Annotated in this window: 218 protein-coding genes, 2 other RNA genes, 4 pseudogenes and 1 riboswitch (1 of these 225 running past the window's edge); of the genes and pseudogenes, 125 read left to right on the top strand and 99 right to left on the bottom strand. The window is 65.0% G+C overall.

Going from position 1 to position 223,385, the window contains the following annotated elements:
• Positions 1–796 precede the first annotated feature (796 nt).
• Together ABIA42_RS24075 and ABIA42_RS24070 are read right to left on the bottom strand one after the other, a co-directional pair.
• On the bottom strand, positions 797–1,639 hold the full coding sequence (locus tag ABIA42_RS24075) for an AAA family ATPase (protein ID WP_370123954.1): 843 nt from the start codon (positions 1,637–1,639) through the stop codon (positions 797–799).
• 94 nt (positions 1,640–1,733) lie between these two features.
• On the bottom strand, positions 1,734–1,979 hold the full coding sequence (locus ABIA42_RS24070) for a GlsB/YeaQ/YmgE family stress response membrane protein (protein WP_028179892.1): 246 nt from the start codon (positions 1,977–1,979) through the stop codon (positions 1,734–1,736).
• A gap of 164 nt (positions 1,980–2,143) precedes the next feature.
• On the opposite strand from ABIA42_RS24070, the gene ABIA42_RS24065 reads away from it, so the two are divergent.
• From ABIA42_RS24065 to sseA, 3 genes are all read left to right on the top strand, one after another.
• Positions 2,144–3,319: a VWA domain-containing protein gene (locus ABIA42_RS24065; RefSeq protein ID WP_370120489.1), complete on the top strand. Its 1,176-nt coding sequence runs from the start codon at positions 2,144–2,146 to the stop codon at positions 3,317–3,319.
• 124 nt (positions 3,320–3,443) lie between these two features.
• Positions 3,444–3,857 (top strand): rhodanese-like domain-containing protein, encoded by a 414-nt coding sequence (locus ABIA42_RS24060; RefSeq protein ID WP_028179894.1) that lies wholly within the window; start codon positions 3,444–3,446, stop codon positions 3,855–3,857.
• Positions 3,858–3,991: 134 nt separating this feature from the next.
• Positions 3,992–4,849: a 3-mercaptopyruvate sulfurtransferase gene (gene sseA / locus ABIA42_RS24055; RefSeq protein ID WP_370120492.1), complete on the top strand. Its 858-nt coding sequence runs from the start codon at positions 3,992–3,994 to the stop codon at positions 4,847–4,849.
• A gap of 18 nt (positions 4,850–4,867) precedes the next feature.
• Here the strand turns inward: sseA and ABIA42_RS24050 are convergent, their stop codons facing one another.
• A complete protein-coding gene (locus ABIA42_RS24050; RefSeq protein ID WP_271531177.1) occupies positions 4,868–5,650 on the bottom strand; it encodes a hypothetical protein in 783 nt (260 codons plus the stop codon).
• A 366-nt stretch (positions 5,651–6,016) separates the two neighbouring features.
• Between ABIA42_RS24050 and ABIA42_RS24045 the strand changes: the two genes are divergently transcribed.
• Positions 6,017–7,204 (top strand): L,D-transpeptidase, encoded by a 1,188-nt coding sequence (locus ABIA42_RS24045; RefSeq protein ID WP_271530963.1) that lies wholly within the window; start codon positions 6,017–6,019, stop codon positions 7,202–7,204.
• 57 nt (positions 7,205–7,261) lie between these two features.
• Here ABIA42_RS24045 and ABIA42_RS24040 read toward each other — a convergent pair whose 3' ends face one another.
• Positions 7,262–8,224 carry a D-2-hydroxyacid dehydrogenase family protein gene (locus ABIA42_RS24040; RefSeq protein ID WP_370143659.1) on the bottom strand — a complete coding sequence of 321 codons (963 nt, stop codon included), beginning with the start codon at positions 8,222–8,224 and terminating at the stop codon, positions 7,262–7,264.
• A 129-nt stretch (positions 8,225–8,353) separates the two neighbouring features.
• Positions 8,354–8,569, bottom strand: a complete 216-nt coding sequence (locus tag ABIA42_RS24035) for a hypothetical protein (RefSeq protein WP_271530961.1) — start codon at positions 8,567–8,569, stop codon at positions 8,354–8,356.
• A gap of 233 nt (positions 8,570–8,802) precedes the next feature.
• Here ABIA42_RS24035 and ettA point away from each other — a divergent pair, with 233 nt between their 5' ends.
• Positions 8,803–10,452 (top strand): energy-dependent translational throttle protein EttA, encoded by a 1,650-nt coding sequence (gene ettA / locus ABIA42_RS24030; protein WP_271530960.1) that lies wholly within the window; start codon positions 8,803–8,805, stop codon positions 10,450–10,452.
• Positions 10,453–10,459: 7 nt separating this feature from the next.
• The gene (locus tag ABIA42_RS24025; RefSeq protein WP_370120501.1) at positions 10,460–11,686 is read left to right on the top strand and encodes a lytic murein transglycosylase; all 1,227 of its coding nucleotides are present in this window, start codon (positions 10,460–10,462) and stop codon (positions 11,684–11,686) included.
• Between the two features lie 80 nt (positions 11,687–11,766).
• Here ABIA42_RS24025 and ABIA42_RS24020 read toward each other — a convergent pair whose 3' ends face one another.
• On the bottom strand, positions 11,767–12,051 hold the full coding sequence (locus ABIA42_RS24020; protein WP_028179902.1) for a hypothetical protein: 285 nt from the start codon (positions 12,049–12,051) through the stop codon (positions 11,767–11,769).
• Between the two features lie 213 nt (positions 12,052–12,264).
• Positions 12,265–12,585, bottom strand: a complete 321-nt coding sequence (locus ABIA42_RS24015; protein WP_028179903.1) for a hypothetical protein — start codon at positions 12,583–12,585, stop codon at positions 12,265–12,267.
• 131 nt (positions 12,586–12,716) lie between these two features.
• On the opposite strand from ABIA42_RS24015, the gene ABIA42_RS24010 reads away from it, so the two are divergent.
• The 3 genes from ABIA42_RS24010 to bfr all read left to right on the top strand — a co-directional run bounded on the left by ABIA42_RS24010 (position 12,717) and on the right by bfr (position 14,080).
• Complete coding sequence (locus tag ABIA42_RS24010; protein ID WP_370120504.1) at positions 12,717–13,025, top strand: hypothetical protein; 309 nt, start codon at positions 12,717–12,719, stop codon at positions 13,023–13,025.
• 162 nt (positions 13,026–13,187) lie between these two features.
• Positions 13,188–13,460 (top strand): bacterioferritin-associated ferredoxin, encoded by a 273-nt coding sequence (locus tag ABIA42_RS24005; RefSeq protein ID WP_028182392.1) that lies wholly within the window; start codon positions 13,188–13,190, stop codon positions 13,458–13,460.
• 131 nt (positions 13,461–13,591) lie between these two features.
• Positions 13,592–14,080, top strand: a complete 489-nt coding sequence (gene bfr / locus ABIA42_RS24000) for a bacterioferritin (protein ID WP_024339472.1) — start codon at positions 13,592–13,594, stop codon at positions 14,078–14,080.
• Between the two features lie 132 nt (positions 14,081–14,212).
• Here bfr and ABIA42_RS23995 read toward each other — a convergent pair whose 3' ends face one another.
• Together ABIA42_RS23995 and ABIA42_RS23990 are read right to left on the bottom strand one after the other, a co-directional pair.
• On the bottom strand, positions 14,213–14,815 hold the full coding sequence (locus ABIA42_RS23995) for an MSMEG_1061 family FMN-dependent PPOX-type flavoprotein (RefSeq protein WP_370120507.1): 603 nt from the start codon (positions 14,813–14,815) through the stop codon (positions 14,213–14,215).
• Between the two features lie 78 nt (positions 14,816–14,893).
• Positions 14,894–15,247: a hypothetical protein gene (locus tag ABIA42_RS23990; RefSeq protein ID WP_370120509.1), complete on the bottom strand. Its 354-nt coding sequence runs from the start codon at positions 15,245–15,247 to the stop codon at positions 14,894–14,896.
• Positions 15,248–15,529: 282 nt separating this feature from the next.
• Here ABIA42_RS23990 and ABIA42_RS23985 point away from each other — a divergent pair, with 282 nt between their 5' ends.
• Positions 15,530–15,799 (top strand): DUF2277 domain-containing protein, encoded by a 270-nt coding sequence (locus ABIA42_RS23985; protein WP_370120512.1) that lies wholly within the window; start codon positions 15,530–15,532, stop codon positions 15,797–15,799.
• A gap of 94 nt (positions 15,800–15,893) precedes the next feature.
• Positions 15,894–16,109, top strand: coding sequence for a hypothetical protein (locus ABIA42_RS23980; protein WP_271530954.1), 216 nt, complete (start codon positions 15,894–15,896; stop codon positions 16,107–16,109).
• A 9-nt stretch (positions 16,110–16,118) separates the two neighbouring features.
• On the opposite strand, the gene ABIA42_RS23975 is transcribed toward ABIA42_RS23980, so the two are convergent.
• The gene (locus ABIA42_RS23975) at positions 16,119–16,634 is read right to left on the bottom strand and encodes a collagen-like protein (RefSeq protein WP_271530953.1); all 516 of its coding nucleotides are present in this window, start codon (positions 16,632–16,634) and stop codon (positions 16,119–16,121) included.
• Positions 16,635–16,792: 158 nt separating this feature from the next.
• On the opposite strand from ABIA42_RS23975, the gene ABIA42_RS23970 reads away from it, so the two are divergent.
• Positions 16,793–17,062: a hypothetical protein gene (locus ABIA42_RS23970; protein ID WP_370120516.1), complete on the top strand. Its 270-nt coding sequence runs from the start codon at positions 16,793–16,795 to the stop codon at positions 17,060–17,062.
• Positions 17,063–17,071: 9 nt separating this feature from the next.
• Here ABIA42_RS23970 and ABIA42_RS23965 read toward each other — a convergent pair whose 3' ends face one another.
• Together ABIA42_RS23965 and ABIA42_RS23960 are read right to left on the bottom strand one after the other, a co-directional pair.
• Positions 17,072–17,320: a helix-turn-helix domain-containing protein gene (locus tag ABIA42_RS23965; RefSeq protein WP_271530951.1), complete on the bottom strand. Its 249-nt coding sequence runs from the start codon at positions 17,318–17,320 to the stop codon at positions 17,072–17,074.
• A gap of 265 nt (positions 17,321–17,585) precedes the next feature.
• Positions 17,586–18,353, bottom strand: coding sequence for an SDR family NAD(P)-dependent oxidoreductase (locus tag ABIA42_RS23960; protein WP_370120520.1), 768 nt, complete (start codon positions 18,351–18,353; stop codon positions 17,586–17,588).
• Positions 18,354–18,464: 111 nt separating this feature from the next.
• Between ABIA42_RS23960 and ABIA42_RS23955 the strand changes: the two genes are divergently transcribed.
• Together ABIA42_RS23955 and ABIA42_RS23950 are read left to right on the top strand one after the other, a co-directional pair.
• Positions 18,465–18,950 carry a J domain-containing protein gene (locus ABIA42_RS23955; RefSeq protein ID WP_370120523.1) on the top strand — a complete coding sequence of 162 codons (486 nt, stop codon included), beginning with the start codon at positions 18,465–18,467 and terminating at the stop codon, positions 18,948–18,950.
• A 60-nt stretch (positions 18,951–19,010) separates the two neighbouring features.
• On the top strand, positions 19,011–19,565 hold the full coding sequence (locus ABIA42_RS23950; RefSeq protein WP_370123958.1) for a transposase: 555 nt from the start codon (positions 19,011–19,013) through the stop codon (positions 19,563–19,565).
• A gap of 104 nt (positions 19,566–19,669) precedes the next feature.
• On the opposite strand, the gene ABIA42_RS23945 is transcribed toward ABIA42_RS23950, so the two are convergent.
• The 3 genes from ABIA42_RS23945 to ABIA42_RS23935 all read right to left on the bottom strand — a co-directional run bounded on the left by ABIA42_RS23945 (position 19,670) and on the right by ABIA42_RS23935 (position 20,958).
• Positions 19,670–19,921, bottom strand: a complete 252-nt coding sequence (locus tag ABIA42_RS23945; RefSeq protein ID WP_370120526.1) for a hypothetical protein — start codon at positions 19,919–19,921, stop codon at positions 19,670–19,672.
• Between the two features lie 250 nt (positions 19,922–20,171).
• Positions 20,172–20,432 (bottom strand): hypothetical protein, encoded by a 261-nt coding sequence (locus ABIA42_RS23940; protein ID WP_370120529.1) that lies wholly within the window; start codon positions 20,430–20,432, stop codon positions 20,172–20,174.
• Between the two features lie 142 nt (positions 20,433–20,574).
• Entirely contained in the window at positions 20,575–20,958 is a 384-nt protein-coding gene (locus tag ABIA42_RS23935; RefSeq protein WP_271530946.1) for a RidA family protein, read from the bottom strand.
• 452 nt (positions 20,959–21,410) lie between these two features.
• On the opposite strand from ABIA42_RS23935, the gene ABIA42_RS23930 reads away from it, so the two are divergent.
• Positions 21,411–21,845 carry a hypothetical protein gene (locus ABIA42_RS23930; protein ID WP_370120532.1) on the top strand — a complete coding sequence of 145 codons (435 nt, stop codon included), beginning with the start codon at positions 21,411–21,413 and terminating at the stop codon, positions 21,843–21,845.
• A 118-nt stretch (positions 21,846–21,963) separates the two neighbouring features.
• On the opposite strand, the gene ABIA42_RS23925 is transcribed toward ABIA42_RS23930, so the two are convergent.
• The 3 genes from ABIA42_RS23925 to ABIA42_RS23915 all read right to left on the bottom strand — a co-directional run bounded on the left by ABIA42_RS23925 (position 21,964) and on the right by ABIA42_RS23915 (position 23,895).
• Positions 21,964–22,611, bottom strand: a complete 648-nt coding sequence (locus ABIA42_RS23925) for a glutathione S-transferase family protein (RefSeq protein WP_370120535.1) — start codon at positions 22,609–22,611, stop codon at positions 21,964–21,966.
• Between the two features lie 335 nt (positions 22,612–22,946).
• On the bottom strand, positions 22,947–23,459 hold the full coding sequence (locus tag ABIA42_RS23920) for a mismatch-specific DNA-glycosylase (RefSeq protein WP_271530943.1): 513 nt from the start codon (positions 23,457–23,459) through the stop codon (positions 22,947–22,949).
• Between the two features lie 148 nt (positions 23,460–23,607).
• Positions 23,608–23,895, bottom strand: a complete 288-nt coding sequence (locus ABIA42_RS23915; protein WP_271530942.1) for a hypothetical protein — start codon at positions 23,893–23,895, stop codon at positions 23,608–23,610.
• Between the two features lie 239 nt (positions 23,896–24,134).
• On the opposite strand from ABIA42_RS23915, the gene ABIA42_RS23910 reads away from it, so the two are divergent.
• Positions 24,135–24,725, top strand: a complete 591-nt coding sequence (locus ABIA42_RS23910) for a DUF4262 domain-containing protein (RefSeq protein WP_370120539.1) — start codon at positions 24,135–24,137, stop codon at positions 24,723–24,725.
• 94 nt (positions 24,726–24,819) lie between these two features.
• On the opposite strand, the gene thiC is transcribed toward ABIA42_RS23910, so the two are convergent.
• From thiC to ABIA42_RS23880, 6 genes are all read right to left on the bottom strand, one after another.
• Positions 24,820–26,718 (bottom strand): phosphomethylpyrimidine synthase ThiC, encoded by a 1,899-nt coding sequence (gene thiC / locus ABIA42_RS23905; RefSeq protein ID WP_370120542.1) that lies wholly within the window; start codon positions 26,716–26,718, stop codon positions 24,820–24,822.
• A 267-nt stretch (positions 26,719–26,985) separates the two neighbouring features.
• The gene (locus ABIA42_RS23900) at positions 26,986–27,594 is read right to left on the bottom strand and encodes a thiamine phosphate synthase (RefSeq protein ID WP_370120545.1); all 609 of its coding nucleotides are present in this window, start codon (positions 27,592–27,594) and stop codon (positions 26,986–26,988) included.
• Positions 27,581–28,363 (bottom strand): thiazole synthase, encoded by a 783-nt coding sequence (locus ABIA42_RS23895; RefSeq protein WP_370120548.1) that lies wholly within the window; start codon positions 28,361–28,363, stop codon positions 27,581–27,583. The genes ABIA42_RS23900 and ABIA42_RS23895 overlap by 14 nt, the downstream gene beginning before the upstream one ends.
• A 150-nt stretch (positions 28,364–28,513) precedes the next feature.
• On the bottom strand, positions 28,514–28,711 hold the full coding sequence (thiS, locus tag ABIA42_RS23890) for a sulfur carrier protein ThiS (RefSeq protein WP_028178061.1): 198 nt from the start codon (positions 28,709–28,711) through the stop codon (positions 28,514–28,516).
• The gene (locus ABIA42_RS23885) at positions 28,702–29,727 is read right to left on the bottom strand and encodes an FAD-dependent oxidoreductase (RefSeq protein ID WP_370120551.1); all 1,026 of its coding nucleotides are present in this window, start codon (positions 29,725–29,727) and stop codon (positions 28,702–28,704) included. The genes thiS and ABIA42_RS23885 overlap by 10 nt, the downstream gene beginning before the upstream one ends.
• A riboswitch (TPP riboswitch) is annotated at positions 29,715–29,843 on the bottom strand. Its footprint overlaps the gene before it by 13 nt.
• Positions 29,844–30,028: 185 nt before the next feature.
• Positions 30,029–30,571, bottom strand: coding sequence for a transglycosylase SLT domain-containing protein (locus tag ABIA42_RS23880; protein ID WP_370120554.1), 543 nt, complete (start codon positions 30,569–30,571; stop codon positions 30,029–30,031).
• 229 nt (positions 30,572–30,800) lie between these two features.
• On the opposite strand from ABIA42_RS23880, the gene ABIA42_RS23875 reads away from it, so the two are divergent.
• A complete protein-coding gene (locus ABIA42_RS23875; RefSeq protein ID WP_028178064.1) occupies positions 30,801–31,016 on the top strand; it encodes a hypothetical protein in 216 nt (71 codons plus the stop codon).
• A 111-nt stretch (positions 31,017–31,127) separates the two neighbouring features.
• Here the strand turns inward: ABIA42_RS23875 and ABIA42_RS23870 are convergent, their stop codons facing one another.
• Positions 31,128–32,450, bottom strand: coding sequence for an ATP-binding protein (locus ABIA42_RS23870; protein WP_370120558.1), 1,323 nt, complete (start codon positions 32,448–32,450; stop codon positions 31,128–31,130).
• Between the two features lie 11 nt (positions 32,451–32,461).
• Positions 32,462–33,202, bottom strand: coding sequence for a response regulator (locus tag ABIA42_RS23865; RefSeq protein ID WP_271530933.1), 741 nt, complete (start codon positions 33,200–33,202; stop codon positions 32,462–32,464).
• Between the two features lie 180 nt (positions 33,203–33,382).
• Here ABIA42_RS23865 and ABIA42_RS23860 point away from each other — a divergent pair, with 180 nt between their 5' ends.
• Together ABIA42_RS23860 and ABIA42_RS23855 are read left to right on the top strand one after the other, a co-directional pair.
• Entirely contained in the window at positions 33,383–33,943 is a 561-nt protein-coding gene (locus ABIA42_RS23860; protein ID WP_370120561.1) for a hypothetical protein, read from the top strand.
• A 227-nt stretch (positions 33,944–34,170) separates the two neighbouring features.
• Complete coding sequence (locus tag ABIA42_RS23855; RefSeq protein ID WP_271530931.1) at positions 34,171–34,692, top strand: PRC-barrel domain-containing protein; 522 nt, start codon at positions 34,171–34,173, stop codon at positions 34,690–34,692.
• Between the two features lie 107 nt (positions 34,693–34,799).
• Here the strand turns inward: ABIA42_RS23855 and ABIA42_RS23850 are convergent, their stop codons facing one another.
• From ABIA42_RS23850 to ABIA42_RS23825, 6 genes and pseudogenes are all read right to left on the bottom strand, one after another.
• Complete coding sequence (locus ABIA42_RS23850; protein ID WP_370120565.1) at positions 34,800–35,630, bottom strand: ABC transporter permease; 831 nt, start codon at positions 35,628–35,630, stop codon at positions 34,800–34,802.
• Positions 35,627–36,889, bottom strand: a complete 1,263-nt coding sequence (locus ABIA42_RS23845; protein WP_370120568.1) for an ABC transporter permease — start codon at positions 36,887–36,889, stop codon at positions 35,627–35,629. The genes ABIA42_RS23850 and ABIA42_RS23845 overlap by 4 nt, the downstream gene beginning before the upstream one ends.
• 315 nt (positions 36,890–37,204) lie before the next feature.
• Positions 37,205–38,264: pseudogene (locus tag ABIA42_RS23840) on the bottom strand (ABC transporter substrate-binding protein).
• 65 nt (positions 38,265–38,329) lie between these two features.
• On the bottom strand, positions 38,330–39,454 hold the full coding sequence (locus tag ABIA42_RS23835) for an ABC transporter ATP-binding protein (RefSeq protein WP_370120575.1): 1,125 nt from the start codon (positions 39,452–39,454) through the stop codon (positions 38,330–38,332).
• 129 nt (positions 39,455–39,583) lie between these two features.
• Positions 39,584–41,152: a DUF4403 family protein gene (locus tag ABIA42_RS23830; RefSeq protein ID WP_370120578.1), complete on the bottom strand. Its 1,569-nt coding sequence runs from the start codon at positions 41,150–41,152 to the stop codon at positions 39,584–39,586.
• A 129-nt stretch (positions 41,153–41,281) separates the two neighbouring features.
• Complete coding sequence (locus ABIA42_RS23825; RefSeq protein ID WP_370120581.1) at positions 41,282–42,748, bottom strand: cytosine permease; 1,467 nt, start codon at positions 42,746–42,748, stop codon at positions 41,282–41,284.
• A gap of 266 nt (positions 42,749–43,014) precedes the next feature.
• On the opposite strand from ABIA42_RS23825, the gene ABIA42_RS23820 reads away from it, so the two are divergent.
• Positions 43,015–43,686 carry an FMN-dependent NADH-azoreductase gene (locus tag ABIA42_RS23820; RefSeq protein ID WP_370120584.1) on the top strand — a complete coding sequence of 224 codons (672 nt, stop codon included), beginning with the start codon at positions 43,015–43,017 and terminating at the stop codon, positions 43,684–43,686.
• A 21-nt stretch (positions 43,687–43,707) separates the two neighbouring features.
• A complete protein-coding gene (locus tag ABIA42_RS23815) occupies positions 43,708–44,595 on the top strand; it encodes a polysaccharide deacetylase (RefSeq protein ID WP_370120587.1) in 888 nt (295 codons plus the stop codon).
• Here ABIA42_RS23815 and ABIA42_RS23810 read toward each other — a convergent pair.
• On the bottom strand, positions 44,573–45,508 hold the full coding sequence (locus tag ABIA42_RS23810) for a LysR family transcriptional regulator (protein WP_370120590.1): 936 nt from the start codon (positions 45,506–45,508) through the stop codon (positions 44,573–44,575). The two genes, ABIA42_RS23815 and ABIA42_RS23810, sit on opposite strands and share 23 nt — an antisense overlap.
• A gap of 27 nt (positions 45,509–45,535) precedes the next feature.
• On the bottom strand, positions 45,536–46,150 hold the full coding sequence (locus ABIA42_RS23805) for a DUF1989 domain-containing protein (protein ID WP_370120593.1): 615 nt from the start codon (positions 46,148–46,150) through the stop codon (positions 45,536–45,538).
• 115 nt (positions 46,151–46,265) lie between these two features.
• Between ABIA42_RS23805 and ABIA42_RS23800 the strand changes: the two genes are divergently transcribed.
• Entirely contained in the window at positions 46,266–47,141 is an 876-nt protein-coding gene (locus tag ABIA42_RS23800; RefSeq protein ID WP_370120596.1) for a LysR family transcriptional regulator, read from the top strand.
• Positions 47,142–47,238: 97 nt separating this feature from the next.
• On the opposite strand, the gene ABIA42_RS23795 is transcribed toward ABIA42_RS23800, so the two are convergent.
• Together ABIA42_RS23795 and ABIA42_RS23790 are read right to left on the bottom strand one after the other, a co-directional pair.
• Positions 47,239–47,883, bottom strand: coding sequence for a PQQ-binding-like beta-propeller repeat protein (locus tag ABIA42_RS23795; protein ID WP_370120599.1), 645 nt, complete (start codon positions 47,881–47,883; stop codon positions 47,239–47,241).
• 27 nt (positions 47,884–47,910) lie between these two features.
• A complete protein-coding gene (locus tag ABIA42_RS23790) occupies positions 47,911–49,131 on the bottom strand; it encodes an HTH domain-containing protein (RefSeq protein WP_370120603.1) in 1,221 nt (406 codons plus the stop codon).
• A gap of 147 nt (positions 49,132–49,278) precedes the next feature.
• On the opposite strand from ABIA42_RS23790, the gene ABIA42_RS23785 reads away from it, so the two are divergent.
• Together ABIA42_RS23785 and ABIA42_RS23780 are read left to right on the top strand one after the other, a co-directional pair.
• Complete coding sequence (locus tag ABIA42_RS23785; RefSeq protein WP_370120606.1) at positions 49,279–50,073, top strand: DUF899 domain-containing protein; 795 nt, start codon at positions 49,279–49,281, stop codon at positions 50,071–50,073.
• Complete coding sequence (locus ABIA42_RS23780) at positions 50,070–50,348, top strand: hypothetical protein (protein WP_370120608.1); 279 nt, start codon at positions 50,070–50,072, stop codon at positions 50,346–50,348. The genes ABIA42_RS23785 and ABIA42_RS23780 overlap by 4 nt, the downstream gene beginning before the upstream one ends.
• Before the next feature lie 51 nt (positions 50,349–50,399).
• Here the strand turns inward: ABIA42_RS23780 and ABIA42_RS23775 are convergent, their stop codons facing one another.
• A complete protein-coding gene (locus ABIA42_RS23775) occupies positions 50,400–50,897 on the bottom strand; it encodes an N-acetyltransferase family protein (protein ID WP_370120611.1) in 498 nt (165 codons plus the stop codon).
• Positions 50,894–51,379, bottom strand: a complete 486-nt coding sequence (locus ABIA42_RS23770; RefSeq protein ID WP_370120614.1) for an Lrp/AsnC family transcriptional regulator — start codon at positions 51,377–51,379, stop codon at positions 50,894–50,896. The genes ABIA42_RS23775 and ABIA42_RS23770 overlap by 4 nt, the downstream gene beginning before the upstream one ends.
• Before the next feature lie 132 nt (positions 51,380–51,511).
• Between ABIA42_RS23770 and ABIA42_RS23765 the strand changes: the two genes are divergently transcribed.
• Positions 51,512–51,907, top strand: a complete 396-nt coding sequence (locus tag ABIA42_RS23765) for a nuclear transport factor 2 family protein (RefSeq protein WP_028178079.1) — start codon at positions 51,512–51,514, stop codon at positions 51,905–51,907.
• Between the two features lie 19 nt (positions 51,908–51,926).
• Here the strand turns inward: ABIA42_RS23765 and ABIA42_RS23760 are convergent, their stop codons facing one another.
• Both ABIA42_RS23760 and ABIA42_RS23755 read right to left on the bottom strand, forming a co-directional pair.
• Positions 51,927–52,355: a cytochrome c family protein gene (locus ABIA42_RS23760; RefSeq protein WP_370120617.1), complete on the bottom strand. Its 429-nt coding sequence runs from the start codon at positions 52,353–52,355 to the stop codon at positions 51,927–51,929.
• A 97-nt stretch (positions 52,356–52,452) separates the two neighbouring features.
• Positions 52,453–53,169 (bottom strand): L,D-transpeptidase, encoded by a 717-nt coding sequence (locus ABIA42_RS23755; RefSeq protein WP_370120620.1) that lies wholly within the window; start codon positions 53,167–53,169, stop codon positions 52,453–52,455.
• A gap of 273 nt (positions 53,170–53,442) precedes the next feature.
• On the opposite strand from ABIA42_RS23755, the gene ABIA42_RS23750 reads away from it, so the two are divergent.
• The 3 genes from ABIA42_RS23750 (at position 53,443) to ABIA42_RS23740 (ending at position 56,011) form a co-directional block, all read left to right on the top strand.
• On the top strand, positions 53,443–54,495 hold the full coding sequence (locus ABIA42_RS23750) for a glycosyltransferase family 4 protein (protein ID WP_370120623.1): 1,053 nt from the start codon (positions 53,443–53,445) through the stop codon (positions 54,493–54,495).
• Positions 54,496–54,528: 33 nt separating this feature from the next.
• Complete coding sequence (locus ABIA42_RS23745; protein WP_370120626.1) at positions 54,529–55,218, top strand: methyltransferase domain-containing protein; 690 nt, start codon at positions 54,529–54,531, stop codon at positions 55,216–55,218.
• 133 nt (positions 55,219–55,351) lie between these two features.
• Entirely contained in the window at positions 55,352–56,011 is a 660-nt protein-coding gene (locus ABIA42_RS23740; protein ID WP_028178084.1) for a hypothetical protein, read from the top strand.
• A gap of 349 nt (positions 56,012–56,360) precedes the next feature.
• On the opposite strand, the pseudogene ABIA42_RS23735 reads toward ABIA42_RS23740, so the two are convergent.
• Positions 56,361–58,026: pseudogene (locus tag ABIA42_RS23735) on the bottom strand (aminotransferase class III-fold pyridoxal phosphate-dependent enzyme).
• A gap of 35 nt (positions 58,027–58,061) precedes the next feature.
• Between ABIA42_RS23735 and asd the strand changes: the two are divergent.
• Both asd and ABIA42_RS23725 read left to right on the top strand, forming a co-directional pair.
• A complete protein-coding gene (gene asd, locus ABIA42_RS23730) occupies positions 58,062–58,925 on the top strand; it encodes an archaetidylserine decarboxylase (protein WP_370120633.1) in 864 nt (287 codons plus the stop codon).
• Between the two features lie 66 nt (positions 58,926–58,991).
• Positions 58,992–59,555, top strand: coding sequence for an NUDIX hydrolase (locus tag ABIA42_RS23725; protein ID WP_370120636.1), 564 nt, complete (start codon positions 58,992–58,994; stop codon positions 59,553–59,555).
• A gap of 51 nt (positions 59,556–59,606) precedes the next feature.
• On the opposite strand, the gene ABIA42_RS23720 is transcribed toward ABIA42_RS23725, so the two are convergent.
• Positions 59,607–60,983, bottom strand: a complete 1,377-nt coding sequence (locus ABIA42_RS23720; RefSeq protein ID WP_271531176.1) for a FecR domain-containing protein — start codon at positions 60,981–60,983, stop codon at positions 59,607–59,609.
• Between the two features lie 264 nt (positions 60,984–61,247).
• The gene (locus ABIA42_RS23715) at positions 61,248–61,970 is read right to left on the bottom strand and encodes a DUF2147 domain-containing protein (protein ID WP_370120639.1); all 723 of its coding nucleotides are present in this window, start codon (positions 61,968–61,970) and stop codon (positions 61,248–61,250) included.
• 504 nt (positions 61,971–62,474) lie between these two features.
• On the opposite strand from ABIA42_RS23715, the gene ABIA42_RS23710 reads away from it, so the two are divergent.
• Positions 62,475–63,467, top strand: a complete 993-nt coding sequence (locus tag ABIA42_RS23710) for a hypothetical protein (protein WP_370120642.1) — start codon at positions 62,475–62,477, stop codon at positions 63,465–63,467.
• Between the two features lie 82 nt (positions 63,468–63,549).
• Here the strand turns inward: ABIA42_RS23710 and ABIA42_RS23705 are convergent, their stop codons facing one another.
• A complete protein-coding gene (locus ABIA42_RS23705) occupies positions 63,550–63,675 on the bottom strand; it encodes a hypothetical protein (RefSeq protein ID WP_283805393.1) in 126 nt (41 codons plus the stop codon).
• A 145-nt stretch (positions 63,676–63,820) separates the two neighbouring features.
• On the opposite strand from ABIA42_RS23705, the gene ABIA42_RS23700 reads away from it, so the two are divergent.
• The gene (locus ABIA42_RS23700; protein WP_370143655.1) at positions 63,821–65,026 is read left to right on the top strand and encodes an extensin family protein; all 1,206 of its coding nucleotides are present in this window, start codon (positions 63,821–63,823) and stop codon (positions 65,024–65,026) included.
• A gap of 84 nt (positions 65,027–65,110) precedes the next feature.
• Here the strand turns inward: ABIA42_RS23700 and ABIA42_RS23695 are convergent, their stop codons facing one another.
• Both ABIA42_RS23695 and ABIA42_RS23690 read right to left on the bottom strand, forming a co-directional pair.
• On the bottom strand, positions 65,111–65,443 hold the full coding sequence (locus tag ABIA42_RS23695) for a DUF6665 family protein (RefSeq protein WP_370120645.1): 333 nt from the start codon (positions 65,441–65,443) through the stop codon (positions 65,111–65,113).
• 43 nt (positions 65,444–65,486) lie between these two features.
• Positions 65,487–66,119 (bottom strand): TetR/AcrR family transcriptional regulator, encoded by a 633-nt coding sequence (locus ABIA42_RS23690; RefSeq protein WP_370120648.1) that lies wholly within the window; start codon positions 66,117–66,119, stop codon positions 65,487–65,489.
• A 195-nt stretch (positions 66,120–66,314) separates the two neighbouring features.
• Here ABIA42_RS23690 and ABIA42_RS23685 point away from each other — a divergent pair, with 195 nt between their 5' ends.
• The 4 genes from ABIA42_RS23685 (at position 66,315) to ABIA42_RS23670 (ending at position 72,989) form a co-directional block, all read left to right on the top strand.
• On the top strand, positions 66,315–67,622 hold the full coding sequence (locus tag ABIA42_RS23685; RefSeq protein WP_370120651.1) for an HlyD family efflux transporter periplasmic adaptor subunit: 1,308 nt from the start codon (positions 66,315–66,317) through the stop codon (positions 67,620–67,622).
• A 98-nt stretch (positions 67,623–67,720) separates the two neighbouring features.
• On the top strand, positions 67,721–69,307 hold the full coding sequence (locus ABIA42_RS23680; protein WP_370120654.1) for a DHA2 family efflux MFS transporter permease subunit: 1,587 nt from the start codon (positions 67,721–67,723) through the stop codon (positions 69,305–69,307).
• Between the two features lie 421 nt (positions 69,308–69,728).
• Entirely contained in the window at positions 69,729–71,525 is a 1,797-nt protein-coding gene (locus ABIA42_RS23675) for an ABC transporter ATP-binding protein (RefSeq protein WP_271530907.1), read from the top strand.
• 54 nt (positions 71,526–71,579) lie between these two features.
• Positions 71,580–72,989 carry an MATE family efflux transporter gene (locus ABIA42_RS23670; RefSeq protein ID WP_370120657.1) on the top strand — a complete coding sequence of 470 codons (1,410 nt, stop codon included), beginning with the start codon at positions 71,580–71,582 and terminating at the stop codon, positions 72,987–72,989.
• Positions 72,990–73,047: 58 nt separating this feature from the next.
• Here ABIA42_RS23670 and ABIA42_RS23665 read toward each other — a convergent pair whose 3' ends face one another.
• Positions 73,048–73,791, bottom strand: a complete 744-nt coding sequence (locus ABIA42_RS23665; RefSeq protein WP_370120660.1) for a sulfite exporter TauE/SafE family protein — start codon at positions 73,789–73,791, stop codon at positions 73,048–73,050.
• 226 nt (positions 73,792–74,017) lie between these two features.
• On the opposite strand from ABIA42_RS23665, the gene ABIA42_RS23660 reads away from it, so the two are divergent.
• Entirely contained in the window at positions 74,018–74,281 is a 264-nt protein-coding gene (locus tag ABIA42_RS23660) for a hypothetical protein (protein WP_370120663.1), read from the top strand.
• A 1-nt stretch (position 74,282) separates the two neighbouring features.
• On the opposite strand, the gene ABIA42_RS23655 is transcribed toward ABIA42_RS23660, so the two are convergent.
• Positions 74,283–75,653 (bottom strand): PLP-dependent aminotransferase family protein, encoded by a 1,371-nt coding sequence (locus ABIA42_RS23655; RefSeq protein ID WP_370120666.1) that lies wholly within the window; start codon positions 75,651–75,653, stop codon positions 74,283–74,285.
• 79 nt (positions 75,654–75,732) lie between these two features.
• Here ABIA42_RS23655 and ABIA42_RS23650 point away from each other — a divergent pair, with 79 nt between their 5' ends.
• Complete coding sequence (locus tag ABIA42_RS23650) at positions 75,733–76,161, top strand: DUF983 domain-containing protein (RefSeq protein ID WP_370120669.1); 429 nt, start codon at positions 75,733–75,735, stop codon at positions 76,159–76,161.
• A gap of 66 nt (positions 76,162–76,227) precedes the next feature.
• The gene (locus ABIA42_RS23645; protein ID WP_370120672.1) at positions 76,228–76,941 is read left to right on the top strand and encodes an alpha/beta fold hydrolase; all 714 of its coding nucleotides are present in this window, start codon (positions 76,228–76,230) and stop codon (positions 76,939–76,941) included.
• A gap of 229 nt (positions 76,942–77,170) precedes the next feature.
• On the opposite strand, the gene rnpB is transcribed toward ABIA42_RS23645, so the two are convergent.
• Positions 77,171–77,588: RNase P RNA component class A (gene rnpB, locus ABIA42_RS23640), an RNA gene on the bottom strand.
• 151 nt (positions 77,589–77,739) lie between these two features.
• On the opposite strand from rnpB, the gene ABIA42_RS23635 reads away from it, so the two are divergent.
• Together ABIA42_RS23635 and ABIA42_RS23630 are read left to right on the top strand one after the other, a co-directional pair.
• Entirely contained in the window at positions 77,740–78,093 is a 354-nt protein-coding gene (locus ABIA42_RS23635) for a YciI family protein (RefSeq protein WP_028182069.1), read from the top strand.
• A 75-nt stretch (positions 78,094–78,168) separates the two neighbouring features.
• The gene (locus tag ABIA42_RS23630; protein ID WP_271530901.1) at positions 78,169–79,401 is read left to right on the top strand and encodes an RNA polymerase sigma factor; all 1,233 of its coding nucleotides are present in this window, start codon (positions 78,169–78,171) and stop codon (positions 79,399–79,401) included.
• 105 nt (positions 79,402–79,506) lie between these two features.
• Here ABIA42_RS23630 and ABIA42_RS23625 read toward each other — a convergent pair whose 3' ends face one another.
• Complete coding sequence (locus ABIA42_RS23625) at positions 79,507–80,370, bottom strand: N-acetylmuramoyl-L-alanine amidase (protein WP_370120677.1); 864 nt, start codon at positions 80,368–80,370, stop codon at positions 79,507–79,509.
• A 441-nt stretch (positions 80,371–80,811) separates the two neighbouring features.
• Here ABIA42_RS23625 and rsmH point away from each other — a divergent pair, with 441 nt between their 5' ends.
• From rsmH to recN, 19 genes are all read left to right on the top strand, one after another.
• Positions 80,812–81,801, top strand: a complete 990-nt coding sequence (gene rsmH, locus ABIA42_RS23620) for a 16S rRNA (cytosine(1402)-N(4))-methyltransferase RsmH (protein WP_370120680.1) — start codon at positions 80,812–80,814, stop codon at positions 81,799–81,801.
• Positions 81,802–81,804: 3 nt separating this feature from the next.
• Positions 81,805–82,197, top strand: a complete 393-nt coding sequence (locus tag ABIA42_RS23615; RefSeq protein WP_131869722.1) for a hypothetical protein — start codon at positions 81,805–81,807, stop codon at positions 82,195–82,197.
• On the top strand, positions 82,194–83,948 hold the full coding sequence (locus ABIA42_RS23610; protein WP_370120684.1) for a peptidoglycan D,D-transpeptidase FtsI family protein: 1,755 nt from the start codon (positions 82,194–82,196) through the stop codon (positions 83,946–83,948). Before ABIA42_RS23615 ends, ABIA42_RS23610 begins: the two co-directional genes overlap by 4 nt.
• Positions 83,949–84,032: 84 nt before the next feature.
• Positions 84,033–85,505: a UDP-N-acetylmuramoyl-L-alanyl-D-glutamate--2,6-diaminopimelate ligase gene (locus ABIA42_RS23605; protein WP_370120687.1), complete on the top strand. Its 1,473-nt coding sequence runs from the start codon at positions 84,033–84,035 to the stop codon at positions 85,503–85,505.
• Positions 85,502–86,884 carry a UDP-N-acetylmuramoyl-tripeptide--D-alanyl-D-alanine ligase gene (gene murF / locus ABIA42_RS23600; RefSeq protein ID WP_370120690.1) on the top strand — a complete coding sequence of 461 codons (1,383 nt, stop codon included), beginning with the start codon at positions 85,502–85,504 and terminating at the stop codon, positions 86,882–86,884. Before ABIA42_RS23605 ends, murF begins: the two co-directional genes overlap by 4 nt.
• Before the next feature lie 180 nt (positions 86,885–87,064).
• Positions 87,065–88,168 carry a phospho-N-acetylmuramoyl-pentapeptide-transferase gene (gene mraY, locus ABIA42_RS23595; RefSeq protein WP_271530895.1) on the top strand — a complete coding sequence of 368 codons (1,104 nt, stop codon included), beginning with the start codon at positions 87,065–87,067 and terminating at the stop codon, positions 88,166–88,168.
• A 10-nt stretch (positions 88,169–88,178) separates the two neighbouring features.
• Positions 88,179–89,579, top strand: coding sequence for a UDP-N-acetylmuramoyl-L-alanine--D-glutamate ligase (gene murD, locus ABIA42_RS23590; protein WP_370120695.1), 1,401 nt, complete (start codon positions 88,179–88,181; stop codon positions 89,577–89,579).
• 195 nt (positions 89,580–89,774) lie between these two features.
• Complete coding sequence (gene ftsW, locus ABIA42_RS23585) at positions 89,775–90,926, top strand: putative lipid II flippase FtsW (protein WP_271530893.1); 1,152 nt, start codon at positions 89,775–89,777, stop codon at positions 90,924–90,926.
• 181 nt (positions 90,927–91,107) lie between these two features.
• The gene (gene murG / locus ABIA42_RS23580) at positions 91,108–92,208 is read left to right on the top strand and encodes an undecaprenyldiphospho-muramoylpentapeptide beta-N-acetylglucosaminyltransferase (RefSeq protein WP_370120699.1); all 1,101 of its coding nucleotides are present in this window, start codon (positions 91,108–91,110) and stop codon (positions 92,206–92,208) included.
• Positions 92,209–92,313: 105 nt separating this feature from the next.
• The gene (locus ABIA42_RS23575) at positions 92,314–93,144 is read left to right on the top strand and encodes a class I SAM-dependent methyltransferase (protein WP_370120702.1); all 831 of its coding nucleotides are present in this window, start codon (positions 92,314–92,316) and stop codon (positions 93,142–93,144) included.
• Between the two features lie 210 nt (positions 93,145–93,354).
• Positions 93,355–94,758, top strand: coding sequence for a UDP-N-acetylmuramate--L-alanine ligase (gene murC, locus ABIA42_RS23570; protein WP_370120705.1), 1,404 nt, complete (start codon positions 93,355–93,357; stop codon positions 94,756–94,758).
• Positions 94,759–94,945: 187 nt separating this feature from the next.
• Positions 94,946–95,863, top strand: coding sequence for a UDP-N-acetylmuramate dehydrogenase (murB, locus tag ABIA42_RS23565; RefSeq protein ID WP_370120708.1), 918 nt, complete (start codon positions 94,946–94,948; stop codon positions 95,861–95,863).
• A 134-nt stretch (positions 95,864–95,997) separates the two neighbouring features.
• The gene (locus ABIA42_RS23560) at positions 95,998–96,984 is read left to right on the top strand and encodes a D-alanine--D-alanine ligase (RefSeq protein ID WP_370120711.1); all 987 of its coding nucleotides are present in this window, start codon (positions 95,998–96,000) and stop codon (positions 96,982–96,984) included.
• Positions 96,985–97,334: 350 nt separating this feature from the next.
• A complete protein-coding gene (locus tag ABIA42_RS23555) occupies positions 97,335–98,369 on the top strand; it encodes a cell division protein FtsQ/DivIB (protein WP_370120714.1) in 1,035 nt (344 codons plus the stop codon).
• Positions 98,366–99,688, top strand: coding sequence for a cell division protein FtsA (gene ftsA / locus ABIA42_RS23550; protein ID WP_028177058.1), 1,323 nt, complete (start codon positions 98,366–98,368; stop codon positions 99,686–99,688). The genes ABIA42_RS23555 and ftsA overlap by 4 nt, the downstream gene beginning before the upstream one ends.
• An 87-nt stretch (positions 99,689–99,775) precedes the next feature.
• Positions 99,776–101,569 carry a cell division protein FtsZ gene (ftsZ, locus tag ABIA42_RS23545; RefSeq protein WP_271530887.1) on the top strand — a complete coding sequence of 598 codons (1,794 nt, stop codon included), beginning with the start codon at positions 99,776–99,778 and terminating at the stop codon, positions 101,567–101,569.
• 360 nt (positions 101,570–101,929) lie between these two features.
• Positions 101,930–102,892, top strand: coding sequence for a UDP-3-O-acyl-N-acetylglucosamine deacetylase (gene lpxC / locus ABIA42_RS23540; RefSeq protein ID WP_271530886.1), 963 nt, complete (start codon positions 101,930–101,932; stop codon positions 102,890–102,892).
• Positions 102,893–103,139: 247 nt separating this feature from the next.
• A complete protein-coding gene (locus tag ABIA42_RS23535; RefSeq protein ID WP_370120719.1) occupies positions 103,140–104,030 on the top strand; it encodes an outer membrane protein assembly factor BamD in 891 nt (296 codons plus the stop codon).
• A 13-nt stretch (positions 104,031–104,043) separates the two neighbouring features.
• Entirely contained in the window at positions 104,044–105,732 is a 1,689-nt protein-coding gene (gene recN / locus ABIA42_RS23530; protein WP_370120722.1) for a DNA repair protein RecN, read from the top strand.
• 116 nt (positions 105,733–105,848) lie between these two features.
• Here the strand turns inward: recN and ABIA42_RS23525 are convergent, their stop codons facing one another.
• Positions 105,849–106,136: a GIY-YIG nuclease family protein gene (locus ABIA42_RS23525; protein ID WP_370120725.1), complete on the bottom strand. Its 288-nt coding sequence runs from the start codon at positions 106,134–106,136 to the stop codon at positions 105,849–105,851.
• Between the two features lie 113 nt (positions 106,137–106,249).
• On the opposite strand from ABIA42_RS23525, the gene ligA reads away from it, so the two are divergent.
• Positions 106,250–108,397, top strand: a complete 2,148-nt coding sequence (gene ligA / locus ABIA42_RS23520) for an NAD-dependent DNA ligase LigA (protein WP_370120728.1) — start codon at positions 106,250–106,252, stop codon at positions 108,395–108,397.
• Between the two features lie 117 nt (positions 108,398–108,514).
• Here ligA and ABIA42_RS23515 read toward each other — a convergent pair whose 3' ends face one another.
• Together ABIA42_RS23515 and ABIA42_RS23510 are read right to left on the bottom strand one after the other, a co-directional pair.
• Positions 108,515–109,789, bottom strand: a complete 1,275-nt coding sequence (locus ABIA42_RS23515; protein WP_370120731.1) for a multidrug effflux MFS transporter — start codon at positions 109,787–109,789, stop codon at positions 108,515–108,517.
• A 301-nt stretch (positions 109,790–110,090) separates the two neighbouring features.
• Positions 110,091–111,920, bottom strand: a complete 1,830-nt coding sequence (locus tag ABIA42_RS23510) for an aminopeptidase P family protein (protein WP_370120734.1) — start codon at positions 111,918–111,920, stop codon at positions 110,091–110,093.
• Between the two features lie 186 nt (positions 111,921–112,106).
• On the opposite strand from ABIA42_RS23510, the gene ABIA42_RS23505 reads away from it, so the two are divergent.
• A complete protein-coding gene (locus ABIA42_RS23505) occupies positions 112,107–112,286 on the top strand; it encodes a hypothetical protein (RefSeq protein WP_271530880.1) in 180 nt (59 codons plus the stop codon).
• A gap of 115 nt (positions 112,287–112,401) precedes the next feature.
• Here the strand turns inward: ABIA42_RS23505 and ABIA42_RS23500 are convergent, their stop codons facing one another.
• Positions 112,402–113,289, bottom strand: coding sequence for a 50S ribosomal protein L11 methyltransferase (locus tag ABIA42_RS23500; RefSeq protein ID WP_370120737.1), 888 nt, complete (start codon positions 113,287–113,289; stop codon positions 112,402–112,404).
• Positions 113,290–113,452: 163 nt separating this feature from the next.
• Here ABIA42_RS23500 and ABIA42_RS23495 point away from each other — a divergent pair, with 163 nt between their 5' ends.
• Positions 113,453–113,608 (top strand): Flp family type IVb pilin, encoded by a 156-nt coding sequence (locus tag ABIA42_RS23495; protein WP_124160098.1) that lies wholly within the window; start codon positions 113,453–113,455, stop codon positions 113,606–113,608.
• A gap of 289 nt (positions 113,609–113,897) precedes the next feature.
• On the opposite strand, the gene ABIA42_RS23490 is transcribed toward ABIA42_RS23495, so the two are convergent.
• Positions 113,898–115,508 (bottom strand): phytoene desaturase family protein, encoded by a 1,611-nt coding sequence (locus tag ABIA42_RS23490; RefSeq protein WP_370120740.1) that lies wholly within the window; start codon positions 115,506–115,508, stop codon positions 113,898–113,900.
• A gap of 238 nt (positions 115,509–115,746) precedes the next feature.
• Between ABIA42_RS23490 and ABIA42_RS23485 the strand changes: the two genes are divergently transcribed.
• A complete protein-coding gene (locus ABIA42_RS23485; protein WP_370120743.1) occupies positions 115,747–118,026 on the top strand; it encodes a fused MFS/spermidine synthase in 2,280 nt (759 codons plus the stop codon).
• A gap of 86 nt (positions 118,027–118,112) precedes the next feature.
• On the opposite strand, the gene ABIA42_RS23480 is transcribed toward ABIA42_RS23485, so the two are convergent.
• Complete coding sequence (locus ABIA42_RS23480; protein ID WP_370120746.1) at positions 118,113–119,108, bottom strand: glycerophosphodiester phosphodiesterase; 996 nt, start codon at positions 119,106–119,108, stop codon at positions 118,113–118,115.
• Between the two features lie 38 nt (positions 119,109–119,146).
• On the bottom strand, positions 119,147–119,929 hold the full coding sequence (locus ABIA42_RS23475; protein ID WP_035675393.1) for a L,D-transpeptidase: 783 nt from the start codon (positions 119,927–119,929) through the stop codon (positions 119,147–119,149).
• 330 nt (positions 119,930–120,259) lie between these two features.
• Here ABIA42_RS23475 and ABIA42_RS23470 point away from each other — a divergent pair, with 330 nt between their 5' ends.
• The gene (locus ABIA42_RS23470; protein WP_370120749.1) at positions 120,260–120,586 is read left to right on the top strand and encodes a hypothetical protein; all 327 of its coding nucleotides are present in this window, start codon (positions 120,260–120,262) and stop codon (positions 120,584–120,586) included.
• A 119-nt stretch (positions 120,587–120,705) separates the two neighbouring features.
• On the opposite strand, the gene ABIA42_RS23465 is transcribed toward ABIA42_RS23470, so the two are convergent.
• Both ABIA42_RS23465 and ABIA42_RS23460 read right to left on the bottom strand, forming a co-directional pair.
• Positions 120,706–121,467, bottom strand: a complete 762-nt coding sequence (locus ABIA42_RS23465; protein ID WP_028178298.1) for an ABC transporter permease — start codon at positions 121,465–121,467, stop codon at positions 120,706–120,708.
• A complete protein-coding gene (locus ABIA42_RS23460; RefSeq protein WP_271530874.1) occupies positions 121,464–122,387 on the bottom strand; it encodes an ABC transporter ATP-binding protein in 924 nt (307 codons plus the stop codon). The genes ABIA42_RS23465 and ABIA42_RS23460 overlap by 4 nt, the downstream gene beginning before the upstream one ends.
• 281 nt (positions 122,388–122,668) lie before the next feature.
• Between ABIA42_RS23460 and ABIA42_RS23455 the strand changes: the two genes are divergently transcribed.
• Complete coding sequence (locus ABIA42_RS23455) at positions 122,669–123,388, top strand: hypothetical protein (protein ID WP_271530873.1); 720 nt, start codon at positions 122,669–122,671, stop codon at positions 123,386–123,388.
• Positions 123,389–123,555: 167 nt separating this feature from the next.
• Here ABIA42_RS23455 and ABIA42_RS23450 read toward each other — a convergent pair whose 3' ends face one another.
• Entirely contained in the window at positions 123,556–124,218 is a 663-nt protein-coding gene (locus ABIA42_RS23450) for a TetR/AcrR family transcriptional regulator (protein ID WP_271530872.1), read from the bottom strand.
• 433 nt (positions 124,219–124,651) lie between these two features.
• On the opposite strand from ABIA42_RS23450, the gene ABIA42_RS23445 reads away from it, so the two are divergent.
• From ABIA42_RS23445 to ABIA42_RS23435, 3 genes are all read left to right on the top strand, one after another.
• Positions 124,652–124,897: a hypothetical protein gene (locus ABIA42_RS23445; RefSeq protein WP_271530871.1), complete on the top strand. Its 246-nt coding sequence runs from the start codon at positions 124,652–124,654 to the stop codon at positions 124,895–124,897.
• 48 nt (positions 124,898–124,945) lie between these two features.
• Positions 124,946–125,272, top strand: coding sequence for a hypothetical protein (locus ABIA42_RS23440; protein WP_370120754.1), 327 nt, complete (start codon positions 124,946–124,948; stop codon positions 125,270–125,272).
• Positions 125,273–125,410: 138 nt separating this feature from the next.
• The gene (locus ABIA42_RS23435; protein ID WP_271530869.1) at positions 125,411–126,355 is read left to right on the top strand and encodes a LysM peptidoglycan-binding domain-containing protein; all 945 of its coding nucleotides are present in this window, start codon (positions 125,411–125,413) and stop codon (positions 126,353–126,355) included.
• A gap of 108 nt (positions 126,356–126,463) precedes the next feature.
• Here ABIA42_RS23435 and ABIA42_RS23430 read toward each other — a convergent pair whose 3' ends face one another.
• The gene (locus ABIA42_RS23430; protein ID WP_370143654.1) at positions 126,464–127,537 is read right to left on the bottom strand and encodes a tartrate dehydrogenase; all 1,074 of its coding nucleotides are present in this window, start codon (positions 127,535–127,537) and stop codon (positions 126,464–126,466) included.
• A gap of 148 nt (positions 127,538–127,685) precedes the next feature.
• Between ABIA42_RS23430 and ABIA42_RS23425 the strand changes: the two genes are divergently transcribed.
• Positions 127,686–128,510, top strand: a complete 825-nt coding sequence (locus tag ABIA42_RS23425) for an aspartate dehydrogenase (protein ID WP_370120757.1) — start codon at positions 127,686–127,688, stop codon at positions 128,508–128,510.
• Between the two features lie 3 nt (positions 128,511–128,513).
• Here ABIA42_RS23425 and ABIA42_RS23420 read toward each other — a convergent pair whose 3' ends face one another.
• The 9 genes from ABIA42_RS23420 to ABIA42_RS23380 form a co-directional block, all read right to left on the bottom strand.
• Positions 128,514–129,815, bottom strand: coding sequence for a sorbosone dehydrogenase family protein (locus tag ABIA42_RS23420; protein ID WP_370120760.1), 1,302 nt, complete (start codon positions 129,813–129,815; stop codon positions 128,514–128,516).
• Positions 129,816–129,954: 139 nt separating this feature from the next.
• The gene (locus ABIA42_RS23415; RefSeq protein WP_370120763.1) at positions 129,955–130,164 is read right to left on the bottom strand and encodes a hypothetical protein; all 210 of its coding nucleotides are present in this window, start codon (positions 130,162–130,164) and stop codon (positions 129,955–129,957) included.
• 161 nt (positions 130,165–130,325) lie between these two features.
• On the bottom strand, positions 130,326–130,952 hold the full coding sequence (locus ABIA42_RS23410; RefSeq protein ID WP_370120766.1) for an isoprenylcysteine carboxylmethyltransferase family protein: 627 nt from the start codon (positions 130,950–130,952) through the stop codon (positions 130,326–130,328).
• A 27-nt stretch (positions 130,953–130,979) separates the two neighbouring features.
• Positions 130,980–132,011: an NAD-dependent epimerase/dehydratase family protein gene (locus ABIA42_RS23405; RefSeq protein ID WP_370120769.1), complete on the bottom strand. Its 1,032-nt coding sequence runs from the start codon at positions 132,009–132,011 to the stop codon at positions 130,980–130,982.
• 28 nt (positions 132,012–132,039) lie between these two features.
• Positions 132,040–132,558, bottom strand: a complete 519-nt coding sequence (locus ABIA42_RS23400) for a DUF962 domain-containing protein (RefSeq protein WP_370120772.1) — start codon at positions 132,556–132,558, stop codon at positions 132,040–132,042.
• A 170-nt stretch (positions 132,559–132,728) separates the two neighbouring features.
• The gene (locus ABIA42_RS23395) at positions 132,729–133,394 is read right to left on the bottom strand and encodes an OmpA family protein (RefSeq protein ID WP_370120775.1); all 666 of its coding nucleotides are present in this window, start codon (positions 133,392–133,394) and stop codon (positions 132,729–132,731) included.
• On the bottom strand, positions 133,394–133,810 hold the full coding sequence (locus ABIA42_RS23390) for a hypothetical protein (protein WP_028178314.1): 417 nt from the start codon (positions 133,808–133,810) through the stop codon (positions 133,394–133,396). The genes ABIA42_RS23395 and ABIA42_RS23390 overlap by 1 nt, the downstream gene beginning before the upstream one ends.
• Positions 133,811–133,898: 88 nt before the next feature.
• Positions 133,899–134,186, bottom strand: a complete 288-nt coding sequence (locus ABIA42_RS23385) for a type II toxin-antitoxin system HicB family antitoxin (protein ID WP_370120778.1) — start codon at positions 134,184–134,186, stop codon at positions 133,899–133,901.
• Positions 134,187–134,194: 8 nt separating this feature from the next.
• On the bottom strand, positions 134,195–136,747 hold the full coding sequence (locus ABIA42_RS23380; RefSeq protein WP_370120781.1) for an ATP-dependent helicase: 2,553 nt from the start codon (positions 136,745–136,747) through the stop codon (positions 134,195–134,197).
• Positions 136,748–136,983: 236 nt separating this feature from the next.
• On the opposite strand from ABIA42_RS23380, the gene ABIA42_RS23375 reads away from it, so the two are divergent.
• Entirely contained in the window at positions 136,984–137,157 is a 174-nt protein-coding gene (locus ABIA42_RS23375) for a DUF1328 domain-containing protein (protein ID WP_008556598.1), read from the top strand.
• 65 nt (positions 137,158–137,222) lie between these two features.
• Here the strand turns inward: ABIA42_RS23375 and ABIA42_RS23370 are convergent, their stop codons facing one another.
• Positions 137,223–137,729 carry a thioesterase family protein gene (locus ABIA42_RS23370; protein WP_370143651.1) on the bottom strand — a complete coding sequence of 169 codons (507 nt, stop codon included), beginning with the start codon at positions 137,727–137,729 and terminating at the stop codon, positions 137,223–137,225.
• An 83-nt stretch (positions 137,730–137,812) separates the two neighbouring features.
• On the opposite strand from ABIA42_RS23370, the gene ABIA42_RS23365 reads away from it, so the two are divergent.
• A complete protein-coding gene (locus ABIA42_RS23365) occupies positions 137,813–139,237 on the top strand; it encodes an FAD-binding oxidoreductase (RefSeq protein WP_370143650.1) in 1,425 nt (474 codons plus the stop codon).
• A gap of 288 nt (positions 139,238–139,525) precedes the next feature.
• Here the strand turns inward: ABIA42_RS23365 and ABIA42_RS23360 are convergent, their stop codons facing one another.
• Together ABIA42_RS23360 and ABIA42_RS23355 are read right to left on the bottom strand one after the other, a co-directional pair.
• A complete protein-coding gene (locus ABIA42_RS23360; RefSeq protein ID WP_370120790.1) occupies positions 139,526–141,001 on the bottom strand; it encodes a caspase domain-containing protein in 1,476 nt (491 codons plus the stop codon).
• 102 nt (positions 141,002–141,103) lie between these two features.
• Entirely contained in the window at positions 141,104–142,270 is a 1,167-nt protein-coding gene (locus ABIA42_RS23355) for an ABC transporter substrate-binding protein (protein ID WP_271530854.1), read from the bottom strand.
• A gap of 325 nt (positions 142,271–142,595) precedes the next feature.
• Between ABIA42_RS23355 and ABIA42_RS23350 the strand changes: the two genes are divergently transcribed.
• The 4 genes from ABIA42_RS23350 to ABIA42_RS23335 all read left to right on the top strand — a co-directional run bounded on the left by ABIA42_RS23350 (position 142,596) and on the right by ABIA42_RS23335 (position 149,646).
• Complete coding sequence (locus ABIA42_RS23350) at positions 142,596–144,989, top strand: EAL domain-containing protein (RefSeq protein WP_370120793.1); 2,394 nt, start codon at positions 142,596–142,598, stop codon at positions 144,987–144,989.
• A 151-nt stretch (positions 144,990–145,140) separates the two neighbouring features.
• Entirely contained in the window at positions 145,141–146,439 is a 1,299-nt protein-coding gene (locus ABIA42_RS23345) for an MFS transporter (RefSeq protein WP_370120796.1), read from the top strand.
• A gap of 159 nt (positions 146,440–146,598) precedes the next feature.
• Positions 146,599–149,214, top strand: coding sequence for an EAL domain-containing protein (locus ABIA42_RS23340; RefSeq protein ID WP_370120799.1), 2,616 nt, complete (start codon positions 146,599–146,601; stop codon positions 149,212–149,214).
• An 87-nt stretch (positions 149,215–149,301) separates the two neighbouring features.
• On the top strand, positions 149,302–149,646 hold the full coding sequence (locus tag ABIA42_RS23335) for a hypothetical protein (RefSeq protein WP_370120802.1): 345 nt from the start codon (positions 149,302–149,304) through the stop codon (positions 149,644–149,646).
• 288 nt (positions 149,647–149,934) lie between these two features.
• Here the strand turns inward: ABIA42_RS23335 and ABIA42_RS23330 are convergent, their stop codons facing one another.
• The 3 genes from ABIA42_RS23330 to ABIA42_RS23320 all read right to left on the bottom strand — a co-directional run bounded on the left by ABIA42_RS23330 (position 149,935) and on the right by ABIA42_RS23320 (position 150,757).
• Positions 149,935–150,156, bottom strand: coding sequence for a hypothetical protein (locus tag ABIA42_RS23330; RefSeq protein ID WP_271530846.1), 222 nt, complete (start codon positions 150,154–150,156; stop codon positions 149,935–149,937).
• A 51-nt stretch (positions 150,157–150,207) separates the two neighbouring features.
• Positions 150,208–150,450, bottom strand: a complete 243-nt coding sequence (locus ABIA42_RS23325) for a transcriptional regulator (protein WP_271530845.1) — start codon at positions 150,448–150,450, stop codon at positions 150,208–150,210.
• Positions 150,451–150,547: 97 nt separating this feature from the next.
• Positions 150,548–150,757 (bottom strand): cold-shock protein, encoded by a 210-nt coding sequence (locus ABIA42_RS23320; protein ID WP_124160095.1) that lies wholly within the window; start codon positions 150,755–150,757, stop codon positions 150,548–150,550.
• A gap of 433 nt (positions 150,758–151,190) precedes the next feature.
• Between ABIA42_RS23320 and rpsU the strand changes: the two genes are divergently transcribed.
• Positions 151,191–151,466: a 30S ribosomal protein S21 gene (gene rpsU, locus ABIA42_RS23315; protein ID WP_100234872.1), complete on the top strand. Its 276-nt coding sequence runs from the start codon at positions 151,191–151,193 to the stop codon at positions 151,464–151,466.
• Between the two features lie 91 nt (positions 151,467–151,557).
• Here the strand turns inward: rpsU and ABIA42_RS23310 are convergent, their stop codons facing one another.
• The 3 genes from ABIA42_RS23310 to ABIA42_RS23300 all read right to left on the bottom strand — a co-directional run bounded on the left by ABIA42_RS23310 (position 151,558) and on the right by ABIA42_RS23300 (position 152,515).
• Complete coding sequence (locus ABIA42_RS23310) at positions 151,558–151,836, bottom strand: DUF1488 domain-containing protein (RefSeq protein WP_271530844.1); 279 nt, start codon at positions 151,834–151,836, stop codon at positions 151,558–151,560.
• Positions 151,837–151,959: 123 nt separating this feature from the next.
• A complete protein-coding gene (locus ABIA42_RS23305; RefSeq protein ID WP_271530843.1) occupies positions 151,960–152,256 on the bottom strand; it encodes a hypothetical protein in 297 nt (98 codons plus the stop codon).
• A complete protein-coding gene (locus ABIA42_RS23300; RefSeq protein ID WP_028181642.1) occupies positions 152,249–152,515 on the bottom strand; it encodes a hypothetical protein in 267 nt (88 codons plus the stop codon). The genes ABIA42_RS23305 and ABIA42_RS23300 overlap by 8 nt, the downstream gene beginning before the upstream one ends.
• 368 nt (positions 152,516–152,883) lie before the next feature.
• Between ABIA42_RS23300 and ABIA42_RS23295 the strand changes: the two genes are divergently transcribed.
• Together ABIA42_RS23295 and ABIA42_RS23290 are read left to right on the top strand one after the other, a co-directional pair.
• Positions 152,884–153,210, top strand: coding sequence for a hypothetical protein (locus ABIA42_RS23295; protein WP_063709774.1), 327 nt, complete (start codon positions 152,884–152,886; stop codon positions 153,208–153,210).
• A gap of 420 nt (positions 153,211–153,630) precedes the next feature.
• Positions 153,631–154,563: an AraC family transcriptional regulator gene (locus ABIA42_RS23290; RefSeq protein WP_271530842.1), complete on the top strand. Its 933-nt coding sequence runs from the start codon at positions 153,631–153,633 to the stop codon at positions 154,561–154,563.
• A 9-nt stretch (positions 154,564–154,572) separates the two neighbouring features.
• Here the strand turns inward: ABIA42_RS23290 and ABIA42_RS23285 are convergent, their stop codons facing one another.
• Positions 154,573–155,490 (bottom strand): catalase, encoded by a 918-nt coding sequence (locus tag ABIA42_RS23285; protein WP_370123965.1) that lies wholly within the window; start codon positions 155,488–155,490, stop codon positions 154,573–154,575.
• 273 nt (positions 155,491–155,763) lie between these two features.
• Entirely contained in the window at positions 155,764–156,726 is a 963-nt protein-coding gene (locus tag ABIA42_RS23280; protein ID WP_370120807.1) for a cupin domain-containing protein, read from the bottom strand.
• Between the two features lie 212 nt (positions 156,727–156,938).
• Between ABIA42_RS23280 and ABIA42_RS23275 the strand changes: the two genes are divergently transcribed.
• The 4 genes and pseudogenes from ABIA42_RS23275 to ABIA42_RS23260 all read left to right on the top strand — a co-directional run bounded on the left by ABIA42_RS23275 (position 156,939) and on the right by ABIA42_RS23260 (position 159,959).
• On the top strand, positions 156,939–157,709 hold the full coding sequence (locus ABIA42_RS23275; protein ID WP_370120809.1) for an alpha/beta fold hydrolase: 771 nt from the start codon (positions 156,939–156,941) through the stop codon (positions 157,707–157,709).
• Positions 157,710–157,890: 181 nt separating this feature from the next.
• Positions 157,891–158,766 (top strand): alpha/beta fold hydrolase, encoded by an 876-nt coding sequence (locus ABIA42_RS23270; protein ID WP_284283018.1) that lies wholly within the window; start codon positions 157,891–157,893, stop codon positions 158,764–158,766.
• 64 nt (positions 158,767–158,830) lie between these two features.
• Positions 158,831–159,325, top strand: coding sequence for a DUF302 domain-containing protein (locus ABIA42_RS23265; protein WP_370120812.1), 495 nt, complete (start codon positions 158,831–158,833; stop codon positions 159,323–159,325).
• 107 nt (positions 159,326–159,432) lie between these two features.
• Positions 159,433–159,959, top strand: a pseudogene (locus ABIA42_RS23260) (hypothetical protein).
• Between the two features lie 206 nt (positions 159,960–160,165).
• Here the strand turns inward: ABIA42_RS23260 and ABIA42_RS23255 are convergent.
• Both ABIA42_RS23255 and ABIA42_RS23250 read right to left on the bottom strand, forming a co-directional pair.
• Positions 160,166–160,945 (bottom strand): CPBP family intramembrane glutamic endopeptidase, encoded by a 780-nt coding sequence (locus tag ABIA42_RS23255; RefSeq protein WP_370120815.1) that lies wholly within the window; start codon positions 160,943–160,945, stop codon positions 160,166–160,168.
• A gap of 476 nt (positions 160,946–161,421) precedes the next feature.
• Positions 161,422–162,060: a TetR/AcrR family transcriptional regulator gene (locus ABIA42_RS23250; RefSeq protein ID WP_370120818.1), complete on the bottom strand. Its 639-nt coding sequence runs from the start codon at positions 162,058–162,060 to the stop codon at positions 161,422–161,424.
• A 123-nt stretch (positions 162,061–162,183) separates the two neighbouring features.
• Here ABIA42_RS23250 and ABIA42_RS23245 point away from each other — a divergent pair, with 123 nt between their 5' ends.
• From ABIA42_RS23245 to ABIA42_RS23230, 4 genes are all read left to right on the top strand, one after another.
• Complete coding sequence (locus tag ABIA42_RS23245) at positions 162,184–163,413, top strand: cytochrome P450 (protein ID WP_370120821.1); 1,230 nt, start codon at positions 162,184–162,186, stop codon at positions 163,411–163,413.
• 132 nt (positions 163,414–163,545) lie between these two features.
• Positions 163,546–167,172 carry an AsmA-like C-terminal region-containing protein gene (locus ABIA42_RS23240; protein ID WP_370120824.1) on the top strand — a complete coding sequence of 1,209 codons (3,627 nt, stop codon included), beginning with the start codon at positions 163,546–163,548 and terminating at the stop codon, positions 167,170–167,172.
• A gap of 361 nt (positions 167,173–167,533) precedes the next feature.
• Positions 167,534–168,658: a DUF2336 domain-containing protein gene (locus tag ABIA42_RS23235; protein ID WP_370120827.1), complete on the top strand. Its 1,125-nt coding sequence runs from the start codon at positions 167,534–167,536 to the stop codon at positions 168,656–168,658.
• A 145-nt stretch (positions 168,659–168,803) separates the two neighbouring features.
• Complete coding sequence (locus tag ABIA42_RS23230) at positions 168,804–169,046, top strand: hypothetical protein (RefSeq protein WP_271530833.1); 243 nt, start codon at positions 168,804–168,806, stop codon at positions 169,044–169,046.
• A 32-nt stretch (positions 169,047–169,078) separates the two neighbouring features.
• On the opposite strand, the gene ABIA42_RS23225 is transcribed toward ABIA42_RS23230, so the two are convergent.
• The 3 genes from ABIA42_RS23225 to ABIA42_RS23215 form a co-directional block, all read right to left on the bottom strand.
• Complete coding sequence (locus tag ABIA42_RS23225) at positions 169,079–170,797, bottom strand: ATP-binding protein (RefSeq protein WP_370120830.1); 1,719 nt, start codon at positions 170,795–170,797, stop codon at positions 169,079–169,081.
• Positions 170,797–172,308 carry an ATPase domain-containing protein gene (locus ABIA42_RS23220; protein ID WP_370120833.1) on the bottom strand — a complete coding sequence of 504 codons (1,512 nt, stop codon included), beginning with the start codon at positions 172,306–172,308 and terminating at the stop codon, positions 170,797–170,799. The genes ABIA42_RS23225 and ABIA42_RS23220 overlap by 1 nt, the downstream gene beginning before the upstream one ends.
• Positions 172,309–172,502: 194 nt before the next feature.
• The gene (locus ABIA42_RS23215) at positions 172,503–172,883 is read right to left on the bottom strand and encodes a GNAT family N-acetyltransferase (RefSeq protein ID WP_370123967.1); all 381 of its coding nucleotides are present in this window, start codon (positions 172,881–172,883) and stop codon (positions 172,503–172,505) included.
• 555 nt (positions 172,884–173,438) lie between these two features.
• Between ABIA42_RS23215 and ABIA42_RS23210 the strand changes: the two genes are divergently transcribed.
• Positions 173,439–174,197: an outer membrane protein gene (locus ABIA42_RS23210; RefSeq protein ID WP_370120836.1), complete on the top strand. Its 759-nt coding sequence runs from the start codon at positions 173,439–173,441 to the stop codon at positions 174,195–174,197.
• A 90-nt stretch (positions 174,198–174,287) separates the two neighbouring features.
• On the opposite strand, the pseudogene ABIA42_RS23205 reads toward ABIA42_RS23210, so the two are convergent.
• The 9 genes and pseudogenes from ABIA42_RS23205 to ssrA form a co-directional block, all read right to left on the bottom strand.
• Positions 174,288–174,536 (bottom strand): annotated as a pseudogene (locus ABIA42_RS23205) (helix-turn-helix domain-containing protein); the annotation flags it as partial.
• A 253-nt stretch (positions 174,537–174,789) separates the two neighbouring features.
• The gene (locus ABIA42_RS23200) at positions 174,790–175,287 is read right to left on the bottom strand and encodes a GNAT family N-acetyltransferase (protein WP_271531171.1); all 498 of its coding nucleotides are present in this window, start codon (positions 175,285–175,287) and stop codon (positions 174,790–174,792) included.
• A 176-nt stretch (positions 175,288–175,463) separates the two neighbouring features.
• Positions 175,464–177,335, bottom strand: a complete 1,872-nt coding sequence (locus ABIA42_RS23195) for a ferrous iron transporter B (protein WP_370120839.1) — start codon at positions 177,333–177,335, stop codon at positions 175,464–175,466.
• 35 nt (positions 177,336–177,370) lie between these two features.
• Entirely contained in the window at positions 177,371–177,646 is a 276-nt protein-coding gene (locus tag ABIA42_RS23190) for a FeoA family protein (protein WP_061879324.1), read from the bottom strand.
• 115 nt (positions 177,647–177,761) lie between these two features.
• Positions 177,762–178,013, bottom strand: a complete 252-nt coding sequence (locus ABIA42_RS23185; RefSeq protein WP_025038043.1) for a ribbon-helix-helix domain-containing protein — start codon at positions 178,011–178,013, stop codon at positions 177,762–177,764.
• Positions 178,010–178,198, bottom strand: coding sequence for a DUF4169 family protein (locus tag ABIA42_RS23180; RefSeq protein ID WP_028177109.1), 189 nt, complete (start codon positions 178,196–178,198; stop codon positions 178,010–178,012). Before ABIA42_RS23180 ends, ABIA42_RS23185 begins: the two co-directional genes overlap by 4 nt.
• 278 nt (positions 178,199–178,476) lie before the next feature.
• Positions 178,477–179,916 carry a class II fumarate hydratase gene (fumC, locus tag ABIA42_RS23175; protein WP_370120844.1) on the bottom strand — a complete coding sequence of 480 codons (1,440 nt, stop codon included), beginning with the start codon at positions 179,914–179,916 and terminating at the stop codon, positions 178,477–178,479.
• 88 nt (positions 179,917–180,004) lie between these two features.
• Positions 180,005–180,523, bottom strand: a complete 519-nt coding sequence (locus ABIA42_RS23170; protein ID WP_028177111.1) for an SspB family protein — start codon at positions 180,521–180,523, stop codon at positions 180,005–180,007.
• 117 nt (positions 180,524–180,640) lie between these two features.
• Positions 180,641–181,007: a transfer-messenger RNA gene (gene ssrA, locus ABIA42_RS23165) on the bottom strand.
• Between the two features lie 84 nt (positions 181,008–181,091).
• Between ssrA and ABIA42_RS23160 the strand changes: the two genes are divergently transcribed.
• The 12 genes from ABIA42_RS23160 to ABIA42_RS23105 all read left to right on the top strand — a co-directional run bounded on the left by ABIA42_RS23160 (position 181,092) and on the right by ABIA42_RS23105 (position 191,817).
• Positions 181,092–181,688: a chromate transporter gene (locus ABIA42_RS23160; RefSeq protein WP_271530825.1), complete on the top strand. Its 597-nt coding sequence runs from the start codon at positions 181,092–181,094 to the stop codon at positions 181,686–181,688.
• A complete protein-coding gene (locus ABIA42_RS23155) occupies positions 181,685–182,215 on the top strand; it encodes a chromate transporter (protein ID WP_370120848.1) in 531 nt (176 codons plus the stop codon). The genes ABIA42_RS23160 and ABIA42_RS23155 overlap by 4 nt, the downstream gene beginning before the upstream one ends.
• A 95-nt stretch (positions 182,216–182,310) precedes the next feature.
• On the top strand, positions 182,311–183,072 hold the full coding sequence (locus tag ABIA42_RS23150; protein WP_271530823.1) for a tripartite tricarboxylate transporter TctB family protein: 762 nt from the start codon (positions 182,311–182,313) through the stop codon (positions 183,070–183,072).
• Positions 183,073–183,079: 7 nt separating this feature from the next.
• Positions 183,080–184,594 (top strand): tripartite tricarboxylate transporter permease, encoded by a 1,515-nt coding sequence (locus ABIA42_RS23145; protein WP_271530822.1) that lies wholly within the window; start codon positions 183,080–183,082, stop codon positions 184,592–184,594.
• A gap of 136 nt (positions 184,595–184,730) precedes the next feature.
• On the top strand, positions 184,731–185,711 hold the full coding sequence (locus tag ABIA42_RS23140) for a tripartite tricarboxylate transporter substrate binding protein BugD (protein WP_271530821.1): 981 nt from the start codon (positions 184,731–184,733) through the stop codon (positions 185,709–185,711).
• A gap of 186 nt (positions 185,712–185,897) precedes the next feature.
• Complete coding sequence (locus ABIA42_RS23135) at positions 185,898–186,692, top strand: thymidylate synthase (protein WP_271530820.1); 795 nt, start codon at positions 185,898–185,900, stop codon at positions 186,690–186,692.
• A 5-nt stretch (positions 186,693–186,697) separates the two neighbouring features.
• Positions 186,698–187,183, top strand: a complete 486-nt coding sequence (locus ABIA42_RS23130) for an N-acetyltransferase family protein (RefSeq protein WP_370120852.1) — start codon at positions 186,698–186,700, stop codon at positions 187,181–187,183.
• Positions 187,183–187,716: a dihydrofolate reductase gene (locus ABIA42_RS23125; protein WP_370143648.1), complete on the top strand. Its 534-nt coding sequence runs from the start codon at positions 187,183–187,185 to the stop codon at positions 187,714–187,716. The genes ABIA42_RS23130 and ABIA42_RS23125 overlap by 1 nt, the downstream gene beginning before the upstream one ends.
• 128 nt (positions 187,717–187,844) lie before the next feature.
• Positions 187,845–188,984, top strand: a complete 1,140-nt coding sequence (hflK, locus tag ABIA42_RS23120; protein ID WP_271530818.1) for an FtsH protease activity modulator HflK — start codon at positions 187,845–187,847, stop codon at positions 188,982–188,984.
• On the top strand, positions 188,981–189,877 hold the full coding sequence (gene hflC / locus ABIA42_RS23115) for a protease modulator HflC (RefSeq protein ID WP_271530817.1): 897 nt from the start codon (positions 188,981–188,983) through the stop codon (positions 189,875–189,877). The genes hflK and hflC overlap by 4 nt, the downstream gene beginning before the upstream one ends.
• A 72-nt stretch (positions 189,878–189,949) precedes the next feature.
• The gene (locus tag ABIA42_RS23110) at positions 189,950–190,156 is read left to right on the top strand and encodes a DUF2065 domain-containing protein (RefSeq protein WP_028177121.1); all 207 of its coding nucleotides are present in this window, start codon (positions 189,950–189,952) and stop codon (positions 190,154–190,156) included.
• 143 nt (positions 190,157–190,299) lie between these two features.
• Positions 190,300–191,817, top strand: a complete 1,518-nt coding sequence (locus ABIA42_RS23105) for a Do family serine endopeptidase (protein WP_370120860.1) — start codon at positions 190,300–190,302, stop codon at positions 191,815–191,817.
• Between the two features lie 136 nt (positions 191,818–191,953).
• On the opposite strand, the gene serB is transcribed toward ABIA42_RS23105, so the two are convergent.
• Positions 191,954–192,859, bottom strand: coding sequence for a phosphoserine phosphatase SerB (serB, locus tag ABIA42_RS23100; RefSeq protein WP_370120863.1), 906 nt, complete (start codon positions 192,857–192,859; stop codon positions 191,954–191,956).
• Between the two features lie 10 nt (positions 192,860–192,869).
• Between serB and miaA the strand changes: the two genes are divergently transcribed.
• From miaA to ABIA42_RS23055, 9 genes are all read left to right on the top strand, one after another.
• The gene (miaA, locus tag ABIA42_RS23095; RefSeq protein ID WP_370120866.1) at positions 192,870–193,811 is read left to right on the top strand and encodes a tRNA (adenosine(37)-N6)-dimethylallyltransferase MiaA; all 942 of its coding nucleotides are present in this window, start codon (positions 192,870–192,872) and stop codon (positions 193,809–193,811) included.
• Between the two features lie 328 nt (positions 193,812–194,139).
• Positions 194,140–195,915, top strand: a complete 1,776-nt coding sequence (locus ABIA42_RS23090) for an acetolactate synthase 3 large subunit (protein ID WP_370120868.1) — start codon at positions 194,140–194,142, stop codon at positions 195,913–195,915.
• A 145-nt stretch (positions 195,916–196,060) separates the two neighbouring features.
• Positions 196,061–196,603, top strand: a complete 543-nt coding sequence (gene ilvN, locus ABIA42_RS23085; protein ID WP_061879307.1) for an acetolactate synthase small subunit — start codon at positions 196,061–196,063, stop codon at positions 196,601–196,603.
• 3 nt (positions 196,604–196,606) lie between these two features.
• On the top strand, positions 196,607–197,302 hold the full coding sequence (locus ABIA42_RS23080; protein ID WP_271530812.1) for a class I SAM-dependent methyltransferase: 696 nt from the start codon (positions 196,607–196,609) through the stop codon (positions 197,300–197,302).
• A 170-nt stretch (positions 197,303–197,472) separates the two neighbouring features.
• On the top strand, positions 197,473–198,348 hold the full coding sequence (locus ABIA42_RS23075) for an EamA family transporter (protein WP_370120872.1): 876 nt from the start codon (positions 197,473–197,475) through the stop codon (positions 198,346–198,348).
• 7 nt (positions 198,349–198,355) lie between these two features.
• A complete protein-coding gene (locus ABIA42_RS23070) occupies positions 198,356–198,958 on the top strand; it encodes a LysE family translocator (protein ID WP_271530810.1) in 603 nt (200 codons plus the stop codon).
• Positions 198,959–199,091: 133 nt separating this feature from the next.
• Entirely contained in the window at positions 199,092–200,111 is a 1,020-nt protein-coding gene (gene ilvC, locus ABIA42_RS23065) for a ketol-acid reductoisomerase (protein WP_257176015.1), read from the top strand.
• Positions 200,112–200,628: 517 nt separating this feature from the next.
• Positions 200,629–201,018 carry a hypothetical protein gene (locus tag ABIA42_RS23060; RefSeq protein WP_370120876.1) on the top strand — a complete coding sequence of 130 codons (390 nt, stop codon included), beginning with the start codon at positions 200,629–200,631 and terminating at the stop codon, positions 201,016–201,018.
• 173 nt (positions 201,019–201,191) lie between these two features.
• A complete protein-coding gene (locus tag ABIA42_RS23055) occupies positions 201,192–202,904 on the top strand; it encodes a sulfatase-like hydrolase/transferase (protein WP_271531170.1) in 1,713 nt (570 codons plus the stop codon).
• A gap of 6 nt (positions 202,905–202,910) precedes the next feature.
• On the opposite strand, the gene ABIA42_RS23050 is transcribed toward ABIA42_RS23055, so the two are convergent.
• Together ABIA42_RS23050 and ABIA42_RS23045 are read right to left on the bottom strand one after the other, a co-directional pair.
• A complete protein-coding gene (locus ABIA42_RS23050; RefSeq protein WP_370120879.1) occupies positions 202,911–204,470 on the bottom strand; it encodes a glycine betaine ABC transporter substrate-binding protein in 1,560 nt (519 codons plus the stop codon).
• A complete protein-coding gene (locus ABIA42_RS23045) occupies positions 204,467–205,249 on the bottom strand; it encodes an ATP-binding cassette domain-containing protein (RefSeq protein WP_370120882.1) in 783 nt (260 codons plus the stop codon). Before ABIA42_RS23045 ends, ABIA42_RS23050 begins: the two co-directional genes overlap by 4 nt.
• 279 nt (positions 205,250–205,528) lie before the next feature.
• On the opposite strand from ABIA42_RS23045, the gene ABIA42_RS23040 reads away from it, so the two are divergent.
• The 15 genes from ABIA42_RS23040 (at position 205,529) to ABIA42_RS22970 (ending at position 219,292) form a co-directional block, all read left to right on the top strand.
• Positions 205,529–206,347 carry an ABC transporter ATP-binding protein gene (locus ABIA42_RS23040; RefSeq protein ID WP_370120885.1) on the top strand — a complete coding sequence of 273 codons (819 nt, stop codon included), beginning with the start codon at positions 205,529–205,531 and terminating at the stop codon, positions 206,345–206,347.
• A complete protein-coding gene (locus ABIA42_RS23035; protein ID WP_370120888.1) occupies positions 206,347–207,135 on the top strand; it encodes an ABC transporter permease in 789 nt (262 codons plus the stop codon). Before ABIA42_RS23040 ends, ABIA42_RS23035 begins: the two co-directional genes overlap by 1 nt.
• 101 nt (positions 207,136–207,236) lie before the next feature.
• The gene (locus tag ABIA42_RS23030) at positions 207,237–207,773 is read left to right on the top strand and encodes a DUF305 domain-containing protein (protein ID WP_370120891.1); all 537 of its coding nucleotides are present in this window, start codon (positions 207,237–207,239) and stop codon (positions 207,771–207,773) included.
• An 11-nt stretch (positions 207,774–207,784) separates the two neighbouring features.
• Positions 207,785–209,254 carry a YncE family protein gene (locus ABIA42_RS23025; RefSeq protein ID WP_370120894.1) on the top strand — a complete coding sequence of 490 codons (1,470 nt, stop codon included), beginning with the start codon at positions 207,785–207,787 and terminating at the stop codon, positions 209,252–209,254.
• Between the two features lie 39 nt (positions 209,255–209,293).
• Entirely contained in the window at positions 209,294–209,812 is a 519-nt protein-coding gene (locus tag ABIA42_RS23020) for a sigma-70 family RNA polymerase sigma factor (protein WP_370120897.1), read from the top strand.
• Positions 209,809–210,582, top strand: coding sequence for an anti-sigma factor (locus ABIA42_RS23015; RefSeq protein ID WP_370120900.1), 774 nt, complete (start codon positions 209,809–209,811; stop codon positions 210,580–210,582). The genes ABIA42_RS23020 and ABIA42_RS23015 overlap by 4 nt, the downstream gene beginning before the upstream one ends.
• Before the next feature lie 233 nt (positions 210,583–210,815).
• Complete coding sequence (locus tag ABIA42_RS23010) at positions 210,816–211,841, top strand: ABC transporter substrate-binding protein (RefSeq protein WP_370120903.1); 1,026 nt, start codon at positions 210,816–210,818, stop codon at positions 211,839–211,841.
• Positions 211,842–211,871: 30 nt separating this feature from the next.
• Complete coding sequence (locus ABIA42_RS23005; RefSeq protein ID WP_370120906.1) at positions 211,872–212,576, top strand: NUDIX hydrolase; 705 nt, start codon at positions 211,872–211,874, stop codon at positions 212,574–212,576.
• A 94-nt stretch (positions 212,577–212,670) separates the two neighbouring features.
• Positions 212,671–213,981 carry an ABC transporter substrate-binding protein gene (locus ABIA42_RS23000; RefSeq protein WP_028177141.1) on the top strand — a complete coding sequence of 437 codons (1,311 nt, stop codon included), beginning with the start codon at positions 212,671–212,673 and terminating at the stop codon, positions 213,979–213,981.
• 15 nt (positions 213,982–213,996) lie between these two features.
• Positions 213,997–214,764: an ABC transporter ATP-binding protein gene (locus ABIA42_RS22995; protein WP_370120909.1), complete on the top strand. Its 768-nt coding sequence runs from the start codon at positions 213,997–213,999 to the stop codon at positions 214,762–214,764.
• Positions 214,765–214,767: 3 nt separating this feature from the next.
• The gene (locus ABIA42_RS22990; protein WP_271530795.1) at positions 214,768–215,472 is read left to right on the top strand and encodes an ABC transporter ATP-binding protein; all 705 of its coding nucleotides are present in this window, start codon (positions 214,768–214,770) and stop codon (positions 215,470–215,472) included.
• 5 nt (positions 215,473–215,477) lie between these two features.
• Positions 215,478–216,359 carry a branched-chain amino acid ABC transporter permease gene (locus tag ABIA42_RS22985; protein WP_271530794.1) on the top strand — a complete coding sequence of 294 codons (882 nt, stop codon included), beginning with the start codon at positions 215,478–215,480 and terminating at the stop codon, positions 216,357–216,359.
• Positions 216,356–217,369 carry a branched-chain amino acid ABC transporter permease gene (locus tag ABIA42_RS22980; protein ID WP_370120913.1) on the top strand — a complete coding sequence of 338 codons (1,014 nt, stop codon included), beginning with the start codon at positions 216,356–216,358 and terminating at the stop codon, positions 217,367–217,369. The genes ABIA42_RS22985 and ABIA42_RS22980 overlap by 4 nt, the downstream gene beginning before the upstream one ends.
• Positions 217,329–218,258, top strand: a complete 930-nt coding sequence (locus ABIA42_RS22975) for a polyphosphate kinase 2 family protein (RefSeq protein WP_271530792.1) — start codon at positions 217,329–217,331, stop codon at positions 218,256–218,258. The genes ABIA42_RS22980 and ABIA42_RS22975 overlap by 41 nt, the downstream gene beginning before the upstream one ends.
• Positions 218,255–219,292: a patatin-like phospholipase family protein gene (locus tag ABIA42_RS22970; RefSeq protein ID WP_194392461.1), complete on the top strand. Its 1,038-nt coding sequence runs from the start codon at positions 218,255–218,257 to the stop codon at positions 219,290–219,292. Before ABIA42_RS22975 ends, ABIA42_RS22970 begins: the two co-directional genes overlap by 4 nt.
• Before the next feature lie 287 nt (positions 219,293–219,579).
• On the opposite strand, the gene ABIA42_RS22965 is transcribed toward ABIA42_RS22970, so the two are convergent.
• Complete coding sequence (locus ABIA42_RS22965) at positions 219,580–220,464, bottom strand: MBL fold metallo-hydrolase (protein ID WP_370120917.1); 885 nt, start codon at positions 220,462–220,464, stop codon at positions 219,580–219,582.
• Positions 220,465–221,179: 715 nt separating this feature from the next.
• Between ABIA42_RS22965 and ABIA42_RS22960 the strand changes: the two genes are divergently transcribed.
• Positions 221,180–223,385: the 5' portion of a mechanosensitive ion channel domain-containing protein gene (locus tag ABIA42_RS22960; protein WP_370120920.1), read on the top strand. 125 nt of this gene lie beyond the right edge of the window; only the first 2,206 of its 2,331 coding nucleotides appear in the window; the start codon lies at positions 221,180–221,182; the stop codon falls past the right edge of the window.

The following is a 223,385-nucleotide window of genomic DNA, read 5'->3' as shown; positions in this document are numbered from 1 at the left end:
GAAGAGGGGCGGTTCGCGAGTCGTTCGAAACGCGGGCCGGGTTGCGGTGGACGCGGCAGCGTCTGGCGCGAGAGGCGTGGGCAGGGCGGGTAGTCCCTGTGAGTCCGCGGCCGCGTGCAGACGAACGGCGCTGAGCGCGTACGGCAAAACCGTGTGGTCCTGGCCGTCGTTGCTACGGTCAAGCCTCTTGCGAAGATGCGCGCGAGCCGAACCGGGCAGACGGCATCGCCAATTCGCAGGGCGAGGGAGGCCAGAAGGAAAGTTCGGCTCCCGGGAGAGCACGGCATAAGCCGTCCGACCACTGCGCAGGGAAGGCCGAGTGATTGGCACCACCTGTATGCTGCTGTGCGGTTTCTCTGCGCTACATTCGCGCAGCAGACCGCGGGTGCTAGGTCAGCACCCGGCCTTCCCTGCGCCCTCTTTCTTTTGGGGCGATGGAATGGAGCAAAGCTCGGGCGAAATGCGCCGCGAGGCTGCGAAGGTGTGTCTGCAATCAAGATGCGAGTCGGAGAACGACGCCGTTGCCCCTTGCTCCGTCATTGCGAGCGTAGCGAAGCAATCCAGACTGTCTCAACGGAAAGATTCTGGATTGCTTCGCTGCGCTCGCAATGACGATGTGGAAACAGGCGCGTGCCACACTCTCACTGTCATCGCCCGGCTTGACCGGGCGATCCAGTATTCCAGAGGCGGCTGTGATGGAGCCGAGAGGCTGCAGCGTACTGGATTCCCCGCCTTCGCGGGGAATGACACCAATGTTTGGAGCGACAGCGGAGCGCTATCGCAAGTGAGCCCGAGCCTACACTTCCCGCCGGCTCAAGAACGCCAGCCGCTCGAACAGATGCACATCCTGCTCGTTCTTGAGCAGCGCCCCGTGCAGCGGCGGGATCAGCTTGCGCGGGTCGCGTTCGCGCAGTTGCTCGACGCTCATGTCCTCGTTGAGCAGCAGCTTGAGCCAGTCGAGCAGCTCGGACGTGGACGGCTTCTTCTTCAGGCCGGGCACCTCGCGCACCTCGAAGAAGATGCGCAGCGCCTCTTCGACCAGGCGCTTCTTGATGCCGGGGAAGTGGACGTCGACGATGCGGCCCATCGTGTCGGCGTCGGGGAACTTGATGTAGTGGAAGAAGCAGCGGCGCAGGAAGGCGTCCGGCAGCTCCTTCTCGTTGTTGGAGGTGATCATCATGATCGGGCGCTGCTTGGCCTTGATCGTCTCGCCGGTCTCGTAGACATGGAATTCCATACGGTCGAGCTCGAGCAGGAGGTCGTTGGGGAATTCGATGTCGGCCTTGTCGATCTCGTCGATCAGCAGCACCGGGCGCTGCTCGGCCGTGAAAGCCTCCCACAGCTTGCCGCGCCTGATGTAGTTCTTGATGTCGGACACGCGGGCATCGCCGAGCTGGCTGTCGCGCAGGCGCGACACCGCGTCGTATTCGTAGAGGCCCTGCTGCGCCTTGGTGGTGGACTTGATGTGCCAGGTGAGCAGCGGCGCGTTCAGCGCCTTCGCCACTTCCTCCGCCAGCACCGTCTTGCCGGTGCCGGGCTCGCCCTTCACCAGGAGCGGGCGCTCGAGCACGATCGAGGCATTGACGGCGACCTTGAGATCGTCGGTCGCAACATAGTCCTTGGTGCCGGTAAATTTCATCGCGCGTCCTTGTTGGTCGTCGTCGTGAGGCAATGCCTTGGTCACGACAAGCGAACGGCCGCGCATGGCGGCCGTTCCTGGTTCGGTCAGGCTTTCAGACCCGTTTTATCAGCGAAAGGATGACCAGCACAATCACCGCGCCGATCGTGGCGTCCACGATGGCGCCGACCGTGCCGGTGGCGAGCTGGATGTGCAGCTGGGGCAGCACCCAGCCCGCAACCAGTGCGCCGATGATGCCGACGACGATGTTGCCGACCAGCCCAAATCCCGCCCCGTGGACAATCTTGCCCGCGAGCCAGCCTGCAATCGCGCCAATGATGAGCGCTGCGAGAATTCCCATTGCAAACGTCCCCAAAACAACCCCGTGAGAGGGGCAATTCTAGAGCAAAAAGGCGTCGGGTCCACGTTGAATTGGTTCGCCGACGCGCGTGCTTCACCTCTCCCGATGGGAGAGGTGAAGCGGCGCCCCTTGACGTTCGCCACCCGACGGGCAATCTGTCAGCCATGTTCCTGCAATTCTTCACCTCTCTGCGCGACGCGCAGGTCCCCGTGACGCTGCGCGAATACCTCACGCTGATGGAGGCGCTCGACGCTGACCTCGCGGACTACACGGTCGAGAATTTCTATTATCTGTCCCGTGCCTCCCTGGTGAAGGACGAGCGCAACCTCGACAAGTTCGACCGCGTCTTCGGCACGGTGTTCAAGGGGCTGGAAAGCCTGCTCGAGGCCATGGACAAGGCGGAGATCCCCGAGGAGTGGCTGAAGAAGCTCGCCGAGAAGTATCTCACCGAGGAAGAGAAGAAGCAGATCGAGGCCATGGGCTGGGACAAGCTCATGGAGACCCTGAAGAAGCGCCTCGAGGAGCAGAAGGGCCGGCACCAGGGCGGCTCGAAGTGGATCGGCACCGCCGGCACCTCGCCGTTCGGCGCCCATGGCTACAATCCCGAAGGCGTGCGCATCGGCCAGGAGAAGAACCGCAACAACCGCGCCGTGAAGGTGTGGGACAAGCGCGAGTTCAGGGATCTCGACGGCAATGTCGAGCTCGGCATCCGCAACATCAAGGTGGCGCTGCGGCGCCTGCGCAAGTTCGCGCGCACCGGCGCGCCCGACGAGCTCGATCTCGACACCACGATCCGCGAGACCGCCAATCACGGCTATCTCGACGTGCACATGCGCCCCGAACGGCGCAATGCGGTGAAACTGCTGGTGTTCTTCGACATCGGCGGCTCGATGGACGCGCATATCGAGCAGGTCGAGGAGCTGTTCTCGGCGGCGAAGAGCGAGTTCAAGCACATGGAGTATTTCTACTTCCACAACTGCCTCTATGAGGGCGTGTGGAAGCAGAACAAGCGCCGCTTCACCGACCGCACGCCGACCTGGGACGTGCTGCACAAATACCCGCACGACTACAAGGTCGTGTTCGTCGGCGACGCCTCGATGTCGCCTTACGAGATCATGGTGCCCGGCGGCTCGGTCGAGCACGTCAACGAGGAGCCGGGCTCGGTCTGGCTCGACCGCATCATCCGCACCTATCCGCACACGGTGTGGCTGAACCCGGTGCAGCAGAAGCACTGGGACTATTCGGAATCGACCACCATCATCCGCCGCATCTTCGCCAACCGCATGTACCCGATCACCATCGAGGGGCTGGAGGGCGCGATGAAGGAATTGACGCACTAGCTCCCGCCGTCATTCCGGGGCTCGCGAAGCGAGAGCCCGGAATCCATCGGGCCGCAGCGCGTGTAGAGAAATGGATTCCGGGTTCGCGCTACGCGCGCCCCGGAATGACAGGAGGGAGAGATATATGCCCCAGACCATCACCCGCGGCATCAAGGCGCTGATCGACGAGGCCAATGCCGAGATCGAGACACTCACCGCCAAGGACGCCATCGAGATCTCCAAGAACGGCGATGTCGTCATCGTCGACATCCGCGACCCCCGCGAGATCGAGCGCGACGGCCGTATCCCCGGCGCTTTCGCCTGCACGCGGGGCATGCTCGAATTCTGGATCGATCCGCAGAGCCCGTACGCCAAGCCGATCTTCCAGGAGGACAAGAAATTCGTCTTCCACTGCGCCGGCGGCCTGCGCTCCGCGCTCGCGGCCAAGACCGCGCAGGACATGGGCCTCAAGCCCGTCGCCCACATCGCCGGCGGCTACGCCGCCTGGCGCGATGCCGGCGGGCCCACGGAGAAGTGGGAGCCGAAGAAGAAGGGGTGAGCCTCGCTCTCTCCATCCGTCATTCCGGGGCGCGCGTAGCGCGAACCCGGAATCCATTCATCCACCAACTCAGCCGCTCGATGGATTCCGGGCTCGCCCTCCGGGCGCCCCGGAATGACCACCAGGAAAGACCGATGAGCACCGCCACCGACCCTCTCGTCTCCACCGAATGGCTCGCCGCCCACAGGGGCGACGCCAACGTCAAGATCCTCGACGCCAGCTTCAAGCTGCCGGGCGTCTTGCCGCTGCCGAAGGACGACTATCTCGCCGCGCATCTGCCGGGCGCGGTGTTCTTCGACGTCGATGCGGTGTCGGATCATTCCAACCCGCTGCCGCACATGTTTCCGAGCGCCGAGCAGTTCGGCCGCGACATCGGCCATCTCGGCATCTCCAATGCCGATACCGTCGTGCTCTACGATGCCGGCGGCTGGGTCGCCGCGCCGCGCGCCTGGTGGATGTTCCTGTCCTACGGCCACGGCAATGTGCGCATCCTCAATGGCGGCCTGAAGAAGTGGCGTGCCGAGGGCCGCCCCGTCGAGAGCGGCGAGGTCAAGCCGAAGCCTGCGACGTTCAAGGCCAGCTATGATTCAAACCGCGTGCGCAGCATGCAGCAGCTGATCGCCAATGTCGAAAGCCGCAGGGAGCAGGTGATCGATGCGCGCGCCGCCGACCGTTTCGAGGGCCGCGCGCCGGAGCCGCGCCCGGGTATCCGCTCCGGACACATCCCCGGCGCGCGCAACGTGCCCTACAATCTCCTGTTCGATGCCGCGACCGGCGAGATGAAGCCGCTCGATGACCTCCGCGCTGCCTTCACGGGCGCCGGCGTCAGGCTCGACGCACCGATCGTGACGAGCTGCGGCTCGGGCGTATCGGCCGGCGTGCTGACGCTCGCGCTCTATCGGCTCGGCATCACTGACACCGCGCTCTATGACGGCTCGTGGTCGGAATGGGGCCAGGCCGGCGGCCCGCCGATCGCGACGGGGCCGGCGTGAGATCGTCGCGGTGAAGCGTCAGCGCGTGCGCGCGGTGGTCGTTGTCGCGAAAGCCGGCTGCGGCTGTCCAAACGGATCGAGCCGTTGCTGCAACTGCTGAGGCGGCGGACGCCGCGCCACGCGGGGCTGCTTCTTCGCCTTCGCCTTGCGCTTGGTCGCCTTGCTGTCCGATGCGCTGCCGTCCGCCTTGTTGCTCTCGGCCTTGGCCTTCGCCGGCGCGTCCTTCACGGCTGAGGTTGCGGGATCGTTCAGCGCGGCCACCTTCGCCGAGGCGACATCAACCGCCGAGGAGGCGAGCGCGGCACCGGGATCAACCTGCGCCGGCTCGCTGGCGGCAGGCGCAAAGTCCGGCTTGGCCTCGGGGATCGAGGCCGTGGTGTCGGCGGGAGTGAGCGTGTCGGTGGGTGCTGGCGCTTCAGCTTCCGTCATCGTCTCGGGCTTGGCCGGCTCAGGAGCCGGAGGCGCGGCTTCAGTGACCTGCGGCTCCGGATCGGCCTCGGCCGTCAGCGCGGCCACCTGCTCGGGCCCGCTCGCCGGCAGCCCGATCGTCGGCACCCGGTCGCGCAGCGACGGTGCGGGGGCGGGGGCGATCTCCGGCTCCGCTCGCAACACCGCGAGCACCGGCTGAGCCGGTTCGGGCACTTGCGCAAACACCTGCTCCTGCGGGCCATTCCGCCAGGAGGGGTTGCTGACATATTGCTGATGGGTCGCCCGCAGCAACGCGGCGGCTCCTAGGCCGAACACCAGGATGGAGGTTGACAACAGGATCGCGGCAAACAGGAAGCGAAAGCCGGGAAGCATCGAGCGATTGCGAATTTCCGCCCCGGCGGCGAGGTGGCCAGGGCCAAAGAGCCATCTGAACGCGGTGACGGTACTGATTGCCGCGTTCGCCACGCGGGATCGGAGCTCGGAAAGTGGCGAATCAGGCGGATTCGACCATATCGCAACGATCCTGCGCCGTTCCGTTAAAATCGCGGTCGAATAACGCGGCAATTGATGGCGCGATACGATTTCAGCCCCGTGATGCAACGGGGCAACGGTGGTCTTGCGGATCACAAATCGGCAAATCCGGCGCAAATAGGCCTGATATGTCTTGAATGTGCCGCTATCTTCCGTCATCTGGCCGTTAACGGTCCGATCGGGCTTCGGGACTATACAAGAGCGATGATGATCAAACACTTTCTGACGATATGCGCTGCCGCAACAGTCGCTGCGGCGGGAACCTCGCTCGCTCAGGCTCAGAGCTATCCGGTCCAGCAGGCGCCGAGCTATGGCGCCCCGGCCGAATATCGGCCCGGTGACCGCACGCCGAATTTCGATGCACTGGACGAAGACGACGACGCGATGCCGCAGGCCTCGCTGCCGCCGCCCGGTCCGGCCGACGATCCGCGCTACGGTCGCCCGGTCGGCGCGCCCCCGGTCTATTCGGCCGCCCCGCCGCAGGGTCCGGTGATGTCGCCGGATGATCCCCGTTATGGTCGTCCGGCTGGCGCTCCGCCGGTCTATTCGGCGGCGCCCCAGGGCCCCGTGATGTCGCCCGACGATCCCCGCTATGGCCGGCCCGCCGGTCCGCCGCCGGTGATCTATGCCAATCGTCCGGGGCAGCAGGCGCCCGCAAATGACGGCCTGCGTCCACCTGAGGCCGTCGGTGGTCCCGCCGCGACCGGGACGGTCCAGTCCGCCCAGCCGCCCGTCGATGCCGATGGCCGGCCGATGACAATCGCGTCGCTGCCGCCCGAGGAGCAGCCCGATGCTGCGCCGGCGCAGCTACCGCAGAACCTGCGCCGCCAGGAAGTCGCGTTCCAGACCAAGGAGCCGGCCGGCACGCTCGTGGTCGATACGCCCAACACCTACCTCTATTACGTGCTCGGCAACGGCCGTGCGATCCGCTACGGCGTCCGCGTCGGCCGCGACGGCTTCACCTGGACCGGCGTGCAGAAGATCACCCGCAAGGCCGAGTGGCCGGATTGGCATCCGCCGACCGAGATGATCGAGCGCCAGCCCTATCTGCCGCGCTTCATGGCCGGCGGCCCCGGCAATCCGTTAGGCGCCCGCGCGATGTATCTCGGCTCGACCGTCTACCGTATCCACGGCACCAACCAGCCCTCGACGATCGGAAAGTTCGTGTCGTCCGGCTGCATCGGCATGCTCAACGAGGACGTCTCCGACCTGTTCGATCGCGTCAAGGTCGGCACCCGCGTGGTGGTGCTGCCGGGCGGCCCGCCGCCGGGAACGGCGACCGCCTCCGCTGCGCCGACGCCGGGAGCTGCATCCGTCGCGGCTCAGGCCGGCCCGGTCCCCGGCACCCAGCCGACGGTCGTGCCGCCGCTGCCCGCGCCGGTCACCGTGCGCTGAGCGCTTCGTGCCTACCAGATTGCAGAAAGGGCGTGCCGTCGGCGCGCCCTTTTCATTTCAGGCCAGCCTGCGCGGCAGCTCGCCGCCCCTGATGAAGGCGTCGATCGTCTCGACCATCTGGCCGTAATGGATGCGCAATCCGTCCGCAGTGGCGTAGCCGAGGTGTGGCGTCAGCACGAGGTTGTCGAGCTTGCGGAAGGGATGGTCGACCGGCAGCGGCTCGACCGAGAACACATCCAGGCCGGCGCCTGCGATCCTCCTCTGCTGCAGCGCTTCGAGTAGCGCCTGCTCGTCCACGATCGGCCCGCGCGCGGTGTTGACGAGAAAGGCGGTCGGTTTCATCCGCGCGAGATCGGCGCGGCCGACGAGGCCACGCGAACGCTCGCTGAGCACCACATGGATGGTGACGATGTCGGCCTTGGCGAACAACTCCTCCTTGGTGGCGTAGCCGACGCCGGCATCCTTGCACTTCTCCGGCGTGAGGTTCGGGCTCCAGGCGATCACGTTCATACCGAACGCTTTCGCGATCCCAGCCATCTTGCTGCCGAGCTTGCCGAGCCCGACGATGCCGAGCGTCAAGCCCTCGATCTCGACGCCGGCAAAGCTCTGCCAGGGCTCGCCGGCATGCATGCGCGCATTCTCGCGGCCGATGCCGCGAGTCAGTTCCAGGATCAGGCCCATGGTGAGCGGCGCCGTCGGATCGCGGGAATATTGTGTGCCGCCGATGGCCACATTGCGCGCCTTCGCAGCCTCCATATCGATGGCGGCGTTGCGCATGCCCGAGGTCAGCAGCAGCTTCAGCTTCGGTAGGCTCTCGAACAGGCTCTTGGGGAAAGCGGTGCGCTCGCGCATCGCGCAGATGACGTCGAAGTCCGCCAGCGCGCTTGCCGCGGCCTGCTCCGAAGCGAAGGGGTGGCTGAACACGGTAACGTCGACCCGGTCGGACAGTTTCGGCCAGTCGGCGATTTCGAGCGCGAGGTTGAAATAGTCGTCGAGAATTGCACAGCGCAGCCGGCTCATCAGCGTTCATCCATGGCGAGAGTTGACGGCGCAGGCGGGCGCCGTCGTCGGAGCCCGGCCATCGTTGCTCGCAATCACGCCTGCGCGCAAGCAGCCGACGACTTCAAAAGTCCGATAGGGAGGAGGCGCTCAGAAATCGCGGGGCTTCAGGCGGAACGGAGCATCCATGCCGTGCTTGGCGCGCCACGCGGGACCGGGTCCACGCATATAATGCAGCTCGGGCCGGTAGGGATTGAAGGCGGTGGCGAAGAAGCGCTTCCAGAAGCCCTTGATCTCCGAGACGAACCCGAAGACGCGGCCGGCTCCTGCCGGAACAGGATGAGAATGCGTCTCGATCAGAGCCATGATGCGGCCTCGCTGTGCTCCCGTTCATTCTGGCGGGCGGCGCTGTTTCCGCGCGAAACCGAGCTTTCGGCCTGATTTATTAAAAGATAGTTTCAATTGTCCGGATTGGCGTCCGGATGGTGTCCATTCCGTATTCATCCGTGGTGAACGGACGGAAAACATTGCCCTTTTGGGGCGGGATCGTTACATCGGCGGCAAGCAAATTTCCTCAAATCGAAGGTGTCACGGGACCGATGGCGCGCCAGTTCATCTATTTCATGCAGGGCCTGACCAAGAGCTACCCGACCCGGAAGGTGCTCGATAACATCCACCTGAGCTTCTACCCCGACGCCAAGATCGGCGTGCTCGGCGTCAACGGCTCGGGCAAGTCGACGCTGCTCAAGATCATGGCTGGCCTCGACAAGGAGTACACCGGCGAGGCCTGGGTCGCCGAGGGCGCCCGCGTCGGCTATCTCGAACAGGAGCCACAGCTCGATCCCAAGCTGTCCGTGCGCGAGAACGTCATGCAGGGCGTCGCCAAGCAGAAGGCGATCCTCGATCGCTACAACGAGCTCGCGGTCAACTATTCCGACGAGACCGCCGACGAGATGACCAAGCTCCAGGACGAGATCGAGGCCCAGGGCCTGTGGGATCTCGACAGCAAGGTCGACCAGGCCATGGACGCGCTGCGATGTCCGCCCGACGATGCCGACGTGTCCAAGCTCTCGGGCGGCGAACGCCGCCGCGTCGCGCTATGCAAGCTGCTGCTCGACCAGCCCGAACTCTTGCTGCTGGACGAACCGACCAACCATCTCGACGCCGAATCCGTGTCGTGGCTGGAAGGCCACCTGCGCAACTATCCCGGCGCGATCCTGATCGTCACCCACGACCGCTACTTCCTCGACAACGTTACGGGCTGGATCCTCGAGCTCGATCGCGGCCGAGGCATTCCCTACGAGGGCAACTACTCGTCCTGGCTGGTGCAGAAGCAGAAGCGTCTGGAGCAGGAGGGCCGCGAGGACGCGGCACACCAGAAGACGCTCGCCCGCGAGCAGGAATGGGTCGCATCTTCGCCGAAGGCGCGCCAGGCCAAGTCGAAGGCGCGCTATCAGCGCTATGAGGAGCTGCTCAAGAAGGCGAGCGAGAAGCAGACCCAGACGGCTCAGATCATCATCCCGGTCGCCGAGCGCCTCGGCGCCAACGTTGTCGATTTCGACGGCCTCAGCAAAGGCTTTGGCGATCGTCTGCTGATTGACAATCTCACTTTCAAGCTGCCGCCCGGTGGCATCGTCGGCGTGATCGGCCCCAACGGCGCCGGCAAGACCACGTTGTTCAGGATGATCACGGGCCAGGAGAAGCCGGACTCCGGCACGATCACGGTCGGCGAGACCGTGCATCTCGGCTATGTCGACCAGTCGCGCGATGCGCTCGACGGCAAGAAGACCGTTTGGGAGGAGATTTCCGGCGGCAACGAATTGATCCTGCTCGGCAAGAAGGAAGTGAACTCGCGCGGCTATTGCTCGGCGTTCAACTTCAAGGGCGCGGACCAGCAGAAGAAGGTCGGTGCGCTCTCCGGCGGTGAACGCAACCGCGTGCATCTCGCCAAGATGCTCAAGTCCGGCGCCAACGTGCTGCTGCTCGACGAACCGACCAACGACCTCGACGTCGACACGCTGCGCGCGCTCGAAGAGGCGCTGGAGGACTTTGCCGGCTGCGCCGTCATCATCAGCCACGATCGCTGGTTCCTCGACCGTATCGCGACCCACATCCTGGCCTTCGAAGGCGACAGCCATGTCGAATGGTTCGAGGGCAATTTCCAGGATTACGAGAAGGACAAGATGCGCCGCCTCGGTCAGGACAGCATCATTCCGCACCGCGTGAAGTACAAGAAGCTGACGCGGTGATGGCGGCATGATGCGGCGGGCGCTCATCGCTGCGGTGATCGCGGTCACCTGCGGCTGGTCGTCCGCCCGTGCGGCAGATGCCGCCTTCACGCAATTCATCGCCTCGCTCTGGTCGGAAGCGCAGGCCGCGGGCGTCTCGCGCGCGACGTTCGAGCGAGAGACGCGCGGGCTCGAGCCTGATTACAAGCTGCCCGACCTGCTTCTGCCGGGCCGGCCTGCGACCGGCGCGCCGTCGCAGGCCGAGTTCGTGCAGGTGCCGGCCGATTACGTCAGGGAAGCCTCGATCGCGCGGCTTGCGGGAGAGGGGCAGCGGTTGCTGCAAAAATATCGTCCGGCTCTCAGCTCAATCGAGCAAAGCTCCGGCGTTCCCGCCACCGTCATGCTCGCGATCTGGGGACGGGAGACCGATTATGGCCGCTACACGCTGCCCTACGATCTCGTGCGCGTGCTGGCGACACAGGCCTATGTCGGACGCCGCAAGGACCAGTATCGCAACGAGTTCATCCTCTCGCTCAAGATTCTCGGCGAGGGCGTGGTGAAGCGAAAGGACATGCGCTCGTCCTGGGCCGGCGCCACCGGGCTGACGCAGTTCCTGCCGTCGGAATATTACAAGCATGGCGTCGACTTCGACGGCGATGGCCGCATCGATATCTGGCACTCCGTGCCGGATGCGCTGGCCTCCGCCGCGCAGCAGCTCGTCAACAAGGGCTGGCAGAGCGGCCTCCGTTGGTCCTATGAGGTGCAGGCCCCGGCGAAGGTTGATTGCACCACGGGCGTGCCGGAGGTGACGAAGCCGATCGGTCAATGGCTGCGCGAAGGCTTTGTGCCGGTGCGTGGCCAGAAACTCAGCGCCGCCGAGCAGGCGCAGCAGGCCTCGCTGCTCCAGCCCGAAGGCATCTACGGCCCGTCGTTCCTGACCACGAAGAATTACTTCGTGATCAAGGAGTACAATTTCTCCGACCTCTACGTGCTGTTCGTCGGCCATCTCAGCGACCGGATGACCAGCCCGCTGCCATTCGCAACGCCGTGGTCGGCTTCGAAGCAGCTGCGCACGAAAGACGTCGAGACCATGCAGCGCGAGCTGACGCGCATCGGACTCTACAAGGACAAGATCGACGGCAAGGCCGGCATGCAGACGCGCGCCGCGCTCGGTGCCTATCAGAAGTCGGCGGGCCTCAAGGTCGATTGCTGGCCGAGCGAAGAGGTGCTGCGCTCGATCCAGGCGGGGCGATAGCGCCGGACCAAAAGAAAAAACCCGGCCGATGGTCTCGGCCGGGCTTCGATCGCGGCGCTTGCGAGCGCCGTGCGATCAGATCAGTAGCAGACGCGAACCGGGCGAACGACCCAGCCATAACCGTCCCAATAGCGCTGGCGCTGCCAGTAGCAGGGCGGGGGCGGCGGGCCGGGCTCGGCCACGTAAACGGGACCACCATAGGCCGGACGGCTCGACGCGATGGCGCCGCCTACGATGGCGCCACCGATCAGCCCGGCCGCGATACCGGCACCGATGTTGTCACCGGCTTTCGCCGGCGGCGTTGCGGTCACCAGCGAACCGGCGACCGTTGCAACCGTGAGGGCGGCAACCAAAGTCTTCTTCATGCTCTTGGCTCTCCTGGGAGATGGACTTCCCCTGTAAGGGATGGCCCGGGTTTCAAAGGTTCACGCACACTCTGATGGAATTTGGCCTTGCGGTTAGGAAGCGCGCAAATGGTCAATCCACGGTAAACGCACACAGAGCTGTGACGAGAAAAAGCGGTCTTTTTCGGGCTCTGAGATGAACGGCGCATCCGTAGTGAACCGGTTAAGGGCGCCTCAGCCACAAACTCTGACGCGGCGGACGCGCCAGGCATAGCCGTCCCAGAAGCGCTGCTTCTGCCAGACGCAGTTGCCGTAATAGTCGTCGGCGACATAGCCCGGACCAGGGGCGTAGTAGCGGGGCGGATAGTAGCCCGGTTCGTAATAGCCGGGACCTGGTCCGTAATAATACGGAGAGGCCAGTGCGCCACCGACGATGGCGCCGCCGATGATCCCGGCCGCCACGCCCGCTGCGACACCGCGCTGGGCATGGGCGGGTGTCCCGGCCGTCAGGGCCAGAGTGAGGACGGCAGCGACTGCCAGGAGCGACTTCTTCATGCGCTTGACCTTATCACACGTGGGAACTCTTTGGGGCACAAGGTTCCATACTTCGCTTGAATGATCAATGAACGGCCCCTTTGCCGGAGACGACCAACCGGCATGGGCCCCAGTTTCATCAGGAGACGCTGATGGGCAACGCGATGGTCAATGCATTGATTGCTGCTGGGGTCGTCTTCGCGATCGGCTACGGCTGGATCGCTCACCTCCAGAACCGGGGCCGGCGGCGCACGCGTGTCGGGGCCGGCGGTGATGGCGGTGGTAGTGGCGCCGACACCTACATGGGGACAAGCGACGGCTTCTCGTTGGGAAGCTGGTTCTCCAGCGACCGTTCGGGGAGCTCGACCGACGGCGGCAGCTGTTCCAGCAGCGATGGCGGCAGCAGTGGCGGGGACTGCGGAGGTGGCGGCGATGGTGGCGGAGGCGGTGGTGGCGACTAGCTCCGCCCCAATCTTGATCAATCGCAACACCTGATTTTAGAGCCGTTCTAGGCTGATTGCCGGGCCAGTTTGGAATAGCTTCAAATACCGGTTTTTCCTTTTGCATCCGGCCGGCCCGTTAAATATCGATGATGGCGCATCACCGAAGGGCCTGCCGCTTCCATGATCGTTTGTTCCTGTAACGTGCTGAGCGATGAGGACATCCGCGCCGCCGTCGCCGAGTCCGACGACGCCGTGCGCCATGCCAAGCAGGTCTATGGGTGTCTCGGCTGCAGCGCCGAATGCGGCCGCTGTGCCCGGACTATCAAGACCATCATCGACGAAGCGCTTGGCCCCTGCGCCCAGTCTTGCTGCGCCGGCTGTCCCCATGGCCACACCGTCGCCGCCAATGACGAGACGGCCGAACCCGCCCAGTTCGCCCTCGCGGCCTGCTGAAAACTTCCGCATCCTCAGCTGAGCTTTTCCCCGGCTGCGTCCGCGTAGCCGGTTGCCGGCGTACGCAAACTCATTTAGAAGCATTCTAAATTCGGTTAGGGCCGATTTGGACTTCAAAGCTGGAGTGAATCATGCAGGGCGACGCGAAGGTCATCGACTATCTCAACAAGGCACTGCGTCACGAGCTAACTGCGATCAATCAGTACTGGCTGCACTACCGCTTCCTCGACAATTGGGGCCTGCTGGACATGGCCAAGGTCTGGCGCAAGGAGTCCATCGAGGAGATGGAGCATGCCGACAAGCTCACCGCGCGCATCCTGTTCCTCGACGGCTTTCCGAACATGCAGGTGCTGGATCCCCTGCGCATCGGCCAGAACGTCAAGGAGATCATCGAATGCGATCTCGCCGCCGAGATGAGCGCGCGTGCGCTCTACCAGGAAGCGGCGACCTACTGCCACGGCGCCAAGGACTACGTCACGCGTGACCTGTTCGAGAAGCTGATGAGCGACGAGGAGCACCACATCGACTTCCTGGAAACCCAGCTCGACCTGATTGGCCGCATCGGTCTCGAACTCTACACCCAGAAGCACGTCGGCGGGCTCGAGGGCGAGGGGCATTAAGCTCCGCTCGCCTCTCTCCATTCGTCATGGCCGGGCCTGACCCGGCCATCCACGTGTTGCTGCCACGAGAAAGACGTGGATGTCCGGGACAAGCCCGGACATGGCGGCGTGCCTAAGTGGCGAACGCATCATCTACAGCTGCGTCTTGTAGCGCTCTTCCACGATCTCCTGGCTCTCCGGTTCGCCCAAGCCCGTCTGGTCGTGAATGACCTCGACGATGCTCGGCATCACCGAGCGCTGCACCTTCTCGGACGACCAAAGCTTCGAGCGCATCAGCGCCTTCCCGCAGTGGAAATAGACCTCGCTGACCGCGACGTTCAGCACCGCGCGGGGCGGCTTGCCGAACTCCACCATTGCGGCGAGCAGATCCGGATCGGCCGAGAGCGTGCCGCGTCCGCCGACGCGCAGCGTCTCGTCGATCCCTGGCACGAAGAACAGCAGCTGCACGAATCCCGAGCCCTCGACGACGTTGCGAAAACTGTCGATGCGGTTGTTGCCGGAGCGGTCAGGCATCAACAGCTGGTTGGGACCGGCGACGTGGACGAAGCCAATGCCGCCGCCGCGCGGCGAGGCATCGACGCTGCCGTCCGCGCCCGAAGTCGCGAGCACGCAGAACGGCGACATCTCGATGAACTTCTTCGCATGCGCATCGATCGCGGGACGCGCTTTCGCGATCACCCTCGGGCTCGGCCTGGCATAGATGGTGGCAAGGTCTTCGGCGCAAAGATTGGTCAACCGGCGTGCCTCCATATCAATATCAGTTCGTCCTCAAGCTAGCCGATCAGGCGCCTCCAGCCAACGAAATCGAGCGCGCTAGACTGCATCCGCCGGCACGAAGCAACTGATGATGACGGCGCCGCGATGGTGGACGTACCACACCACGGCCTGGCCGACCGGATTGCCGCGGTCGCGGATGATGGCGCGCGCGGGCACCTCCATCCATTGTCCGTCGATCGGCACCCAATAGGCGCCGCCGCGTACGTCGTATTCGGTGCGATAGCCATCGGAGATGTCGCAGCAGGGCACGCCGTTCGGCGCGATCACGCTCTTGAACCAGGCGCGGATGTCGGGCGGGACGTGGTCGTATTGGCCGTTGTCGAACGCGAACGCGGCGCTCGTCAGCGCTGTCGTTGCAGCCAGCCAGACGCACAGTGCGAGCCTGTGCATGCGATCCTCCTCATCGCGTATCGTGCCATTGGCGCGCGATTGTCCCGCGCGTCGATTCGTATCGTTGACGCGATTAAGCCCGAGCCGTCAGCGCAATGCATGCTCAAATAATAAGCGGCGCCGGTGCGCCGCACATGATGCGTTGCGAGATGAGACAGCTTGTGGCGGTGCGCATCCACGGAGTTGATCGGCATGGCGCGATGGAACTTCGCAGAAGCGCGAGGGCGGATGTAGGATTTCGACTCAGGCCTTCGTCTTCAAGAAAACGTCGGGAGAGAGTGCATGTGCCGCAACATCAAGACGCTGTTCAACTTCGAGCCTCCGGCGACGGAGGACGAGATCCACGCCAGCGCGCTGCAGTTCGTGCGAAAACTGTCCGGCTTCAACAAGCCGTCGCAGGCGAACGAGGTGGCGTTCGAGCGCGCGGTAACGGAGGTCGCGGAGGCCGCACGAAAGCTCCTGACGTCGCTGCACACCCATGCGCCGGCGCGCGACCGTGAGGTCGAGGCGGAGAAGGCGAGAGAGCGCTCGCGGCTGCGCTTCGGTTCGTGAGCTCGAACGGCGCACTCCGTGATCTGGCTCACGGTATCTGCTGCGTCAGCTTGCGATGGTGTCGGCCGGGGTTTTGATCGCCCGGAGCACGACCATGAGCCGCCCCCTTCTTCCCTTGAAAGCAGGTGCCATCGTCTTCACGCTGCTATGGACTGCGTGGATGATGTGGTGGAGCGGCTCGTTCTCGAGCGCGAACATGGTCATCCTCGCCCTGTGCGGCGCAGCGGTCGGCTACCTCTGGTATCGCGCGATGCGCTGGCAGTTCGAGCGCATGGGCATGTTGTCGCGAGACGAGGATCGGCCGAAATAGACCCGTCTGCTAGGCCTTGTCGCCGTGCTTCTTCCTTTTCTTTTTCTTCTTGTGGTCGTCGCCGTCATCGCTCTCGTCATCGACGATTGCCTCGTCAGGCTCCTGGACGGCGGCCGCGAGCGCTTCGCGCTCAGCGGCTTCGCGCTCGCGCTGGCGGCGGCGTTCGTCCCAGGCGTCGAAGAGCTGGTCGAGCCACGGCAGCACTTGTTCGATCGACGGCAATTGGCCGGGCGGACCCGGTTCGCCGCGCGGGCCTTGCGGCCCCGTCGGTCCCTGCGGCCCGGCAGGTCCCGGCGCGCCGGCTGCGCCACGCGGGCCGGCTTCGCCCTGCTTGCCTTGCGGACCGGGCTTGCCGGGCGGGCCAGCCTTTCCGACCGGCCCCGGCTTGCCCTGCGGTCCCGGCTTGCCGCGCGCCCCGTCCGGGCCGCGTCGGCCCGGATGGCCCTGCGGCCCCGGACGCCCCGGCTCGCCCTGCCGCCCGCGCGGACCCTGAGGTCCCTGCCGTCGTCCCTGATCGTCTGCCACGCCACTGCTCCCTTGACCGGAAGCAAGCTACTTAGCGGCCTTTGACGACAGCAGCAATTCTACCCGCGCATCGTGTCAGGCTTGATCAACATCAATCGTCGAGGCGAGCCGCCATGTCATCGATCGCGCACGGCCACACCGCTTGCGAGGAGCGACCGATGCGTGCAGCGTGGAAAGTCTTTTGCCTGTTCGCTGTCATTCTCGTCGTCTCGCTCGGCCTCGCTCAGCTGCTGGTGCCCGATATCGTGCCGGTCGCGTTCGCCGAGGAGCCGCAACCGTTATGGGCTGTCATGACGGCGTTCCTGCTCCGCGCGGTCGAGCTGATTGCCGCCTCGGTCGCGATGATCTCGCTTGCGGTCATCGCCGGCGTGTATCTGCGGCACGAGCTGCGCCGCTTGTGGCGCAGCTCGGCGTCGCGGGCGGACTAATGTCACCCGCTAATCCTGATGGGCAGGCACGTCGATGCCGGAGGCGGCGTAGATCCTGATCTTGTTGCGCAGCGTGCGCACCGACAGGCCGAGCACGCGCGCTGCGCGCGTGCGGTTGCCGTCGCAGCGTGCGAGCGTCTGGAGCACGAGCTCACGCTCGACCTCGTCGACCGTGGCGCCGATCAGCATCGGAACGATCTGGTTAGGGGCTAGGAATTGCGCGCCCGATTCGGACGCAGCGACATGAACAGTGGTCATCAACACACTCCCCGATCAACGCCCGCTTCCATCATTGGAAGCGGATCGAGAACAACGACCCCAAGCCGTAATTCCACGGTGGTCCTGTTTGGTTAATGAATGGTTAATCGGGAGCGAGCCCACCAATTGACCCCAGGAATGCCGCGAAGCCGCCGCGATTGGCGCAGGATGCATCGCGATGCGGACCTATCTCGCGCGACAAACTCACGGTCATCCCTCGCGTCGCTGGCGATGACACTTCGTGTGCCGAGAGGCTGTGCGTCCCTCACACCGTGCGGTACCCGCCGTCCACCATCACGATCGTTCCGGTGACATAGGCGGACAGGTCCGATGCGAGGAAGATCGCGGGGCCGACGATATCCTCGGGCTTGCCGGTGCGCGCCAGCGGGGTGTGATCGAGGAAGGCCTGCACCAGCGCCGGATTGGTTGCACGCACATTGGCGTTGATGTTGGTCTCGATGAAGCCGGGACCGATCGCGTTGACGCGCACGCCTTCCTTGCCGAGCTCGGCGGCGAGCGCCTTGGTGAAGCCGAGCACGCCGTGCTTCGAAGTCGTGTAGGCCGCCGAACTCGGCGTGCGCAGATGCACGAAGGACTGGATCGAGCCGATGTTGACGATGCGGCCCTTGCTCGCGCGCAAGGGTGCGAGGAATGCCTGCGTCATGTTGAAGACGCCGTTGAGGTTGAGCGCGATGATGTCGTTCCAGTCCTTCGCCACCGTCTCGGTCTCGGCGGTGAAGGCGTTGCGGCGGGTGATGCCGGCATTGTTGACGAGGATCGAGACCTGTCCGACCTTGCCCTCGACCTGCTTGGCCAGGGCGAAGCAGTCCTCGCGCCGGGTCACGTCGAGCGGAAAGCTCTCGGCCTTGCCGCCCGCCTGCCGGATCTCCCCAGCCGCTTCCGCCACCGTCTCGGCATTGACGTCGAGCAGCACGACCTGTGCGCCCTCGCGCGCGTAGCCGGCGGCGATGGCCCGGCCGATGCCGGAGCCGGCACCCGTGACGACGGCGATGTGGTTTGCGAGCAATGCCATGACATATTCCTCCCGGTTTCTTTTCGAAGTTTCACGAAAAGCTAACTCGAAATTAAGAGGGCGGAAACGGCGGCCTTGGCATACTGATCCTGATTGCTAAACGTTGCGCGCATGATGGAACGGCTGGACTCCTGGAAACTCGCTCTCGAACGGCTGCGGTCGGCGCCCGCGCCCGATTGGGCCGAGGCGGGCCGGCTCGTCGCCGAGATCGTGCGGATGAGCAGCGACGTCACGCTGCGCCAGGCCGCCGAGCAGGCGCTGCCGGTGCTGCGCCAGGCCGCGGACAATGACGATCATGGCGTGACGCTGGCGGCGCAGCGCCGTCTCGGCGTGGTGCTCGAGGTCGTCCACGATCTGACCGCCCCGCGCTTCGGCCGCCGCAACGCCCTGCCGAAACAGATGTCCAGGGAGGACCGCGCGCGCAAGGTGCTCGGCCTGCCGCTCGCGGTGCAGCTCACCTGCGAGGACATCAACCAGGCCTATCGCCGCGCCGCCAAGGGCATGCATCCCGACCGGGGCGGCAGCGCGGAAGCCTTCATCGACCTCGCCGCCGCGCGCGATCTCCTGATCCATCCCGGCGCGCACAAGGACGCGTGAGCATCAATGTGCTAGACTGTAGCCCGGATGAGCGAAGCGATATCCGGGTCAGGTCTCGCCATGGTTCTGTACCGCAGAAATTTTCTTCCCGGCGGCACTTATTTCTTTACGGTGACGCTTTTCGACCGTCGGTCAAGCGTCCTTACTGACAATATCGACTCTCTGCGCAGCGCCTTCCGAACCGCTCGCAAGGAGCGTCCGTTCGAGATCGACACTATCGTGATCCTTCCGGATCATCTGCATGCGGTCATGAGACTTCCGCCGGACGACGATGACTTCGCAGGACGCTGGCGCCGGATCAAGGGGCACTTCAGCACTGCTCTGCTTCATGCAGGTGTCGACATAGCTCGCCACTCCAATGGAGAACTGGCGCTATGGCAGCGGCGATACTGGGAGCACACGATCCGCGACGAAGACGACTTCGCACGTCATGTCGACTACGTTCACTTCAACCCTGTCAAGCACGGTTACGTTCGGCGTGTCGGCGATTGGCCGCATTCGTCCTTCCACCGCTACGTGCGGGCGGGATTGCTGCCGGAGGATTGGGCCGGTGAGGTCGGAGGAAGCGGGGATGCATTCGGTGAACGTGCTGAGGAGGGCCGACTGGGAGGATAGACCGGCTCCCGGATATCGCTTCGCTCATCCGGGCTACGGGAGCCGGGCGAAACAGCCGGGCAAGGAGCGTCCCTCGCCCGGCTCTTCGTCCGCGAATCGAATTGTCACCAGGTGCAGTGGCCGTTCTTCAGCGCCGAGTCCTTCAGCACGAGGGCATCGATGAAGGTCGGCACGCTCGCGCTGGCGCGGTGGTAGCCGGCCGGCCACGGCGTGGTCGGGATGCTCTCGTCCCAGATCTGGCAGAAGCCGCTGTCCTGCCAGCGGATCAGATGATAGCTGGCTTCGGCAGGGCTCGCGGCGGCGAAGGCGGTGACGGCAAGACCGACGGCAGCGCACAGCACGGAAATACGACGCATGATCAGCTCCTCAAAATGAAAGACGTGATGCGCCTCCCGACAATGACGGGAGGGGTGGCGCGGGACGCTTTGGGGATGCGCCCCGGACAAGATGTGAGTAGTTCCGCCGGCCGGTCAGGTTCAAAAAAGCCGCTGCGGGAAATGCGCAATTCAGGCCGGAACAGAACGGCTTCTGCAAAAGAGAAGGGCGGACCATTCGCGCGGTCCGCCCCATCAAGGCTCATCCGTAAACGCGTCCGTCGCGTCGCGCTCAGAGCGTGCAGCGGCGCTCGGCGCGCATCTTGATCTGGAGGTCGGACGCCTCCTGGAAGGTCGGAAGCGGCTTGCTGACGACCTTGTAGGTCGACGCGCCGATTTGGAACGGCTTGTACTTGAGGTCCTCGTTCCAGACCTGGCAGATGCCGGTGTTGTCCCAGCGGATCACGTAATAGCCGACCGCCGCCGAGGCCGGCACGGCGAACACGGACGAAGCGATGCCGGCAACGGCACAGAGCGCGAGAGCGCGACGCATGAAATATCTCCTTGTGGGGGAAGTGGATCGGAAAATTCGTGCGGTAAAAGCAGGTCCTTTGCAAGCCGGGGAGCGGCCGCTCACGGACATGTCAGACGCAACCGCGCATTTGGTTCGGCCGCGTGCCCGGCAGGCCACACGCTCACTTCGAAAGCGACGCCACCGCCTCGATCTCGATCAGCATCTTCGGATCGGGCAGGGCCTGCACCACGCAGGTCGTGCGCGCAGGATAGGGCGGCGGGCCGAAGGCGCCGGCATAGAGCGCGTTCATGGCGGCGACGTCGGCGGCGCGGGTCAGGAGCACGTTGACCTTGACGAGGTCGCGCACGCTGGCGCCGGCCTCGCCCAGCACGCGCTTGATGTTGACCACGACGTTGGCGAACTGGGCCTCGAAACTGTCGGGCAGCGCGCCATTGGCATCGAAGCCGGGAATGCCCGAGACGAACAGGAGATCGCCGACCCGCGTCGCAAAGGACAGTGGCGGCGCCTTGACGTGCGGCGGGGGCGCGAAATGCTGGATCGGCATGGGGTCACCTCGGAAGCGGTCGCGGACGCAGGAGCGTAGCGGCAGGCGCGGCGCGGTCAAAACAAAAAGTGCGAAAACAACCCCATGCACAGTAGACGCCGCACGGAAATCATTGATGTTTTCCAGAATTCGCGAAAGGCGAAACCCCCGCTTGCTCCGTCGGGCAAAACAGGGGCAGAATGGCATCCTGGAAGTTGGTCTGCGCTATCCCCAAACTCCGTCGTCATGCCCCGGCTCGACCGGGGCATCCAGTACGCCGCGGCCCCGCGGTTCAATCATCATCGCTTCTGGGATGCTGGATCGCCCGGTCAAGCCGGGCGATGACAGTTGAATGCGCTGCTACGTCTCGCGTATCAGGCCCGCGCCCCATCATGTTGCCGCCGCGATCGATCGGATACATTCGCCGCGTCTGATTCGAATCCACTCTTGAAAAATAGCCCCCGGAGACACCCATGAAGATCGCATCCACCTTTCGCGCCGCGCTGCTCGTCATCGCCGCCCTGGCCGGCCTTTCGACCGCTGCGCGGGCCGACAGCGGCTTCGTGACGCTGACGATCTACAAGGCGGGCTGGATCATCGGCGGCTCCGGCGGCTCGGGCGTGCTGAACTTCCGCGGCCGCTCCTATGCGCTCTCCACCGGCGGCCTCGACTACGGCCTCGTGTTCGGCGGCTCGAAAACCGTGCTGCGCGGGCGCGTCTCCAACATCAACCGTCCCTCGGACGTCGCCGGAGTCTACGGTGCCGCCGGTGCCGGCCTTGCGGTCGGCCGCGGCGCCCGCGCCATCGTGCTGACCAACCAGAAGGGCGCGGTGCTGGAGCTGACGGGTCACCAGGTCGGGTTGATGGCGAACGCGGATCTCAGCGGGCTCGCGATCACGATGCGGTAGGGGGAGCGCCCCTCGCCGCAGATCGTAGCCCGCATGAGCGGCAGCGACATGCGGGAGCAGTCTCCCCGGATATCGCTTCCGCCTTCGCTCTTCGAGCTACGGCGGACAAGCATCCGGGCTACGAACGCGATGTAGCGGTGAACACCGCCAGCTGCGCATCGAACGCGCGCCTGAACGCCGGCCGCGCCTCGCCGCGGGCGACATAGGCGGCGATTTCAGGATATTCGTCCAGCAGGCGAGATGCGTTCAACCGGCGCAGCACCGTCACCATCATGAGATCGCTGGCGCTGAACGCGCCGTCGAGCCAGTCGGCACCGCCGAGGCGGCGGGACAGTTCGCCGAGCCTGACACGGACGCGGTCCTGCAGCATGGGCAAGCGCTCCGCGTGCCAGCTCCTGTCGCGCTCGACCAGCATCGCCATGTCGAGCTCGACGATCGGCGGCTCCAGCGTGCTCAGCGCCGCGAACATCCAGGCGATCGCGCGGCTCCTGGCGTTCGCATCAAGCGGCAGCAGCCCGCCATGGCGTTCGGCGATGTGGAGCACGATCGCGCCGGACTCGAACAGCGCGAGATCGCCATCCTCATAGGTCGGGATCTGCCCGAACGGATGCAGCGCAAGATGCGTCGGCTGCTTCATCGCCGCGAACGAGACCAAGCGGACGTCGTAGGGCTGGCCGACCTCTTCGAGCGCCCAGCGCACCCGCATGTCGCGGGCCTGGCCCCGGCCGCGGTCGGGGGAGTTTTCGAAGGCGGTGATGGTGGGCATCGGGGGGCTCCGGTTGATCGCGCTTTGCATCCAGAGGACGAACGAGCGGGGCGGATACCGACAGACTACTTCGTAGGGCCTGTAGCCCGCATGAGCGAAGCGACATGCGGGTCAACCGCCGATCCCGGATATCGCTTCGCTCATCCGGGCTACGAGCTGCCCGCCACAACCACGGTGTCGTCCCGGCGAACGCCGGGACCCATACCGCGTGATCTATCTGTTGCGGCTTGTCCCAGTACCGAAACGACGAGTCTTCGCCAAACTTCTCCGTGGGGTTATGGGTCCCGCGTTCGCGGGGACGACAGCGGAATGTGACGCGCTATTGTTCGCTGAACCTACGCGGCGATCCACACCGCAAGCTCGCGCCACGGCTCCAGCGTCCAATGCCCGGACGCCGCACCTGACGGCGAGGGCAGTACGAACGTCTCCGGCCAGCTTCCATCGCGCGGCTGTCGCCCCAGCGCAATCGCAGCTGACGGCCTGCGGTAAAACAAGCTCGCCGCCTTCTTGCTCGTGAACGCAATCGTCCGCGGCCGGTATTTTTCGATCTTGGCCCTGAATCCCGGCACGTCGATCGTCTCCGCCGCGATCTGGTGATCCATCCCGGCGGCCGTCTTGCAGAGATCGGTGAAGCCGATCCCGAGCGCGATCAGCGAAGCAAACTCGCCCGGCTGATAGCGCCGCGGCGTGATCCCGGCCTCATGGATCGCGCGCCAAAAGCGGTTACCGGGATGGGCGTAGTAGTGCCCGAGCTCGGCCGAGCGCGTCGAGGCGGCGGTACCGACGAAGACGAGGCGGAGGTGGGGACGGAGCTGGTCGGGGAGGCGCTGGGGCGGCACGTCAGTCATTCGCAGCCGTAGCCCGCATGAGCGAAGCGATATGCGGGACGACAAAGGTCCCGGATGTCGCTTCGCTCATCCGGGCTACGCGGCCTAAATTGATCGAGAAACAGGCGCAATCGCTCGACGTCCTCAACGGCGTCGGGCGAAAGCAGGATCATCCGATCCTGCGCGCCGCCGGCCGTGGCAACTCCTTCGCCGAACCCCAGCTCGCGACCCAGTCCTTCACCTCGTTGAGCGGCACGGCGGCGCCGCTCTTTCTGAAATCATTCAGTCGCCGGCGATCCTCAGCGATGTCGGGGCCGGCGATATCGACCACGGAATCGAGCAGCGCCACGGCCTCCGCGAGCACGGCGGCGACATGCTGCCCGCGCTCGTCTGCCATCTCGCGCAAACGCGCGTCGGTGTCGGCGTCGAGATCCAGCGTGCGGCGAATGATGTTCATGGATTCAGAATAGGCGCGGAGGGGGAATTTGTCGAGGTGGCCGAATTGGAGAGATCGGTGAAGCCGATCCCGAGTGCGAGCAGCTCAACGAGCTCCGAGCGCGCCGATGCCGACGAAGACGAGGCGGAGGTTGGAGCGGAGCTGGTCGGGGAGGCGGTGGGGGGGCGGGCAAATCATCTATCCGCATAGTTGTAGCCCGCATAAGCGTCAGCGACATGCGGGGCCACTGTCAATCCCGGATGTCGCTTCGCTCATCCGGGCTACGCCTGCTATCTATCCTACGCGCTGCTGATGTAGGCTCGCCCGCACGAGCAAGAAATGCTTGCCAGCTTGGCGGAGTGAAGATGCAAGAGCAGTTCGAGTGGCCCGAGCCCGAGCAGGAAGCCGATAAGGTCGTTTTGCGTAACGTCCGCAACCGCGGCTGCCATATCGTCGGCATCCCCGGAGCCAATCCGCCGTTTGCATTTTCAATCGGCCTGTTTCTGAACTTTGGCCACCCCGAGCTCGTCATCTTCGGCCAGAGCTCCGAAAACGCGCAAGCCATCATCAACCTTATCCGCGACCGCGCGGCATCCGGTCATAAATTCGCCGACGGCGATATCTCCGATGATTTGCTGGAGAACGACTACAAGCTCGGCTTCTGGCAGGTGCCGTTCGCGGCCTATCCCGAGTATCTCGGCACGGCGATCTGGTTCTACTGTAAATCCCGGCTCGCATTCCCCTGTCTCCAGATCATCTGGCAGGACGTCGATCGGCGTTTCCCCTGGGAAGCGGAATGCTCGTCCGCTGTCAAAGAGCAGCAGCCATTGTTGAAGAACAAGGTTCTTTGAAGCGACGTCTCGCAAAAAAGCCGGGCTGTCCGCCCGGCCTTTGGCTTTTAGAAGGATGCCCGGGTCAAGCCCGGGCATGACGAACGGAGGGGCCTCACAACACCCGATTACTCTCCTTCACCCTCTCCGCATCCAGATACAAGCTCTCGCCCATCTCCTTGAACTTCGCGCTCATCTTCGCCATGCCGTCCTCGGCGGTGCCGCTCATCGACATGCCCACGCTGTTCGGATCGTTCAGCGTCGCCGCGTAGTCGCGCACGTCCTGGGTGATCTTCATCGAGCAGAATTTCGGGCCGCACATCGAGCAGAAGTGCGCGACCTTGTGGGCTTCCTTCGGCAGGGTCTCGTCGTGGAAGTTCTTGGCGGTCTCGGGATCGAGGCCGAGGTTGAACTGGTCGGTCCAGCGGAATTCGAACCTCGCGCGGGAGAGGGCGTCGTCGCGCAGTTGCGCGGCGGGGTGGCCCTTGGCGAGGTCGGCGGCGTGGGCGGCGATCTTGTAGGTGATGACGCCGGTCTTGACGTCGTTGCGGTCAGGCAGGCCGAGATGCTCCTTCGGCGTGACGTAGCAGAGCATGGCGCAGCCGAACCAGCCGATCATGGCGGCACCGATGCCTGACGTGATGTGGTCATAGCCCGGCGCGATGTCGGTGGTCAGTGGCCCGAGGGTGTAGAACGGCGCTTCGCCGCACTCCTTCAGCTGCTTGTCCATGTTGATCTTGATCTTGTGCATCGGCACGTGGCCGGGGCCTTCGATCATGACCTGGCAGCCCTTGTCCCACGCGATCTTGGTCAGCTCGCCGAGCGTTTCGAGTTCGGCAAACTGCGCGCGGTCGTTCGCATCCGCGATCGAGCCGGGACGCAGGCCGTCGCCGAGCGAGAACGAGACGTCATACTTGCGCATGAGGTCGCAGATCTCGTCGAAATGCGTATAGAGGAAGCTTTCCTTGTGATGCGCCAGGCACCACTTCGCCATGATCGAGCCGCCGCGCGAGACGATGCCGGTGACGCGGTTGGCGGTGAGGTGGATGTATTGCAGGCGGACGCCGGCGTGGATGGTGAAATAGTCGACGCCCTGCTCGCACTGCTCGATCAGGGTGTCCTTGTAGAGCTCCCAGGTCAGCTGCACCGGATCGCCGTTGCACTTCTCCAGCGCCTGGTAGATCGGCACGGTGCCGATCGGCACCGGCGCATTGCGCAAAATCCACTCACGCGTGGTGTGGATGTTGCGGCCGGTGGAGAGGTCCATCACGGTGTCGGCGCCCCAGCGGATCGCCCACACCATCTTCTCGACCTCTTCCTCGACCGACGAGGTCACCGCCGAGTTGCCGATATTGGCGTTGATCTTGGTCAGGAAGTTGCGGCCGATGATCATCGGCTCGAGTTCACTGTGGTTGATGTTGGAGGGGATGATGGCGCGGCCGCGCGCGATCTCGTCGCGCACGAACTCCGGCGTGATGAAGGCGGGCACGGAGGCGCCAAAGCTCTCGCCGTCGGCGAGGGCGGCTTCGGCGCGCTCCAGCTGTTGCTTGCGGCCAAGATTCTCGCGCGCGGCGACGTAGATCATCTCCTTGGTGATGATGCCGGCGCGGGCGAATTCGAGCTGGGTGATCTTGTGGCCGTCGAGGCCGCGTAAGGGTTTGTGATAGGCCGAGAAGGCGCGCGCGGCCTTGTCGGTGGAGAGGTTGCCATTGTCCTCCGGCTTGATCTGCCGGCCCTCATATTCCTCGACGCCGCCGCGCTCCAGCACCCAAGCCTTACGGTTACGCGGCAGGCCGGCGTTGACGTCGATGGTGACGGACGGGTCAGTGTAGGGGCCGGACGTGTCGTAGACCGGCAGGTTCGGCTCGCCCGCGCCTTCGGACAGAATGATCTCGCGCAGCGGCACGCGCAGGTCGGGCGCGGCGTCAGGCGTCGCGAAGATCTTGCGCGAGGAGGGAAGGGGGCCGGTGGTGACGGCGGGGACGGTCTTGTCGGGGTTGGAGCGGATGTTCATGGGGATCCTCCGGTTTTAATGGGCGTCGTTCCGGACGGACCGCATTGCGGTCCGATCCGGAACCTCGAGGTTATTGAGCGAGATTCCGGGTTCGGCTCTGCGAGCCGCCCCGGAATGACGCCGGTGGAAGGTTCTCTGTCATCCCCGCGAAAGCGGGGATCCAGTACGCCGAGGCGGTGCGGGTGGAGCCGAGAAGCCGCGGCGTACTGGATCGCCCGGTCAAGCCGGGCGATGACAGTGGCGTGTGGGGTGGGAGCGGGACCTGCATCACGCGGCCTCCTTCGACAGGCCGAGCCATTGCCGCACGCGGGCGTCGGGATCGGGGTTTTGCGTCACGTCCGAAACCACCGCGATGGAGTCCGCGCCCGCGGCAAAGATCTCTGCGGCGTGCTCGAACTTGATGCCGCCGATGGCGACCAGCGGGATGTTGCCGATGCGCTTCTTCCATTCCGTGATTTTGGGAATGCCCTGCGGCTCGAAACGCATCGATTTGAGCGTGGTGAAGAAGATCGGGCCGAGCGCGACGTAGTCGGGCTGGGCTTCGAGCGCCGTCTCCAACTCGGCGTCGTCATGGGTGGAGATGCCGAGCTTGAGGCCGGCCTCGCGGATCGCCTTGAGGTCGGCCTCAGTGAGATCCTCCTGGCCGAGATGCAGATATTCCGCGCCGGCGACGACCGCCGCGCGCCAATAGTCGTTCACGACCAGCTTGGCCTGCGTGCCCCTGGTGATCGCCAGCGCGTCGCTGACGATCTGAAGCGCCTGCGAGTCGTCGAGCTCTTTCGCGCGCAGCTGGATGGTGCCGACGCCGAGTTTCGTCAGGCGCTCGACCCATTGAAGGCTGTCGACGACGGGATAGAAACGATCAGGATACGGCATGCCAGAACGGGGTCCCAACGACAGGGGTGGAAGGGGAGGCGAAGTCGCGGGCGTTCATCAGCCCGGCCTCGTAAGCGGTGCGGCCGGCATCACAGCCGAGGCGGAAGGCGTTGGCCATCGCGACGGGATCGGCGGCCTTGGCGATGGCGGTGTTGAGCAGCACGGCGTCATAGCCGAGCTCGAGCGCCTGCGCCGCGTGGCTGGGCGCGCCCAGGCCGGCGTCGACCACCAGCGTGATGTCGGGCAGGCGCTCGCGCAGCAGCTTCAGCGCATCGCGGTTGGTGATGCCCTTCGCGCTGCCGATGGGCGCGGCCCACGGCATCACCACCTTGCAGCCGGCATCGACCAGGCGGTTGGCAACCGAGAGATCCTCGGTGCAATAGGGGAACACTTCAAACCCGTCCTTGGTCAGGATGGTCGCGGCTTCGACGAGGCCGACGACGTCGGGCTGCAGCGTGTCGTTGTCGGCGATCACCTCCAGCTTGATCCAGTTCGTTCCGAACAGCTCGCGTGCGAGCTTGGCGGTCGTCACGGCCTCGCGCACGGTGCGGCAGCCGGCGGTGTTCGGCAGCACGGTGACGTCGAGCTCGCGGATCAGCTTCCAGAACGCGTCGCCGGTCTTGCCGCCGGCGGATTCGCGCCGCAGCGACACCGTGACGATATTGGCGCCGGAAGCGCGGATCGCGTCCTGCATGATCGCGGGCGAAGGATAGAGCGCGCTGCCGATCAGGAGGCGCGAGGCGAAGGTCTTGCCGTAGAAGGTCACCATGTTGAATTCCCCGTCATTCCGGACGGGCCGCGGTACGCGGACCGATCCGGAATCTCGAAGTTGTGGCGCGAGATTCCGGGTTCACGCTTCGCGTGCCCCGGAATGACGGGCCAAAAAGAGCCGTCGTCGCGAAGAGAGTGTGCCATCCCATCACCCTCCCTGCCGCGGCGTGATGATCTCGATCTCGTCGCCGGCCTTCAGTGCGGTCTCGGCCCAGCGGCTTTTCGGCACGACGTCGTAGTTGAGCGCGATGGCGAAATGGGTGCCCTCATAGTCGAGCTCGGTGAGCAGCGCGTCGACGCTTGCGGAAGTCACCTCGCGCTGCTCGCCGTTGACGATCACAAGCACTGCATCACCTCGTTGTCGATCTGGCCACGCTGGACATAGGCCAGCGTCAGCTCGGCGAGAGCAGGCGCGATCAGGAAGCCGTGGCGGTAGAGCCCGTTGACGCTGATCTTGCCGTCGCGAATGCCGATGCGCGGCAGATTGTCGGGATAGGCAGGCCGCAGGCCCGAGCCGAATTCGAGGATGCGGGCCTCGCCGAACGCCGGATGCACGGTATAGGCCGCACCCAAAAGCTCCAGCGCCGAGCGCACGCTGACGCCGGTGTCTTCCGCTTCGATCGAGGTCGCGCCCAGCATGAACAGGCCATTCTCGCGCGGGATCACGTAGAGCGGCCAGCGCGGATGGATCAGCCGCACGGGGCGCGCCAGCTGCACCTCGCTGGTCTCGATCAGGATCATCTCGCCCTTGACGCCGCGAAGCTCGCCCTGCTCGTCGCGGGCGCTGATGCCGCGGCAGTCGATCACGATGCCTTTGGGATTCAGGTTTGTGAGGTCGTCTGCGGTGACATCGCTGCAAAACCTGATGGTGCCGCCGGCGGCGCGGATGCGCTCGTGCAGCTTCGGCAGCACGCGGCGCGGCTCGACATGGCCCTCGGCCGGGAAGAACAGCGCGTCGCGGAACCGGCCCTCCAGCGAAGGCTCCAGCGCGGCGAGCCCTGCGGCGTCGAGCCGCTGATGGCCCTCGGTCATGCGCGCAAAGCGCTCGAAATCGTTGCGCTCGCGCGGATGGGCGACGACGAGCGAGCCGTTGAAAGGCGTGTCGGGCAGCTCGCGCCGCCAGATGTCGAGCGAGCGCAGCCCCAGGCGGCTGATGATGGGCTCTGCGACCTCGGCCTCGCAATAGGGCGCGAGCATGCCCCCGGCCCAATGGCTGGTGGCGTCCGTCATCGCCTCGTCACCGCGCTCGTGCAAGGTCACGGCGTGACCGGCCTGTGCGAACAGCAGGGCCTGCCAGGCTCCCGCAATGCCTGCGCCGATGATGGATACCGGGGAATCCGGTCGCTTGATGGTCTGCAACATCCCTGTCCCTTCGCCGGCATGACCCGGATCAGGTTCAAAGGGTCACCGCGGTCCTGGGCAGGATTGCCCATTTAGCGGTATCTCAGCTCCTCCTCGGAGCACCCCTCGGAACGGGTCTAATGTATGCCAGTGACGGGCAGTGTCAACGCGTGTTGGCCCGGAACCTCACCGTTCGTGCCCCGGACGCAGCGCATCACGAAGTGGCGCGCTGCTGAGCCGGGGCCCATGCTGATGCCGGGATGCTGGGTCCCGGCTCTGCGCAGCAGCGTTGCAAGCTGCAGCGCGTCCGGGACACGAGAGCCTACTTCGAGGCCTGCGCCCGCGCGTTGCGGAAGCCTTGTGCGAGCTTGCGGCGCGGCTCGGTTCCAAACATCGGCTGCGGATTGCCGTTCGGCTCGAGCCAGCTCTCGTTGCTGGCCTGCTGCACGATCGTCTGTTGCTGGTCCTGGCGCTGGCGCTTTGCAGCGTAGTAATAGCCGCCCGCGAAATAACGCACAGCTCGGGCATGATCGCCATTGGCGGCGCGATAGGCGCCGGCGAGGTATTTGACCGCATAAGTGAGATTGGTGTTGGGATCGCGCAGGCCGGCGGCATCGCCGGTGTAGCCGACCCCGCGGGCGGTCGCGAGCTTGATCTGCATCAGCCCGATGGTGCCGCCACGGCCGACGAGGTGCGGCTGGTAACGGCTCTCGCGCATGATCACGCGGTGCACCAGCGCTTCCGGCACGCCGTTGGCGCGGGCATGGGCCGCGACCATCTCGGCATATTCGGCTTCGCCGGCGAATGCAGCTTGCGGCAAAATCAATCCGGCCGCGAGCAGCGCGGCAACGCGTAAAATTTTCATCATTTATCCCCGACTTGCCTGCGCCCGGCTGCCGTTAGGCAACCCGAACGCGGCGATGATGTGACCAAACGACGCCGTTAACGTTTTTGCGGTGCCGTGCCGCCGTTACGACTCAAAGCTGGCGTAATCGGGCTTCCGGGGCGGATGATCCCCGCGCGACAGCACGCCTGTCTATTCGTGCCGGCTCGCGAAAGCGAGCCCGCAAGCGCTGCAAATCGGGAGAGGTGCCATGACAAAAGCCAGCCTGGTCAGTGCACACACCGGTGACATCCCCAGACACAACCCTTGTGCCCAGTGCGGCACGCCGATCGCGCAGCCCGACTGGATCGAGCCGGGCGAGGGACGCGTCTCCTACCTCTGGACCTGCCGCGCCTGCAATTATCGGTTCGAGGCGGTGGCCATCTTCCCGCATGAGGCTGTCGAGCACCCGCCGCTCGCGGCGTGAGGTGTCGTCTCAAGAGGGCATGATCTCCGCGCAAACGCGTTCCGCGTTTGTCGCGAGGGAAAACCGCTGCACACTTTGCGCTAACGCGGCCCTCCGGATCCGGATCATGCCCTAAGCCGCGAGCCGCGGCTCCTGCCAGATCGGCAATCGCATCCGCACGATCAGGCCATGTGGCTCGCGGTCGTGCAGCGACAGCTCGCCGCCATGGGTGATCGCGATCGCGCGCGCGATCGAGAGGCCGAGCCCGAAGCCGGTGGACTCGTCCATGGTGCGCGCGTCGTCGCCGCGCACGAACGGCTCCAGCATCTCCTGCTTGCGCGCATCCGAAATGCCGGGGCCGTCGTCCTCGACGTCGATGACGAGCGTCGTGCCCGAGACGACGAGGCGGACCGTCACCTCGGCGCCGAAGCGCACCGCGTTCTCGACGAGGTTGGTGACGCCGCGATGCAGATCGTCGGGCCGCGCGGCGGCGGTCGCGGACGCCGGCCCGTCGTATCGCACGACATGACCCATGTCGCCGAACTGGTCGGCGATGAGCTGGAGCGTGCTGGCGATGTCGACCAGCGTCAAGGCCTCGATCTTGCGATCGTTGCGCAGCAGCGACAGCACCGATTCCAGCATCGAGCGCATCTGGTCGAGATCGATCAGCATGCGCCTGCGGTTGCCTTCGTCCTCGATGAACTCGGCACGCAGGCGCAGCCGCGTGATCGGCGTGCGCAGATCGTGGCTGATCGCGGCCAGCATCCGCGTGCGATCCGCCATCAGCCGCGCGATCCGCTCCTGCATGCGGTTGAGCGCGCGCGCGACCTGGCGGATCTCTTCCGGGCCGCGCTCGGGCAGCGGCTCGGCGGTGCGGTCGAGACTGAAGTTCTCGGCGGCCTTGGCGAAGGACGACAGCGGCCTCGTCAGCGTACGCGCCGCCCACAGGCCAAGCACGGTGACACAGATGAAGGCGGTCATCAGCGCCGAAAGCCAGGGCGCGCCCCAGAACATCGGCCGCGGGCCGCCATCGACACGAGCTGCGACCGTCGTGCCGTCGGGCAATTCGATGCCGACGCGGCGCGCATTCCCGTCCGGGGCGAGCTGCACTGCCTTGAAGCCCGGGGCGAGGTGGTGGCGCATCCCGCGCAGGTGCGGACTGTCGCTCGTCTCGACAGTCGCGGTGCCGGGGGCCAGCATCTCGATGCCGAGCCTGGGAAAGGCGCGCGCCAGATCGGCAACGAGGCGCGGCCGCTCGCCGGGCTCGGCCGCGCCGAGCAGCAGTGCGGCATCGGTCAGTTGATGGGCGCCGTCCGGCGGCGCCTCCTGGCGGTCGGGCCGGCTGATCAGGAAAGCGGTGGTGACGACGAGATGGAGCGCGACAGTCGACGCCAGCACCAGCGCGGCGATCTGCCCGCCGATGCCGTTGAGGTGGAAGAACCCGGGCGGCTTCATCTGCGGCGCGCTCAGCCGCTGAGAGGCGTCGCGACCGCTTCCGTCCTCGGCGTGAACAGATAGCCGCCGGAGCGCACCGTCTTGATGAGGGTGGGATCGGCCGGATTGGGCTCGATCTTGCGGCGGATGCGGCTGACCAGCACGTCGATGGAGCGCTCGAACGAGCCGGCGTTGCGGCCCTGTGTGAGATCGAGCAGGCTGTCGCGCGACAGCACGCGGCCGGGCCGCTCGCAGAACGTCCTGAGCAGATCGAACTCGGCGCTGGTCACCGCTACGCGCGCGCCGTCGGGGTTGCGCAGTTCGCGCAGGCGCAGATCGATGCGCCAGCCTTCGAAGGCGAGCGTGCTCGCGCCTTCGACCGCACTCGCCGCCTGCGCCGCGGCCTGGCGGCGCAGCACCGCGTTGATGCGGGCGAGCAGCTCGCGCGGGTTGAACGGCTTCGGCAGATAGTCGTCCGCGCCCATCTCGAGGCCGACGATGCGATCGACGTCCTCGCCGCGCGCGGTCAGCATGATGATCGGCGTCTGCGATTCGGCGCGCACCTTGCGGCACAGGCTGAGGCCGTCTTCGCCGGGCAGCATGACGTCGAGAATGATGAGGTCGACGCGATGGTCGGCCATCGCCCGCGACATCTCGCGGCCATCGCTCACGGCGGTGACGTTGCAGGCGTTGCTGCGCAGATATTTCGCAATCAACGCCCGGGTTTCGCGGTCGTCCTCGACGACCAGGATGTTGGGACTGGGGATGGCCATGCGATTTGTTTGACCAAGATTCGGGCCAAATGGCGGATATTTTTGTTTCGATTTGTTTCTGTTCGGCTGCCTGCAACGAACGGCAATCGACGGGTGGTGGAGCGGCAAGACTGCGTTAAGGCCGTTAACCATACCGTGGCGTGGTCCGCGACGAAACCCCGCAGCAACCACGGAGCCATCATGACCTCGATTTCGGCGGCCTCCACCGGCAGCTATCAATCGCCGCTCCAGCGGCTTCAGCAGGAATTGCAATCGCAGGTCTCCGCTGGAACGATCTCGTCGTCGGACCAGTCCGCGCTCTCGACGGCGCTGACCGATATCGACACGGCGCTCCAGCAGAGCCGATCGAGCGACCAGTCGAGCGGCGCGCGTCTCTCCAAGGATGAGATGCAGTCGAAGATCGACGACCTCATCTCGAACGAAGTGTCGAACGGGACGCTGACCTCCGACCAGGCCGAGGAGCTGAAAAGCGTGTTTCAGTCCGCCTTCGCGAGCGGTCCGGGCGGCGCGGGTGGCGCAGGCGGCCCACCGCCCGGTCCGCCGCCGGACGACAGCTCTTCGGATTCCACGACGACGGACTCCACGAGCAGCAGCTCGACGGACCAGACCACGGCCGAGATCCTCCAGCAGTTCCTGCAGGCGCTGCAACAGTCGCAATCGTCGGCATCGTCCTACGGTGCCAATGGCAGCTCATCGAGCAGCTCGAATTTCTCCGCGCTTCTGATCGACTTCAAGAGCTGACCTGAGCGAAGTGAGGGTCGGCGCGGTCCTCGCCGCGGTCATGCGTCGCCCAGGGCGCCTGATTGTCGGCGGGGAACCGTGCATCGCAAAATGTTCCTGAGTGACGCAGGAACAAAAGTCATGATTGCTCCGCTCGCGCTTTGCGCGACGAAATTGCGGCGCGCAAGGAACTGCAAGTGATCAGCGCTGTTTTCCCCGCACGAGTTTTCTGTGAAGGAGAGGACATCATGCTGACGAAATCGATCGCCGCCGGCCTTGCCGGCACCGCACTTCTTGCAACCGTCGCGTTCGCGCAATCGCCGACCGCCACCTCCGACAAGGCGCCGACCGCGGCCGCCACCACGATATCCACGACCGCGACGGGCCAATGGCGTACGTCCAAGATGGACGGCCTGAAGGTCTACAACGAAGCCAACGAGAACATCGGCACGATCAATGATCTCCTGATGGACAAGAGCGGCGCCATCAAGATCGCCGTGATCGGCGTCGGCGGCTTCCTCGGCGTGGGCGAGCATCTGGTCGCCGTGCCCTATGAGAAGCTGAAGTTCGTCAACGAGGCCGTCGCCTATACCGGCACGGGCGCCAAGCCGGGCGCGACCACCACCACAACCACCGGCGCTGCGACCGGCACCGACAGGCCCGCTGCGACCACGACGTCGTCCACGTCGAAATGGTATCCGGACCATGCCGTGTTCAATGCGAGCAAGGACGAGCTCAAGAACATGCCCGAGTTCAAGTACGCGGATTAATGCGGCTCGCGTAACTGCCTGATCGAAGCGCGCCCGGTTCTCACTGGGCGCGCTGTCGTGTCTTTTCGCCGTCGCGAGAGCTGGCGGCGAAATTGCGAAGCCGCCCGTCAGGCGCCGCTGCCCTTGAGCCGTTCGTTGCGTCGGCGCAGGCCTTCCAGGGTGGCGAGGAGGATGACCGAGACCGTCGTCAGAATCACCGCCGCTGCCGTGATGGTCGGGCTGATGTTCTCGCGGATGCCGCTGAACATCTCGCGCGGCAGGGTGCGCTGCTCGGGGCCTGCCATGAACAGCACGATCACCACCTCGTCGAAGCTGGTCGCGAAGGCGAACAGCGCACCCGACGCCAGCCCCGGCAGGATCAGCGGTAGGATCACGCGGCGGAACGCTTGAAGCGGCGAGGCGCCGAGCGAGGCGGCGGCGCGTGCCAGATTGGTGTCGAAGCTTTGCAGCGTCGCACCGACCGTGATCACCACGAAGGGCGTCGCCAACGCGGTGTGGGCCAGGATCAGGCCAAGATAACTGCCGGTCAGCCCGATCGGTGCGAAGAAGAAGTACAGGCCGACCGCGGTGATGACCGCCGGCACGACCACCGGCGACAGCACGAAAGCCAGCACGAGCGGCCTGAAACGGCTCTTCCACTGTGCCAGCCCCAGCGCGGCCGTCGTGCCAAGGACCATGGACAGCGCCGTCGAGGCGACGCCGATGATCATGCTGTTCTTCAGCGAGTTCATCCAGCGCGGCGAACTGATGAAATCGTCGTACCAGCGCAAGGAGAGGCCCGGCAGCGGATAGGTGAGGTACGAGCCCGAGCTGAAGGACAGCGGCATGATCGCCAGGATTGGCGCGATCAGGAAGACGAACACCAGCGTGGAGACAATGATCGTCGCGGTCCACGCGATGCGCTGGCTGGGCGTGCGGAGGGAGGGGCTATCGCTCAATTCTTCATGCCTCCCGTGACCTGCTGTCCCTGCACCAGCCTGCCGTAGACGAGGGCGAGCAGAAGCGTGGCCAGCAGCAGCACCGCACCCAACGCCGAAGCAAGGCCCCAATTGGCCGTCTCGGTCGTGTAGAGCGCGATGAAGTAGCTGATCATCTGGTCGGCGGCGCCGCCGACGAGCGCCGGGGTGATGTAGTAGCCGAGTGCCAGGATGAAGACGAGCAGGCCTCCTGCGCCGATGCCGGGCAGGGTCTGAGGCAGGTAGATGCGCAGGAAGGCGGTGACCGGCGGCGCACCGAGCGAGGCGGCGGCACGCATGTAAGCAGGCGAGATCGCCTTCATGCTGCTGTACAGCGGCAGGATCATGAACGGCAACAGAACGTGGGTCATGGCCACGCAGACGCCGAAGCGGTTGTAGATCAGGCGCAACGGCTCGTCGATGATGCCTAGCCACAGCAGGCTGTCGTTCACGACTCCCTTGCTCTGCAACAGGACGATCCAGGCGCAGGTGCGGACCAGAAGCGACGTCCAGAACGGCAGCAGGACGAAGATCATCAAGAGGTTCGACCGGGCCGGCGGCAGCGTCGCCAGGAGATAAGCGACCGGGAAACCGAGGATCAGGCAGAGTGCGGTGACGCTGAGGCTGATGATGAAGGTGCGGGCGAACAGGCTGCGATAGATGGCCTGATCCGGCGGGGCCGCGACGATCGCGCCGTCCGCGTTTCGCGTCAGGTCGAGCGCCGCCAGCAGGTAGAAGCCGGTCACTGGACCGCTGGCGTCCTTGATCGTCGTCCAGGTGGCGCGTTGGCGCCAGGCGGGGTTGATCCTGCCCAGCGTCTCCTTGGCCGTCCCTCGCTCCGGCTCCGCCTTCAGATTGCGGGCCGTGCTGGTCAGGATCGTGCGGAAGCCGTTCAGCGCGTAGTTCAGCCGCTTGGCTGCGATGGCGATGGTGCCGGAGGCGCGCGCCGCCAGGATGTCGCTTGCCAGCGCAGCGTAGGCGTTTTCGTCCGGCAGGTCCTTGCCGTCCCAGTCGGCGAGAGCGGCGATCGTTTGCGGCAGAACCTGACGGACCTCGCGGTCGTCGACCGCACGCCACAGCATGCCGGCGATCGGGCCTGCGAAGGTGAAGAGCAGGAAGACGAGAAGCGGTGCCACCAGCGCCAACGCCTTGACCTGGCGTGTCCGCTCGGCGCGCTTCAATCGGCGCCTGAGCGGCACCTCGGTCGACGCATCGGCGCCGGTCAAGAGCGCATCCGTCATTGATCGAGCCTCTTTCGCCGGCATTTCCTCGGCCTTTCAGGCAGGCCAATCGCATATCGCCCTTTGCAGCGGACTGAGCACGCGCCTCGTCCTTCGAGACGACCGCGGAGCCTGTCATCGGGCCGCGCTTCGCGCGGACCCGGTGGCGGTCTCCTCAGGATGAGGCTCCTCGACATCGGTGCCTGTAGAGTCGCTGCCACAGACTCAGACCTCATCCTGAGGGCCCGCCGTAGGCGGGCGTCTCGAAGGATGCGCCGCGGGCGAGCTATCCACCACGCTTTTCCCTCTGCGTGCCCTCACGCCAGTTAGGTCGCGCTACTTCGCCGCCCATTTGTTGAAACGCTCGGTCAGGCGGTCGATGTTCTCGAGCCAGAAGCCGACGTTGATCTCGACCGCGTTCTTGATGTTGTCAGGCGCGGTCGGCAGATCCTTCAGGACGGCGGGTGGGAGCCGACCGGCTGCATCCTTGTTCGACGTGCCATAGGCAATGTTCTCCGACAGTTTTGACTGGTTCTCCGCCTTGCCGACGAAGTCCAGGAACTTGTAGGCCGCGTCCTTGTTCGGGCTCCCCTTCAGGATGACCCAGCTGTCGAGGGTGAACAGCGCTCCGTCCCACACCATGCCGAAATTCTTCTTATCGTTCTTGTTCGCGGTGTCGATGCGGCCATTGTAGACCGAGGTCATCGCCACCTCTCCGGAGGCGAGCAATTGCGGCGGCTGGGCGCCGGCCTTCCACCACACGATGTCGCCCTTGATGGTGTCCAGCTTCTTGAACGCGCGATCGACGCCTTCGTCGGTCGCCAGCACCTTGTAGACGTCCTTCGGCGCGACGCCGTCGGCCATGAGGGCGATTTCGAGCGTGGTCTTCGGGCCCTGACGCAGGGCGCGCTTGCCCGGAATCTTCTTGGTATCGAAGAAGTCGGCCCAGCCGCCGGGGGCCTGCTTCAGCTTGTCCTTGTCGTAGCCGAGAACGAAATCGTAGAGGATGGCGCCGACGCCGCAGGGGTTGACCGATGGCGGGATATAGGCGGCCGCACCGCCGATCTTGGAATAATCCAGCTTCTCAAACAGGCCTTCCTCGCAACCGACCGCCAGTTCGTCGCTCTCGACCTGGACGACGTCCCAGGTCGCGGCACCGCCCTGCACCTTGGCGCGCAATACGCCGACGCCGCCGTCCCAGGACTCGTCGTTCATGGGAATTCCGGACGCCTTCTTGAACGGCTCGAAATAGACCTTCTTCTGCGCATCCTGATACGCGCCGCCCCACGACACGACGGTGAGGTCGCGTGCTTGCGCAACCCGTCGCCAGTACAGCGCTGGCGCTCAGTGCCGCGGCCAGGCCCAGAGCCGTCTTGCCAATCTTGCGCTTCAGCATGGTCTTGGTTCCTTCTTCATGTGAGTTGCATTGAGGTTGATCGATGCGGATCCGTTTGCGTTGGATCAGGCGGGATCGAGGGCCAGGCAGTCCTCGGGGCGGAACGTGATGAAGACGCCTTCGCCAGGTCTTAGGCTGCCATGCCTCAGGCTGTCATGTGCTCCGGGCTGAAGCTTGACCATGAACTCGCCGTTGCCGGCGACGTCGAGCACGGCCAGCGCGTGGTCGCCGAGATAGATGGTGTTCTGCACCCTTGCCGGCAGCCGGTTCGGTCCTTCGCCGGAGGTGTCATCCAGGACGATGGCGACGCGCTCCGGCCGCACCGACAGGGAGGTCGATGCGCCCGCGCCTGATACATTGATCGCCCGTGCGGTCACGGTGCCGCCAGCAGTCAGCGCGACGCGGCAATAGCCCTTGGCGACCGCTTCGACGGTGCCGGGGAGCACGTTGTTCTCGCCGATGAAGTGAGCGACGAAACTGTTCACCGGATGCTCGTACAGCGCATCGGGCCTGTCGATCTGCTGCACGATGCCGTCGTTGAATACGGCGATGCGGTCCGACATGATGAGCGCTTCACTCTGATCGTGGGTGACGTAGACGATCGTGATGCCTGTGGTCTCGTGCAGTTGCTTGATCTCCAGCTGCATCTGCTCCCGCAGGCGCTTGTCGAGGGCGCCAAGGGGCTCGTCCATCAGCACGAGTTGTGGATTGAAGACCAGCGCGCGGGCCAGCGCAACGCGCTGCTGCTGGCCGCCGGAGAGCTGACCCGGCCGCCGGTGCGCCAGGCTTTCCATCTTGATCATGCGCAACGCTGCCCTCACGCGCTCCTGCGCTTCCGCCTTGTTCGTCTTGCGAACGGACAGCGGGAAGGCGATGTTCTCCGCGATCGTCAGGTGCGGAAACAGGGCGTAGTTCTGGAACACCATGCCGATGTCGCGCTTGTGCGGCGGCACGTTCTTGATCGGCCGGTCCGCGAGATAGATCTCGCCATGGGTCGGCACCTCGAAGCCGGCCAGCATCATCAGCGTCGTCGTCTTGCCCGAGCCCGACGGGCCGAGCAAAGTGATGAACTCGCCCTTCCTGATGTCGAGATCGAGGTTCTTCACCACGAGATGCTCGCCATCATAGGTCTTCTGAATGCCGGAAAAGCGTACCAGTGCCGGCGCAGTTGTGACCATGCCGGCTTCCATGTCGTCCTCTCGTTATCAGCTACAGTGCTGCCTCGTCCTCGTCCGAGGTTGCGAGGAACAGCTTAGCATCCTCGGGCGAGAATGCCAGCGGCGGACGCGACGAAGGCGCGTGCGGGTCCGGAAGGCGCGCTACATTCCCGACAGCTTCGTCACGAACACGTTCAGAGAGCCGCCGGCTTCCGCGACCACGCGGAGGGTCTTGGAATCGAAGGCAATGTCGGCGAGGGTCAAGCTGTCGATCTTGGCCTCGACCTTGAGGCCGTCCTCGCTCTTCTGGTAGTCCGCGATTGCGGCCGCGATCTTCTCGCGGGCGTTCGCTGCGATCGGCTTCAGATCGAGCGTTGCCCTCTGCAACAGCGCCTGCTGCAGCTGCGGCACCACCGCGCGCGCGGCGGCGCCCAAAAGGCCGAAGGCGGCCTCGGATTCCACCGCGAGCTCGATGTCGGCGAGCCGTAGCGTCTGCCGCGCCTGGTCGAGCATCGGCCGGCCCCAGATGTGCACCGTCGCCTCGGCGCCGAGCCCGAACCAGCTCTTCTTCTCCTTGGCGCGCACCAGAAGCGAGATCAGCAGCCGGTCGCCCGAAGGGGTCACGTTGGCGCTCTTGACGGTGACGTCGACCGGGCCGGAGCCGTCCTCGGGATAGGTGCGGCCGACCATCTGCGCTGCGATCAGCTTGTTGATCTCGGTGAAGGGCACGTCGATCGGCACGCCGATGTTCACGCCGGTGCCGGTCGGCGGCACGATCGAGATCTTGTCGGGGAAGGGACAGTCGGGCTTGGTCTGCGTCGCGGTGACGCGTGTCTCGGCCTCGAGGCCGAGCAGCAGGGTCACGGCCTGTGCGTCGACGCGCGGCTGCGCCGCGATGGCGCGGATCGGCTTCATCTCGAGCCAGAGCGGCGGCAGTGCGGCGGAGGAGCCCGTGCCTTGCAGCGGAATCGAGCGGCAGGCCTTGGCCCATTGCACCTTCGCATTCTCGCGCAGCGAAGGATCGTTGCGGATGCGTTCGGAAACCGCGTTGATCTGCTCGCCGACGTTCTTGTCGATCAGCGGCTTCACCTGCGCCGGCACGTTGACCCTGGCGCCGGCGACGTTGAGGTTGGTGTCGCCGAGATTGACCTGGGCGCCGAGATTGGGCTCCAGATGCCAGGCGGCGGCGAGCTTTGGGCGCGAGGTGACGACCACGTTGCCCTTGATCTCCGCGCTCGCATTCAGGTTCTTGATGTTGACGGCGCCGATCCGTTTCGCCGCGTCGCCGCCGAGCACGCTGCCGAGCGCATCGCCGAGCGCGCCGGTGGCTTTCGACGACAGCGAGCCCGTCACGTTCAGCTTGCCGGTGAGCGGCGTCGAGATCGTCAGCACGTCCTTGTCGCCGCTCGCCGCCATCGGGCCCCGGGCTGCGGACCAGCCGATGTCGGCGTTCTCCAGGATCTGCGAGATCGGGTTCTCGGCCTTGCCGGCGAAATTGCGCGGCGCGGCCTTCTCGGCCTGCTCGCGGATCGCAGATATCGCGATGGCGACCGGCGCGATGACGATGGAGCTCTTCGAAGCGGGCGGCAGCGGCGGCAGTTGCGCGACCGGCGGCGCCGAGTTCGTCGCGTGCGGCGACAGGAAGTCCATCGCCTTCAGGCTGATGAAGAACGACGCCGCGAGCACTGCCAGGCCGATCAGGATGGTCTTCAGATTCAACGTCGGTCGCATCAATCCCCCAAGCAGCCCCGGCGGGGATTCTACAGGGCTGGCGAGGAGGGCGCTAGAGCGCACTGGTGGGGTGGAATTGGGGCGAACAGGTTAACGGTTGTGAACGCGCCGTCGCCCCTCTTCCGATCGTCATACCGAAGTCGATTTGGCTTCGCCCGAGAGAGAGCCAAGCTTCGACCGTGCGCCGAGGTTCTCGATAGCCGGCCCACACCGCGGATAGAGCACTGCGTAGCTCGCGCCGGCCGCCACCATCCCGGTCAGCCAGGACAGGTCGACGCCGCCGGCCCATAGCGCCAACGGGCCCTTCATCACTTCGATCGTCCCCATCTGGAAGAGCCAGGCGGCGACGACTCCGATTGCGAACGAGAGCATGCCGGCCCAGTTGACGTTGCCGTATCGGCTCGTTTCGGGTGGGGCGTAGAGTTCGCCGAGATCGACGCGTCCGCCGCGGATCATGAAGAAGTCGACGAGAGTGACTCCCGCCCAGGGGCTGATCCAGACCACCAGCGCCACCATGAAACTGTCGAACGTGTGCGCGAAGTCGCCCGACTGCAGGAACAGGTAGAGGACCAGCGAGGCGATCACGCCCGAGATCACGGAGATCGTCCAGCGAGGCCAGCGAATATCGAGCGCGAGGCTCGACAGCGCCGCCGAGTAGATCACGACGATGTTGGTTGCAATCGGCCCGTGCAACAGCAGAAGCAGCACGGGCAGCGCCATGACACCGAACGTGGCCACGACAAGCTGGGCAGGATCGGAACCTGCTCCGCCGGACGCAATCGCTGCCCCAAGAAAAGCGAGCCACACCGTGGGAACGAACATGCCGAGAAATGTCGCACCAAATAGGTTGCGTGCACTGAGTTGCGGCGCGGCGAAGCGCGTGTAGTCCGATGCATAGACCAGCCACGAAATGCCCCAACCGATGCCGATGGCGGTCATGAGCTGCGTCATCGCGGCGAAAGTTTTCGCATCCGCGGTTCCCGTGCCGTGCCAGACGATGTCCACGCGCCAGAACGCAAGCACGGTCATCAAGACCATGATCGCCAGGATCACAGGCATGGTGTAGCGCTCGAACTGCCTGATCGCATTGAAGCCCCAGGCGGCGATGCCGACCTGCAGCACCATGACTGCGGCGGCGATCAGATATTTCAGCTCGGTCGAGCCGTCTACGCCCATCCGTTCGAGGGCGGCGACTGCGAGGTCGAGGACGATCCATGTGTTGGTCGCGACCCATCCCATCGGCATGAGGACTTGCGCGAGCGCCGGGAGACCGGCGCCGCGGCGACCGAAGGCCAGTCTGCCGAGCACCATCTGCGGCACGCCGGTACGATGCCCCATCAGGCAGAAGATTCCGAACAGGGTGGCGCCGAGCAGGTTTCCGACCACGACCACGGCAAGCGTTTGAAGCAGGCTGAGGCCGAGTTGGATACCGAGCGCGCCAAGCACCCAGTTGATGGGTGCGATGTTGGCGCCGGTCCAGATCCAGAACTGGTCGACCGCGGTTGATGTGCGGTGCGCAGCAGGTACCGGTTCGATGCCGTGAGCATCGAAGCCGATCTGGTGTTCGGGCAGGGCGGATTGAGGCTCCGTCGACATGTTTCCTCCATTGTCGTGCTTGCTTGGCGAGGAGGGCATCTGAGCAACGAGCGATCCGGCGCGTTAATGAGAAATACTCAAACCTGGATGAGCCCAAGTACAGCGTCATGCAATCGGCAGTGCGCGCCATGGAGCTCGGCCTGCGCGCGTCGACGCCACCCCTCAGACCTTGAGTTTTTCTCAAGCCCGCTACTGATATCGTCAATCGTCTTCTCGCGTGCGTTCGGCAATGCTGGCGCCTGATGCAGCACAATCGGAGGTCCGTGATGACGACAATCCTGCACATCGATGCCAGCGTGCGCGGCGAGCGCTCGATCAGCCGCCGGCTGTCCAAAGCCTTTGTCGAACATTGGCTTGAGCGCGAGCCCGAAGTGCTGGTCCTGGCGCGGGACGTTGGCCGCAATCCGCCGCCCCTGGTGACGGAAGCCTGGGTCGCCGCCGCCTTTACGCCGCCCGAAGCGCGTCGGCCGGATCAGAACGAGGAGCTGCGCCTGTCGGACGAACTGATCGACGAGCTCGATCGTGCCGACGTCATCGTGATCGGTACGCCGATGTATAATTACGGCATGCCTGCAGGTTTGAAATCATGGTTCGACAAGGTGATCCGGATCGGCCGGACATTCAGCTTCGATCTCTCGCGCGGCGATTTTCCACTCGAGCCCGTCATGAGCGGCAAGACTCTGGTGGTGCTGAGCTCACGTGGTGAATTTGGCTTCGGGCCCGGCGGCGTGCGCGAGCGGATGAATCACCTGGAAACGCACATCTTCACCTGCGCCCACTATCTCGGCGTGAAGGAGAGTCATGTCATAGCCGTCGACTATCAAGAGTTCGATGACGAGCGCCACCGGCAGTCGCTCGCCGATGCGCTCGCCGCCATCCCCGTGCTGGTCGACCAGTGTCTCGGCGTCGCTCGGGATGATAGGCTTGCGGCCGAGTGAGGCGAGAGCGGCAGAACGAGCATGATAGCCAATCCTATTCCCTGGCCGAACGGCGCCCGGTGCGCCTGCGCAATCACCCTGGACGTCGACGCGGATAGTCTCATCCATGTCGCGCGGCCCCAGGACAGCTATGAACGACTCTATCCGATCACGATGGGGCGATACGGGCCAACGGTCGCCGTGCCGCGCATTCTCGAGACGTATCGGCGGCTTGGCCTAAAGCAATCGTTCTTCATGCCGGCATGGACGATGGAAAATTATCCCGCCGCCGTCGAGGCGATCCTGAGAGACGGGCACGAGATCGGCCATCATGGTTACATTCACGAAGATCCGGCCGCGATCGGGGCGGATCTGCAGCGCGAACGCTTCGAACGCGCGCTTCGCACCCACGTCGCCATGACGGGGCGCAAGCCGCGCGGCTACCGCGCGCCGCTCTATAATGCGACGCAAGTGACGCTGGACCTCCTGATCGAGCACGGCTTCAGCTATGATTCGTCGCTGATGGCCGACGACATCCCATATTTGATGCAAACGCCCAAAGGGAAGCTCTACGAGATGCCGCCGCATTGGGGCGCGGACGACTGGCCGCCTTTCGCTCATTATGCAGAGATCGGCTACATGATGCCAGTCCAATCGCCGAGCGCGGGCTTGGCGGCCTCGTTCGAGGAATTCGAGGCACAGTACGAGGCAGGGGGATTCTGGATGGGGATCTGGCACCCCTTCCTCACCGGCCGGCTCGCCCGCTGGCGGGTGGTCGAGCGCTGGCTCGAGGATGTCCTCGCCAAACGGAAGGTCTGGTTTGCCACGCTCGAACAGATCGCAGCCCATGTCGATGCTCTGGTGAACGCAGGGACCTACCAGGTTCGTATCGAGAGCCTGCCCTACTTCACGCGGCCTGTGCTTCCCTGAGCGTCAGGGATCGCGCGCGGAAGCTTTCCGCTTCTGCGCGGAGCCAATCGGTGAAGGTGGCCACCGCTTTCTGCCGGCCGACCGAGGGGCCTTCCACCAGCCTGAAGGCAAAGCCCGGCAGGGCAGGTCCTTCGATCTGGCGCATGGTCCCCTGACGGAGCTGATCGTCCACCAGCGCGTCGCTGCAGAGCAGTGGTCCGAGCCCGCGCTCGGCCGCATGCAATGCAAGCGTCTCTTCGCTGAACCACGACATGGCGAAATTGGCGCGCCGGCCGCGAGGCGCGATGGCGAGCCAGCCCGACCAGGCAGGAAACTCCAGCGTCGGGTTCTTCCAGCGAAATGCCAGCAGCGATCGCGTCGCGAGGTCGTCAATGCGGGGGGAGGCGACGTTGCGCGGACAGATTCCGCTGGCGGCCACCGCGATATAGCTATCCTCGAACAAAACGGCAGCCGGCTCCGCACCGTCCGATCGCCCGTAGCGGATGGCGAGATCAACGCCGCGCGTTCCCTGCGTCACGATGTCTTCCGTGGCGTCGATATGCACGATGATGGCTGGAAATCTCGCGCTGAATTGCTCCAGCCTCGGCACGAGCCATCGTTCCGCGAAGGCGCGCGTCGTGGATAGGGTGATCTCCTGCGATCCGGCGCGGGGCTGGACGCCGGCAAAGGCATTCGCGAGCTGATCGAAGCCGTCCCGCAGCAGCGGAAAGATCGCCCGACCTTCGGATGTCAACGCAACGGTTCGCCCGCGGCGGTCGAACAATTTCCGCTGCAGCAGCGCTTCCAATTGTCGGACCTGATGGCTCACCGCCGTGACCGACACGCACAGCTCGGCCGCGGCGGCCGTAAAGCTCTGATGACGTGCGGCGGCTTCGAACGCCCGGATCGCATTGAGGGGTGGCAGTTTGCGCATGGGGTTTCTCCGGGCGGCCTGGTCCGATCAATCGATCAGGAAATGCGCATCGGTCGGCTCCATGCCATTGACCGACGTCACGTCCTGGGGGCAGGCGGAAAAGACGATGACTAGATCCATTTCGGCACGGAAGCTCACATACTGACCTGCCCCGCTGGTCGGCGGATGGAACTGCAGAGTGCCGTCCGCTCCGACCGGGACGTTCATGAAGAGATTGAGCGGCGAGGGGACTTCGGGTGCCTTGCGCCCGATCGCGGCCAGCGCGGCGTGCAGATTGTTCGTGCAGTTGGCGTGGTCGGCGCCTGCGCCGAGGTCGCGGTAGCGGTAGGTGTCGCAGGCAGCGATCAGCGTGTCGTGGATGCCGGGCGTGGTGTCTGCGACCAGCGTCAGGATCGCGCGGCGGCGATTGGTCACCAACGTGTCGCCGATCCGCGGCGAGATTTTCAGCATTGCGGTGCGGCTGTGCTCCATCGACATGACCTCGTTCATGTCGGCCGCGTTGAACGCCCAGGTATCGACGACCTGCTTGCCATGTGTGTTCAGGATGGTCGCCGTCTGGCCGGTCACCATTTCTGCCGCGATGCCCTGTCGCGCCGGAATCCGTCGAGGGCGCTTGCGGCCGATCCCTGCAATCTCGTTCATACCAGTCTCCTCAAGGGGCTCGCTGGCGAGAAGGGAGCATTGAACGAGATGCGATTCCAATAATATTACTTACATCTCTTATATGATTTCCTTATACCACATTTCGGAGCCTGTGATGCGGCTACGCCAGCTGGAATGTTTTCGCGCCCTGATGCTTCACGGCACCATGACCCGGGCGGCCGAATTGCTTGGCATGTCGCAGCCGGGAATCAGCGCCATGATCGGTAATCTCGAACGTGCGACCGGGCTTACGCTGTTCGTGCGCCGCGGCGGGCGGCTCCAGCCTACGCCGGAGGCCAAGCTGTTCTATGTCGAGGCGGCGCGCGCCCTCGACGCGGTGGAGAACGCGGCGCGCATTGCCGGCGAGATCCGGACTGGCAGCCGCGGGCACCTTGCCATCGCCGCCTATCCGAGTCTGTCGATCAGCCTGCTGCCGCGCCTGGTTTCCAAATTCTCGGCGAAGCGGCCGCAGCTCCGGACCAAGATCATCACCCGCAACTCGGCGACTGTTCGCGAGCTGATGTCAGCGCAGCAGTTCGATCTCGCGGTTGCGGAGCTGCCGCTCGATTACCCGACCTCGCATATGGAGGTCTTCTCATACGAATGCATGTGCATGCTGCCGAAGGGACATCCGCTCGCCAGGCGAAAACAGCTGACGCCGCGCGATCTCGACGGGGTGCCATTCGTGACGCTGTTTCGCGGCGATCCGGTGTATCAGCAGCTTGCGTCCGCCTTCTCCAGCTTCGGCGCACGCTGGAATGTGGTTGCGGAGACGGAGTTCTTCTCCACGGCCTGCGAGCTGGTTGCGGCAGGCCGCGGAGTCGGTATCGTCGATCCCGTCGTTAGCCGGCATTTCACCGCCGGCCTCGTCCTGCGTCCGCTGCAGCCGGCGATTTCCTACCAGATTGCCATCCTGTTTCCGACGCACGAGGAGCCGTCGCATATCGCCCGCGATTTCGCCGGGTTGTTGCGCGAGGCGTTGCGCGCCTAAAGCGCGATGAGATCAGGACGAATCGTCATCGCGCTTGAGGCTATTGTTTGAGCATGATCTTTCCGGAAAACCGCTGCGCACTTTTCCGGATCATGCATTAGCGGGGCGAGCGCTTGGGACGGCGGACCGCTCTCACATTACCGCGCTCGCCACCACCGCAGAAGAAGCGGTCGGCGCCGTCGGATTCCAACCCCGACACCACCGTCCCGGCGGGCAGGTCGAGCTGCTCCAGCACCTTGCCTGTATCAGGGTCGATCCGTCGCACATCGCTCTCGTCGCCCTCCCAGGTGCCGTGCCAGAGCTCGCCGTCGACCCAGGTCACCCCGGTCACGAAACGCTTGCTCTCGATGGTGCGGAGGACCTTTCCCGTTTCGGGATCGATCTGATGGATCTTGCGCTCGCGATATTGCCCGACCCAGAGCGAGCCCTCGGCCCAGGCCAGACCGGAATCGCCGCCGCCGCCGGGCGCCGGAATCGTGCCGAGCACCTGTCCCGAGGCCGCGTCGATCTTCTGGATGCGATCCTCGGCGATCTGGAACAGGTGGCGGCCGTCGAACGCCGTCCCCGCATGCGCGGCGACGTCGATCGAGCGTGCGATCTTGCCGCTGGCCGGATCGACGGCGTTCAACTTGTCGCCTGAGGCGAACCAGACATGCTTGCCGTCATAGGTGACGCCATGCACGGCCTCGACGCCCGGAAACGGCCCATACTCGGTGATGACCTCTGCGGCTGAACGTTTCATGTGCTCGATCCCTGTGTGAGGCGCATCCTACGTCTTCAGGAGCGGGGTGGGGAGTAACAAGCCTGTCGGGAAACCCGGAACGGGCGGCGTCATCCAGCGGCGCGCCCGTCCGTGTCCGAAGCACTGCACCTTGTGCGACCGCGCCAGCTCGTCGAGTGCCCGCTGCACGGTGCGCGGACTGATCCCAAGCGCAACTGCGAGCGCCGAGCTCGACCATGGCTCGCCGTCGGCGAGAAAGGCGAGGATGGCCGCGTGCTTCTCCTCGAGGGGCCGCGCGAGCACGAGGACGTCGCGCGTCTTCCGCGGCGCCAGCACGAAGCCTGGCTTCGTCGCGCTGATGTCGGCCAGTGGCTTGAGCTTGGTACGGAGCCGTCCGATCTCGACGCGCAATCGCGCGCGGTGCGACTCGTCGGCGTGTTTTGCGTGAAAGGCGCCCGATATCAACGCCTCTCGCGAGACATCCGCGGGCCATGCCTGCGCCAGCAGGCGAGCGAGCGCGAACAGCACGGGCCGCGTTCCCAGCGGCACGACGACGCCTTGCCTGCGCACGACATGGTGGAAGGTGTCCACGACGAGCGCCGTCGAGGTCGCCAGTCTTTCGACCTCCCCGAGCAACAACGGGTGTTCGCTGCCGCGCGCGATCAGGCGCGCCGCCGGCGTGTCGAGCATGAGGCTCACGCTGTCGACCTCGGCCAGGAGCGCCGGGATCTCGGCCAGCCGCGCTGCGTGAGCCGCGCGGCTGAGCGCCGTGCGCGCCTCTTTCGTTCTGAGCCGCCTGATCGCGATGCCGGCGACCACGAGCTCGCGGACGACCTGGGAGGCGGGCGGGAGCGGCGCAGGACGGACCTCGGCCAGCGTGCGCTCGGCCTCATCGAGGCGCCCCAACAGAAGGAAACGGCGCGCCTCGATATGGCCTGCATGGGCGGCATTGGCGAGATCGCCATGGTTTTCGAGCGTCACGCGCGCCGCCGCGAGGGTCTTTACCGGCCAGCTCAGATCGCGCGAGACCAGCGCGATCTCGGCTTCGGCCACCACGCATCTTGCGCGTGCCACCGCCTCGCGCGGACCGAAGCCGCGCGCGGCGCTTCGCAGCAGCGTCTTGGCCTTGGCGAGATCGCCGAGCTGCGCCATCGCGATGCCGCGCAGCGCGAGCGACGGCGCATCGTTGCGCAACGCAACGCGGTTCAGCGCGCCGAGCGGATCGCCGGCTTCGAGCGCACGCGCTGCGGCGGTGATCAGCGATTCCATGTCAATCCCGCCACACTTGTTACTCCCACCGCGCAGCTGTCCGGTGCCAGAGATCGTTGACGGCCGACAATGTGCGGCGAGGGACGATCGGTTCCGCGACCGTCCAGGTGCGGCGGAGCTTCGCCCAGGCAAGGGAATTGGAGGACCATGATGAGTTCAGCAGACAACGCAGCGACCAACGGAAAGACCGCCATGCAGACACCGCCGGTGGTGTCGCCGCAGGATTGGGAGGCAGCCCGTCAGCAACTGCTCGTGAAGGAAAAGGCGCATACCCGTGCCCGCGATGCCCTGGCCGCCGAGCGGCGTCGCATGCCGTGGATGGCGGTGGACAAAACCTATGCGTTCGAGGGGCCCGGCGGCAAGCTCAGCCTGCACGACCTGTTCCAGGGCCGGCGGCAGCTGATCGTCTACCGCGCGTTCTTCGAGCCCGGCGTGTTCGGCTGGCCCGATCATGCCTGCCGCGGCTGCTCCATGGTGGCGGACCAGGTCGCTCATGTCTCGCATCTCAACGCCCGCGACACCACGCTCGTCTTCGCCTCGCGCGCGCCGCAGGCCGACATCGTCAGGCTGAAGAAGCGGATGGGCTGGACCATGCCGTGGGTCACCATCACCGACGGCTTCGATGCCGATTTCGGCGTCGGCGAATGGCACGGAACGAACGTGTTCTACCGCGACGGGATGCGCATCTTCCGCACCTATTTCGTCAAGAGCCGGGGCGACGAGCAGATGGGCGGCACCTGGAACTATCTCGACATCACGCCGCTCGGCCGCCAGGAGGTGTGGGAGGACTCGCCGGAGGGCTATCCGCAGACGCCGACCTACAAATGGTGGAACTGGCACGACAGCTACACCGAAGGCGCCGCACCCGACAAGAAATGGGTCGAGATCTCGGACGCCGGCGAAAAGGCGTTTCGCGAGGAGGCCGCGGGGGAACGGAAATGACCGGTCCGGTCAGCGCGGTCCCCGGCGCCGGCCACGACGGCGCCGCGACCGCGGGTCACCTCGCCAGATGGCTCGGTCTGGCCGCCACGCCGACCTTCGCGATCATGGCGCTGCTGACCGCCGTGCTCGCCGGCGGTCCGGGGGACGTGCTCTGCTCCGCCGGACACGGTTCCGCGCTGGGCGGGATGGTGCCGATGTATCTGTTGATGAGCGCGTTTCACGCATCGGCGTGGCTGCGGTTGATTGCGGAGCGAAGGCACGCCGCGCGTCAGTAGGTGCGGATGACTCCGGCACAAACAAGCCCCGGTTTAGCCGGGGCCGCATCGTCACGAGCCTTGTCCGCCGAAGTGCAAGGCCATCAGGATCTCATCGTAGTATCGGCCGTCCTGCTTCAGCGCGTTCACCTCCCGACCGTATACGACGAAGCCGGCGGCCGTATAGAGACGCAAGGCGGCCTCGTTCTCGCTGACGACTGCGAGTTGCAGCTGTTCGACGCGGGTCGCAGCGTGTGCCGCGACCGCGTCGGCGAGCCTCCGGCCCGTACCGGATTTGCGCGCCTGCGTCCGCACATACATGCCCCAGAGCACCGCCTTGTGCTCAGTCTTCGCGCCGTCGACGCGGCGAAAGCCGGCAACGCCCACGAGCACCTGGGCGTCGAAGGCGCCGAAGACATCCGATGTCATGAGGCGCTCCTCGAACCAGGCGAGGGGTTTTCCCTGCTCGCGCGCGAATGTGCTGGAGTAGGCCTCGGGATGCGCGGCGAGCGCCTCCAGCCTGATCTCGCGGTAGAGCGTGGCGTCGGCAGGCGTCAGCAGTTTGATCATGGCCAGGACAGATGCGCCATCGGCAGGGGCGCGTCGGCCTTGAGGGTCTGGATCGCGATGCTGCTGCGGACCTCTCGCACAATCGGCAGGTTCAGCAGCTTGTCAACCAGGAAGCGCTGATAGTCCTCGAGCTCGGGCACGACGATTTCGAGCAGGTAATCGGCCTCACCGGCGACGAGGTGGCAGGCAACGACCTCGGGCATGGCGACGACGGTCCTCTCGAAGCTCAACGCCTGGTCGTTGGCGTGGCCGCTGATCTTGACGCCGAGAAAGGCCGAGAAGCCGAGCCCGAGACGGCCACGCCGCAAGGAGGCGCGATAGCCGTCGATATATCCCTCCTGCTCCAGTCGCCGCACGCGCCGCAGGCAGGGCGATGGCGACAAGCCGACCCGGTCCGCCAGCTCGATATTGCTCAGTCGTGCATTGGTCTGGAGTTCGGTGACGATGCGCCGGTCGATCGCATCCAGCTCGCATTTTGGCATGAACCGCATCCCATTTGATCAAGAAGGGCACGATGTTGCGCCCGAGCCGTCGAGATTAGCCCAGTTCGCAAGGACATGCCTCGGCTTTCCATGGGATGGAGTGCTCCGATCCTGCCACGAATGGAGTGAACCATGACCGAAGGCCCGACTCTCGCGCCCCTGCTGGAGGCTGTCGACCGTTACTTCACGCTGATGTACGACAATGACGTTTCGCAGTTCGACCGCGTTTTTGCGCCGACTGCGCAGCTCCATGGAATTCGCGACGCGGAATTGCGGATACTGCCGGTTCGCGACTACAGAACCCTGCTGGTGTCGACCCCTTCGCCAGAATCCAAGGATGCACCGCGGCTTCAGGAAGTATTGCTGATCGACGTGGTGTCGCCGGCGCAAGCGCTCGTGAAGGTCCGGGTCCGGATCGATGTGCTCCAGTACGTCGACTATCTGGCGTACCACCGCATCAATGATACTTGGTTGATCACGGCGAAATCGTTCCACATCGAGCGACGGTATGAGCCGACGGGCACCTAGACTGGCGCTGCGGCGGCTCCTATTGGCTGCCGGTCGATTGCAGATACGCAAACACCTTGCCCGCTTCCTCGGCCGAGACGCCGCCATAGGGCTGCATCTTGTGGCCGGAGACGACTTCGTCCGGCTTGACCATGAAGCGGGTGAGCTTGTCCTGGTCCCAGGCGAAGCCCGCTTCCTTCATCGACGAGGAGTAGTTGTAGTCCGGCAGCGAGCCGGCCTTGCGTCCGACGATCTTGTTGAGGTTGGGACCGAGCCGATTGTCACCCTCCTTCATGGAGTGGCAGGTGCGGCAGGAGTTGTTGAAGGCCTGCTGGCCTGTGTCGTCACTGGCGGGTTGCTGCGCGAGCGAGAAGGGCGCGGACAAGAGCAGCGTCAGTGCCCCGGCGCCGATCGCGTGCGCCCACGCTTTTGACGAACGTTGCAGGCGTGGTTGCATTTGCGCCTCCATCGGGGATCGCGCCGCAGCAAGCGCGTCGGGATGTCGGGGGCAAACGAAGACGGCCCCGGCGGGTTCCGGGGCCGCTTGCGTCACAATGTCCGGTCGCTCAGCGCGTCGCAGTGCCGAGCTCGGCCCTGCGTTCGGTCATCGGCAGCACGATCACCTTGGTGCCGATATTGACGCGGGAATAGAGGTCGGTGACGTCCTCGTTGGTCATGCGGATGCAGCCGGAGGAGACGTGCTTGCCGATGGTCTCGGGCGCGTTGGTGCCGTGGATGCGGTAGATGGTGCTGCCGAGATACATGGCGCGGGCCCCTAACGGGTTGCCGGGGCCGCCGGCCATGTGGCGCGGCAGATAGGGCTGGCGGGCGATCATCTGGGGCGGCGGGGTCCAGTCCGGCCATTCCGCCTTCCGGCTCACCGACTGAATGCCGGACCAGGTGAAGCCGTCGCGGCCGACGCCGATGCCGTAGCGCAGCGCCTGGCCGTTGCCGAGCACGTAATAGAGATAGGTGTTGGGCGTATCGATGATGATCGTGCCCGGCGCCTCGCGCGTTGCATAGGAAACGGTCTGGCGGCGGAAACGGGCCGGCATCTCGACCGCGTCCTGATCTTCCGACGGCGCAGCCTGGTAGGGCGTTGCCTGATAGGGTTGATAGGGCTGGATCGGCTGCGGCGCGGCCATTGACGGCAGCGGCTGGAAGAGAGGGAAAAGCTGCGCGGGCGCGGCGTTGGCTGCGCCTGTGAATGCGATTGCGGAGATTGCGGCTGCACCGAACGCAACGGCGCGCGAAAACGTCTTGAACGTGTCCAGATTGATCATTGGTCGCCCCTGTTTGCTCGGTGTTTCTGCTCACCGCGGCACCGTTTCGGTGCTCCGTTGCCTTAAGTCCTAACGGCGAAACGTTTCGGGACATTTGCGAGGAAAACCGAAAACGGTTTCGTCGCGGAAAGGAATGTTTCATGACGGTTTCGTGGCTCCGCGCGCCCGTTAACGAACAAAACAGCACGCCGACACTTCTGTGACGTCACACGCCTGAAATATCCTTCGTTGATGGTCATTGCCTGAGAATCATCAAACTCTCGGAATTTCCCCATGCGGGTATTAATCGCGACTGACGCCTGGCATCCGCAGGTCAACGGCGTGGTGCGGACGCTGACCTCTCTGGCGAATGCGGCCAGGGCCCTCGACGTCGAGATCGACTTCCTCACCCCGGACGGCTTTCCGTCCTGGCCGCTGCCGACCTATCCGGGCCTGCGCATCGCGCTGCCGAGCGCCAAGGAGATCGCAAGGCGGATCGAGCGGGCGGCGCCGGACGCGCTGCACATCGCGACCGAGGGCCCGATCGGCTGGGCGGCGCGGGCCTATTGCCGCCGCAACCGGCTCGCCTTCACCACCTCCTACACGACGCGCTTTCCGGAATATGTCGCGGTGCGGACCGGCATCCCGGCCGCCGTCGGCTATGCCGTGCTGCGCCACTTCCACGATGCCGCCGCCATGACGATGGTGGCGACGCCCTCGCTGCGGCAGGAGCTGTCCGAGCGCGGCTTCAAGCGGCTCGGCTTCTGGACGCGCGGCGTCGACACCGAACTGTTCCATCCCGATTCTCCGGCGAGGCTCGACCTGCCGCGGCCGATCTTCATGACCATGGGCCGCGTGGCGGTGGAGAAGAATCTCGAAGCGTTCCTTTCGCTCGACCTGCCCGGCACCAAGGTCGTGGTCGGCGACGGCCCGCAGAAGGCGGCGCTCGAAAAGAAGTACCCGGACGCGGTCTTCCTCGGCGAGAAGAAGGGTGCGGATCTGACCGCGCATCTCGCCGCTGCCGACGTCTTCGTGTTTCCGAGCCTGACCGACACTTTCGGCGTGGTGCAGCTCGAGGCGCTCGCCTGCGGCACGCCGGTTGCGGCGTTTCCGGTGACGGGACCGAAGGACGTCATCGCCGATCACCCGATCGGCGCGATCGACCACGATCTGCGCACCGCGTGCCTGCGCGCGCTCACCATGTCGCGCGAGACCTGCCGCAACTTCGCGCTGGAGCGCTCCTGGGAGAACAGCGCGCGCCAGTTCGTCGGCAATCTCACCTCTCTTCAGCCCAGCCGCGTCTTGCGTGCCTCGCCTCGCATGGCGCGGCGACCGGTGCGCAGCTGATCGTCACTTCGAACCACAGCGAGAACCTCATCGATGGCTAAGATCATGAACCTTGACGGCACGCAGCAGCTCGACCTCACCCGTGGCACGGTCGAGCAGGCCTATGACCGCTGGGCGCCCGTCTACGACCTCGTGTTCGGCGGCGTGTTCGCCAAGGGGCGGCAGGCTGCGATCGCGGCCACCAACAAGATCGGCGGCCGCGTGCTCGAGGTCGGCGTCGGCACCGGCATCTCGCTGCCGCTCTATGCCCCCAACCTCCGCATCTTCGGCACCGACATTTCGGAAGCGATGCTGGACAAGGCCCGCCGCCGGGTGAAGGAGCAGAAGCTGAAGAACGTCGAGGGCCTCGCGGTGATGGACGCCGAGAAGCTCGAATTTCCGGACAATTCCTTCGACGTCGTGATGGCGCAATATGTCGTCACCGCCGTGCCGAACCCGGAGAAGGCGCTCGACGAATTCGCCCGCGTGCTGCGACCGGGCGGCGAGCTGATCATCCTGACCCGCGTCAGCGCCGACGCCGGCATGCGCCGCTTCATCGAGCAGAAGCTCCAGCCGGTGGTGCGTCCGCTCGGCTTCCGTACCGCCGAGTTCGCCTGGTCGCGTTATGTGAAGTGGCTCGCCGGTGCGCACGGCATCGAGCTCGCCGAGCGTCGCCTGATTCCGCCCCTCGGCCATTTCTCGCTGGTGCGCTTCCGCAAGGTCGACGTCGCCAAGGCCGCATGAGGAAGGCGGCTTGAGCTTACGCGTCACGTGCGTCATCGCGCCGCTGCACATCGTCACATGACAAAATGATGATGTCACACGGCCTACATCGAATCCCTGTAATCCCGTACCCGAAAGCATTTTGGGGGAGAGCATGATCAAGAATTATCTCGAGCAGCTGCGGATCCAGCGCTGGGACGACCATCGCTACTATCACCACAGCCGCATCAATCAGAGCCTGCACTTCGTCAGCGCGCTGAGCTTCCTCTTCGCCTATGTCTGGCTGTTCATCGACCCCGTGGTCTCGGCGCTGGTCGGCTGGCTGATCTCGATGACCTCGCGTCAGGCCGGCCACTTCTTCTTCGAGCCGCACGATTACGATCACATCAACCAGGCGACGCACGAATACAAGGAAGAGATCAAGGTCGGCTACAACCTTCAGCGCAAGGTGGTGCTGATGGCGATCTGGGCGCTGTCGCCGCTGGTCCTGTTCGTCGATCCGACGTTGTTCGGCCTGTTCACGCCCTGGGCGAGCGCGACCGACTTCATGCGTCAGGTCGCCAAGATCTGGCTGGTGATCGGCGGCGGCGGCCTGCTGTTCCGAACCGTGCATCTGTTCTTCATTCGCGACGTCGAGACCGGTCTTGTCTGGATGACCAAGATCCTGACCGACCCCTTCCACGATCTGATGCTCTATCGCAGCGCTCCGCTCGCCCTCATGCGTGGCGAGCTGATGGACCCCGGCCTGCACCTCAACCCCGAGCATACGCTGGGCCTGATCGGCGAGCCCACGCTCGAAGAGCAGCACGCCTGAGCGCGCTGCGCACACAACACACTCCGATGTCTGATGCTTACGTCATGCCCGGCCTCGTGCCGGGCATCCACGTCTTGGGGGCGCTTCTTCGCCTCTCCCCGCGTGCGGTCGGACAATCGCATATGGTGCAAACAATGCAGCGGCATCGGGAGTGGGCTCCCTCTCCCGCTTGCGGGGGAGGGCTGGGGTGGGGGTGTCTCCGCGTCGGGATTGTCGGGGACTACTGAGGATGTCCCTGTGTGGCGAGAACCCTCACCCGCCGCGCGCGGGACGATGCTTTCGCATCGCCCGGGGCGCGTCGGCCTCTCCCGCAAGCGGGAGAGTTGGAGCAAGCGTGCGCGGTGTGGCCTCAGCGCCCGAAGCGCTTCGCCAGCATCTCTTTCAGGATCTGCCGCTTGATCTGCTTGTTGGTGAGCACGCCGTCGTGCCACCAGAAGCCGTCCGCCTTCATCTTCTGCGCGGCGCGGACGAAGCGTTCGGCGACTTCGGTGAAGTCGGCGTCGGTGTAGTTGAGGCTGAAGATCAGCCGGCCGGTGCCGACCCAGCTCAGCGCCAGGCCCTCGGCGCGCAGGTAATATTGCAGCATCCAGTTGTAGCGGGATGGGGTGGTGTATTTCACCGTCCAGATCGAGGAGAAGTTTGCGAACCGCACCGGCAGCTCGGCGCTCTCCATCATCCGGGTTGAGCTTTTGGACGCGGCCGTTCCAGGTTTCCTCGAGGCCGTCATAGACCGCGCGGAAGTTCGGGCTGGCGAGGCGGCTCAGGAATTCGTCCATCGCCGTCATGACGTAGGGGTGGGAGTTGAAGGTGCCGCGGGCGAAGCAGATGTCGGCGGGCCGATCGTCGCGGAAGCGGCGCATCAATTCCTTTTTGCCGCAGACCACGCCGACCGGCAGCCCGCCGGCGAGGCTCTTGCCGTAGGTGACCATGTCGGCGCGCACGCCGAAATATTCCTGGGCGCCGCCGGCGGCGAGGCGGAAGCCGACGAAGACCTCGTCGAAGATCAAGACGATGCCGCGTTCGGTGCAGACCTCGCGCAGCTTCTTCAGCCATTCCGTGTAAGCGGTCCGATCGAAATTGCCGCCGCGCGAGGAATCGACCAGCGAGGAATCGCCGGGCGCGTTGCCGTTCGGATGCAGACCCTGGAGCGGATTGACCAGCACGCAGGCGATGTCCTTGCGCGTCTTCAGCACGTGCAGCGTCTTCTCCGACATCTCGGCGAGGGTGTAGGTCTCGTGCGCGGGGATGGGATTGCCGACGCCGGGCTGCACGTCGCCCCACCAGCCGTGATAGGCGCCGGCGAAGCGGACCAGATGGGTGCGCTTGGTGTGGTAGCGCGCCAGCCGCACCGCCTGCATCACGGCTTCGGTACCGGACATGTGGAACGAAACCTCGTCGAGGCCCGAGATCCGGCAGAGCCGGGTCACGTTCTCGAGGATGACGGGGTGGTAGGGGCCGAGCACCGGTCCGAGCGCATGCGCCCGCTTCTCGGCGCCCTCGATGCATTCCTTGTAGAAGTCGTTGCCGAAGATGTTGACGCCGTACGAGCCGGTGAGATCGTAAGAGGTGTTGCCGTCGACGTCGGTGACCGTGACGCCGCGCGAGGACTCCACGAAGGTCGAGGTGCCCAGGTGCTCGCGGACGAGACGCGAGAACTGGAACGGCACGCGGTAGCTCTCGGTGAAGTTCAGGTCGGAGATCTTCTCCGCCGCCTCCTTCGTCATCGCGCGGCCCTTCGGGTAGCGCTCGGCGTAGAGGCGGGCGAGGCGGAAGAAGCCATCCTTGCGTTGCGCGGCGATGTTCGCGGGCGCACCGTCGCAGGAGAAATAGTCGTTCTCTCCGTACTCGTAGAACGGCAGCAGCCGCGCTACCCGGCGCGACATCTTGGAGTGCCCGGCGAGCGACCGGTGCTTGGCGCGGGAGAGTTCGATGCGCGCCTTGAGCTTCGGGAAGGCGGCGGCAGCGGACGCTGCGGCGGCCACGGACATCGAGAGAATCGGGAGTGTCGTTTCCATGACAACAAGCGCTAACCCTGCGAGCTGACAGATTCATGACAGTCAAAGCCCTCATCGCCTCTTTCACCCAGCAGGAAGACCTCAACTTCCTGCTGACCAACCGCATCCCCCGCGCGGCCCTGACCCGCTTCATGGGCTGGTTCTCCAAGGTCGAGAATCCGCTCGTCCGCGACTTCTCGATCGCGCTGTGGAAGCTGTTCTCGGACCTCGATCTGTCGGAGGCGCGCAAGACGCATTTCAAGAGCCTGCACGACTGCTTCACCCGGGAGCTGAAGCCGGGCCTGCGGCCGTTCGATCCGGATCCGGCGGTGGTGGCGAGTCCCTCTGATGGAATCGTCGGCGCCCACGGCAAGATCGCCGACACCGAGCTGTTCCAGGTCAAGGGCGCGCCCTATTCGTTGCTCGACCTGCTCGGCGATTCCGCGTTGGTCGACCAGCACCGCAACGGCTCCTTCGTCACGCTGCGGCTGACGTCGAGCATGTATCACCGCTTCCACGCGCCCTATGACGCCCATATCGAACGCGTCACGCTGATCCATGGCGACGTCTGGAACGTCAACCCGATCGCGCTCAAGCGCGTCGAGCGTCTCTTCTGCAAGAACGAGCGCGCGGTGATCCGCACCCGCCTCTCCACCGGCGAAGCGGTGACACTGGTGCCCGTTGCGGCGATCCTGGTCGCGAGCATCCGGTTGCACTTCCTCGACATGGTGCTGAACGCGCAGACGAAGGGGCCGGTCAATTTCCCTTGCGACGTCAACGTTGCCAAGGGCGAGGAGCTCGGCTGGTTCGAGCACGGCTCGACCATCATCATCCTGGCGCCCGGCGATTTCAACTTCTGCGACGGCATCGCCGAGGGCTCGCGCATTCGTGCGGGTCAAGCGCTCTTGAGGAGAAAGTAGCCTTCAATCTGCCGTCCCTGCTGGCTATATCGTCTGTCGGGGACGACGATTCTGGATGTGTGAGCGATGGCGCGGGCGCCGGTCTTGGCCGCGGGTGGTATTGTGCTGCGGCGTGGTTCGGCGCCGCTGATCGCGGTCGTGCGCCAGCGCAAGCGCAACGAATGGGTCCTCCCCAAGGGCAAGCTCGACGACGGCGAGACGCCGAAGGAAGCCGCGCATCGCGAGGTGCTGGAGGAGACCGGCCACGACGTTGCCGTGCACGAATTTCTGGGCACCCTCGTTTATCAGTCCGGCGGGCGCTCCAAGGTCGTGCATTTCTGGCGGATGGAAGCTGACGGCGGACCGGTCCGCAAGCTGATGAACGACATCAAGGCGGTCGACTGGCTGACGATGGATGATGCGATTGCCCGCCTGTCGCGCGAATATGAGCGCGCGTTCCTCAACCAGGTCGGCCCGATCGCGCTTGCGGCGGCGGGGCTTCCATTGTCGCCGCCGCCCGAGCCGGCGCAGGCGGCCGATGACATCGATACCGCCTTGCAGACGCTGACTCCGGCCGAGGCGGCGTCCGTCGACGAGCTGCGCCACGGTTTGCTGCAGAAGGTGAAGGCGTGGCTGCGCGGCGAGGCGTGAGACCTGTTCACGCCGCTCTGCCGCGCTCGCAATGACGGAGGGGCGGCGCTGTCACCGCCGCTCTTTCTTTTCCTTCGGAGAAAGCGCGGGTCTTCGTGGCGGTGTGAGGCGCTGCATGGCGGGGAGGCGCTGCTGGAATCCACCGGGGCGCTGCATGCCTGGCTGTTGAGCCGCGGCCGGCTGGCCCGGCTGCGGCGGCACGATTCCGCCGGGCTGGGGTTGCATCTGTCCACCGCGCTGCGGCCGGGTTTGCCGCGCGGTGTCCGGCTGCGTTGCTTCTTCGCGGCGCGGGGCGCCTGTCGGGCGACCTGCGCCTTGCTGTTGGCCCTGCTGCTGCCCCTGACCTGCGCGCCGGCCACCCGGTTGCACGGCGCCGCCTTGTCCCTGCCGCTGCGGCGGCTTCGCGCCTTGCCGGTCAGGCGTACCCGGCTGCTGCTGACCCGGACGGATGTTCTGACCAGGCTGGCCGTTCGGTCGCTGTTGTCCCGGCGGCGTATTCGGCCGCAATTGTTGCTGCTGCGGCTGGACCGGTCGCGGAATTCGGCTGAGCGCGCCCGGATTGGCGCGGCGGAAGTCGCGCTGCTCGGTGACGATCTGCCGGCCCGTGGTTTGCGCCAGATGCACCTGGCTGACGAAGCCGCGGTCGCGCGCGATCTGCTGCGCGGGAATTGTGATCGGTATCGCGGCAAAGCGCATGACGCCGCCGGCGCCGCCCGCACCGGGCCGGATCGCAAAGCCGCTGGACGCCTGTGTCAGCGCGCCGAGCCGCGTGCCGCTGCTGCGATCGTCGACGTCGATGTGGCCGACCCGGCCGTCGGCGTCGGGATAGAGCTTGATGTTGACGTTGCTGGCCCTGCTCGCCGCCGCGCCTTCCGGCACCTCGACGACGCCGGTGGTGCCGCGGATGCCGAGCGTTGCCGTCGGCGTGGTGATCTTCATGTCGCCGGTCTTCGCTACCGCTGCCGCCACGAAGGCAACCGTGCCCTTGCCGACGTCGAAGATCGCCGAATTCTGCCTGCCGCCGTCCTCGTAGACGTAATTGTCGATCGTGATTTTGGCGCTGGCCGAGAGATTGAACGTGGTAGCGTCGTTGAAGGTGATGCCGAGCGAGGAGTTCGACGAGGTCTGCACCACGTCGTTGAGATAGATGTCGTCGCGCACGCGCAGCGGATAGGAGTTCTTGTCGCGGATCACGGTCGCGATCCCCGTCACCGTCGCGACGTTGCCGATCGGCTCGACGGCGGCGGGCTGCGCGTCTGCAGACGCTGTCGGTAAGGCCGACGGCGTCGGGGAGGGGCCGGGTATCGGCTGTGCTTGCGGCTGCGCCTGGGCGAGCTCGATGGCCTCGAATGCACAAGCCGCGCTGCTGCCAGCCAGCGACAAGGCCAGCAGCACAAGCGCGAACGCGAAGCGGCGCCGAGCCACCATCAAATCCACGAAAAAGTCCCGGTGAGAACGCGAGGCGAGAGCTGCGGATATGAGCCGCGTTTGGCTGAATGGCGGATGAACATGTTTCGCACGGCAAGGGGCGTTTGAAAGCCACGTTGGCCCAGAATGTGGCGTCGCCTTCTTGCTCGTCATTCCGGGGCGCGACGAAGTCGCGAACCCGAAATCTCGAAATTGGAGTGGGTGTCTGCGGCGCGAGATCCCGGGTTCGATGCTTCGCATCGCCCCGGGATGACGGTGGTAATATCAGCTCACGCGCTTCCAGGTCTGGCCGCCGCAGAACATGCCGCCGAAGGCGCAGCCCTGCACGCGCATCGCATTCGGACCCTTCATGGCGATCGTGGAGTCGTAGTTGCGGCCGGAGTCGGGATCGTGGATACGGCCGCTCCACTTGGCACCGTCGGGCCTCATGTTGATCAGGATGCGCGCATTGGTCTTCTCGGCGTAACCGCAGAGATTGGCGCCGCACTGCTCGACGCGGACATTGCCCTTGTTGCCTTCGGTCGCCCACAGACCGATCGGGGTGACCGGAGCGGGGGCAGCGGCGACCGGCGCCGGTGCCGCCGCGGCGTTGAAACCAACCGACGGCGCTTCGGCAACATTGGTCGCCGGCGCGGCCGGCGCTGTGACCGTGGGCGCGGCGGGCGTGGTCGGCTGGACCTCTGTCGGCGGTGCCGGCTGCTGAGCGGTCGGCGCCGGCGCCCCCTGCGCCGTCGTCGTCGCGCCGGACGTCGTGTCGTCATCATCGTCCGCGGAGCCGAAATCATTGAAATCGAGATTGTTCAGCGTGATCGGCTTCTTGGACAGGCCTGGCGCGACGATCGTGACGCAGTTCAGCGAGCTGCAATTCTTCGGCGCCTGGATCTGGATCTTCTGTCCTTCGATCTGGAAGGTGATCACGTTGCCGGCATGCGCCACGGCGGTGGATGCGAGCAACAGCGCGGTGGCGGCGAAATAGAGCTTCTTCATGAGACCTCCAAAGATGCAGCCTTGAGCGGGTATGGTCTATGTCGCTAAGCCAGCGAGCGTGGTTCGACCCTAGGCTGCAAGCCTCGCTCCCTCTGTGACTGAAGTCACGGCCGCCGGCCCGCGCAGCGCGAAGTGTCGGGCGGCCCCCGGTCGTAACAGCGTCTCGCTGCTTGCTCGGTCTTGCGGAGAAAGCCATCCAGACCGGCAAGCGCCGTGACCCAGAGCAATAACAACTCGTTATCGGGAGTAGTGAATCCGTGCCACGCGTTCTTGGGAATGAATATCGTTGCGGCTTTCTCAATTGGGTAACTGACATCCATCATTCGCGTCAGATGTGTCGACGCTGTCCGCTTCTCGCCCATTTGTAACCGCCTCGACTTCTGGACACCCTGTAGCCCTTCGATTAAGTTGATCGCTCCGGCTTCTGAATTGATCGCTCTGCCTTCCTGCGCAGCCAGCCGTCACTGACGCGCTCCTCCGTCCACGACGAACAAGGGGTCACGCATGGTGAAAGACGTTCCCGAGCTGGAGTACCGCTCGCCGCGTGAAGTCGAGCGGGAGCCAAAGAGGCCGCTCGAGACGCAGAGCGTCCCCATGATTCGAGAACTCAAGGATCACCCGAGCGCCAAGGCGTTCCCGGCGAACGACAGGCTCCAGGTCGCCGCTCCGGATACGGTTGTGGCCGACAGGGTGTTGCGGTCGGCGACGACCGGGCACAACGGGTTCAGGAATTTCGTGTTTGCATACGCGAGAGGGTTGCCGGCGCGCGTATGCGCCGTGGTGCCGGACGGCACGACCGAGTTCACCCGCGCGCTCATCTTCTTCCATCCGCTGCCCACACAACGGGCCGGATACGACGACGGACAGTACGCGGCCCAGACCGGCGGCTGGCACAACATCTACCGCTACTGCGAGCAGCAGGGCGCCCAGCTCGCCGCGTCGAACAAGAAGATCGTGCTCATCATGCCGATCTTCAGCCTCGCGTCGACGGAAACGTGCGGCGTGTTTCCCGACAAGTGGAAGGATTTGATCGAGTTGATCCTGAGGCATATCCGCGACCAGCGTTTTCCGGGACGGAAAGGCGAGGATATGGACCTCAAGGAGGTGATCACGGCGAGCTACAGCGCCGGCGTCCACTACATGAGCACGTTCCTGAACCAAGCCAAGGGCCTCAAGTCCGCTCTGAAAGAGGTGTGGGACTATGACGGCCGCTTCTCGACGAGCAGGGACAAGAGTGAGGGACTGCGCTCTTTCGCCCCGAAGGTGTTGACCTACGACCAGCGGCCGGTGAAGCTGAACCAGGTCGTGCAGGAATTCCGCCTCAACAAGGGGATACACATTCCGCTGCCGCGGTGGCAGGACCTCGGCAAGTCGTCGAGCTTCCTCGACGTTGCCGACCCCAACGTCGCAGCGGTCCCGGGTGCATCGCTGTTCGTCCACGGCGCCATGCCGCGATACCTGATGTTTCACTCGCTGATGCAGAGCTCGGTTGGATAGCACTCGGCTCAGGCTGGCATTCACACACGCTTTAGAGCCTCGGCGGCCTGATGGCAGGCTGTGATGCGGTCGGTGAACGCTTCTAGATCATGCCGAGGACGATAGCGCCGACGAAGGCCATGGCGAGGTAGGCGGTGATAACGCCCAGTCTGCCGGCGAACGTCATGAGGTCGCTCCCGATGGTCGCGCACCCTGCCGCGACCATCATGGTTAACAGAGAGTCACCTCGCGAAAAAGGCAGTCTCGCTGTCGCTCATCGTCGGCAGCCGACAGCGCGCGCGGTCGCCATGGTTAAGGAAGGCTGAAATCAACGTGTTGAAGAGTCTTTAAGTAAATTCACCGAACGTGCGTGCATGAAGCGCGGAGTTCGTTTGTATCTCGTCGGCTCCATCGTCCTTGTTTCGCTAGCGGGTTGCGGTCGGGGCTTCTTCCAGGCCGAACGCGAACCGTGGCGGGCCGAGGCGGAAGCCGCATGCCTGAAATCGGGCGCGGTGAAGGAGGGGCCGGATCTCGTCCGCATCGACCCGATCTCCGGCCCGGGCATGTGCGGTGCCGAGTTTCCGCTCAAGGTTGCCGCCATCGGAGAACCCTCGAGCAGCTATGGCTTTGCCGACGAAACGCTGCGCCCGCCGGCCAGTATCGGCGGCCAGCCGCGTTGGCCGGTGACGCAGCCGCGATCGAACTATCCGCAGAGCCAGAACGATCCGTCATCGACCTATCCGCAAGGCTCGAACTATCCCCAGAGCGCGGTGCGCCAGCCCGTCGGCTATGGCACCTCAACCGGGCCGATATCGCTGAACGCGCCCGGCGTGGCGCCGCAGGAGGACGAGATCGACCTGCCGCCCGACGGCACTGACGCCGCGGGTGCGGCGCGCTACATGAATGCACCGAGCTATCCGGCACGGCCAGCGCCTTACTCGCAGGCGCCTGCGCAGCAGCCGCTGCCGCGTCTTGGTCCTGCGCAGGGCAATCCCGTCACAACCGTCGGTCCCGTCGCGATCAGGCCGACGGCGACGCTCGCCTGCCCGATCGTATCCGAGCTCGACCGCTGGCTCGCCGACACCGTGCAGCCTTCTGCGATGCGCTGGTTCGGCGTCCGCGTCGCCGAGATCAGGCAGATCTCCGCCTATTCCTGCCGCGGCATGAACGGCAATTCGCGTGCTCACATCTCCGAGCACGCCTTCGGCAACGCGCTGGACATCTCCGCCTTCGTGCTGGCCGACGGCCGCCGCGTCACCGTGAAGGACGGCTGGCGCGGCATGCCGGAGGAACAGGGTTTCCTGCGCGACGTGCAATCGGGAGCGTGTGCGCATTTCACCACCGTGCTCGCGCCGGGCTCGAACGTCTTTCACTACGATCACATTCACGTCGACCTGATGCGCCGCGCCAGCCGCCGCCTGATTTGTCAGCCCGCCGCCGTGTCCGGCGAGGAGGTCGCCGCGCGTGCGCAGTCGCGCCGCCCTTATGCCAATGCGCGCGATCCCTCCGTCACCGGCTCGCTGGGTGCGCGCAAGAGCATGGCGCGCAAGCACGAAGAAGACGAGTACATCGACGAGTAGCCTTCCTTTGTAGTCCGGATGAGCGCAGCGATATCCGGGGCAGTCCTCCCGCATGTCGCTGCGCTCATGCGGGCTACGATCTCGCTACGAGGCTGGCTTCGACGGGGCCAGCCCCATGCACCGCTGCACCTCGCTCGGAACGTTGTAGGTGCGCATGATGTGGCGGCTGTCGCGCAAGCCGGACGCCTCACGTTGGACGACGAACATCCAAAGCGCGTGGCCGGCTTCCATCACCAGCTTGCGCCTGGCCGGTTGCATTGAGGCCGGAACCTCCGAGGATGCGTGGGCAGCGTCGTATTCGCGCAAACGCGCGAGGCTCTGTTCGAGTGCGCGGCCCATCCGTCCAAGCGCCGAGGCCTGTTCCTGGACGATCTCGTAGTGGAGGATATCGACCGGCGGGCGAAGATCACGAGACATGGCCGCAATATAGTGCCGCCCGGCCCGTATGCGCAACGCGCTGCTACTTCTTGTACGCCGCCAGGAACATCCGCGTTGCGCTGTCGACCACCTCGGTCATGCGCTGTTCCGAGGGCGCGGGCGCGGCCTGGAAGACGAAGGGCAGGAACAGCGAGGCCTTGCACAGCTCCATGAACTGCGAGGCGGCAAGATCGCAATCGTCGATCTCGAGATCGCCCGCGGCGACGCGGGCCTTGAGATAACCGGAAAGGCGGTTGATGGACTTGTCGAGCACGCGCCCATAGTAACGGCGGCCGACATCGGGCATGCGTTCGGCGATCGCCATCACGGTGCGGATCGCCGATCCGCCACCGGGCCGGCAGACCAGGTGAAGGTAGGCGAGGCCAAACTCCTTCAGCGTGGTCTTGGCATCACGGGCGGGATCGAAATTGAACACGACCTGGCCGTGCTGGAGCGCTTCCTGCTCGAGGATGGCTTCGAACAGCGCGCATTTGTCGGCGAAGTAGACGTAGAGCGTGCCCTTCGAGACCTGAGCCGCGCGCGCGATCTCGCCCATGCTGGCGCCATCGAAACCGAGGTCCATGAACACTTTGCGGGCGCCGTCGAGGATCTGGCGGCGCTTGGAGCTGTCCTCTTCATGGACAACCTGCGGATGTTCGTTGGCAACTACAACCATTGGTTTAGAGTCTCGGAAGGTTTTTGGACCGGATCAGGCTCCTGAAACCCGAATAAAGCCTTCGAGGTCGTATGGTCTGTCCGCGAAGATTGTTTATATTGACCGAACGGTTCGGTCAATGGTACTTGGGATCAGCGAGAGGGAACCGGCTGCGCAGCGGCCGCCCTCGATCGCACATATTTGGGGGAGGCCTTTATGGCCGTATCGAGAGACCAGACTGCTCGCGTCCTTCGCCAGGACGCGGTGGAGCAGCAGTCGGGGGATGATGCTGCGTCCGAGACATCCGCACCCCATGCCGAACAGTTGCGCGCTCATGTGGCCGAGGAAGCGAAACGTCCGACCCCGGAGGCGCCAAAGCCCGTGACCGACAAGCCGGCCGCACCCGCGTCAGGCGCACCCGCCGCAGGTGCGCGCAACTCCGGCAAGCGCAAATTCGTCCTGATGGGCGTTGGCCTCGTGCTCGCGCTCGCGGCCGCGAGCTACGCCGGCTATTACACCCTGGTCGGCCGCTTCTATATTTCCACCGACGACGCCTATGTCCGCGCCAACAATACGATGCTCGGCGCGCGCGTTGCCGGCCACATTGCCTCGATCCTCGCCGGTGACAACACGCCGGTGCGTGCCGGCGACATCGTCTTCCGCATCGACGACGGCGACTACAAGATCGCGGTCGAAGCCGCCGCGACCAAGATCGCGACCCAGCAGGCCACCATCGATCGCATCGGTCGCCAGGTCGCCGCGCTCGACAGCCAGGTCGCGCAGGCCAAGGCGCAGCTCGTCTCCGCGGAAGCGGGCCTCAAGCGCGCCGACCTCGATTATGAGCGCCAGCAGGCGCTGAGCAGCAAGGGCTTTGCCTCGCGCGCCACCTTCGAGAGCTCGGAAGCCGGACGCGATCAGGGCGCCGCCGCGGTCAAGGCCGCGCAGGCCGCCTACGACGTTGCCGTCAGCAATGTCGATGTCGCCAGGGCGCAGCAGGCCGAGGCCCAGGCCCAGCTCGCCGAGCTCAAGACCACGCTCGCCAAGGCCGAGCGCGACCTCGCCTTCACCGCGGTGCGCGCGCCGGTCAACGGCACGTTCTCCAACCGCCTGGTCAACACCGGCGACTTCGTTGCGGTCGGCCAGCGCCTCGGCAACATCGTGCCGCTCGACGACGTCTATATCGACGCCAACTTCAAGGAAACGCAGCTCAAGCGCATCCGCCCCGGCCAGCCGGTGACGATCAAGGTCGACGCCTACGGCATGCGCAAGTTCTCCGGCGTCGTCGACAGCATCGCGGCGGGTGCGGGCTCGGTGTTCACGCTGCTGCCGCCGGACAACGCCACCGGCAATTTCACCAAGATCGTGCAGCGCGTGCCGGTCCGCATCCGCGTGCCGAAATCGGTGGCGAAGCAGAACCTGCTCCGCGCCGGCATGTCGGTCTACGCGACCGTCGACACCAACAAGGGGGCCGCCGACGCCGACAGCGAGGTCGATCTCGACGATCCCGCGGTCCATCCGCAGTAGGCGGCGGTACAATGAGGTCCTCCGTCCCCTTGCCCCGCGCACAGGTGCGCTCCCTCTCCCGCAAGCGGGAGAGGTGAAGCGAGCCCCGGACTGACACTATGGCAAACGCCACCACCGCTTCACCTGCCATGACTGCGGATCCCGCTTCGGAGCGCATTGCACCGAAGCGGCTGTTCGCCTTCATCATCATGGTGTTCGGGATGTTCATGTCGATCCTGGACATCCAGATCGTCTCGGCTTCCCTCAGCGAGATCCAGGCCGGACTGTCGGCGAGCTCCAGCGAGGTCTCCTGGGTTCAGACCGCCTATCTGATCGCCGAGGTGATCGCGATCCCGCTGTCCGGTTTTCTGTCGCGCGCCTTCGGCACGCGGCTGCTGTTTGCGATCTCGGCGGCCGGCTTCACCGCCGCGAGCCTGCTCTGCGGCTTCGCCACCACCATCGAGGAGATGATCCTCTGGCGCGCGCTTCAGGGCTTTCTCGGCGCCGGCATGATTCCGACGGTGTTCGCCTCGGCTTACACCGTCTTCCCGCGGACGAAATTCCACATCGTCGGGCCCATCATCGGCCTCGTCGCGACGCTGGCGCCGACCATCGGGCCGACGGTGGGCGGCTACATCACCGACCTGATGTCGTGGAACTGGCTGTTCTTCATCAACGTCGTGCCCGGCATCGGCATCACCCTGGGCGTGCTGGCGCTGGTCGATTTCGACGAGCCGCATTTCGAACTGCTCGACCGCTTCGACTGGTGGGGCCTGCTGTTCATGGCCAGCTTCCTCGGTACGCTGGAATATGTGCTCGAGGAAGGCCCGCAATATGAATGGATGCAGGATACTTCGGTCGCGATCTGCGCCTGGATCTGCGCGATCTCGGCGATCGCCTTCTTCTGGCGCGTGTTCACGGTGGACGAGCCGATCGTCAATCTGCGTACCTTCTCCGATCGCAATTTCGCCGTCGGCTGCACGCTGCAGTTCTGCATCGGCATCGGCCTCTACGGCCTGACCTATATCTATCCGCTCTATCTCGCCCAGGTGCGGGGCTACAGCGCGCTGATGATCGGCGAGACCATGTTCGTGTCCGGCATCACAATGTTCCTGGTCGCGCCGCTGGTCGGCCGGCTGATGGCCACGCTCGACATGCGCTACATGATCGCGTTCGGCCTCATCGTGTTCGCGATCGGCTCCTACCAGATGACCTGGATCACCCGCGAATACGATTTCTACGAGCTGCTGGTGCCGCAGATCCTGCGCGGCGTCGGCATGATGTTCGCGATGGTGCCGACCAACAACGTCGCGCTCGGCACGCTGCCACCTGACCGGGTGAAGAACGCGAGCGGCCTGTTCAACCTGATGCGCAACCTCGGCGGCGCGGTGGGTCTTGCCGTCATCAACACCGTGCTCAACGACCGCACCGACCTGCACATCGCCCGCCTGCAGGAACGCGTGACCTGGGGCAACGCGACCGCGACCGAAACCCTGACCATGTTCATGCAGAAATTCCAGGGGCTCGGTGATTCCACGCTGATGGCGATGAAGCAGCTCTCCCAGCTCGTGCATCGCCAGGCCGTGGTGATGAGTTTCGGCGACACCTTCCTCATGCTGACGCTGTTCTATCTCGGCCTCAGCCTGCTGGTCGCGCTGCTGAACAAGCCGGCCTCGCCGTTCGGCGCTGGCGGCGACGCGCACTAGCCTGCTCCACGTTCGCTGCCGTCGCCGGGCTCGACCGGGCGATCCAGCATTTGGCGGAGATTGGTGCGGCGGCGAGGCGCACCAAATTGCAACACTCATCCGTGATCTCGCGTGAGCCCCGTTGCAAATCGCAAACGGCACATCTATAAAGCGCACCTCATTCATTCGAACCGGGAGGGATTTGCATGATTTCGTCGCATTCGCAGATCGTACGCCCGCGCTCGATGATGTTCTGGCTCGGTATGTACGCGGCCTGTTAGAGGCCTCTTCCGCCAGCTTCGATTGGGCCAAGGTTTCGACCCAGCGTCCCGATCGCTCCGCTTCCCAAGTCAAAATCAGTTTTGAGTGACGCCGTTCCGGCCTTCGCGGCCGGCTTGCGTCCATCGATGGAGCCGGCCCGCGTGTGCGGCCGGATGATGTCATGACCGCTCTGTCAAAGAAGCCCGCCGCGATTCGCGTGGTGCTGCCCTTCGTGTTCCGGCACTGGCTGAAGCAGCCGGGGCGCGGCCTCATCGTGGCCGGCGGGCTGTTGGGTGCGACCATTGCCGACCTGTTCATGCCGGTATTCTCGGGACATCTGGTCGATGCGCTGACCCGCGGTCCGTCCGATCCCGACGCGCGCCACGCGGCGCTGGTCGCGTTCGGCGCCATCGTGGCGCTGGGCGCGGCCTCGATGGTGCTGCGTCTCGTCGGTCTCCAGGCGATCGTGCCGTTCACGCTCAAGATCATGTCCGACGTCGCGCAGGACGCGTTCACGCGCGTACAGCGTTTCTCGACCGACTGGCATGCGAACTCATTTGCCGGATCCACGGTCCGCAAGATCACCCGCGGCATGTGGGCGCTCGACCTGCTCAACGACACCATTCTGATGGCTCTGGCGCCGTCGCTGCTGGTGCTGGTCGGCTCGATGATCCTGATCGGCGCGCACTGGACCTCGCTCGGCCTGGTGATCGCGATCGGGGCGATCTTCTACGTCACGATCACGGTGGTGTTCTCGACCCGCTACATCGCACCGGCGGCGCGCATCTCCAATGCCTGGGACACCAAGGTCGGCGGCACGCTGGCGGACGCGCTGACCTGCAATGCGGTGGTGAAATCGTTCGGCGCGGAGCTGCGCGAGGACACGCGGCTCTCCCGTGTCATCAAGCGCTGGCGCGTGCGCGTGCGGCGGACCTGGTATCGCTATAATTACACGGCGATGTCGCAGCTTTCCTTGCTGCTGTGCCTGCGCGCGTCCGTGATCGGCGGATCGGTGCTGCTGTGGATGTCAGGTCACGCCTCGCCCGGTGACGTCACCTATGTGCTGACGAGCTACTACGTCATTCACGCTTACTTGCGCGACGTCGGCATGCACATCAACAACCTCCAGCGCTCGGTCAACGACATGGACGAACTGGTGGCGATCCATGACGAGCCGATCGGCATTGCGGATGCTCCCGACGCACGGCCGATCGCGATCGAGGGCGGCGAGATCGTATTCGACGACGTCACGTTCCACTATGGCGGCCATCGCGCGCCGCTGTACGACGGCTTGTCTGTCAGGATCCGCGCCGGCGAACGCGTCGGCCTGGTCGGACGCTCCGGCTCGGGCAAGACCACCTTCGTCAAGCTGGTGCAGCGGCTCTACGACGTCACCGGCGGTCGCGTGCTGATCGACGGGCAGGACATCGCGCACGCCACGCAGCAATCGCTGCGCAGCCAGATCGCAATCGTGCAGCAGGAGCCGATCCTGTTCCACCGCACGCTTGCGGAGAACATCGCCTATGGCCGGCCCGGCGCCAGCTTTGAAGCGATCGAGCAGGCGGCGCGGCTTGCCAACGCGCACGATTTCATCCTGCGCCTGCCGAAGGGCTACGGCACGCTGGTCGGCGAGCGCGGCGTGAAACTGTCGGGCGGCGAGCGGCAGCGCGTGGCGCTGGCGCGCGCGTTCCTGGCGGATGCGCCGGTGCTGATCCTGGACGAGGCGACGTCGAGCCTCGATTCGGAATCGGAGGCGCTGATCCAGCAGGCGATGGAGCGCCTGATGAAGGGCCGCACCTCGATCGTGATCGCGCATCGCCTGTCGACGGTGAGGAGCCTCGATCGCATCCTGGTGTTCGACCGCGGCGAGATCGTCGAGCAAGGCACGCATGCGATGCTCGCAGCCAGGCAAGACGGCGTCTATCGCGGCCTGTTCGAGCGCCAGGTGGTGGAGCTCGGACAGATCGCAGCGGAGTGAGGCGCGCGGCGGTGGGGCGAAGGTCCCGACGTCACGCCGCCATAGGTGAATGACATGAAAGATCTGGCGAACGGCTCCATCGTGAGACACATCCTGGCCATGACGCCGCCGATCATGGCCGGCATGATCTCGATCATGGTCTGCCAGCTGGTCGACCTGTACTTCGTGTCGGGCCTGGGCGATGCCGCCGTGGCAGGCGTCGCCGCGGCCGGCAATGCCGGCTTTCTCGTCAACGCGCTGATGCAGGTGCTCGGCGTCGGCACGGTGGCGCTGATCGCGCACGCCGTCGGGCGCAAGGATCGACTCGACGCCAATCTGATCTTCAACCAGGCAGTTGCGTTGTCGGTGCTGTTCGGCGTGTTGACCCTGGTCGCGGGAGCGGCGCTGTCGCGCGCCTACATGCGTTCGGTCGCCGCGGACCAGGCCACGATCGAGGCGGGGACCACTTATCTGTTGTGGTTCATGCCGGCGCTCGCGCTGGAATTCGTCATGCAGGTGACGGCATCCGCCCTGCGCGCGACCGGCATCGTGCGCCCGGCCATGTTGGTGCGGGTCATCGCGGTCATCATCAACATCGCGCTGGCGCCGGTGCTGATCTCGGGCTGGGGCACCGGCTACGCGCTCGGCGTTGCCGGCGCAGGGCTGGCGAGTTCGATCGCGGTCGCCATCGGCGCGCTGATGCTGCTTATCTATTTCCGCAAGGTCGAGCGCTATGTCGCCTTCAATCCGGCGCAGTGGCGTCCACAGCCGCGTCATCTCATGCGCCTTCTCAATGTCGGCCTGCCGGCCGGCGGCGAGTTCGCGATGATGTTCATCTTCATGGCGGTGGTCTACTACGTGCTGCGCGATTTCGGCGCGGCGGCGCAGGCCGGATTCGGCATCGGGCAGCGGGTGCTCGGCCTGATCCAGATGCCGGCGCTTGCGGTGGCGCTGGCGGCCGGGCCAATCGCCGGCCAGAATGTCGGCGCCGGCAATGGCGCGCGCGTGCGGGAAACCTTCGTCAAGTCGGCGCTGATCACCAGCGCCGTGATGGTCGGCTTCATGATGCTGGCGCAGTTGAAGCCGGAGCTGCTGCTCGCCGGATTCTCGAACGACCGGGAGACGATGGAGATCGCCTACCTGTTCCTGCGGATCATCTCGCTCAACATGGTGGCGCAGGGTCTCATCTTCACCTGCTCGAGCATGTTTCAGGGCCTCGGCAACACCAAGCCGGTGCTGCTGAGCTCGGCGACGCGCGTCTTTACCTATTCGCTGCCGGCGATCTGGCTCTCGACGCGGCCGGGCTTCCGGATGGAGCACGTCTGGTACCTGTCGATCGCGGCGACGACGCTCCAGGCCGCGTTGAGCCTGTGGCTGTTGCGTCGCGAATTCGGCAGGCGGCTGGTATTGCCTCCTCCAGAGCAAGCGTTGGAGCTGTCGGGGCACGAACCAGCCGCGCCTCCTGCACGCGCGCCCGCGCTTTAGGTTGTTGTTTAAGCATGATCTTTTCGGAAAACCGCTACGCACTTTTCCGGATCATGCTTTAGTGTGTGCCAACACTGTTCCAGACGAGGCCAAGGCCCGACAGGAACAACAGGCCGAGCACGACATCGCCAAAATGCTTGTCGCTCAGGGCGTGATAGACGCGGGCGCCGGCCCATGCGCCGATCAGCGTGCCCGGAAAGGCAACCAGTGCGAGCCAGACCACTTTCAGTTCGACCAGGCCTGACGCCGTCTGCAGCACCAGCGCGGTGGCGAGCACCGTGAAGTTGAAGAGCTGGAAGATGCCGCGACGCTCGTGCTTGTTCCAGCCGCGGATGTTGGCCCAGAGGATCGGCAGTGGCCCCGAGAGTCCGGCGAGGCCGCCGAGAATGCCGCCGGCAAAGCCGATCGCTCCGTCGGCGATCCTGCCGCCGGACTTGAAGGCGAGGGGCCTCTTGTTGAGGTACAGCGCGCTCGAAAAGATCAGGAGCAGCACACCGACGCTCAGCTTGAACACCTTCGGATCGGCCGTGGCGACCATCATGGTTCCCAGCGGTACTCCGATCAGGCCCCCGATCAGGAACGGCCAGACCAGCGAGAGGTCGAAGCTTTTCCACATCGAGGGCAGCGTCGAGGTCTGTGCGATCACCGAGCAGATCAGCACCAGCGGTACCGCGAGCGAGGGTGGCAGGACGTAGAGCCAGATGCCGAGCGCCATCAGCGCCGTGCCGAACCCGGCCAGTCCCGAGACGAAGCCGCCGGCCAGCGCGCCGAACAGCAGCAGGACGTAGGTGAGCGTTTCCAACAGATTAACCTTGTCGCAAAGGGCGATCCCGAGTTGTCGATCGCCATCGCTCGCATAACATGCTTGCCGCCGTGCAGGTCAATCCATGCTGCACGCAAGCGTGATCTGCCGTGTCGGGCTTTCGCGGAAGACACGCCTACATGATGGCCGTACTTCAATCCCGGGCCGCCCGACGCGACCATGCGCCCGGATCGGTCAGTCCCGAATGCGATGATGGAGAATGACCATGACCCGCACCACGATTGCCATTGCAGCCGCGCTGCTGGCGGTCGCGTTGACGCCGACAATGGCCCAGGCGCAGTTTTCCGAGCCTGCGGCCTATCAGGCGGCTCATCCCGATCGCGATGTGCTGAACGGCGGCCAGCTCACGCCTGCGGCGCGTGCGGCTCTCGGTCAGCGGGGAACGCCGGGCGATGCGTATGCATCGCAGGCCTATCCGTCACCTGTGGCACCCCCCGTGCGCTCCGGCCATCGCCGTCATCGTCGATGATCTAGACGATCTGCCTGGTGTCGGCAGGCTTCTGCAGCGCGCCGATCAGGATGCGCAGCGCCTCCGCCAATTCCGATCTGCTCCGTGCCGCCCCCAGCGAGACTCGTGCCGCATGCGGCGGTGCCCCGTCGACCGTGAAGGCATCGCCTGCGACGACCGCAAGTCCGTTCCGCAGAAGATGTGCCGCGATCTCGGGCCGGCCTTCCGGCAGCCGCAACCACAGATGATGGGCGGCGGGCTTGGCCAGGAATTGAAAACCCTTCAGCGTGCGCTGCGCGAGCTGCTGGCGGCCGACCGCCTCGTTGCGGATGGCGGCGATGATGCGATCGGCAATGCCGCTTTCGATCCAATGCGTCACCAGCGCGACCATCAATGGCGCCGGCATCTGCACGGTCGCCTGCAAGGACGTGCGCATGTCCCGCTGCGCGCTGCTGTCGGGCGTCACGAGGTAGGCAACGCGCAGCGCCGGCGCGATGCATTTTGACAGTGTGGTCGCAAGATAAGTCCGCTCCGGAATGAGGCCCGCGATCGGCGATGCCGAGCGGTCGAGCAGGCCGTAGGCGTCGTCCTCGATCAAGGTCGTGTCGGCATCGCGAATGATCTTTGCGATCGCACTGCGCCGCTCGGCGGACAGCGTCGCGGTGGTCGGATTGTGCAGCGTCGGAATGAGATAGACCGCCTGTGGCCGGTGCGCGCGACACGCCTTTGCCAGCGCATCGGGCAGGATGCCGCCGTCATCCATGGCGACACCGACGAGCTTGACGCCGAGCCGTGCCGCGGCGGCCTTGATGCCGGGGAAGGTGAGGGCTTCGGTCAGAACGATGTCGCCGGGCCGCGCGAGATGGGCGAGCAGGTTGAACAGGATGGTTTGCGCGCCGGGGAAGATCAGGAGCCTGTCGGCCTGCGCATGCGGAACGCGTGCGCGCATCCAGCGCGCCGCGACCTCGCGCTCATGCGTGCTGCCGCCGGGCGGCTGATAGTTGAGATACGCCGTCAGGCCCGATTGCGCGCGGATGGCTTCCATTCCGGCGATGATGCGCTCGTCGAGCTGCGCCTCCAGCGGATGCGGCGGCACATTCATCGAGAGATCGATCGCGACGGGATGCGGCAGGTCGACCGCTCGGCGCGCGCTGGTCTCCGACACGAACGAGCCCTGTCCGACCCGGGCTTCCATGATGCCGCGGCGCCGGGCTTCGGTATAGGCGCGCGTCACCGTGGTCAGGTCGATGCCGAGGGCTTTTGCGAGCGCGCGCTGCGTCGGCAATTGCTGGCCGCGCACCAGCCTCCCCGCAGCAATGTCGGCCTCCATCGCATCGACGATGCGCTGATAGCGCGGGCCGCTCAGCTCCGAGATTGTAGGGGTCCAATCCATGCAATTTAGCCCCATATCCTTTGAATGTATGGATGCAAGATATTATTGTATGGATCGACGAAAAGGAAGAGGTGTGGTCATGGCGACGGTCTCTCTGGCAAAGGCGATGTGGCGCGGTTTCAGCGGCAAGTGTCCGAATTGCGGGGAAGGGCACATGTTCGGCCGTTTCCTGAAAGTGGCCGACGCGTGCGACCATTGCGGCGAGGAGCTGTTTCACCAGCGCGCGGACGACTTTCCCGCCTATCTCGTGATGGTCGTGGTCGGCCATCTCGTGGTGCCGGCGATCCTCGCGGTCGAGACCGCCTATGCGCCGCCGGAATGGTTGCAACTCGCGGTGTGGCTGCCGGTGACGCTATTCGCCTCGCTCGCGCTGCTGCAACCAACCAAGGGCGCCATCGTCGGGCTGCAATGGCAGCTGGGCATGCACGGTTTCGAGGCGAGCAAGTTGCGGCGCGAGGCAGCCGAGCTTGCGCCGGTCCTGGTGAAGGCGGATACGCGCGCGGCCTGAGCGGCGTTTACATCGCGCGGCCGGCCGCTACACTCCGTCGTACCAACAAGAACGATGGAAACGCCGATGGCCGCACGCGCGAAGACCTTCCTGCTTTGTCATGGCGCCTGGTCCGGCGGATGGGCCTGGAAGAAGATGCATCCGCTGATGGCGCAGGCCGGCCATCGCCTGGTGGCGCCGACCTATACCGGGCTCGGCGAGCGCGCGCATCTCGCAAGCCCCACGATCGATCTGGAGACGCACATCCAGGACATCCTCAACGTCATCGCCTTCGAGGATCTCAGCGACATCGTGCTGCTTGGCCATAGCTATGGCGGCATGGTCGCGACCGGCGTCGCCGATCGCGCGCGCGAGCGCGTGACGCAGTTGATCTATCTCGACGCCTTCGTGCCGCGCGACGGCCAATCGCTGTTCGATCTCAATGAGGGCGGCCGCGAGCCGATGCGAAGGGCAGCAAGCTCGGGCGACGGCTATCGCATCCCGCCGAATCCGCCGCCGCCGGACACGCCCCAAGCCGATCTCGACTGGCTCAATGCACGCCGCGTCCCAATGCCGATCAAGTGCTTCGAGACCAGGCTGAGGCTCGAACACGGCGAGCCGGCGATGCCGCGCAGCTACATCTATTGCACGCGCATCCCGCCGGGCGACGTGTTCGGGCAGTTCGCGAAGCGGACGAAGAGCGAGGATGGCTGGCGCTATGTCGAGCTCGATGCGAGTCACGCGCCGAACGTCACCGCGCCCGAGGCGCTGATGGACGTGTTGGGGAAGATCGTCGCCTGACTCTCGCTCGTCATTCCGGGGCGCGACGAAGTCGCGAACCCGGAATCCATTCATCCACCGACACGGCCGCCCGATGGATTCCGGGCTCTCGCTTCGCGAGCCCCGGAATGACGATGGTGGCCAAAATGGTGAGGGGTCCGATGCGTTGGCACCGAACCCCTCGTCACTTCCTGGTAAGACGCGCTTTCTTCGCGAACCGGAAACCCACTTCGCTTCGAAAACGCTTTAGAGTATCAGCCGGCCTGTAAGCCGGGTTCTGTAGGGCACCGTCCGCTTGCGCGAACGATACGTGACGGCCATTCCTCTGGGACCATGTTTGCACACGGCCTCGAGCAACCTACCCGGACGGCGGGCCTGACATCGCCCCGCGGCGTTATCGCTTGCGCGAACAGCCCGCTTAAGCCGTCCCTATTCGGTTTTGCTCCCGGTGGGGTTTGCCATGCCGGCTCCGTTGCCGGAACCGCGGTGCGCTCTTACCGCACCTTTTCACCCTTACTTCCTCCGAGGAGGGAGCGGTTCGTTCTCTGTGGCACTTTCCCTGGGGTCGCCCCCGCCGGACGTTATCCGGCACCGTATGTCATGGGAGCCCGGACTTTCCTCCCCGGCGGCCTTTCGGCACGTGCCGGAGCGGCCGTCCGGCCGACTGACGGATTACGCATGGGGCATTTGTGACGGTTTCGTCAAGCTGATATCGCGACGCACGCTTCGCTCGCAAATAATCTATCCTGAAGATGTCGTTTGGTGCGTGTCCCGTTCGACTGGATGTCGACAACACGGCCGAGCAACAGGAGCGAAGCAATGCAATATCTGCTGATGATCTATCAGAACGAGGTCGAGTACGCGAAGAACGACGCGGCGACGAGCCAGAAGATGCTGGCCGAATACCAGGCCTTCACGCAATCCATCATCCAGAGCGGCAACTTCAAGGCCGGCGACCGCTTGCAGCCGACCACGACCGCGACGACCGTGCGCGTGCGCGAGGGCAAGACGCTGACGACCGATGGTCCGTTCGCGGAAACGCGTGAGCAGCTCGGCGGCTACTATCTGGTCGAGGCGAAGGATCTCAACGAGGCCATCGGGATCGCGGCGCGGATTCCCAGCGCACGCATCGGCTCGATCGAGGTGCGGCCGATCTGGGTGTATGAGAAGTGACGGCTCTCACCTTCGTCACTCCGGGCTCGCGGCTTTGCCGCGCCCCGGAATGACGAGAGGGGATGATCGCCTGACATGACCCCTGGCGAGATCGACAAGATCTTCCGCGACGAGGCGGGGCGGGCGCTGGCCACGCTGATCCGTCTCGTCGGTGATTTCGATCTCGCCGAGGACGCGCTCCAGGATGCTTTTGCCGTCGCGCTGGAACGCTGGGCGGCATGTGAGGTCCCCGGCAATCCGCGCGCCTGGCTGGTCAATGTCGCCAAGCACAAGGCGATCGACCGCATCCGCCGCCAGGCCGTCTTCCGCGGCAAGCAGCAGGCGCTGGTGCATGAGCTCGAGCTCAACGCGCAAGCCGTCGACGAGCCGCCGGCAACGCTCGACGACGACATGCTGCGGCTGATCTTCACCTGCTGCCATCCCGCGTTCGCGCCCGAGGTCCAGGTCGCGCTGACGCTCCGCACCGTCTGCGGGCTGTCGACAGCGCAGGTCGCGCGCGCGTTTCTCGTGGGCGAGGAGGCAATGGCGCAGCGGCTGGTCCGCGCCAAGCAGAAGATCAGGCTTGCCGGCATCCCCTACGAGGTGCCCGAGCGCGACGCGCTGGCGCCGCGGCTCGATGGCGTGCTCGCCGTGATCTATCTCGTCTTCACCGAGGGCTATGTCGCGACCGAGGGCGCGGACCTGATGCGGCCCGATCTTGCGGCCGAGGCCATCCGGCTCGGCCGCTTGCTCGATCGGCTGATGCCCGATCGCGCCGGCATCAAGGGCCTGCTGGCCCTGATGCTGCTGCACGATGCCCGCCGCGCCGGACGCGAGACGCCGGCCGGCGACATTGTGCTGCTCGAAGAGCAGGACCGCTCGCTGTGGGATCGTGGGCAGATCGATGAGGGCCTGCGTCTGGTCGACGATGCGCTGCGCGTGCCCGGCCGTCCGCAGCCCTATGCGGTGCAAGCCGCGATCGCCGCGCTGCATGCGCGTGCGCCGAGCTTTGAGGAAACCGATTGGCCGCAGATTGCGGGACTCTACGAGGTTTTGCTGCGCATCAACCCGTCGCCGGTGATCGAGCTGAACCACGCCGCGGCGGTGTCGATGGTCGATGGGCCGGCACGTGCGCTCGATCTCGTCGATGCGATCACCGCGCGCGGCGGGCTTCGCGGCTATGAGCTGTTGCCCGCAGTGCGCGCGGATCTGTTGCGGAGGCTCGGCAGGACGGAGCAGGCGCGCGAGGCCTATCATGCGGCGACGGAGGCGACGCAGCTCGAGCCGTTGCGGCGGCTCTATGCGCGAAGGATGAGGGAGATGGAGTGATGCTCTCGTGCCCCGGACGCAGCGCAGCGCCCCTTGCGGTGCGCTGCAGAGCCGGGGCCCATTCGCGCGTCCGGGACACGAGAGCGAATTGAGCGGCCTACGCCGTCACTTCGACGCCACCGTCGTTTCTTCCGCCGGCAGGCTCGCCAGCAGTGCCTGCAATGTCGACAGCGTCGAATGATCGGCGACGCCATCGAGTCGCGCCGGACGGAAATGGCGCTGGAAGGCGATGACGACTTCCATCGTCGCGGCGTCGTATTTACCGGTCAGCGGCACGCCGTAGCCGTATCTGGCGAGCGCCTGCTGCATGCTCAGCACGGCGTCGCTGATGGTGCCGAGCATCAGAGTCTCACCGCGCACGATTGGGGCGGGCGTGACCCAGTGGCCGACGCCGGAATTGGCCAGCGAATGCCACGGAAACTTCTCGCCGGGGTCCTTCTTGCGCGCGGGCGCGACGTCGGAATGGCCGAGCACCCGGTGGGCCGGCACCTTGCGCCGGAGCATGATGCCGCGGCACAGCGCGATCACGGCGGCGATCTGGCGCAGCGGAAACTCGGGATAGCCCCAGTCGTGGCCGCGATTGATGATTTCGATGCCGATCGAGCAGGAGTTGATGTCGTCTTCGCCGGCCCAGGAGGAGACGCCTGCGTGCCAGGCGCGCTTGGCCTCGGGCACGCATTGCACGATGCGGCCGTCCTCGAGCACGACATAATGCGCTGACACTTCGCTGCCCGCCGTGCACAGCCGTGCCAGCGCGCCCTCGACATCGGGCATGCCGGTGTAGTGCAGCACGATCATGTCCGGCTGCCGTCCCTTGTTGCGCTCGCCATGATTGGGCGAGGGGATGATATCCGAGACGATCGATGAGTCGGGCTCGAACGTCCGCAGGCTCGCCACGGTCTTGGGAACCGGAAGAACGCGTTGACGCTTCGAATCAGATCCAGACGGTGTGGACGAACCGGAGGGCATGAGCAGCTCGAACGAACGGAGAGTGGGGCAAGCCCTTCTCTTTACTATTCCTTTACCGTCCACCGGACGCAATCGCGCGGCGCGGTTAACGGATGCATTTCGGCGATGTGTGTGGATGAGGCATCACCCCGCTCGTCACCTTTACGACTTGTATCGAGTCGAGCAACGCTTTCTTAACGCTAAGGGCCGTTACTGAGGGATGAAGTGCCGACCCGCGTCCGGAGGCGGCCAAAGCGTATTTTGGCTCGAAATCCCATGGCTGCCCGACAAATTCCACTGGGAACACTGGGTTTGTGGCCTCGGACGACCGGGCCCGGTAACCATGCTGGACGAGGGCTTTGTCGTGGAACCGCCGCGACGCGTAATGATTCGAGGCGTTATGGGCTTGTTCGTCCCCGATCTTGCTTGGATGTCAGGCCGGTCGGTCGGCAGGTATTACGCATGACCTCGGTTCCGCACATCCCCGTCCTTGGCCGTGAGGCCATCGCGCATCTCGCCTTGCGCGAGGGCGGCGTCTATGTCGACGCCACTTTTGGCGCCGGCGGCTATAGCCGCGCGATCCTGGAAGTGCCGGGAACCCGACTCATCGCCATTGATCGCGACCGCACTGCGATTGCCGGCGGTGCTGACCTGGTCGAACGCTCCGCGGGCCGGCTGATGCTGGTCGAGGGCCGCTTCTCCAATCTTGCAGAGGTCTGCGCGGCGCAAGGCGTCGAGGCGATCGACGGCGTCGTGATGGACGTCGGCGTGTCCTCGATGCAGCTCGACCAGGCCGGCCGTGGATTCTCCTTCCGCCTCGACGGTCCGCTCGACATGCGGATGGGGCAGACGGGCCCGACCGCAGCCGACGTGGTCGCGCGTGCGTCGGAAGGCGATCTCGCCGACATCATTTATCTCCTCGGCGAGGAGCGGCATTCGCGCCGCATCGCGCGCGCCATTGTCGCGGACCGGCAGGAGACCCCGTTCACCACCACGCGCGCGCTTGCCGATCTCGTCGGAAGGGTGGTTCGCTCCAAGCCGGGGGACATTCATCCGGCAACGCGGACGTTCCAGGCGCTACGCATCTTCGTCAACGAGGAACTCGACGAGCTCCAGGCCGCGCTCGCTGCAGCTGAGCGCATGCTCAAGCCCGGCGGCCGCCTCGTCGTGGTCTCGTTCCATTCGCTGGAAGACCGCATCGTCAAGAATTTTCTCACTGAGCGCTCCAGAACCGGCGGCGGTTCGCGACATCTGCCGGAAGTGGCGCAAGTGACGCCGAGCTTCCAGGTTCTGACGCGGCGGCCCGTCGTCGCCGGCGAAGACGAAGTTGCGCATAATCCGCGCGCGCGCTCCGCAAAGCTGCGCGCCGCCGAGCGCACCTCGGCGCCGACGCACGAGACCGACAAGGCATCGCCCTGGCCGAAACTCTCCGACGTGATGAGGGGCGGCTAGCGCATGCGCATCATCCACCTCCTCGTCATCGGTGCGCTGATCTTCGCGGCGGCCCATGTCTACCGGATCAAGATGGACTCCACGGCGCGCACCGAGAAGGTGCTGCGGCTGCGTGCAGAGATCCGCGAGGAGCGCGACGCGATCGCGGCGCTGCGGGCCGAGTGGGCCAAGCTCGATGCCCCGCTGCGGCTGCAAGGCCTGTCCGACCGGCATCTGCACCTCAAGCCGGTCAATGGCACGCAATATGACTCGCTGAAGAATCTGCCGGAGCGCCCGCCGCGGATGTTCAGGCCGGGCGATCCCGATCCGATCGGGGCCATGCTAAACGCCATCGAAGCCGCGAGCGATCCCGATACCGTGACGGGCTCCGTGCCTCAGCCCGAGGACAAGCAATGAGCGCGGCAACGCCTGCAAAACCGACCGAGAAGCCGGCTGAACCGTGGCGGCAGCGGCTGATCCGCAGCCTGCTCTACGGGCGCAATGTCGATCGCGCCGTGAAGGCGCGAGCGCGCGTGGGCCTTGCGATACTCGCCTTCGCTTCGGTCTATGCCCTGATCGGCGGGCGGCTCGTGATGTTCGCGATCGGCGCGGACGCCCACGGGGCGCGCCGCGCCGCGGCGCAGGAGGTGGTTGCGACCGCGCGGCCCGATATCGTCGATCGCAACGGCGCGATCCTTGCGACCGACGTCAAGGCGGCGAGCCTGTTCAGCGAGCCGCGCCGCATCATCGACAAGGATGAGGCGATCGAGCTCCTGACGGCGACCATTCCCGACCTCGACGAGGCCGAGGTGCGCGAGCGCCTGAAGTCGCGCAAGGGCTTCGCCTGGCTCAAGCGCGAGGTCACGCCGGCGCAGCAGCAAGCCATTCACAAGCTCGGCCTTCCCGGCATCGGCTTCCTGCGCGAGAACAAGCGCGTCTATCCGACGGGCAACGAGGTCGCCCACATCATCGGTCTCGTCAACATCGACAACCAGGGCATCGCGGGCCTGGAGAAGTGGCTCGACAACCAGGGGCTCGCCGATCTCCATCGCGCCGGCTTCGCCACCGACCGGCTGCAGAAGCCGATCGAGCTCTCGGTCGATCTGCGCGTCGAGCATGCGCTGCGCGACGAACTCCTCAAGGCCAAGGACAAGTTCCGCGCCAAGGCCGCTTCCGGCATCGTCTCCAACGTCAAGACCGGCGAGATCGTGGCGATGGTCTCTCTACCGGATTTCGATCCCAACAATCCGAAGGAAGCGCACGACCCCGATCGCATCAACCGCCTGACCACCGGCGTCTACGAGATGGGCTCGACCTTCAAGGCGTTCACGCTGGCGATGGGGCTCGATTCCGGCAAGATCAACTTGAACTCGATGTGGGACGCACGCGGAAACCTGCACTACGGCAAGTTCACGATCCACGACAGTCATCCGCTCGGGCGTTTCATCAACACCAAGGAAGTGTTCACCTACTCGTCCAACATCGGCGCCGCGCGCATTGCGCTCAATCAGGGCGTCGAGGCGCACAAGGCGTTCCTCGCCAAGATGGGCCAGATGACGCGGCTGCGCACCGAGCTGCCGGAGAGCGCGGCGCCGCTGATCCCGCGGCGCTGGAGCGAGTTGAACACGGTCACCGCCGCGTTCGGCCAGGGCCTGTCGGTGGCACCGCTGCAAGCCGTGATGGGCATCAACGCGCTGGTGAACGGCGGCTATCTGATTCCGCCGACGTTCATGAAGCGCAGCGAATCCGAAGCCATGGCGATGGCCAAGCGCGTGATCAAGACGGATACCAGCGACAAGATGCGGTACCTGATGCGGCTCAATGCCGAGATCGGCACCGCCAAGACCGCCGACGTCAAGGGCTATTACGTCGGCGGCAAGACCGGCACGTCCGAGAAGGTCATCAACGGGCGCTACGCCAAGAAGCGCGTGCTCAACTCGTTCACCGCCATCCTGCCGTGCGACGATCCCAAATATCACGTCCTGATCATGCTGGACGAGCCGCAGGCGCTGCCCGAAACGCATGGTTTCATCACCTCCGGCTGGAACGCGGTGCCGACCGGCGGCAAGGTGATCGAGCGAATCGCGCCGCTCCTGGGCGTCGAGCCGCGGTTCGACCTGCCGCCGTCCGACCGCCTTATTCTTGCAGCATCCAGGACAACCCAGTAATCAACCGGGTGGGCCATCGCCGGTGCTGAGTCGGGATTTTCCAAGGGATTCGGCTTTCCGGCAGGGCATGGCGACTGGAAGACCATGAAGCTGCGCGACCTCCTAGGCCCGGATGTTCTGGGCAATGACGCCGCGATCGAGCCCATTATTGCGGCGCTCGACGTGAGCGGCATTGCGCTCGACAGCCGCATGGTCAAGCCGGGCGATCTCTTCTTCGCACTCGCGGGCAGCAAGACCGACGGCGCCCGCTTCATCGATGCTGCAGTTGCCGGAGGCGCGATCGCGGTCGTTGGCGACCATGCGCCCGCGGCGGCCAAAGTGCCGTTTATCACTGTGGCCAATCCGCGCCGCACACTGGCGCTGGCCGCGGCAAAGCTCTTTCCCGCGCAGCCCGCGACGATCGCCGCCGTGACCGGAACCAGCGGCAAGACCTCGGTCGCGGCCTTCACACGTCAGATCTGGCAGCGGCTGGGGCATGCCTCCGCTAGCATCGGCACCATCGGTCTCGTCTCGCCCAAACGCACCGTCTATGGCTCGCTGACGACGCCCGATCCGATCGCGCTGCACCGGCAGCTAGATGAGATCGCGCGCGAGGGCGTCACGCATCTCGCCTTCGAGGCCTCCTCGCACGGGCTCGACCAGTATCGCCTCGACGGCGTGCGCGTCTCCGCCGGCGGCTTCACCAACCTCTCGCGCGACCACATGGATTATCATCCGAGCGTTGCGCATTATCTCGCGGCAAAGCTGCGCCTGTTCCGCGAGCTGGTGCCGCCGGGTGGTGCCGCGGTGATCTCGGCCGATCATGATTGCTCGGCCGAAGCGATCGACGCCGCCAGGGCGCGCGGCCTGCGCGTCATGGCGGTCGGCCGCAACGGCGACGGAGCAGGCGAGGGCATCCGCCTCACGGAGGCCGTGGTCGAAGGTTTCGCGCAAAAGCTCACGCTCGAACATCGCGGCAAGCGCTTCGCTATCCGGCTGCCGCTGGTCGGCGAATTCCAGATCGAGAACGCGCTGGTGTCGGCGGGCCTTGCCATCGGCACCGGCAGCGATGCGGCAGATGTGTCCGCAACTCTCGAACATCTCGAAGGCGCCAAGGGCCGGCTCGAACGCGTCGGCGAGCGCAACGGCGCGCCGATCTTCGTCGATTATGCGCACAAGCCCGATGCGCTCGCGAAGGCGCTGCAGGCGCTGCGGCCATATGCGAAGCGCAGGCTGGTCGTCGTGTTCGGCGCCGGCGGCGACCGCGATGCCGGCAAGCGTCCGATCATGGGCGAGATCGCGGCCGAGAACGCCGACGGCATCATCGTCACCGACGACAATCCGCGCAGCGAGCAGCCGGAAGCCATCCGTGCCGCGATCCTCGCCACCGCGAAGGGCGCCCGGGAGATCGGCGACCGCGCTGCCGCGATCCGCGCCGCGATCGAGGAATTGGAAGCAGGCGATGCGCTGCTCATCGCCGGCAAGGGCCATGAGACCGGGCAGATCGTGGGCGGAGAAGTTCTGCCCTTCAGTGATCACGAGGCGGTTGCCGCCGCACTAGCGTCGAGGGTTGCATGAGCGCGCCAATATGGACGGTTGCCGAGGTCGCGCGTGCGCTGGGTGTCACCGGATCATTCCCGGACACGGGAATCGACTTCGTCACGCAGGATAGCCGCCTGGTGAAGCCGGGCAGCCTGTTCGTCGCGCTCAGCGGCACGCCGAGCGGCGGCTTCATCTCGGCCTTCGCCAGCGCGCGCGACGGCTGGGAGTTCGCGGACAAGGCGGAAGCTTCGGGCGCGGTGGCGATGATCGTGCCGCACGAGATCGCCGGCATCCGCATTCCGCAGATCGTCGTCAAGGACACGCTGATCGACGGTCTCTGGGTGCTCGCACGCGCCGCACGCGCGCGCTTCAACGGACTGGTGATCGGGCTCACCGGAAGCGCGGGCAAGACCAGCACCAAGGAATTTCTTGCGGCCTATCCGAACGCCTATGCGAGCCCGTCGAGCTTCAACAATTTCTGGGGCGTGCCGCTGACGCTGTGCAATGCCAGGCGAGACGCCAGTCTCTGGGTCGTCGAGATGGGCATGAGCCAGCAAGGCGAGATCGCGCGGCTCAGCGAATTGACCCGGCCGACGGTCGCGCTCGTCGTCAACGTGCAGCCCGTGCATCTGGAGAAGCTCGGCTCGCTGGAAGCCATCCGACGCGAGAAGGTGTCGATCGCGCTCGGCCTGCCCGAGAATGGTGTGCTGGTGCTGCCCGCCGGGATCAAGGCGCCCGAGTGGAAGGGCAAGGTCGTGCGCTTCGGCGGCGAGCATGCCGAGGTGCACGAGGTCGCGCACGCGCCCCACGGCGAAAGCTGGCAGGTCGTGGCTGCGATCGGCAAGAAGGAGATCGCCTTCAGCCTCACCCCTGGCGCGCCGCACCGGGTGCACAATGCGCTGGCAGCACTTGCCGCCGTTCATGCTGCGCATCTCGACGTCGCGACGCTCGCGATCAAGCTCGACCGCGTCGGCATCATGACCGGCCGCGGCGTCGAGCAGGCGGTCGGCGATATCACCGTGATCGACGACAGCTTCAACGGCAATCCGGCCAGCGTGGCGGCTGCGCTGCAAAGCCTCCAGGCGCGCCACGTGAGCGAAGGCCGCCGCATCGCGGTTCTCGGCGACATGCTCGAGCTGGGCGAGGACGCACCGAGCTATCACACCGGCCTCGCCAGATATCTCGAGGGCATCGACGGCGTCTACTGCGTCGGTCCTCTGATGCGCCACCTCTACGACGTGCTGCCATCGGGCAAGGGCCTCGGCTGGCACGATGATCCCGCCACGCTGAAGCCGAGCGAGGTTGCGAGCCTGCTGAAGGCAGGGGATGTCGTGGTTGTCAAGGGCAGCAAAAAGATGTTCTGGGTCAACAAGTTTGTGCCGGGCCTGATGGCCGCCTTGCAGGCGAAGGCGTAAACTGCTTGGAAGGCGCTGTTCCCGAATCCCACCCTTTGTGGCGCGAAGCCGTCCGTTTTCCCAGAGGTCGCGCGACCCATGACGAAGACCAGCGAATGCCCGTGAGGCACGTTGAGGCCAAGACAATGGCCAGGAACAAGGCCAAGGCTGCGTGTGCAAGGGCGCCATAGGACCGTCTGAATGTTTTACTGGCTGATCGAGCTCTCCAACACATTTCCGGGCTTCGGTGCCGTTCGCACCTTCCTGAACGTCTTCCGCTACATCACCTTCCGCACCGGTGGCGCGGTGGTGACCGGCGCGCTGTTCGTGTTCCTGTTCGGGCCCTGGATCATCGATCATCTGCGCATCCGCCAGGGCAAGGGCCAGCCGATCCGCTCCGACGGCCCGCAATCGCATCTCGCCAAGAAGGGCACGCCCACCATGGGCGGGCTGATGATCCTGTCCGGCCTCACCGTCGGCACGGTGCTGTGGGCCAATCCGCTCAACCCCTATGTCTGGATCGTGCTGGCGGTGACGCTCGGCTTCGGCTTCGTCGGCTTCTATGATGATTACCTCAAGGTGACCAAGCAGACCACGACCGGATTCGGCAGCAAGCTTCGCCTGCTGATCGAGGCGGTGATCGCGCTGGTGGCCTGCTACGCGCTGGTGCGGCTGAACCGCGATCCCGCCTCGACCGCGCTGACGATCCCGTTCCTCAAGGACACCGTGCTGCATTTCGGCTGGTTCTTTGTGGTGTTCGGCGCCTTCGTCATCGTCGGCTCCGGCAATGCGGTGAATCTCACCGACGGCCTCGACGGCCTCGCCATCGTGCCGGTGATGATCGCGACCGCGAGCTTTGCGATGATCGCCTATCTCGCCGGCAACGCCGTGTTCGCCGAATATCTCCAGATCAAATACGTCGCCGGCACCGGCGAGCTCGCGGTGCTCTGCGGTGCATTGCTGGGTGCCGGCCTCGGCTTCCTCTGGTTCAATGCGCCGCCGGCCTCGATCTTCATGGGCGACACCGGCTCGCTCGCGCTCGGCGGCATGCTCGGCGCCATCGCGGTCGCGGTGAAGCACGAGATCGTGCTCGCGGTCATCGGCGGCCTGTTCGTGCTGGAGGCGGTCTCGGTCATCGTGCAGGTGGTGTCGTTCAAGCTCACCGGAAAACGCATCTTCCGGATGGCGCCGATCCACCATCATTTCGAGCAGCTCGGCTGGACCGAGCCGCAGATCGTGATCCGGTTCTGGATCATCTCGGTGATGCTGGCGCTCGCCGGGCTGTCCACGCTGAAGCTGCGGTGATGGTCACGCGATGATCCCGATTACATCCTTCGCCGGCAAGACGGTCGCGGTGTTCGGCCTCGGCGGCTCCGGGCTCGCCTCCTGCCACGCGCTGAAGGCCGGGGGCGCCGAGGTGATCGCCGCCGACGACAATGCCGAGAATGTCGCCAAGGCCGCGCAGGCCGGCTTCATCACCGCGGATCTGCGCAACGTCTCCTGGACCAATTTCGCCGCCCTCGTGCTCGCGCCCGGCGTCCCGCTCACCCATCCGGTGCCGCACTGGAGCGTGCTGAAGGCGCGCGAGGCCGGCTGTGAGGTGATCGGCGACATCGAGCTGTTCTGCCGTGAGCGGCGGCGCCACGCGCCGGACGCACCGTTCGTCGCCATCACCGGCACCAACGGCAAGTCGACCACGACGGCACTGATCGCGCACCTGACGAAAGTCGCCGGCTATGACACCCAGATGGGCGGTAATATCGGCACCGCGATCCTGTCGCTGGAGCCGCCGCGCATGGGGCGCGTCCACGTCATCGAGATGTCGTCCTACCAGATCGACCTCACGCCCTCGCTCGATCCCTCCGTCGGCATCCTGCTCAATGTCAGCGAGGACCACATCGACCGGCACGGCACGATCGAGCACTACGCTGCCGTGAAGGAGCGCCTCGTTGCCGGCGTGCAAGGCGGCGGCACTTCGATCGTCGGTGTCGATGACGGCTATTGCCGCGACATCGCCGACCGGCTCGACCGCGCCGGCAAGAATGTGGTGCGCATCTCCGTCAAGAACCCGCTGGCAAGCGGCATTTATGTCGAGCACGGCAATATCGTGCGCGCCTCGGGCGGGGCCCGCAGCGAGGTCGCCGCGCTCGGCGGCATCGGCTCGCTGCGCGGCCAGCACAATGCGCAGAACGCGGCCTGTGCGGCGGCCGCCGCGCTCGCCATGGGCATCAGCCAGGACGTGCTGCAGAACGGTCTGCGCAGCTTTCCGGGCCTGGCACATCGCATGGAGCAGGTTGGCCGCCGCGGCAACGTGCTGTTCGTTAACGATTCCAAGGGCACCAACGCGGACGCCACCGCGCACGCGCTGTCGTCCTTCGCCGACATCTTCTGGATCGCCGGCGGCAAGCCGAAGGCAGGTGGCATCACGAGCCTGACGGGCTTCTTCCCGCGCATTCGCAAAGCCTATTTGATCGGCGAGGCCGCCCAGGAGTTTTCGGGCACGCTGGGCTCGCAGGTTGCGCACGAGATAAGCCAGACCCTCGATGTCGCGGTCGAGCACGCCGCGCGCGATGCGGAAGCCTCCGGCCTCACCGACGCCGTCGTGCTGCTGTCGCCGGCCTGCGCCTCCTTCGACCAGTACCGCAACTTCGAGATCCGCGGCACCAAGTTCCGCGAACTGGTGCAGGCGCTGCCGGGCGTGAAGCCGGTGGTGTGAGCGCTCGTGTCCCGGACGCGCGTAGCGCGAGCCGGAACCCAGAAGCCGCAATGGGCCCCGGCTCTGCAGCGCACCGCAAGAGCGCTGCGCTGCGTCCGGGGCACGAGACTGTTCACAACTTCATCCACTTCATTAACCCCCCGGTAACCAACCTCGGCGACCAATGGACCGACCTCTGTCCGAAAGCGGCCGCCCATGCTCTCCCGTGAAGAACGCACCCCCTTTTCCGAGTGGTGGTGGACCGTCGACAAGCCGCTGATGGGCGCCATCCTGGCGCTGATGCTGACCGGCGTGATCCTGTCGCTGGCGGCGAGCCCGCCGGTGGCGACCCGCATCGGGCTCGACCCATTCCACTTCTTCAGCCGCCACGTGCTGTTCCTGTTGCCGTCTTGCATTGTGCTCGTCGGCGTCTCCTTCCTGTCGCCGCGCGCCATCCGCCGCAGCGCGCTCGTCATCTTCGCGATCAGCATCATCCTGATCGTGCTCACGCTCGCGATCGGCCCTGAGGTGAAGGGCTCGCGGCGCTGGATCACGCTGCTCGGCGTCAACATCCAGGCTTCCGAAATCGCAAAACCGTCGTTCGTCGTGATCGCGGCCTGGCTATTTGCGGAATCGACCAGGCGGCCGGAGATGCCCGCGACCTCGATGGCGGTGGTGCTGCTCCTGATGCTGGTCGCGCTGCTGGTGATGGAGCCCGATTTCGGCCAGACCATGCTGGTTCTGATGGTGTGGGGCTCGCTGTTCTTCATCGCAGGCATGCGCATGATCTGGGTGTTCGGCCTCGCAGGTCTCGGCGCCGCCGGCCTGTTCAGCGCTTACTTGTTCGTCCCGCACGTTGCCGGCCGCATCAGGCGCTTCATGAATCCGGCCTCCGGCGACACCTTCCAGGTCGATACCGCCATGGAAGCCTTCTACAACGGCGGCTGGTTCGGCCTCGGACCGGGCGAGGGCATCGCCAAGCGCAGCCTGCCGGACAGCCACACCGATTTCGTGTTCGCGGTCGCGGCCGAAGAGTTCGGCATCATCCTGTGCCTCGCCATGCTGGCGCTGTTCGCCTTCGTCGTCATCCGCACGCTGTCGCGGGCCTACGCCAACGAGGATATGTTCTCGCGCTTCGCGGCGTCGGGGCTTGCGATCCTGTTCGGCGTGCAGGCCGCGATCAACATGTCGGTGAACCTGCAGCTCATTCCAGCCAAGGGCATGACGCTACCGTTCATCTCCTATGGCGGCTCCTCGATCGTGTCGCTGGCTTATGGTGTCGGCATGATGCTGGCTCTGACGCGGCTGCGCCCGCGCACCGAGGTCGAGGCGAGCGGCCACGCCGAGGCGATGCGCAGCTACGCGTGATGCAGGTTTCGTGTCCCGGACAAGCGAAGCGCAGATCCGGGACCCAGAATGCCGCAGCCATGGGCCCCGGTTCAGCAGCGCACCACGTCGCCAGAGCGACGCGCTGCGCTGCGCCCGGGGCACGAACACCTTTGTGGCCGCGCTCGCAATGACCGAAAACTCCCTGTAAAACTCCCTCATTATGGACAAGTCCCCCCTGATTCTTCTCGCCGCGGGCGGCACCGGCGGCCATCTGTTTCCGGCCGAGGCACTCGGCGTCGAATTGATCCGGCGCGGCTATCGCGTTCGCCTCGTCACCGACGAGCGCGCGCTGCGCTATAGCGGGCTGTTCAGCAAGGACATGATCGACGTCGTCAGAAGCGAGACCGCGCGCGGACGCAATCCGTTGCAACTCGCTTATGCCGGCCTCACGCTCGCTGCGGGCACGCTCTCTGCCTGCCGCCTGATCAACCGGCTCAAGCCGGTCGCCGTCGTCGGCTTCGGCGGCTACCCGACGCTGCCGCCGCTGGTCGCTGCGAAATTCGCCGGCGTGCCGAGCATCATCCACGACGCCAACGCCGTGCTCGGCCGCGCCAACCGGTTCCTGTCGAGCCGCGTCCGCGCCATCGCAACGTCCTTGCCCGGCGTGCTCGATCGCGATCCGGCGCTGTCGGCCAAGACCACGACCGTCGGCACGCCGATGCGGCCGGCGGTTCTCGCCGCCGCTGCGGTAAAGTATAGCCCCCCCGAGGTGAATGGCCCGCTGCGCCTGCTCGTCGTCGGCGGCAGCCAGGGCGCGCGCATCATGGCCGATATCGTGCCGGGCGCGATCGAGCGCCTCGAACCTGCGCTGTGGAGCCGGCTCGTTCTCACCCAGCAGGTGCGCGACGAGGACATGAGCCGCGTGCGCGCGGTCTACGACAAGCTCAAGATCAAGGTGGAGCTCGCGCCGTTCTTCACTGACCTTCCGGCGCGGCTCGCCTCCAACCACCTGATCGTGTCGCGCTCCGGCGCCGGCACCGTCGCCGAGCTCGCGGCGATCGGCCGGCCCTCCATCCTGGTGCCGCTGCCCGGCTCGATCGACCAGGACCAGTTCGCCAATGCCGGCGTGCTGGCCAAGGTCGACGGCGCGATCCGGATCCCGCAGACCGAGTTCACCTCCGATCGTCTCGCCGCCGAAATCTCCGGCCTGGCCGCCGAGCCCGCGCGCCTCGCCGCCATGGCCGCGGCCGCGAAGGGGGCAGGGCGGCTCGATGCGGCCGAAAGACTCGCGGACCTCGTGGTGAAAACCGCCGGGATTTAGCCCGCGCGCCGTACAAGATCACGGACAGCTCTTTCGGCTCGATGGTCGCGCGCGGCCGGGCCGATCGCGCCTGTTTACTCCCTTAACAAGGCGGAGGATTTGCCCGTGACAGGCCTGCTGATTCATTCCCTCTCGGAGTTCTCCGACCTTATCCTCGAGGCGCTCGCGCTGGCGGATGCACGAGAGATCGTCGAGATCGGTTCGGAATACGGTGGGATGTCGTCCTTCCTTGCCGAGCATTGCCGCGCGCGCGGTGGACGGCTCACCACCATCGATCCGTCGCCGAAGCGCGAGTTCATGGCGTGGCTCAAGCTCGGCCCGGACATTCGCCATCTCGCCAAGACGAGCCTGGAGGCGTTCGCCGACATTGACGAGGCCGATGCCTGGGTCGTCGATGGCGATCACAACTGGTACACGGTCTACAACGAGCTCGGCCACATCGATGCGATCAGCCGTCGCGCCGGCAAGCCGCTTCTGGTCTTTGTGCACGATATCGGCTGGCCGTGTGGTCGGCGCGATTTCTACTATGCGCCCGAGCGAATTCCACCCGAGTATCGCCACGCCTACAGCTTTGACGCCGGTGCGATTCCCGGTCAGGCAGCCCTTGTCGATGGGCGCGGCTTTCGCGGCATGGGCCAGTTCGCGTTTGCCGAGATCTCCGGCGGCGCGCGCAATGGCGTGATGACGGCGATCGACGACTTTCTGGCCGACGCGCTCAGGGGCGGCCGCGAGCTCGGCTTTGCCGAGATCCCGGCCGTATTCGGGCTCGGCGTGATCTTCGATCTGGACGCTCCCTGGAGCGCGCCGCTCGCCGATCTCCTGTTGCCGTATCATCAGAACAAGCTCATTGGCGCGCTCGAGGCCAATCGCCTGCGCAACTATCTTCGCGTGCTCGATCTCCAGGATGAGGCGGCCGCGCGAACCGGCTCCGTCTGACCTCAGCGACGACATGGTCCCCGAGCGCGGGGGCGCGGTCCGCGAAACGGGCCAAAATTGGGCATCCAAGCGGGAAATTACCTCGTTTGGAGGCCGTACCGGGCTTGTCCCGATCCGTCCGGTCTTGCATGAAGTGGAGGAGATTCGCCGCTGGCCGGCCACGACAGGTGTAATCCCGCGGCCGCAGCCGGAATAGACAGAGACACAGCCATGAGACTGCCGCGCGAGATCGGACCCATCCACTTCGTCGGGATCGGCGGGATCGGCATGAGCGGCATCGCCGAGGTGCTGGTCAATCTCGGCTATGCGGTGCAGGGCTCGGACGCCTCCGACAATTACAATCTCGACCGTCTGCGCAAGAAGGGCGCGAAGGTTTCGGTCGGCCACAAGGCCGAGAATGTCGATGGGGCCGAGGTCGTGGTCGTGTCCTCCGCGATCAAGCGCGACAATCCGGAATTGATGGCGGCGCGCGAGAGGCGCATTCCCGTGGTGCGCCGCGCCGAGATGTTGGCCGAGCTGATGCGGCTGAAGAGCTGCGTCGCCATCGCCGGCACCCACGGCAAGACCACGACGACCACGATGGTCGCAACGCTGCTCGACGCCGGCGGGCTCGATCCCACCGTGATCAACGGCGGCATCATCAATGCCTACGGCTCCAACGCGCGGCTGGGGGCTGGCGACTGGATGGTGGTGGAGGCCGACGAGAGCGACGGCACCTTCCTGAAGCTGCCGACCGATGTCGCGATCGTCACCAACGTCGACCCCGAGCATCTCGACCACTTCAAGACCTTCGACGCCGTGCAGGACGCCTTCCGTCACTTCGTCGAGAATTTGCCGTTCTACGGCTTTGCAGTGATGTGCATCGATCATCCGGTCGTGCAGAGCCTCGTCGGCAAGATCGAGGACCGCCGTATCATTACCTATGGCGAGAATCCGCAGGCCGATGCGCGACTGGTCGACCTCACCGCGGGCGGCGGCGGCTCGAAGTTCAAGGTCGTGATCCGCAACCGCAAGGCAGGCACCACGCACGAGATCGCCGACCTCGCGCTACCGATGCCGGGCCGGCACAACGCCTCCAATGCGACGGCGGCGATTGCGGTCGCTCACGCGCTCGGTGTGTCCGACGACCAGATCCGCAGTGCCATCGCAGGTTTCGGCGGCGTCAAGCGCCGCTTCACCAAGACCGGCGAATGGAACGGCGTCACTATCATCGACGATTACGGCCATCACCCCGTGGAGATCGCTGCCGTGCTGAAAGCGGCGCGTGATTCCTACACCGGCAAGGTCATCGCCGTGGTGCAGCCGCACCGCTACACCCGGCTGCAATCCTTGTTCGAGGAATTCTGCACCTGCTTCAACGACGCCGATGCGGTTGTTGTCGCTGACGTCTACGCCGCCGGCGAGACGCCGATCGAGGGCGTCGACCGCGATCACTTCGTCGCCGGCCTGCGCGCGCACGGCCATCGCGAGGTGATCCCGCTGCCGGCGGCATCGGAGCTCGCGGGCATCGTCAAGGGGCTCGCGAAGCCCGGCGATCTCGTGGTGTGCCTCGGGGCCGGCAACATCACGCAATGGGCGTATGCGCTGCCCGGCGAATTGAAGGCGCTGGGGTGAACATGCGCTTGTGCAGCTCCTATGTCGCCACGCGGCACATTGCGCTCCCTCCCCCCTTGTGGGGGAGGGTGGGGGAGAGGGGTAGCCACGAACTCCGACCTCGCTTGGGGCTACCCCCCTCCCTGACCCTCCCCCACAAGGGGGGAGGGAAGAGAAGCAGCTTGCCTACCTCACTCTCGGAGGCGGCATGAGCTTTCCGGACATCACGCCCGACCTCAAGGCCGCGATGCCTGATCTGCGGGGCCGGCTGCTGGCGAACCAGTCGCTGGCCGAGCTCACCTGGTTTCGTGTCGGGGGCCCGGCGCAGGTGCTGTTCACGCCGGCGGACGAGGACGATCTCGCCTATTTCCTCGCGCATCTCGCTTCCGACATTCCAGTCCATGTCGTCGGCGTCGGCTCCAACCTGATCGTGCGCGATGGTGGCATTGCGGGCGTCGTGATCCGCCTTTCGCCGCGCGCCTTCGGCGAGGCCAGCGCGAGCGGCGATGTCGTCACCGCCGGCGCTGCCGCGCTCGATAGGCGCGTGGCCGAGGTGGCGGCGTCCGCGAATATCGGCGGGCTCGAATTCTACTTCGGCATTCCCGGCACGATCGGCGGCGCGCTGCGCATGAATGCGGGCGCCAATGGCGGTGAGACCAAGGATGTGCTGATCGAGGCGAGGGGTGTGGGGCGCGACGGCACGAAGCATGTCTTCTCCAACGCCGACATGAAGTTCGTCTACCGCAACAGCGGCGTCGATCCCTCCATCATCTTCACCACCGCCCGCTTTCGCGGCGAGATCAGGGATGCGGAGGCAATCCGCGCGCTCATGGCGGAGGTGCAAAGCCATCGCGAGACTGCGCAGCCGATCCGGGAAAAGACCGGCGGCTCGACCTTCAAGAACCCGCCGGGACACTCCGCCTGGAGGCTGATCGACGCCGCCGGGTGCCGCGGCTTGCGCGTTGGCGGCGCGCAGGTCTCCGAGATGCACTGCAATTTCCTGATCAACACGGGCGATGCCACCGCGCACGATATCGAGACGCTGGGCGAGACCGTGCGCGAACGGGTGAAGGCAAATTCCGGAATCGAGCTACACTGGGAAATCAAGCGGATCGGGATATCATGATGGCCGTCATTCCGGGGCGCGACGAAGTCGCGAACCCGGAATCCATTTCCCCACCGTCTCTGCGGCTAGATGGATTCCGGGTTCTCGCTGCGCGAGCCCCGGAATGACGAACTGAGAGATTACGGACTATGAACATGCGCATCACCATCCTCTTCGGCGGCTCCAACCGGGAGCGTCTGGTTTCGGTCGCCTCAGCCCAGGCCCTGCATCAGGCACTGCCCGAGGCCGATCTCTGGTGGTGGGACGTCGAGGACAAGGTGCATGTCGTCCAGTCGCGGCAGTTGCTCGAACATGCCCGCCCATTCGAGGACGAGTTCAAGCCGGGGACATCAGGCATTCCGCTGGAGCAGGCGCTCGACCGGGCCAAGGCCGAAGGACGGGTGCTGGTGCTCGGCCTGCATGGCGGACGGGCCGAGAACGGCGAATTGCAGGTGATGTGCGAGGCGCGCGGCGTGCCCTTCACCGGCTCGGGTTCGGCCTCCTCGCATCTTGCCTTCGACAAGATCGCGGCCAAGCGGTTCGCCGCCCTCGGCGGCGTGACGCCGCCAGCGAGCGTTGCGCTTGATAATATCGACGAGGCCTTCGCCGAATACGGACGACTGATCGCGAAGCCGGCGCGCGACGGCTCGAGCTACGGGCTGATCTTCGTCAACGCCAAGCAGGACCTCGTCGCCGTCCGCAATGCGGCCAAGCACGAAGAGTATGTGATCGAGCCCTACATCGCCGGCGTCGAGGCGACCTGCGGCGTGCTGGAGCGCACCGATGGCTCGATCATCTCGCTGCCGCCGATCGAGATCATTCCGGGCGAGGGCAATTTCGACTACGCGGCGAAATATCTCCTGAAGTCGACCCAGGAAATCTGCCCCGGCCGCTTCGCTCCCGAGATCACCGCAGCGCTCCAGGAGCAGGCGATGCTGGCGCATCGCGCGATGTCCTGCACCGGCTATTCCCGCTCGGACTTCATCGTCTCGGACAAGGGCCTCGTCTATCTCGAAACCAACACGCTCCCCGGGCTGACCAAGTCCTCGCTCTACCCCAAGGCGCTGAAAGCCGCAGGGATCGAGTTCGTCGACTTCCTGCGCGGCTTGGTCGAGCTCGCCGGGCAGCGCGTGCGGAAATAGTCGGGACTGGTTAACGGCCAGATGGGCGAAATCGCCCGGTTTGGCGACCAAAACCGGTAAAATGCCGGACATCGCGCCACAAATGCCGGATATCGCCGGGCAAAATGCGCATGTCGTTAACGAATTTTACCTTTTGTTTACCAGGACGTCCGAAGGTTAACGCTGGCGGCGCATATGGCGCTTTGGCTGCCGGCGCGTGAGCTGTCGCGGGTGATGTCACCTCCAGCGAACGCTTTGAAGGGGAGAGGTTTTCTTCTGCTGAAGACCAGCACCCGGCCCGGCAGGTCCGAGACGTCATGTTCGCCAGGATCCGCGCGATGTCGCGGGGAAACTGTTGACGAGCTCGTGCAATGGATGGAGCAGGAAGCCTCACCCGATCGCTTTTCAGATCGCTGAGGCCCCAAGCTGACCTGAAGGCGGCCGCGATCGGAGCGGTCGTGCTTTTGCGCGAGTGGGTGCAGGACAAGCGCCAGGAAAGACTCCAGGCGGCGCGCGCCGCAGCCAAGGACAAGATCAAGAGCAGGGCCAAGGCCGTCGTCGAGCGTGAGCCGCCACCGCGCGTCGTTGCGCTGGTCGAGCGCTATCTGCCGCGCCGGGTCGGACTCAGCATGACCGTGCTGCTGCTGATCGGGAGCTGCGGCTTCGGCATCGTCAAGGGCGGCCATCTCCAGGACTTCATCACCGCAGTCAGCGACGCCCGCAACGCGCTGGCCAATTCCGCCGGCTTCCGCATCACCTCGGTCGTGATCAACGGCCGCAAGCAGCTCACCCAGGACGAGATCCTCGCAATCGGCGGCGTCAGCGGCCGCTCCTCGCTGCTGTTCCTCGACGCCGAGGCGGTGCGCGACAAGCTCAAGGCCAATCCCTGGATCGCGGATGCGACCGTGCTGAAGCTCTATCCGGGCCAGCTCATGATCGAGCTCACCGAGCGCAAGGCGTTCGCGCTGTGGCAGGAGGCCGGCCGGCTCTCCGTCATCGCCGATGACGGCGCCGTGCTCGAACCCTACGTCTCGCGCCGCTTCCTGTCGCTGCCGCTCGTGGTCGGCAAGGGAGCCGACACGCAGGCGCGCGATTTCCTGGCATTGCTGGCGCGCTATCCGCAGGTCAATTCGGTGACGAAGGCCGCGATCTTCGTTGGCGAGCGGCGCTGGAACCTGAGGCTCAAGGACGGCCTCGACATCCGCCTGCCCGAGCAGGACGTCGGCAACGCGCTGGCGATGCTGTCGAAGCTCGACAAGGACGACAGGCTGTTCTCCCGCGATATCGTCGCCGTCGACTTGCGCCTGCCCGATCGGCTGGTGGTGCAGCTGTCCGAGGACGCCGCCAAGGCGCGAGAAGATCAGTTCAAGGACAAGAAGAAAAAGAAGGCCGGGGATTCCGCATGACCGGTCTCGATCGCACCCAGACGCCGAAGACGCGCCCGATGCCGCACAAGCGCGGCGGCATCGTCGCCTGCCTCGACATCGGCACCAGCAAGATCGCCTGCATGATCGCACGGCTGAAGCCGTCGCCCCCGAGCGATGCACTGCGCGGCCGCACCCATGCGGTGGAACTGATCGGCTACAGTCAGATCCAGTCGCGCGGGATGAAGGCCGGCGCGGTGATCGATCTCGGCGAATGCGAGCAGGCGGTGCGCCAGGCCGTCGGGCTCGCGGAGAAAATGGCCAAAGTGCGGGTCGAGTCGGTGCTGCTCTCGGTCTCCGGCGGCCGGCTCTCCGGCCAACTGGTCGAAGCCGCCGCAGACATCCGTGGCGGCGCCGTGACGCCCGCCGATGTCAGCCGCGTCACCTCCACCGGCATGCGCCACGCCACCGGCGAGGGCCGCACCGTGCTGCACGCGCTGCCGGTCGGCTATACGCTCGACGGCGTCAAGGGCATCCGCGATCCCCGCGGCATGGTCGCACACCAGTTCGGCGTCGACATGAACGTCGTCACCTGCGACGCCACCGTGGCGCGGAACCTGATGCTGGCGGTGGAACGCTGCCACATCAATGTCGAAGCCATGGCGGCGAGCGCCTACGTGGCCGGCCTGTCGGTGCTGACCGACGACGAGGCCGATCTCGGCGCCGCCGTCGTCGAGATGGGCGCGGGCACCACCACGATCGCGGTCTATGCCGGCGGCCGTTTCGTGCATGCGGCCGGTTTTGCGGTCGGCGGGCAACACATCACGATGGATCTTGCGCGCGGACTCTCCGCGACCATTGCCGATGCCGAGCGAATCAAGACGTTATACGGGACCGTCATCACCGGCGGATCGGACTCGCGTGAGCTGATGTCTGTGCCGACAGCCGGTGACGAGCAGGATCTGCCGCAGATCGTCTCCCGCGCCACCATCGCCAACATCGTCAAGCACCGTGCCGAGGAAGTCTTCGAAATGGTTCGGGACAAGCTGAAGGATTCGCCCTTCGCCTCAGAGCCCAACGGCCGCGTCGTGCTGTCGGGCGGTGCCTCGCAGCTCACCGGTCTCGTCGAGCTCGGCACCCAGATTCTCGGCCGGCCCGTGCGGGTCGGCCGTCCGCTCGGTTTCGGCCGGCTGCCCAACGAGGCGAAGAACGCCGCGTTCGCGGTGCCGGCCGGACTCCTCGTCTACCCGCAATATGTTCACCTCGAACATGTCGAACCGCGGCATACGCGGCAGCAGGTCAGGACAGGGACCGGCGGATATTTCGGAAAGGTCGGACGATGGCTACGCGAGGGCTTCTGATGACTGCTTTCCGCAATCTTCGATTTTCACCAACTCCCGCGGCCGCCGGCCGGGGCGAACCCACGCGCGCGTGATCGAGAGGCAACCATGACCATCAGCATCAATGTTCCTGATATTCACGAACTGAAGCCCCGGATCACCGTGTTCGGCGTCGGCGGCGCCGGTGGCAACGCCGTCAACAACATGATCACGGCGGGCCTCCAGGGCGTCGATTTCGTGGTCGCCAACACCGACGCGCAGGCGCTGACGATGTCGAAGGCGCAGCGCATCGTGCAGATGGGCACGGCGGTCACGCAAGGGCTTGGCGCCGGCTCGCAGCCGAACGTCGGAGCCGCCGCGGCGGAAGAGGTGATCGACGAGCTGCGCGACCATCTCTCGGGCGCCAACATGGTGTTCGTCACCGCCGGCATGGGCGGCGGCACCGGCACCGGCGCCGCTCCCGTGATCGCCAAGACCGCGCGCGACATGGGCATCCTCACCGTCGGCGTCGTGACCAAGCCGTTCCACTTCGAGGGCGGTCGCCGCATGCGCACCGCGGAAGCCGGCATCAACGAACTGCACAAGGTCGTCGATACGCTCCTGATCATCCCGAACCAGAACCTGTTCCGGGTCGCCAACGAGAAGACCACCTTCGCCGACGCGTTCGCGATGGCCGACCAGGTGCTCTATTCTGGCGTCGCCTGCATCACCGACCTGATGGTCAAGGAAGGCCTGATCAACCTCGACTTCGCCGACGTCCGCGCCGTCATGCGCGAGATGGGCAAGGCGATGATGGGCACCGGCGAAGCCTCCGGCGACAAGCGCGCGCTGACCGCCGCGGAAGCGGCGATCGCCAACCCCCTGATCGACGACAGCTCGATGAAGGGCGCCAAGGGCCTCCTCATCTCCATCACCGGCGGCAAGGATCTCACCCTGTTCGAGGTCGACGAGGCCGCGACCCGCATCCGCGAGGAAGTCGACCAGGACGCCAACATCATCGTCGGCGCGACCTTCGACGAAGCGCTCGACGGCCTGATCCGCGTCTCGGTGGTCGCCACCGGCATCGAGCAGGCCGCGATCGCCCGCAACAGCCAGGCGACCTCCGCGCCAGTCGCAAACCCGGCACCGCAGGCGCAGCAGGCCGCCGCGCCTGCCGCCGCCGCCGAGAGCCGTCTCGCCGACCTGACCGCGCGGCTCCGTGCCGACAACCAGCGTCTGGCCGAGCGCGCCCAGAAGCTGGAAGCGCAGAGCCCGGCCGCCGCGTCGGCTCCGGCTGCTGCCGCGCCCCGTCAGAACGTCGAGCGCGCTGCGCTCGCCGCCATCGCCGCTGCCGTTGCCGAAGCCCCGCAGGCGCCGGCGCCGACACAGACCTATGGCGACGTCACCGTGCGGCCGATCGCACAGAAACCGACCCTGTTTCCGGAGCCCGACATGGCCCCGATCGCGATGCAGGAGCCGATGACGCCCGAAAACTTCATCCCGCCGCAGGCGGAACGTCCGCCGGTCCGCGCGCCGCGGATGCCGCGCATCGAGGAACTGCCGATGCCGGCCCAGGCCGAGATTCGTCAGGCCCGCGGCGAGGTTGAGGAAGAGACCCCGCAGAAGACCCGCCTGTCGCTGCTTCAGCGCCTCGCCAATGTCGGCCTCGGCCGTCGCGACGAGGAGAGCGAGCCGCCGGTCGCCGCCCGCACCGCCGGCCCCGCCATGCCGCCGCTGCCCGAGCGTCGCCCGCAGAAGACCGTGGCGCAGCAGATCGCATCAAGCGAGCCGGTATCAGAGTATGCCCGTCGTCCCGCGCCGCAGGGCCTGGATATGCACGGCCGCCCCGCGCCTGTTGCGCCGGCGCCACAGGGCGACGATCATCTTGATATCCCGGCCTTCCTGCGGCGGCAGGCGACCTGAGGATTGTTACAATAAGGCAGACGGAAAAAGGTCCCGGCAGCAAGCTTGCCGGGACCTTTCCCTTTATCCCGCTCAGATCCGGATTGTTCTGCCAAGCAACTGATTTTAAATCATTAATTACACATTCGGTGGTTCAGTAAAACTACCGATAACCGCCTCGAGCCTGGGTTCAATTTGGTTAAGCCTTGGCGCGAATACGGCGGGTTTGGGGTAACAATCGGTAAAAAAGCGTGAGTTGGCGCTGTTTGAGGCAGTGACTATGGTTTGCCGTGACTTGGGGATACGGATTCGCGGGGCGTCGGCACTGGCCGGCGAAGCGAGTTTGTATAAGTCGCGATGGTCGTAGTGGGGCGGTTCCTGATGAAATTCAACCGGCAAACAACGCTTCGTGCGCAAGCCTCTGTGGCAGGCGTAGGCGTTCATTCCGGTCTTCCCGTCACTCTCACCCTTGGGCCTGCGCCTGTCGACGCAGGTTTTATTTTTGTCCGTACGGGCCTCGAGGGAAGCGACCGTGAAGTTCAGGCGACCGCCGAGCAGGTGGTGGCGACCGACCTCGCTACCGTTCTCGGCGACCGCAGCGGGCCGCTGGTATCCACCGCCGAGCACGTGCTTGCCGCACTGCGGGGCATGGGCGTCGACAACGCCACCATCGAGATCGATGGTCCCGAAGTGCCGATCATGGACGGCAGCGCCGCGGCCTTCATTGCGGCGATCGAACAGGCCGGCATCGTCACCCAGCCGGCGCAGCGCCGCCTCATTCAGGTTTTGAAGCCGATCTCGGTCAAGGTCGGCGACTCCTTCGGCGAGATCAGGCCGCACACCAGCGGGTTCCGCGTCGAGGTCGAGATCGACTTCACCAATCCCGTCATCGGCCAGCAGAGCTACGTCTTCGATCTCAACCCTGAAGGTTTCCGCCGCGAAATCGGCCGGGCCCGGACGTTCGGTCTGATGTGCGATGTCGCGCGGCTCTGGGGCGCGGGCTATGCCCTCGGCGCTTCCTTCGACAACACCGTCGTGTTCGACGATGAGCGGCTGCTCAATCCCGAGGGCCTGCGCTACGCCGATGAATGCGCCCGCCACAAGGTGCTCGACGTGATCGGCGACCTCTCGCTGGCCGGCCTGCCGCTGCTTGGCGCCTACCGCTCGGTGCGTGGCGGCCACAAGCTCAACCACGCTGTCCTGACCGCGCTGCTCGCCGACCGTACCGCCTGGCGCGTGGTCGAAGGCGAGGCTGCCCGCCGCACCGCGCGTCCCGTGGGCGAAGTCGGTCGCGGCATCGTCGGTGGCCGGATTGCCGCGGCCTTCGGACCGGACGTGTCCTGAAAGAGACCCGTCGCCTCGGCGTTTGGTTGGCGGCTCCCCCCGGGAAACTCCTGGTAACCAAGATCAGCTAGGATTGCGGCACGTTCGCCTTAATCCGGGCGAAATGCCTGCCTATCCGGTGGGTTAACGATCGTTTGTCGGATACATTGGCGTGGTCGCATGGCAGGCACCACGGTTACATTTCGCGCCCAGGACGGGGTTCGTGGGCTGGCGGACACCGCATCACAGGGCGTCAGGGCTTAAACTCATGTCGGCACAGCGTATGACGCGCGGATATCTCTCGGTCTCGTCGCGAGCCCGTGGGCTGCTGCAGGCCGTCACCTTCATCATGCTCGCGCTGCCGCTCGCCGGCTGCGGCACGGGCTCGCTCTGGGACAAGTTCACTGCCAAGGACGACACCTTCGTCGAGGAGCCCGCCGACAAGATCTACAATGAGGGCCTGTACCTCATGAACGAGAAGAAGGACATGAAGGCGGCGACCAAGAAGTTCGAAGAGGTCGACCGCCAGCATCCTTATTCCGACTGGGCCCGCAAATCGCTGCTGATGTCGGCCTATGCGTCCTATCAGGGCGGCGACTATGACGGCTGCATCGGCGCTGCCACCCGCTACGTGACGCTGCACCCGGGCAGCCCGGACGCGGCCTATGCGCAATATCTGATCGCCGCCTCCCATTACGACCAGATCCCGGACATCAGCCGCGACCAAGCCCGCACCGAGAAGGCGATCGCCGCTCTGGAAGAGGTGGTGCGCAAATATCCGACTTCCGAATATGCGACTTCGGCCAAGGCCAAGATCGAGGGTGCGCGCGACCAGCTCGCCGGCAAGGAAATGAACGTCGGCCGCTACTACGCCCAGAAGCGCGACTACACGGCCGCGATCAACCGCTACAAGACCGTCGTCACGCAGTACCAGACCACCCGCCATGTCGAGGAGGCGCTGTTCCGGCTCACCGAGGCGTATATGGCGATCGGCATCGTCGGCGAGGCCCAGACCGCGGCGGCCGTGCTTGGGCACAATTTTCCTGACAGCCGCTGGTACAAGGACGCCTATAATCTTGTAAAATCCGGCGGTCTCGAGCCGAGCGAGAATCAGGGGTCCTGGATCAGCCGGACCTTCAAGAAGATGGGTCTCGGCTAGGAAATTTGGTTCCATGCTGGCGCGTCTGTCGATCCGTGACATCGTCCTGATCGAACGGCTCGATATCGAATTCGCCTCGGGCCTCGCGGTTTTGACCGGCGAGACCGGTGCGGGCAAATCCATCCTGCTCGATGCCTTTGCACTGGCGCTCGGTGGCCGGGGCGATGCCGGCCTCGTGCGCCACGGCGCGGAGCAGGGGCAGGTCACCGCCGTGTTCGATGTCCCGAAGAATCACCCCGCAGCGAAGATCCTCGCCGAGAACGGCCTCGACGATACGAGTGTCGAAGACTCTTGTGAGATGATTCTCCGTCGGGTGCAGCTCGCCGACGGTCGCACCCGCGCCTTCATCAACGACCAGTCGATCAGCGTGCAGACGCTGAAGGCGGTCGGTGCCGCCCTGGTCGAGATCCACGGCCAGCACGACGAGCGCGCGCTGGTCGATGCCGCCACCCACCGCCGCCTGCTCGATGCTTTTGCCGGCCTGGAAAAGGACGTCGCCGAGGTCGAATCGCTCTGGGACGCCCGCCGCACCGCCAATACTGCGCTGGAGGAGCATCGCGCCGCCATGGAGAGCGCCGCGCGCGAGGCCGATTATCTCCGCCATGCCTCCGACGAGCTGAAGCAGCTCGCGCCCAAGGACGGTGAGGAGACCGCGCTGGCCTCGCGCCGCACCACCATGATGCAGGGCGAGAAGATCGCCTCCGACCTGCGCGAGGCGCAGGAGGCGGTCGGCGGCAATCATTCGCCGGTCGCTACGCTGTCGGCGGCGGTGCGCCGGCTGGAACGCCGCGGCGTCAACTCGCCGGCGCTGGTCGAGCCTGCGGTGAAGGCGATCGACGCTGCGATCAACGCGCTGGAGGAAGCCGACCAGCATCTCCAGGCGGCGCTCGCCGCGACCGATTTCGATCCGGCCGAGCTCGAGCGCATCGAGGAACGGCTGTTCGCCCTTCGCGCCGCCTCGCGCAAATATTCGACGCCGGTCGACGGCCTCGCCGCGCTTGCCGCCAAATATGCCGCCGACGTCGTGCTGATCGATGCCGGCGCCTCGCGGCTCAAGAAGCTGGAGCAGGCCGCGATCGAGGCAGACGGCCGCTATGCCGCTGCCGCCAAGAACCTGTCATTGGCGCGGCAGAAATCGGCGGAGAAGCTCAACAAGGCGGTCAATGCCGAGCTCGCGCCGCTCAAGCTCGAACGGGCCAAATTCATGACCCAGGTCGAGACCGACGAGGCCGCACCCGGTCCGCAAGGCTTCGACCGTGTCGAGTTCTGGGTCCAGACCAATCCGGGCACCAAGCCGGGGCCGCTGATGAAGGTCGCCTCCGGCGGTGAGCTGTCGCGCTTCCTCCTCGCGCTCAAGGTCGTGCTGTCCGACCGCGGTTCGGCGCCGACCCTGGTGTTCGACGAGATCGACACCGGCGTCGGCGGTGCGGTCGCGGACGCCATTGGCGGGCGCCTGGCGCGGCTTGCCGGCAAGGTCCAGGTCATGGCCGTCACCCATGCCCCACAGGTCGCCGCCCGCGCCGACCAGCACCTCTTGATCTCCAAGGACGCCCTGGACAAGGGCAAGCGCGTCGCCACCCGCGTCAATGCGCTCGCCGCCGACCACCGCCGCGAGGAGATCGCGCGCATGCTCGCCGGCGCCGAGATCACGGCCGAAGCGAGGGCCGCTGCGGAACGGCTGCTCAAGGCGGCGACGGCTTAATAATACACACCGTCATTCCGGGGCGATGCGAAGCATCGAACTACGGTGCGCACTTGCGCACCTGAGAATCTCGAGATTCCGGGTTCGGCTCCTCGGGCCGCCTCGGAATGACTCCTTCAGTTGCAGATCGAGTCGTAGAGATCATCCCAATTTGGATTGTCCTTCTCGATCAGCTGGGTTTTCCAGGCCCGCTTCCACTTCTTCAGCTCCTTCTCGCGAGAGATTGCCGAGATAGGGTCATCATAGATCTCGAACCAGACCAGTTGCGTGATGTTGTATCTGGCCGTGAAGCCTGGCGCGGCCTTGATTCGATGCTCGTAGACGCGGCGCACAAGGTCATTGGTGATGCCGACGTAGATTGCCCCATCTCGCCGGCTTGCTAGAATATAGACGTAATACGCCACAAGCCCCTCCCAACCGTCATTCCGGGGCGCACGAAGTGCGAACCCGGAATCTCGAGGTTCCGGGTCTGGTCCTTCGGACCATCCCGGAACGACGAGACGCAACCTTAAGTAAAATGGCAAGAGCAGCAAAATCGAAACCGCTTCGCGACGTCGCCGACCTCACCAAGGCGCAGGCCAAGGTCGAGCACATGCGGCTCGCGCTCGAGATCGAGGGGCACAACGAGCGCTACTACCAAGAGGACGCGCCCACCGTCACCGACGCCGAGTACGACGCGCTGCGTCAGCGCTTCAACGCGATCGAGAAGCGCTTTCCCGAGTTCGTCACCGCGGACTCGCCATCCCAGAAGGTCGGCGCGGCGCCGTCGGGCCGCTTCAAGAAAGTCCGGCATGCCGTTCCCATGCTGTCGCTCGACAACGCCTTTGCCGAAGAGGACGTGCGCGACTTCGTCGGCCGCATCGTGCGATTCCTGAAGCTCGACGACGACAGGGTCGATTTCTCCGCCGAGCCGAAGATCGATGGCCTCTCGATGTCGCTGCGCTACGAGGGCGGCGAGCTCGTCACCGCCGCAACGCGCGGCGACGGTGCGGTCGGCGAGGACGTCACCGCCAACATCCGCACCCTCGAAGACGTGCCGCAGAAGCTGAAGGGCCGCAACGTCCCCGACATCTGCGAGGTGCGCGGCGAGGTCTACATGACCAAGAAGGCCTTCCTGGCGCTCAACGAGCGGCAGAAGGCCGAGGGCGGCACCATTTTCGCCAATCCGCGCAATTCGGCCGCGGGCTCGCTCCGGCAGAAGGACCCGACCATCACCGCCTCGCGCCCGCTCGGCTTCTTCGCCTACGCGTGGGGGCAGATGAGCGCGATGCCGGAAGACACGCAGAGCGGCATGATCGCCTGGTTCGAGCGCTGCGGCTTCAGGACCAATCCACTGACCAGGCTCTGTCACTCCGTCGAGGAATTGCTCGCCTTTCATCATGCGATCGAGGAGCAGCGCGCACGGCTCGACTACGACATCGATGGTGTCGTCTACAAGGTCGACCGCATCGACTGGCAGGAGCGGCTCGGCTTCGTCTCGCGCACGCCGCGCTGGGGCATCGCGCACAAATTCCCGGCCGAGCGCGCCATGACGGTGCTGCGCGACATCGAGATCCAGGTCGGCCGTACCGGGTCGTTCACGCCGGTCGGCAAGCTCGAGCCGGTCGGCGTCGGCGGCGTCATCGTGCAGAACGTCACGCTGCACAACGAAGACTACATCAAGGGCATCGGCAACAAGGGCGAGGTGCTGCGCGAGGGCCGTGACATCAGGATCGGCGACACCGTCGTGATCCAGCGCGCCGGCGACGTCATCCCGCAGGTGGTCGACGTCGTCATCGACAAGCGGCCCCGTAGTGCCAAGGAGTTCCACTTCCCGAAGAAGTGCCCGTGTCCGCTGCACACCGACGTCGTGCGCGAGGAGACGGCGACGGGCGAGGAGGGCTCGCGCGCCCGCTGCACCGGCGAGTTCGCCTGTCCCTATCAGAAGATCGAGCATCTCAAGCTGTTCGTGTCGCGGCGCGCCTTCGACATCGACGGCCTCGGCGAGAAGCAGCTTCAGTACTTCTTCGACGAGGGCTGGGTAAAGGAGCCTGCCGACATCTTCACGCTGGAGAAGCGCAACGCGAAGCTCAAGCTCGAGGAGATCGAGGGCTATGGCACGACCTCGGTCCGCAATCTGTTCGGCGCGATCGAGAGCCGGCGCAGAATTGCGCTGGAACGCTTCATTTATGCGCTCGGCATGCGCCATGTCGGCGAGACCACGGCGCTGGCCCTGGCTCGCGGCTACAACTCGTGGGACGCCTTCCACGATGCCTGCCTCAAGGTCGCCAAGGGCGACGCGGAGGCGATCGCGGAGATGGACGCGCTCGACCAGATCGGCGACACCGTGATCAAGAGCATCGCCGACTATTTCGGCGAGAGCCACAACCGCGGCATCGTCGAGCGGCTGACGAAGGAGGTCGAGATCGTCGACGCCGAGAAGCCGAAGAGCAACTCGGCCGTCGCCGGCAAGACCGTGGTGTTCACGGGCTCGCTGGAGAAGATGACGCGGGATGAAGCCAAGGCCACAGCAGAGCGTTTGGGGGCAAAGGTGTCGGGCTCGGTGTCGAAGAAGACCGATCTCGTCGTCGCCGGCCCCGGCGCGGGCTCGAAGCTCGCGGAAGCCAACAAGCACGGGGTCAAGGTCCTGACCGAAGACGAGTGGCTGAAGCTGATCGGGGAGTGAGGTCTCTCTCCGTCATTGCGAGGAGCGTAGCGACGAAGCAATCCAGAATCTTTCCGCAGTGACAGTCTGGATTGCTTCACTCCGCTCGCAATGACGGGGGAGAGAGCACCGCGCCCCCTACATCATCCCCGTCTCTTCCTCCTCGGCCTGCTCGATCAGTGTCTCGCTCACCGTCACCTCGCGCCGAGGGACGACGAAGATCATCGTGCAGGCGCAGAGCAGCGAGATCGCGAGGACCGCGGAGATGAGCGGCAGTGTCGTTGCGGAATGGCCGCCGAGATAGGCGCCGAATTGCGACATCAGCGCGCCGATGCCCTGCTGCAGGAAACCCATGGCACCGGAGGCGGTGCCGGCAGCCTCCGGGCGGATGCTGATGGCGCCGGCGGCGGAATTCGCCATCACGAACGCATTGCCGGCCATCACGATCATCTGCGTGCCGAACAGCCAGGCGGGCGCCTCGTTCCAGCCGACGAGGCTCCAGAGCAGGTTCAACAGGCTGCCGCAGAGCTGGAGGGCGAGCCCGAGCCAGATCAGTTTCTCCAGTGAGTGCCGCGGCGCAAAGCGCACGCAGAGCAGATTGCCGACGAGATAGGCAAAGCCCGTCGTCGCGAACCAGGCGCCGTATTCGGCACTGGTCCGGCCCATCTGCGTCACCACGATGTAGGGGCCGCCACCGGCGAAGGTGAAGATGATCTGCGAAGCCAGCACCTGGCACATCACATAACCGACGAAGGCGCGGTTCGTGATCAGCATGCCGACGTCGCGGCGGAAGCCGCTGCCGGCGGCGCGGCTGCGGCGGGTCTCAGGCAGCGCCACCGCGATACCGACGGCGACAACGATCGCGGCGATGGTGATGGCGTAGAAGATCGCGCGCCAGCCGAACGCGGTCTCGATCAGGCCGCCGGTGAGCGGCGACACCATCTGCCCGATCATCAGCGCGGCGATGACGAGACTGATCATCGAGGCGACGCGGTCGCGCTCGTAGATGTCGCGGATGATGGCACGGCTGACCACCATGCCGGCGGCGCCGCCCAGCGCCTGGTAGAAGCGCGCGGCGATCAGTTGCGGCAGGTTCTGCGCGAAGATGCAGGCGATGCTGGCCGCGACCATCAGCACCAGCCCTCCGAGCAGCACCGGGCGCCGTCCGAACCGGTCCGACAGCGGTCCCATGATCAGCTGCGACAGCGCGATGCCGACCATGTAGAGCGAGACGGTCATCTGAGCGATCGAGATGTCGCTGTCGAAATTCGTCGCCAGCACCGGCAGCGCCGGAACCAGCATGTAGAGCGAGATCGGCGCGATCCCGGTCATGACGACCAGCAGCAGCAACACGACGCGCGATGTCGCGATGCTGGTGGCCGCTCCCGGCGGCTTGCTGATCATGCCGTGCATGCGTGTCCGTCTCTCGAATTCGAATCGACTGTAGCGCGCCCGCGCAAGACGGATATCGGCGTTTCGGAATGCGGCTATACGGATTCCGGGACGGTTATAATAACAGCGCGATGGCGACCGATTGGGCGCGTTACCCGTGCAGCATCATAGGTGTCATTCCCCGCGAAGGCGGGGAATCCAGTATTCCAGAGGCAGTCGCTTTATGCGGAGAAGCCGCGGCGTACTGGATGCCCCGCCTTCGCGGGGCATGACAGCTCGGTGGGGCGAGGAGAGTTGCGTAGCGCGCGTGGCGCCATGCGCACTACGCCTTCAGCTCCGCGGTCGCCTGATCGAGCCAGACCTTCGTCGCCTCGTCCAGCGCTGGCCGCACCTCGGCCCGGGCGCGGGCGTGATAGGCATTGAGCCAATCGAGTTCATCGCGGCTCAGCATCGCCGCATCGATCAGCCGGCGGTCGATCGGCGCCAGGGTCAGCGTCTCGAACGCGTTCATCGGCTTCTCGGCGCCCTTGATGTCGGCGGCGACGACCAGCTCGAGGTTCTCGATACGGATGCCGAAACCGTCGGTCTTGTAGTAGCCGGGCTCGTTGGAGAGGATCATGCCGCGCTTCAGCGGCGTGGTGCCGAGCTTCGAGATCCGCGCCGGCCCTTCGTGCACCGAGAGATAGCTGCCGACGCCGTGGCCGGTGCCGTGCTCGAAATCGAGGCCGGCAGCCCAGAGATACTGCCGCGCCAGCGTGTCGAGCTGCGCTCCCGTGGTGCCGTCGGGGAAGATCGCGCGCGCGATCGCGATATGGCCGCGCAGCACGCGGGTGAAGCGGTCGCGCATCTCGTCCGTGGGCTCGCCGACCGCCATGGTGCGCGTGACGTCGGTGGTGCCGTCTTCATATTGCGCGCCGGAATCGATCAGCAGCAGGTCGCCGGGCGCGATCCGCCGGTTGCTCTTGCGGGTGACGCGGTAGTGCACGATGGCGCCGTTCGGGCCGGTGCCGGAGATGGTCGGAAACGACACGTCCTTGAGCGCGCCGGTATCGCGGCGGAACGTTTCCAGCGCCTCCACCGCATCGATCTCGGTCAGCTTGCCGCTTGGCGCCTCGCGATCGATCCATGCGAGAAAGCGCGCCAGCGCCACGGCGTCGCGCACATGGGCCGTCTTGGTGCCCTTGATCTCGGTCGCGTTCTTGACCGCCTTGAGCAGTGCCACCGGATCGCTGCCGCGTACCGGCTTGCCGCCGGCGCCCGCGATCAGCCGGCTCAGCGCGTCGGCCGCGGTGGCATTGTCGAGCGCGATCGCTGCGCCGCTCTTGGCGAGCGCCATCAGTGTCGGCGCCATGGCGTCCGGTTCTCGCACGTCGGCGGACTGCTCGAGATGGTCGCGCGTCAGGTTGGAGAGCTTGCGGTGGTCGATGAAGATGGTCGGCCGTCCCTCCTTCGGCACCAGCGCGTAGGACAGCGGCAGCGGGGTGTGCGCGACGTCGGCGCCGCGGATGTTGAAGGTCCAGGCCACCGCGTGGCTATCGGACAGCACCAGCGCATCGGTTCCGAGCTTGGCGATCTCGCCCCTGATCTGCGTCAGCTTCTCGGCTTCAGTGACGCCGGCATGCTGGAGACCGTGCACGGCGACGGGCGCGAGCGGCGGCTGCGGTCGGTCCTGCCAGATCGCGTCGATCGGATTGCTGTCGACGGCCACCAGCTCGGCGCCGGCCTTGGCGCAGGCTACGGACAGGCGTTCGGCTGCCGCAAAAGTGTGCAGCCACGGATCAAATCCAAGGCGGTCACCGGCTTTCAGATGCGCCGCCACCCAGCTCTCCGGCGGCGGGTCGATCAGCGATTCCACGGCCCAGGCCTTTGCGTCGACCTGCTTGGCGGCCTGAAGCGTGTAGCGGCCGTCGACGAACACCGCAGCTTCCTGGGACAGCACCACCGCCAGTCCCGCCGAGCCCGTAAAGCCGGTCAGCCAGGCCAGCCGCTCTTCCGACGGCGGCACATATTCGTTCTGCTGCTGATCGGCGCGTGGGATCACGAAGCCGGTCAGCTTGCGACGGGCGAGTTCTTCGCGAAGTGCGGCCAGCCGTGCCGTCAATGCGACACCGGCCTCAGGCTCCTCGAATGTCTGGAAGTGTGCTTCGAACATGGTGGATCACTTTAGGATCATGGGGATCGGTCCGCAATCTCGACGCATTTACGTCGCATCTGGCATGGACTGTGCTTGAAATAGGTCCATTCGAATCGAGTGGAGTAAGGATGCGGCAGTTGCGCTTCGTCCGGATAACAGGGAAATTCGAGCAAGTGGTTCATCTCAACGGCGAGGGGACACACGATGCCAGCGTTCACGTTTGAGAAGATTTCGCCGCCAGCGCGCCGCGGCCCGGCTGCAACACCACCGAAGAAGCCGCGCGGTCTCATCAGCCAAATGATCGATCGTTTCGCCGAGCGCCGCGCGAGGCGCACCTTGCAGGAGCAGCGCGCGATGCGCCGCGACGAGAAGCCGGTAGAGTAGCGGTATTGACGATGCCGTAGGCGGGCAAAGGGGCAAAGCGCCGTGCCCACCATCTTTCCTTTGTTGCGGACGAAGGGTGGGCACGCTTCGCTTTGCCCACCCTAAGGCACCTCGTTCATCCGACCTTCCGCAGCAACAAACTGCTCCATCCCTCGATCCGCAGATGCTTCAGGGGCACGAGGCCGCGCGCGCGATAGGCGGCGATCACGGCGGGGGCCTGGGGCGTCAGCAGGCCGGAAAGGATGACGCGGCCGCCGGGCGCAAGGTGCCGCGCCATCGGGCTCGCCAATTGCCGCAAGGGATTGGCAAGGATGTTCGCGAGCACCAGGTCGAACGGGCCCGCGCGCGCAAAATCCGGCGCAGCAAACCCCGTGGCGCGGATCACCCGCACATTGTTGCCGACTTCGTTCAGGGAGGCGTTCTCAGCCGCCACCCGCACCGAGGGCGGATCGATGTCGGAGGCAAGCACGGCGCGATGCAGCGCCTTCGCCGCTGCGATCGCCAGCACGCCGGTCCCCGTGCCGAGGTCGAGCACGTTTTGCGGCCGGGAACTCTTCAGGACATGGTCAAGCAGCAGTAAACAGCCGCGCGTCGTGCCGTGGTGACCGGTGCCGAAGGCGAGCGCCGCCTCGATCTCGATGGCGAGCTTGTTAGGCGCCACACGGTCACGGTCATGGCTGCCGTGCACGACGAAGCGCCCGGCCGGGACCGGCACGAGATCCTCAAGGCTGGCCTTGACCCAGTCCTTGGCCTCGACGGTGTCGAAGGCGAGGGTCGCGGCGATCTCATTTCCTGCTGAAGTTGCAACGAGTTCGCGCAGCCATGCCTGATCCGGCGCCTTGGCGAAATGGAGCGTGACGTCCCATTGTCCGTCCGGCCGCTCGAAGGCGGCGACCGCCGCATCGCCCTCGAAAAACACCTCGGTGAGCACGTCGACGACGCGCCTGGCGTCGGCCTCGCTGCCGATTGAAAAGCTGGCGCGATGGGTGGGCGAAGGCTGCATTCAGGGGTTCCGTTGAGTTCAATTTTGGGAACTTTTGGTGCCAATTTCCCGACAACTTGCGGTTCCCGGGTTAACTCGACCGAAGGTTCCGCCCTATACATTCTCAAGTGTTGGATCCAGCTAGCACAGCTTGGAGTTGAAACGGAGGCGAGTCTTGAAGCACATGGTTCAGAAGTTCTGGTCGGACGAGTCGGGTGCAACCGCGATCGAGTACGGTCTGATTGCCGCGGGTATCGCGCTGGCGATCATCACCGTGGTGAACGGCCTGGGCACCACCATGAATGAGAAGTTCACTTCGATTAGCACCTCCTTGAAGTAATTTCCGCCTGCATTTCCCAGCGGGGGGCTGTTTTTCTTCAGAGGCTGTTCCTGATCACCGCCCGCCAGGGAATTCCCTGGCGGGGCGAGGTCGTTTCTGCAGCATCTGTTCTCTGCGGATCTTCACAGGTTGTCCGCGGGCTTGCCGGGACCCTATCCACCGCTTTTCCCCGCAATTGTCCCTACGATTTTCCACCGGCTTTCCCCAGGATCGGCCCCGACGGTCTTGCCCAGCATCCTCCGCCCGACCACAGACCTTTCGACAGCCTGTCCACAAGCAATCCACAGACCTATCCACGGCTTCTGAACAGCGACCGGTGATCCCGCAGGATCGCCTGCGTCGCGTTGTGCCCGGGGGCGCCGGTGACGCCGCCGCCGGGATGGGCCCCGGAGCCGCAATGGTACAGGCCCTTCAGGGGCCCGCGATAATCGGCATGGCCCAGCATCGGCCGCGCCGAGAACAGCTGGTTCAGCGTCAGCGCGCCGTGGAAGATGTCGCCTCCCAACAGTCCGAACTGCCGTTCGAGATCGAGCGGGGACAGGATCTGGCGGCCGAGCACGCTCGCCGCAAAGCCGGGCGCGTATTTGTCCACCGTCGCGATCATGAGATCGGCGACCTCTTCGCGATGCTCGTCCCACGACGTTCCATCGGGAAGCTCCGGCGCGACATGCTGGCAGAACAGGCTCGCGACATGCTTGCCTGCGGGCGCCAGCGTGTCGTCGAGCGTCGAGGGGATCAGCATCTCGACGACGGGTTCGCGGCTCCAGCCCTGCGCCCGCGCATCGAGCCAGGCGCGGTCCATGTAGCCGAGGCTCGGGGCCAGGATGATGCCGGAAGAGAGATGGTCGCCCTCGCCCGGCAGCGCCGTGAAGGAGGGCAGGCGGTCCAGCGCCACGTTCATGCGGAAGGTGCCGGAGCCGTTCCTCCAGTGCCGGATGCGGGCGAGGAAGTCCGCAGGGAGAGCGTCGGCCGCGACCAGCCGTGTGTAGAGCAGCTTTGGATTGACATTGGCCGCGACATATCTTGCGCGGACGGCCGAGCCGTTCTCCAGCACGACGCCGACGGCGCGGTCGCGCTCGACGATGATCTCACGGACGCCGGCATCCGTTTCGATGACGACGCCGCGGTCGCGTGCCGCGCGCGCCATCGCCTGCGTGATCGCGCCCATGCCGCCGATGGCGTGGCCCCAGACGCCCTTCTTGCCGTTCACCTCGCCGAAGGCGTGATGCAGCATCACATAGGCCGAGCCGGCGGCGTAGGGGCTGGCATAGTTGCCGACGATGGCGTCGAAGCCGAACAGCGCCTTGACCAGATCATGCTCGAAGCGCTCGTCCAGCATCTCGCCGGCCGAGCGGGTGAAGAGATCGAGCAGGCTGCGGCTCTGCTCCAGCGTGAGGCCGCGCAGGATGTTGGCGCTCTGGAGCGCGTTCACGGCCTCGCGGATCGCGTTCGTGCCAAATCCGTCGAGCAGGTTCGGCGGCGCGCGCAGCACGAACTGCCTGAGCACGTCGGCGATGTCTTCCAGCTCGCGCGAGAAGCCGTCGATGGTTTCCGCATCATGCGCGCTGAGCCGGGCGACTGACGCTTTCGTCCGCCCCTCGCCGGTGAGGAGATAGCTGGCATCCAGCGCGGGCAGAAAATTCTGCGCGCGCCGTTCGACGATCCGCAGGCCGTGCTCGGCGAGCTTGAGATCACGGATCACCTGCGGATTGAGCAGGCTCACCGTGTAGGCCGCGACCGAATTGCGGTATCCCGGATGAAACTCCTCCGTGACTGCGGCCCCGCCGACCACCTTGCGGCGCTCGACCACGCGCACCCGCAGGCCCGCCATCGCGAGATAGGCCGCGCAGGTGAGGCCGTTATGGCCAGCGCCGATGATGACGACGTCGGTTTCGGTCATGAAGAATGCAAGAGCCAGTGTACTGTCATTCCGGGGCTCGCGAAGCGAGAACTATGGTGCGCAAGTGCGCACCTGAGCATCTCGAGGTTCCGGGTTCGGTGCTACGCATCGCCCCGGAACGACCCTCTAATAGCAAGCGTCTCTGGCTGCAACATCGCGCCACACTTTATTGCCCGTTGCGGTACGGTGTGCTCCATTGCGCGCGTCCGGCGCCCGCCGGAGTTTTGCCGGAGCATCCATGGATTCCATCGTGCAACCCGCCGCCACGGAGCAGCCTTCGTCGTCGCGCAACCGGCTGCTGCTGGCGGTCTACACGGCTGCGATCTTCGTCAGCGCGCTGTTGCTGTTCTCGGTGCAGCCGCTGTTCACGAAGATGGTGCTGCCGCGGCTCGGCGGCTCGCCGGCGGTGTGGTCGGTGGCCATGGTGTTCTTCCAGTCGCTGCTGCTGGCCGGTTACGCCTACGCGCATCTTTTGATGCAGGTGCGGCGCCGCATCGTTCCCGTCGCGGTGCACATGGCGCTGCTGATTGCCGCCTTCGCCACGCTGCCGCTCGGCATCGCCTCCGCCTATGGCGAGCCGCCCGCTTCGGGCTATGCGTTCTGGCTGCTCGGCCTGTTCGTGGTCTCGATCGGGCTGCCGTTCTTCGCGCTCGCCGCCAACAATCCGCTGCTGCAGGCCTGGTTCGTCCGCACCGGCCATCCCGCCGGGCACGATCCCTATTTCCTCTATGCCTCCTCCAACATCGGCAGCTTCCTCGCATTGTTGTCCTATCCGTTCCTGCTCGAGCCGATGTTCACGCTGCACATGCAGAACCGGTTCTGGACGGGAGGCTATGGCCTGTTGATCGTTCTCATCGGCGCCTGCGGCGTGCTGTTGTTGCGTTCGCCGAAGCCGGCAGTCGTCGACGCGCGAGACGAGCAGGTGAACGCACCGGCGCCGGGGCTGGTCACGCGGCTGCGCTGGATCTTCCTGGCCGCGGTGCCGTCCGGCCTTCTCATCGCGGTGACTGCGCACATCTCCACCGACGTCGCCGCGGCGCCGCTCCTGTGGGTGCTGCCGCTGTCGCTGTACCTGCTCACCTGGGTCGTCGTGTTCCAGTCGCGGCCGCTGTTGCCGCACAAATGGATGCTGATGCTCCAGCCGGTCGCCATCGCCGGCGTCGTCGTGCTGCTGGCCTTCGGCGGCGAGCAGAATCTGCTGCTGACGCTCGGCGGTCATCAATTGTGCTTCTTCGTCATTGCCATGGCCTGCCACGGCGAACTGGCGCGGACGCGGCCGGCCGCCAGATATCTCACCGGCTTCTATGTCGCGCTGTCGTTCGGCGGGATGGTCGGCGGCCTGTTCGCAGGGCTCGTCGCTCCATTCACCTTCTCGTGGATCGCCGAATATCCGATCCTGATCGCGCTTGCCGCACTGTGCCGTCCCTCCGCGAACGAACGCCTCGCCGGCATCGTCAAATGGTACTGGCTGGCGCTCGCCGCGCTCGCGGTGGCGCTCGTCGCACCATCGTATACGACCGGCGACCTCTCGACCTGGTTCGAGGATCACCGCGTCTGGGTCGCCGGCGCCGTCGGCGTGCTCGCCGCGCTGCTCGCGCTGATCCTCAATGCCGGCCCCTGGAAGATCTTTGCCACCGTCGCGCTCGCGCTGGTGTTGATCCGTGTTTATCCTGCGGACGAGGGCCGCGTCACGACGGTGCGCAGCTTCTTCGGCGTGCACAAGATCGTGGTGACGCCGGGCGGCTATTTCCACGTGCTGATGCACGGCACCACCATTCACGGCGCCGAGCGCTTCCGCAACGATGACGGCACGCCGGTCATCGGCCGGCCCGAGCCGATCACCTATTATCACAAGGACGGCGGCATCGGTCAGGCCGTCAGTGCCATTCGCGAGCGCAAGGGCGCGCCGCTCAAGGTCGCCGCGATCGGCGTCGGCTCCGGCACGCTCGCCTGCGCCGCCGAGCCGGGGGAGAACTGGACCTTCTTCGAGATCGACCAGTCCATGGTCGACGCGGCGCGTGACCCCAGGAATTTCCGCTACATATCGAGCTGCATGCCGGACATGAAGCCCGTCATCGGCGATGCGCGCCTCACCTTCGCGAAGGAGCCCGACGGCGCCTATGATCTCATCATCGTCGATGCCTATTCGTCCGATGCGATCCCGATCCACCTTGCGACCGAAGAGGCGATGAAGATCTACAAGGACAAGCTCGCGCCGCACGGCGCGGTCGTGATGCACGTCTCCAACCGGCATCTGGATCTCGAGACCGTCGTGGTCGGCATTGCGGACGCCAACGATCTCACGAGCTGGGTCTTCAACGAGGATTCCGGGCGCGATTCCGACTACATCTTCTCGACCGACGTCGTCATCTCCGCGCGCGAGGAGGCCGACATCGGCAGGCTCGCATCCTCCAAGCAATGGGTACAGACCGAAGCCGATGACAGGGTGCGGGTCTGGACCGACGACTATTCGAATATCCTGGGCGCGCTGTATCGGCGTTTGCGGGACGGGGAGTAGGGAAGCTCCGTCGCCCGGACGAATCCCGTGCCCCGGACGCTGCGCGGCACGAAGTGATGCACCGCGTCCGGGACACGAGATCGGAGTTATGGCGCTACCGGCGTCCCTGCCGGGAGCGCGATTCCCTTCCCGCCGGCGATCTGCCGCAGCAGGTCCGGCCTGTCCGAGATGATCCCATCGACGCCGAGCTCGATCATGCGCGCCATGTCTTCGGGCTTGTTGACCGTCCAGACCACGACACGCAGTCCGAGTTCATGGGCCTCGGTGACCAGTGGCGCGGTCACATCGCCGAAGTAAGGCGACCAGATCGCGCCGCCCGCAGCCTTGATCGTCCGTGGCAGCGAGCCGCCGTGGTCGGCCGGGCTGAAGCCCGCCGTCCAGTTGGTCGCCTTGTCGCGTGCCACCGTCGGGCTCGAGCCGCGCTGGAGCGTCAGGTACACGGTCGAAATCTTAGGCGCCTGCTGCTGGACGAGAAACAGGGTTCGCCAGTCGAACGACTGGATCGTGACGCGGTCGGAGAGTCCTTCGGTCTCGATCACCCCGAGCAGCTTCGCGACGAAGGCCTGCGGATCAGGCGCTTCATCCGGATGGTTCGGATCGATCTTGGTCTCGATGTTGAAGCCGACGCGCGCGTTGCCGGACTTGCGCACCAGTGCGAACAGCTCGCGCAAGGTGGGAATGCGCGTCCCCGGCACGGCACGCTGGTCGGGGAATTGTTTCGCGTAGGCACTGTCCGGTCGGATCTGGCCGACGTCATAGGTCCTGACCTCGTCGAGCCGCAGCTTCACGAAAGGCGTGCCGGGCGGGGTGATGTAGGCCCCATCGGGGCCGCGTGCGAGATCGGGGTTGAGCCCGCGCTCATGCGACAGGATGACCTCGCCGTCGGCGGTGACACCGACGTCGAGCTCCAGCGTGTCCACGCCCATCGACAGCGCATTGGCGAAGGCGGGCAGGGTGTTTTCCGGCAGCAGCGCCCGCCCGCCGCGATGCGCCTCGAGATCGAAGGCCAAATCCGATCCCATGGCCCGTCCCGCCATCAGAACGCAGAACACGATCAGAACGGTCGTGGCACGTGGCTTCATGGTGCCTCGGCCGGCGAGGGCGGTTGATGGCGGTCGCGTCAGTTCTGATAGTAATAGCCGCGCGGCTGATAATACTGCCGGGGCTGCGGCTGATAGTAGCCTTGCTGGCCGTAGCCCTGGTCGTAATAGGTCCGCGGCTGCTGCTGCTGATAGACCTGCGTGTCGTAGAGCGGGCGGGTGGCCGAGCGCGGCGCCGGATAGCGCGCGCCGGTGTCGCTGCCGTCGGCCGGATAGATGTAGTTGTCGTCCTGCGGCATGTAGCGGCGCGCGGGCTGCGCCGGCGGCGCCAGGTTCACGGGATCACCGGCGGTCGCGTATTGCTCTTCAGCCGGCTGCGGTGCGCGGGCCACCGCATTGGCGTTGCGGCCGCGCGGATTGCGAGCCAGCGCCACTTGCGCCGAGCCGGTCAGCGTCACCGTGGTGTTGAGCACGCCCTGCTGCTGAACCAGCGCATAGAGCGTCGAGGCATTCTGGCGCGACAGCCGCACGCAGCCATGGGAGGCGGGAGAGCCGAGCCGGCCGACCGAGTCCGTGCCGTGGATGGCGTGCCCGACCTTGGTGAAGAAGATCGCGTGCGGCATCGGCGCGTCGTCGAATTCCTTGGAGTAGTGATCCTCTTCCATGCGGAAGGCGCGGAACGCGCCGTTCGGCGTCTCGCGCGAGGGGATGCCGGTCGACACCGGCCAGTGATAGCGCGCGACGCCGTCGACGGCGACAGTCATCTGCTGATTGTCCTTGTCGACGGTGATCTCGACCTTGGCCTGCGCGGCACCCGCGCTCAAGAGCAGCGATGAGGTGAAAGCAATGAAAAACGAACGCATCTGGAAACGCATATCAATCTCGGCCTCCGGCCTGTTCACGCTAGTCGCCGCGGCTCTCCGTCCCCGGCGTGCAATATGCCTGCAATCCGGCTTTCGTTCCAGCGAGCTGCCGGCCCATCGTTAACGCGATGCCTGATGTAAGCAAGGCCGCTCTGCGCCGCGCCACGCGCGGCAGCGCTGACATTTTCGCGAGCGGAGGCGCGTTCACAACGTCGACAATTCGTCACAAAGACGCAACCATTCCGCCGCGCGGCGCGTTGGTGATGTCCTGTCTCGACAGGCGGCACGTCCGCCGCCGTTTACCTCTTTACCTTCCCCTGGGGACCGAAAATGAACAAAGCCCGTCTCGCCGCCGCGCCATTGCCGGCCAGTCTGCCCGTCCGCCTGCTGTTCGCCGCCGCCGCCATCCTGCTGGCGTTGTTGTCGCTGCCGCAAGTCAGTCATGCCCAGGGCATCGTGCGCGGCGCGCAGGAGGGGTCTTATGAAGGTAACCGCATCGGCGGGCCGGTGGGCGGCGCCGTCGGCGGCGTCGTCGGCGCCGGCGTTGGTGGGGCCGTCGGTGCAGTCGAGGGCGTGCTCGGCATTCCCCACCGCCACTACCGTCACCGCTGTCGCGGATATTACGACCGCCATCACCGCTTCCATTGCTATCGGTAAGTCGACCGTAGTCATTCCGGGGCGCCCGAAGGGCGAGCCCGGAATCCATTCGTCCACCAACTCTGCCGCACGATGGATTCCGGGCGCGCGCTGCGCGCGCCCCGGAATGACGACGGCAATCAGTTCTTCAGCCGGTATCCCGTCCGAAAAATCCACCAGATCACGACCAGGCAGATCACGAGGAACGCCAGCGTCATGCCGATGCTGACGGACATGCTGACGTCCGCGATCTCGTAGAAGCTCCAGCGGAAGCCGGAGATCAGATAGACCACCGGGTTGAGCAGCGCGACCGTGCGCCAGGTGGGCGGCAGCATGTCGATGGAATAGAAGCTGCCGCCGAGGAAGGTCAGCGGCGTCACCACCAGCATCGGGATCATCTGCAGCTTTTCGAAGCCGTCGGCCCAGATGCCGATGATGAACCCGAACAGGCTGAACGTCACCGCCGTCAGCACCAGGAAGGCCAGCATCCAGACCGGATGCTGGATGTGCAGCGGCACGAACAGGCCGGCGGTCGCCAGGATGATGAGGCCCAGAATGATCGACTTGGTCGCGGCGGCGCCGACATAGCCGAGCACGATCTCGAAATAGGAGATCGGCGCCGACAGGATCTCGTAGATCGTGCCGGTGAATTTCGGGAAGTAGATGCCGAAGGAGGCGTTGGCGATGCTCTGGGTCAGCACCGAGAGCATGATCAGGCCCGGCACGATGAAGGTGCCGTAGCTGACGCCCTCGACCTGGCTGATGCGCGAGCCGATCGCGGCGCCGAACACCACGAAATAGAGCGAAGTCGAGACCACAGGCGAGACGATGCTTTGCAGCAGCGTGCGCCAGGTGCGCGCCATTTCGAACAGGTAGATGGCGCGGATGGCGCGGTGATTCATGACGTCCTCACGAGATCGACGAAGATGTCCTCGAGCGACGATTGCGTCGTGTCGAGGTCGTTGAAGCGGATGCCGGCGGTGCGCAGGTCGCCGAGCAGGCTGGTGATGCCCGTGCGCTCGCCCTGGGTGTCGTAGTCGTAGACCAGCGTCGCGCCGTTATCGCAGAGCTCGAGCTCGTAATGGCGAAGGCTCTCCGGCAGCGAGGCGATCTTGCCCTGCAGATGCAGCGTCAGCCGCTTCTTGCCGAGCTTCTGCATCAAGGTCGTCTTGTCCTCGACCAGCACGATCTCGCCCTTGTTGATGACGCCGATGCGGTCGGCCATCTCCTCGGCCTCCTCGATGTAGTGCGTGGTGAGGATGATGGTGACGCCGGACTGCTGAAGCCCGCGCACCACCTCCCACATGCCCTTGCGCAGCTCGACATCGACGCCGGCGGTGGGCTCGTCCAGGAACAGGATCTGCGGCTCGTGCGACAGCGCTTTGGCGATCATCACGCGACGCTTCATGCCGCCGGAGAGCGTGATGATCTTGCTGTCCTTCTTGTCCCACAGCGAGAGGTCCTTCAGCACCTTCTCGATATGTTCGGGGTTCTTCGGCTTGCCGAACAGGCCGCGCGAGAAGCTCACGGTCGCCCACACGCTCTCGAAGGCGTCGGTGTGCAATTCCTGCGGCACGAGGCCGATCAGCGAGCGCGCCTTGCGGTAGGAGGTCTGGATGTCCTCGCCGCCGACCAAAACCTTGCCTTCGCTCGGGTTGGCGATGCCGCAGATGATCGAGATCAGCGTGGTCTTGCCGGCTCCGTTGGGACCGAGCAGCGCAAAAATCTCGCCGCGCTTGATGTCGAGATTGACGTTCTTGAGCGCCTTGAAGCCGGACCCATAGGTCTTCGACAGATTGGCGACGGAAATGATGGAAGACATGATGGCCGGCGGGCTGGGGAGGGAAAGGGGAACGCCGGACCCACTCGGAAAGGCGGGTCGGCGGAGCCCTGAAATAGGAACGCTGTTGTTGGCCCGCAATTCCCCGGAGGAAAATGGTCTCAAAACAGGCTATTCAGTGGTATGTTCCGGGCAAGTGTTGCGCGATGGTCACGGCTTGCTGCGAAGATTGTCGCTCACGCGGCTCTTTGTTGCGTCTGGGAGCGCGCCGTGGCTACGATTCCGGCCAATCGCTAAGCGTATTGTCTCCAGGGAAAAAATCGATGAGACCGAACGGCCGTCACACCGCCGGCGCCAGCCAATTGTCCACCCTCCGTGTGTGGGCGATGGGCCTGCTCCTGCTGTCAGCTGTTGCCATCAGCCCGACCACCGCCAAGGCCGCGCCGAGCCAGGCCGCTGTGGCAACCACGCATGTCTACCTGCTCCGTGGCGTGCTCAACATCTTCTCGCTCGGGCTCGACACGATCGGCGCCCGGCTCCAGGCGCAGGGCGTCCCGGTGACCGTCGCCAACTTCGTGTCCTGGTCCTCGCTCGCCGATGAAGCGGCGGCCGCCTACAGGGCCGGCCGGCTCAAGACCATCGTCCTGGTCGGCCATTCCTCCGGCGCGACGGCGCTGCCGGACATGATCGCCAAGCTCAATCAGTTCGGCGTGCCCGTGAAGCTCGCGATCGGCCTCGATTCGGTGTTCAAGACCAAGCTCTCGACCGGCGCGGAGCGTTACATCAACATCTATATCGGCGATGGTCCCGGCGAGCCGGTGCGGGCCGCAGCGGGTTTTCGCGGCAAGCTCGACAATGTCGACGTGCGCGGCTCCGGCGTCGGCCACATCTCGATCGACAAGAACGAGGCGATCCAGCGTCGCGTCATTGCCGAGATCGATGCCGCCATCATGCGCTCGCGCGCACCGGCGGCGCCGGTCGCCGAACCCCGCACGCCGCGACAGGCACGCTCGGCGGCGGCAACCGCTCCCGCGAGGAACTGAGCTTCTTTGCGCGACGGGCTCGTCGCGCAGCCATCCTTCGGCGATCGCTGGAACAGCGCGGTCGGGATCAACGGATCGTTCTTGCCCAGACCGCCAGGAACGGCGGCTTGTGCTTGCGGAAATAGTCCCGGAAGGCGGGATAGAGCGCCTTGTGGCAAGTGGACGCCCTATCGCTTCCTGACCAGCGTGAGGGGACGGCTGGCCCTTTGATCGCGGGGCTTGCTCGCGGCGTTCTCGGCTTCGGGCGGGCTCAGGAAGCGGATGAGCATCGTCTTCAGATGCGCAGTGCTCTGCTTGATATCCAGCTTCGGATTGCGGATCGGCATTGCGCGAGATCCGTCGATGATCGCGATCAGGATGTTTGCCGTCGCCTCCGGGTCCAGTCCCGGATCCACCCGTCCCTGGCTTTGCGCCTGGCGCAGGAAGTCGGCCCACATGCGGCGAACCGCTTCGGTGTGCCGTTCGATGATCTTGGCGAATTCCGGATTGCGGGCGGCCTCCGCGAGGCCGTCCAGATTGAGGATCTGGGCAGGACGAAACCGCAAGCTGGTTTCCTCGATGTCGGCGAGCAGCGCCTCGATCACGTTCGTGGCCGAGAGAATCTTTTCGAAACGCTCCGCCGAACGAGCCAGACCCAAATCGATCATCGCCTCGATGATCGCGATCTTGCTCGGAAAGTAGTGATAGAGGTGCCCCGGACTGATCCCCGCCTCGGTGCAGATGTCGGTCGTGCTGGCGCCGCGGAAGCCGTCCCTGGTGAAGCAGCGGATCGCCGCGCCGAGGATCTCCCCGCGCTTCCGCTCATGCTTGACGGGGTCCACCTTCCTCAAGACGCGTTCTCCTTTCCGTGAGGGCCGATTTAGCACGCCGGTCCGTCACGAGAAAATCAAAATTAGAGAGTTCCATCTATTTATGTTGACGAGCGACAACCGGCGTGAGAATGATTTATAGAGTAATCTCTCTAGTAAAGAGTCCAGGCTTGAGCGGGACCATGCGCATTCGCTGCTGCCTCCGATGGACAGCATCCCCATGCGGTTCGGAGGTGCTCCCAAATATGTCGCGTGCGAGGCGTTCGGGCGGTTTCCCGGCTTCGCGGGGCAGGGGCTCGGCCTGCCACCGGCCTGGACGGATTCCGGCGCCAAAGAGAGTCCGGCCGGGAATCCGGCCCCGGCAACCCAGGTGAATTCAGAGCAGATGCTCACGCAATGATCCGGATGCGTTGTCCGACTTCAACAACATTCGTGGCTGACCAGAGTAGATGACATGACCCAAGCAACGATCCGTCCCCTGCGCCAAGGTGCAGCGCGCGCCGATGCGCGTGTGTGCGCGAGAAGCGCGCCCCTGTTCACGGCCGATGAGGTGTGGAGCCGAACGAACGCGGATCGGCGCTCGGCCGGCGAGACGGACGACCAGGATTCGATCCTGGAACCCGGCTTCTGGATGGCGACAGTGGTCGCGTTCCTGCCCACGGTCGCGGGATGTTTCTATCTCTTTCTGAGCCAAGGATGAGGCCCAAGGATGAGGCGCGTATCGAGCGCGGCGGCCTTGTCCGCGGTCTTGACGCTGTTGCTGGCGGGCTGCGGGTCGAGCGCAAATCTGCCTCCGGCGTATCATCCTCCGCAGCCGCCCAGCGCCAAGGCGGTGAAAGAGGGCGTCACGAAAGCGGCTGCCGAAGCCAAGCTGACCGGGGGACTGGAGACATCCGCCGTCCGCCATTCCGACCACGGGCCGGGATCGTATTTCGTCTGCTTGAGGCAGAGTGGCCCATCAGCCAGCAACCGCCCCGCCTATTCGGTCTTTTTCGACGATGACACCTACAAGGGTGTCCAGAGTTCGGTGATTCTCGAGGCCTGCGAAGCCGAGCCATGGACACCGTTCAATTAAATGGATTCCCTCCAATTGATGCCACGATGCCGCGGCGGGTGTCACGGTCCCGGTTCCGTGCCCCAAATTCCACCCAATCGGCGGTCACTAAGCGCGGCGGGGGAAGCCTCTGCCTCCTGTAGTGGGACTGCTGGACTGATGCTTGATCCAAGGCGAATTGTCGTGCTGGCAGCGGTTGCGCTGCTCGCCTTCGGCACCGGCACGGCCGCTGCCACACCAGCCAAGTCCAAGACCACCGCGGCCGCCCCCGCCGCGGCGCCGCCGCCTGCGCTGTTCGAGCCATTGCCGCCGCCAAAAATCTACCTGTTCCGCGGCGCCATGGGTCCGATCTTCTCGACCGGAATGGATCGGCTCGAAGAGAAGCTAACCAGGGCCGGCTTCTCGGCCAACGTCTACGAATTCACCATCTGCCGGTGGATCGGCGATCGCGCCATCTCCAGCTACAAGGAATCGCCGGCGCCGATCGTGCTGATCGGCCACTCCATGGGCGGCCTGTGCTCGATCGTCATCTCCGAGATGGCGGCCAAGGAGAACATCCCGATCAGCCTCGTCATCGCCATCGATCCGGCGCATGCGACCGGCGACGTGCCGCTCAACGTCGAGCGGTTCATCAACATCTTCCTCTCCGACAGCGTGCTCGGCGGCGGCGACGTCGTGGCCGTGCCCGGCTTTCGCGGCCATTATGCGAGCTACGACCTGAAGGAAAACTCGCGCGTCAGCCACATCAACATCGAGAAGTCCGACGACATCCACCGCCAGATCGTCGAGATGGTGACGCAGCTCCCGCGCATCCCGCCGCAAGCCCAGGCCGATGCCGTACCGTTGCGCTATCTGGTGCCGGCGGACACGCTGGTCGAATTGTGGGACAGCGGCGTGCGGGTGCCGGTGCGCCGCGGCGACACCATGGAGAGCATCGCCGCAGCCAATCGCGTGCCGCTGTGGACGCTCGCGCAGAGCAATTCATTGCCGGAGAACGCGCAGCTCACCCCGGGGCAGACCATCATCGTCCCGCGTCACCTGACGCCGCCGGAGCCTGCGGCCGCGATGGCACTGCCACCGCCGGCGGCGGGTGGACGAAAATAGAAGGTCCCATCGCTGAGAACGCTGCGCTTGTTGAGCGGGCGGTTGTTCCGCAAGCCACGAAAGATCGTGGATGGCCGGAACAAGCCCGGCCATGACGTAGAGCAGTGATCAGACATTCGACCCGTTGATCGCGTCGATCACGGCATCGGTCACTTCCTTGGTGGTGGCCTTGCCGCCGACATCCGGCGTCAGCACGCCGGCGGCGCAGACGCGTTCGACGGCCGCCATCAGCCTCGAGGCGGCATCCTTCTCGCCGAGATGCTCGAGCATCTGGACACCTGTCCAGAACGTCGCGACCGGGTTGGCGATGCCTTTGCCGGTGATGTCGAAGGCCGAGCCGTGGATCGGCTCGAACATCGAGGGGAAGCGGCGCTGCGGATCGATATTGCCGGTCGGCGCAACACCGAGGCTTCCGGCCAGCGCACCGGCGAGATCGGAGAGGATGTCGGCGTGGAGATTGGTCGCCACGATGGTGTCGAGGCTCTTCGGATGCAGCGTCATGCGCACCGTCATGGCGTCGACCAGCATCTTGTCCCAGCTGACGTCGGGAAATTCACCGGCAACCTCGGCCGCGATCTCGTCCCACATCACCATGCCATGGCGCTGCGCGTTCGACTTGGTCACGACGGTCAGCAGCTTGCGCGGACGCGACTGCGCGAGCTGGAACGCGTAGCGCATGATCCGCGTCACGCCGACGCGGGTGAAGACCGCCACTTCCGTGCCGACCTCCTCCGGCAGGCCCCTGTGGGCGCGGCCGCCCATGCCGGCATATTCGCCTTCCGAGTTCTCGCGCACGATCACCCAGTCGAGATCGCCGACGCCGACATTGCGCAACGGCGAGGCCACGCCCGGCAGGATTTTTGTCGGCCGCACATTGGCGTATTGGTCGAAGCCCTGGCAGATCGGCAGCCGCAGGCCCCACAGCGTGATGTGGTCGGGCACATCAGGGGCGCCGACCGCGCCGAAATAGATCGCGTCGAACTTCTTCAGCTCGGTGAGGCCGTCGGCCGGCATCATCACGCCGTGCTTCTTGTAATAGTCCGAGCCCCAGTCGAACGTGGTGACGTTGAAGGCGAGATCGCCGCTGCGCTTTGCCAGAGCCTCCAGGACGCGGACACCGGCCGAGATCACCTCGGGCCCGATGCCGTCGGCGGGGATGGCTGCGATCGAATGGGTGCGCATGGGAATGCTCCGTATCAGTGAGATTGCGGCGAGGATCACGGTCCGGGCCGCAGCGAGTCCTTGCCGGCCGCAGGGCCAATTCAATTGACGCTGGCTTATACCGAAAATGATACGCTATGACATCAATCCGGCGGGAAAGTGGGATGCGATGACCGATCAGAGGGGCCAGAGTGAGTTGCGGGTTGCCATTGCAGGGCTGGGCTCGATCGGCACCAAGATCGCGACCGCGCTCGATCAGGGCATCGAAGGCCTGGCGCTGTCCGCGGTCGCTGTGCGCGATCCCGCCAAGCACCAGGCCTTCCTCGACGGCTTGCGTCGTCCGCCGCAGGTTTTGCCCCTCGACCAGCTCGGCGATGTCGCCGATATCGTGGTCGAGTGCGCGCCGAGCAGTCAGCTGCGCGCGATCGTCGAGCCCGCGGTGAAGCGCGGCAAGGCCGCGGTCGTCGTCAGCGTCGGCGGATTGCTCGACCATTTCGATCTCGTCGATCTCGCCCGCGCCCATGGCGGCCGCATCCTCGTGCCGACCGGCGCGCTGATCGGGCTCGATGCCGTGAACGCCGCCGCGGTCGGCACCATCCATTCGGTGAGGATGGTGACGCGCAAGCCGATCGACGGGCTGAAGGGCGCGCCGTTCATCGTCGAGAATGACATCGACATCGACAGTCTGCGCGAGCCGCTGAAGCTGTTCGAGGGCACCGCGCGCGAGGCCGCGAAAGGTTTTCCGGCCAATCTCAACGTCGCGGTTGCGCTGTCGCTTGCGGGCGTGGGCCCGGACCGGACCGAAGTGCAGATCTGGGCCGACCCGACGGTGACGCGCAACGTTCACCGCATCGAGGTCGAGGCGGATTCGGCGCGGTTTTCGATGTCGATCGAGAACATCCCGTCCGAAAATCCCAAGACCGGGCTGATCACGGCGCTCTCTGTGATCGCGCTCTTGCGCAAGCAGCGCGCCACGCTTTGCGTCGGGACGTGAGTATCAAGCGCCCGTCACGCGCCAGATCACGTTGCCGACGTCGTCGGCCATCAGCAGCGACTTGTCCGGGCCGATCGCGACGCCGACCGGGCGGCCATAGGATTCCTTCTCGTCCGGCGCGAGGAAGCCCGAGAGGATGTCGCGCGCGGGACCGGACGGGCGGCCGTTCTCGAACGGGATGAACACGACCTTGTAGCCGGACAGCTTGCTGCGGTTCCACGAGCCGTGCTGGCCGATCACCATGCCGTCCGGGAAGCCCGGCAGCGTGCCCGCGGGCATCCAGCACAGGCCGAGCGAGGCGGTGTGGCCGCCGAGCGCGTAATCCGGTTGAAGCGCCTTGGCGACCATCGCCGGATCCTGCGGCACGCGGTCGTCCACCGTCCTGCCCCAGTAGCAATAGGGCCAGCCGTAGAAGCCGCCGTCGCGTACCGAGGTGAGATAATCGGGCGGGGTCTCGTCGCCGAGGCCGTCGCGCTCGTTGACGACGGTCCAGAGCACATTCGTGTTCGGCTCCCATGCCAATCCAACCGGGTTGCGCAGGCCGGCACCAAAAATCCGATGCGTGCCGGCGACGAGGTCGAGCTCGTAGACCGCGGCGCGGCCTTCCTCGACCTCCATGCCCATCTCGGCGATGTTGCTGAGCGAGCCGACGCCGGCATAGAGCTTCTTGCCGTCGGGGCTTGCCAGAAGACTGCGCGTCCAGTGTCCGCCCGGCTTGAACGTCGTGAGCCGCTTGCCCGGGGCGGTGATGCGGTCGGCGTTCGCGACGTAGGGAAAAGCCATCACGCCGTCGGTGTTGCCGACATAGAAGGTATCGCCGACCAGCGCCATGCCGAAGGGCTGGCTGAGATTCTCCATGAAGGCGCCGCGATATTCGGCGACGCCGTCGCCGTCCTTGTCGCGCAAGAGCGTGATGCGGTTGGCGGAAACGCCGAGCGCCGCGGCACGCCGCATCGTCGCCTGCATCGCATAGTGGAACACGGAGCGCGGGGGACCTGCGATCTGCGTTGCCTCCGCGATCAGCACGTCGCCATTGGGCAGCACCTCGATCCAGCGCGGATGGTCGAGGCCGGTCGCGAACGCATTGACCTTGAGCCCGGGCGCGACCGTCGGCTTCTGGCCCTCGCGCCAGCCGCGCGCGGTCGGCATCTTCAAGGTCGGGAGCGCGCCTTGCGGCTTCGCCTCGGGAATGGCCGGCTTCTCGCCCCAGGCCGGTGCGGGCTCCGTGCCCGACAGTTTTCGCCATTGCAGCGCGATGCCGCCGATGAACGCGACGAACTGCGCGAAGATGCTGGAAAACGTCATGAGAAGCCCCTGTGTGCGCGCGCATCCAACTGGCTGGCGGGGCAGACGTCAACCTGTGCGGCGGGCCGCGCGGGCCTATTCCCGTGGAATGGCAGCCGATCGAATTTGCATGGGACGGACGCGGCGTTTGCGCCGGAGATCAGCGGCCGATCTGTCGCTCCAGCCGCCGTGCCGCGCGAAAATCATCCAGGTGATGGATGTTCGGCGCCAGCGCGGCTTCCCTGGACAAGAGATGATACACCCGCGCGACCGTGCGCTGATTCTGCTTGGTCCGCCCGGGCGGCAGCGCCCGCGCCTTACGGAGGGCGGCAATCGCATGCGCGCGGAAATAATCGTAGGCGTCCGACATGGCTCGATGCTCTGCGTGCAATGCAGGTGTCGAGAGGGTAACGGACGAGTGTGGGGGCGGTTCCTTGGCGCATCGGTCCGCGCACACTCGTGCCCCGGACGCAGCAGCGTTGCACGCTGCAGCGCGTCCGGGACACGAGAGTGAGGCCAGCTGCTATGCCCTCAGCGAGGCGACAGGAACGGAATGATCATCGGCACGCGGCGGCAATAGGCGCCGTAGGCGTCCTCGCCGAGCTCCTTGGAGAGGAACACCTCTTCCATCCGGCCCTTCTGCCACATGCCGAGCGAGATCAGGATGGCGCCGAGGATCGCAGTCACCGTGCCGACCGCGATGCCGGTCGCCAGCATGCCGGCGATCAGGCCGGTGTAGATCGGGTGGCGCACGATGCCGTACGGCCCGGTGTCGATGACTCGATGGTGTTCCTTGTGGGTGATGGTGTTGGACCAGAATTTTCCGAGATGCAGCCGGCCCCACCATGTGAAGGAGATTCCGGCGAGCACGATCAGCGCCGTGATGTAGACGGCCGTATTGCTGAACACCCAGAGCGGCTTTTCGTTCAGCACTTCCGCGGTCCACGGCGTGAACAGGATGCCGCCGACCAGGATCGGAATGCGATAGCGCCCGGACTCCAGCGTCATCACCTGCTTCTGCGTGCGCCCCTGCCAGAACGAGGCGCCGACCCAGCTGGCGAGCCAGGCGAGCCAGATCAGGGCGAGCAGTTGCGTCGGCCAGGTCGTGGTCCAACCACCCCAGGCGACAGAGAGAAGCTTGCTGAAATCGAAGGACATGAAGGTTCTTTGCGTTGGGCGGCGGCTTCAGCTCGCGCGCGAGGAGAGCGCGTGATGCTTGATGGCGCCGGAGGGCTGCTGGCCGTTGCGGGCGAGCAGATGGGTGATGGTTTCGCGCAAGACCGGCTCGATCGGACGCGGCGAATAGCCGAGCTCGGTGCGCGCCTTGGCGATCGAGAGGTCGCTCGCGGCGAGCGCGATGCGCACGCCCTCGGCGGTGCCGTTGGGCGGCCGGCGCGTGACGTGATCGGCGATGTATTCGAGCATGATCGCGGAGAGCTCGGCGATCTTTCCGGGCACGACGACCGGAAACTGCCGGCGGCGGCTCATCGCCGACATCATCCGCAGGATGCGACCGAGCGGGACGCAGTCGCCGCCGAGAATGTAGCGCTGGCCGAGGCGGCCGCGTTCCATGGTCAGCACGAGGCCCATGGCGACGTCGCGGACGTCGACCAGGTTGACCAGGAAGTTGAGATGCGGCTGCACCTTCTTCTGGAGGAAGTACCACAGCATCGCGGTCGGCGGCGTCAGATTGTGGTCGGCAGCGCCGATCGGCATGGTCGGCGTGCCGATCACGAGAGGAAAGCCCGCGGCCGCCGCCTTTGCGGCATGATGCTCGGCGAGCGACTTCGACCGCGTATAGGCGCCGGGCATCGCGTCGGCCGGTTGCAGCGCCTCTTCGGCGGGGACGCCTTTGAGGTCGGAATAGGGGAACAGGATCGATTCGGTCGAGCAGTGCAGGAAGCGCGAGACACCGCGCTTCATGGCCGCCGCGAGCACGATCTCGGTGCCGCGGCAATTGACGTCGTGAAAGTCCTGCTTGTTGGCGACCCACATGCCGGGCAGGCCGGCGAGGTGATAGACCTGATCGACACCGGCGATCGCAGCATCGACCGCGGCGCCGTCCAGCACCGAGCCGTGGACGTGTTCAACGTCGGCATTCGCTGCGGTCGGCACGCGGACATCGAGAACACGGACCCGCTGCCCGCGGGCGCGGAGCGCTTCGACGAGATGATGTCCGATGAAGCCACTGCCACCGGTAACCAGGACGAGAGCCATGCAGAAGGTTGCTGTTTCGCTTTTGGAGTTATCGGGTCGAAAGGGAATTGGTCGGAAGAGGCGCCAGAATCGCGGCAAGGTCGCGACGGAAGCCCAAGGCAATGAACAATTTTGCCATCACGAACATCGGTCCAAGCAAAAGATGCGAAGGAAAAGTGAACAACGAGGCCTCGCGGCCCTCGAAAACCTTGTGGCCGATGGTCTGCGCGGCAAGGCCGAGCACCACCAGCGTGGCGAAAATCGCCCACATCGTCGCGGTGCTGACTTGCGCTGCGGTCGTTGTCGCAACCGAAAATAGTACGATGGAGACGGCCAGAATGCCGAGCCCGAGCGCCGCGTCGAGCAGCAGCCAATAGATCAGTACCGGCAAGGCCAGGATCACCGCGAGGCTGACGTCGAAACCGAGCAGCGGAAGCTTGACCAGAGTCAGCGGCAGCACGGCGCCGGTGAACAGCAACAAAATGCCGACCACATGCATCGCCGTGTTCCGGGGATCGCGATGGTACTCGACGTAAACGGCAAGTTGGCGCTGAAAAAAGCCACCCATTTCGGTCTCATGCTGCACGGGGTCGGGAAGGGCGAACAGAGGCTATAGCACTGGACCCGGCGGTGCACAAACCGGCGCTTTTGTCGCGCCAAGCCGTGCCGGCGCGCCCCGGACAGGCTGCAAAACGCCAGCGCTTCAAAGGGTTCCGTTCGCCGCGGAACCGCGTTCGCTCAGCGCTTCTTGGCGGGTTTTTTCGCCGCAGGCGCAGGGGTCGCAGCCGGACGCGGCTCCTCCGGCAGCTTGGCATAGGTCAGGATCTGTAGTTGCCCGTTCACGGCCGAGGTCGGCTTCGCCCGGTCGAGAAATTGCTCCTCGCCGAGGCCGATCGGATGCAGCCGCTTGGTCGAGATCTTGAACGTGTTCACCAGCACGTCGCGGATCGCGTCTGCCCGGCGCTGGCTCAGGATCGCATTGGCCTCGCGCGTCTTCGAATTGGATTCGACGTGGCCGACGATCAGGAAAGTGTAGGGCAGCAGCGAGGAATGAACCAGCGCATCCGCGATCCGGCCGACGGTCTGGTAGGAGGCCGGCTGGATGATCGGCGTGTCGGCGTCGAACTGGATCTGCGCATTGAATGCCGGCAGCTTGGCGAGGTCAGGCGCGATCAGCGGCCGGTTCACGGGTCCCGGATCGTTCTTGATCCTGGTCTTGGCGCGCTCCATCACCTGCTGCTTCAGTGCGGGCAGGTCGACCTCGGCGGCTTCTTCGAAATGGTTCAGCTTGCCGACGATGTCGTCGCGGGTCGGCGCCGCCGTTTGCGCGTCGGCGGTGCCCGCGAGCAAAGCGAGCCCCAGCGCAACGATCGTTCCGGCAGTGAAGAGCCCCTCCGCGCGCATCAGCGATACCCCGCGTCGTCGACGGCCTTCAGGCAGTTGTTGCTGATGCCCTTGGGCGTCGAGACCAGGCAGGGGACCGACTTGCTGGTCTCCTTGGTCGAGCCGCCGCAGACCTTGACGATCTCGCGCTGGCACGCGTTCGCCACCGTGACGCGCGCAGCGACGCGCTTCTGGATGGCGTCGAATACGCCGAAATAGTCGCTCGCGCATTGCGGGGACAGCACGTCGCGGTTGCGCGACAGGCACTCCTTCAGCCGGTTCGAATCCGGATTGACGCCGCGGCAATTGGCGACGATTTCCGCGCCGCAGCTTGCCGCCAGCTTTCCGATCGAATCGCCAAAGCTCATGGTCTCCGCCGCCGCAAGCGACGGCATCCCCAATGCAAGCACGATCAATGTGATGGAGCCCCGGAACATGGGTTTATCTGATACGGGGAAGTTCGCGATGGTCAAGGGCTGTTCGGGCCAGAACCGTCGAGAGTCCGGCCAGTGCGGCGAACAGTCCTCACTCCGTGGCCTCAGTGAGGGGAGGCCATTCGATCAGGACGGCCGTGTGTTTCCCGAGATCGTCGGCAAAATCAGGATCGGCCTTGAGCTCGTCCAACGTCCGCGGCGGGGGAAGCTGGCGGCCGTCCGCGGCCAGCTCCTGCGCAAAGAATGCGAGCGCCTCGGGCGCATTCTCCAGCGCCTCGTCGACGTCGTCGCCGCCGGAGACGCAGCCGGGCAGGTCCGGAAACCAAAGGCTCACGGTGTCCGGGTCTGCGTCCTCGATGATGGCAACGTACTGAGCCATACCGGGTCTCACGCCCGTTGCACGAAACTGTCCACGACCTTCTTCTCGCCGGCCTTGTCGAAGGCGATGGTGAGCTTGTTGCCGTCGATCTTGGTGACGCGGCCGTAGCCGAATTTCTGGTGGAAGACGCGGTCTTCGAGCGAGAATTCCGACGTCGTGCCGGTCGATTTGGCGACCAGCTCGCCTTCGATCGTCAAGGGCCCGCGCCGGCGCGAGGAGAAGCTGCCGAAGTCGGGTGAGGACGACGCGGAGGAGAACGTGGTGGCCTCTTCCTCGAAGCCGCCCCGGCCGCCGCCGTTGCGACCACCTTGACCGCCTCGGTTGCGATTGGCCTGCGCCCGCTGCCAGCCCGGCGTCGAATAGCTGGAGCCGAACGCCTCCACGTCGTCGAAGCGCGAGGCGCCGTAGCCGCCGGTCCCGCCCCAGGCCGAGCCGCCCTTGGATTCCGTGATCTCGACATTGGCCGCCGGCAATTCGTCGAGGAAGCGCGACGGGATCGTGGTCGACCAGGTGCCGTGGATCCGCCGGTTGGTTGCAAAATAGATCTTTGCGCGGCGGCGCGCCCGGGTCAGGCCGACATGGCCGAGCCTGCGCTCCTCCTCGAGGCCGGCGCGGCCCTGTTCGTCCAGCGTGCGCTGGCTCGGGAACAGGCCTTCCTCCCAGCCGGGCAGGAACACGTTGTCGAATTCGAGCCCCTTGGCCGAATGCAGCGTCATCAGCGACACCGCGTCGTCCTCGGCGCCGCCCTCACGGTCCATCACCAGCGAGATGTGCTCCAGGAACCCTTGCAGATTCTCGAACTCCTCCATCGAGCGCACGAGCTCTTTCAGGTTCTCCAGCCGGCCCGCGGCGTCCGCCGAGCGGTCCTTCTGCCACATCTCGGTGTAGCCGCTCTCGTCGAGCACGATCTGGGCGAGGTCGGTATGCGCGGTGACCTCGCGCTGGGCGCGCCAGCGGTCGAACTGGGCGACGAGGTCGCGCAGCGACCCGCGCGCCTTCGGCTTCAGCTCGTCGGTCTCGACCACCGCGCGCGCGGCCTCGAACAGGGGAATGCGGCGCTTGCGGGCATGGTCGTGCAGCATCTGCACGGTGGCATCGCCGAGGCCGCGCTTGGGCGTATTGACGATGCGCTCGAAGGCGAGGTCGTCGGCCGGCGAATTGATGACGCGCAAATAGGCCAGCGCGTCGCGGATTTCGGCGCGCTCGTAGAAGCGCGGGCCGCCGATGACGCGATAGGGCAGGCCGAGCGTGACGAAGCGGTCTTCGAACTCGCGCATCTGGTAGGAGGCGCGCACCAGGATCGCGATCTCGTTGAGCTTCTCGCCCTGGCGCTGCAGCTGCTCGATCTCCTCGCCGATGCCGCGGGCTTCCTCTTCGGAATCCCAGGAGCCCGTCACCGTGACCTTCTCGCCGTCCTGATCCTCGGTGCGCAGCGTCTTGCCGAGCCGGCCTTCATTGTGTGCGATCAAATGCGAGGCGGCGGCGAGGATGTGGCCGGTCGAGCGATAGTTGCGCTCGAGGCGGATCACCTTGGCTCCGGGGAAATCGTGCTCGAAACGCAGGATGTTGTCGACCTCGGCACCGCGCCAGCCATAGATCGACTGGTCGTCGTCGCCGACGCAGCAGATGTTTTTCAGCCTCGCAGCGGCTGGCGCCAATGCTTGCGCCGCTAGGGCCGCGTCCCTGCTGGGGTCATCGATCGCGTCCGGAGCGGCCGCAACCGGCAGCGCTGGCTGCGAAGGCGCCTGCGACAGCAGCCGCAGCCAAAGATATTGCGCGACGTTGGTGTCCTGGTATTCGTCGACCAGGATGTATTTGAAGCGCTGCTGGTACTGCCTGAGGATATCAGGGTGCTCGCGGAAGATCCGGATGTTCTCCAGCAGCAAATCGCCGAAATCGGCCGCGTTCAGGATCTTCAGCCGTTCCTGGTAGCTCGCATAGAGCTTGCCGCCCTTGCCGTTGGCGAAGACGGCGGCCTCGCCCGAGGGCACTTGCGACGGCATCAGGCCGCGGTTTTTCCAGCCGTCGATCAGGCCGGCCAGCATCCGTGCCGGCCAGCGCTTGTCGTCGATGTTCTCGGCCTGCAGCAGCTGCTTGAGCAGCCGGACCTGGTCGTCCACGTCGAGCACGGTGAAGTTCGACTTGAGCTGCGCCAGTTCGGCATGGAAACGCAGGATGCGGCCGCCGATGGAGTGGAAGGTGCCGAGCCACGGCATGCCCTCGACGGCATGGCCGAGCATCTGGCCGAGCCGATGCTTCATCTCGCGCGCGGCCTTGTTGGTGAAGGTCACCGACAGGATCTCGGCGGGGCGGGCGCGGCCCTGGCTCAGGATGTGGGCGATGCGCGTGGTCAGGACGCGCGTCTTGCCGGTGCCAGCGCCGGCCAGCACGAGAACCGGGCCGTCCAGTGTCTCCACGGCCTCGCGCTGCTCGGGATTGAGCCCGGAGAGGTATTTCGGGCCCACCGAGGCGCGCGCACGCGCGGCGATGCCGCCGGCTGCGGGCTGGTGGTCGGGGACATTCTGGGACGTGATCTTGCTCGGCTCGGTCATGCGAATCATTGGCCCCACGATGGCACCGCGGGGTGGTGGAAGGGAGCCTTCTTAACAGGGATTGAAGCCCATATGGGGCGCCGGGGACAGGTTTTCCACGTGCGCGGCAGGCCGATTTGTTCCAGCGCCAGCCGCGAATTTCGCCCCCGCATGGGCCGGAACCATCGTTCCCGCGTCGAGATTGTCTGGACAGGTGGCGCGGCCAGCCGCGTCGACGCAGACAACATCAAGACGAGGGTTTGACCATGCTAGGCTGGGTTGTGACGTTTCTGGTTATTGCACTGATCGCCGGCATCCTGGGCTTCGGCGGCATCGCCGGCGCTTCGATCGAGATCGCCAAGATCATCTTCTTCATCGCGGTTGTCCTGTTCCTGGTCTCGGCCGTAGTCGGCCTGGCGCGCGGCCGCAACCGGATATAGCGGCGTGTCCACCACTCCCCCGCGGGGAGAGGTGAACCAGCAAGCGGCGGATGCAGCTTGAGCTGCTACCGTTTCGAGGGCATCGCCACACTGCGGCCGATGCCCTCAGGCCGCGGCACGGCGCCGTGGGCCTTTGTGATCCCAGCGATACGCTCGCGGATGTCAGGCGGAAACGGCGCGACGCGCCGCGCATTCATGTCCATGTGCAGCGACATGTTCTCGGACGTGGCCGACAGCCAGCCCTCGGTTGCGTGCCGCATCTCCTCGAACGTGTGCAGCCGCTTGTCGTCGGCCTCCAGCAGCCAGACGAAGATCTGCACGGGATCGCCGAGGTGGATCTCGCGCAGGTACCGGACGTGGCATTCGGCCGTGAAGGTCGAGCCGCCTCGCTCCTTCATGTAAGTCGGTCCGATCCCGAGCTCGCTCCAGAGCTGGTCGATCGCGCGGTCGAACATCACGTTGTAATAGGCCATGTTGAGATGGCCGTTATAGTCGATCCATTGCGGCTCGATCTGCATGATCGAGGCGCGGAACGGCTCGGCTTTGGGCGCTGAGGCGGTGGTCTCCGGCATGTTTCCTTCCAGCTATGCGTCCGGTCGCTTGACTTGACCAGTTTTATGTCCTTTGCCACGGTTCTTCTTTCGGGAGGAATTCCGTGGGTACGACCATCACCAATAATCCGCCGCGGCCGGAGCCGAAAGCCCTCGCGAGCGCGCTGGAGCAGCTTGCCGCACGCTTCGGCAACCGCCTCATCACCTCGCAGGCCGTGCGCGAGCAGCACGGCCATACCACCACGTGGATCCCCAACCAGCCGCCGGACGGCGTGGTGATGGCGCAGGAGACCGCCGACATCCAGGACGTGGTGCGGATCTGCGCGAGAAACCGCGTGCCCGTCATTGCCTTCGGCACCGGCACCTCGCTCGAAGGCCAGGTCAACGCGCCCGCGGGCGGCATCTCGATCGACCTGCGCGACATGAACAAGGTGCTCGCGGTGCATGCCGAAGACCTCGACTGCGTGATCCAGCCCGGCGTCACCCGCAAGGCGCTGAACGAGCATCTGCGCGACCAGGGCCTGTTCTTCCCGATCGATCCCGGCGCGGATGCCTCGCTCGGCGGCATGGCCTCGACTCGCGCCTCCGGCACCAACGCGGTGCGCTACGGCACCATGCGCGACAGCGTGCTGGCGCTCAAGGTGGTGCGCGGCGACGGCGAGATCATCACCACAGGCACGCGCGCGAAGAAGTCATCCGCCGGCTACGACCTCACGCATCTGTTCGTCGGTGCCGAGGGCACGCTCGGCATCATCTCGGAATTGACCATTCGCCTGCGCGGCATCCCCGAGACGATCGCGGCGGGCGCGGTCTCGTTCGAGACCGTGCACGGGGCCTGTCAGGCCGTGATCCTGGCGATCCAGACCGGCATTCCCGTCGCGCGCATCGAGCTGCTCAATGCCGCGCAGGTCAAGGCCTGCAATGCCTATTCGAAGCTGACGCTGCCGGAGACGCCGCTGCTGTTGATGGAATTCCACGGCAGCGAGATCGAGGTCGGCGAGCAGTCCAAGGCGTTCGGCGAGATCGCAAGGGAGTGCGGCGGCGGCGATTTTTCCTGGACCACCAAGCCGGAGGACCGCACCAAGCTGTGGCAGGCGCGGCACGACGCCTATTGGTCGGTGAAGGCGCTGCGGCCCGGCGACAGCATCGGCGTGGTCGCGACCGACGTCTGCGTGCCGATTTCACGGCTCGCCGATTGCGTTAGCGAGACCGAGGAGGACCTCAAGCGCCTCAACCTGCTGTCGCCGATCGTCGGCCATGTCGGCGACGGAAATTTCCACTGCTCGCTGGTCTGCGACGTCAACGATGCCGACGAGATGGCGCGCGGCGAGGAGTTCATGCATCGCCTGGTCGAGCGCGCGCAGGCGATGGACGGAACCTGCACCGGCGAGCACGGCATCGGCCAGGGCAAGCAGAAATATCTCAAGGCCGAGCTCGGCCCCGAGGCGCTCGATGCGATGCGGGCGTTGAAGAAGGCGCTCGATCCGCTGAACATCTTCAACCCCGGCAAGATCGTGCCGGAGGCTTGAGGCCTGCGCAGTCAGCGACAGGGAGCTTTCGGCAATCCCGCCGCGCAGATATTGTCGCGTGCAATCCAGGCCGGCCGGGTTCGCGAGGCCATGCAGAGCGACTACCCGTCGTTGTTGCAGTAGAAGCCAGTGCTGCCGCATGCGGGGCGCGTCATGGCCGGGCTTGTCTTGGCTTGTCCCGGCCATCCACGCCTTGTTAGACGGCGCAGAACGTGGATGCCCGGGACAAAGCCCGGGCATGACGACCTCGTGTAGATGCTCAAGTCCGATTACCTCAGTAGGACCGGCTCAGTATCTGCGGTAGTCGCCGCGATAATGGTCTCCGCCGCGGCTGCCCATTCCCATGCCGAGGCCGATACCAACACCGACGCCGATGCCTTGCATGACAGCCTCGGGCGGCGGGCCGCGATCCGGCGGCGGCGCGCGCTCGTAGACGACTTGGTCGGACGGCGGTCGTCGCTTGGGCGGCGTCTCGACCACCTTGCGCTTCGGCGGGGTGTCGACGCGCTTCTTGATGACGGGCGCGACGCTCGGATTGACCGGCGTCGACGGCGTCGAGCACGGGCAGGTCGGCGCCATCGCGACGGCGACCGGGGCAGGCGTCGCAGCGGCGGCCACGGGCAAGGCGTAGTTGCGGTTCTGGACGCGGAGCAGCAGCCTGCGCGCGGTTGCCGCGAGATCGCTGTTGTCCCAGTTCTGCAGATAAGCCTCGAACGAGGCGCGTGTGTTGATCGCGGTCGCGCGCTCCCAGGCCAGCATCTGCCGCCGCCGCTCGAGCACGGTGCGTAGGCGCGGCGTGCGGGCGTCCTGTGCGTAGAGTTCGATATAGGCCTGATAAGCGGGCACCGTGTCCTCGGTGATCACGAGTTCATAGGCGACCGGGGCCGGCTTGCCCTGCAGTTCCTTGCGCCAGTCCTCGAGGCTGCGCGTGGCACTCGCAAGCGCCATTGAAGCTGCGCCTGGAAGGGCGGACGTCTGGACGCTGCTCTCGCCGAAGAACCTGAAGTCGGTCGTCAGCGACGAGCTCTCCCAGGGGATCTGCCGGCCGTCGGTCGATTGCGCCACGGCGACGCGGATGCGCTTGAAGACCTCTTCGATCGGCAGATTGGGCTGCTTGGCGATGGTCAGCGCAGCCGCGGTGTAGGGGCTGTCGATGCCGTTGCCGTCCTCGGCTTCGGCGCCGGGCGAGGTCGAATAGGAGATGAAGGAGCCGGGCGCACCGGCCTTGGTGTCGACGATCGCAAGGCCGTGGCCGGCGCCGCTGAGCGCGGGGAACGGATTGTTGCGGCAGGCATCGAGCATGAAGATGCGCGCCCGCGTCGGTAGCGCGCCGAGCGTGTTGAGCAGGTCGTTCAGCCGCACGCCCTGGAGCGGAATGTCGGCCTCGCGCTTGGGGTCGAGATCAACTGGCACCAGATAATTCTCGCCGTCGATTTGCAGGCCATGGCCGGCATAGAACACCAGTGCGACGGTATCGGCGCCGCTGGCACTGACCCTGCCGGCGAAATCCGAGATCGCCGCGCGCATCTCGTTCTGCGAAAGGTTGGCCGCGGTGGTGACGGTGAAGCCGGCATTGCCGAGCAGCTCCGTCATGCCTTTGGCATCGTTGGCGGCGTTGGGCAGCTCCGGCACGGCGCGATAGGCGGATTGGCCGATCACCAGCGCAAGCCGCGTTTCGGCGGCGGCGCCGGTCGGCGTCATCAATTGCGTGAGCGCAAGAAGCCCGGATGCAAGCAGAAGATTGGAAAAGGTCGGACGGCGCATGGTGTCACCTCCATCGGCAATACGCGCGATGATGTCACTTTTTCTACGTCTGCGCCATGAGGCCGTCTGTGCGCTGGATCACGGAGCGCGGATCTTCTACGGCTACAATCGGTCGACCGCCGTGAACGTCCCGTCCTTCTGGATCACCGTCAGGAACACCTTCGGCGGCGTGTCGATCATGCGCGGGCCGACGGTGACGATGGTGCCGCTGATGTCGAAACGGCCGATATCGTTGATGGTGCGCAACAGGCTTGCGCGCGTCGGCTGCGGTCCGGCCTTTTCCAGCGCCGCGGCCGCGAGGCGACCGGAGATATAGCCTTCGAGCGACACGAAGTCCGGTGTCAGCGTCGGATCGAACGCCTGCTGCGCCCTCTGGTAGTCGGCGACGAGCTTGAGCGAGCGGTCCCAGGGAAAAGGCACCACCTGCGAGACGATGACGCCTTCGCCGTCCGGGCCAAGCTCCCCGGCGAGCGCGTTGGCGCCGACGAAGGAGATGTTGACGAAGGTCGGAGAGAAGCCGCTGCGGCGCGCGAGCTTGATGAATTCCGCGCAGGGACCATAGGTCCCGACCATGACGATGGCCTCGGGCTCGGCGCGCTTGATCACCCGCAAGGCCGCGGCGACCGCGCGGGTGTTGCGCTCGAAAGTGCCCTCGGCGGCGAGTTCGAGGCCGCGCCTTGCAAGCGCCCGCTTGACGCCAAGGAGACCGTCGCGGCCGAAGGAATCGTCTTGGTAGAAGATGCCGATGCGGGTGAAGCGGCGATCCTCGGTGAGGTGCTTGACCCAGGCCTCGGCCTCCGCGCCGTAGCTCGCGCGGATGTTGACGACGTTGGGAAGCTCGAGGTCGCGGAGGAATTCGGCGCCGCTGAAGGGGCCGATGAAGGGAATGTTCCTGGTGCTGGTGATGGGAATTGTCGCGATGGCGGTCGGCGTGCCGACCGCGCCGATCAGCGCGAACACCTTGTCGTCCTCGATCAGGCGCAGCGTCTGCGTCACCGACCGGTCGGGGTCGTAGCCGTCGTCGCGGCTGATCAGCTGGAGCCTGCGGCCGTGGACGCCGCCCTTGGCGTTGATCTCGGTGAATGCCGCGACGATGCCTTGCCGCATGCGCTGTCCGAGCGCGGAGGAGGGGCCTTCGAGCGCTGCCGCCTGACCGAACAGGATCGCGTCCTCGCCGACGCCGACTTCGTCGCCTTTGGCGGAAGGCGTCGCTGCGGCCAACAATGCGATGGTCAAGCCGACGTAGGTCGCGAATGGCGATCGTGTCATGAGGATGCTTGCCGGATACAGGACGCGTTGCGGAGACGATAAATCCTGCGGGCTGAACAGGACGCTAATTTGTGCGCGTCGGCGGTCCGTAGGACTCCGGGTAAAGCCGGCAAGTTACTGCCACTCTGCCGGAACTTTCTGGGCAATCGTTAACTAAGCCGCGCGATGCGCGGGCGCCTGGTTTGCGAAATTGGGCAGTTCTTAACCCCGATCCTGGTCCGGTAGTCGCGCCGGCGGCTCAACCAGAAGTTCGTGTCGCCGTATCGATGGGGACTTGCAGGTCAAGATGGGCGGTCGCGATCAGAACGATCAGGATCGGAGGCGTATGAGCGGATGGTGGCGTGCCGCGCCGCTACTCGGGCTTTATCGCCCTGCGCTCGTGGCGGTCGGCATCGGCCTTCTGTTCTCGATCGTGGGCGCCGCCGCCGTGGCGCGGTGGGAAGATCGCGTCAACCGGGGCGAGTTCGAGAACGCCGCCGAGACCCAGGCGATCGTCATGCAGAACGGCATGAACGAGTACATATCGAGGCTCCTCGCACTGCGCACGCTGTTCGAATCGACCAGCGACGAAGTCACTCGCAGCGAATTCGAGACCTTCAGCGCCCGGCTGTTCGAGCGCCATCCCGGCATGCTGCGCATTGCCTGGTTGCCGCGCGTCAACAGCAAGGAGCGCGCCGAATACGAGGCCGCGGCGATCGCCGACGGCGTGTCCGGCTATCGGATCAAGTCGCTGCAGGGTGAGAGATTCGTCACCGCAACGCAGGGCGACGAATATTTTCCGGTGTTCTACTCGACTCAGCCGAAGACCTCGTCGGTCTATGGCATGGACTACGCGACCGTTCCGGAGCGCCGGGCGGTGCTGGAGCGCGCGCGCGACAACGATCGCGTCGCAGCCATTCGCACGCGCCTCTTCGAGCCGAAGCAGGGGGGCAGCCGGGTGCCCGACGTTCTCGTCGCCATTCCCGTCTACGCCAAGGGCACGTCGCGCGAGGAGATCGCGGACCGGCGCCGCAATCTCGCCGGCTTCGTCGTCGGCATCTTCGACCTGCCGCTGCTGATCCAGTCCATTCGCGTGACCACCGGGGCAAGCCCGGCGGTCAGCATGAACGTCTACCCGCCCTTCGCGGCGCAGATCGCCAAGCTGGAGGAAACGCTGCCGGATTACTCGTCGGCCGCCACCGCGCCGCGCTCGATGCGGGACATCGCGCGGGCCGTGCACTGGTCGGGCAGTCTCAAGATCGGCGATACCGACTGGCAGGTGCGGGCGGTTCCAACCGCCGGCGGTCCGCTGGCGACGACTTACGATCGCGCGGGCGCGGTCCTGATCGTCGGCATGCTGCTGACGATGTCGCTGTCGACCTATCTGATGCTCGCGAGCCGCAATTCGCGGCGGCTGTCGCAGGCGAACCGGCGGGTGCTCGAGCTTGCCCAGACCGACATACTCACCGGACTGCCGAACCGCGCCTTCTTCCTCACCCGGCTCGACGAGATGAACGGGCAATCCGGCGTGACGGGTCTGCCCTTCGCGATCCTGATGCTCGACCTCGACCGCTTCAAGAACGTCAACGACTCCCTCGGACACGCAGCCGGCGATGCGCTGCTGCGCCAGGTGGCGCAGCGGTTGAAATCCGCGATGCGCGCGAACGACGTGCTGGCGCGGCTCGGCGGCGACGAATTCGCCATCATCCAGGAAGCCTGCGAGGATCAGCGCGCCTGCTCGACTGAGCTGGCGGCGCGGATCGCCAAGCTCGTGAGCGAACCGTTCCTGCTGCCGGGACACCGCGTCGAGATCGGCACCAGCATCGGCATCGCGATCTCGCCGGACCACGGCAGCGATCAGGAGCAGCTCCTGAAGAAAGCGGATCTCGCGCTTTATCGTTCGAAATCAGCGGGCCGCAACTGCTTCACCATTTACGACGAGGCGATGTCGGCCGAGCTGGAGGCCCGCAACACGCTGGAAGGAGATCTGCGCGACGCCATCGCACAGTGCCAGCTGGAGGTGCACTACCAGCCGTTCGTCGACGCCCTCAGCGGCGTACGGCGCGGCTTCGAGGCGCTGGTGCGCTGGCGGCATCCGGCGCGCGGACTGATCCCGCCCGACCAGTTCATCTCGCTTGCGGAAGAGACCGGGCTGATCGTGCCGCTCGGCGAATTCGTGCTGCGGCGCGCCTGTGCGGACGCCGCCGGCTGGCCCTCCGATCTCATGGTCGCCGTCAATTTGTCGCCGATCCAGTTCAAGGAGGCCGAGCTGTTCGAAATGATCTGCGCGGCGCTCGCCGATTCCGGCCTGCCACCGCAGAGGCTGGAGATCGAGATCACGGAATCCGTGCTGCTGGAGCGCGCGGCCGAGAACCACGCCTTCATGGAGCGGCTGAAGAGCATCGGGATCGAGCTGGCGCTCGACGATTTCGGCACCGGCTATTCGTCGCTCAGCTACCTGACCGCGTTCCCGTTCGACAAGATCAAGATCGACAAGTCGTTCATCCGCAACCTCACGCATCAGCCGCGCAGCTCCGCCATCATCTCCGCGATCGTGACACTGGCGCGCGGGCTGGACATGTCGGTCACGGCCGAGGGCGTCGAGACGTGCGAGGAATTCGAGCGGCTTAAGGTGCTCGGCGTCAATTTCGCGCAAGGCTATCTGTTGGGCAGGCCGCAACCGATCGAAGGGATCCAGTTCGACGAGCCGGCCAAACCTTCGCGGCGCGACGCCGCCTGAACGCGCCTCGCGAGGCGTGGATGGCCGGGACGAAGTCCGGTCCGACGCCGTGGCAGCTCCGTCCTCGCCCAGCGGGCATGCGCGAAAAAGCGCTTGACCAGAGCATTCCCGGATGATCCGAAGGAACGTCTAGGGATGAAACAAGCACAACATGCGGCTTCCGTTCTTCTACGGCTGGGTGGTGGTCGCCGTGACCTTCGTCACCATGGCCATCGGCGTCAACGCGCGTACCGCCTTCTCGCTGTTCTTTCCGCCCATCATCTCCGAGTTCGGCTGGGAGCGCGGCGTCACGGCGGGCGCCTTCTCCTTCGGCTTCGTGGTGTCGGGCGTGGTCAGCCCGCTGATCGGCCGCCTGATGGATCGCGCCGGTCCGCGCGCGGTGATGGAGCTCGGCGTCGTGCTGATGGGCGGCGGGCTGCTGCTGGCACCGCTGACCAGCGCGCCGTGGCATCTCTATGTCACTATCGGCGTCATGGTCGGTGCGGGCTCGGTGTGCCTCGGCTATTCCGGCCAGTCGCTGTTCCTGCCGAACTGGTTCATCCGCAAGCGCGGCTTCGCCATCGGCATCGCTTTCGCGGGTGTCGGCATCGGCTCGGTGACGCTGCTGCCATGGGTGCAGCACATGATCGAGCAGACCGGCTGGCGCACCGCCTGCACGGCGATGGGTCTGCTCATCCTGGTGGTGCTGGCGCCGATAAATCTGCTCTTGCACAGGCGCCCGCAGGACATCGGCCTTGAACCGGACGGCGACGCTGCCCCGGTGCCGGGCGCGGCCCAACCGGTCTCCAACATCGTCGATCCCGTCTGGGTCGGGATCGACTGGACGCTCAAGCGAGCCGTCGCGACCGCGCGTTTCTGGTGGATCGCGCTCGGCTATTTCTGCGGCCTTTACATCTGGTACGCGGTGCAGGTGCATCAGACCAAATTCCTGCTAGACATCGGCTTCAGCCCCGGTGTTGCGGTGTGGGCACTCGGTATCGTCAGCCTGCTCGGAATTCCCGGCCAGATCCTGCTCGGCCATGTCTCCGACCGGATCGGGCGAGAATGGGTGTGGGCGATCAGCTGCGCGGGCTTTGCGATTTGCTTTGCGGCTCTGATGGCGCTGAAATTCCAGCCGTCGCTGTGGCTGGTTTATGTGATGGTGCTCACGCAAGGCGCGCTCGGCTACGGTCTCACCTCGATCATGGGGGCGGTGGTGTTCGAGATTTTCCAGGGCAGGCATCAGGGCAGCATCTTCGGCACAATCATGCTGGCGGCGCTGGCGGGTGGTGCGGCCGGACCGTGGGTGACGGGCTTCCTCTATGATCGTGCCGGCGACTACACGCTTGCCTTTGCCATCGCGATGGTCATGAGCGGATTGTCGGCGCTCGCGATCTGGCGGGCCGCGCCGCGGAAGGTGCGGGCCGTCGCCGGCCGGCTGCACAAGCTCCCCGGCGGTATTGCGAAGTAGGTTGGTCTCAACCATCGCATTGCTCGTTCCTTCTTCGGAGAACGTTAAGCATGTCGCGTCTTGGCGTGACGCCACGGGCCCGCAAAAACGTCTTGGACACCACCGGAGCGCTAGCGTCGGTTCAGTGCCACTTGTTCCCGACGCCGTCCGGTTCCAACGATGTCTGCCTCCGATTGTCCTGCGACCGAAATCCCGGACGTGCTGCGCGCCGCACTCGCCCGCGCCGAGGATGGCGTCGTCATCGTCGATGACGCGCATCGCATCACGCACTTCAACCCTGCCGCGGAGCGGATCTGGAAGCTCGCTGCCACCGAGGTGCTCGGCCGCAACGCCGCCGTTCTCACCCTCAAATGTCTCGAAGCCGGCGCGACCGCGGATTTCCGCGAGGAGATCAGCCTCGTGCGGCGCGACGGCAGCCGTATCAAGGCGCTGGTGTCGATGTCATCAACGACGATTGGCGGCGCGACCCATCGCATCGTGTTCGCACGCGACGTCACTCTTGATGCGGAGCGGCGCGTCAGGATCGGGCTTCTCCACGCCGTCGCCGACCAGACCAACCGCGCGGTGATCATCACCGACGTCGAGCAGAACATCGTCTACGTCAATTCGGCGTTCACGGCGCTGTTCGGCTATACCAGCGAGGAGGCCGCAGGTCGCAGCGCCGACGGGCTCGTCGCCGGTCGTCACACCGATCGCAAGGCCCTCGCGAAGCTCGTCAGGCGCCTGATGCGTGGCGGCCATCGCGGCGAGACCGAGGTGCTCGTCTACGACAAGGACGGCGAGGAGATCTGGGTCTCCGCCCGGATCGACACGTTCCGCGACAGCAGGGGCCGGGTCAAGCATATCTTCGCGCTGCTCGAGGATATCACCGAGACCAAGCAGCTGCGCTCGCTTCAGCAGCTCATCATGAGCGCGCTCGCCGACGAGGTGCCGATCGGCGAGATCGCCGATCGGCTGTGCCGTCGCGTCGAGGAGATCGCGCCCGACGTGGTCTGTTCGCTGCTTCACGTCGATGCCGCCGGCCTGATCCATCCGCTCGGTGGTCCCAGCCTGCCTGAGGACTATTCCCGCGCGCTGGACGGCATCGCGATCGGTCCCAATGTCGGCTCCTGCGGCACCGCGGCCTTCTACGGTACACCGGTTCTGGCGACCGATCTCGATACCGATCCGCGCTGGCAGCCCTACAAGGCGATGCCGCTCGCGATCGGCCTGCGTGCCTGCTGGTCGACCCCGGTCAAGGCCAAGGACGGCCGCGTCATCGCGACCTTCGCCTTTTACTATCGCGAACCGCGCGCGCCGAGCAATTGGCACCGGCGCATCGTCGAGGCCTGCGTCAACCTCGGCGCCTTCGCGATCGAGCGCAAGGAGGCGCGCGCGGAGATCGCGCGGCTCGCCTATCACGACATCCTCACCGGCCTGCCCAATCGAGCCCAGTTGCGGCACCTGATCACCACGGCCATCGATGCCTGCCCGACCGGCAGCCATGTCGCGCTGGCCTTCCTCGACGTCGATCATTTCAAGGACGTCAACGATACGCTCGGTCACGCCGCCGGCGACGAGCTCCTGGTCCAGCTCGCGCAACGCCTGCGCGAGCATATCGGTCCCGGCGACATGCTGGGGCGGCTCGGCGGCGACGAGTTCGTCATCCTGCTGCCGCAACGTAACGCCGAGAGCGCCGAGCGCGTCGCGGCCGATATCGCCGAAGCGCTGGCGCGGCCGCTCCGGCTCGGGTCGAAGCTGATGCCGATGTCCGCCAGCATCGGCATCAGCCTCTACCCCGATCACGCCACCGATATCGACACCTTGATGCAGCAGGCGGACGCCGCCATGTACATGGCCAAGCAGGCCGGACGCTCGACCCATCGCATCTTCAGTGCCGAGATGAACGTGCTCGCCGAGCAGCGGTTGGCCCTGATCGCGGCGCTGCGCCGCGCGATCGCGGAGGGCGCACTGAGTCTCAGCTACCAGCCGCAGATCCGCAGCTGCGACGGCGCGATCCATGGCGTCGAAGCGCTGGCGCGCTGGCGCGATGCCGTGCTCGGCGACGTCTCTCCGGCAAAGTTCATCCCGCTCGCCGAGGAATGCGGCCTGATCGAGCAGATCGGCCTGTGGTCCGTGCGCGAGGCCTGCCGGCAGATCGCGAGCTGGCGCCACGCCGGGCTCAACATTCCCTGCGTCTCGGTGAACCTGTCGCCGATCAATTTCCGTAACGTCGCGCTGGCGGCGCGGCTCAAGGACATCCTGGCCGAACACGATCTGCCGCCGGACGCGCTGATGCTGGAGATTACCGAAGGCGCGTTCATGCAGGATGGCGTCGCAGCGCTGGAGACGATGAACGCGATCCGCGAGCTCGGCGTCGGCCTCTCGGTGGACGATTTCGGCACCGGATACTCCAGCCTGAGCCGGCTCGCGCATTTTCCGATCCGCGAATTGAAGATCGACCGCAGTTTCATGCGCGACATCGAGAAAGACGCGGGCGCGCTCGCGATCGCCACCGCGGTGGTCCGCGTCGGCCAGGGCCTCGGCATGACCGTGGTCGCCGAGGGCGTCGAGACCGAGGGGCAGCGCAAGACGCTGGCCGAGCTCGGCTGCGACATCGTCCAGGGCTTTCTCTATGCACCCGCGTTGCCTCCCGTCGCCTTCGAGCGCTGGCTGATCGACCACTGCGCCGAGCAGGCGAGGACGATGCTGGGGCGGCTCGACCTTGCGCCCGCGGGCGGGGCTGCAGTGCACCGGTCAGCGTCGCTGCCCTTGGGCGATATTCGCAGCCGATAGGGAACGCATTGGCGACCGGCGATTTGGTCCTCGACATCCGCCGGAGGGGCACCGCGCCACGTCCTGTTTGCAAACTGCATGGGCCCGATGAAAAGACCGGAAAGCAGCGCCACCGCCCGAGCGGCAGGCTTTCGACCTTCGCAACCGCAGCTCAAGGCCATCACGGCATGGATCGCCTGTCAGAGCGACAAGCCCAGCCTGTCCGAGGCAATAAGCCGCTTGGTGGAACTGGGGCTTGCGTTGCACGCCGATCCGGATCGCCAGAAGCGGCGCGCTCGCAAAATGGCCGGCGATGCGATCGATCGCATGGGCGACACGACGACGACGGCGGAGGACAGGGCAGTCCGCAAGGGGGATCTGCTCGACGGGCCCAAGGAATTCGATCGCGTGCGAATTGATCGGTCCAAGCGCAGCAAGCCGATCCGACAATAGGCCGAGCACCAGGAAGCCGCCGACACCGGAGGAATTCGAACCGCCAGCGACATGGAGGACAAGCAATGAGACGGTATTCCCAATCGCATGCAGCGGAGGAGGCGCACAACCTCTTCAAGCAGCCCGCGACGAAGCCCGCGACTGATCACGAGAAGGCGGAGCAGGCCTTCAACGCAAATCGGGAACGACTGAAGGCTGAACGGTTGGCGAGGGAAGCTGAACGACGAAGCCAGTCCGAGAGGACGACCTAAAGCACGAAAACCGCCGCGCACTTCTCCGGATCATGCTTTAGAGCATCGGAAGCACGACGATCCCGTCTTCGAGCTCCCCTGAAGCAAGGCGCGCCCGCGCCATACGTTCGAACTCCGTTCGGTGCTTCTGTAGATAGCTGAAGGCCTGCTTCTGGGTGCTGAATGTCGTGGCAAGCCGGCACATCTGCCGATTGGCGCCGGACGCGAGAAAGAACGTGATGGTTCCGTGGTCTGGCTTGATTCTAGGCACGATCTGCACCCTCCGGCATAGGATCGGCTCTTCAGATTTCGCCGGCGGTGTTGAATATGACTATCGTACCGGCTTCCTCGAACGCTTCTTGAGCGCAGGCGCCGGCAAGGCCGTTCGAAGAGCTTCATCAGCCGCTTGCTTCGCCTCGCGGACCTCTCGGAGCCGCGCCATGTTCTTGCGAACCTCGATGGCCTGCCTTTCGACATCTGCCAACGCCCGCGCTCCCTCTTCAGCGGCGAGGCGCCTGCGATCGGAACGCGCGATGCTTTCGGATGACGGCTCTGCCGGTTTCTTGGTGCTCATCGCTCACCCGGATCCACAACGGCCAAAACCCGCTCAATCCCAGGATTGAGCGGGTAGAGCAACCGTTTCAGTACATCCGTGAAACGGCGCCACGATATCAGGCCAGCGAGAGATTCTCAGCGCTGGCTTTGCCTCGCACCTTATCGGTCTTGATCTCGAAATTGACCTTTTGGCCCTCGCCGAGACCAGCAAGACCAGCTCGTTCAACCGCGCTGATGTGAACGAACACATCGTTGCCGCCGTCGCTCGGCTGGATGAAACCGAAGCCCTTTTGGCCATTGAACCACTTGACTGTACCTGTCGTCATTTTCTTCTCCAAAGCGCGCAAGCGCATCCCGCGCGACATTCACGCGGCTATCTTCAACTTCGTCGATGTCTTTGGAAAAGGAGCCCGCGGGCGCATTCAACAAGGCACAGCGGCTAATCGAACGACCCCCAATATACACGGCTTTCGCGATTTTGCAAGGAGCGAAGCCAGTTCGATTTCTGCGAGCCAGGTCTACTGTTCCGATCGAGGCGCTTTGCGTGTGTCCGTCGACCTGCAAGCAGGACGTTATCGATTGACAGCGCTGCGCGACAGTGGTCACGTTGACGGTAACAAGCTGCTCGCCGTGACAGGCAGATCGGCTCGTCCGAAGCCGCGACATTGTCGCCCCCACTATCCTCAAAAATCGCAATGAGCTCCTGCGCAATTGGCTGCCCTGCAGGACGTGTCGCATTCGCAGCCCAGGAGGATCAAATTGCACGTACTCGTCAGAGACAACAATGTTGAGCAGGCACTCCGTGTTCTCAAGAAGAAGATGCAGCGCGAGGGCGTCTTCCGGGAAATGAAGCAACGCCGTTCCTACGAAAAGCCGTCCGAGAGAAAGACCCGCGAGAAATCCGAGGCCATTCGCCGCGCCCGCAAGCTCGCCCGGAAGCAGGCGATCAGGGAGGGATTGCTGCCCGCGCCACCGAAAAAGAAACCCTTCGAGCGCAAGCCGCCCCTGCCGGAGATCAAAGCAAGGTCGGAGTAGAAGCGATCTTGATTCCGGATCTCATGCCATGACGGCCGCGTCACCTGTGAGGCCGCAGAAAGGCCTGGCCAGGCCGCGGCTGGTGTCTTCGCTATAGCCTGAAATCGATGCCGCGAAGCACGATGCCCGGCGGCGTGCCTTCGAACTCTGTGGCGCGATATTTGCTTTCGGCGCATGCTTCGATGCGATCGCGTAGACGGGCGAATTGGGCTTCCCGCTGCTCGGGCTTGACTCGCGCGCCGCGCTCGAGATCATCCATCGCGGAGGTCGAGATCGCGCAAGGAATCTCCCGGGCGCCGTCATGCATCGAGAACCGGACGATCATCCGGTCGTATTCGTGGTCGATAAAGCGGCCGCTGGTCAGTGTCATGGCTCACTCCGTTACGTGTTGGCTTCCTTGCAGTTCGCGCCATCCAATCATTGACCGGTACCGCGCGCCCGCTTTCCGGCTCCCGCCGAGCATGCACGTGTCGAGAATGCTGGCGGCCGTCGCTCAGCCCTCTCCGGACAGCCGGACGAAATCGTCGAACAGCGCCGAGACGAGCGCGCGATGGCGCGTGTCCTCAGTCGGCAAGCTCGCAGCATAGAGGTTGAGCAGATGGCGCGCCTTCACAGCGGCCTCCGGCCAGGACGCAGCGGGAACCGTCATCATGCGATGTTCGAGATCGGCCTCGCGCTCGCGCAGCTCTCTGACATGGGCCTCGACATCGGCCAGCGCGCGGCGCAGGTCGGTAGCCTTTTGCGCGGCCATGCCACGGCGCTTGTCGAGATCGACCGGCTGGTCAGTCATTGGCGATGCTCGCGTCTGCAGCTTGCGCATTCGCAAGATCGACAGAGCCGATCGACAGCATCTCCATGGCACCGCCCCCACCTTCGGCGGGCACGGTGATCATCGTGGCAACCCGGCGATAGGCGGCGAAGGTCAGGCCTTCGATCGTCTCCTCGTCGGTGACGACCTCATAGGCGCCGGCCGGCAAGATGCGCTCGATGCCGCGGATGTGGAACGGATGCCTGAAGGTTACGGTCTCTCGCCGCGAGCGGATGGTCATGCGCACGCCTGCCTTTCGCAAGTGAAGCCCCAACCGGTGCCGCTTGCGTGAGCATGCGCCTTTGGCGCGGCAATAGCCAGCATTATCGTTTCCGTTTCCGTACGAACGGTAATGTCGCGGTGCGACGGCAAGAGGCACTTAACGCTCGCTATTGTTTCGGCGCGGGCGTAGGATTGTTGTTGTTACCGCGCTTCTCGATGGCTTCGACCGGTGACCGAGGGCATGTGTGCTCCCGCCGAAGGCTTCGCAGGAGCGTTCGATGTCGCGTGTTCGAATATCGGAATGGATCGTGCCATCGATGATCGTTCCGCTTTTTCCTCTGCTTCTCGTGTGTGCAGCCGCGGTCCTCAATGGGTAGGACAACACGCGTGCCGTATCTGGTCAGCGGGACCAACGAATACGGCAGTTCCAATCTCGGCCGCGGGACTGCGGCGGTCGCGCTACGCCTCGCGGAAAAACTGCTTCGCGAGGGCTACATGGACGTCAGGGTCTGCACCCCGCGCGGCCGGATCCTGCAGCCGAACGAATTCGATGAACTTAAACCAGCAAAGGAGAGCGACATGGCAAAGGGCCAGCAACGCGGCAACCGCGAAGCCAAGAAGCCGAAGAAGGACAAAGCCAAGGTGATCGCCGCGGCCCCGTCCCGCAAGGATGTAGCGTGGCAGCCGGATTTCGGACCTGCGAAGAAGAAGTAGCGAGGAGCTGCATTTGAGGCGCGACAAACATGTCGCGCAGCGCTTGAAGGCACAGGTTCTGATGCGACGCCGATCCCCTCCGACGCCGCAACTCCGTGATCGCGCGCAAAGAAGCTGTCGGCGGGCATCGTGCCAGGATTGATCAGCCGGTGACGGATGCTCCAAGCAGGTGCGCGCTTTCACAAATGCACGATGGGCGGACGACGAGTTGTCGAGGCATTGAACGGAGATCGCGCGAGAGGCATCAAAATTCGTTGAAATCTCTTGTGAAAACGTCCTGTGAACGATAGCTGCGGCGAGGGGGCACGCGGCTAGCGTTCCAACGCGCAAATCTGGACCGTCGGTTGCCGATGTCGGATAATTGCGTGGTCTGGTGCGGCGCCTCCGCTCCCCAGGCTCCTCACATATGAGACACTCTCCATGGCACAGGCGGGCGCCCTCGCGCAGAAGCTCGAACGGTTCTTGCATTTGAAGGATGCGCCGCCAACGCTGGTCACGCGTTCGCTGCGCAGCGCCGAGCTCGCGGTCACCGAGACACGGGATGACCATCCCATTACGCGTCTCTCCGAGTCGATGCCCTCGGAGGACGCCTATCTCGTCAGCCTCAAATTCCGCGACTTCGCTGATTGCGAGTGCTGGGAGCGCGGCCGATGCGTGATCAAACGCGATATCCGCGCCGGTGCCACTTATCTGTACGACCTGAAACGCGATCCGCGCTACGTGATCGACAAGCCCTTCCATTCTCTGTTCTTCCATCTGCCCCGTTCGGCGTTGGACGACATGGCGAGGCAAAGCGGCGCGCCGCGGATCGGTGAGCTCGCCTATCAGCCCGGCGTTGGCCACGACGATATGACGATCCGCCATCTCGGCGCGTCGTTCCTGGCGGCGTTGCGGCAGCCTGAAGAGGCCAACCAGCTCTTCATCGACCACATGATGCTTGCGTTCACCGCACATGTTGCGACGACCTATGGCGGGTTGCGGCGCGCCGCCGAGCCGGCGCGCGGCGGCCTCGCCCCCTGGCAGGTGAAGCGGGCTTGTGAAAGGCTGGAGTCCGATCTCCGCGGAAAGCTTTCGCTGGAGAAGATCGCAGCCGAGTTCGATCTCTCGGTCAGTCATTTTTCGCGCGCATTTCGCGTGTCGACCGGCCTGCCGCCGCATCAATGGCTGCTGCGCCAGCGCGTGGACACGGCCAAGCAATTGATGACGGTGCGCGACCTGTCGCTGGCGGAGATCGCGATATCGGCCGGGTTCGCCAATCAAAGCCACTTCACCCGGGTGTTTTCCTCGGCGGTCGGCATCAGCCCGGGAATGTGGCGCCGTGAGGCGCAGGGCGTGCCGGACGGCGAAACGTGACCCCTCCGCTCAGCTGCGCCTTGTCTGAGAGATGGCGTAGGCGTCGCGCCGCGCCGCAAACATCTCGTCCGGCGGATGGCCGATGCCTTCGGCAAGATTGGCTGGATTGAAAACGGACGCGTCGCACGCTTCGTTTGGTTCAGTGCCCGTTATCACGATCGTTCCGAGGCGCACCGCTTCGCGTCCATCCTCGTCGGGCCAACGGATGGTCACGTCCATGACGGGATCGCCGGGACGGTCCAGCAGCGCCATCACGCTGAACCTGACATCGCGCGCCGCGATCCGGGAGTCGAGATCGCGCAGCAAGCCGGTCGACTTGGCCGCATCCTCGGCCGGTCTGCGTTCGTCGCCGACCGGTACGACCTTGAACTTGATGAACCGTGTCTCACCCTTCGCGTTCGTTGCGGGAAAGGCGTGCACGCCCCAATAGGTCGTGCAGGCGAGGCTTGCCGGCGGCGGATTCGCGGCAAGGTAGCTTGCCTGACGCAGCGTCTCCGGATTGGCGGCGGAGAATGCCTCGACTCGAGCCATGTCCGGCTTGCCGTCCGGTCCCGGCATGCGCGCTTGCAGGAAAGCCAGCATCTGGTCGAGCGTTCTGGCGAAATGAACCGGGACGCTCTGGGTGACGATTTCGGAGAGCTGATTGCCGCCGCCGAGCCGGAAGCTGAAGCCGCGCAGCGAGCGACCGTCCGTATCGACCGCGTTCGCGGGGACGCCGTCCGCCGAGAAACGCGCCAGCACCCGGGAGGGCATGGTGAAGCTGCGGGACTTGGTGATCTCCTTGGCCTGATCCGAGGGGGCATAGGTGCCGCGAACGCATCGGCCCCAGCAAAAACTCGCGCGCACCTTGGGCTGAAGACCGGCAACCGCCCTCAGGACATCGACAACGGACATCGGTGTGGCTGCGCCGTTCGGGGGCTGAGTCAGAACGGAACCTTTGGATTCGAGCGATGGGCTTGTTTGTGGCGCAGGGTGCGCCGAAAAATCTTTCCCAAAGCGGACATGCCTTGTCCGATCCTGCGACGAATCTCGCAACTCGCTGGCTCGGGACCAGCCGCTCGCTCGAGACACGACTAGGGCATGTCCTCAACAAGCGATGGCCGCCTGATGTTCGGTCTGCCGCCTACGCCGAAGAGCGAATGGTCTCGCAGGTCGCAGATGGGCCAGTAGCGGGACCTGCCATAGATGGCCGCTACAAACCTAATCGGCGACCGCTGCTTCCTGAAAGTCTCCTTGCCTTTCGCCGGTGTCAGAGCGACGGGATATTCGGTACCGGCCAGGCGATACGCCGTGATGTCGATGGAATAACTTCGAGAACGCCGCCGCTGTCTCGTAACCAACTCTGCTGGCAATTCGCGCGATGGGCTCATCGCTGGCTTCCAGCAGGAACGCCGCTTCCGCCATGCGGCGTTCGACCACATAACGGTGCATGGACTGGCCGACGAGCTTGGTAAAGCGCGCCGAAAACACCGAGCGGCCGAGCCCCACGCGGTGGCCAAGGTCGCTCAGGGTCCAGGGCTTCTCCGGGTTTTCGTGGATCAACTTGAGTGCCGGTCCGATATGTGGGTCAGATATGGCCCCGAGCCAGCCGCCTTGTCCGGGACTAAGAGACGCGATCCAACTTCGGAGCACCTCGACAAAGAGCACTTCCGTCAGTCGTGAGAGCGCGACGCGTTGACCGGGACGCTCAAGCGCGGACTCGCTGACCATGCGGCGCAGGATCGCTTCAAGCCAACCTCCGTCTGCCGTCGGCTTGAGCAGGAGCACGGGCGGCAGTAGCTCCAGCACACTGCCAAACAGCGGCCGTGACACTGTGAAATTGCCGCAGATCATCGTCGAGCGTGGCTTTGCTCGGCTGCCGTGACGGATGACGCCAAACCGCGACGACGCTCGATCGATATCTATGATCCGCAGAGGCTTGGCCCGGCGATCCGAATAAAAGACATGGGGCTCGCCGCGTGTGATGACGACAAAATCGCCCTCGCTCATCTGGATTTCCGGACCCTGGCCGAGCGCCAGGGTCGCAGAGCCCTCGCTGAGATAGTGAAACAGGGCGTAGGGGCGCGCCGGCAACTCAAGATGCCAGGGATGGCCGAACTCGAAGTGAAAGAGCAGCGTGCCGCCGAGGCGAACACGATCGAGCACTTGGGCGAGGATGTCCATGTCGCCAAAGCTAGACCAGTGGACGATCCGACACAACATCCGGACGATTGATCTCTATCGTCCGGACTGTCCGCGAACTAGGTCATGCCACGGGCCGACGTCACGTACGGCAACCATCTTGCCGATGGCAGATGCAAGAACCGCGACCTTGCTGGAAACGCCTGTCCATTCCGCCGGACCGAGTTCGTCCGACATGCCAACAGGAATTATCAATGCGAAATATCCTCCTCTCAGTCGCCACCGTCCTTCTGGCCGGAACGGCCTTGGCTGGCTCCGTCCATTCCGCAGAACTCCCGAAGGGAGCAGCCCACAACATCGTGCTCGTGCACGGCGCTTTCGTGGACCAGACGAGCTGGCAGCCCGTTGCCAATATTCTCACGAAGAAGGGCTACAACGTTACGCTCGTGGAAAATCCGCTCACTTCGCTCGCCGCCGACGTCGATGCCACCAAACAGGCGCTCGCGAAGCAGGACGGCAGGACCGTATTGGTTGGCCACTCCTGGGGCGGCGTAGTGATCACGCAGGCCGGCAACGATCCCAAGGTTTCGGCGCTGGTCTATGTTTCGGCCTTCGCGCCAGAGGTCGGTGAATCCCTGGCGTCGCTGGCAAAGGCCGGTCCGCCGACCGAAGGCGGCAAGGCGATCCATCCCGACGCAAAGGGCAATTTGTACATCGATCCCAAGGTGTTTCCGTCAGCCGTCGCGGCTGACCTTCCTCCGGAAATCGCCGAGCACCTCGCCAACTCGCAGCTTCCGTTGAATCACGTTGCGTTCGAAGCCCCCGTCGACATTGCGGCCTGGCATGACAAGCCGACGTTCTATGTCATCAGCACGAAGGACAAAGTCCTCGCGCCGGAGGCGCAGAAGTCGTTCGCAGCCAGGATCAAGGCTCAGACGACGGAAGTCGCCGGTAGCCATGCCTCGCTCGTCGTCCATGCGAAGAAAGTCGCTGAGGCAATCGAAAAGGCCGCACTCGCGAAGTAACGGTACCGCTCCCGGTCCTTTCGCGCCGGGAGCGCGCCCGCTCGCTCAGAGAATGCAGAACGCGGACCGCGATGGCGAACCAGACAAAGCCGCGGAAGGGCCAGCGACATCCAAGGTCTCGATCGCGCGGCCAGGCCAAATCCCCACTCGACTATTTTATGCCAAACATCCGGAGGATGACATGACTCAACTCGACATCGCGAGCCACGACGCGGCCACGCTCGAAACGGCACCGACCCGTTACGTCGAAGGCCACGGAATCCGCTTCGCCTATCGTCGCCTCGGCCCCGCGACCGGAACGCCGCTAGTTCTCCTGCAGCACTTCTCCGGCAACATTGATGCGTGGGATCCCGCCGTCGTCAACGGTCTTGCCGCCGATCGCCCCGTCATCGCATTCGACAATGCTGGGGTCGGTCGCTCGACCGGCCAAACGCCTGACAATATCGCTGCGATGGCGAGGGATGCATTCGCCTTCATCAATCTCCTCGGCCTTTCTGAGGTCGACCTGCTGGGCTTTTCTCTCGGCGGCTGCGTCGCCCAACAGATCGCAGCTGAGCACGAAAGGCTGGTCCGGAAACTCATCCTCGTCGGCACCGCGCCAAGAGGCGGAGAGGAACACCTGTTAGCGGTTCTGCAGGAGGCGTTTTCCCAAACCGATGCGCCGGATCCCCGTCTACCGCTGTTCTTCACGAAGTCGTCCGCCAGCCGGTCGTCAGGCTTGGCCTTCCTGAAGCGGACGAAGTTGCGCAAGGACGATCGGGACACCGATAACGGCAACGCGGTTACCGATCCGCAGGCCAAGGCTCTGATCACCTGGTGCGCCACACCTGATCCCGAGCACGCCATTCTACGCGCCATCCGCCAGCCCGCTCTTGTGGTCAGCGGCAGCCACGACACCATGCTGCCCGCGAACAACGCCTACGCAATGTTCAAGGAACTCGGCAACGCTCAGTTGGTCCTCTATCCCGATTCAGGGCACGGTGCCCTGTTTCAGTATCCCGACATGTTCGTCAGCCACGTCAGGACCTTCCTGGAAGCACATCCCGCGGCTGCATGATCTCGCCGCGTTCCGACGCACCATCGGACGCACCTCATCAATGATAGTTGTCACGGAGGACAAAATGACAATCGCTAAAGTCGAGGTGGAACGCTTCAGCCTCACGAGCGCAAAGCCATTCGAGGCTGTTGTCGCCACCCTCAAGTCCGCGATCGGTCAACCTGACATGGTCAACTTTTTCAAAGAGACGAGGGCGACAAACTCCTTCCCGGATCTGGAGCGCGTTGTACAACGCGGCCTCGGCCGGACCGACCTTATGCTCTTCGCGGAATTCGACTTGGGCGACATTCTGCGTCGCGAAACTGGATACAGGACGCCCAAGATCAAACGGTTCGTGGTAGGCAATCCACTCATCATGAAAGAAATGGTCAAGCACGTGCCCGATGCTGGATCTTATGCTCCAGTCACAGTACTCGTCGATGAGCGTCCCGATGGCGTGCACGTCTCTTACGATAAAATGGAGAGTTATCTACTGCATTGTGGCAGCTCGAAAGCACTTGCCGTCGCCCGAGATCTCGATACGAAAATCACAACTTTGCTACGCGAGTGTGCAGGCTAAAACGCTCTGATGAAATCTTCGGCCGATGGAGTGGGTAACTCATATCAATCGCGGAACGCGACAGGCGTTATCATGACGCGAGCCAGACGTCGAAAGGGAATGCCCGCATGTACAAGACACTTGTTGTCACTGTCACTGCCTCGGTTCTTTCCGCCGGGGCTGTCGCGTCTGATTCCGCTATCAGGAAAGAGCCGCTGGATGCTGCGACCCTTGGCGCGATCAAATCGAAGTTCGGCAGGCTGATGGAATTGGCCAACAAGCACGATTTCAAGGCTCTCCATGAGATGTTCTGGCAATCGCCCTCCACACTATTGGTAGCTAAGAGCGCGATCCAGTCTGAGGGGAACTGGGCCGGCTTTTGGGGCAACGAGGCGGTTGACCAGAAGCTTCACGATATCGGCAGCTCCGGTCCGGTCGTGCTCGAGCCAGATTATTCCAAGCTCAAGGTTGTCGGCCTGACCCGCGATGTCGTCGAGTCCTACGTGCCGATGAACATCACGGTCTCCTATGCGGGCAGGACGGAACAGCCAAGCCGTTTCTAACGATTATCAATTGGCTTCGCGTCGAGAAAGATTGGAAGATCGCTTCCGAAATCATTCTGCCGGTGCCGCCCGTACCGACCGCGAAGGACTAGGCGCAAGGCTTCGACTGTTCGGCGGCGACGCCTCCGGCGGCAGGTCCGCTCGGGGTCAATCGAGTCGGTTTGGCCCGGTCAAAATGGCGTCCGGTTTACACCTCACGACCGACTGAGAGGTCGGCCGGAATTTGTCGCGACGAGGCCGCTGGCGAAAGTATGCGACGGGTCGAGTGCCGCATTGCCTTCTAAAACCGCTCGAACGATCAGGTGGCTTGCGCGAACCAAGCGATCAACGGATAGGACAGTGTCAGTTGCGCGTTGAAAAGAGTGTGAGCGAGCCAAGCTGGAGAAAGCGATTCGTAGCGCAGGCGCAGTGCGTACGTCACGAGGCCCAGCAAGATCATCGCTGCACCCCAAACGAGCCCGAGCGGAATAATATGATTGGCAGCAAAGATCACGGTGCCAAGGGCCAAGATGTTGGAATCGTGCCATCCAATTCGACGCAGCCAAGATACCAAGAGGCCACGGTAGAGGATTTCTTCGGTCACCGGCGTTGTCACGACGAAAAGAAAAACGACGATTGCGATTGACTTCGCGTCATGGAAATCGATCCGAACATCCTGACTTCGATGGCCTGTTACGGTAGTCAACCAATGTGTCACGACGGGCACGCCGATCGTGACGATCCCGAAGCCAATGAGGCTCGCGGCGAAGGCGGGGAGAGTTAGTCTTCGAAATCGGAAGACGTCAGAGCGCATGGTCTGTCGCTTTGTCCAAACCAATACCAACGCTACAGCAAGCCAACTGCTGACTGCGTACGACAGCAGGCCATAGAGTCTGAAGCTAGGTGGCGCGGGCAGCTCGGCGGGCGCGCCGTGTATGACGAGCCACATCGCCCGGACGGCAAGTCCAATGGTCATCACAATGACCGCAAGCGCCATAGGGGCAAGAACCAGCATCAAAGTTATGATGCTCCGACGCCATTCGAAACCGGCGCGCGAAGCGACGTTCGGGCCGGTGGGCGAACCCTCGATTTGCGACATGCGATCAATCACCCCTCGCTCTGCGCGCCTGACCGTATAACAACCTTTGCGGGTTCTCTAGTAGTCTCACACCATCAAGGGAGCCAGAATGTCCGCTCTTTCTGGAAGCGGCGGTCGGTTGGATAATAGCTCTCGATAGAGTCGTCACCGTAGCATGGCAATCGGCGGAGGGCCGGATGCTGCCGTTGGTATCGATCAAGCGAGGGATATGGCTAAGCGCAACGAGCCTTACAGATACTGCGTCGTCGAGAGCTATTGCCCGGACGGCACCGCAGGCCTGCACGGACCGGTGCACATCCGGCCGGTCTCCGGGCGAGATTTCCCGACGCATCTGCGCGTCGAGTGCCGCAAACGACCTGATGAGTCCACGCATCCATCCGATCGGTCTCCGACTACGGGTCAACCTAACCGACCGCGAGGTCGGAGGGGAATTCCTGTATTGGCCCGTGGAGCCGGTCGGTCCCGACGAGGCCCGATCAGGGCTCGACGCGGACCACTTCGACGTGGTCCGACGCCAATCCCGTCCTGCGCCTGAGATCCGTGATCGCGCGCAGGAAACTGTCGGCCGGCGTCGTCTCCGGATCGATCAGCCGGTGCAGGCGAAAGCCGTCTTCCAGCGCGAGCACGACGGTGGCCATCCAGGGCGGGTTCAGATTGTCGTTGCGCCCGTTGCTCTTCAATGTCGCCTCGACGATGTCGGCGACCAGCTTGCGCCGCGCGCGCAGGCGCTTGGCAAGCTCCGGGCGACGCTTTTCGGCGCGTGCGACGAACAGGATCATCTCCATGTGGAGGAGGGGCGAGCGGCCGAGCGGATCCTGCCGGCTGCGATCCATCGTCTTCAGCGCCGCGATGAAATCGTCGAGATTGTCGTGCTGCGCGAGGATGTCCATGTTGCGCCGGATTGACTGCTCGACATGGTCCTCGAGCATGGCGATGATCAGTTCGTCCTTGCTCTTGAAGTTGGAATAGAACGCCCCGCGGGTAAAGCCCGCCGCCGCCGCGATCGCCTCGATGCTGGCGCCGCCGATGCCGTCCTGTTCGAACACGCGGGCGGCCGCCTCGAACAGCCTGTAGCGCGTGTCGTCCCTGGTCGGTCTCGTTCTCACCCTTGACATCGGCACAGGTTAGGGCAGACTGCAATTCAATACAACAATGTATCGAGTTTCAGGGATGGTTACGCTGCGCATGAGGGGCTGCCCGGCGTATTCGATTCATACGGCAACCGGTCTGAGGTCACCATGAACGAGCACGTGCAAGGCGCCGGAGGCGGACCGCTGTTCAACCCGCTCTCGCCGGACTTCATCCGCGATCCCTATCCGCACTACGACCGGCTGCGCACCCTCGATCCCATCCATGTGACGCCGTTCGGCCAGTTCGTCACCAGCCGCCATGCCGATGTCAGCCTCGTGATGCGCGACAAGCGCTTCGGCAAGGATTTCGTCGAGCGCACCACGCGCCGCTACGGCCCCGAGATCATGAACGAGCCGGTGTTTCGCAGCATGAGCTACTGGATGCTGCAGGCCGATCCTCCGGACCACACCCGGCTGCGCGGCCTCGTGGTAAAGGCCTTCACCGCCCGCCGGGTCGAGGACATGCGGCCGCGGATTCAGCAGATCGTCGATGAGGCCATCGACGCCGTGATCGAACGCGGCCACATGGACCTGATCGAGGATTTCGCCTTCCGCCTGCCCGTCACCATCATCTGCGACATGCTCGGCATCCCCGAGGAGCACCGCGAAGTCTTCTACAAGAGCTCGCGCGACGGCGGGCGGCTGCTCGATCCCGTGCCCTTGTCTGCGGAGGAGATCAAACAGGGCAACGCTGGCAACCTGATGGCGCAGATGTATTTCCAGCAATTGTTCGAGCTGCGCCGCCGCAATCCCGGGGATGATCTGATCACCCAGCTCGTGCAGGCCGAGGAGGACGGCAACAAGCTCACCAACGAGGAACTGACCGCCAACATCATCCTCTTGTTCGGCGCAGGCCACGAGACCACGGTCAACCTGATCGGCAACGGCCTGCTCGCGCTCCACCGCAATCCGGATCAGCTTGCGCTGCTCAAGGCGCGGCCGGAGCTGATGGAGGGTGCGATCGAGGAATTCCTGCGCTACGATTCCTCGGTGCAGATGACCGGGCGCGTCGCGCTGGAGGATGTCGACCTCGGCGGCGTGAAGATTCCGAAGGGCGAGAGCGTGCTGTGCCTGCTCGGCTCGGCCAACCGGGATCCCGCGGTCTATCCTGATCGGCCCGACCGGCTGGACGTCACCCGCCAGAACGTGAAGCCGCTGTCGTTCGGCGGCGGCATCCATTTCTGCCTGGGTGCCCAGCTGGCGCGCATCGAGGCCGAGATCGCCATCGCCACGCTGCTGCGGCGGCTGCCCGATTTGCGCATCGACGACGTCGAAAACCCGGAATGGCGGCCGACCTTCGTGCTGCGTGGCCTGAAGCGGTTGCTGGCGAGCTGGTGAGGCCTGCCGGCGTTAACCTCCGCGCGCAACAGTCGCTGTGACTTCGCCACACTTCCCTCTATATAAGGGGCTGTTCCGGCGCGCCTGAGGCCCTCAGGTTCGGCCCGGGCCGGTTTGGCCGAGGGGAGACCCGTGCAGACGACGCTGCTCGGATTGGCGATTGCCTTCATCATTGCGCTGCTGGCCGCGCTCATCGGGCCTTACTACGTCGACTGGAACCAGTTCAGGCCCCAGTTCGAGGCGGAGGCCGGCAAGATCATCGGCGTGCCGGTACGGGTCGCGGGCGAGCTCGACGCGCGGCTGCTGCCGGCGCCGACCCTGCGGCTCCGCGGCGTCACCTTTGGCGGCAACAACGATCTCGGCCGCCTGCGCGCCGACAAGCTCGACGTCGAGTTCAGCCTGGGCTCCCTGATGCGCGGCGAGTGGCGCGCCACGGAGCTTTCGGTGGGCGGCATGGCGGTCGATCTCGGCCTGGATGCGCGCGGGCGGGTCGATTTGCCGTCGAGCGCGAGCGGCACCTTCAACCTGGCATCCCTCGCCATCGAGCGGCTGAATCTCACCGGCCGCATCGCCCTGCATGACGCTGCCAGCCGCTCGACGCTCGAATTGAACGACATCGCCTTCTCCGGCGACGTGCGCTCGCTCGCGGGCTCGGTGCGGGGCGACGGCAGTTTCAGCGCCGCGGGGGTGCGCTACCCGTTTCGCGTCTCCTCCGGCCCGAGCGCCGACGGCAGCGCCACCCGTCTGCACCTCAACATCGATCCCGGCGAGCGCGCCATCCTCGCCGATCTCGAAGGCGTGCTCGCCTTCGACAATCGCCAGCCGAAATTCGACGGCGCGCTGACGCTGGCCGTGCCCGCGACAAGGAAGGCAGGCGAGGCGGGGCCGGCGCCCTGGAAGCTCGCGACCAGGCTCAAGGCCGATCCGGCCGGCGCGAAATTCGAGCAGATCGACGCCAGCTTCGGCACGGAAGATGCCGCGCTGAAGCTCGGCGGCGTGGGTGATCTCAGGTTCGGCGCCTCGCCTCTGCTCCGCGCGGTGCTGTCGGCCCGGCAGGTCGATGCCGACCGGCTGACGGCCAGGGATGATGCCGATCCGCAGCGCGTCATGCCGGCGCTGCGGGCGGGCCTTGCGGCGATCCCGCAGCTGCCGATCCCGGCGCAGATCGAGTTCAACGCCGATCAGATCATGCTCGGCGGCCGTCCGCTCCAGAACATCGCGGCCGAGCTTCAGACCGATGGCAGGTCATGGACCTTCCGGCGGTTCGAGTTGCGCGCGCCCGGCATGACGCAGCTCTCGCTCAATGGCGCGGCTCCCGGCGCCGACAGTTTCAGCGGCCGGCTCAGCGTCGAATCGTCCGATCCGGATACGCTGGTGGCCTGGCTCCAGGGTCGCAGCGAGATCAACCGCCGCAGCACGCGGCCGCTGCGCCTCGCCGGCGACGTGACCATCGCCGCCAATCACCTCGCCATCGACAGGCTGAAGGCCGACATCGACGGCGGCGCCGTCGAAGGTCGCATCGCCTTCGTGCAGACCGGCGCGAGCAAGGGCTCGCGGATCGACGCGGAGCTCAAGGCCGACCGGCTCGACCTCGATGCCGCCGCGAGTTTCGTCCGCGCGCTCGCGGGGCCGCAGGGCGAGTGGCCGGACGAGGCGAAACTCTCGCTCGCTATCGGCCGCGCGATCTCCGCCGGACAGGAGCTGCGGCCGTTCGCAGCCAAGCTCGCCTACAGCCCCGCATCGCTGTCGCTGGAGCAATTGCGCTTCGGCCAGGCCAGCGGCCTCACCACGGAGGCGAGCGGCAGCTTTGATCGCACCAAAGCCACCGGCAAGCTCGCGGTGAAATCCTCGGCCAATTCGCTGCGCGAGCTCACCGCGCTGATCGAGCCGTTTGCGCCCGCGGTGCGCGCGCGCTTCGATGCCCTGCCGTCATCGCCCGGCGCGACCCGTCTCAAGCTCGATCTCAGCCTCGACAGGAACACCGAGCATGCCGATCGCAGCAATGCCCGGATCGTGCTCGACCTCGACGCGCCGCAGCTCAAGGCGACCGCGACACTGGCGGCGCAGACGCCGGCGGCCGCCATCGGAGGGATCGACCTCGAAAGGTTGCGCAACAGCGACTTCACGCTGGACACCAAGGGCTCGGCATCGCAAGCCGGCGCGCTGCTGGCGCTGCTTGGGCTCGATCGCGTCGTGGCCGCGGGCGAGGGCGCCTCGCAATTCGAAGGCCGGCTGAGTGGCGCCTGGCGCCGACCGCTGCAATTGAACGCGAAGCTCAGCGGCGGCGGGCTCGATGCGGACGCGCAAGGCAGCGTCGAATTGTCGGAGCCGAAGGCGAGCGTGAACCTGCGCGTGCGCAACGTCAATCTGGCGCCGCTGCTCGGCACCGGGCCGGCCGACAAATCGGCGCAGAATGTCAGCCTGTCTTCCCGCCTCACGCTGTCAGGCAATCGCCTGACCTTCGACGATCTCGACGGCAATGCAGCAGGCTCGCATCTGCGCGGGCATCTTTCGATGATGCTCGATCAGGAGAAAAGCGTCGACGGCGAGGTCGGCCTCGACTCGCTCGATCTTGCGCCGGCGCTCGCAATCGCGATCGGTGCGGCCGGACATGAGTCCGGCGAGCCGTTCAGTCCGGGACTCGTCGGCGGCTGGCGCGGCCGCATCGCCTTCCAGGCCTTGCGCGGAACGTTGCCGGGCGGCATCGAGCTGCGCCCCTTCGGCGGCACGATCCGGAGCGACGGGCAGTCGCTCGCGTTCGATGCGCTCAAGGGCGGCGTCGGCGGCGGCGAGATGTCCGGGAGCCTCGACGCGCGCAACGGCGCGAATGGTCTTGCGCTGAACGCGCGCATCGAGCTCGGCAATGTCGATGCGGCGGCGCTGCGCTATCGCGACCTCGCGCTGTCCAAGGGGCGCGCCTCGGTGCAGATGGCGCTGACCAGCCAGGGCCGCAGCGTCGCGGCTTTGACCGGCGCGCTCGCCGGCAACGGCACGGTGACGCTCGAGTCCGCGGAAATCAGCGGCCTCAATCCGCGTGCGTTCGAGATCGCGATCCGCGCCAGCGACGGCGGCCAGGTTGCCGACGACAACCGTCTGCGGCAGCTCGTCGAGCCCGCGCTGTCGGCCGCTCCCATTACGATCGCCTCGGCACAGATCCCGTTCACGATCCGCGACGGCCGGCTGCGCGTCGGCGCGACGTCGCTGGAGGCCAAGAACGCCCGCGCCATCGTTTCCGGCGGTTACGACATTCCCGCCGACCAGGCCGACATCCGCGCCAGCCTGACGCCGATCATGACCGGCCTCTCCGGCGCCCCGCCGGAGATCCAGCTGTTCGCCGCAGGGCCCCCCGACAAGCTGAGCCGCACCATCGACCTCACGCCGCTGTCGTCATGGCTGGCGGTGCGTACGATCGATCGCGAGACGCGTCGGCTCGATGCCATCGAACGCGGCGAGCCGCCGCCGGCCACCGCTGCGCTGCCGACGCTGGTGTCTCCGGATGCAGCGCCTGAGCAGGCGCCGGCCCATGTGCCGCTGCCGGGTCAGGATCCGCGCCGCATGCCGGCAAGGCCCAAGGCGGAGTCGAGGCCCGCGCCGACGCCGCGGGCGCCGCAGGCCGCTCCCGCCGCGCCCAGCCCGCCGCTCGCAAGCCAGCAGGCCGCTCCGCTGCCGCCGCCGATCGAGGTGAAGCCGGCTCCGGGCCCGCCGCCCGCCAAGCCCAGGCCGAAGCCGCCGCTGGTGCTGACGCCGCAGAATCCGTAGCGCGCTTTTGGTTTGCCCGGACCGAGCCGCGGGCTCGCTCACCTCTCCCGCTTGCGGGAGAGGTCGCGCCGAAGGCGCGGGTGAGGGCTTTCTCCTCTAGGGGAAAGTCCCATTGCGGAGACACCCTCTCCCCGACCTTCTCCCGCAAGCGGGAGAGGGAGCGCACCACCCGCGCAGCACCTTGCTCTTCCGTTAACGCGTCCCCTCGCATTTGAACGAATTTTCGTCGGCAAAACTGATTTGCCGATTTTACTGAATTCTCGCGTTTCATCTCTAGCGTCGGTTCCCAGAGGAATTCGGCGTCGCGCCAAGAGCGGCGGGACGGCTTGCCAAACGGCTACCAAGAACTGGGGTGATCGAGATGAACGGGGCGAAATCGCTTCTACAGGATCTGGACGACGCGATCGCGCGCGGCACCGACGAAAGCCGGGCGAAGGCGTTGTGGCATGCGACCGATATCCTGATCACGGGCCGCTACAGCGACGACGAGATCTCCACGTTCGGCGAGGTCATCGGTCGGCTCGCCGAGGAGATCGAGGTCGCCGCGCGGGCGCAGCTCTCGGAGCTGATGGCGGCCTGCGATCACGCGCCGCTCAACGTCATCGAAAAGCTCGCGCTCGACGACGAGATCGAGGTCGCCGGTCCCGTGCTGCGCGAGTCCAATCGTCTCGACGAGAAGATGCTGATCGAGAGCGCCCTGACCAAGAGCCAGTCGCATCTGCTTGCGATCGCCCAGCGCAAGTCGATCGGCGAAGCCGTGACCGACGTGCTGGTCAAGCGCGGCAACCAGGAGGTCGTGACGTCGGTTGCCAGGAACGACGGCGCGCGCTTCTCCGGATCGGGCCTGTTGCACATGGTCCGCCGCGCCGAGGGCGATTCGATTCTCGCCGAACAGCTTGGCCTGCGCAAGGACGTGCCGCGCCACATCTTCCAGCAGCTCATCTCGAAGGCGTCGGAAGACGTCCGCCGCCGCCTCGAGACCGAGAGGCCCGAGATGATGGCGCAGATCCAGAGCTCGGTGACCGAGCTCACCGGCGATCTCCAGTCCAAGTTCGGCCCGTCCTCGCGCAGCTATTTCGTCGCCAAGCGCGTGGTCACGACGCAGTATCGGCAGGGCAACCTCAATCAGGACTCCATCTCGAACTATGCGCGCCAGCACCGCTTCGACGAGGTGCAGATCGGCCTGTCGCTGCTCTCGTCGCTGCCCGTGGACGTGATCGAGCGCGCGCTGATGGACCGCAACCGCGAGATGATCCTGGTCTTGTGCAAGGCGCTCGACTTCTCCTGGGACACGACGATGTCGCTCCTGTTCCTCGGCGCCAAGGATCACCTGATCACGGCGCGCGAGCTCCAGGACAACGAGCGCGAGTACGGCCGGCTCAAGATCGAGACCTCGCGCAGCATCTTGAAGTTCTACCAGTCGCGCAAGAATGGCGCGGGTGCCGAGACCGTTACGGGCCGCCAGCCCGAGTTCCAGGTCCACTAAAGCATGATCCGGAAAAGTGCGCAGCGGTTTTCCGAAAAGATCATGCTTAAACAACAACCTGAAGCGCGATGATTCATCCCGATCGCATCGCGCTTTAGTCGGGTGCACTGAGCATCATCCCGGAATTCGAAGGGGAGTATTTGCAATGTTGCCTCAATTCGGAACCGCCGTTCGCAAGAAGAACCTCGGAAATGCCGTCACCGCCGATCTCGGCGGCGGCGCACCGGACAAGGCGTCGGTCGACGCCGCCTGGCTCGTGCTGGAAGCCGCCAACGATCTCGGCGACCACGCCGCCGTCGATGCCTGCCGTCGCGTCATCGACGCGGAGTTGAACGGCGCGGTCGCGGGCAGCTCGGATGTCGATCTCGTGCTGGGGTATTTCCGGTAGGCGTCGGTCAATCCTGCCTGACGCACCGAACCTCAAGAGTTCAGCAAAGAGCCGGAGCGTTTGGATTGCGTATCAATTTGAAGGGTCGACTTCGCGGCATTCAGCGCCGCGGCCAGCTCGTCGATGTGATACGGCTTGGCTAATATCTGGATACCCGCCGTTTCGGCTTCATGGATCGCGGCCTCGGCGTATCCGCTGGTCAGCAGTACGGGTATGTCGCTGCGCCGTCTCCTGATCTCCCGCGCGAGCTCCACGCCATTCATGCCGCCCGGCATCATGATGTCCGAAAAGACGAGATCGACAGAACGACCATCGGCCAGAGCACCGAGAGCAGCTGCAGCGCTGGCGGCCCGCGTGACTTCGTAGCCGAGCTGACCAAGCATCTCACCAACGAGTGCGGCCACCTCGTCGTCATCTTCGACCAGCAGGATTTGACCCTGGCCGTTCTTCTTCGGCCGTACCGCCCTGTTGAAATCGATCAAGTGTCGTTGCTTGGAAGCGGGATTCAACGAGCGGGGCATGTAGAGCTCGATGCGGGTGCCCCGACCGACTTGAGATTTGATGCGGACTGTCCCGCGTGACTGGGTCGCAAACCCGTGGACCTGCGCGAGCCCCAGTCCGGACCCCTTGCCGACGTCCTTGGTCGTGAAGAACGGCTCGAAGACCCGCGACAGGATCTCCGGAGGCATGCCGACGCCCGTATCGATGACCGACAGTCGTACATAGTCGCCGGCGATCTCCCCGTCATTCAGATCAGGCAGATTCTCGGCGCGGACGACGATGGTGCCGCCGTTGGGCATCGCATCCCGGGCATTGACGGCCAGATTGAGAATGACCAGCTCGAGCTCGCCGGGATCGACCTCCACCGGCCAAAGAGCATCCGGGAAGTCGAATTCGACGTGGACGTCGCCTCGCAGGCTTCGATCGAGCAGCTCGCGCATACCGCCGATCTGCATGGCGACGTCGACGGCTTCGGGGCGCAGCCTCTGCCGGCGTGAGAATGCCAGCAGCTGCTTGGTCAGGCTGGCGCCGCGCTGCGCGGCCTGGACCATCCCGTCCATCAGACGCCGGCGCCGGTTTGGATCCGTCTGGCGGTCGAGCATGTCGAGGCCGCCGGAAATCACCATCAGCAGATTGTTGAAGTCGTGCGCGACCCCGCCGGTGAGCTGGCCGATGGCCTCGATTTTCTGCGCCTGGCGAAGCGTCTCCTCGACGCGAGCGCGCTCGTTCATCTCGAGACGCAGTTGCTCGTTGGCCTCCTTCAGCTCTCGCGTGCGCTCGACCACCAGTTTTTCGAGCTCCTGCGCAGTCTGCTCGCGCGCTGCGATCAGGGCCCGGATCTCATATTGACGCCGCCGCGCCCGCATCGCCGATTGAACCGCGCTGGTCAGCGTGATCGGCTGGACCGGTCGTTCGAGCAGCGAAACGTTGCGAAGCAGGGCGACGATGTCGCGGCGCCAGGCGACGACCGCGGGCTGCTCTCGATGGCTGGTGAGAACGACAAAGGGGAGGTCGGACCATGGCGGTTGGCTCGCGATCCATTCAGCGAGCGGCGCCGTGTCTTTCCCGAATAGTCCTTCCTCGGCAAGAAAGACCGCGCCCACGCCGGCACTCATCTCGCTGACGAGTTCGGGCAGACTTCGGCAGTTGACCGCTTCGAGGCTCGCACCGCGGAAAAGCTCGGCCGACGCCGGGCCGTCGCGGCCGATCGGAGCGAAAATGAGAACACGGTGACCGCGGTCGGCGCTCATCAGGCCGATCCTTCGGGGATGTCCGTGCCGGTATAACGCGGATTGCCCGAAAAGATGCCCATGAAGTTCGTGAGGGGCGGGCCGAGCTTGACACCGGTGCTGCCGAGCCGAAATTCGCGGATGGTGTGCTCGTGGTTTCCGCTGCGCTTCTTGACGACAGACAAGGCGCGCCGCACCGATCCGCCGGACTCGAAATAGCGCAGCATGAGCACTGCGTCGCTCAAATAGCTGATGTCGAGCGGCGTATCCATCGGACCAACCAGCCCATGTTGAGCGAGGATCAGGATGGTGAGCACGCCCTGCTGCGCCAGGTAGGTCAGCAGTTCGTGCATTTGCAGGATGAGAAACCGCTCGTCCGGCATCGCGTTCAGGTAACCGTTGAGGCTGTCGATGATGACCACGCGGGCGTTGTCGATTTCCGCGCTCCGGCGCAGGGTTGCCGCGAACTCGCCCGGCGACAGCTCGGCTGGATCGATCTGTTGAAACCGAATAAGGCCGGACTCGACGTGCTTTTCGAGAGGCAGGCCAAGCGTCCGGGCACGAGCTTCCACGGTGCCGCGGCCTTCATCGAAGGCAAAAAACGCAGCGTGCTCGCCACGTTCCGCGGCCGCTATCGCATAAGTGAGCGCGAGCGAGGATTTGCCAACACCGGCAGCGCCGATGAACAGGGCGTTGGTGCCGCGCTCGAGCCCGCCTCCGAGGAGTTGGTCCAGCTCGGGATTGCCGCTGGGCGTGAACTCGCCGGGAAACGATTTGTGATGCTCGGCCGCCACGAGGCGCGGGAAGATTCGCAACCCGCCCTTTGCAATCGTAAAGTCGTGGAAGCCGCCGCGGAATCGAATGCCACGCATCTTGATCACGCGGATCCGTCGTCGCTCTGCCCCGTAATCGATCGCGAGCTGTTCGAGCATGACGACGCCGTGCGCAATCGAATGCAGTTGCAGATCGTCCTGGGAGGACGAGAGATCGTCGAGGAGCACGACAGTGCAATTGCGGTTGGTGAAGAAGTGCTTCAAGGCCAGCACCTGACGCCTGTAGCGAAGCGGGTTCTGGGCAAGCAGACGCAGCTCGGAGAGGCTGTCGAGCACCACGCGCGTGGGGTTGATCCGTTCGACTTCCTTGAAGATCAGACCCGTCGTTTCGCTCAATTCCATTTCGGCGGGATGGAAGACCGTGAGCTCCCGCTCCGGATCGAGCGTGGTCTCGGGCGGGACCAGCTCGAATATGTCCACCCCTTGCAGGGACCAGCCGTGCCGCTGCGCGACCACAGTCAGCTCCTGCTTGGTTTCGGACAGGGAAATATAGAGCACGCGTTCGCCATCACGCACGCCGCTGAGAAGGAATTGGAGCGCAATCGTGGTTTTGCCCGTGCCCGGCCGCCCCTCGTACAGATACATCCGATTGGCGTCGAAGCCGCCGCCCAGAATGTCATCCAGGCCGTCACTGCCGGTCGAAACTCTCGGTAAATCCTTGAGGGCGCTGTCTGGAGCGGCCCGGGATGGCCCAGTCATTGAACCCCTTACGCAGGTTTCGGAAGCACGCTGTTGCCCAAGCGTCTACAAGCTGGGCTGGACCAAGACAGGTCCGTACAAGGAACTCTTCAGCAGCGGCCGAGTTCCCGGCGAGCCGTGTCCTGCCGTTCAGAAGTAGGTGCGGATGACGCTCGTTCTGTCGGTTCAAAATTGAACACAAGCAGGTCCGGACTTCAGCGCGCTCCAATCCGGTGATTGGGACATTCACAGCGGATGCGGTAGATCACCACGTCCTCGCCGTGGCGGTTCGTGCTCCGCTCGAGGAGGTAGTTCGATTTCTCCAGCACGCGGCGGGATGCACCGTTCTCGACATTCACGATGCCGATGACGGACGTTAGCGTGAGCTGTGACAGTCCGATGCGCGTCATCGCGGTCGCGATCTCACCGGCAAGTCCCCGGCCCCAGAGGTTGCGCGTGAACGCGTAGGCGATCTCGATCTCGTCGATGTCGTCCACCAGGATGTGCCGGAGGCCCGCCCGTCCTGCGAACGCCCCGTCGCTCGTTCGCAGCGCCCACAGCCCAAAGCCATATCGGTCCCACTTCCGCATCGAGATGCAGCGCGACGAGGTCGGCGTGTTGACTGCTCACGGGATATGGTCGGGCAGTAGCTTGATCTGAATCAAGCACGCCGATGGCACCACAACGCATGGCAAAGGCTGGTGCCATCTTGGTGTGCGCAATGATCTCGACTTGGTACGTCACCTTTGAACTTCGAAAACGGGGTCTGCTCTTGAGAGCGCGGAGCCCGCGCGAGACGAAGACGTTTGCGACAGAGGCCGAGGCCAAGCTGTTCGCGCGTGCAAAGCTCGATGATGGCCTCGCTGTCTTCGCTGGCACGATCAATCCGCACCTTCCCCGGCGACTCATTCCAGCGTCCTGCATCGCCGCTTGGCTTGCCGAGGAACAGGACGACGCGGCAGCGCCTCGAACGCCGGATGCCGAGTAAGCACGTTACCATGCATAGCGATCGCCCTTGAGGTGTTGCCATTTTGGTACGGGCCTGAAGTCCGCTCGCGCCTAAACTTTTGGATGTTCGCAGCACTTATGCACGCCAGCCTGCATAAGAGCTCGTTTCAACGGAAGAATATACGAGCAAAGGGGATGAGACGATGAAGGGATTTTCAATAGCTGCGATCGGCTTCGCGGCGCTGAGCATGACGGCTCCGGCCATGGCAGCCGACATGGCCGTCAAAGCAATGCCGCCGCCGGCGCCGGTGGCGGCGGTCTACAACTGGAGCGGCTTCTACATTGGCGCCAACGGAGGCTGGGGGCAGAGCCATGGCTGCGTTGATTTCGTAACGCCCGCAGGGACAGTCGCAGGCGGTTGCGCCGATCGCTCCGGAGGCCTCGTGGGCGGACAGATCGGGTATCGCTGGCAAATCAATCAGTTTGTGCTCGGCCTGGAAGCGCAGGGCGATTGGGCCGAAATCAAGAACACGCGCGTCAGCCTGATCGATCCATTGATCTCGACCACAGGCAAGATCGACGCCATCGGGCTGTTCACGGCCCAAATCGGTTGGGCTTGGAACGCCTCGCTATTCTACGTGAAGGGCGGCGCAGCCGTGACGCGCAATCGCTTCGATGTATTCAACAACGTCACCGGGGTCGGCCTGGCCTCGGCAGGCCACACGCGCTGGGGCGGCGCTCTGGGTGTCGGCTGGGAATACAGCTTCACGCCGAACTGGTCGTTCGGCATCGAGTATGACCATCTCTGGATGGGTCGTGACAATTTCGGCTACGCAGGCGTGGTCACGCCCGGAGGGTTCATCCTCACCGGTAGCGGGGTCAGCCAGGATGTGGACCTGGTCACGCTTCGGTTGAACTACCGCTTCGGCGGATACGGGGCGCCGGTCGCGGCTCGCTATTGACCTCAAGTCTTCCCGGTGAACTCAGGCCCCGGCATCGACCGGGGCCTTTTTCACGGGCCGCCGAACATACGCGAGGGATGTCCGGCGCGTTCAACGCCAATTCTGCCGGTCGAGGTCGGCGAGTTGCCTTCTGTCCATGATGACGATGTGACGTTGGTTGTTGTCGATGAAGCGAAGGATGCCGAGCTTGCGCAAATACGACAGCGCCCGCGAGATGGTCTCGAGCGTCAGGCCGAGATAATCCGCGATGTCGCGCCGGGTCATCGGCAGCGCGAGAATGCCTGCCGCGGTGAGCCGCCTGTCCATTTCGATCAGGAAGGCGGCAACCCGCTCCATCGACGCGGATCAACGGGTCGCCAGAGTGGAGGCGAGTGACCGGTCTTGCGTTCTGGCGAGGCAAACGGTCATTGGATCCTACGCACGGCAATCGACAAAATCAGGAGATGAGGATGACCCGCTTGCTTCTCCCAATTGTATCGGTTGGCTCAATTCTGGCGTCGATGGTGAGTGGCTCGAGATGGCCCAGTCATCCTCAAGATTGAACACAAGCAGGTCCGGACTTCAGCATGCTCCAATCCGGTGATTGGAACATTCACCGCCGGATACGGTAAATCACGACATCCTCGCCGTGGCGGTTCGTGCTCCGCTCGAGAAGGTAGTTCGATTTCTCCAGCACGCGGCGGGATGCACCGTTCCCGACATTCACGATGCCGATGACGGACGTTAGCGTGAGTTGTGACAGTCCGATGCGCGTCATCGCGGTCGCGATCTCACCGGCAAGTCCCCGGCCCCAGAGGTTGCGCGTGAACGCGTAGGCGATCTCGATCTCGTCGATGTCGTCCACCAGGATGTGCCGGAGGCCCGCCCGTCCTGCGAACGCCCCGTCGCTCGTTCGCAGCGCCCACAGCCCAAAGCCATACCAGTCCCAATGCGCCATGTTGACGTCGAGATATTCCTTCGTTGTCTCGGCCGAGCGCACGCCGCCGAGGTGACGGGACACCTCGGGATCGAGATGCAATGCGACGAGATCAGCAAGATCAGCCTCGCGCAGTCGTTCGGCGGTCAGTCGTTCGGTGACGAAGCGATCGATGGAGCCAGATGGACGCATTTCGAGAAGGTCGCCATGCCGTAGCGGGCCGATGATGCCATTATGCCGCTGTTTTGCCCGACGATGCAAGCGGACTTAGGATAATCCGTAAGTCATTGTTTTCACGGCTCCCGTCTACTGTGCATGGGGTTGTTTTCGCGTTTTTGATATGGCGAGGGCTATCCCGCCCCGAACGCGACAGCGACGTTGTACGTCACGAGGCTCGCCGCATAGGCCAGCACCAGCATGTAGGCGAAGGTCACGGCCATCCAGGCCCAGCTTCCGGTCTCGCGCCGGATCACGGCCAGCGTCGAGGCGCATTGCGGAGCGAAGATGTACCAGGCCAGCAGCGACAGCGCGGTCGCCAGCGACCATTTCGTCGCCAGCACCTGGCCGATCTGCTCGGCCGCTTCCTTGCCGCCCTCGATTGCATAGACGGTGCCGAGGGCTGCGACCGCGACTTCGCGCGCCGCCATGCCCGGGATCAGGGCGACCGCGATCTGCCAGTTGAAGCCGACCGGCGCGAGCAGCGGCTCTATCGCCTTGCCGATCATCGCAGCCAGGCTGAAATCGATGGCCGGCTCGGTCGCACCCGCGGGCGGCTGCGGGAACGAGGCCAGGAACCAGATCAGCACCATCATAGAGAAGATCGTGGTGCCGGCGCGCTGCAGGAACATCTTGGCGCGGGTGTAGATGCCGATCGCGATCGATTTCAGCCGCGGCATCTTGTAGTCCGGCAGCTCCAGCATGAACGGCGCCGGCGCAAAGTCGCGCAGCATGAAGAATTTGATCAGGAACGAAACCAGCAGCGCACTGATGATGCCGGTCGCATAGAGGCCGAACATCACGAGGCCCTGGAGGTTGATGAAGCCCCAGACGTCCCTGGCCGGAATGAATGCCGAGATGATCAGCGTGTAGACCGGAATGCGCGCCGAGCAGGTCATCAGCGGCGCGATCAGGATCGTGGTCAGCCGGTCGCGCTTGTTGTCGATGACGCGCGTCGCCATGATGCCGGGAATGGCGCAGGCAAAGCTCGACAGCAGCGGAATGAAGGCGCGGCCGTGCAGGCCGGCGCCGCCCATGATGCGGTCCATCAGGAAGGCGGCGCGCGCCATGTAGCCGAAATCTTCCAGCAGCAGGATGAACAGGAAGATGATGATGATCTGCGGCAGGAACACGATCACGCTGCCGACGCCCGAGATCACGCCGTTCTGGAGGAAGCTCTGGAGCAGGCCGCCGGGCAGGGTGGCTTGGACGAACTCGCCCAGCGCGTCGAAGCCCGAATTGAGCAGGTCCATCAGCGGCTGCGCCCAGGCGAACACCGCCTGGAACATCACGAACAGGATCAGCGCGAGCACGATGAGGCCGCCGACCGGATGCAGCACCACGGCGTCGATCCGCGCGGTCCAGGTGTCGGGCCTGGCAGGCAGGCTGACGCAGTCGGCGATGATGCGGTCGGCCTCGCGCTGGGTGGCGCGCAATTCGCTGACGCTGAGCGCGCGCCAGCTGTTCTCCCGTGGCTCGGCGGCGAGCTTGGCCGAGATGTCGTCGGTCAGCTTGAGCAGATCGGCCGTGCCGCCCTTGCGCACCGCGATCGAGGTGACCACGGGCACGCCGAGCTCCTTGGCGAGCCGCTCCGCGTCGACGGTGATGCCGCGGCGGCTCGCGATGTCGAACATGTTGAGCACGAGGATCATCGGCCGTCCCGTGCGCTTGAGCTCGAGCAGCAGGCGGATGGTCAGGCGCAGATTGGTGGAATCGGCGACGCACAGCACGAGGTCGGGCACCGTCTCGCCGCTGGCCTTGCCGAGCACGAAGTCGCGGGTGATCTCCTCGTCCGGGCTGCGGCCGCGCAGCGAATAGGTGCCGGGCAGGTCGACCACCGAGACCTGGCGTCCCAAGGGGGTGACGAAGAAGCCCTCCTTGCGCTCGACGGTGACGCCGGGATAGTTCGCGACCTTCTGCCGGCTGCCGGTCAGGGCGTTGAACAGCGAGGTCTTGCCGCTGTTCGGCGTGCCCACCAGGGCGAGATGCAGCAGGGGTAGTTCCATGTGATCAGGGCCCGGATGAGGCGTCCCGTCGCTATCTAGGCGACGATGATGGCCATGGCTTCGCGACGGCGGACCGCGATGGTGATGCTGTCGACCCGTACGGCGATCGGATCGCGCCCGACCAGCCCCTCATGCAAGATCTCGACCCGGGCGCCCTCGACGAAGCCGAGTTCGATCAGGCGGCTTTCGAGCTCGACGTCCGAGAGCGCCGAGCCCGCCTGCTTGGCGGAAAGGTGCTGGATGACGCCGGTATAGCCACGCTGGGCCAGACCCAGCGGCATGTGCGGACGCGTGTCAGTGGTGTCGGTCATGCCCTGTATTTTCAACGCAAGGCATTGAGGTCAAGCGCGCACGCCCGCGGAAGCTGCACCTTAGAGTGATTTTAAAGTGTCGCAGCCGGGGTGCCGTCGTGGGCACCCCCGAAGGCTACTGGGCCGGGACCTTGTCCGGCTGGGCGGCCATGGCGCGGCTCTTGAAGTAGTCCAGGACGAAGAGGCGGATCGCCGACGACAGATTGCCTTGCTGGCGGTTGTTGTCGATCTCGCCGACCAGCTCGGACAACGTCATGTTGCGCAGGCCGGAGATCTCCTTCATGCCGTTCCAGAACGCCTCTTCCAAGCTGACGCTGGTCTTGTGGCCGGCGACGACGATTGACCGCTTCACGACGGGCGACTTCATGGCTGCTCCTCGTGATCGATCCGGTGCTGGTCCAGATGCTCCTTGGCCTGGTCCGCCCGCTTCTCCTCCGCCGAGCGTGCCGCCTTCGTGCGACCGAATTTCGCCCGGTTGGCGTCCGCCTGCTTCGCCGAGGCTTCCCGCTCGGCGCGCTTCCTGAATCGATTCAGGTTGATGACGTTCCCCATGCCGCGTCTCCATCATCCGATCCTCGCTAGGCAGGATGAAACATTCAGAAACAGGGTGCCGCGTTGCGCCCCGAAAGACTTGATCGCCATTCGCTCGTCCTCGTCAATCGGCCCATCGGACCATCAAACGATGAATTTCGCCCGTCGAGGGCAGTAGAGCTGCGTAACACGCCGCTCCGCCGTAACATTGACGGTAATCAAATCCCTCCCCCAAAACCGCATATTTCTGGAGGGCCGAGGCTCCGTATCATTACGGATGGCTGTCGGAATTCGGAAATCTATCCCGGGCTGGTCATCTTCTCGGGGCGTACCAGACGGTCGAACTCGGCGGCCGAGACGAAGCCGAGCCGCAACGCCTCCTCCTTCAGCGTGGTGCCGTTGGCATGCGCCGTCTTGGCGACCTTTGCCGCGTTGTCGTAGCCGATCTTCGGGGCCAGCGCCGTGACCAGCATCAGCGAGCGCTCCATCAGCTCCTTGATGCGCTTTTCGTCGGCGCGGATGCCGCTGACGCAATGTTCGGTGAAGGAGCGTGCGGCATCCGCCAGCAGGCGGATCGAGTGGAGCATGTTGTAGGCGAGCACGGGCTTGTAGACGTTGAGCTCGAAATGGCCCTGGCTGCCGGCGACGGTGATGGCGGTGTGATTGCCGAACACCTGGCAACACACCATGGTCATCGCCTCGCATTGGGTCGGATTGACCTTGCCGGGCATGATCGAGGAGCCCGGCTCGTTTTCCGGCAGGATCAGCTCGCCGAGGCCCGAACGCGGGCCGGAGCCGAGCAGGCGGATGTCGTTGGCGATCTTGAACAGGCCGGTCGCGACCGAATTGATGGCGCCGTGCGCCAGCACATAGGCGTCGTTCGAGGCCAGCGCCTCGAATTTGTTGGCGGCGCTGGTGAACGGGAGCTTCGTGATGCGGGCAACATGCTTTGCGAACAGTTTTGCAAAGCGCGGCTTCGAGTTGAGGCCGGTGCCGACGGCGGTGCCGCCCTGCGCCAGCGGATAGAGGTCCTTCACCGCGACCTTGAGCCGGGCAATGCCGCTTTCGACCTGCGCGGCATAGCCGGAAAATTCCTGGCCCAGCGTCAGGGGCGTCGCATCCTGGGTGTGGGTGCGGCCGATCTTGACGATCTTTGCGAACTCCTTCTCCTTCTTGCGCAGCGCGCGGAGCAATTCGCCGAGGGCAGGGACGAGATCGGCATTGATGCGGCTTGCGGCCGCGATGTGCATCGCGGTGGGAAACGAGTCGTTCGACGACTGGCTCATGTTGACGTGGTCGTTGGGATGCACCGGCTTCTTGGCGCCAAGCTCGCCGCCGAGCAGCTCATTGGCGCGGTTGGCGATCACCTCGTTGAGGTTCATGTTGCTCTGCGTGCCGGAGCCGGTCTGCCACACGACAAGCGGAAAATGATCGTCCAGCCTGCCTTCGATCACCTCGCGCGCGGCGCGGATGATGGCGCCCGCGCGGCGCTGGTCGAGCAGGCCGAGCTCGAGGTTGGACTGCGCGGCAGCGAGCTTGACGATGCCGAGGGCATGCACCAGCGAGATCGGCATGCGATCGGCGCCGATGCGAAAATTCTGGCGCGAGCGTTCGGTCTGGGCCCCCCAATAGCGGTCGGCGGGGACCTCGATGGGACCGAAGCTGTCGGTTTCGATGCGGGTCGCGGAGCGTGAGGGGCGGGTCGTCTTGGCGGTCGTCTTGGCCATGAGCACATCCATTTTGCCGCGCGAAAGCCGCACGGCCTTTTCGTGTGCTTCTCTATATAGGCAGTTTGGCTCTGTGCGACGGGCTCGGGCCCAGTCTAGATCATTTCTTGCGGAAACGATCGAGCCGCACGACCTCGGCGCCGCCTTGGCTCGGCGGGGTCGGCTCGTCGGTGGCTTCCGCTGTCTCGGTCGCAGGTGCTGGCACCGATACAGCCGACGGCGCGGGCGCTGCAGGCAGAGTCTCGGATGGCACCTCGGCGACGTCGGAGGTGTCGAACTGGAGGCCGAACTTCACGGACGGATCGAGGAAGCTCTTGATGGCACTGAACGGCACCACCAGCCGCTCCGGAATGCCGCCAAAGGACAGGCCGACCTCGAAGCGGTCCTCGAGCACGGTCAGGTCCCAGAACTGGTGCTGGAGGATGATCGTCATCTCTTCCGGATATTGCGCGAGCAGTCGCGGCGACAGCTTCACGCCCTCGGCCTTCGACACGAAGGTGATGAAGAAATGGTGCTCGCCCGGCAGGCCATGGGCCGCGGCATCGGTCAGCACCTTCCGCAGCACGCCGCGCAGCGCGTCGCGGGCCAGCACATCATATCGGATATGATCGGTCGCCATGGTGGTCCTGTTGCATCCCCGAAGCCGGACCCTGCCGGCCCGACTCGCCAAGCCGCAATAGTACCGCGCCTGAGCGGTGAGCAGGAGTCCCCGCCGGGGAAGAAATGAAAGAGTTAAAGTGGAGGCTTCTGTTGCCAGGTGCCTCCGAACCCCGCCTAACGGAGCTTAACCCGCTAGGACTTTAGAGTGGTCTTTCAAACTGCGTTACGCAGCCTGAGCAACCGGAGCAAAGTTGTCGTTGGCAACTATTGCAGTAGCCCGATAACGGCGGAACAATACCGGGAAAAAGTACGCCCTTTACGCCCTCGTCGATCCTATTTCGCCCCCGCCAAAACCCGCTTCTGGGCTAGCCCGATGGTGGGCTTTGGTGGAGGCGCCGGGTACCGCCCCCGGGTCCGAATGGTTTATTGCGACGACCGTTTATTTCCATAGCCGGCGAACCGGCATCCCCAATATAGGGCGCAAAGCTTTCGAAAAACAGGGGTTTCGAGCGGATTGGCTGCGGTTCCCTTTGGATAGGTTCCGGATCGTCTTGGCCGCGGCGCGACCCTCGTTCTAAGCTCCTGACATGTCCTCGGATTCAGCACCGGCCGTCCAAGAGCCGGATCTCGCCACCGCACCGCCAAGCCTGATCGCGCTGTTTCTGGCCTTCGCCAGGATGTCGCTGGCCGGTTTCGGCGGGGTCCTGGTGTTTGCCCGCCGCGCGATCGTCGAGCAGCACCGCTGGATGACCGCGGACGAGTTCAACGAGACCTTTGCGCTCTGCCACTTCCTGCCCGGGCCCAACATCGTCAATCTGTCGATGGTGTTCGGATCGCGGCTGCGCGGCATCGCCGGCGGCATTGCCGCCTTCGCCGGGCTGTTGCTGCCGCCGACGCTGATCATGACGGTGCTTGCGATCGCTTACGCCCGATTCGGCGATATCGAGGTGCTGCGCCGTATCCTTGCCGGCATCTCCTGCGCGGCGGTCGGCCTCTTGATCGCCGTGGTCTTCCGCATGATGACGCCGCTGCTCAAGCGGGCGGATCCCTTCGCGGTGATCCTGATGCTCGGCGTGTTCCTCGCCATCGGCGTGCTTCGCCTGCCGCTCCAGGCGGTGCTGCTGGTCGCGATCCCCATCAGTATCGGCCTCACTTATTTCCTGCGGCGGAAAGTAGCAGCATGACCGGCCACAGCCCGATCTGGTCGCTGATCTCCACCTTCGGTCTGATGTCGCTATTCGCCGTCGGTGGGGCTGCGGCAGCGGTGCCCGAGATGCACCGTATCGCGGTCGAGGTGCATCACTGGATGACGGACAAGCAGTTCGCGGACGCCTATGCGATCGCGCAGCTCTCGCCAGGTCCGAACGTGCTTATCGTGACGTTAATCGGCTATGCCGTGGCCGGCATCCCCGGCGCGCTGGCGGCGACGCTGGCGATGTGCCTGCCGACGGCGCTGCTTGCCTATTATGTCAGCCGGCTCCTGAATCGCCCCAGCCAATCGCGCTGGCCCGGCCTGATCCAGGCTGGATTGGTTCCGCTCTCGATTGGCTTGATGGCGGCGAGTGCCCTGATCCTGGCCCAGTCCACCGATCGCAGCATTGCTGCACTGCTTCTGACCGCAATGGTTGCGGTGATGGCATCCGTCTCGCGCGTCAATCCACTGTGGCTCCTGCTCGCCGGGGGCGTGTTGGGTTTTGCTGGCATTGTGTAATGAAAATCGCTAGGCAGTGATCCGGGCGGGGGATCCAGTTCCAGCCGATTTAGAACAACAGTGCTCGTGACTTACGGGTCGCGGAGGAGACAGGCATGGCCGACACGATGGGCCACTCAGCGACAGCCATCCGAAACACAAAGGTGGCGCTCGGCTTTTGTCTGCTGGCGATTGCGCCGCAGATTTTCGAATTGATCTGGTCGACCGGAACACTCTTCGGCTGGGGGACCGGCCGCGGCCCGGCGACGGTCGTCACCAGCCACGCGACGGCGCTGCTCGCCGGCGCACCCGGTGCCATATTCGGATCGTTCGGCGGCGGCACCAAGAAGATGTCGTCCGAGGTGCTGCTGGCGCTGATCTATTCCTATCCGCTGTTCGCGGTGGCGATCCTCACGCTGTTCATGACGATCCGCTCGGCGCAGGACTATGTCGGTGGCGTCGTCCTGATGGCGGTCGCCCTGCTCGCCCTGTGGGCGTCGAGTGATTTGCAGGGCATGCGGGGCTTCTCCTTTGGCGCAGGGACCGCGCCGCGCATGTTCGGCGGACTGCTGGTCGCCTTGTCCGCCGGCATCGCCCTGACCGGCCTTCTGACCGATGGGCCTGCGATGGCCCATTACTCCTGGCGCGGACCGCTGTTCGTGGTGGCCGCGATCCTCTTCTTCGCGCTGGCGATTCGGCCGCTCGGCGTCGTGGTCACGGCCTTCGCGAGTTTCATGATCGCGGCGACGGGCTCGCACGAGACGCGGTGGCTCGAAGCGGCGATCGTCGGCGCCTGCCTGACGCTCGGTTGCGCCATCCTGTTTCCATACGTGCTCGGGCTGCCGATGCCGATGTTTCCGCGTTTCCTGATCCAGTGAGGGCGTGATGGATATCTTTGCCAACCTCGCTCACGGCTTCGCCGTCGCCTTCTCTCCGATCAATCTCCTGATGTGCCTGATCGGCGCCCTCGTCGGCACGCTGGTCGGCGTTCTCCCGGGCATCGGCACCATCGCGACCGTCGCGATGTTGCTGCCGATCACCTTCGGACTGCCGCCGGTCGGCGCGCTGATCATGCTCGCCGGCATCTATTACGGTGCGCAATATGGCGGCTCGACCACGTCGATCCTCGTCAACATACCCGGTGAGGCGACATCGGTCGTCACCGCCATCGACGGCCACCAGATGGCCAAGCAGGGCCGCGCCGGCCCGGCGCTGGCAATCGCCGCGATCGGCTCGTTCTTCGCCGGCTGCGTCGCGACGGTCTTGATTGCCATCCTCGGCGCGCCGCTCACGAAACTCGCGCTTGCGTTCGGCCCGGCCGAATACTTCTCTCTGATGGTGCTCGGCCTGATCTTCGCGGTGGTGTTGGCCAAGGGCTCGGTGCTGAAGGCGATCGCGATGATCGTGTTCGGCCTGCTGCTGTCGATGGTCGGCTCGGACATCGAGACCGGCGCCTCGCGCATGGCCTTCAACATTCCCGAACTCGCCGACGGTCTCGGCTTTGCGACGGTCGCGATGGGCGTGTTCGGCTTTGCCGAGATCATCCGCAACCTCGACCATGGCGCCGGGATGAACCGCGACCTCGTGCAGCAGAAGATCACCGGCCTGATGCCGACCAGGAAGGACCTGATCGACTCGACGCCGCCGATCCTGCGCGGCACCGTGCTCGGCTCGATCCTCGGCATCCTGCCCGGCGGCGGTGCGGTCATCGCATCGTTTGCGGCCTATACGCTCGAGAAGAAGCTGGCCAAGGACCCGTCGCGGTTCGGTCGCGGCGCGATCGAGGGCGTGGCGGGGCCGGAGAGCGCCAACAACGCCGCGGCGCAGACCTCCTTCATCCCGCTGCTGACGCTCGGCATCCCGCCGAACGCGGTGATGGCGCTGATGGTGGGCGCGATGACCATTCACGGCATCGTGCCGGGTCCGCAGGTGATGCAGAAGCAGCCGGATCTCGTCTGGGGCATGATCGCCTCGATGTGGATCGGCAATCTGATGCTGATCATCATCAACCTGCCGCTGGTCGGAATCTGGGTGCGCCTCTTGCGCGTGCCGTACCGGCTGATGTTCCCCTCGATCGTGATCTTCTGCGCGATCGGCATCTATTCGGTGAACAACGCACCGGTCGACGTCATCCTGGCCGGTATCTTCGGTCTCGTCGGCTACTGGCTGATCAAGCACGATTTCGAGCCGGCGCCGTTGCTGCTCGGCATGGTGCTGGGACCGCTGATGGAAGAGAACCTGCGCCGCGCGCTGCTGATCTCGCGCGGCGACTGGAGCGTGTTCCTGACGCGTCCGTTGTCGGCGGTGCTGCTGGCGGTTGCGGCGGGCCTTCTTGTCCTTACGGTGCTACCGGCGTTGCGCGCCAAGCGCGACGAGGTGTTCACCGAGTCCGAGAACTGAGGTCGCCGCCCAACGGCGCGCCGCGTCCTGCGTCGGCGCGCCGCATTCGGAAGTCGAATCGACTCGTGTGACGGCTTCGTGAAATGAAAATAGCGGCCTTTGGGCCGGCAGTGTGTTTGTGTCCAAGGGGATCCACATGACCTTTCTTCGCGCGCTCACGGGCGCATGTGCCGCAGCGCTTGCTTCGCTGGGCACCTTCATCGCGGCGGCCGAGGCGCAGACCTACCCGACGCGCAGCATCACCATGATCGTGCCGTTCGCGGCCGGCGGGCCGACCGACGTCGTCGCGCGCATCGTCACCTCGCACATGGCGCAGACGCTGGGACAAAGCATCATCATCGAGAACGTCGTCGGTGCCGGCGGCACCACCGCGACCACGCGCGCCGCGCGCGCGGCCAATGACGGCTATACGCTGATCACCGGTCATATGGGCACGCATGCCGCATCTGTGCCGCTCTATCCAAAGCTCGCCTACCATCCCGAGAAGGACTTCGAGCCGATCGCGCTGCTCGCAGGCACGCCGATCCTGATCCTCGCGCGCAAGGACTTTCCGCCGAAGGACCTGAAGGAGTTCGTCACCTATGTGAAGGCGAATGCCGAGAAGGTGAACGCCGCGCATGCCGGCGTAGGCTCGGTCTCGCATGTCTCCTGCGAATTGCTGCACTCGATCCTCGACATCAAGCCGGTCGGTGTGCCCTTCAACGGTACGGGACCTGCGATGAACGCACTGGTGGCGGGCCAGGTCGATTACATGTGCGACCAGATCGTCAACGCCGTGCCGCAGATCAACGCCGGCACCATCAAGGCCTATGCAATCGCAACGCCGGAGCGCAATCCGTCGTTGCCCAACGTGCCGACGACGGCTGAAGCGGGCCTGCCGAAGTTCCAGGCCCAGGCCTGGAACGCGATGTTCGCCCCCAAGGGAACCTCGCCCGCGATCGTAGCGAGCCTGAACGCTGCGGCCGTCAAGGCGCTCGATGACGAGACCGTGCGCAAGCGCCTGCTCGAGCTCGGCAGCGTCATCCCGGGCCCCGCCGAACGGACGCCGGAATCGCTGGCCGCCCTCGTCAAGAACGAGATCGCGAAGTGGACCCCGGTGCTCAAGCCGGCAACTTAGGCAATCCGATCAAGCTGATAGGCAGAAGGGCGGGACGCAGGTTCCGCCCTTGTCGTTTGTGCCGGGGACACTCATTTTTCCGGGTATAATCGCCGCGGACAGCGAATCGCTGCTGTTGCAACATGGGGGCGGCCGCTAACTTCGCCGCCTCCCCCGAGGCTGCCGTCTTCCTAAGGTTTTTGGCACATGCACCAGTATCAGGACCTGCTCGAGCGGATTCTTTCAGACGGCGCCGAGAAGACCGACCGGACCGGTACCGGCACGCTTTCCGTGTTCGGCCACCAGATGCGTTTCAATCTGTCCGCCGGCTTCCCGATGCTGACCACCAAGCGGCTGCCGCTGAAGGCGATCGTGCACGAGCTGTTGTGGTTCCTGAAGGGCGACACCAACATCAAATATCTGCGCGACAACGGTGTCACCATCTGGGACGAATGGGCGGACGCCAATGGTGATCTCGGCCCAGTGTACGGCCATCAATGGCGCTCCTGGCCCACGGCCGACGGGCGCAGCATCGACCAGATCGCCAATGTCGTCGACATGATCAAGCGCACTCCCGATTCCCGCCGGCTGATCGTCACCGCCTGGAATCCGGCCGACGTCGAGAAGATGGCGCTGCCGCCCTGCCACCTGCTGTTCCAGTTCTATGTCGCGAACGGCAAACTGTCGTGCCAGCTCTATCAGCGCTCGGCCGACGTCTTCCTCGGCGTGCCCTTCAACATCGCCTCCTATGCGCTACTCACCATGATGGTGGCGCAGGTCACCGGGCTGAAGCCCGGCGACTTCGTGCACTCGCTCGGCGACACCCATCTTTATTCCAACCATCTGGAGCAGGCCAAGCTCCAGCTCACCCGCGCGCCGCGCGCGCTGCCGGTGATGCGTATCAACCCTGATGTAAAGGACATCTTCTCCTTCCGCTTCGAGGATTTCGAGCTCGTCGGCTACGATCCGCATCCGCACATCAAAGCGGAAGTCGCGGTCTAGCCCAGATGTCGTTGGCCATCCGTCGTGCGCAGGCCGGAGAAGCCGGCCTCGTTCTGTCCTTCATCCGCGAGCTTGCCGAATACGAAAAGCTCTCGCACGAGGTGGAGGCGACCGAGGCTGACATCGCCGACGCGCTGTTCGGTGAAAGGCCGCAACTCTATTGCGCGATCGCCGAGTGGAACGGTGAGCCGGTCGGCTTCGCGGTGTGGTTTGCGAATTTCTCCACCTTCAGCGGCCGCCACGGCATCTATCTCGAAGATCTCTACGTGCGGCCGTCGCATCGGGGCAGGGGCCTCGGCAAGGCGCTGCTGGTCCATCTCGCCAGGGAATGCGTCGAGAACGGCTGGTCGCGCCTGCAATGGGCGGTGCTCGACTGGAACGCGCCGTCGATCGCGTTCTACAAGTCGCTGGGCGCCGTCATGATGGACGACTGGACGCTGTGCCGCATCACCGGGCCTGCGCTGAGGCGGCTTGCCGGGAGTGCGCCCTGATGGAGATCGTCTTCGTCGTCGCGATTGCGGAGAATGGCGTCATCGGCGCCGGCAACGCCATTCCGTGGCGATTGAAATCCGACATGGCCCGCTTCAAGGCACTCACGATCGGCAAACCGGTGATCATGGGCCGCAAGACCTTCGAATCCCTGCGCCGGCCGCTGCCGGGCCGCACCAACATCGTGATCACGCGCGATGCGGCGTATCGTGCCGCGGGCGCCGTCGTCACGACATCGGCCGCGGAGGCGGAGGCGGTCGCGCGCGGCGATGCCCTGCGGCGTTCGGTCACTGAGATCGCGGTGATCGGCGGCGCCGAGATCTACCGGCAATGGCTTGATCGCGCCGATCGCCTCGAAATCACCGAAGTGCATGCGCGGCCCGAAGGCGACACGCATTTCGACATCGACAAGGCCGGGTGGGAGGAGACCGCGCGCATCCGTCATCCTGCCGGACCCGACGACAGCGCCGATTTCTCCTATGTGACATATCGTCGGCGGGCGGCCATTAACCGCATTCGCCAATGTTTACATTGACTTTTTCGTGCCCGAGCATAGCTCGGAGGACGGCCCGGGTTGCGTTGTAAGGGACCTGCCTGTCCCCTATAAAGCCGGACCGGACAACGCGGGCGGGGGCAATTCCACCCTGCCGAGGAGATCATCGAATGCCGTGGAAGAATCAGGGCGGTGGCCCGTGGGGCTCGGGTCCAAAGGGACCATGGGGCTCAGGCCCGCAACCGGTCGGGCCGAGGCCGCCGGATCTGGAAGACCTTCTGCGGCGCGGCCAGGACCGCCTCCAGCAGATCATGCCGGGCGGCTATTTCTCCGGCATCGGCATCACGCTGATCATCCTGCTGATCGTTGCATTCTGGCTGCTGTCGGGCTTCTTCCGCGTGCAGTCCGAAGAGCTCGGCGTCGTGCTGCGCTTCGGCAAGCATGTCCGCACCGTGCAGCCGGGCCTGAACTATCATCTGCCTTATCCGATCGAGACCGTGCTGCTGCCGAAGGCGCTGCGCGTCAACACCACCTCCATCGGTATGACGCTGATCGACGATCCGGCGCGGCGCGGCCGCTCCATTCGCGACGTGCCTGAAGAGAGCCTGATGCTGACCGGCGACGAGAACATCGTCGACGTCGACTTTACCGTGCTCTGGCGCATCAAGCCGGACGGCGTCGGCGACTTCCTCTTCAACATCCAGAATCCCGAAGGCACCGTGAAGGCGGTCGCCGAGAGCGCGATGCGCGAGGTGATCGGCCGCTCGCAGATCCAGCCGATCCTGACCGGCGCGCGGAACGTCACCGAGCAGAACGTGCACGAACTGATCCAGAAGACCCTGGATAGCTACGGCGCGGGTATCCAGATCAGCCAGGTGCAGATGCAGAAGGTGGATCCGCCGGCGCAGGTGATCGACGCCTTCCGCGACGTACAGGCGGCGCGCGCCAATCTCGAGCAGCTGCAAAACGAAGCGCAGACTTACGCCAATCAGGTGGTGCCGCAGGCGCGCGGCCGTGCCGCGCAGATCCTGCAGGCTGCCGAAGGCTACAAGGAGCAGGCGGTCGCCGAGGCCAAGGGCCAGAGCGCGCGCTTCCTGAAGGTTTACGACGAGTACAAGAAGGCGCCCGACGTGACGCGTGAACGGATCTATCTGGAGACCATGGAACGCGTGCTCGGTGGCGCGGACAAGCTCATTTATGACGGCGGCAGCGCCTCGGGGCAGGGCGTCGTGCCCTATCTGCCGCTTCCCGAACTGACGACCAAGCGGCCGCCTACCACCGGTCCGCAGTCGAGCGGAGGCAGCCGATGAGGTCTCCGGTCACAGGTTTCGTCACGCTGCTCGGGCTGCTTCTGGTCCTGATCGTAGCTTACATGTCGCTGTTCACGGTGCAGCAGACCGAGCAGACGATCGTGCTCCAGTTCGGCCGGCCCGTCGACGTCGTCACCGCGCCCGGCCTGCATTTCAAGGCGCCGTGGAATTCGGTGATCAACATCGACAAGCGGATCCTCGACCTGGAGAATCCGTCGCAGGAAGCGATCGCGTCCGACCAGAAGCGGCTCGTGGTCGACGCCTTCGCGCGCTACCGCATCAAGGACGCGTTGCGCTTCTATCAGAGCATCGGCTCGATCCAGGCTGCCAACGTCCAGCTCACCACGCTCCTGAACGCGGCGCTCCGCCGCGTGCTCGGCGAGGTCACCTTCATCAACGTGGTGCGCGACGACCGCGAGAAGCTGATGCAGCGCATCCGCGACCAGCTCGATCGCGAGGCCGACGGCTACGGCATCGAGGTCGTCGACGTCCGGATCCGCCGCGCCGACCTGCCGGATCAGAACAGCCAGGCGGTCTACCAGCGCATGAAGACCGAGCGCGAACGCGAGGCCGCCGAGTTCCGTGCACAGGGCGGTCAGAAGGCGCAGGAGATCAAGTCCAAGGCCGACCGCGAGGCCACCGTGATCGAGGCAGAGGCAAGGTCGCAAGCCGATCAAACGCGCGGCATTGGCGACGCCGAGCGCAACCGCCTGTTCGCCGAGGCCTACGGCCAGGACCCCGACTTCTTCGCCTTCTACCGGTCGATGACGGCCTATGAGAACGGGCTCCGTTCGAACGACACCCGCTTCCTGCTGCGACCGGATTCGGATTTCTTCCGGTACTTCAGCAACCCGTCCGGCAAGATGGCGACCGAGACGCCGGCGAAGCCGTAAGCTAGACAAGGGCGGCCGGTCTGGCCGCCCTTTGTCCAGACAAGAACAGTATAGCGGGGAGGTTCCATTCCGATGAGGTCCATTGCGTTCGCCGACTTCCTCATCGGCCTAGGCATCCTGTTCGTGCTGGAAGGCTTGATGTTCGCGGCCAGTCCCAACTGGATGCGCAAGGCCATGAAGAGCGCTATCGCTACGCCGGACAACGTCCTGCGGGCGGTTGGGATCGGTTCGGCCGTGGCCGGTCTGGTCCTGATCTGGGTAATCCGGCGCCCGATTTAGGGCATCAGGCCAACGCCAAAGTGAAGGCGTCAGACCGGTTTTCGTCGTATTGTCGGGGTCTTGAGGCCCGTTAAGCTCCGCGCTTGCGCCGTGCCCCCGTTCGAGCGCAGTCTGGCGCCGAATCCCTTTGTCTGGAGATCACAATGACCGCTGCCACCACTGCCCCGTCCCGCTCGCGCCGTCGCGTGCGACTTGGTGTGCGAATTGGGCTGGCCGCGCTCGCCGTCGGTGCTTTCAGCGCGTTCGGCACGCCGGCCTATGCGCGCGGACCGGATGGCATCGCCGATGTCGCCGAGAAGGTGATCGACGCGGTCGTCAACATCTCGACTTCCCAGACGGTCGAGGCCAAGGGCGGCGGCGGCAGCAACACTATGCCGCAACTGCCGCCCGGCTCGCCGTTCGAAGAGTTTTTCGACGACTTCTTCAAGAACCGCCGGGGTCCCGGAGGCGGCAGCAAGGGCGGCGACAACCCGCCGCGCAAGACCAACTCGCTCGGCTCCGGCTTCATCATCGACGCATCAGGCGTCGTCGTCACCAACAACCACGTCATTGCGGACGCCGACGAGATCCACGTCATCCTCAACGACGGCACCAAGATCAAGGCCGAGCTGGTCGGCGTCGACAAGAAGACCGATCTCGCCGTGCTCAAGATCAAGCCGCCGAAGCCGTTGGTCGCGGTCAAGTTCGGCGACTCCGACAAGCTGCGCCTGGGCGACTGGGTGGTCGCGATCGGCAATCCCTTCAGCCTGGGGGGCACGGTGACCGCCGGCATCGTCTCGGCCAAGAACCGCGACATCTCATCAGGACCGTACGACAGCTACATCCAGACCGACGCCTCCATCAATCGCGGCAATTCCGGCGGTCCGCTGTTCAACCTCGACGGCGACGTCATCGGCGTCAACACGCTGATCATCTCTCCATCCGGCGGCTCCATCGGCATCGGCTTCGCCGTGCCGTCGAAGACGGTGGTGGGCGTCGTCGATCAGCTCCGCCAGTTCGGCGAGCTGCGCCGCGGCTGGCTTGGGGTGCGCATCCAGAGCGTCACTGACGAAATCGCCGAGAGCCTCAACATCAAGCCGGCGCGCGGTGCGCTGGTCGCCGGCGTCGACGACAAGGGTCCGGCCAAGCCCGCCGGCATCGAGCCCGGCGACGTCGTCGTCAAGTTCGACGGCAAGGACGTCAAGGATCCGAAGGACCTCTCCCGCGTCGTCGCCGACACGGCGGTCGGCAAGGAGGTCGACGTCGTCATCATCCGCAAGGGGCAGGAAGAGACCAAGAAGGTCACGCTGGGTCGCCTCCAGGATCCCGACAAGGTGCAGGCCGCGGTGAAGACCGACGAGCCGGCGCCGGAGAAGCCGGTGACGCAGAAGGCGCTTGGCCTCGATCTCGCAACGCTGAACAAGGATCTGCGCACGCGCTACAAGATCAAGGACAGCGTCAAGGGCGTGGTCGTCACAAATGTCGATGCCAATTCCGACGCAGCCGAGAAGCGCCTGTCCGCCGGCGACGTCATCGTCGAGGTGGCGCAGGAGGCCGTTTCCAGCGGTGCCGACATCCAGAAGCGGGTCGATCAGCTCAAGAAGGACGGCAAGAAATCGGTGCTGCTGCTGGTCTCCAACGGCGACGGCGAGCTGCGCTTCGTGGCCCTGAGCGTGCAGTAGGAAACGCACGGTGCCGTAAGGTGGGCAAAGCGAAGCGTGCCCACCATCCTTGTCTCCACCATCACGGCGTGAAATGGTGGGCACGGCGCAAGGGCGCCTTTGCCCACCCTACGGCCGCTGAGTGTGCGGCAAGAGGCTACACGTCGACGAACTCGTCGCGCCGATAGCCCTGCGCATACAGCAGCGCGGTGAGATCGCCGTGATCGATCCGCGCTGCCGCGGCAGCCGCCACCGCGGGCTTGGCGTGATACGCCACGCCGAGCCCAGCCGCCTGAATCATCGCGAGATCATTGGCGCCGTCGCCAACCACGACCGAGTCGATGTCGTCGAGATCGAACGACTCCATCAAGTCCACCAGCGTCGCTAGCTTTGCCGCGCGGCCGAGGATCGGCTCCCTCACCTCTCCGGTGAACTTGCCGTCGCGCACGACGAGCTCGTTGGCACGGTTCTCCTGGAAGCCGATCTTGGCGGCGACCGCAGTCGTGAACAGCGTGAATCCGCCGGAGACGAGGCAGGTGTAGGCGCCGTTCGCGCGCATGGTCGCGACCAGTGTTCTGCCGCCCGGCGTCAGCGTGATGCGCTTGGCCAGCACCTCGTCGACCACGCTTGCGGGCAGGTCCTTGAGCAGCGCGACGCGCTCGCGCAGCGCCGGCTCGAACTCGATCTCGCCGCGCATCGCGCGCTCGGTGATGGCGGCGACATGCGCCTTCACCCCGACGAAATCGGCGAGCTCGTCGATGCATTCCTGGCCGATCATGGTGGAATCCATGTCGGCGAGAAAAAGCTTCTTGCGCCGGGCGCCGACTGGCTGCACGACGATGTCGATGGGCAGGTCGCCGCGGAGCTCGCGCAACCGCTGCTCGATGGCGTGACGGTCGCCTTCGAGGTTACTGTCGGTGCCGAAGGGGATGTCGACCGCGACGCCGTCGAACAGCCAGTGCGCGGGCGTCGCCTGTGGCAGCACGGCGCGGGCGCCGTCGACGATGGTCGAGTCGAGTGCGGGATTGTCAGGGTTGCAGATCAGCGTGGCAACGAGGGACATTGAGGTTTTCGTGAGCGAGGGGCATTCAAGCAAGGCCGTGCTTATCGCAGGCCCGACCGCCAGCGGCAAGTCGGCGCTGGCGCTCGAGCTTGCCCTCGCCACTGGCGGCGTCGTCATCAATGCCGATTCCATGCAGGTCTACCGCGACCTCCGCATCATCACGGCACGGCCGACGGCGGCGGACGAGGCGCTCGTGCCGCATCGCCTCTATGGCCATGTCGATGCGGCCGTGAATTTCTCGGCTGGTGCCTGGGTCAGCGACGCGGCGAAGGCGCTCGATGAAGCAAGGGCTCAAGGCCGTCTGCCGATCTTCATCGGCGGCACCGGGCTCTATTTCAAGGCTCTGACGGCCGGCCTCTCCGTGGTGCCGCCGATCCCTGCCGAGGTGCGCGACGATGTGCGCGCGCGGTTGGAACGGAGTGGCGTCGAGGCGCTGCACGCGGAACTTGCGCGCCGCGACCCAGCTGCCGCCGAGCGATTGAACCTGCGCGACCGCACGCGGATTGCACGCGCGCTCGAGGTGATCGAGGCGACCGGGCGCTCGCTGCTCGACTGGCACCGGGAGGGGCAGCCACCGCTGCTGCCCAAGGGCAGTTTTCGCGCGGTGTTTCTCGCGCCCGAGCGGGACGAGCTCTATGCCCGCATCGATACCCGCTTCGACGCCATGTTGGGAGCCGGCGCGTTGATGGAAGTCGAGCGGCTCGCCGCCAGACACCTCGATCCGCTGCTGCCGGCGATGAAAGCCCATGGCGTGCCGGCCTTGATCCGGCATCTGCGCGGCGATCTCAGCCTGGAGGAGGCCGCCAGCATCGGCCGCGCCGACACCCGTCACTACGCCAAACGGCAGTTCACCTGGTTCCGGCACCAATTGCCGGAATTCGAATGGGTCAGGCCGGAGGAGGCGAGGGGTTGGCTCGCGGCGGTCGTGAAGGCGGGCAACGCTTCCGACTGACGCGCTTTTGTGCCGGGTTCCCCGAATTTACCTCTCGCCGAGCTGCGGGAACACCGCTACACTGCCAAAATCGCGTGGGAATGGCCGCATTGCCTTGACATCCGGGCTTTGGCCGCTATGTTTCGCGCAACCTTTGGGAAGCCGAGCCCTGCCATGCGTAACATTATTACCAAACTCCTTATCGCCGTCGTACCCAGGCACACCGCCGGGGATGGCTAGCTGCCATCCACAAGACAGGCGGTGTGCATGGGCCCTCTTCGGGGCCTTTTTTATTTCCCGAACCCGACACGAACGAAGCCGCTGACAACAGCGCATCCGGAGCAAGCCAATGAGCGACAAGAGCCACGATCCGAACCAGATGACCGGCGCCGCGATGATCGTCCGTGCGCTCATCGATCACGGCGTGACCGACATTTTCGGCTATCCCGGCGGCGCGGTGCTTCCGATCTATGACGAGATCTTCCAGCAGAGCGAGGTCCAGCACATCCTGGTCCGCCACGAGCAGGGCGCGGGCCATGCCGCCGAGGGCTATGCGCGTTCGACCGGCAGGCCGGGCGTTGCGCTGGTCACCTCCGGTCCCGGCGCCACCAACATGGTCACGCCACTCACCGACGCGCTGATGGACTCGATCCCGCTGGTTTGCATCTCCGGCCAGGTGCCGACGCATCTGATCGGCAACGACGCGTTCCAGGAATGCGATACCGTCGGCATCACGCGCCCCTGCACCAAGCACAATTGGCTGGTGCGCGACGTCAACGATCTCGCCAAGGTGCTGCACGAAGCCTTCTATGTCGCGACCTCCGGCCGTCCCGGCCCGGTGCTGGTCGACGTGCCCAAGGACGTGCAGTTCGCGACCGGCACCTATCACCCGCCCCGCAAGTCCGACGTGCACCGCTCCTATGCGCCGCGTGTGAAGGGCGATGCGACGCAGATCCGCAAGGCCGTGGCGCTGCTGGCCAATGCCAAGCGCCCCGTGATCTACAGCGGCGGCGGCGTCATCAATTCCGGCCCCGAGGCGACCAAGCTCTTGCGCGAGTTGGTCGAGGTCACCGGCTTCCCGATCACCTCCACCCTGATGGGTTTGGGGGCGTACCCGGCCTCGGGCAAGAACTGGCTCGGCATGCTCGGCATGCACGGCACCTACGAGGCCAACATGACCATGCATGATTGCGACGTCATGCTGTGCGTCGGCGCGCGCTTCGACGACCGCATCACCGGCCGCGTCGATGCGTTCTCGCCCGGCTCGAAGAAGATCCACATCGACATCGATCCGTCCTCGATCAACAAGAACATTCGCGTCGACGTGCCGATCATCGGCGATTGCGGCAACATCCTCGGCGACATCCTCCAGGTGTTCAAGGCGGAGGCGAAGAAGCCCGACATCAAGAGCTGGTGGCAGCAGATCGCGCAGTGGCGTGCCCGCAACTCGCTCTATTACAAGAAGAGCAACGACGTCATCCTGCCGCAGCACGCGATCCAGAGCCTGTTCGAGGCGACGCGCGGTAAGGACACTTACATCACGACCGAGGTCGGCCAGCACCAGATGTGGGCGGCGCAGTTCTACGGTTTCGAGGAGCCGCATCGCTGGATGACGTCGGGCGGTCTCGGCACCATGGGCTATGGCCTGCCGGCGGCGGTCGGCGTGCAGGTTGCCCATCCCGACAGTCTCGTCATCGACATCGCGGGCGATGCCTCGGTGCAGATGACGATGCAGGAGATGTCGACGGCAGTGCAGTACGAGCTGCCGATCAAGATCTTCATCCTGAACAACCAGTACATGGGCATGGTGCGGCAGTGGCAGCAGCTGCTGCACGGCAACCGCCTGTCGCATTCCTACTCGGAAGCGCTGCCGGATTTCGTCAAGCTCGCGGAGGCCTATGGCGCCGTCGGCCTCCAGGTGCACAAGCCCGCCGATCTCGAGGGCGCCATCAAGGAGATGATCTCGGTCAAGCGCCCCGTGCTGTTCGACTGCCGCGTCGCCGCGCTGGAGAACTGCTTCCCGATGATTCCCTCCGGCAAGGCGCACAACGAGATGCTGTTGCCGGAACAGGCGAACGATGAAGCCACCGCGAAGGCATTCGCCGGCGGCAAGGCGCTGGTGTGAGCGCGATGTCCGCAAACTCCGATGTCATCGCCCGGTTCGACCGGGCGCTCCAGTCCGCTGTGGCAGGTGCGGAACGCTCAGGCGCCGGTGATGACTGGATGCCCGCCTTCGCGGGCATGACGAGAGACTTTCGAAGGGGACGACAATGAACCAGCCCGCATCCGCCTATTTCATCGAGGATCGCCACGATCCCAACGAGACGCACACGCTTGCGGTGCTCGTGCAGAACGAGCCGGGCGTGCTCGCGCGCGTCATCGGCCTGTTCTCCGGTCGCGGCTACAACATCGAGAGCCTTACGGTCTCGGAGACCGAGGCCCAGAAGCATCTGTCGCGCATCACCATCGTCACCACGGGCACGCCGATGGTGATCGAGCAGATCAAGCACCAGCTCGATCGCATGATCCCGGTCTACCGCGTCGTCGACATGACCCTGACGAAGCGTTCGATCGAGCGCGAGCTGGCCATGGTGAAGGTGCGCGGGCAGGGCGAGCACCGGGTCGAGGCGCTCAGGTTGGCGGATGCGTTCCGCGCCCGCGTGATCGACGCCACCACCGAGAGCTTTGTGTTCGAGATCACAGGCAATACGGACAAGATCAATCAATTTATCGACCTGATGCGCCCGCTCGGCCTTGTTGAGGTGTCGCGTACCGGCGTCGCCGCGATCGGTCGCGGACCTGAGGGGATGTGAGCCATGTTGGCGCGCGACTGGTACTACAACGAGCGGAACCGGATGGGGATCGAGCCCGCTGTGGCATCGATCTACGACAGCCATGACGATGCCGATCTGCGGGCGCGCGCCGCGCTGAAAATGCTCGGTGTGCAGCGCGGCTGGCGTATCGCCGATATCGGCTGCGGCAACGGCGTGCTCGCCACCGAAGCCGCGCTGATGGGCGCAGAGGTCGACGCCATCGACATCTCGCCGGCGATGCTGGCGCTCGCCGAGATCTACGCCCGCGACCGCAAGGCCCCGGTGCGCACCCAGTCGGCGGGCCTGCTCAGTTTCGCCTACCGGCCGGCCTCCTATGACCTGATCGTCAGCGAGTTCACGCTGCACCATCTGCCGGATTTCTGGAAGGCGGTGGCGATGTCGCGGATCTATCGCGCGCTGAAGCCGGGTGCGAGCTTCTACCTGCGCGACATCGTCTACACCGCGATGCCCGACGCGGTCGAGCGTGACGTCGAGCAATGGGCCGACTTCCAGATCAAGAACCACGATTTCGCGCGGGAGAGCGTGGTGACGCATATGCGCGACGAATATTCCACCTTCGGCTGGGTGATGGAGCGGATGCTGGCCGACGTCGGCTTCATGCTGGTCTCGGCCGACTACCATGCACCCATGCACGGCACGTATCTGCTGCGCAAACCGAAAGCCGGCGAGCAAGGCTAGAGCTGTGAGAGCAGGCTGTCACTACAACATAGCTGCGCTCCCTCCCCCGCTTGCGGGGGAGGGCTGGGGAGAGGGTGTCTCCACAAGCGAGAACGCTCCAGAGGAGAAAGCCCTCACCCGGCGCTTCGCGCCGACCTCTCCCGCAAGCGGGAGAGGTTAAGGGGGGTGGAATGAAGCCCGCCGACATCCTCATCGCCGTCACGGTGGCGACCATCTGGGGACTTGCCTTCGTGGCAAGCCGGATCGCGCTCGACGAGCTGTCGCCGGAGTTGATGACGGCGCTACGCTTCACCATTGCCGCGGTGCCGTGCCTGTTCGTTCGCAAGCCGAAGGTCGCCTGGTCGCTGCTGCTGGCGATCAGCTTCACGCTGTTCCTCGGCCAGTTCCTGTCGCAGGCCTACGGCATCGCCCATGGCGTGCCGGTCGGCTTGACCAGCGTGGTCGTGCAGAGTCAGGCGCTGTTCACCATCGGCTTTGCCGCGCTGGCGTTCGGCGAGCGGCCGACGCCGCTGCAGACGCTGGGCATCGTCGTTGCCGCAGCGGGCCTGCTGATGATCTGCGGCACCGTTGGCTATGATTTCAGCGTCGCGGCCTTCGCGGTGCTGATGATCTCGCCGCTCAGCTTTGCCGTCGGCAATCTCCTGCTGCGCAGCGCCCGCGGCGTGCCGATGTTCGACCTGTTCGCCTGGCTATGTCTCGCCGCGGCGGTGCCGCTGTTCGCGCTGGCGCTGATCGCCAATGGGCCGGCGCCGACCTGGACGTCGCTGACCCACCTATCGCTGACGTCGGCGCTCTGCATGCTGATGCTCGGCGGCATCTCCACCAGCATCGCCTATTGGCTGTGGGGCCGCCTGCTGCGCGACTATCCCGCCGCGCAAGTGGTGCCGTTCGCGCTGCTGGTGCCGTTCGTCGGCTCGGCCGCCTCCAGCATCGTGTTCGGCGAGCGGTTCGGACCGTTGCGCCTCGCCGGCATGCTGACCGTGATCGGCGGCATCGCTGTGATGGTGCTGGCGAAGCGCCCGCAAGTCCCGCCGAAGACCGCGTGAGGTGAATGTGACCTACTCGCTGTTCTACGCCTTCCTCGCCTTCATGGTGGTGATGTACTTCACCCCGGGGCCGAACAACATCATGCTGTTGTCCTCCGGCCTGACCTACGGCTTCCGGCGCACGATCCCGCATATCGTCGGCATCGTCATCGGCTTCGCCTTCATGATCGCAGCCGTCGGCCTCGGGCTCGGCACCGTGTTCCTGGCCTATCCGATCCTCCAGACCATCCTGAAATATGCCGGCGCCGCCTACCTGATTTACCTGGCCGCCGTGATCGCCATGTCCGGCCCGGCGAAGCCGGGCGAGGAGAAGGCCCGCGGCCCGATGACCTTCTGGGGCGCGGCGATGTTCCAGTGGATCAACGCCAAGGGCTGGGTGATCGTGATCGGCACCATCACCGCCTATACCGCGATCGCCCAATTCCCGCTCAACATCGCCATCCAGACCGTGATCAGCCTCGTCGTCGGCACGGTCTCGACCGTGGTCTGGGCCCTGTTCGGCACCGCGCTACGGCCGGTCCTGACCTCCGAGCGGCTGGTCCGCGCCTTCAACATCCTCATGGCGGTCCTGCTGCTCGCTTCCCTCTACCCCGTTTTCATGGATGCATGATGTCGCGGATTTCCATGCAGAAACGGGTTTCCCTCAGGGCTGAAAATGCTCTAGACAGCCCCCGAAATCCGCAAATTTCACCCTTCGGACACTGACCATTGGCCGATTTTTGGCCCTGAACGAGGAAACGACCATGCGTGTTTACTACGATCGCGACGCCGACCTGAACCTGATCAAGGGCAAGAAGGTCGCCATCGTCGGCTATGGCAGCCAGGGCCACGCCCATGCGCTCAACCTGAAGGATTCCGGCGTCAAGGAAGTCGCCATTGCGCTGCGCAAGGGTTCGGCCTCGGCCAAGAAGGCGGAGAACGCCGGCTTCAAGGTGATGGAAGTCGCCGAAGCCGCCAAATGGGCCGACCTCGTCATGATGCTGACGCCGGACGAGCTCCAGGGCGACATCTACCGCGAGCACCTGCACGACAACATGAAGAAGGGCGCCGCCCTCGTGTTCGCGCACGGCCTCAACGTCCATTTCAACCTGCTCGATCCGCGCGCCGACCTCGACGTGCTGATGATCGCGCCGAAGGGCCCCGGCCACACCGTCCGCTCGGAATATCAGCGCGGCGGCGGCGTGCCCTGCCTGATCGCGATCGCCAAGGACGTCTCGGGCAACGCCCATGACCTCGGCCTGTCCTATGCTTCCGCCATCGGCGGCGGCCGCGCCGGCATCATCGAGACCACCTTCAAGGAAGAGTGCGAGACCGACCTGTTCGGCGAGCAGGTCGTGCTCTGCGGCGGCCTGGTCGAGTTGATCAAGGGCGGCTACGAGACCCTGGTCGAAGCCGGCTATGCCCCGGAGATGGCCTATTTCGAATGCCTGCACGAAGTGAAGCTGATCGTCGACCTGATCTACGAAGGCGGCATCGCCAACATGAACTACTCGATCTCCAACACCGCCGAATATGGCGAGTACGTCACCGGCCCGCGCATCATCACCGACGAGACCAAGAAGGAGATGCGTAAGGTTCTGGCCGACATCCAGGGCGGCAAGTTCGCTCGCGACTGGATGCTCGAGAACAAGGTCAACCAGACCTCGTTCAAGGCGACCCGCGCCAAGCTCGCCCAGCACCCGATCGAGGAAGTCGGCGCCAAGCTCCGCGACATGATGCCCTGGATCAAGAAGGGCGCGCTGGTCGACAAGAGCAAGAACTAAGTCGTCGTTCCCCGGACGCAGCGCATCACGCAGTGGTGCGCTGCTGATCCGGGGTCTATCGTTCGGCTCTGGGTCCCGGCTCCGCGGCGCATCGCTTACGCGTTGCGCCTTGTCCGGGACACGAGTGACCACGAGCTTCGCGCGCCAAACCAAATTTTAAATCTTCGGGGCTATGATCGAGCGAGATCGCAAACAGTGATCTCGCTCTTTCCATCCCGCGCGAAGCATTGCTGCTTCATTCAAACTCTTCGCGAGTTGACGCGCAGCTTGGACGCGAAGAACTGACGTTTAACCACATTCTTGGCATCGCGTCGTATCTCGCACTTTCTCGCGGCGTTCCAAACATCAAAACCTCTGCGTCTTCAGTGGCAAGGATTCGGCTCTTCATCTGCATTCTCATCTCGCGTCCACTGAGGGCCAGGCCGTTGCATACCGGCCGAGCGCATCGCCGAAATCGCGCCCGAGGCGCTGACCGCGGCGGGTCCCCAAGGTGCGCCATCAGATCACGCCGGAGCCGATGCGCCACCTGATCGGGGCCGTGCTGCCGAAGCGGACGCTCGAGCCACGCGGTCCGGGTGGCTGCCGCGTGTTGATTGATGCTGCGCTGCAACTTGCGGCGGAGGCAGTCGAAGTCTCGTCCGTGAGGCGGCGCTCTCCGGAGCTGGCGCGCGACAACGCCGAGCCGGTCGCGCTGACCGGGCGGAGGCTGACTGACGCCGCAGAGCAGGGCCTTCTGCGGTCGGCCGACCTCAAGCGCATCCAGATCGCCGGCCGCGCCCTGGTCTACGGTTTTGCTCGGATGAATCTCGACGGCCACCTTCCACGTTGGCGCGTGGAGGAGAATGAAGTCGAGCGGGTGGCGGAAGGGGTGCTCGACCTGTTCATCGCGGGCGTTGCAAAGCCGTAGCAGCTTCGCCGCTCGCTAACATTAAGCGAAGGTCGGGCCGCCCCGCGCGTTGCCTGTCCTTGACCATTCCGTTACAGTTTTATGACACGGTGCAGGCTTCCGGCTGCGCCGGACGCCCTGACCCGTCGGTCAGACGTGTCATCGGGCCGGACTTGAAGTTCAGCGTATTGTCGATGGCGTCCGCGCCCAATCCAGGTCCTTCTGCCACGACTGCCGTGCTGGCGAGCGTCGCCGCGCTCGGCATCTGGCGCCTGCTCGCGGTTGCAGCGCCGCATCTCGCTGCGCTCGCCCTGATGTACGAGACCGAGACCGATTTCGGCTCGCGCCTGTCCTTTGCGCTCGCCTGGGGCCTCCTTAATTTTTTCTGGATCACGCTGCTGCGGCGGCCGGCGCTCTCGGGCGCATTGTCGCTGACCATGGTCGTCGTGCTGGTGCTGCTGTCGCAGCTCAAGCACGAGGTCGTGCAGATGACGGTCAACTTCATCGACCTGATGATGATCGACCGCGACACCGTCGCGTTCCTGTTCACGATCTTCCCGAACTTGCGCTGGTCGGTGATTCTGGCCGGCCTGGTCACGCTGCCGTTGATGTATTCGCTGTGGTGGCTCGACCCTTTCCGCGTCCGCCGCCTGCCGGCGCTGGCCTGCAAGCTCGCCTGCCTCGCCGGGCTTGTCGGGTATTCGCTCTACCATCCGGATGAAGCCTGGCGCAGCTATTACGACGACGGCTATCTCTCGAAATTCTTCCGCTCGGGCGTCAGCGCGGTGTCGGATTTCGCGCAGTACGGCCTCATGGAGGCGGCCGCTTCGACCAGTGAACGGCTCAACATGCCGCTGGTCGATGCCTGCCATCCCGCCGGCCGCCGTCCCAACATCATCATGATCCATGATGAATCGAGTTTCGACATCCGCGCGGCGCAGGGCATCAAGGTGCCGCAGGGCTATGGCAGCCACTTCACGTCCTGGGACGGCAAGCAGCGCACGTTCCTGGCCGAGAGCAATGGCGGACCGAGCTGGTTCACTGAATACAACGTGCTCGCGGGGCTTTCCTCTCGCTCGTTCGGACGCTTCGCCTATTTCGTGACGCGCATTGCCTCGAGCCGGGTTGAGCGCGGCCTGCCGCTGGCGCTGCGCCGCTGCGGCTACGAGACGCTGTCGCTCTATCCCGCCAATGGCGGCTTCATGGGCGCGCGCAGCTTCCAGATGACGACCGGCATCGAGCGCTTTCTCGATTCGAAGGACCTCGGCGCGAAGGATGTCGAACCCGACAGCTTCTTCTACGACAAGGCGCTCCAGCTGATGGGCCTGCAGCCGCCGAACAAGCCGCTGTTCACCTTCATCTATCTCGGCGCCAATCATTTCCCCTGGGAGACGCGCTTCCGCCCCGACCTGCTGCCGACCTGGCGCGCGCCGGGCAATGCGCCGACGATCGACGAATATCTGCGCCGGCAGGCCATGAGCGCCGAGCAGTACAAGGCCTTCGTCGCCGGGCTGAAGAAGAAATTTCCGGGCGAGCCCTTCCTGATCGTGCGCTACGGCGATCACCAGCCGGAATTCGCACCGCAGATCCTCGAGCCCGGGCTCGACGAGGGCGCTCTCGGCAAGAAGCTGGACAATTACGATCCGCGTCTCTACGCGACCTATTATGCGATCGACGCCGTCAATTTCGAGCCGGTGAAGAGCGCGGCCGTGATGGACACGATCGACGGCCCCTATCTGCCGCTGGTGATCCAGGAAGCCGCCGGCATCCCGCTCGACCCGTCCTTCGCCGAGCAGAAGGAGATCATGCTCCGCTGCAAGGGCATCTTCTACGGCTGCAAGGACGGCGCCGAGGCGCGGCGACTGAACCGGCTGCTGATCGACGCGGGGATGATCAGAGGACTGTAGCCGTCCTCATTGCCCCCCAATCTTCCCCCACAGCCACTTCGCCACCGCATCCGGCGACGAGTTCGCATCGTTGCCGCTGGCGCGCAAATTGGCTTCGCGCATGGTGGTGATGTCGATCTTGCCGAGCAGCGGCCGCAGCGCCGCCTGCAACCGCTCGTCACCGGCGCGTTTCGGCGCGAGCAGCAGGATCGCGTCGTAGGGCGGGATGGCGTGCCTGATATCGTCGAGCGCGACGAGATCGTACTTCGCGATCAGGCCGTCACTGGTGTAGCCGGCGATCACGTCGACCTCGCCGCTGGCGGCGGCCGCATACATGAAATCCGGCTGCATCTGGCGTTGGGTGCGGAACGAAAGGCCGTAGGCCTTTTGCAGGGCCGCCCATTCGGGCCGCGAGAAGAATTCGTAGTCGCCGGCAATCGACATCGTCGATGCGTGTGCGGCGAGATCGGTGATGGTGCGGATGCCGAGCGCCTCGGCGCGTTTCCTCGGCATCACCAGCGCGTAGGCGTTCTCGAAGCCGAGGTCGCCGAGCAGGGTGATGTTGTCCCTGGCGAGCGCCGCCTTGAGTTCCGTGAGCAGCTCGGTTCGGGGCTTGATATCGGTGCGATGCAGCTGGTTGGCCCAAAGCGTGCCGGAATAGTCGACATAGAGATCGATGTCGCCGGCCTTCAGCGCTTCGAAGATCACGCTCGAACCGAGGCTCGAGCGCGCCGTCGCGGACAGGCCGGCGGCCTGGAGACGGTCTCTGAGCAGCGCTGACAGCACATATTGCTCGGCAAACGTCTTGGCGCCGACGACGTAGCCCTGCGAGGAGCGGCCCATCGTCGGCACCAATGTTGCGGCAAGGAGAGCTGCGATCCCGACGCAGCCGAGCGCTGCTCGCAGGCGGCTGCGACGGCGCAGACCGTTCTCGATCAGGCCAAGCAGTTGATCGACGGCGAGCGCGAGCAGGGCCGAGGCCAGGCAGCCGAACAGCACGAACACCCAGTTCTGGGTCTGGAGCCCGGCAAAGATGTAATTGCCGAGGCTGGTCTGCCCGATCGGGGTCGACAGCGTCGCGGTGCCGATCACCCAGACTGCGGCGGTGCGGATGCCCGCCATCATCACCGGCAGCGCCAACGGCAGCTCGACCATGAGCAGCGACTGGCGCCCGGTCATGCCGACGCCCTTGGCAGCTTCGATCAGCGCGGGATCGATGCCGTTGAGCCCGGTGATGCCGTTGCGCAGCACCGGCAGCATGGAATAGAGCGCCAGCGCCAGCATCGCCGGCAGGAAGCCGAACGCGGAGAAGGAAACGCCGAACCAGGCCAGCGCGACCGAGGCCGCCGCGAGCAGCAGCGGATAGAACAGCGCAAGCAGCGCCAGTCCAGGCACGGTCTGCACGATGCTGGCGAACGCGAGCAGAATGCCGCGCGGCGCCGGGCGATTGCGCGTGAGGATCGCCAATGGCAGGCTGACGGCGAGACCGAGCGCCAGTGCGGCAAGGCTAACCTGCACATGGTTGCCGAGATAGTCGGGCAGATGCGCCAGCGCCTCGCCCCAGCGTGGATCAGCGAGGAGGCTCATGCCGCACCGCTCTGCGGCAACAGCGCATTCAGCCGCTCGGCCTGGCGCCGCGGCGTGCGCAGCAGCTCCAGCACGTAGTCGTCGCCGCTCTTGGCGAGCTCATTGGGCGTACCCTGCGCGAGCAGCTGTCCGCCGCGCATCACTGCGATGCGGTCGGCGAGCAGAATCGCCTCCGTCATGTCATGGGTGATCATCACGGTGGTCAGCCCGAGCTTGCGATGCAGCGAGCGATAGTCGTCGCCGAGCGCATCGCGGGTGAGGGGATCGAGCGCGCCGAAGGGCTCGTCCATCAGCACGATGCGAGGCCTTGCCGCAAGCGCCCGCGCGACGCCGACGCGCTGGCGCTGGCCGCCGGAGAGCGCTTCCGGCAGACGGTCGCGATGCGCGGCACGGTCGAGCTGCACCAGCTCGAGTAGCTCGTCGACACGCGCCGCGATATCCGCCGCCGACACACCCAGCAGTTTCGGTGTGATCCCGATATTGTCAGCGACGCTCAAATGCGGGAACAGCCCGCCGCTCTGAAAGACGTAGCCGATCCGCCGCCGCAGCGCGACCGGATCGACATTTCTCACGTCCTCGCCCTCGACGGTGATGGTGCCGCCGTCGGCCTCGATCAGCCGGTTGGTGAGCCGCAGCAGCGTGGTCTTGCCCGAGCCCGAGCCGCCGACGATCGCCACAAACTCGCCCTCGGCCACGTCGAGCGATACATCGTTCAGAGCCCTAAGGGAGCCGAAGCTCTTGGTGACGTGCTGGTAGCTGATCGCCAGCTGGGAGGGCATCGCAGGTCAACTCGCTTCTTTCTTACCCTCCCCTGGAGGGGGAAGGTCGATCGCGCGTAGCGCGAGCGGGGTAGGGTGATCTCTCCACGCGGGCACCGCTTCTGTAGAGAGACTGTCACCCCACCCCGTCTCACATTTCGCTGCGCTCATGTGAGCCGACCCTTCCCCTCCAGGGGAGGGTAAGAGCGCGGCAGCGCGGTATGCGTAGCACGCTTGGCGCCTTGATTGAACTTGGCCGCGCGAGCGGCTAAGGCATCGGCCTGAATTCGGAGGAAGCACATGACGACGCCCACGGCAGTGGCGCTGGAAGATGCCAAGGTCGCGTTCCGCCTCGGGGACGGGCGGGTCTATACGGCGGTGGAGAAGGCCCATCTCACGGTCGCCCAGGGCGAGTTCGTCGCCATCGTCGGCCCGACCGGCTGTGGGAAATCGACGCTGCTCAACGTTGCGGCCGGGCTGCTGAAGCCCGCGGCCGGCAGCGTCCAGATTTTCGGCCGGCCGCTGGCGGGGCTGAACCGGGATGCCGGCTACCTGTTCCAGGCCGACGCGCTGTTCCCGTGGAAGACCGCGCTCGACAATGTCGCGATCGGGCTCGAGATCAAGGGCGCGCCGCGCGGCGAAGCGCTGCCGCAAGCGCAAAAATGGCTGACCTCCGTCGGCCTCGGCGCCTTTGCGGGCCGCTATCCGCACATGCTCTCCGGCGGCCAGCGCAAGCGTGTGGCGCTGGCGCAGGTGCTGATCCGCGATCCAAAAATCCTGCTCATGGATGAGCCGTTCGGGCCACTCGATGCGCAGACCCGCCAGGTCATGGGCAACCTGCTGCTCGATTTGTGGAACGCCGACCGCAAGGCTGTGCTGTTCGTGACCCATGATCTGGAAGAGGCGATCGCGCTCGCCGATCGTGTCGTGATCATGTCGGCCGGGCCGTCCTCGCGCATCATCGGCGACTGGCGCGTGAGCCTGCCGCGCCCGCGCGACATCTTCGAGGTGCGGCTCGACAAGGAGTTTCACTCACTGCATCGCGAGATCTGGAGCGTGCTCAAGGACGAGGTGATGAAGGGCTACGCGCAATCCACGCAAGCGGCGGAGGCGGTCTGATGTCGCGCGTGACGCTGCTGGCGTTGCAGATCCTGGTCGCCATCGTTTGCCTCGCACTGTGGCAATTGCTCGCCACCGTGCCGGTCTTCGGCAAGATCCTGTTGCCGCCGTTCTTCTTCTCCAATCCAGTCGACGTGTTCAGCCAGATCGTGAAATGGTTCTCGTCCGGCGTGATCTGGAAGCATCTCGGCATCACATTGGCGGAATCGATCCTCGCCTTCGTGATCGGATCGCTCGGCGGCGTGCTGGTCGGCTTCTGGTTCGCGCGCCAGCCGCTGGTCGCTGCGGTGTTCGATCCCTACGTGAAGATGGTCAACGCGCTGCCGCGCGTCGTGCTGGCGCCGATCTTCGCGCTGTGGCTCGGGCTCGGCATCTGGTCCAAGGTCGCGCTCGGCGTCACGCTGGTGTTCTTCATCGTGTTCTTCAACGTCTATCAGGGTGTGAAAGAGGTCAGCCGCACCGTGCTCGACAACGGCCGTATGCTCGGCATGAGCGAGCGGCAGTTGATGCAGCACGTCTATTGGCCTTCGGCGCTGTCGTGGATGTTCTCCTCGCTGCACACTTCCGTCGGCTTCGCCGTGGTCGGCGCCGTCGTCGGCGAGTATCTGGGATCGGCGGCGGGGCTCGGCTATCTGATCCAGCAGGCCGAGGGCGTGTTCGACGTTGCCGGTGTGTTCGCCGGCATGTTCGTGCTCTCGGCCTTCGTCATCCTGATCGACTACGGCGTCACGCTGGTGGAGCGGCGGCTGCTGGTATGGCGGCCGACCGCGCCGGACGGGCGTGGTTAAGCCGCCTCGTTGCGCGCTGACATTTATGTGATCGGCAGGCCGGAATAGAACGCGCGGCCGCGCGTCAAACCCCCATGCGACCACCCGCATGGGAGTTCTTGATGTACCCGTCACAGTTTCGCTGCGCCGTAGCGGCGCTCTCAGCCAGATGTCGATGGCCCAGGTCCGGCCTCGGCGCGGCGTTCCTCGCCGCGCGCATTCTCGTCGCGTTCGCGGTGCCTCCGCTCGCGTTCGCGCATGAGTCCCATCCGGCCAGCCCGCCGGCCGCGCCGAGCACGGAGGAACGGGCCTTTCTGGAAGAAAATGAAGCCGCCATGACCAAGATGATGAACGACATGGCGGTCAAGCCGACCGGCGACGTCGATCGCGACTTCGTCGCAATGATGAATCCGCATCATCAGGGCGCGATCGACATGGCAGTCATCGAATTGCGCTATGGCAAGAACGAGCAGCTGCGGCGCATCGCCCAGGAAATCATTGTCGACCAGATGCAGGAGATCGCGGCCATGAAGCTCGCCATAGGCGAGCCGGCCACGGACACCGCACCTGCTCCGACGCAACCGGCATCCGCTCCGGTGGCCAACGTTCATCATCATTCGGGCATGCAGATGGATATGCCCGCCGGAATGAAGAAGTAGGAGCTACATACATGAACACATCGAAATGCAGGGTTGTGAGAAGCATTTTCCTGGCCGCCACGATGCTTGCTGGCGGATCCGCTGCATGGGCGGGGCAGGCACCGGGCGCGCTGTCCGCCCCCGACATTCCGATCAGCCACCACGACCGCGTTTACGCCGCAGAACAATTCTCGAATACGGTTTCGGTCACCGACCCCGTCGACAACAAGCTGCTTGGCGTGATCCGGCTGGGCGACCCGCAACCCGGCAATTTTAGCCCGCTCTACAAGGGCCAGGTCCTCGTGCACGGCATGGGCTTCTCGCCGGATCACAAGACGCTCGCCGTGGTCTCGATCGGTTCGAACTCCGTGAGTTTCATCGATACCGCGACCAACGCGGTCAAGCACGTGACCTACGTCGGGAGGTCGCCACACGAGGCGTTCTACACGCCGGACGGCAAGGAGGTGTGGGTCACCGTCCGCGGCGAAAACTACATCTCCGTCATCGACCCGACCAGCTTCAAGGAGAAAACCCGCATCACGACCCCGAACGGGCCCGGCATGCAGATTTTCTCACCCGACGGCAAGTATGGCTACATCTGCTCGTCCTTCAATCCCGAGACCGACGTGGTCGCTGTTGCCGAGCACAAGATCATAGCGAGGGTGAAGCAGGAGAGCCCATTCTGCCCGAACATCGCGGCGACGCCGGATGGGAACCAAGTGTGGTTCACGCTGAAAGACGTGGGCCGGACCCAGGTGTTCAACGCGAGGCCGCCGTTCAATGCGATCAAGACCATCGAAACCGGCCCGATCACAAATCACGTCAACTTCGCGCATACGGCCAAGGGCACGTTTGCCTATGTCACTGTCGGTGGCCTGAACGAAGTGAAGGTGTTCCGCACCGACGACTTCTCGCAGGTCGCGACGATCCCGGTCGGTAGTCTTCCGCACGGTGTGTGGCCGTCCGGCGACGGGACTCGCATCTATGTCGGGCTGGAGAATGCCGACGCGCTTGCGGCTATCGATACGGCAACCAACAAGGTAATCGCCAACGTTCCGATCGGCCAGGCGCCGCAAGCGATCGCCTATGTCCCGAACGCCGCGCCTGACCCGGATGACCGCCAAAACCTGCAGGCTCTCGGCGTTGCCGGCCAGGTTGCTCATCTCGCGCTAGTGTCGAAGGGCGACGCAGGGGGCGGCAAGGCGCCGACCAGCGTGTCGTTGTTCGATCAAGGCTTGATACAGGTCCTGCAGGCTTCGGTGACGGGACTTCAGCCCAGGCAGAAATATGTGCTAGCGCTGGCGGACCATGGCGATGGAAGCGGCCCGCTGCAGCCATTGGCGGCGTTCATGACCAATCCAGCCGGATCGGCCATCGTCAACGCGGTGGGTCCGATCCGGCAGATCGTCGACCAGTCTGCCGCGGCTGCCAGGCGATATCTGGTGATTGCGTCCGGCGATGCGACCAAGCCGGGTGACGTCATTCAAATCGAGGCGCGATGACGTTCGGCGGGCATCAACCGAGATGAGGCGGAGCGCGTCATGAAGGATATGCTGGTTCAGGTCGAGCCGCTGATCCCCGCGCTCCGCCGCTATGCGCGTGCGCTCATGCGCGATCGCGCGGCGGCTGACGATCTGGTCCAAGACTGCCTGGAGCGCGCCGTCAGCCGCTGGCATCAGCGGCGCGATGGCAGCGTCCGCGCCTGGCTCTTCACCATCCTTCACAATCTGGCGATCACGCAATTCCGCCAGGCCACAGCGCGGGGAAGGCATATGCCGATCGACGATGCGGGTGAGCAGGAGCTTGTCAGCGCGGCAGCGCAGGAACAAAGACTGATCTACCGGGACGTCCTGAGCAAGCTTGCGCGACTGCCGGAAGAGCAACGGGCGGTCTTGCTGCTGGTCGCAGTCGAGGATCTCTCCTACGCGGATGCTGCGAAAGTTCTCGGCGTTCCGGTGGGCACCGTGATGTCGCGCCTGTCGCGCGCACGGGAGCGGTTGCAGCAGGAGATGGATGCGCTGGGGCCGAGGAACGTCGTCGCATTGCGGAGCTTGAAATGAACCAGCGGCCGATCACGGAAGATGATCTCCACGCCTACGTGGACCAGGCGCTCGAGCCCGAGCGTCGCGCCGAGGTCGCATCCTATCTGGACGAGCATCCGGATGTCGCCAACCGCGTTGCGGGCTTCGCCAACCAGCGCGAGCAGCTGCGTGGTGCGCTCGCTTCAATCGCCGACGAGCCATTGCCCGCGGAATTGAACCTGTCGCACATCATCGAGAGCCGGAAGCGCCGTCCCCTGCGGGCGTGGCGGGCAATCGCTGCGATGTTGCTTCTAGGTATCGGAGGCCTCGGCGGATGGGCCATGCGCAGCGTACTGCAGGATAGCTCGAACGGACTATCCGCGTTGGCCCAGGAAGCAGCCTATACCTATGGCGTCTACGCACCGGATCGCGTGCGCCCGGTCGAGATACGGGCGTCCGACAGCGCAGAGCTCACGCAATGGATCTCCAGCCGGCTGAAACAGCCGGTCAAGGTACCGGACCTCTCCGTCTCGGGCTATCGGCTGATGGGCGGGCGCCTGGTCGCTACCTCGCACGGTCCGGCCGCGATGTTCATGTACGACGACGATCGCGGCGATCGCCTCGTGGTGCTGACGCGTCCGATGAGCAGCCGCAATCAGGATGCGCCGATGATGCCGCAGTCGTCCGGCGACGTCGCGGGTTTTGCCTGGATAGATGACGGCCTTGGCTATACCCTCGTCGGCCAGCTTCCGACAGACACCCTCAAGCCGATCGCGAACGAGATCCGGAAGCAGGCGCGCTCGATCTAGCGGCGAAATTCACGAAACGGGCCCGCGCATCGGCGCGAGCCCAATCGCGAGGGCTCAATCCGGCAGCGTGACGTCGTCAGGCGCCTGCGGCGGCGTCTTGATCCTCCCCATCGGGAATTGCTCTTGTTTGGGCATGCTATTGCGCCGAAAGGCCGATGGCCAGCCCACCCAGGCAGTGCTTCTCAAGCCCATCCCGCTGCTCTATGGTGCCGCCGGCCGAACGGAGGAAACCAATGAAGAACACGATTGCCAGGCTCGCCGGCGCGCTGCTCGCGCTGACGCTCACCACCTCGCTTGCCGCGGCGCAAAGCAAGGTGACCATCGCGATCGGCGGCGGCTCCTGCCTGTGCTACCTGCCCACGGTGCTGGCCAAGCAGCTCGGCGAATACGAGAAGGCTGGCCTCAATGTCGAGCTCGTGGATCTCAAGGGCGGTTCGGACGCGCTGAAAGCCGTGCTCGGCGGCAGCGCCGACGTGGTCTCCGGTTATTTCGACCATTGCGTCAATCTCGCGGCCAAAAAGCAGGAGCTCCAGTCCTTCGTGGTCTATGACCGTTACCCCGGTCTCGTGCTGGTGGTCGCACCCTCGCGCACCAACGACATCAAATCGGTCAAGGATCTCGCCGGCAAGAAGGTCGGTGTCAGCGCACCCGGATCTTCCACCGACTTCTTCCTCAAATACATGCTCAAGAAGAACGGGCTCGATCCCGCCGGCACGGCCGTGATCGGAGTCGGCCTCGGTGCCACCGCGGTCGCCGCCATGCAGCAGGGCCAGATCGACGCGGCCGTGATGCTCGATCCTTCGGTGACCGTGCTTCAGGGCACCCACAAGGATCTGCGCATCCTCTCGGACACCCGCACCCAGAAGGACACGCTCGAGACGTTCGGCGGCGAATATCCGGGCGGCGCGCTGTACTCGACCGCGGCCTGGATCAACGGCCATGAGAAGGAGACGCAGGCGCTCACCAATGCGATCCTCGCCACGCTGGCCTGGATCCATGCGCATTCGCCCGAGGAGATCATGGCGAAGATGCCGGAAGAGACGGTCGGCAAGAACAAGGACCTCTATCTCGCCGCACTGAAGAACACGATCCCCATGTACTCGGAGACCGGCAAGATGGATCCGAAAGGCGCCGACGCAGTGCTCGCGGTGTTCACCGTCGGCTCGCCCGAGGTGGCCAACGCCAAGATCGACGTCAGCAAGACCTTCACCAACAAATTCGTCGAGCAGGCCAAGAAGACCACGGGGAGTGCCAAATAGCCGGCGCGAAGGCGTGGTAATCGCCCGGCCATGACGTCACCTGTCATTCATCGCGTCACGACGCTTGATCTTGCGGTGCGGCCGATCGTGTGGCCGTTCGCGGAGGAACGGCGCGCCGAGATCGCGGCGCATTTCGCCGAGAAGCAGCGCGAGCGGCCGAAGATCTGGAACGGCCGCGTCTTGCTTGGGCGCGATCCCGTGTTCACGGGCAACCATTTCGCCGCGTCCTATTTCGAGACCGATTTCGCCAGCTTCCTCGCCTGGCGCGACTGGGGCTTTCCCGATACGGCCGTGTTCAACGGTTTCGGCATGGGCGCACTGCGCACCTCCGACGGCGCCTTCGTGATGGGCGAGATGGGACAGCACACCGCCAATGCGGGCCGCATCTATTTCCCGTCGGGCACGCCCGACCTCGGCGACGTCAGGGGTGGCGCCCTCGACGTTCCCGGCAGCGTCGTCCGCGAGATCGCGGAAGAGACCGGGCTGACCGCCGACGACTACGCGGCGGAGGCGGACTGGCACTGCGTCGTCTCCGGCCGTGCGATTGCGATGATTCAGATCCTCAACCTGGACATGCCGGGCGATGAGGCCCGTGCCCGGATCGAAGCCAATCTCGCAGGTGACGACGAGCCTGAATTGTCGGCCATTCATCTCGTGCGCGACATGGGTGATCTCAGGCCGTCCATGCCGCGATTTGTCACGGCCTTCGTCGAGCGCCAGTTCGCGTCGCGCTGATGCGCGAGGCTTGACATCGCCTCGCTCAACCCATGTGATGGGCAAAAAGCAAAAGCAACAAGAATGCGATGCACAATCGTCCAGGGAGGTTTTGATGCGCCTGCGCATGGCTACCCGTTTGGTACGTGGGCTGTTGGTCGCGATATCAGCGACAGGCTTGGCGGTGTCCGCCGAGGCCCAGGAGAAGAAGCTCAAGATCGGTGTCATCTATGATCTGACCGGCCCGCTAGCCGGCGGCGGTTCGGAGCTGCAGTATACCGGCGCAAGGATCATGCTGGATCAGTACAGCGCGAAGGACGTCGAGGGCTACAAGATCGAGGCGATCTATGCCGATGCTCAAAGCAAGCCGGATGTCGCCATCAATGAAGCTATCCGTTTGATCGAGCAGGAAAAGGTCGACATGCTGCTCGGCTTCTTTTCCTCGGCGCAGTGCGTGCCGGTGGCAGCGCGCGTCGAGCAGCTGAAGAAGTTCATGTGGATCACGACCTGTATCTCGTCGGCGGTGCTGGAGAACAAGAATTACAAATACGTGTTTCGGCCGCAGGCTTCCGGCGATCAGTTCGGTATGATGACGATGGATTTCATCGCGCAGAACACAAAGGAAAAGCTAGGCAAGGATCCCAAGGACCTGCGGGTCGCGATCATCCATGAGGACGGCGCCTACGGCGTCGATGTGGCCAAGGGCAATGAGGCCGGTGCCAAGAAGGCCGGCTTCAACATCGTGCTGAGGGAGGGATATTCGGCCACGGCTCCGGATTTGTCCGCACTCGTCACCAAGCTGAAGCGGGCAAAGCCGGATGTGGTTTTCCACACGGGCTACAATCCCGACATCACCCTGTTGCTCCGGCAAGCCCGCGAACAGGGGCTGAAGTTCGGTGCACTGGTGGGACATGGCGCCGGCTACGGGGTCTATGAGAAGCTGAAGGAAGGCCTGGGCGCTGATGTAAACTACGTCTTCAACACCGATCCGATCTCGATCTGGCTCGCCAACCAGAAGAGCATGGATCCGAAGCTGCCGCCGATCATCAAGGCGGTTGGCGAGGAGTTCGACAAGCGCAAGCCGGGCGTCGCCATCCGTTCGGCTCATGTCGGCATGGCTGCGTCCAACACCTACCTGTTCCTGACCGACGTGCTGCCGCGAGCGATCAAGAAGTATGGCGGCATAGATCCCGACGCCCTGCGCAAGGCAGCACTCGACACCGACATACCCGAAGGCGGCACCATGCTCGGCTTCGGCGTCAAATTCCATGGCGAGGGCTCGCCAATGGCCGGCCAGAACGAGCGCTCGTTCCCTGTCGTAATCCAGTACGTCGACGACAAGTCCTACGTGGTGTGGCCCAAGAGTCAGGCGCAGCGCGAGGCCGTGCTGCCGCTGCCGAAAGGCACCACCTACAGCAACCAGTAGCGGCGGAGAGCGGCGGTGCTGGAAGTGAACGGACTGGTGAAGCGGTTTGGCGGCTTCACCGCCGTGAATAACGTGTCGTTCAAGGTCGACCAGGGCGAAATCCTCGGCCTGATCGGCCCCAACGGTTCGGGCAAGAGCACGATCTTCAACATGCTCTCCGGCACGCTGGCGCCGACATCAGGTTCGATACTTTTCGCCGGCCACGAGATCGCGGGCCTCGCGCCGCACCGGATCATCAACAGCGGCATCGGCCGCACCTTCCAGATTCCGCGCCCCTTCCGCCGCCTGACCATTTTCGAGAACGTCGCGCTCGCCGGTTTCTACGGCCAGGGCCGCCACAGCCGCGCCAGGGCGGAAGAGGCGGCCGAGCGCTCGCTCGCCATGGTCGGCCTGCCCACCGATCGCCATGCCAGCGTCGATGGCCTCGGGGCTGCCGGCCTGAAGAAGCTCGAACTCGCCAAGGCGCTCGCCACCGCGCCAAAGCTGCTGCTCGCCGACGAGAGCCTCGGCGGTCTCGACGAGGCCGAAATGGATCAGGCCGCGGACATGCTGCGCAACATCCGCGACGAGCTCGGCATCACCATCATCTGGGTCGAGCACATCATGGGCGTGTTGATGCGGGTCGTCGATCGCGTCATGGTGCTCGATCACGGCGAGAAGATATCGGAGGGCCTGCCGAGTGCGGTCGCCGGCGATCCGCGGGTGATCGAGGTCTATCTCGGCACCGATGCCGAGACCACGCAGGCCGCGGCCGCCGAAGCGCGCCGCCGCGCGGGAGGGTAGCCGATGCTGGAGCTTCGCGGCGTCAATGCCGGCTACGGCACCTTCCAGGCCCTGTTCGACGTCGGCCTCGACGTGAAGGCCGGTGAGGCCGTCGGCGTCATCGGCCCGAACGGCGCCGGCAAGACCACCTTGATGCGCGTCATCTCCGGCCTGATCAGGCCCTCGCGCGGCTCGATCAGAATGGAAGGCGTCGACCTCGTGGCGACGCCGGCGCACAAGATCGTCAGCCTCGGCATCGCGCATGTGCCGGAGAACCGCCGGCTGTTTCCGCAGCTCACAGTCGATGACAATCTCAAGATGGGCGCCTTTATGAAGGAGGCGCGCGGGCACTATGCCGAACGCCTCGAGGTCGTGTTCGAGCTGTTTCCGCGCCTGAAGGAGCGCCGTCACCAGATGGCGGGCACCATGTCCGGCGGCGAGCAGCAGATGTGCGCGATCGGCCGCGCGCTGATGTCAAATCCAAAGCTGCTGCTGCTCGACGAGCCCTCGGCGGGGCTTGCGCCGGTCGTGGTGCAGCAGGTGTTCGAGCTGGTGAAACGGATCCGCGCCAGCGGCCTGACTGTGCTGATCGTCGAGCAGAACGTGCAACAGGTGCTGAAAGTGGTCGACCGGGCCTATCTGATCGAGGCGGGCACGATCCGCGCCTCCGGCACCTCGGCCGAGATGCTGGCGAGCGACACGGTCAAGGAAGCGTATCTCGGGGTGTGAAGGGCATGCAGGCGTTCCTGGACATTTTCGACATCTACCTGCTGGAGGCCGTGATCAACGGCATCCTGCTCGGCGGCGTGCTGGCGCTGCTCGCGCTCGGCCTCAATCTGATCTTCGGCGTCATCGACGTCACGTGGATCTGCTATGCCGAGCTCGTGATGATCGGCATGTACGGCATGTACTTCATGGTGCAGTACTACGGGGTCAGCTATTTCGTCGCCGCGCCGCTGACCATCCTGCTGGTCGCGGCACTTGGCGCGGCGCTGCACTACCTCGTGATCGCGCCGCTGCTGACCGCGCCGCCGATCAACCAGCTGCTCGCGACCGGCGGCGTGCTGTTCGTGCTGCAGAGCTTTGCCACCGTCGCCTTCGGCATCGACTTCCGCAATCTCGGCATCCGCCTGCCGGTGCTTGCCTTCGGCGAGATGAATTTCAGCTACGCACGGCTGCTATCGTTCGTGGCGGCGCTGGTCGGCATGGTCGCCGTCTATCTGTTCATGACGCGAACCTTCACTGGCACTGCGATCCGCGCCATCTCGCAGGATCGGCAGATCATGGCATTGATGGGCGTCGATACCAGACGGATCTATCTGATCACGTCGGCGCTGGGCGGCGCGCTGGCCGGCCTCGCCGCCTGCCTCCTGGTGCTGCAATACGACGTGCATCCCTTCGTCGGCCTCTCCTTCGGGCCGATCACCTTCCTGATCTGCGTGCTCGGGGGCCTCGGCAATTTCATCGGCGGCTTCATCGCCGCCTTCGTGTTCGCCGAGATCATCTCGCTCGGCGGCCTGTTCTCCGATCTCGAATGGGGCTATGTGCTCGCCTTCGCCTTCTTCATCGTCATGATGTTCATCCGGCCCGCGGGCCTGCTTGCGAGGCGCCGATGATGGGGCAGGGGCGGCTTGCAGCCTGGGGAATAGGCCTGGCGGCGCTGGTCGCGCTGCCCTTCGTCTATCGCGATCCCTATCATCTGCACATTCTGGTGCTGATCCTGATCTGGTCGTTTGCCTACACCTCCTGGTCGATGATGGGGCGGTTTGGCCTGGTCTCGCTCGGCCATGGCGGCTTCATGGGCATCGGCGCCTATGTCACGGCGCTGCTCTGGAATCATCTCGGCCTGTCGCCCTGGATTGGCATTCCCATCAGCATGGTCGCGGCGGGGGCGCTGGCGCTGATCGTCGGCTATCCCTGCTTCCGCTTCCGCATCACCGGCCACTATTTCGTGCTGGTGACGCTGGCGCTCTCCGGCATCGTGCTCCAGGTCATCACCGCGACGCGCGACTACACCGGCGGCTCGCTGGGCTACACGCCGAACCGGACCTCGGGCAACAAGCTGCTGGCGCTGCAATTCGACGACAAGACGACCTGGTACCTGATCGCGCTCGGGATCTGGCTTTTCGGCATCGTGGTCTGGCACTGGGTCGATCGCAGCATGGCCCGCTATGCGCTCGAGGCGATCTCGGAGGACGAGGACGCCGCTGCCGGCGTCGATGTCACTGCGGAGAAGCTGAAGATCACGCTGCTCAGCGCGCTGATGACGGCGCTCGCCGGCGCGATCTACTGCCAGTACCAGATGTTCATCACGCCTGACACGGTCAGCGGCATCGCGGTGTCGCTCCAGATGGTGTTCGCTGCCATCGTCGGGGGCCTGTTCGTCTCGCTCGGCCCGACCGTCGGCGCCATCATCACAATTCTGCTGGCCGAGACCCTGCGCATCGGCTTCGGCACGAGGGCGGTCGGCTGGGACAACCTCGTCTACGGCGTGCTGCTCGTCCTTTTCATCATATTCCTTCCCAAGGGCATCCTTGGTAGCTTGCTCGACCGATTGAAGCCGCAACGCAAGGTGCCCCGCGCTCATGAGCAAGAAGCCGTCCAAATCGCTCGCCCAGGAACTTGACCGCTACATCACGCCATTCCGCCACGATGGTTCGGGCAAGTTTCACCTCAAGGACCACAAGACCGACGAGAGGGACGATCTCGACAAGGAGAAGGCGCAGGCGATCCTCGACTCCAACAAGAAGCGGATGATCGAGTTTCAGGAGAAGCTCTACGCGCAGGACCGCTGGTCGCTCCTGATCGTGTTCCAGGCGATGGACGCCGGCGGCAAGGATTCTGCGATCAAGGCGATCTTCGAGGGCATCAATCCGCAGGGCTGCGAGGTTCATGCCTTCAAGGCACCGAGCAGCAAGGAGCTCGATCATGACTTCCTCTGGCGCCATATGATCGCGCTGCCCGAGCGCGGACGTATCGGCATCTTCAACCGCTCCCACTACGAGGAATGCCTGGTGACGCGCGTGCACCCGGAGATTCTCGCCAAGGAGAAGCTGCCGCAGAAGCTCGTGACCAAGCACATCTGGAGGGAGCGGTTCGAGGACATCTCTGCCTTCGAGCGCTATCTCTGCCGCAACGGCACCGTTGTGCTGAAATTCTTCCTCAACGTCTCCAGGGAGGAGCAACGCAAGCGCTTTCTCGAGCGGCTGGAGGATCCGGCCAAGCAGTGGAAGTTCTCGATGGACGACGTCAGGGAGCGCGCGCTGTGGCCTCGCTACCAGGCGGTCTATCAGGACATCGTTCGCCACACGGCGACGCCCCACGCGCCCTGGTACGTCGTGCCCGCCGACCACAAATGGTTCGCCCGTGTCGTGATCGGCTCCGTGATCAACGCGACGCTCGAAAAGCTCGACCTGCGCTTTCCCCGCGCCGACAAAGCCTCGCTGCAAGAGTTCGAACAGGTGCGCCAGGCGCTGGAGAAAGAGGAGACAGGAGGCAGGAAGAAAGCCAAGTGACAGCCAACCGTACCTCGGACCGCAAGACCGTCAATTTCGCGCTCCAGGGCGGCGGCGCGCACGGCGCCTTCGTCTGGGGCGTGCTCGACCAGGTGCTCGAGGACGGCAGGCTCGCGATCGAGGCGATCAGCGCGACCAGTGCGGGCGCCATGAATGCGGTCGCGATGGCCTCCGGCATGGCGCACGGAGGTGCTGAGGCCGCGCGGGAGAGCCTCCACGCTTTCTGGTACGAAGTGTCGCGCATGGACATGGCGTACGATTTGATGTCGCCGCTGAACCAGTGGATCCAGGCGCTGAGGCTGCCGCCGGAATATCATCCGGTCCACGCCGTCATCCATACGCTGACGCACACGCTGCCGCCGGGCCTGCTCAATCCCTTTCATTTCAATCCGCTCCGCGCGTTGCTGCAGCGCGTGGTCGATTTCGACCTGCTCAATTCCTCGCCCGAGGCGCCGCAGCTGTTTCTCAACGCCACCAACGTGCGCACCGGCAAGATCAAGGTGTTCCAGAGCCCGCTGCTCACGGCGGAGACCGTGCTCGCCTCGGCCTGCCTGCCGCCCTATTTCCAGGCCGTCGAGATCGACGGCGAGCATTATTGGGATGGTGGCTATCTCGGCAATCCCGCGATCTATCCGCTGATCTACCGCAAGGGCAGTCACGACGTCATCATCGTGCAGGTCACGGCGATCCGGCGCGACGAGCTGCCGACCAGCGCAGCCGACGTGCTCCACCGCATCAACGAGATCAGCTTCAATTCGTCCCTGATGCGCGAGATGCGCGCGATCGCCTTCGCCACGCGGCTGATCGACGACGGCGAGCTCGACAGCGACAGGCATAGTCGCATGTACATGCACTGGATCGGCAACGACCAGTTGATGTCGCAGCTCGGCACCGCCACGCAGTTCCACCCCGAGTGGAGCCTGTTGTGCCGCCTGCGCGACGAGGGCCGCGAGGCGGCACGAAGCTGGCTGGCACGACACTTCGACCAGATCGGAAAATCCTCGACGGTCGACCTGGCGGACATGTTTCTCTAGGCCGCCCCGCCTGCATCGACAAGAAAGTCCGAAAACAACCCCATGCACAGTAGCCCGTGCCAGCGGAATCAATGACTTGGCGAGGCAGCCTGTGCCTTGCGGATTTAGCGAAGCCGTTTGACTCGTCGGGCAAAACAGGGGCATGGATGTCATGATCGCCGCGGACCGGTACGGTGGGCGAAGCGTGGCCACTATTGCCACTATTGTTCATGCGAAAAGGATGGCGGGCACGGCGCTCTCGCGCCTTTGGCCTATCCTGAACCCTCACGGCCCGCTGTAGACTCCCCTCAATACCCGCGAGCCCACCAGTAGCAGAAGCGCTCGACATTGGCGGGAAGCGCTGACTCGTAGTTCGACCACTTCTCGTATTTCGGCAGCTTCACCTCCTTCATCGCGACGTCGAAGCACTTGCCGGCGTCCGCGGCCTTCTTCACCTCGGCGGAGAGATCCTCCATGTAGGCGATGTCGTCCTCGACGTCCTTCCTGGTGCCGAGGCGACCGCCGGCATAGGGATGGCCGGGGATCATCCGCTCCCAGTCGAGCGACGCCAGCTTCTTCAGCGAGGCGATATATTCCAGCGGCGAGGCGTTGTCGGGGATGTTGCGGAACTGGACCTGCTCGATCGGGGCGAAATCGACCACGAAGACGAGCTTTTCCTTCGGCAGCCGCATCACCAGCGAATTGTCGGAATGGTTGCGGCCGACATAGTTCAGCTCCAGCGTGGTGCCGCCGAGCGTGATGCTCTTCCTGTCATCCACCACCTGATCCGGCATCACGACGTCCGCGAGCAGCGATTTCTGCTTCTTCAGCTCGAGCAGGCGCTCCTTGGTTCGCCGGTGCGCGATGAAAGTCGCGCCGAGATCCTTGAAGGGCTGGCCTCCGGCGATGTGATCGTAGTGATGGTGGCTGTAGATGACGTATTTTATCGGCTTGTCTGTGACTGCCTTGATCGCGTCGATATAGGGCTTGGCGGGACGCAAATAGGAGATCGGATCGGTCGCGATCACGCCTTGCGGCGTCACCACGAACATCGCCTGATGGCCGCCATAGCGGAAGATGTAGACGTTTTCGGTGCCGTCGACCTTCCTGGTGGACGTCTGCGGCGGGTTCTGCGCGAATGCTGATCCGGTGACGAGGGCGGCGACAACCGCGATGCAAAATGATGCTTTCATCTCTGGCTTTCCGGAAATGAACGAGGGTGACAGAGGCGGATATTCTCTTCGATACAAACGCTGTCGTCAGGGATTTATTCCGCCGCTTTCACGGGGCCAATCGGTCGTGGGAACGCCTGGAACGCGCCTTCAAATGTGATTTCAAGGCCTTTGATCCCGCTTGACAGTTTTGTGTCGCAGGAGGACCATCCCAATGGTCGCAAACAAGCGACGCGCAATGTCCACCTCATGAGCAAGGGGAGGTCTATGACGCCACCTCCGCAAATCCAGCCGCGTTGATTGCGATGGAGCTCGTTCGGACTATCGCATAGCGGCAGAAACCGCGAACGGCACGCCGGGACCAGGTTTAGCGGGCTGCATCAGTGAGGCAAAGCCCCTACCTTCCCGGCGCTGTATTTTGCGTCACATCGATCGCGTCTGACGGCCGTGACGAGGCCGCCGCGACGAGCATCTATGACATTCTGCTTTCCGCCTTCCTCCTCGTCGCCGGCGTTTCGCGATGACGGGAGAGGTCTTTGCGCGCACGGGCCTGAAGGCGTTTCGCTGACGCCGCGGCTCCTGATCTTGCATTGCGGCAAATGCCAAGAGAATGTCGCCTCAAAGGCCAACTTCCGACACAGGGCCGGGGCGAATAGCGGCAATCCGACATGATGCATGTGCTTCGTCGGTGACGGTCCCGACGCCGCTGGCGCATTCATATTTCCAGGGAATCTTCGTGTCGCATAAGCTGGCCGCGGCGCTCCTCGCCGCTCTCTTCCTCACGATTCCGCCTTCCTCCGGCGCCCGCGCCGAGCCGTCTCCGCCGCCGGCAAACAGCGCTGCCGCACTGTCGCCCGACGAGGCGAAGCGCGCGCTGGAAACCCTTCAGGACGACAAGAAGCGCGCGCAGATGATCGACACGCTCCGCGCGATCGCCAACGCGTCCGGTCCGCAGCAACCCGCGCCCGAGCCGAAATCGCCGATCCCGCTCTCGGCCGACGGCCTCGGTGCGCAGCTCCTGCTCACGGTGTCGGAGGAGATCGGCGAGATCTCGGGTGAGATCGCCAGCATGGCGCGGACGCTCACGCACTTCCCGGCGTTCTATTACTGGATCATGCGGACCGCGAACGATCCCGCGGCCTACAATCTCCTGATCGAGATTGCCTGGAAGCTGGCGCTGGTGTTCGGTGCTGCCTTCTGCGCGGAATGGGTGATCTTCCGCCTGATCCGGCGTCCGGCCGCGTTCCTGGAAGCACGCGTGCCGCAAACAGCACGCCTGCCAATGCAAGCCCTGCCGATCGCCGATCCGCCGTCATCGGTCACAGATGTCACCCCGCAGCCGGAACTGCACAAGCGCCGTCACAGCCTCGCGCGGATCTGGCAACTGTTGCTGCGGCTGCCTTTCGTGCTGGGTCGCATCGTGCTCGAACTGCTTCCCGTGATCGTCTTCGTGGGCGTTGCTACGGCGCTGCTCGGGACCGAGATCGGCGAGCCCACCACCGTCCGCCTCGTGATCCTCGCAGTCGTCAACGCCTATGCGTTCTCGCGCGGGCTCATCTGCATGGTCCGGGCACTGGTGGGGCCGTTCGGCCTGTTCCCGGTGCGCGCCGAGACCGCCGCCTATATCGAGATCTGGGCGCGCCGCATCGTCGGCGTCGGCGTCTCCGGCATCGCCTTTGCCAATGTGGCGCTGCTGCTCGGCCTGCATCGCGCCGGCTACGCCGCACTGCTGCGCATGGTGATGCTGGTCGTGCACCTCTTCATCGTCGTCATCATCCTGCAATGCCGCCGCCAGGTCGCCGAGGCCATCCGTGCGCCGGCCGAGCGGCAGGGGATTGCGGCCCGTTTGCGCAACCGTATCGCCGGGGGCTGGCACTATCCTGCCATCGCGCTCGATCTCGCGTTGTGGGCGGTTTGGGCGCTCAACATCCGCAACGGGTATTCGTTGTTGCTGCAATATTTCGTCGGCACCGCCGTGGTGGCGCTGGTCACGCGCGTCGTCATCATGGTGACGCTGAGCCTGATCGACCGCGGCTTCCGCATCAAGCCGGAGATCCTCCAGCGCTTTCCGGGCCTCGAGGTCCGCGCCAACCGCTATCTGCCGCTGCTGCGCAGGATCGTGTCCAGCGTGATCGCCTTCATCGGCTTCGTCGCCGTGCTCGAAGTCTGGGGCGTCGACGCCATCGTCTGGTTCTATGGCGGTCAGATCGGCAGCAGGCTGATCTCCGCCGTGGTGACGATCGGCCTTGCCGTGTTCATCGCAGCCGCGATCTGGGAAGCCAGCAACGCGCTGCTGGACCGCCAGATCAATGCGCTGTCCCGGGACGGCCATTATGCCCGCGCTGCGCGTTTGCGCACCTTCCAGCCGATGCTGCGCACAGCGCTGCTCTGCCTGATCGCCACGGTGGTCGGTCTCACTGCGCTCAGCGAGATCGGCGTCAATGTCGCGCCGCTGCTCGCGGGTGCCGGCATCGTCGGCATCGCGATCGGCTTCGGTTCGCAAAAGCTGGTGCAGGATCTCATCACCGGCCTGTTCCTGCTGCTTGAAAACACGGTCCAGGTCGGTGACAATGTCAGCGTCTCGGGGCTCTCGGGCGTGGTCGAGAATGTCTCGATCCGCACCATCCGCCTGCGCGCCGGTGACGGCGCCGTCCACATCGTGCCCTTCAGCGCGGTCACGACCATCACCAATGCCAGCCGCGGCGCCGGCAACGCCTCCGTCAGCGTCAACGTCGCCTACAAGGAGGATACCGACCGTGCCGGCCAGATCCTCAAGGACATCGTCGACGAGATGCGCCGCGAACCGGAATTCCGCGCACTGATCCGCGGCGACCTCGAACTGTGGGGCATTGACAAGGTCGACGGCGCGATGGTGTCGATCGTCGGCCAGATCCGCTGCACCGAGGCCGGGCGCTGGCCGGTCCAGCGCGAATTCAACCGGC

This window comes from Bradyrhizobium sp. USDA 327 (assembly GCF_041262065.1).
GTDB lineage: Bacteria > Pseudomonadota > Alphaproteobacteria > Rhizobiales > Xanthobacteraceae > Bradyrhizobium > Bradyrhizobium liaoningense.
The sequence above is the reverse complement of the archived record's forward strand: the minus strand, read 5'-3'. Positions and strand labels throughout refer to the sequence as shown.

Bases quoted from the DNA above. Each gene is read 5' to 3' on its own strand.
- ABIA42_RS23145 (WP_271530822.1), top strand. From the start codon at position 183,080: ATGGATATCTTTGCCAACCTCGCTCACGGCTTCGCCGTCGCCTTCTCT.
- ABIA42_RS23655 (WP_370120666.1), bottom strand. From the start codon at position 75,653: ATGGATTGGACCCCTACAATCTCGGAGCTGAGCGGCCCGCGCTATCAG.
- ABIA42_RS23660 (WP_370120663.1), top strand. From the start codon at position 74,018: ATGACCCGCACCACGATTGCCATTGCAGCCGCGCTGCTGGCGGTCGCG.
- ABIA42_RS23080 (WP_271530812.1), top strand. From the start codon at position 196,607: ATGTTGGCGCGCGACTGGTACTACAACGAGCGGAACCGGATGGGGATC.
- ABIA42_RS23685 (WP_370120651.1), top strand. From the start codon at position 66,315: ATGGCCGTATCGAGAGACCAGACTGCTCGCGTCCTTCGCCAGGACGCG.
- ABIA42_RS23275 (WP_370120809.1), top strand. From the start codon at position 156,939: ATGCGAAATATCCTCCTCTCAGTCGCCACCGTCCTTCTGGCCGGAACG.
- ABIA42_RS23375 (WP_008556598.1), top strand. From the start codon at position 136,984: ATGCTAGGCTGGGTTGTGACGTTTCTGGTTATTGCACTGATCGCCGGC.
- murD (WP_370120695.1), top strand. From the start codon at position 88,179: ATGATCCCGATTACATCCTTCGCCGGCAAGACGGTCGCGGTGTTCGGC.
- ABIA42_RS23425 (WP_370120757.1), top strand. From the start codon at position 127,686: ATGACCGATCAGAGGGGCCAGAGTGAGTTGCGGGTTGCCATTGCAGGG.
- ABIA42_RS23430 (WP_370143654.1), bottom strand. From the start codon at position 127,537: ATGCGCACCCATTCGATCGCAGCCATCCCCGCCGACGGCATCGGGCCC.
- ABIA42_RS23030 (WP_370120891.1), top strand. From the start codon at position 207,237: ATGTACCCGTCACAGTTTCGCTGCGCCGTAGCGGCGCTCTCAGCCAGA.
- ABIA42_RS23675 (WP_271530907.1), top strand. From the start codon at position 69,729: ATGACCGCTCTGTCAAAGAAGCCCGCCGCGATTCGCGTGGTGCTGCCC.
- ABIA42_RS23610 (WP_370120684.1), top strand. From the start codon at position 82,194: ATGAGCGCGGCAACGCCTGCAAAACCGACCGAGAAGCCGGCTGAACCG.
- ABIA42_RS23780 (WP_370120608.1), top strand. From the start codon at position 50,070: ATGACCGGTCCGGTCAGCGCGGTCCCCGGCGCCGGCCACGACGGCGCC.
- ABIA42_RS23110 (WP_028177121.1), top strand. From the start codon at position 189,950: ATGAGGTCCATTGCGTTCGCCGACTTCCTCATCGGCCTAGGCATCCTG.
- hflC (WP_271530817.1), top strand. From the start codon at position 188,981: ATGAGGTCTCCGGTCACAGGTTTCGTCACGCTGCTCGGGCTGCTTCTG.
- ABIA42_RS23005 (WP_370120906.1), top strand. From the start codon at position 211,872: ATGACGTCACCTGTCATTCATCGCGTCACGACGCTTGATCTTGCGGTG.
- ABIA42_RS23865 (WP_271530933.1), bottom strand. From the start codon at position 33,202: ATGGCCATCCCCAGTCCCAACATCCTGGTCGTCGAGGACGACCGCGAA.
- ABIA42_RS23910 (WP_370120539.1), top strand. From the start codon at position 24,135: ATGTCGCTTCGCTCATCCGGGCTACGCCTGCTATCTATCCTACGCGCT.
- ABIA42_RS23300 (WP_028181642.1), bottom strand. From the start codon at position 152,515: ATGACCATCCGCTCGCGGCGAGAGACCGTAACCTTCAGGCATCCGTTC.
- ABIA42_RS23935 (WP_271530946.1), bottom strand. From the start codon at position 20,958: ATGCCGATCCAGCATTTCGCGCCCCCGCCGCACGTCAAGGCGCCGCCA.
- ABIA42_RS23960 (WP_370120520.1), bottom strand. From the start codon at position 18,353: ATGGCATTGCTCGCAAACCACATCGCCGTCGTCACGGGTGCCGGCTCC.
- ligA (WP_370120728.1), top strand. From the start codon at position 106,250: ATGGCAAGAGCAGCAAAATCGAAACCGCTTCGCGACGTCGCCGACCTC.
- ABIA42_RS23930 (WP_370120532.1), top strand. From the start codon at position 21,411: ATGAAGATCGCATCCACCTTTCGCGCCGCGCTGCTCGTCATCGCCGCC.
- ABIA42_RS23140 (WP_271530821.1), top strand. From the start codon at position 184,731: ATGACCTTTCTTCGCGCGCTCACGGGCGCATGTGCCGCAGCGCTTGCT.
- ABIA42_RS24005 (WP_028182392.1), top strand. From the start codon at position 13,188: ATGATCGTTTGTTCCTGTAACGTGCTGAGCGATGAGGACATCCGCGCC.
- ABIA42_RS23350 (WP_370120793.1), top strand. From the start codon at position 142,596: ATGAGCGGATGGTGGCGTGCCGCGCCGCTACTCGGGCTTTATCGCCCT.
- ABIA42_RS23180 (WP_028177109.1), bottom strand. From the start codon at position 178,198: ATGGGGAACGTCATCAACCTGAATCGATTCAGGAAGCGCGCCGAGCGG.
- ABIA42_RS23695 (WP_370120645.1), bottom strand. From the start codon at position 65,443: ATGTCTCGTGATCTTCGCCCGCCGGTCGATATCCTCCACTACGAGATC.
- ABIA42_RS23650 (WP_370120669.1), top strand. From the start codon at position 75,733: ATGGCGACGGTCTCTCTGGCAAAGGCGATGTGGCGCGGTTTCAGCGGC.
- ABIA42_RS22985 (WP_271530794.1), top strand. From the start codon at position 215,478: ATGCAGGCGTTCCTGGACATTTTCGACATCTACCTGCTGGAGGCCGTG.
- ABIA42_RS24020 (WP_028179902.1), bottom strand. From the start codon at position 12,051: ATGAAGAAGACTTTGGTTGCCGCCCTCACGGTTGCAACGGTCGCCGGT.
- ABIA42_RS23420 (WP_370120760.1), bottom strand. From the start codon at position 129,815: ATGACGTTTTCCAGCATCTTCGCGCAGTTCGTCGCGTTCATCGGCGGC.
- ABIA42_RS23235 (WP_370120827.1), top strand. From the start codon at position 167,534: ATGAACGGGGCGAAATCGCTTCTACAGGATCTGGACGACGCGATCGCG.
- ABIA42_RS23645 (WP_370120672.1), top strand. From the start codon at position 76,228: ATGGCCGCACGCGCGAAGACCTTCCTGCTTTGTCATGGCGCCTGGTCC.
- ABIA42_RS23155 (WP_370120848.1), top strand. From the start codon at position 181,685: ATGACCGGCCACAGCCCGATCTGGTCGCTGATCTCCACCTTCGGTCTG.
- ABIA42_RS23025 (WP_370120894.1), top strand. From the start codon at position 207,785: ATGAACACATCGAAATGCAGGGTTGTGAGAAGCATTTTCCTGGCCGCC.
- rsmH (WP_370120680.1), top strand. From the start codon at position 80,812: ATGACCTCGGTTCCGCACATCCCCGTCCTTGGCCGTGAGGCCATCGCG.
- hflK (WP_271530818.1), top strand. From the start codon at position 187,845: ATGCCGTGGAAGAATCAGGGCGGTGGCCCGTGGGGCTCGGGTCCAAAG.
- murC (WP_370120705.1), top strand. From the start codon at position 93,355: ATGAGACTGCCGCGCGAGATCGGACCCATCCACTTCGTCGGGATCGGC.
- ABIA42_RS24015 (WP_028179903.1), bottom strand. From the start codon at position 12,585: ATGAAGAAGTCGCTCCTGGCAGTCGCTGCCGTCCTCACTCTGGCCCTG.
- ABIA42_RS23270 (WP_284283018.1), top strand. From the start codon at position 157,891: ATGACTCAACTCGACATCGCGAGCCACGACGCGGCCACGCTCGAAACG.
- ftsA (WP_028177058.1), top strand. From the start codon at position 98,366: ATGACCGGTCTCGATCGCACCCAGACGCCGAAGACGCGCCCGATGCCG.
- ABIA42_RS23305 (WP_271530843.1), bottom strand. From the start codon at position 152,256: ATGACTGACCAGCCGGTCGATCTCGACAAGCGCCGTGGCATGGCCGCG.
- ABIA42_RS23990 (WP_370120509.1), bottom strand. From the start codon at position 15,247: ATGCACAGGCTCGCACTGTGCGTCTGGCTGGCTGCAACGACAGCGCTG.
- ABIA42_RS23435 (WP_271530869.1), top strand. From the start codon at position 125,411: ATGCTTGATCCAAGGCGAATTGTCGTGCTGGCAGCGGTTGCGCTGCTC.
- ABIA42_RS23150 (WP_271530823.1), top strand. From the start codon at position 182,311: ATGGCCGACACGATGGGCCACTCAGCGACAGCCATCCGAAACACAAAG.
- ABIA42_RS23855 (WP_271530931.1), top strand. From the start codon at position 34,171: ATGCTGACGAAATCGATCGCCGCCGGCCTTGCCGGCACCGCACTTCTT.
- ABIA42_RS22990 (WP_271530795.1), top strand. From the start codon at position 214,768: ATGCTGGAGCTTCGCGGCGTCAATGCCGGCTACGGCACCTTCCAGGCC.
- ABIA42_RS23335 (WP_370120802.1), top strand. From the start codon at position 149,302: ATGAAAAGACCGGAAAGCAGCGCCACCGCCCGAGCGGCAGGCTTTCGA.
- ABIA42_RS23820 (WP_370120584.1), top strand. From the start codon at position 43,015: ATGACGACAATCCTGCACATCGATGCCAGCGTGCGCGGCGAGCGCTCG.
- ABIA42_RS23380 (WP_370120781.1), bottom strand. From the start codon at position 136,747: ATGATTCGCATGACCGAGCCGAGCAAGATCACGTCCCAGAATGTCCCC.
- ABIA42_RS23670 (WP_370120657.1), top strand. From the start codon at position 71,580: ATGAAAGATCTGGCGAACGGCTCCATCGTGAGACACATCCTGGCCATG.
- murF (WP_370120690.1), top strand. From the start codon at position 85,502: ATGAGCGCGCCAATATGGACGGTTGCCGAGGTCGCGCGTGCGCTGGGT.
- ftsZ (WP_271530887.1), top strand. From the start codon at position 99,776: ATGACCATCAGCATCAATGTTCCTGATATTCACGAACTGAAGCCCCGG.
- ABIA42_RS23125 (WP_370143648.1), top strand. From the start codon at position 187,183: ATGGAGATCGTCTTCGTCGTCGCGATTGCGGAGAATGGCGTCATCGGC.
- ABIA42_RS23715 (WP_370120639.1), bottom strand. From the start codon at position 61,970: ATGAAGAAGCTCTATTTCGCCGCCACCGCGCTGTTGCTCGCATCCACC.
- ABIA42_RS23870 (WP_370120558.1), bottom strand. From the start codon at position 32,450: ATGAAGCCGCCCGGGTTCTTCCACCTCAACGGCATCGGCGGGCAGATC.
- ABIA42_RS23985 (WP_370120512.1), top strand. From the start codon at position 15,530: ATGTGCCGCAACATCAAGACGCTGTTCAACTTCGAGCCTCCGGCGACG.
- ABIA42_RS23460 (WP_271530874.1), bottom strand. From the start codon at position 122,387: ATGTCTTCCATCATTTCCGTCGCCAATCTGTCGAAGACCTATGGGTCC.
- ABIA42_RS23035 (WP_370120888.1), top strand. From the start codon at position 206,347: ATGTCGCGCGTGACGCTGCTGGCGTTGCAGATCCTGGTCGCCATCGTT.
- ABIA42_RS23965 (WP_271530951.1), bottom strand. From the start codon at position 17,320: ATGACCACTGTTCATGTCGCTGCGTCCGAATCGGGCGCGCAATTCCTA.
- ABIA42_RS22975 (WP_271530792.1), top strand. From the start codon at position 217,329: ATGAGCAAGAAGCCGTCCAAATCGCTCGCCCAGGAACTTGACCGCTAC.
- ABIA42_RS23340 (WP_370120799.1), top strand. From the start codon at position 146,599: ATGTCTGCCTCCGATTGTCCTGCGACCGAAATCCCGGACGTGCTGCGC.
- ABIA42_RS23395 (WP_370120775.1), bottom strand. From the start codon at position 133,394: ATGCGCGCGGAGGGGCTCTTCACTGCCGGAACGATCGTTGCGCTGGGG.
- ABIA42_RS23170 (WP_028177111.1), bottom strand. From the start codon at position 180,523: ATGGCGACCGATCATATCCGATATGATGTGCTGGCCCGCGACGCGCTG.
- ABIA42_RS23415 (WP_370120763.1), bottom strand. From the start codon at position 130,164: ATGTCGGACGCCTACGATTATTTCCGCGCGCATGCGATTGCCGCCCTC.
- ABIA42_RS24035 (WP_271530961.1), bottom strand. From the start codon at position 8,569: ATGGCTCTGATCGAGACGCATTCTCATCCTGTTCCGGCAGGAGCCGGC.
- ABIA42_RS23740 (WP_028178084.1), top strand. From the start codon at position 55,352: ATGATCAAGAATTATCTCGAGCAGCTGCGGATCCAGCGCTGGGACGAC.
- ABIA42_RS23105 (WP_370120860.1), top strand. From the start codon at position 190,300: ATGACCGCTGCCACCACTGCCCCGTCCCGCTCGCGCCGTCGCGTGCGA.
- ABIA42_RS23000 (WP_028177141.1), top strand. From the start codon at position 212,671: ATGCGCCTGCGCATGGCTACCCGTTTGGTACGTGGGCTGTTGGTCGCG.
- ABIA42_RS23470 (WP_370120749.1), top strand. From the start codon at position 120,260: ATGAACAAAGCCCGTCTCGCCGCCGCGCCATTGCCGGCCAGTCTGCCC.
- ABIA42_RS24025 (WP_370120501.1), top strand. From the start codon at position 10,460: ATGATGCGGCGGGCGCTCATCGCTGCGGTGATCGCGGTCACCTGCGGC.
- ABIA42_RS23980 (WP_271530954.1), top strand. From the start codon at position 15,894: ATGAGCCGCCCCCTTCTTCCCTTGAAAGCAGGTGCCATCGTCTTCACG.
- ABIA42_RS23830 (WP_370120578.1), bottom strand. From the start codon at position 41,152: ATGCGACCGACGTTGAATCTGAAGACCATCCTGATCGGCCTGGCAGTG.
- ABIA42_RS23220 (WP_370120833.1), bottom strand. From the start codon at position 172,308: ATGACTGGGCCATCCCGGGCCGCTCCAGACAGCGCCCTCAAGGATTTA.
- ABIA42_RS23950 (WP_370123958.1), top strand. From the start codon at position 19,011: ATGGTTCTGTACCGCAGAAATTTTCTTCCCGGCGGCACTTATTTCTTT.
- ABIA42_RS23405 (WP_370120769.1), bottom strand. From the start codon at position 132,011: ATGGCTCTCGTCCTGGTTACCGGTGGCAGTGGCTTCATCGGACATCAT.
- thiC (WP_370120542.1), bottom strand. From the start codon at position 26,718: ATGAACATCCGCTCCAACCCCGACAAGACCGTCCCCGCCGTCACCACC.
- ABIA42_RS23490 (WP_370120740.1), bottom strand. From the start codon at position 115,508: ATGACCGAAACCGACGTCGTCATCATCGGCGCTGGCCATAACGGCCTC.
- ABIA42_RS23370 (WP_370143651.1), bottom strand. From the start codon at position 137,729: ATGCCGGAGACCACCGCCTCAGCGCCCAAAGCCGAGCCGTTCCGCGCC.
- ABIA42_RS23355 (WP_271530854.1), bottom strand. From the start codon at position 142,270: ATGACACGATCGCCATTCGCGACCTACGTCGGCTTGACCATCGCATTG.
- ABIA42_RS23135 (WP_271530820.1), top strand. From the start codon at position 185,898: ATGCACCAGTATCAGGACCTGCTCGAGCGGATTCTTTCAGACGGCGCC.
- ABIA42_RS23535 (WP_370120719.1), top strand. From the start codon at position 103,140: ATGTCGGCACAGCGTATGACGCGCGGATATCTCTCGGTCTCGTCGCGA.
- ABIA42_RS24045 (WP_271530963.1), top strand. From the start codon at position 6,017: ATGATCAAACACTTTCTGACGATATGCGCTGCCGCAACAGTCGCTGCG.
- ABIA42_RS22965 (WP_370120917.1), bottom strand. From the start codon at position 220,464: ATGAAAGCATCATTTTGCATCGCGGTTGTCGCCGCCCTCGTCACCGGA.
- ABIA42_RS23225 (WP_370120830.1), bottom strand. From the start codon at position 170,797: ATGAGCGCCGACCGCGGTCACCGTGTTCTCATTTTCGCTCCGATCGGC.
- ABIA42_RS24060 (WP_028179894.1), top strand. From the start codon at position 3,444: ATGCCCCAGACCATCACCCGCGGCATCAAGGCGCTGATCGACGAGGCC.
- ilvC (WP_257176015.1), top strand. From the start codon at position 199,092: ATGCGTGTTTACTACGATCGCGACGCCGACCTGAACCTGATCAAGGGC.
- ABIA42_RS24040 (WP_370143659.1), bottom strand. From the start codon at position 8,224: ATGAGCCGGCTGCGCTGTGCAATTCTCGACGACTATTTCAACCTCGCG.
- ABIA42_RS23710 (WP_370120642.1), top strand. From the start codon at position 62,475: ATGGTGAAAGACGTTCCCGAGCTGGAGTACCGCTCGCCGCGTGAAGTC.
- ABIA42_RS24075 (WP_370123954.1), bottom strand. From the start codon at position 1,639: ATGAAATTTACCGGCACCAAGGACTATGTTGCGACCGACGATCTCAAG.
- ABIA42_RS23900 (WP_370120545.1), bottom strand. From the start codon at position 27,594: ATGCCGTATCCTGATCGTTTCTATCCCGTCGTCGACAGCCTTCAATGG.
- ABIA42_RS23500 (WP_370120737.1), bottom strand. From the start codon at position 113,289: ATGCAGCCTTCGCCCACCCATCGCGCCAGCTTTTCAATCGGCAGCGAG.
- ABIA42_RS23050 (WP_370120879.1), bottom strand. From the start codon at position 204,470: ATGAGCCTCCTCGCTGATCCACGCTGGGGCGAGGCGCTGGCGCATCTG.
- sseA (WP_370120492.1), top strand. From the start codon at position 3,992: ATGAGCACCGCCACCGACCCTCTCGTCTCCACCGAATGGCTCGCCGCC.
- ABIA42_RS23465 (WP_028178298.1), bottom strand. From the start codon at position 121,467: ATGAATCACCGCGCCATCCGCGCCATCTACCTGTTCGAAATGGCGCGC.
- ABIA42_RS23480 (WP_370120746.1), bottom strand. From the start codon at position 119,108: ATGAAGCCACGTGCCACGACCGTTCTGATCGTGTTCTGCGTTCTGATG.
- ABIA42_RS23750 (WP_370120623.1), top strand. From the start codon at position 53,443: ATGCGGGTATTAATCGCGACTGACGCCTGGCATCCGCAGGTCAACGGC.
- ABIA42_RS24070 (WP_028179892.1), bottom strand. From the start codon at position 1,979: ATGGGAATTCTCGCAGCGCTCATCATTGGCGCGATTGCAGGCTGGCTC.
- ABIA42_RS23325 (WP_271530845.1), bottom strand. From the start codon at position 150,450: ATGAGCACCAAGAAACCGGCAGAGCCGTCATCCGAAAGCATCGCGCGT.
- ABIA42_RS23455 (WP_271530873.1), top strand. From the start codon at position 122,669: ATGAGACCGAACGGCCGTCACACCGCCGGCGCCAGCCAATTGTCCACC.
- ABIA42_RS23505 (WP_271530880.1), top strand. From the start codon at position 112,107: ATGCCAGCGTTCACGTTTGAGAAGATTTCGCCGCCAGCGCGCCGCGGC.
- ABIA42_RS23280 (WP_370120807.1), bottom strand. From the start codon at position 156,726: ATGGACATCCTCGCCCAAGTGCTCGATCGTGTTCGCCTCGGCGGCACG.
- ABIA42_RS23690 (WP_370120648.1), bottom strand. From the start codon at position 66,119: ATGGTTGTAGTTGCCAACGAACATCCGCAGGTTGTCCATGAAGAGGAC.
- fumC (WP_370120844.1), bottom strand. From the start codon at position 179,916: ATGGATGTGCTCATGGCCAAGACGACCGCCAAGACGACCCGCCCCTCA.
- ABIA42_RS23290 (WP_271530842.1), top strand. From the start codon at position 153,631: ATGGCACAGGCGGGCGCCCTCGCGCAGAAGCTCGAACGGTTCTTGCAT.
- ABIA42_RS23895 (WP_370120548.1), bottom strand. From the start codon at position 28,363: ATGGTGACCTTCTACGGCAAGACCTTCGCCTCGCGCCTCCTGATCGGC.
- ABIA42_RS23885 (WP_370120551.1), bottom strand. From the start codon at position 29,727: ATGTTGCAGACCATCAAGCGACCGGATTCCCCGGTATCCATCATCGGC.
- ABIA42_RS23385 (WP_370120778.1), bottom strand. From the start codon at position 134,186: ATGGCTCAGTACGTTGCCATCATCGAGGACGCAGACCCGGACACCGTG.
- ABIA42_RS24065 (WP_370120489.1), top strand. From the start codon at position 2,144: ATGTTCCTGCAATTCTTCACCTCTCTGCGCGACGCGCAGGTCCCCGTG.
- ftsW (WP_271530893.1), top strand. From the start codon at position 89,775: ATGCTCTCCCGTGAAGAACGCACCCCCTTTTCCGAGTGGTGGTGGACC.
- ABIA42_RS23345 (WP_370120796.1), top strand. From the start codon at position 145,141: ATGCGGCTTCCGTTCTTCTACGGCTGGGTGGTGGTCGCCGTGACCTTC.
- asd (WP_370120633.1), top strand. From the start codon at position 58,062: ATGACAGTCAAAGCCCTCATCGCCTCTTTCACCCAGCAGGAAGACCTC.
- ABIA42_RS23265 (WP_370120812.1), top strand. From the start codon at position 158,831: ATGACAATCGCTAAAGTCGAGGTGGAACGCTTCAGCCTCACGAGCGCA.
- ABIA42_RS23925 (WP_370120535.1), bottom strand. From the start codon at position 22,611: ATGCCCACCATCACCGCCTTCGAAAACTCCCCCGACCGCGGCCGGGGC.
- ABIA42_RS23310 (WP_271530844.1), bottom strand. From the start codon at position 151,836: ATGACACTGACCAGCGGCCGCTTTATCGACCACGAATACGACCGGATG.
- ABIA42_RS23790 (WP_370120603.1), bottom strand. From the start codon at position 49,131: ATGGAATCGCTGATCACCGCCGCAGCGCGTGCGCTCGAAGCCGGCGAT.
- ABIA42_RS23825 (WP_370120581.1), bottom strand. From the start codon at position 42,748: ATGTCGACGGAGCCTCAATCCGCCCTGCCCGAACACCAGATCGGCTTC.
- ABIA42_RS23955 (WP_370120523.1), top strand. From the start codon at position 18,465: ATGATGGAACGGCTGGACTCCTGGAAACTCGCTCTCGAACGGCTGCGG.
- ABIA42_RS23185 (WP_025038043.1), bottom strand. From the start codon at position 178,013: ATGAAGTCGCCCGTCGTGAAGCGGTCAATCGTCGTCGCCGGCCACAAG.
- ABIA42_RS23485 (WP_370120743.1), top strand. From the start codon at position 115,747: ATGGATTCCATCGTGCAACCCGCCGCCACGGAGCAGCCTTCGTCGTCG.
- ABIA42_RS23230 (WP_271530833.1), top strand. From the start codon at position 168,804: ATGTTGCCTCAATTCGGAACCGCCGTTCGCAAGAAGAACCTCGGAAAT.
- ABIA42_RS23510 (WP_370120734.1), bottom strand. From the start codon at position 111,920: ATGTTCGAAGCACACTTCCAGACATTCGAGGAGCCTGAGGCCGGTGTC.
- ABIA42_RS23915 (WP_271530942.1), bottom strand. From the start codon at position 23,895: ATGAACATCATTCGCCGCACGCTGGATCTCGACGCCGACACCGACGCG.
- ABIA42_RS23970 (WP_370120516.1), top strand. From the start codon at position 16,793: ATGCGTGCAGCGTGGAAAGTCTTTTGCCTGTTCGCTGTCATTCTCGTC.
- ABIA42_RS23835 (WP_370120575.1), bottom strand. From the start codon at position 39,454: ATGGAAGCCGGCATGGTCACAACTGCGCCGGCACTGGTACGCTTTTCC.
- ABIA42_RS23945 (WP_370120526.1), bottom strand. From the start codon at position 19,921: ATGCGTCGTATTTCCGTGCTGTGCGCTGCCGTCGGTCTTGCCGTCACC.
- ABIA42_RS23040 (WP_370120885.1), top strand. From the start codon at position 205,529: ATGACGACGCCCACGGCAGTGGCGCTGGAAGATGCCAAGGTCGCGTTC.
- ABIA42_RS23250 (WP_370120818.1), bottom strand. From the start codon at position 162,060: ATGTCAAGGGTGAGAACGAGACCGACCAGGGACGACACGCGCTACAGG.
- ABIA42_RS23555 (WP_370120714.1), top strand. From the start codon at position 97,335: ATGGATGGAGCAGGAAGCCTCACCCGATCGCTTTTCAGATCGCTGAGG.
- ABIA42_RS23700 (WP_370143655.1), top strand. From the start codon at position 63,821: ATGAAGCGCGGAGTTCGTTTGTATCTCGTCGGCTCCATCGTCCTTGTT.
- ABIA42_RS23390 (WP_028178314.1), bottom strand. From the start codon at position 133,810: ATGTTCCGGGGCTCCATCACATTGATCGTGCTTGCATTGGGGATGCCG.
- ABIA42_RS22980 (WP_370120913.1), top strand. From the start codon at position 216,356: ATGATGGGGCAGGGGCGGCTTGCAGCCTGGGGAATAGGCCTGGCGGCG.
- bfr (WP_024339472.1), top strand. From the start codon at position 13,592: ATGCAGGGCGACGCGAAGGTCATCGACTATCTCAACAAGGCACTGCGT.
- ABIA42_RS23020 (WP_370120897.1), top strand. From the start codon at position 209,294: ATGAAGGATATGCTGGTTCAGGTCGAGCCGCTGATCCCCGCGCTCCGC.
- ABIA42_RS23615 (WP_131869722.1), top strand. From the start codon at position 81,805: ATGCGCATCATCCACCTCCTCGTCATCGGTGCGCTGATCTTCGCGGCG.
- ABIA42_RS23010 (WP_370120903.1), top strand. From the start codon at position 210,816: ATGAAGAACACGATTGCCAGGCTCGCCGGCGCGCTGCTCGCGCTGACG.
- ABIA42_RS23055 (WP_271531170.1), top strand. From the start codon at position 201,192: ATGGCGTCCGCGCCCAATCCAGGTCCTTCTGCCACGACTGCCGTGCTG.
- ABIA42_RS23795 (WP_370120599.1), bottom strand. From the start codon at position 47,883: ATGAAACGTTCAGCCGCAGAGGTCATCACCGAGTATGGGCCGTTTCCG.
- ABIA42_RS23720 (WP_271531176.1), bottom strand. From the start codon at position 60,983: ATGGTGGCTCGGCGCCGCTTCGCGTTCGCGCTTGTGCTGCTGGCCTTG.
- ABIA42_RS23210 (WP_370120836.1), top strand. From the start codon at position 173,439: ATGAAGGGATTTTCAATAGCTGCGATCGGCTTCGCGGCGCTGAGCATG.
- ABIA42_RS23075 (WP_370120872.1), top strand. From the start codon at position 197,473: ATGAAGCCCGCCGACATCCTCATCGCCGTCACGGTGGCGACCATCTGG.
- ABIA42_RS24010 (WP_370120504.1), top strand. From the start codon at position 12,717: ATGGGCAACGCGATGGTCAATGCATTGATTGCTGCTGGGGTCGTCTTC.
- lpxC (WP_271530886.1), top strand. From the start codon at position 101,930: ATGAAATTCAACCGGCAAACAACGCTTCGTGCGCAAGCCTCTGTGGCA.
- ABIA42_RS23940 (WP_370120529.1), bottom strand. From the start codon at position 20,432: ATGCGTCGCGCTCTCGCGCTCTGTGCCGTTGCCGGCATCGCTTCGTCC.
- ABIA42_RS23765 (WP_028178079.1), top strand. From the start codon at position 51,512: ATGACCGAAGGCCCGACTCTCGCGCCCCTGCTGGAGGCTGTCGACCGT.
- ABIA42_RS23625 (WP_370120677.1), bottom strand. From the start codon at position 80,370: ATGCCCTCCGGTTCGTCCACACCGTCTGGATCTGATTCGAAGCGTCAA.
- ABIA42_RS23410 (WP_370120766.1), bottom strand. From the start codon at position 130,952: ATGTCCTTCGATTTCAGCAAGCTTCTCTCTGTCGCCTGGGGTGGTTGG.
- ABIA42_RS23445 (WP_271530871.1), top strand. From the start codon at position 124,652: ATGACCCAAGCAACGATCCGTCCCCTGCGCCAAGGTGCAGCGCGCGCC.
- ABIA42_RS23255 (WP_370120815.1), bottom strand. From the start codon at position 160,945: ATGTCGCAAATCGAGGGTTCGCCCACCGGCCCGAACGTCGCTTCGCGC.
- ABIA42_RS23130 (WP_370120852.1), top strand. From the start codon at position 186,698: ATGTCGTTGGCCATCCGTCGTGCGCAGGCCGGAGAAGCCGGCCTCGTT.
- ABIA42_RS23515 (WP_370120731.1), bottom strand. From the start codon at position 109,789: ATGCACGGCATGATCAGCAAGCCGCCGGGAGCGGCCACCAGCATCGCG.
- ABIA42_RS23880 (WP_370120554.1), bottom strand. From the start codon at position 30,571: ATGAAAATTTTACGCGTTGCCGCGCTGCTCGCGGCCGGATTGATTTTG.
- ABIA42_RS23725 (WP_370120636.1), top strand. From the start codon at position 58,992: ATGGCGCGGGCGCCGGTCTTGGCCGCGGGTGGTATTGTGCTGCGGCGT.
- ABIA42_RS23045 (WP_370120882.1), bottom strand. From the start codon at position 205,249: ATGCCCTCCCAGCTGGCGATCAGCTACCAGCACGTCACCAAGAGCTTC.
- ABIA42_RS23560 (WP_370120711.1), top strand. From the start codon at position 95,998: ATGCGCATCACCATCCTCTTCGGCGGCTCCAACCGGGAGCGTCTGGTT.
- ilvN (WP_061879307.1), top strand. From the start codon at position 196,061: ATGAACCAGCCCGCATCCGCCTATTTCATCGAGGATCGCCACGATCCC.
- ABIA42_RS23635 (WP_028182069.1), top strand. From the start codon at position 77,740: ATGCAATATCTGCTGATGATCTATCAGAACGAGGTCGAGTACGCGAAG.
- ABIA42_RS23815 (WP_370120587.1), top strand. From the start codon at position 43,708: ATGATAGCCAATCCTATTCCCTGGCCGAACGGCGCCCGGTGCGCCTGC.
- ABIA42_RS23845 (WP_370120568.1), bottom strand. From the start codon at position 36,889: ATGACGGATGCGCTCTTGACCGGCGCCGATGCGTCGACCGAGGTGCCG.
- ABIA42_RS23770 (WP_370120614.1), bottom strand. From the start codon at position 51,379: ATGCCAAAATGCGAGCTGGATGCGATCGACCGGCGCATCGTCACCGAA.
- ABIA42_RS23800 (WP_370120596.1), top strand. From the start codon at position 46,266: ATGCGGCTACGCCAGCTGGAATGTTTTCGCGCCCTGATGCTTCACGGC.
- ABIA42_RS24050 (WP_271531177.1), bottom strand. From the start codon at position 5,650: ATGCTTCCCGGCTTTCGCTTCCTGTTTGCCGCGATCCTGTTGTCAACC.
- ABIA42_RS23860 (WP_370120561.1), top strand. From the start codon at position 33,383: ATGACCTCGATTTCGGCGGCCTCCACCGGCAGCTATCAATCGCCGCTC.
- ettA (WP_271530960.1), top strand. From the start codon at position 8,803: ATGGCGCGCCAGTTCATCTATTTCATGCAGGGCCTGACCAAGAGCTAC.
- murG (WP_370120699.1), top strand. From the start codon at position 91,108: ATGGACAAGTCCCCCCTGATTCTTCTCGCCGCGGGCGGCACCGGCGGC.
- murB (WP_370120708.1), top strand. From the start codon at position 94,946: ATGAGCTTTCCGGACATCACGCCCGACCTCAAGGCCGCGATGCCTGAT.
- ABIA42_RS23605 (WP_370120687.1), top strand. From the start codon at position 84,033: ATGAAGCTGCGCGACCTCCTAGGCCCGGATGTTCTGGGCAATGACGCC.
- ABIA42_RS23320 (WP_124160095.1), bottom strand. From the start codon at position 150,757: ATGACGACAGGTACAGTCAAGTGGTTCAATGGCCAAAAGGGCTTCGGT.
- ABIA42_RS23775 (WP_370120611.1), bottom strand. From the start codon at position 50,897: ATGATCAAACTGCTGACGCCTGCCGACGCCACGCTCTACCGCGAGATC.
- ABIA42_RS23785 (WP_370120606.1), top strand. From the start codon at position 49,279: ATGATGAGTTCAGCAGACAACGCAGCGACCAACGGAAAGACCGCCATG.
- ABIA42_RS23475 (WP_035675393.1), bottom strand. From the start codon at position 119,929: ATGCGTTCGTTTTTCATTGCTTTCACCTCATCGCTGCTCTTGAGCGCG.
- ABIA42_RS23360 (WP_370120790.1), bottom strand. From the start codon at position 141,001: ATGCGCCGTCCGACCTTTTCCAATCTTCTGCTTGCATCCGGGCTTCTT.
- ABIA42_RS23245 (WP_370120821.1), top strand. From the start codon at position 162,184: ATGAACGAGCACGTGCAAGGCGCCGGAGGCGGACCGCTGTTCAACCCG.
- ABIA42_RS23400 (WP_370120772.1), bottom strand. From the start codon at position 132,558: ATGGGTGGCTTTTTTCAGCGCCAACTTGCCGTTTACGTCGAGTACCAT.
- ABIA42_RS23060 (WP_370120876.1), top strand. From the start codon at position 200,629: ATGCGCCACCTGATCGGGGCCGTGCTGCCGAAGCGGACGCTCGAGCCA.
- ABIA42_RS23090 (WP_370120868.1), top strand. From the start codon at position 194,140: ATGAGCGACAAGAGCCACGATCCGAACCAGATGACCGGCGCCGCGATG.
- ABIA42_RS23680 (WP_370120654.1), top strand. From the start codon at position 67,721: ATGGCAAACGCCACCACCGCTTCACCTGCCATGACTGCGGATCCCGCT.
- ABIA42_RS23875 (WP_028178064.1), top strand. From the start codon at position 30,801: ATGACAAAAGCCAGCCTGGTCAGTGCACACACCGGTGACATCCCCAGA.
- ABIA42_RS23760 (WP_370120617.1), bottom strand. From the start codon at position 52,355: ATGGAGGCGCAAATGCAACCACGCCTGCAACGTTCGTCAAAAGCGTGG.
- ABIA42_RS23920 (WP_271530943.1), bottom strand. From the start codon at position 23,459: ATGACTGACGTGCCGCCCCAGCGCCTCCCCGACCAGCTCCGTCCCCAC.
- serB (WP_370120863.1), bottom strand. From the start codon at position 192,859: ATGTCCCTCGTTGCCACGCTGATCTGCAACCCTGACAATCCCGCACTC.
- ABIA42_RS23190 (WP_061879324.1), bottom strand. From the start codon at position 177,646: ATGACCGACACCACTGACACGCGTCCGCACATGCCGCTGGGTCTGGCC.
- ABIA42_RS23705 (WP_283805393.1), bottom strand. From the start codon at position 63,675: ATGATGGTCGCGGCAGGGTGCGCGACCATCGGGAGCGACCTCATGACG.
- ABIA42_RS23630 (WP_271530901.1), top strand. From the start codon at position 78,169: ATGACCCCTGGCGAGATCGACAAGATCTTCCGCGACGAGGCGGGGCGG.
- ABIA42_RS23755 (WP_370120620.1), bottom strand. From the start codon at position 53,169: ATGATCAATCTGGACACGTTCAAGACGTTTTCGCGCGCCGTTGCGTTC.
- ABIA42_RS23810 (WP_370120590.1), bottom strand. From the start codon at position 45,508: ATGCGCAAACTGCCACCCCTCAATGCGATCCGGGCGTTCGAAGCCGCC.
- ABIA42_RS23015 (WP_370120900.1), top strand. From the start codon at position 209,809: ATGAACCAGCGGCCGATCACGGAAGATGATCTCCACGCCTACGTGGAC.
- ABIA42_RS23745 (WP_370120626.1), top strand. From the start codon at position 54,529: ATGGCTAAGATCATGAACCTTGACGGCACGCAGCAGCTCGACCTCACC.
- ABIA42_RS23495 (WP_124160098.1), top strand. From the start codon at position 113,453: ATGGTTCAGAAGTTCTGGTCGGACGAGTCGGGTGCAACCGCGATCGAG.
- ABIA42_RS23805 (WP_370120593.1), bottom strand. From the start codon at position 46,150: ATGAACGAGATTGCAGGGATCGGCCGCAAGCGCCCTCGACGGATTCCG.
- ABIA42_RS23160 (WP_271530825.1), top strand. From the start codon at position 181,092: ATGTCCTCGGATTCAGCACCGGCCGTCCAAGAGCCGGATCTCGCCACC.
- mraY (WP_271530895.1), top strand. From the start codon at position 87,065: ATGTTTTACTGGCTGATCGAGCTCTCCAACACATTTCCGGGCTTCGGT.
- ABIA42_RS23195 (WP_370120839.1), bottom strand. From the start codon at position 177,335: ATGGAACTACCCCTGCTGCATCTCGCCCTGGTGGGCACGCCGAACAGC.
- recN (WP_370120722.1), top strand. From the start codon at position 104,044: ATGCTGGCGCGTCTGTCGATCCGTGACATCGTCCTGATCGAACGGCTC.